The organism is Photobacterium sp., from assembly GCF_033720175.1.
Taxonomy (GTDB): domain Bacteria; phylum Pseudomonadota; class Gammaproteobacteria; order Enterobacterales; family Vibrionaceae; genus Photobacterium.
On the sequence record NZ_JAWWDA010000002.1, the window covers coordinates 173,014 to 403,699 of the forward strand.

Here is a 230,686-nt window from a genome sequence, read left to right on the forward strand (position 1 = left end):
TAACTTACCAGGAGAAGATGGAATACAGCTTACCCGTGACGTGAGGAACATATCTGACATCGCCATCATCATGGTCACAGGCCGAACTGACCCCATCGATCGGATTTTAGGTCTTGAAATGGGCGCAGATGACTATGTCACCAAACCGGTAGAACCGAGAGAGCTGCTGGTACGTGCTAAAAACTTGTTATGGCGTATCCAGCTTACCCGTGATGCTTTGGAACAGGCAGAGGCAGCCTGGTCGCAACTGGAAAAGGATGATAGCAGATTCCGTTTTCTGGACTTTGAATTTGATGTTGCTCAGCGTCAGCTGTCAAAGGGCAACGATATGGTTAAGCTAACCAAAGCAGAATATGAGTTGCTGGTCGCTTTCATTACCCACCCATGCAGGGTGTTGGGTCGAGACCGGCTTCTAAATCTGATTTCTCATCGGGTTGATGCTCCGAGCGATCGTACCATTGACGTTTTGATCCGCCGGTTGAGAAACAAAATGGAGGAAAGCATTAAAAACCCCAAGATTTTTATCACCGTACACGGTGAAGGGTACCTTTTTGCGCCAGAGGTCGTTTAGATCCGTGAATATCACAATCAAAGCCAAGCTTTCACTCATTATGTGCGCCTCATTGCTGACAATGAGTGTTTTTTTTATCACAAACCTTATGCATACGGAAAAATATGTTCTAGAGGCGGAAAAAAACAATGTAAGTGTTAAGGTTGCTAAGTTATTGAATGATAATTTAAAGGGCCAGGTTGATACCGTTACCCGCTCGCTTTCCTATTATTACGAAAATTCGAAGCTGGGTAATATCAAGGCAGAATTAGCGACTGATATTACTACGTTCAGAGATACCATAGACAATATTTATTACAACAGTGCTTCTGCGGCCGATGCCGAAACCAGCATTCACGCATTTATCAATGAATACCGCTGGGACAATGGCCGCTATATTTTTGCCTATGATGCAGCCTCGATAGTGAACAAGGCAAACGGAATCAACGCCGGTATTATCGGTACCAGTGCTTATGATAAAAAAGATACCAATGGTAATTATTACGCCAGAAATATTGTCAGCGAAGCCAAAGCCAATGCGATTGGTTTTAGCAGCTATCATTTTTTAAACCCGGTAACCCAAAAAATCGAAGAAAAACTAACGGCCTCGTTTTACTTCGAACCGTTAAACCTGGTAATTGCGACGGGTGAGTACATCAGTACGCTAAGGCAAGATGAACTTGAGGCCGCTCTTAAGACCATCAGTTCATCAAAATACGGCCAAAATGGCTACTTTTGGGTACAAGATAAGAACGGTAAAGTTCTGGCGCATCCCAAGACTGAAATTATCGGCACTGTCATTCCATCAACGACATCAAGAATTGCCGCCAGAATACAAGGCCAATCCGAAGTCTTTGTTAAAATTGCTTACGAAAATCCGACCTCCAAACAAACAGAGAGCAAAATTGCCTATGCCCGAAATATTTTTCCCGAATGGGGCTGGACCATAGCTACGGGAACGTATGAGAGCGATATCACTAACATTCAGGATGGGCTGACGAGCGCAACGGCAGACATTTTCAATGACAGAGTATACATGAGCATTGCTACTGCCGCGGTACTGCTGATTATTGCGCTGCTGGTTGCAGCCTGGTCGATCAATAAGATCGTTAAAGGATTAGTGGTTCTCAAAGAGCGCATTGATACCTTATCGACCGGCGAAGCAGATTTAACCTCGAGAATTGATATTACGTCGCATGATGAGTTGGGTGATATTGGCAATTCGGTAAACAACTTTATTATTTACCTGCAATCGATGACCTTGGAAATCTCGCAAGCCTCTGCAGATATTACTGACGGTATTAAGCACGCTTCCGAAGCGGCCGCAAACACTCCAAAAGCCAATGACCAAGTACTGTTGGCAACAGATGATGTGTTTGAGGCTCCTGGCAGTATGACGGCCGTAATAAGAAAACTGGCGGCAGGTGATCTCTCCGTCGATATTCCGCAGGGAGAGAGTGACGAGATTGGCCACCTCGCGGATGCAATATCGGTATTTAAGAAAAATGCTGTGGCCCTGCGGGAGCACCAGAATGAACTGCAAAAACTGGTAGATGAACGTACTATGCAGCTTACCGAGGCTAATAACGCACTCAACAGTGAAGTCGCCAAGCATGCAAAAGCACGAGAACAAGCGGAACAGGCTAACAAAGCCAAATCGACTTTCCTTGCCCACATGAGCCATGAGATCCGTACCCCGATGAACGGGATAATGGGAACACTTCACCTCCTTGATGATACAGCTTTGGACAGCGCACAAAAACACTACACTAAAACCATTACGTCATCAGGCGAAATTTTGATGGGGGTACTCAATAATGTTCTGGATTATTCTAAAATCGAAGCTGGGTATTTTAATATAAATAAAACAAATTTTCACACCAAGTCGATTGTGGCCAATGTTGTCAACATGCTTAAAGCCAGAGCCAAAGAAAAGAACATCACACTCACCTACGCCATCGCAAACGATGTTCCCAACTATTTGTATGGCGACGTCAACAAGATCATTCAAATTCTCACTAATTTGGTTGGTAACGCGATTAAATTTACCAATATGGGAAGCGTCACAATCCGAGTGCAACTCAGCGAGCAACTGGCGGCAGAGTGTTTTTTGCTCACATTCGAGGTGTTAGATTCTGGCAAAGGCATTCCTGAAGCAAAACAGGCCGTTATTTTTGAGCCATTTGAACAGGCGACTCAATCAGAGCGCGGTACCGGATTAGGCTTGCCTATCAGTAAGCGATTCGCTGAGATGCTTGGCGGGGAGTTAACCGTATACAGTGAGCCCGATATCGGTAGCCGGTTTATTCTCACTCTGCCGTTGAATGCCGGGGAGAAAGATGAACTGATATCCACTGAAGAAAATGTTTCCCTTACCGTTCCGCCACTGAATATTTTACTGGTAGAAGATAATGAAACGAATGTCCTGGTCGCGAAAGGATTCCTGGACAAGCTTGGTCATAAGGTTTTTGTCGCCATGACAGGAGAAATGGCACAACGCGCAATAGATAACCATCATGTCGACATCATCTTAATGGATATTCATCTACCGGATACTGACGGTGTTACGCTGACGGCTAGATTAAGAGAGAAAGCGAATCGCTATATCCCCACTATCGCCTTCTCTGCCCATGTTTTCCGGCAAGACATTGAATCATATCTCGAGGCCGGCCTCGATGGTTTTTTAGGTAAACCGGTACAGTTTAAGCGAATGCAGACTGTCATCGCTAATGTCTATAACAGCCAACCCGGAAAGTTCGATGCAGTTAGGGATATAGAGCAGGACATGGATAAAAAAGAACCTGCCGTCACTCTTTTTGACCACTCGGTGTTGGAAAAGGACAGACAGATCCTTGGAGATGGGCTAGTACACGAAATAGTGGCGATGTTTTACGAACGCTCGGCCGCGCTGATCAAAGAGATAAAAACAGAGAGCTCCGCCCGAAAACTTGAGATGACAGTTCACAGCCTAAAAAGCTCCGCCGGAGCCATCGGTCTAATCGCCCTGAGTAAAGCCTGCGAGGAGCTGGAAATAGCTTGTAAGCAAGGTGCTGATGCTCAGGAGTTAACTGCATTGTCAGTAGCCTTACTTGCTATCTATCATCCTTCTATCGACAGACTGAAAGAAGAATTTTAAGGCAAAAACAAGGGCATGCCATTAAACATCAGAATGTTTCGGCATTGCCCCTTGTTTACTGGTTTCTCTTTTTTGTCTCCTCCTCATATCGCTTGCTTGTCCTGATTTCGTCCGTACTTTCAAAACACCTCTCATAATTAAACATCTCTTTCGCCTTACTAAAACGGACTGGATTGTATCTAAATCTTTGATATTTATTAGTTAGATCAGGCGCGACAACGCAGGGAAGGACAGTCTGTTCATAATTTTACGCATTTCTTTAATACTTGTTCCCAAAATAAATGCATGATTTGTACATCAACTGATTGCACTTTACCTGTTGCATAGGCTGAAAGAAACTTCTGAGACAAGAAGTACTTCTGTTGTATTTTTTAGAGGAATAGAAGAGATGTCACTACCACATGTAATTTTAACTGTGCTGAGCAATCGCGACGCAACCGGTTACGATATTACCAAAGAATTCTCACGCAGCATCGGTTATTTCTGGAAAGCGAGCCACCAACAAGTGTATCGCGAATTGAATAAAATGGCCGACAACAACTTGGCGATCGCCCGACTCGAACCGCAGAATGGTAAACCCGATCGTAAGGTCTACTCCATTACCGATCTGGGGCGCAAGGCTCTGTTTGAATGGTTCCAGCAGCCTGCTCAAAATCCAAAGATCCGCGATGAGTTCTTGGCCAAACTACTGGTTTGTGGTGTTCATAATTCAGAACCATTGCAACAACAGCTTGAGGCACTCATTCAAGAGTCTCACTCGTTAATGAACAACTATGATGAACTGGAAAAAAGCCACTTTGCAAATTACAAAGAGATGGATCGCCAGTCTCGTCTTGATCGCCTGACTCTGCGGCGCGGTATGCATAACCGCCAAGCGTGGATTAACTGGGCAGAAGAAGTCCTCATTGAGCTTAAAGCCATCGACGGTTCTGGAACCAGCGGTGCGGGAGAAGTCCTTCTTTGTGGATAGGTTGCCAGAGGTGGATGTGTTTACTTTCTCCTTATAGCACCCGTGCTTAACAGGTTGTTGATAATGTATTAAATAAGAAAAAGCCTATCGACAGCCTTCATGAATATCTTTTTCATGAGCGATCTAATTTAAATATAAAAAGAATGTTTTTTAAATGATGTGTGTAAAGATTAAGGTTTAGCCTCATGAATTTAACAATAAAAGCCAAGTTGGCTGCATTGCTGTGCGTACCATTGCTGACAATGAGTGGTTTTTTTATTACAAGTCTTATGAACACGGAAAATGCTGTTCTTGAGGCGGAACACAGCAATGTCAGTGTGAAGGTAACTCAGTTACTGAATGATAACTTAAAGGGGCAGGTTGATACCGTTACCCGCTCTCTCTCCTATTATTATGAGAGTTCGAAACTGGAAAATATCCAGGCAGAGTTGGCAACCGATATCGCTACATTCAGAGATACCATTGAGAGCATTTATAACAACAGTGCTTCTGCAGCCGATGCAGAAACCAGTATTTATGCTTTTATCAATGAATATCGATGGGATGATGGCCGGTATATTTTTGCGTATGATGCCGCAACGGTTGTGAACAAGGCCAACGGTGCCAACAGCAGGATTATCGGCACCAGTGCTTATGATAAAAAAGACACTAATGGCAGCTACTATGCTCAGAATATTGTCAGCTCTGCCAAAGCCAATAAAGTGGGTTTCACCCGTTATCATTTCATTAATCCAAAAACCAAAAAAACCGAAGAAAAACTAACGGCATCGGTCTACTTTGAACCGTTGAACCTGGTGATTGCGACGGGTGAATACATCAGTACCCTAAGGCAAGATGAACTAGAGGCGGGAGTTAGGGCCATCAGCTCATCAAAATACGGCCAGAATGGCTACTTTTGGGTGCAGGATAAGAACGGCAAGATCCTGGCCCACCCCAAAGCAGACCTTATTGGTACTGTTATCCCGAGCACAACATTAAAAATTGTCAACAGTATTAAAGGCCAGTCTGAAGCTTTTGTTAAAATAGCTTTCGAGAATCCGACGACCAAACAGACAGAAAGCAAATTTGTCTATGCCCGGAATATTTTCCCAGAATGGGGTTGGACCATTGCCACCGGCACTTATGATAGCGACGTCACCAGTATACAGGAAGGCTTAACGAGCGCCACGGCAGACATTTTTGATAACAAAGTGTCCATGAGTATTGCGATTGCCGCGGCACTCCTGATTATTGCTCTGCTGGTTGCAGCCTGGTCGATCAATAAGATTGTTAAAGGTTTAGTTATGCTCAAAGAGCGTATTGATACCTTATCGACAGGCGAAGCCGATTTGACCTCGCGGATTGATGTTACTTCTCATGATGAGCTGGGCGACATTGGCAATTCGGTCAACAACTTCATTATTTACCTGCAATCGATGGTTCTGGAAATTGCGCAAGCCTCTGCTCATATCACTGAGGGTATCAAGCAGCTTGATGTGCAGTCAGATCAAAATAACCAGGCGTTACTTAAACACGCGTCGGAGACGGATCAAGTCGTCACGGCGATTACGGAAATGAGCGCAACGGCAGAGACAGTCGCCCAGAATGCTACCGAGACAGCCACTAACACTCAAAAAGCCAATGACAAGGCGATGTTGGCAAAAGATGATGTGCTTGAGGCGTCTGGCAGTATGATGGTTCTGGTGGATGAAGTGGGTGCCGCATCTGCGAGCATCAACACCATGAACGAGAATACTCAGCAAATTGTCAGTGTGTTAGGTGTGATTGGTGAAATTGCTGACCAGACTAACTTGTTGGCACTCAATGCCGCTATCGAAGCTGCACGCGCCGGGGAGCAAGGACGCGGCTTCGCCGTGGTTGCCGATGAAGTACGATCGCTTGCCGCACGTACTCAGTCCAGCACTGCAGAAATCAATGAGATATTAACAATATTACGTCAGGATGCTGCTAGTGCGGTTGCTGCAATGGATGTGACGAAAACAAGCTGCGAACGTACCGCTGAAAATGCCGAGCGAGTATCTAACAGCCTGGATGCGGTGACCGGTTCGATTGTCGAAATCAATGATCTCAGCACCCAGATTGCAACCGCTTCTGAAGAGCAAAGCTCGGTAACCGAAGAAGTCAGCCGTAATATGAATAACATCCGCGAGATGGTTCATGAGTTGACCCAAAATGGACAAGCGACGGTAGACAGTACACAAAGCCTGGCTGCTGCCAACGCCCAACTGAACACCCTGGTCAGTAAGTTTAAATTACAATAGGCTTTTCAAGTAATGTAACAAAGACAATTTAGGTTAATACTGAACAGTTAAGGCTTCTAATCAATTTAGAAGCCTTTTTTATGCCACTATTTTAATTGTTTCTACATAGCGGGTCTTATTGTGCAAGCGACCAGGCGGTGACGGGGTGCCACTCAGTTTTGGTATCTGCCAGTAATTGCAAGGTTGTCACGTTATGGTGAGTAAAAAAGCGCGAACTCATTACGTATTCACCGTCATTAAGGAATATCTCCAGTGATGACCGATCCGCTAAAATCTGCAGTTTAATATCGGCCTGTTCGGTCATTTTTATTTCGCGGATCAACTCACCATCGGTTTTCATAGCATGGCTGCGATCAAGCACGATGCGCTGGCTATCACTGTCAACAATCAAATCGCAATAGTGCTCGCCATCATCCATCAAGCGCAGCGTTTTACTTCCCGATGCCGGCCAGTTCAACGTTGTTTGCAGTTCAACACTTTTGATCTCAAGGCTCAGTGTTTCGTGTTGAGTCGCCTGATCAAAGGTGAATAGCTGCTGCTGGCTTCGCAGTGTTTGTAGTTCACGTGCTGGGCGTTGATACAGCTTGCCATTTTTCCAGCTCAGTTCACGCAGACAGGTCAATTGATGTAACCAGCCATCAGTAACGCTTGGTTGGTTGATTTCATCAGGCAGTCCCATCCAGCCAACCATCAAACGACGACCGTCGGCGGCTTCAGCTGTCTGCGGGGCATAGAAATCAAAGCCATAATCTAATGTTGTTAGATCACTGAGAGTCAGTGCATCTTGCTTGCTGAGTGTCGCTTTTCCGTAGCCGTTATGGTGGGGAACTGTGTAATGTTCACTGTTTGATTCGATACCTTGCGGGCAGAGAATGCCCAACAGCTGATCGTTTAGTTCGAACAGGTCCGGACACTCCCACATGTATCCGAAATCACCCAATTCTTCCCCGAATAAGCCGACATAATCCCATTTACGCAGATCATTCGAACGGTAAATAACGAGTCGGCCTGTTTCACTCTCATGCTGAGCGCCAAGCAGCATGATCCAGTGATCACCGTGGCGTACTACTTTCGGATCGCGACAATGTGGTGTAATTCCAGGCGGTAACTCCGGAATAACCGGGCCGTGCTTGGTAAAATGGATACCATCTGTTGAAGTTGCAAGGCATTGGGTAGTGATACGGTCACGCTGTTCACCGATACGGACATTGCCGGTATAAAATAGCATTAGCTCGTCTCCCTGGCTGACGGCATGGCCAGAGAATACCCCGTGACTGTCGAACCAGTCTGACGGGCATAACGCAACAGGTTGTGAAGTCCAGTTGATTAAATCTGTACTGGTGACATGCGCCCAGTATTTGTCTTTATGAACACAGCCGTGAGGGTGCAGTTGATAGAACAAGTGGTACTCACCGTTGTGATAGATGAATCCATTCGGATCGTTCAGCAGCCCTTGCGGCGGGGCAATATGCCAAAGCGGTCGATGCGCCGACGGTTTTTCTTCTAAAGCAGAGGTCAATGCCTGACGCTGGTTTGTATCAATGATCTGGCCAAGGTATTGCCAGTCCTGCTCTGATAGCGGCGTGCCTGGTTGCCAGCTCAGCTGAGATAAAACATCGTTGAAAGGGAATGCCATGGCAACATCAGTGCGTAATGCTGGATCGGTTAATTCAACGATGAGTGCATTGTCGACTCGGAGTACTCGTTGAATATTTTGGCTCCCACCACAGGTGTTAATCAATTCAGTCAGTGTCATCAGGTTCAGGCCTTGCTGTAGTTGGGCTGAATGCGTTTCAGCAACATCATTTTAGTGTTCTTTATGGTTCATCCGATAATTTAAATTTCGGGAACGTTCCAAATATGGGTGAGGTTAGTTGGAATTGCAAGATAAGATCATGGGATCAAGAAAAAGCACACAAAAAGTGTGTGCCAGATCAAAAGAATCGTTAGGGAAGTGGGGGGATAAGTGGTTAGGAAAAGAGCCGGTACTAGCAGCTCTTACGTTGAACCCAGTCAAACCCAAGTACCAGCTTGGCAACTTGGCTACGGCCTTGCTCAATGATTTCCAGTAGCATTTTAGCGGCATTGCTGCCTGCGGGCTCAAAGGCATAGTCAAAGGTAGAGAGCCCCGGAGAGACCACTGATGCCATTTCGTCGTTACCGACACCGATAACCTTGATGTCTTTGCCTGGTGCTAAGCCTGCTGCTGCGATCGCCTGAATTGCACCGATAGCGATGCGATCGGTTGCGCAGAATACGCCGTCTGGCTTGGTGTTTTCACGCAGTAGCTGAGCCATTTCTTCACGGCCTGAATCAATCGAAAACTGGCCTTGAGTATGGAATGTTGGTACAGGTAATCCTATAAAACTCAATGCGTTACAGAACCCTTCGAAGCGCATCTTATCAACGGCGATGTCATCACTTTGCACACCTAAAAAGCCAACGTTGCGACAGCCAGCCTGATGCAGTTTTTCGGCTGCGCAATAACCCACACGATAGTCGTCGTGGATAACACTTGGGATGTTATGACTTGAACCATCCTGGCCGATTAATACGACCGGGGCCCCTGAGCGTTTGATGGCTTTGACCAGTTCGTCATCAATATGGGTGGCAAACATGACAATGCCTTCGACCCGTTTCTGGTTGAACAGATCCAGATATTGCAGTTCTTTACCTGCTTGCTGGCAACTGTTCGCAAGAAGTACTTGCTTGCCTGATTCCTCAAAAACCCGACTTAAGCCATCGACCCCTTGTGATACCGCATTCGAGGTAACGCGCGGCACAATGATACCTATCAGGTTGGTTTTATTGGACTTTAAATCCTTTGCGACTTGATTGACGACATAGCCACATTGTTCGACGGCACGGCGGACCTTCACTTTGGTCGCCTCTTTTACGCCGTATTCGTCATTAATGACGCGTGATACTGTTGATTTTGAAACGCCAGCAAGGCGTGCGACATCATGTAAGCTCGCCATAAATTCTCCTTTGTTTACGCCATGATCTTCTATTTTTGGGATAGTTTGCAAATAGCAGGGCTGATAATCCCGCAATAAAGTGATAGCGATCACGCATATTGGCGTGTGATGAAATTTTTCATCGATCTTGGTCACACAAGAAAACAAGTATCTTGACGACATTGACAGTATCAATAAAACTTTATTTCGGTAACGTTCCCGAAGCGAGTTGGCTCGTCATTTTTTTGGAAACAAAAAGAGACGAGGATCCTACAAGAGCTTAACGCCAATATTGGATTAAGCTGTAATTAACCAGGTGCAGAGAAGCAGGTAACAGTCTCTGGCCGCGACGGAGGTAGAAGATGGACTTTCCAAGCATAGCCCGACAACTGATTGAAAAACTGGGCGGTAAAGATAACATCGCAGCGGCGGCACATTGTGCGACTCGCCTGCGTTTGGCCCTGCATGATGAAAGTAAGGCAGATCTAGAAGCTATCGATAATATCGATGGTGTAAAAGGGCAGTTTCAGGTAGCAGGTCAAATCCAGATTATTTTTGGTTCCGGTATCGTGAATCAGGTTTATGCTGCGATGAGCAAGCTCACCGGGCAAAGCGAAATGTCGACCAAAGAGGTCTCATCTGCGGGTGCACAGAAACAGAATGTGGTGCAGCGGGCAGTAAAAGGATTATCGGATATTTTCGTACCGATTATTCCGGCTATCGTTGCTGGTGGTCTGTTAATGGGTTTGTTCAATGTTCTGACTGCAACAGGGCTGTTCATTGACGGGCAATCATTGATTGATGCCTATCCCGGCATGGCCGACTTAGCATCGATGATTAATACTTTTGCTAACGCGCCATTTGTTTATCTTCCTGTTTTATTAGCGTTCTCAGCAAGTAAGAAGTTTGGTGGTAATCCTTTCCTCGGTGCGGCGCTGGGTATGCTGATGGTTCACCCCGATCTATTAAATGGTTGGGGTTTCGGTGGCGCGAGTGTGAGCGGCGGCATTCCGGTCTGGAACATCTTCGGCTTCGAAATTCAGAAAGTCGGCTATCAGGGCTCGGTATTGCCTGTGCTGGTTTCAGCCTTCATTCTGGCAAAAGTTGAAAATGGTCTGCGCAAAGTGATCCCTTCGGTACTGGATAACCTGCTGACGCCAATGCTGGCCATCTTTATTACCGGTTTTCTTACCTTCACATTAGTGGGTCCTATCACTCGTGATGCGGGCTTCCTGCTTGGCGACGGTCTAAACTGGTTATACGAATCGGCCGGCTTTATAGGCGGCGCAGTGTTTGGCCTGGTGTACGCACCGTTTGTTATTACCGGCATGCACCATAGTTTCATCGCCTTTGAAACCCAGTTACTGGCAGATATTGCGGTGACGGGCGGTACGTTTATTTTCCCTATCGCGGCAATGTCTAATGTGGCGCAAGGCGCGGCAGCTCTGGCCTTTGGGTTTAGCACCAAAGATAAAAAAGCCAAAGGGATTGCGATGCCATCGGGTGTAACGGCACTACTGGGTATTACGGAACCTGCGATGTTTGGTGTGAACTTGAAACACCGCTATCCGTTCATCGCGGCAGTGGTTGGTGCCGCATCGGCAAGCGCATTTATCACCTTGTTCAAAGTGAAGGCGACGGCACTGGGTGCGGCAGGTCTCCCGGGTATCATCTCTATTGCTCCAAATAGCGTGTGGTTCTATGTCATTGGTATGGCGATTTCCTTTGCGGTAGCCTTTGGCCTGACATTGGTACTGGGCGCACGAGCAAAGTTTAAAGCGGTTGCAGCCACAGCCTGATCACTGCAATACGCAATATTACAGTCAGGTAACTTGGGTATATATAAGCCGGCATGATGCCGGCTTTGTTGTTTTTGCCTTTTCTTTTTGGCATGAGTATTAGCCGTAATGGGTGACTAGGCAAACGCAAATTTAATCAATCACTTGTCAATAACTCGATTTATCTGTTTACTATGTATGTTTTTTGCAGCTAAATCGGGTTAGTACGTGGAAAAAAGAAAAAGAACAACCATTGCAGATATCGCCAAACTGGCAGGCGTGTCAAAAACGACGGCTAGTATGGTGCTAAATGGCCGTGCATCTACATTTCGTATTAAAGAAGAGACCCGACTACGTGTGCTAGAGGTTGCGCGGGAGAATCACTATTCCCCGAATGTGCATGCGAAATCACTACAAGCCTCTCGCTCAGATGCGATCGGTTTGGTGATCCCTGATTTAACCAACTTTGGTTTTGCTTCAATTGCCCGTGAGTTAGAACGTTTATGCCGGGAATCGGGATTACAGTTGTTGATTGCCTGTTCTGAAGACGATCCAGCCGCCGAAAAAAAAGCGGTAGAAGGCCTGATCCGCCGTCAGGTTGATGCTTTAATTGTCGCGTCTAGCGAAACAGGTGATGAATATTATCAATCGCTTACAAAGCAGTTACCGGTCATCCAGTTAGACCGCCATATTGGCCAGTCTGTGTTGCCATTGGTGCTGACTGATGCAGCACGTGCGACTGCCGATTTAATTGAAAGCATTGCCAAAGAAGGGCTGTCAGAATTCTATTATTTCGGCGGCCAGCTTGAGCTGTCGCCAAGTCGTCACCGCCTGGCTGGTTTTGAACTCGGTCTTAAGCGTGCGGGGATCGAAACGAAACCAGAGTGGATCCGTCACCGTGATTACCAGACTGCATCAGGTTATCTGATGATGCAATCGCTGCATCAGGATCTTGGTCGCTTACCACAAGCGCTATTTACGGCTTCTTACACGTTATTAGAAGGCGTATTGCGGTATTTAAAAGATCACGAATGTCTTAATGCACTGGTTGATAAAGAAATGCGGCTGGCCACATTTGATAATCATGACTTACTTGATTGCCTGCCATTGAATATCGACTCGATAGCACAGAACAATCAACAGCTAGCCAAAACCTGTTTTGAGCTTACGTTATCCCTCATTAATGAAAAATCACCGGCAATATCTTCTGTTGTCCTCGATGCTGATATTTTCTGGCGCAGTAAAAATAAGTGATACAGATATGACCAATAACTGCACTTAAATACTATGAGGATGATTGATTAAAACAGTCGAAGTCAGTCATCCCAGAAACCGCCAAACACTGAACTTGCAGGCTTTCTCAAAATTCACCTGGCGGTTATCAAGGATCCATCATGCACGGAAGGTTCAGTGGATTGTGGATCCCGGATATTTCGTTCCTCTATTCCGGTCCGGGATGACGAAATTAATCTTCTTAGTATTATCCCGTCATATTTTCAAACGCAGATCAGATCCCTCTCTCTGCTTTTTTGATCTTATTAATTCCGCTTTTACTCAATTTCCCTATAACGCCAGCTCACAAAACCCCCTTGTTTTACTCTGTTGATCACAAAGCTAAACGGTTTTAGCGTAAAGATCTCGATATGCTAAATCGATTTAACAATAATGACGACGTTGTTTAGTGGTTTACAAATTAACTTGATAGATGGAATTAGAATGATGAAGAAAAGCCTCTTATCACTTGCCGTGTCTTTTGCTGTAACTTGTTCTGGTGCCGCCTGGGCACAAGGCGATGCGACAGACTTAGAGCAGAGAATAGCTAACTTAGAGCAGCGTTTAAAAAAAGCGGAACAAGTGGCAGGTGATGCCGAGAGCAAAGCCTCTGCTTTTGAATTTCATGGATATGCCCGGGCAGGCTTGTTGATTGATGACAACCTGAACGGTGCGACGGGAGTTGGGCCATACATGACTGCAGCCGGTGCGCTGGGTGGCGCTGTCGGTCGTCTGGGTATCGAAGATGATAACTATGTTGAGGTCGTGCTTGATCATAATATCAATCAGGAAGACGGTTCGTGGTCGAAATATCGGATCATGCTGGCAGACAGTGTAGAAACCAATAATGAATGGACTGCCGCTGATTCACAGCTGAATGTACGACAAGCGTTTGCGGAACTTGGTGGCTTGGAATCCTTTAGCGGTGCATTTACTTCTGCTTCCATCTGGGCGGGTAAGCGTTTTGATCGGGATAACTTTGATATTCACTTTATGGATACCGATATCGTCTTCCTTTCAGGGGCGGGTGCTGGTATTTATGATGTTCAGTTCAGCGATGACTGGCAAACGAATTTTTCTGTATATGGACGTGATTTCGGTACAATTGACAGCGAAAATCTGGACGTTGAAAACTACATTGTGACCATGAATAACTACTTTGGTCAATGGCAGTTGATGTTGAACGCAATGACCGCCGTAGACAATGAAGGTAGAGATGTAACCGACACGTCTCCGTCCAAACGGGCAGAAAATGGCTTCCATGGCATGCTGGCTTATCATGCAGACAGTTTTTACGGTGTGAGTGAAGGTTTTTCTAAATTCGGTGTGCTGTTCGGCCAGGGTTTAGGGGCCGAGCTCAAAGGCATTGGTTCTAATGGTGATCTTAATGAAGATGCTAAAGCGGCCCGCTTGTTCAGTTATGGCGTAACCCACTTTGCGGATAACTGGCGAATTGCGCCTGCATTTTTGGCAGAGTATAGCCAAGACCGAGTAAAAGACGGTGATGAGTTCATGTGGGCTACGGTCAATGTCCGTATGGCACAAGAACTGACCAAAAACTTCGAAATGGTTTACGAAGGTTCATACCAGTATATGGATCTGGATAACGGTACAGAGCAAGCCAACGGTAGTTATTACAAAGCCACTGTTGCGCCAACCTTTAAGTTAGATACCTCTGGCGGTTTTTTCCAGCGTCCTGAAATTCGTTTTGCGGCTTCTTATGTTGATTGGAGTAAAGATCTGAATGACTACTCAGTGAGCCTGGCAACTGACGCGAACACCATGGGCGAGGGGGGAGAGTTTATCTTCGCGATGCAGATGGAAACTTGGTTCTAATCGAAAAACTAAAAAGCCGAGCAATGCTCGGCTTTTTTATGCAACGATAACCGCAGATTACTCTGCAATTTCTGCGTTGTGGTAAACGTTCTGGACGTCGTCACAATCGTTCAGTGCATCAAGGAACTTCTCGAATGCTGCTACGTCATCACCTGACACTTCTGTCATGGTCTGAGGGACGAAAGCAATTTCTTCTACGTCCAGCACTGCGTCAGGCATTGTTGCTGCAAGTGCATTTTTAACCTTGAAGAATTCCGTATGAGGAGCATAAACAGTAATGACACCGTCTTCGCATTCGATGTCGCTAACATCAACATCTTCCATCATCAGGTTTTCTAGAACCGCTTCTTCATCGTCACCTTTAAACTGGAATACAGCTTGGTGCTCGAACATGTGACCAACAGTACCTGGACCGCCGATTTTTGCATTGTTTTTTACAAAGCACTGACGAATGTCCATAAAGGTACGGTTGTTATTGTCAGTCAGGCAATCAACGATAACCATACAGTTGCCCGGGCCGAAACCTTCGTAGCGCGCAGTAGCAAAATCTTCACCTGCACCACCTTTGGCCTTGTCGAGAGCCTTCTCGATGACATGGCTTGGTACCTGATCTTTTTTTGCTTTCTCGATCAAGCGCTTAAGTGAAAGGTTGCTGTCTGGGTCAATGCTACCGTTTTTCGCACAGACGTAGATCTCTTTACCGTATTTTGAGTAAACCTTGATCTTTGCGCCTGCTGTTTTTGCCATAGACAATTTGCGTACTTCGAACTTTCTTCCCATGAGGAATAACTCTCTTCTATCAGTTTTTGGGACTCTGTTGTCGCGAATTTTAACAGCTACCAGCCCGTAAAGGCTAGTAGGATTTGATTGGCTATTGTCTGATTTCCTGACATCAGTCAATTCCTGGTATTTTCAGTAACATTTATGAAAAGAATCAGGATGCTACCTTTAACTGTCAGCAACACTTTCGATTACATAAGCATCATCTGACATCATAATGGTTGTCGCTATTCTTAATTGAAGGCGGCAGAGATACGAATGCGAATTCATTATTTGAAAGCAAAAAATGCGGCTTTGCTTTTTGGTGCTATAGATTTGATCTTAACCTTCCATTAATGCTTGAATACTAGCCACTTAAACTGTTCGCCCCTTTACAGCCTTAAAAGAGGTGGGTATTATTCACCGCACTGGAGAGATGGCTGAGTGGTTGAAAGCACCGGTCTTGAAAACCGGCATACGTTTATAGCGTATCTAGGGTTCAAATCCCTATCTCTCCGCCAAATTAAAAAAGAAAAAGCCGTTGATTATCAACGGCTTTTTTCGTTTCTGGGCATTGCAAGCATCCACAATAGGATTGACTGAGGCAATGTACCTATGCCGCGCTGAAACTTGCACCTAGTATACCGACATCTGCCTGCCTAAATTGAAGTGGTCAATCAGTACGTCCATGAACAAAACCTGCGGCATGCTGCAAGAGATAAAATAAAGAAGAACGGCTACAGGAAATTGCGCGTTTACACAGGCGGAAGAAGCAGAAGTCGCTCTCGAATAATAGCCCGTATAATAAATGATGCGTCAATGGATCCTATGTTTGAATTTGAATGAAATTATTGTGATCAACTTATCATAGTTGGACTAAATTCAGCTAATAGAGCATTTAAATTACTGAGATTATATTCACAATTGACGAATCATTTATAAAAAAAAAGACATTAGAGCCAGAGTACCAGCATTATCGCGGATAATTAATCGTATAACTATCGTCAATTCTATTAATTGGCAATTCCTAGTGAAGTGATATTTTGATGCTTATCACATTTCCCCTAAATAAATTCACTTACCATAGCGCCACTTTAATCATTCTCTAAAAGAATGATCTATTAAAGATAATAATTACTTCTGTACTATATAATAAAGAGAAATTTGGACATGAGCAGCGATATCATTAAGCTTTCAAGAAATACTGAAAATGCACCCCAAAGTGCAGTGTCTACACAAACTGTAGCTTTTTCTCACTATAATAATTTTTCAGCTCAGCTGCCTGTAGATCCTAAAACTGGTGAAATTGTAGTTGGTACGGTAAAAGAGCAGGCAAAGCAGTGCTTAACCAACATTAAAGCAATCGTAGAAAGTATCGACCATGTTATGGACGATGTTGTTAAAATCAATATCTTCGTTAAGAATATCGCAGATATTGACGCGATCGACGAAGTGTACACAACCTTCTTCCAAGGTCCTCTTCCTACACGCACGGCAGTAGCTGTTGCAGCGTTACCGATGAGTGATGCTTTAGTGCAAATGGATGCGCTTATTTCAAACGGTGAAGGCACCGCTCCACAAGCACCTTGCGCACTGATCAAAGTATCAAGAAACACTGAAAATGCACCACAGGGTGTGTACACACAAACTGTCGCTTTTTCTCACTACAATAACTTGGCTTCTCAATTACCTATCGATCCAAAAACGGGTGCATTGGTAACGGGCGGTGTAAAAGAGCAAACAGAACAGTGCTTAAGCAACATTAAAGCTATTTTAGAAAGTATCGATCACGTAATGGATGATGTAGTTAAAACAACTGTCTTCCTGAAAGATATTTCGGATGCTGACGCTGTAAATGAAGTTTTTGCCAAATTCTTCCCTGGCTATGTTCCGGCTCGCACCGTTGTTAGCGCAGCAGCTTTACCTATGGATGCTTTGGTGCAAATTGATACTGCTGTGTCGCACGGCGACGGTACACCACCACAGCTTCCAGAAGACACTCGTCTACTTGTTATTGAAGCAAACAACACGGAAAATGCACCAGCAGTTCCATATTCACATACAGTCGCTTTCTCTCACTACAACCACATTTCAGGTCAATTACCTCTAGACCCTAAAACGAATGAAATTGTAGCTGGTGATGTAAAAGCGCAAGCTGAACAATGCCTAAACAATATTAAGGCAATTATTGAAAGTGTTGATCACGTGATGGACGACACTGTTAAAATCAATATCCAGCTTACTAATGTCGAAGATATTGACGCTGTAAACGAAGTTTACACTACGTTCTTCAAAGGCGATCTTCCGGCAAGAACAGTTGTTGGTGTTTCAGCTATCCCTATGGGTGCTTTAGTTCAAATTGATGCTGTTGTTTCTAACTGTGAAGGTACACCTCCACAAGCATAATTGGCATTTAATTTCGGCTAAGTAGTGCTTTAATGGCTATAAGCTGAATCCATTCTACAACGATTGGGCAGGTTTTATTATTTGATGGTTTAAATAACGGTCAAATTTAAAGCCTGCCCTTTTTTTTCTTCAATTTAGAAATAGCTCGCACGTTTATTCCTCCCGCTTTACCGACCAAACATTTAAGATCAATGACGTGGTATCAGTAAATTCTAGTATCGTGTCGGTTTAATGCTGATCGAGTGGGTTACCTGCCTAACAGTCGCGAGTTTGCATCAGCAGAAATGCTGGGGCTTTCTTGTCTAGCTTTCAGTGAAAGCGATTACGTACAGACTTGAGATACTTTTTTGCTAAATCGATGACTAGAGCACTATTGTTATTCATATACGGACCCCTTTAGTTGAAATTAACCGTAACGACTGGTTGTTCAACAATCTGCTAGAGGTAATTATGAAGAAACAGCTAAAAGTAGTCGTAACGGGCGGCCCCGGTGGCGGAAAGACCACGGCACTCGACCTTTTCCGGCGAGAGCTTTGCGATCAACTAGCGATTGTTCCAGAGGCGGCAACTGTTCTCTTCTCTGGTGGTATAACTCGTTCGAGCAATGAACCAGTACTTAAAAATGTTCAAAAAGCCATTTTTTCTCTTCAGCAAAATTTAGAGGACATCCAAAAAAACAAGTATCCCAATAGGCTTCTTGTCTGTGATCGAGGAACATTAGACGGTCTGGCTTACTGGCCGGGAACGGAAGAGAATTTTTTTCAGGAAGTAAACTCTAACTTTGAAAATGAAATCGTTCGCTACGATGCGGTCATTTTCTTTGAATCTGCTGCCGCAAGCGGGCATGATATTTCCAGTAACAATCCAGTCAGAAATGAAACGTCAAAACAGGCCGCTGAACTGGATAAAAAGTTACAGGACATTTGGTCGAAGCACCCCCATTATTACTTTGTTGGTAGCTCAGAATCCTTTGTAAGGAAAATCATGTTCGGAATCATGACCATCGAAAATGTTATCAACAGACACAATAAAGAGAATGGAAATTAAAACGAGCGGCTCCCGTCTTTGCACGTTAAAGCCCATAATGTTTTAGACACTATGGGCCATTTGGTATCAGGTTCGAATTAATTAATCAGTTAATTGCTAAATTAAACAACGAAAGTGGATACTTTAGCATTGAGTTGTGCGGCTTGATTACTTAGCGACTGTGCTTGCTGACGAGCTGCCTGGGCATCATCGGCAAGCTGATCCGTCACATCTTTAATCGATGTTGTATTTTGAGTGATTTCATCCGTCACTTGGGTTTGTTCTTCGGCTGCAGTCGCAATCTGGGTTGCCATATCACTGATTAATGCAACGGAATCATTGATCTGTTCAAGCGCCGCCGTTGCCTGATCTGCATCTTCAACCGAGCACTGGGCCAATTTAGAGCTGGTTCCCATCAAGCCAACCGCTTTAGATGTTGTTTGCTGCAAGGTTGCAATCATGCTCTGAATTTCTTCCGTTGAAGTGTGGGTGCGCTGTGACAAGACACGCACTTCATCGGCTACAACGGCAAAACCTCGACCTTGCTCACCCGCTCGAGCCGCTTCAATTGCAGCATTTAGGGCCAATAAATTTGTCTGCTCTGCAATACCCTGAATTGTCGACAATATACTGTTGATCCCTTGTGCATGTTCATTCAACTCGCTGATAACGTCCGTCGCCTGATTCACTTCTTCAGCAAGGTTGTTAATTGAGGCCCGGCTCTGTATGACCAGCTCACGACCGCTATTGGTGTGAGCTGTTGAATCTTGTGCGACACGAGCCGTTTGCTCGGCGTGAGAGGCAATCTCTTGCGTTGCTGAAGCCATTTCAGTTACAGCTGTCGCGACCATGCTAATTTCATCTTGCTGACGGTTTAATTCATAAGCAGACTTGTTTGCAAGGCTCTCGCCAGCTTCGGATGCCTGACTTAGCTCTGCACCTTGGGTTCGAATATGACCGATTAAGACCTGTAAGCTTGCAACAAACTGATTGAAGTTACGGGCTAGATCACCGACTTCATCATTTGAATCAAGCGTGATACGTTGGGTTAAATCACCACCGCCCTTAGCAATAACCGACAGCGCACTTGATACTTGCTGTAATGGCTTAAACAGGTAAGCACATAGCATGTTAAACAGAAACACGCAGATAACGACAACCAGTAGTGTCATCAACATCTGCTCATATAAAGTATTATAAAGAGGAGCAACAACAGAGTTGTAATTAACGACGATCACTGTCTTTAGGTCAGTGCCATGAATGGGAGAGACAAAGATATACCTGTCTTGACCGGTAATCCGTATTTTTTTAACGTAACCCTCACGAGCTATGCGTTTGAGCAGAGAGTCTGTTAATTCTTGGTCTTTTACCGTTACTGACTTGTTTAATAATGAGGTATCGGCGTCAGCAAAAATATTACCTTCGCTATTTGCAATGAACATATAGCCTTCGCCAGGCAGTAACACGTCATCAAGCTGCTTTATGATGCTAGACATTTCTACATCGGCACCTAGAACGGCTTGCTGACCAAAAATAGTGATAGCCTTGGCCATAGAAACCACGCTGGCCCCGGTGGCGGCGGCGACAGTTGGGTTCTCGACGGTTACTGTACCGTTTAGCGTGATTGCATGTTGATACCAGCCCCACTCACGGGGATCATCATTGCCCGGTGGTAAAATAACGTTATTAGCATTCTCCTGAGTCCCATCAGGAAAAGCTAAGAAAACATTATCAAAACCTGCTGAATCTCGAACTTGCTGAAGGCGTTGAAAAAGCGTTTCTCTTGTAATAGTGACTGGCATTGCAGACAGGGCTGCGCCTTTTGCATCCATCCAGTCAGCCACATAGTAATTATAAGCGGAAGCGGCACTTTTAAGCCGCTCGTTAATATCGTCGTCTAAGCGACCGAGGGAGGAAAAGAAGGAGAGCACAGTGACGACAAGAGCGCCGATAATTATGGCAGCACTAGCTGACAGCGCCAACTTTTGCCTGAGTGTCATGTTAAACATCATTATCCCTATGTTATGTAAAGTAAAAATAGCACTTAGCCGCTATTATTTTGGAGCTCGAATAAAATCGAGCTAATTATACATATTTAAGATTCAAAAACCTCTCAAATTCGTACGGTTAATTCCTTTAAGGGATACTGCTAGCTTCTTTAATTTATCGGCGTTTTTTTACATCAGCGAAAAATATAAACATGTCATCCTGGAATAGATTGGCATATATCCGGGATCCAGTTTTGACCTTGTGCTTCTTAGAAACCGTATAAGTTCGTTTCGCTTCTTGCGGGGGGACGATGTGTGGTGACGGAATTTAACAATGTGCAATGTACGGTAAAGGTGGTAGATATTGGTAAATCGACGCCAATTTATACCTTGTTGTCGATACCCGTTAGGCATTCTTTATGGACGTAAATCAGGGGGTAATATTTGTATCGGCGATAATAGTTGTTTGTATATAGCTCTGCAGGTTGCTGCTGATGTGAAAAATAAAAAAGGCGCCTGGAAGGGCGCCAAAAGGAAGTTGCGTGCAAGAACAACTTAATGAATGATCTGCTGTAAAAAGTTCTGGGTGCGATCAAATTGGGGGTGACTAAAAAATTCTTCCGGTGTGTTTTGCTCGATAATCTCGCCGGCATCCATGAAGATGACCCGATCGGCGACTTCGCGGGCAAACCCCATTTCATGGGTGACACATAACATGGTCATGCCGTCTGATGCCAGTTCACCCATAACATCCAATACTTCGCGGACCATTTCCGGGTCGAGGGCTGACGTTGGTTCATCAAACAACATGACCTGGGGCTGCATGCACAACGAACGCGCAATGGCGACACGCTGCTGCTGGCCGCCAGAGAGTTGGCCGGGATATTTGTGCGCCTGTTCGGCGATACGCACCCGTGTCAGGTATTCCATGGCGAGTTCTTCCGCTTCTTTTTGCGCCATCTTTTTCACCCAAATTGGCGCGAGGGTGCAGTTCTCTAATACCGTCAGGTGAGGAAAGAGGTTAAAATGCTGAAAGCACATCCCCACCTCACGGCGTACCAGTTCGATATTTTTCAGATCATCCGTCAGTTCCGTTCCTGCCACTTTGATCTGGCCGAGCTGATGTTCTTCAAGGTGATTGATACAACGTATCATGGTTGATTTTCCCGAACCAGATGGTCCGCAGATCACAATTTTTTCCCCTTTCTTAACATCCAGATTAATGTCTTTTAAGACATGAAAGTCACCGTACCATTTATTGACCTTCTGCAGGCGGATCACTGAATCCGGCGCGACACTCTGATAAACACTCTTCTTTAACATGTTAACTTCCTTGTAAATTATCGATGGCCGGTGTGGAGTTTATTTTCCAGATGGAGGCTGTATCGAGACATCCCAAAACACATTACCCAAAAGACCAATGCAGCAAACAGGTAACTCTCTGTCGAAAACCCAAGCCATGCCGGATCGCTGTTTGCCGACTGGGCAATACCCAAGACATCGAACATACCGATGATCAGTACCAGGCTGGTGTCTTTCAGCAAGGCGATGAAAGTATTCACAATCGATGGAATACTGATTTTCAATGCCTGTGGCAAGATCACCAACCGCGTTTTTTTCCAGTAGCTCAGGCCCAATGCCTCTGCTGCTTCATACTGGCCTTTAGGGACAGATTGCAGACCGCCACGGATCGCTTCTGCCATGTAAGCGGAGTTAAACAGCACCACGCCGATCAGGGCCCGTAGTAATTTATCGATCTCGGTACCGCCAGAGAGAAACAGTGGTAACATTACTGATGCCATGAACAGTACCGTGATCAATGGGATACCACGCCAGAACTCGATATAAATGGTGCTCATACTACGTAACACAGGCATCTCAGAGCGCCGGCCGAGTGCCAGAACGATCCCAAAAGGCAGTGAAGCCAGAATGCCGGTTAAGGCTATAATTAGGGTGACCAGCAAGCCGCCCCACATGTGGGTACTGACAACCGGTAAACCAAATACGCCACCATGCAGCAATAATGTTGAGATCACTGGAAACGGCAGCACGGTGAACCCCAGTGCCCACTTTTTGTGGGGGAGGCGTTCTACGAGTAGCCATGTCATGAGTCCGGCTAGCAGAGCAAAGAACAGTACCGGACGCCAGACCTCTGCCTCGGGGTAAAAGCCAAACATAAACTGTCCAAAACGCGCCTGAACAAATACCCAGCAGGCGCCTTCGCGGGAGCAGTCCTCACGGGTGACACCGACCCAGTCAGCATTGAGGACTGTCCATTGCAGAATGCGACTGGCTCCAATAATGATCATTCCGAGTAATGCGGCACTTACCACGGTATTCAACGCGCTGGAAAATAGATTCTTGCGCAGCCAGGCTGAGCTGCCTGTGATTTGCGACGGAGGTGCATCCGATGGTGCAAAATGAAATTTTCTCATAGCGGGTTACCTCTCCACCAACGCAATCTTGCGGTTATATATATTCATTAAGAGCGATGTCAGTAAACTGATCGTCAGGTACACCGCCATGGTCATGGCGATAATCTCGATGGCCTGTCCGGTTTGGTTTAACGTGGTCCCGGCAAATACCGACACCAGATCGGGGTAGCCAATGGCCATCGCCAGTGAAGAATTCTTCACGAGGTTGAGGTATTGGCTGGTTAACGGAGGAACAATTACCCGCATTGCCTGAGGAATGACGATCAGACGCAAGGTATGGCTTGTTTTCAGCCCCAAAGACCCGGCAGCCTCTGTTTGTCCGTGATTGACCGAACGAATACCGGACCGAACAATTTCAGCGATAAACGAGGCGGTATAGATACACAGTGCAATTAACAGGGCAAACAATTCTGGCATTACGCCAATACCGCCACGAAAGTTGAACCCTTTGAGTTCTGGAAACTCCAGGCTGATGGGGTGCCCTGCCAGCAGGTATGTGATGCTTGGTATCGCTACCAGCACACCCAGAGAATAACGCCAGGTATGGATCTGGACGCCGCTTTGTTGCTGCTTACGACGAGCCCAAAGCTGAATTGCCACAACAATGCTTAGACTCATGACCAGTGCGGCAATGACCACTTGATAGCCGGTCTCAAACACAGGGGCGGGCAGAAATAACCCTCTGACATTGAGGAAAATCATATCACCGAGTGCCAGGCTCTGTCTTGGTGATGGAAGCGCCTGCAAGACAACGAAATACCAGAATAAAATTTGCAACAGCAGCGGGATATTACGAAATATCTCGATGTAGACGTTAGCCAGGCGGCTCAATAGCCAGTTCTTCGACAACCGGGCGATACCAACGGCAAAGCCAAGTATTGTGGCAAAAGTAATACCCAACACCGCAACCAGTACGGTATTTAACAGTCCCACCAAAAAGGTACGGCCGTAGGTATAGCTTTCGTTATATTCAATCAGTGACATTCCTATCCCAAAGCCGGCGGTTTGGTTCAGGAACTCAAAACCGGTAGCAATTCCCCTTTGCTCGAGATTATCCAACGCGTTATTAACAACCGTGTATAAAAACAGCCCGACACTCAGAATAAGTAAAGCCTGAAAGAATATTGATCGCACGCCGGGATGATATATTAGCGAGCGAAGGTTAAATGATGGTTTGCTATTTTCTGCGTGAATCCCGCACTCCTGTGTTTTATTTTTAACGGAGGCTTGATCGTTAATTTTTAATAATTCGTTTTGAGCTTTGTCTTTATTACTGACAGTATAAAATTCTGCTTCACTCAGTGTCATACAACTACCCTATTGATACTATGGGGTGCTAACCCATACCTTTCGGAAGCGGACTAACCAGCGGGTGAGGCCAAAGCCTCACCGCATACTTCATCTTAAATTTACGTGGCTAGCGGACCGGGGGAGCGTACATAATGCCGCCATCAACCCATAGCGCATTCAAGCCACGAGCAATTTTCAACGGTGAACCGGTGCCAACCGTACGTTCAAAACTTTCGCCGTAGTTACCCACTTGTTTAATGACTTGATAAGACCAATCATCGCTCAAGCCAAGACCCGTACCTTTAGGACCATCCAACCCAAGCAGGCGGCGGACATTGGGATCGTCTGATTTCATCATAGTTTCAATATTCTGCGTAGACACACCATATTCTTCCGCATTCACCATCAGGCTCAGTGTCCACTTCACGATGTTGAACCATTTGTCATCACCTTGTCGAACCACGGGACCCAGCGGCTCTTTTGAGATCACTTCAGGCAGAACAACTGCTGATGTCGGATCAGCGAGCTTTATACGCAGAGAGTAAAGCTGTGATTGGTCAGAAGTCAGTACGTCACAACGACCCGCTTCAAAGCCTTTAACGGTCTGATCTGACGTATCAAATACCACAGGCTTGAAGCTCATGGCGTTAGCCCGGAAGTAATCTGCCAGATTTAATTCGGTGGTCGTACCCGACTGAATACACACAGACGCGCCATCAAGTTCTTTGGCCGAGGTTACCCCCAGATCTTTATCAACCATGAAGCCCTGACCATCGTAGTAGTTCACGCCGACAAAGTTGATACCCAAGGCGCTGTCACGCTGCAGTGTCCAAGTGGTATTGCGTGACAGTACATCGATTTCACCGGACTGAAGAGCCGTAAAACGTTCTTTTGCCGTCAGTGGAATAAACTGTACCTTAGTAGCATCTTCCAACACGGCAGAAGCGACGGCTCGGCAAAATTCCACATCAATGCCTTCCCACTTACCTTTAGCATCGGTGCTAGAGAAGCCCGGTAAGCCGGTACTGACGCCACATTTTAAGATACCGGCTGATTGAATCTTGGCCAATGTTGCCGAATCACTTGGAGTACCAGCATATGCTGTAGAGACGACTCCAGCCATTAATAATGATGATGTAATCAAAGATGCAGAAAATAATTTTACTGTTTTTTTCATGGTGACATCCTGTCTTTTTTTGAACAAGGTAGTGTTTATGTTTAAGCGGTTTTTCATATATGAATTACGGGCTCCACTGATTTTATTGTTTGTGTTTTGTTATTCATAAATAGGTGGTTTTTGTTTCCTGTTTCCTGTTTCTTATTTTGCAATCGTTATGCCATGAAAATACCAGAATCATGAATAGTGCAGTGTTTAGAGTTTTATTCCGATAATGTCCGGGTGTTAGGAGTGATTAACTATAAAATTTAAATTTAATGAAATATAAGGAATGTCATTATTTTATTGAGGTTTGCCGCACGACCATAACAGTGCACACCTGCACCATTTTAGTTTCAATCGTAAATATCTGATGCACCAACCTATAGCAATGAAAGCTCAAAATAGTGAGTAATATTAAAAGAGGGTGAAATAGCGACACTTCTAACGTTAGGTTGAACTTAAAATGGGCGTTCATATATGTGACTTAAAGAACGGTTGATGTATTAATTTTACTTGGTTATTATTTTATGGTTTAAGAAAATTTAAGAAGGAATTTAAAGTGATCAAAAAACGATTTTTCAAAACTAAAGATGAAGTAGAAGTGACATTTGAATGGCCTAAGGGGGATATTAACAATATTGCTCTTGCTGCTGATTTTAATCAGTGGCAAGCAACACCGATGAAGCTAAATAAAAAAACAAAAACCTATAACGTTAAAGTTAGGCTGCCGAAAAATCAGAGCTATCAATTTCGTTATATTATAAATGAAAGCCTGTGGGAAAATGATCCAAAAGCCGATGGCTATATCAAAAATAACTACGGTGACGATAATAGTATCTTATCAACATCAGTAACGGTATAGAATGCCCCAAAGGGCCGCCAGAAGACAGCCTCTTGATCACAGCTTGTGAACAAGAGGTTTCATCAACCGCTGATCCCAGGATAGTTTGTAAATTGCCCTTCTTTCTGATCGCGTTGGCCATTTTCGCGATAGGGTCATCTTTCCTTTCCCGGAGATTCACAATAATACGAAGCTGTAAGCTTAAACACGCTCTACCATCGCTCTGATTTTTTTGAGGTGTTCATCGAGATCATGATGGTGAAAACGATCGAAAATCGTTTTTTCTTTACCGCAAATAAGGCATTTTCTTTTCGGCATCTGATAGCCGGAACGTGAAATGGTTTGCCCATCGGTATCTAAGACATCCAGGTTCATGAGCCGACCGAGCTGATGTCCATGCTCAATTTTTATCATTGCGGCTTTTAAAAGGGTGCCTGAAGGCGCATCTATAATAAAAATGGCTTCTGGGCCGGTCATTTTATGCAGTATTTGCCTTGTCGTGATTGACCAACCACGATCGGCGCAAGCGAGAGTAAGTGCTTCAATCCCTTGCTCGAATATCGTCTTTGACTGAGAAGTGTTTTTTGCTGGCCCCGGAATATTAATCGTGAATGTCACTAAGGGCTGTGAGTAACGTTTCAGCCAATCCTGTTGTCTCTGTATCCTGTCTTCTACATTGACAAGGTGCTCAAATAAACCAGTGGCAGGTGCTGTTTCTGCATCAGAAAATATAAGCATAATTTCCCCTTTTTCTTATATGAGTCATTGAATTGATTAGTATTGATAGTGTTTGAAAACCCTGCCTGTCAGTTTGATCACCAGCTCATAGGCAATGGTGCCAATATGCGTGGCGACTTTTTCAATGGGCAGCTCTGAGGTACCCCAGAAGATCACCGAATCGCCGGCTTTATCATCGGCATTCGGGCCAAGATCGACCGTAAGCATATCCATAGAAACTCGACCGACAATGGGCACGATACGGCCATTAACCCATACGGGGGTACCTTCGGGCGCTGACCCCGGGTAGCCATCACCATATCCCATGGCCACCACGCCAATTTTTGTATTACGTGGTGAAGTCCAGATTTCGCCATAGCCAACGGGTTCGCCGAGTTGATGAGAACGGACTGCGATCAGCCGGGATCGTAACGTCATCACTGGGCGCAAACCTTGCTTAGCACCAGATCCATTACGCTTTGGTGAGATACCGTATAACGCGATCCCTGAACGAACCTGATCGAAGTGGGAATTGGGCCAGAATAAAACCCCGGCAGAGTTGGCGAGGGTTTTCTCTCCGGGAAATGCCCGGGTCAACTTTTCAAAACGGTGTAGTTGATCAAGGGTGGTTGTTGAATCCGGCTCATCGGCGCAGCTGAAGTGGGTGATAAACCCCGGCTCACCGTCAAGATTATCGCAAGCCTGTAATCGCGCCACGTAGCCTGAAAGTTCATCGGGATGTACGCCAAGGCGGTGCATCCCGGTATCGACTTTTAACCAGGTTTTGATTGGTCTTGTTAGTTGCATTGACTCCAGCGCGGCGAGCTGCTCTGGGTGATGAACAACGGTTTGTAAATTTTGCTCGGCGGCAATGATTAAGTCCTCTGAGCAAAAGCAGCCTTCTAGCAACAAGATTGGTTGTTGGATCCCGTCAGCTCTGAGTGATAACGCTTCTTCTAGGCGAGAGACGGCAAACATGTCTGCTGCCGGTAAGGCTTTCGCAATCTGGCTGGCGCCATGGCCATAGCCATCCCCTTTGAGAACCGCGATCAGCTTACTGTTCGGGCAATACCTTTTTAGCCTCTGGTAGTTGTGGTGCAAGGCTTGCAGATTGATCACGGCTTCAGCAGTTACCATACTTACTCCCTGTTGTTGCTTATGTGGTTGCAAAATCACGATGAAGTACTTGTAGTAAAAGGCAATAAACAGGCCAAAACAAATAGAATCAAAAATAAAGTACGGGATATGGGGGAAATTGAAGAGGTGTTTCAATTGAATATGTTTGAATATTTTTGATATCAACCTCAGTTGGATCTTAAATAGTGATAAAAGTTGTTCTGCACGCCATAAGCCGCCAATAGTAGTGATTTGCTCGCGGCTGCACTGCCAGTGTAATACTGATTGTCGTCTGGGCTTGGTGACATTCTGGCCTCGGTATTATCAGGCAGTTCCTCTTTGCATAATGTTATATGGTGCACTATAAAAATACATTTGCATCAGTTTAGTGCATTAATTGAGTGAGAAGTGATAGTTAAAAGACCAGGTGTATTTCAATAAAGCCAGATAATTAACTTAATTTATGCTGTCGAGAGAGAATTATTGAAGGGTACATTAAATCCGAACAATAACGGCAATGATGGCGTTTCTGCCTTCAAATTTATATCCGTCATCCAAAAAATATCAAGCTAAGAAATCGATTTTTCCAGTATGAAAATTCACAATAATCATATTAGATACATATTCTAACTATTGTCGCTCATAAAGAATAAAGCTCTTTATAGTGTGGTGTTATATAGAAGAGTAAAGCTCAGTATGACCACCTGAAAATTTTCAGCCATTCTGATTAGGTCATGGTGTGATTAGGACGGTTTTTGGAAATAAATATTGCCCCATGGACAAAAGTGTCACGGTTCTTGCTGGTAAGTGTTTGAGGGAATAACCGGTTTCTATTGTTCGAATTGAAACGATGGAGACAAACATTTAGTTATGTTTCAGGAGAGATATACATGGAACTTAAAAAGCCTTACTTGCTATTTCTTGGTGATGCCGCCGATCCTCTTGCCGCCAAAGTTGCTCAGGGGATCAAACAGTGGCACCCGGAACATTGTGTCGGTCAGTATCGCCTTTCTGGCTGTCAGGCAGACTGCGGGCTATCGGATATGGATATTACTGAGGCAAGCGATGCTGGTGCGAAAACCTTAGTGGTTGGAGTGGCTAACCGCGGAGGCATCATTTCTGAACAGTGGCTGGGTGTTTTGCTTGAAGCGCTTGACGCGGGGATGGATCTGGCTGCAGGCCTGCACAATCGCCTGAATGATATTCCCGAGCTGGTTGACTGCGCTAGCCGTGCTGGCCGTCAGCTGTTCGATGTTCGTTATCCGAGCCAAAGTTTTCCGGTGGCCAATGGCCGTAAGCGTACGGGCAAGCGTCTGCTGACAGTGGGTACTGATTGCTCCTGCGGTAAGATGTACACCTCGCTGGCAATTGAAAGAGAGATGCGCCGGTGCGGCATGAATGTCGATTTTCGCGCTACCGGTCAGACAGGGCTCTTGATCAACGGGGGCGGTGTCAGTGTCGACTGTGTGGTGTCGGATTTTATTGCTGGGGCGGTCGAAGTTATCACTCCGGATAATGTTGCGGATCATTGGGATATCATTGAAGGTCAGGGTTCTCTGTTCCACCCGTCATTTGCTGGCGTGACGACAGGGTTGATCCACGGTGCTCAACCCGATGCGCTGGTACTGTGCCATGAACCCACCCGAACCCACATGCGGGGTTTACCCGACTATGCCCTGCCTGAACTAAAAGCTTGTATGCAAGCCAATTTGGCAACCGCGAGGCTGACCAACCCTGATGTACGTTTTGTTGGGGTTTCGGTCAATACTTCCCAGCTTGAAGCCGCTGAAGCAAATTACATTATGGATAAAATCGAAACCGAATTAGGGCTTCCTGTCGTAGACCCATTTCGCCAAGGGGTTGATCGCATCATCGATCAACTCAGCGAAGGGAGAAAATGAAATGAAAATCCGACGCTATACCCAAAGCTGGCCGATCCGAGGCAGCTTTACAATCGCCAGGGGAAGCAGAACCCAAGTTGACGTGGTTATCGTCGAGCTGGAAGGGCAGGGCATAACCGGTCGAGGTGAATGTGTACCCTATAGTCGTTATGGTGAATCGGTGGCCACGGTATTGGCCCAGCTGGAACAGGTGATCCCTCAGCTTGAAGCTGGGCTTGATCGGATTGACCTGCAGGAGCTGCTTCCAGCAGGTGCAGCGCGCAATGCGCTGGATTGTGCTTTCTGGGATTGGGAATGTAAAGCTGCCGGTATGTCAATTTGGCAACGTCTGGGGTTGAGTCCGGAGCCTTTGGTTAGTGCTTACACACTTTCTTTGGACACCCCAGCCAAGATGGAACTTGTTGCACGGGAGCATGCAGCTCGCCCCTTGCTGAAACTGAAGCTTGGCGGTGCTGGCGATCTGGATCGGGTGGCTGCGGTGCGTCGAGGTGCACCCAAGGCAAAAATTATTCTCGACGCCAATGAGAGCTGGACTCCGGCACTTTATCAAGCGTTGGTTCCAGAACTGGTTAAGCTGGGTGTCACGATGATCGAGCAACCTTTACCGGCCGCAGAAGACGCCATACTGGCTGAGTTGCCGCATCCAATTCCCCTATGCGCCGATGAATCTTGCCATGATCGGCAGAGCCTTCCGGCGTTGATTGGCCGTTATGAAATGATCAATATCAAAACCGATAAAACCGGCGGTCTGACTGAAGCTCTGGCACTTAAACACGAAGCCGAACAAGCGGGTTTTGAAATCATGGTGGGCTGTATGCTTGCCACTTCTCTGGCCATGGCTCCGGCTTTTGTGGTGGCTCAAGGGGGGCAAATAGTCGATTTGGATGGGCCGTTGCTGCTTGATATTGACAGGGAAAACGGATTTGAATTCACTCAGCAAAAAATGCAGGTATTTCAATCTGGCTTATGGGGTTAAAGTTTCGTTAAATGGACAAAATTGTACTAGAAAAATAGAATAAGAGGGAACAAATTATGGAACGCATTGTTTATTTGAATGGTAAATATGTCAGCGAAGCGGATGCGAAGATCTCTATCTTTGACCGGGGCTTTTTGTTTGCTGACGCGGTATATGAAGTCACTGCTGTGCTGGATGGAAAATTAGTGGATAACGCCGGCCATCTGGCGCGCCTGAAGCGCTCCTGTGACGAGGTGGATTTAGAGCTGCCGGTGACGGCTGAAAAGTTGACGTCTATCCAAAAAGAGCTGGTCAGATTAAATAATCTTGAAGAGGGGGGAATTTACCTTCAGCTTAGCCGTGGTAATGCCGGTGACCGTGATTTTGCCTATCCCGCAGAGACTAAGCCAACTTTAGTTTTATTTACTCAGGCTCGCTCTTTGCTGGAAAGCCCGAAAGCGGAAAAAGGCATTAAAGTTATTTCATTGCCCGATATCCGCTGGAAACGGCGAGATATTAAAACCGTGGGTCTGCTCGCACCCTGTATGGCGAAACAGGCCGCGTTATCGGCTGGTGCTGACGATGCGTGGCTGGTGGAAGATGGCTATGTCACCGAGGGCAGCGCTAACAATGCCTATATCGTTACCGCAGACGGCACGTTGGTGACTCACCACCTTAGTAACGATGTCCTTCATGGGATAACTAGAAAAAGCCTGCTGAAATTGGCAGAGGAGGCTGGTATTCAAATTGAAGAGCGCAGATTTACCATAGAGGAGGCCTGTGAGGCCAAAGAAGCATTCATCAGCTCTGCAACCACTTTTGTCTGGCCGGTTATCAGCATTGACGATTACCCAATTGGTGATGGTAAGCCAGGACCAGTAGCGAGCATGCTGCGCACGATTTATATTGATATCGCCCTATCCTCGGCAGATTAAGTTCTACCATTGGTTGCTTAGAATATCCGTCGCCTTCATGAATATTCGTTCTACACTCAAAAGATAATAAATTTTGAGGAGTCTTCGGCATGGATATTGGCGTTATCAAGGAGATAAAAAACAGAGAGAACCGTGTCGCCCTGACCCCGAACGGGGCAGAGGCACTGGTGGCAGCCGGGCATACCGTGAAAATCGAGACGGGGGCCGGTGATGGCTCTGGCTTTTCCAATGAAGCCTATCGAACGGCTGGGTGCCAGATCGTTACGGTTGATACTGCCTGGGATAGTGAGCTGGTACTAAAGATCAAGGAGCCGCTGATAAGTGAATATCCCTACCTTAAAAGTCAGATCCTCTTTACCTATTTTCACCTTGCCGGAGTAGATCGAGCTCTTACCGAGGCGTTGTTGAATGGCGGAACGACGGCTATCGCTTACGAAACTGTTGAGAATGACCGAGGAAAGCTTCCCTTGCTGGCACCAATGAGTGCTGTTGCCGGTAATATGGCAATCACGATAGGTAGCTACTATCTGGCTAAATTTGCTGGAGGCAAAGGGATGCAGCTTGGTAGTGTCATGGGCAAGCGTTACGGAAAGGTCGTTGTACTTGGCGATGGTGTTGTCGGTCGTCATGCCGCGAAAGTTGCCGCCGGAATGGGTACTAATGTGGTGATATTTACCCGGCACCCCGACCGCAGCTCTGAACTGAAGCAAGATATATCAGGAAACCTTCGCGTGGTTTTGTCGTCGCCAGAGGTGATTGCAAAAGAATTGTTGGACGCCGATCTATTGATAGGAGCCGTGTTGTGTCCGGGTAGCCGTGCGCAGCACGTGGTATCAGAATCCATGGTGGCCACCATGCAACCAGGTAGTGTGATTGTTGATGTCAGTATTGATCAGGGCGGATGCATTGAAACCTCCCGGCCAACGTCGCACTCTGCTCCGGTTTTTCAGGAGCAGGGGGTCACTCACTACTGTGTAACTAATATGCCGGGAGCCTACCCGAGAACCTCGACAATAGCATTGACCAGCGCCACTTTAGATTACGTATTGCGCCTGGCCTCGGGAGGAATATCTGAATTAAGAAAGGATAACGGCTTCGGTAAGGGGCTCAACACTTACCATGGTCACATCACGTGCCGGCCGGTAGCGGAGAGCCTTCAGATGTTATCAAGATTCAGAGCATTCTCGGAAATTACCGGTTAGGGATCTGTTCTGAGCGTATTCTCAATTAAGATTGCTTTTTAGATTTTGCATCTTTGAGGATTTCTCTGATACGTTTATTAGATACTCGTTTAGCCATAAATAAACTCCTTCTTAATAATTAAAATCGGATACGCTAATTTGGATCGGGCGGTAATAACTATAGTTAAAGCGTAATACCTCCGATCTGACGTCAGTATTAATCCCTAGATATAAATGGAATACTGTCGTTCTGGTTTCAATATACAGAACTAAGTGATAAAGAGTATTTATAATTGCTGATTTTTCGCAGATATCAACTGCTATGTTTTATATAAATCTCTGAGCATTTGTTCTGGCTCGGTTTTAATTTTTGAATTATACAGCGAGGATAAAATAAACTCTTATGATTATGACACTAATAGGGGTTTTATAATTTTTATACAAAATGTGATGTTAGCCGTAAACTGAGGGGAAGGTTGACAATCTTCTTCGGTAGGCATTACTTGTGACCACTTTGTTCGTTTATTGCCCGATCGTCACTTATGTGGAAATTAAAACTTTACACTATTTCGAGCTGTCTGTATTATTCGCCGCACTGGAGAGATGGCTGAGTGGTTGAAAGCACCGGTCTTGAAAACCGGCATACGTTTATAGCGTATCTAGGGTTCAAATCCCTATCTCTCCGCCACTTTATGATGAAAACGGGAACTGAGAAATCAGTTCCCGTTTTTGCGTTTGCGATAGTATAAATCATCGCCATATTACAGCCATTGAATTCAATTTTTTTTGCTAAGTTAATATAGTTGCGATCAACCGTTGCGAGTAGCAGTTGCTTCAGTGATTCCTCATCAGCCGTTTTGATATAGTTCTGTATATTCAACACGAACTGTTCTAGATGTTTCTTTCCAAATTTTCGATCTGAACCAGCAGAAGCGACACTCACTCTCTCGGCCAGTTTTAATACATCGGCTTTAAAATCAGCAGAATGGATAGTGCGTTTTTCCTTGTTTGTCATGATTCACCTCATTAAGGATGTTACTCACTTAATTCAGTGTCTGAAACTGCCGGGACAGATCATGAGTTCGAATTCACAAAACAGAGATTTATTTGCAACGGTAAGCTTACATTACTGGTTGCATATTAGTCTTTTTGAACGTTATCACAGATAGACAAATTGAAAAGGAATTAAGCTTGCTTTACCTCATCCGAGGACTGACAAGGAGAAGTTACGTGAAAAAATATCTGATTCTACTCATAACACTGGTTTTACTGCCTTTTACTGCCCTGGCATTTTCTAACTATGCACAAGCTGAGACTAAAGGGTACACCGAAACCCAATATCCTATCGTTTTAGTTCATGGCTTATTCGGCTTTGATACCCTTGCAGGTGTCGACTACTTTTACGGGATCCCATATGCGCTTAGTAAAAGCGGCGCTAAAGTCTATGTTGCTCAAGTTTCCGCAACAAACAGTACAGAACTGCGAGGAGAGCAGTTGCTGGAGCAAGTGGAAAATGTGCTTGCAGTAACCGGAGCTGAGAAAGTTAACCTTATCGGCCATAGTCATGGGGCTCCGACAGCCCGTTATGTAGCGTCGGTTTCACCGGAACTAGTCGCTTCTGTTACTAGTATTGGTGGGGTGAATAAAGGCTCGGCCGTTGCTGATATTGTACGCGGTGTTGTGCCAGAAGGCTCTGTCGTAGAAGGCTTATCCGAGAAACTTGCGGCTGGCCTAACCACACTCATCGGCTTGTTATCTGGCGGTTCAGATTTACCGCAAGATGGTTTAGCTTCTTTGGAGGCTCTGACTACTGAGGGCTCATTAGCGTTTAATGTTTTATACCCGGAAGGCGTACCTACCTCGGCATGCGGTGAAGGTGAATTCTTGGCTAGTAACGATGTCTATTATTATTCTTGGTCAGGAAGCTCAACTTATACCAATATGTTGGATCCTATTGATCCGGCGCTGGCGATTTTGGGATTGGCTTTTAGCGAGCCTACTGATGGCCTTGTCGGGCACTGTAGTTCACACCTTGGAAAAGTGATTCGTGATGATTACAAAATGAATCACCTTGATGAAATTAATGGCCTTCTTGGGATACATCATCTTTTTGAAACAGATCCGGTTACACTGTATCGCCAACATGCTAATCGACTTCAATTACAAGGACTGTAATTCATGAAAAAGACTACGTTAGCTATAGTGGGTGTAATAGGGCTGCTTGTTGGCGTAGTCTTGTTATCGGATTTAACCAACATAGATAAACCGGGAGTACAAGTACGTTCTCAAGGCGACACAACTGTTGATAACGAAAGCCCCAAGGATTTATTTGAGTACATGCTGTCAGGTCTCGGCGAGTCAGATCTGCCTGGTATTGAAGCAAATTTCAAAACATATTCAGAACTGAATAGAAATATAATGCTTGAACAAGGGATGGATGAAGCTTTATTTGAAAAGTACCTGGCTTACAAACAAGCCTTACTTGAGTTTGCGCCACAATACACCGATGTCGATTTAAACACTTTAAGCGACCTACATCAGTTATTGCTTGCACTTCAACAGCAAATTTTCACTTCGGATGAAATCAAAAGAATTTTTAGCGATGAGAATATGCTACGTGAGCTGGCAATAAAAAAATTAACAATAACTCAGCAGGCAGGAAGTCCCGAAAAAATATACGAACAGTGGCAAGCTGAACTTGATAACCTGTCTCCCAATATAAAAGAAGCATTTAGCAATGCGGCTCTATTAGGCAGCATACAGCAAACGACCACTTTGGAGAGTCGGGAACGTTTTTTAGTCAGGCAGGAGTTGGTAGGACAAGAAGCTGCTGCCCGGCTGGAAGCCTTAGATCAACAACGTGTAATTTTTAATATGAAGGTGAAGGATTACTTGGCTGAACGCCTGTCAATCATAGAAAACACTTCGTTAGACAATGAGATGAAAGTTAGCAGTATAAACGAGCTACGACGACAGTGGTTTGATGACAAACAGCAGAAAAGGGTGCAGGCCCTGGAGAAAATTAGCGATAGTAAAGTGGTCACTCGTTAGTGAGTTTACACTTGATCTGAAGACTTAAAACTAAAGTTAATTATAATTATTTAATGTCCCATCGGATTATTGGCATCAAGCCCAAAAATCTGATCTTAATGACTGCACGGAATGACAAGTCGATCAAATATTGACCACGCCTATATATGAAGAGCCACATCAATCCTTTATAAAGCGAGATAATAATTAAAACAAAGGAATGAAACATGTCGTGCTATAAAATTAAACGTGGTCTGACTTTATCTATTACCCTGCTGCTATCTTTCAGTGTCAATGCATCTGAAAACGGAACCATGATGCAATACTTCCACTGGTACAACAGTAATGATGGGACGTTATGGAGTGATGTCCAAAATCACGCACCAGATCTTGCACAAAACGGTATTACGGCACTTTGGCTGCCACCCGCCTATAAAGGTGCCGGCGGTAATTCCGATGTCGGTTATGGTGTGTACGATATGTATGATCTGGGTGAGTTTAATCAGAAAGATTCTGTGCGAACCAAATATGGTACAAAAGAGCAATACCTTACTGCTATTAGCGAAGCCCATAAAAACAATATTCAAATCTATGGTGATGTTGTATTCAACCATCGTGGAGGAGCGGACAATAAAGTATGGGTAGATACTAAGAAAGTTGACTGGGACGACAGAAACAAAGAAATCGGCGACAAATGGATTGAAGCCTGGGTTGATTTTACCTTCCCGGGAAGAAACGATAAATACTCCAGCTTTCACTGGACCTGGTATCACTTTGATGGCGTAGACTGGGATGATGCTGGCAAAGAAAAAGCAATATTTAAGTTTAAAGGCATCGGCAAAGGGTGGGACTGGGAAGTCAGTTCAGAAAAAGGCAATTATGATTACCTGATGTATGCCGATTTAGATATGGATCACCCTGAAGTTAAGCAAGAGCTAAAGGATTGGGGCGAATGGTATATCAATACAACGGGAGTTGATGGTTTCAGATTAGATGCAGTAAAACACATCAAGTATCAATACCTACAGGAATGGATCCAATATCTGCGAAACAAAACAGGTAAAGAATTGTTTACTGTGGGTGAATATTGGAATTATAACGTTAATAATCTGCATAATTTCATCACTAAAACACAAGGTACGATGTCGTTATTCGACGCGCCGTTGCACATGAACTTTTATCAGGCATCGAAATCCGGTGGTAACTACGATATGAGACAACTCATGGACGGCACCTTGATGAAAGATAACCCTGTTAAAGCTGTTACTATTGTCGAAAACCATGATACGCAACCGCTGCAGGCATTAGAATCTACCGTCGATTGGTGGTTCAAGCCGTTGGCCTACGCCTTCATTTTGTTGAGAGAAGAAGGCTACCCCAATGTCTTTTATGCCGATTACTATGGCGCACAGTACACGGACAAAGGGCATGACATCAATATGGTACCGGTGAAGCACCTGAAAGAGTTAATCACAGCACGAAAAAATTATGCCTACGGTAAACAAAACAACTATATGGACGATCCGAACATTATCGGCTGGACGCGTGAAGGCGATCTGGAACATCCACAGTCCATGGCTGTTATCATGACCGATGCGGCAGGTGGTGGTAAATGGATGTACGCAGGTAAAGCGAGCACCGAATTTAAAGATCATCTGTCTAACAGATCAGAAAGCGTATGGACGAACAGCGATGGCTGGGCATACTTCCCCGTTAATGGTGGGTCCGTTTCAGTTTGGGTAAGCAAATAACGCAACCATGTTGCTCATCCTCATCGGGGGATGGGCCTCGTCGGCAAAGGTATTAACTTTCGGCGGGATCACGATATCGGCGTCCGGGAAGTGGTCTTCAACCGTCTGAAACACTGCATTAGTATCAGTTTTTTATCCAGAAACAACACTGTGAACCGACACGATAAAAGATAGGCGCTCTTTTTCCATCGAATGATAGGAAAAGAGCGCCTTAGGCCGAGAGTTTTAGCTGAAGTGCCGAGCTATGACTTATGCTTTACGAATTTTGGCTGGCAGAGACTGACGTGCTGCGGCACCAACCACCCAATCGAGCATGACGCCTTTCCCTTCTCTGGTTGGATCGATCAGGCCAATATCGTTGATATTCACGCCGTCATAGCCGTTGGTTTTGGCAGGCTGTTGTTTGTCACCAATCCAATGTGCACGCTGACCGAGTTCGGTATGGCCAAAGCCGTGTTCGAAGCCCAAGGTTCCCGGTCGAATCCCAGTTAATACCATGGCCAACGCTTTGATGCTGGCATTAGGCGTTTCGATGATAAACGGGTCACCGGTTTTGATGCCGGCTTGCTCGGCATCGCTCGGGTGGATGTAAACCGGATTGACACCTTTGAGCGAGTTCAGTCGTGGCGACAGGTTAGACACGGCACTGTGAATGTTGGATTTAAAGTTGGTCAGGCTGAATGGCCAATCTGAGCTTGGGTACTGCGTTTCAAGTGGTGTACCGTCAGCGAGTTTTTGAGGATGCCACGTTGGGCAGCCAGTATAAAATTCGCCGGTCATAGTATTTCTTGCGCTGCCGACACGTTCATTCCAGATCGCGATTGGACGATTCCATTTGTATTTCATCTGGTCGCCTCTATACGTTTCGGTTGCATTTTCAAAGCGTCCGCCCCGGGCAAAAATAAATGCCACGCGCTTCATTTCATCCGCAGTCAGTGTTTTTTGCATGCTTGGCAGTAGACGCTCAAGGCCTGACCAGGCAATATCTTCTGCAGTTACTGGCGGAACGCCTCCTTTGACATACGCCAGGTTTGCTGCTGAGCGCAGGTAGAAGTCTTCCGCAGAATGAATACCGTGCCATTGGCCGTTACTCCCCTGAATAGCGTTGTCACCAAAACCGCCCAGCTGCATTTTTTTTGCTACATCAATCAGGAAGTTTTCGAGACAGATTCTGCGACCGTCAGCGGTTTTTTCTGTGCGGGGCTCAACAATTGGCCAGCGCGCAGTGATCGATTTCACTGGCACGCCATGCCAAGGTGTTGCCATGCCCCAACTTTCGTAAGTGACCGTGTCAGGTACGATGTAATCTGACAGGGCAGTGGTTTCGTTGATGAAGGCATCGACTGAGATCAACAATCCTAACTGCTTTGGGTCTTTCAGTTTGTCTTCTAGTAGTGTTTTCAGCCCCGGTACGCCATAGATCGGATTCGCCATGTGGTTGATCCATGCTTTGGCGCGATAAGGGTAGCCATCAACCGCGGCGGATAAGTGTTCGGTCAGAAGCGGAGCCGAAATGGGATACCAGGGAGCGCGAGTTGGGTATGGCGATTCTCCTGCTGCGACGCGGCGTTTGTATTCGCTGGTTTTGTGATATGGAAATTTACTGCGCGATAGGAAGATGCCTTTTGGTGCGGTTTTACCGGCAAATTTGGTGAAGTCGTAACGCGGGCCATTGGCTGAGGTTGGGTAGCCGCCGGCTTTTGCCATGGCCCCGCCCTTCATGTTGATGTTTCCGATCAGTGCATTGAGCATCAAAATGGTGAACGCATTGTAGAAGCCATTGGTGTGCATGTTGCCACCATGGGTATCGACGATAGCTCTCGTTCCATGACTGGTAAAACGTTTCGCCAGTTCGATGATTTGAGGGACTGGAATTTCACACTGTTTGCTGTAGAAATCTAGATCGTATTTGAATGCTTCTTCCTTCAAACGCTGCAGGGAAGATTTAACCCGAACAGAACCCGACGCTAGCGTTACGTCGCGATCGATAAACAGAGCCGCGGGATCTGTTTGGGTGTGTAAACCGAATTCGTCGCTTTGGGCATCGACGATGACATAGGGATCAGAGTCTGATAATGCTTTACCTTCAAATGACATGTCCAGATCCGATGCGCGCAGAAAGGTGCCGTTACGAGGGTGTTTTTCATCACTGATAACTAGGTGAGTTGCGTTACACCAATGCGCCGTGCCTGCACGTTGCATCGCATTGACGCCAGGTTGAGCGAGGAAGGTTTTGTTGTAGCGCTCGTGGTCGATGATCCACTGAATCATGCCCAGAACCAACGCTGAATCGGTGCCCGGCTTGATTGGCAGCCAATGGTTGGTGTCTCCGGCCGCCAAGCTTGAAGAGCCTGCCGGTAAAGTCGGCGTGATGATCGTATATTCAAGGTTGCCTTCAGTACGGGCTTTCGCGAGTTGGCGAGCCTGACGTTTGAACGGGTTGCCCGCCTGGGCTGGCGACATTCCAATAAAAATCACGTATTCCGCGTTGTCGAAGTCTGGCTTCAAGTGCGCGTACTTATCCAGATCGTTCATTAATGCGCCGCTGCCTGCGCGGAAAGCGTAGCCACAATAAGAGCCATGGTGACCAAAGTTGCGCGTACCATAGCTGTTGAAGGCAAAACGTTTAAAGATGTCATCACGCCCTTCGTTGCCCGCATTCGTCATCAATAATTGGTTGGCTTTCGGGCCATATTCGGGATTTTGCGGATCGACAGGGGTCTCAAGATCGCGAATATCTCGCAAGCCGTCGACATGACCCTCACCAAATAAGTCGCCACCTTCTACCACTTCTTCGATCAATTGCTCGTAACTGATCGGCTCCCATTTACCTTCGCCTCGTTGACCAACACGTTTAAGGGGCTGGGTGATGCGATATGGACTGTTGCGAACTTCCAACATGCCGTTGCCACGAGCACAGGCGGTTGAGCGTCCTTCTAAACCAGATTCGCCTGCCATGCTCAGATATGCCTCTTTCACTGGCGTTTCGAAAGGAATGTGCTGTTGATGGGATAGGGGGTGGTAAGGATTTCCCCCAATTCGCAAGATTTCATCGTTGCGATTATCGATGCGTACCCTTAGCCCACACAGCGTCCAGCAACCAAAACACATTGACGGTGCCACGCGTTGATTCGGGTTTGGGATTAAGTTGCCTTTGTCATTGACCTTGTATTCTGGCTCCAGTGAGTTGCCGTGGTGAATATCACGGGTTTTCTTACCTGCAGTGCCTTCAACCACTCCTTCTATCATGTGTTTTGTGGTAGTGGAATAGCCTGCAGCAAAGGCACCAAGTCCACCGATGGCAAGGCCAGATTTCAAAAACTGACGGCGTTTGTTCTCCATAATGAAATCCTTTTAAATCAGTGTTCGGTTAAGGGGGTATGTGACAATGGTTTTTGTACTGGCTGGATCAGTTCAGAGCTCAGTAGTGCAAGCGCGAGCCAGAGTCCCAGCATGCCAATAATGCCCAGTAATCCGTTGCTTCCGATCGGGAAATCGTACGGATAAGGGCCAACATCAAATTTGGCGATGGTTTGAACTTCCATCATGGTGATCCAGCGAACCAGCCAGGTGGTCGTCAATGCCCCAATAGACATGATGATCAGGCCCATGATGCGATAGTTGTCACGTAGCATGATGAACGAAAGCAGTACACTGCCCAGCAATGTTGCGGTCAGCAAAGCGATGTTGTTGACCCACAGAGTGTCTGAATATAGTGAAAATGCCGCATTGTTCGATGCCCAGATAGGGACGAGCAATAACGCCAATACCCCGCAGATCGCTGTACATTGCCTTAAGAGGCGGGTATCGCCCGTCGTTAGTGCTTTTTCTTCCTTATCGCTAGGAAACAGCATCCAGATCAGCAATGAGAAGCCAACCGCACCAATGAATGCGGTGACAAACCATATTATCGGTGACGCTGGCTGGTGCCACAGAGAGCGTGATTGAACAACAGCAATTTCAGCGCCCGTGTACAGAGCGATAGTTAGGCCTGATAAAACGGTAACCACGGCTGCTATTAGCATGGTTCTACGGCTCGTTTCCCACTGACCCAACGACAACTTGGAAATCAAAGGCAGGATTTTGCCGGAATGATTACTGAGGCTCATCAGATCCTTACGCAGGTACAGCCATGCTGTGACAACTGCCAGCCCGGAGAAAACGGGCAGAAATAGAGAACCAAGTGACATCCAGGACCAAGGCGTTATATGAGCGTAGAAGTGCCAGGCGCGTCCCGGCTGGTGCAGGTCGCCTGTTAACGCTAATGGGCCAACGATGGCACCAATGGCGAGGGTCAGCACCAGTGCTGCTCGAAGGCGATGACTGGTATGATTGTCAAACAGCAACGCAATCAGAAACAGCATTGCAGCAGCGTAAGCTGAGCCGATGTAAAAAAAGTATTGGACGGCCCACGGAAGCCAGGCAATCGCCTGAGGTTGAACTAATACTTCGGTAATGTTCATGCCTTTTCTCCTTGCGGATCGTAAATTGCGGGTTGACCTTCAATTCGTTGTGTAAAGCGTTCGTTCATGCCGATGTAGAAGACGTGTGGTTTTGTATCTTCATCCGGCTTGAGTACTTTGATGTCTTCCTGATGTTCGCTCATCAGACGACGGATCTCACTTGATGGATCGTTCAGATCACCAATCACGCGAGCACCGCCGACGCAGGTTTCCACGCAGGCAGGTAATAGCCCCTCTTCTAAGCGATGCGCGCAGAACGTGCATTTGTCTGCGGTCAACGTATTTTTATTGATGAAGCGGGCATCGTAAGGGCACGCTTGCACGCAGTAGGCACAAGCGACACAGCGGCTGTTGTCGACCATGACGATGCCGTCTTCACGTTGGAAGGTGGCTTGCACCGGACATACCGCAACACACGGCGGGTTATCACAGTGGTTGCACAAACGTGGCAGCATAAGCGATTTTACTTCTTGGGTGGCTTTTGAGCCGTCTTCAAGTGTGACTTCATATTGCTTTACTGTGGTACGGAATTGGCCGATAGGGGCTTGGTTTTCGATGCTGCACCCGACGGTACACGCTTGGCAGCCTACGCATTTACGTAGGTCGATAATCATGGCGTAACGCTTGCCAACCTGACCTTTGCGATCGGGTTCGTTGTTGTTTCTAATAACGACCCCGGCCGTTGCGGTACCAATACCGGCAATGGGTATCAGCGCCGCACCCGCGGTGACGACGCTGAGGAAACGACGTTTGGTGGAATCCATAACTCACCTGCTAAGATTGATTAGTGCTTGTTTTCATTGTCAGAAATGCAGCGCTAAGTCGATATAGTGGATTTCCACATACCCCGCTCAAACTTGATCTAAAACAACTGTGGGTCACCCCATCTTGCTGCTATTCTTGTGTCTGTTATTTTCGAGGGATAAAAACAATTCACGATGAAAAAAAAAGCCATATTCATTCAGCTATGGATTGTTTTCTTAGGGTTTTTACCCGTTATAGCTCACTCTGTTCCGGTTACCATTTCCCTTAATAAAAGACCGGCCACGAAAGAGCTGATCGATGTGGGTGTACTCGCCATTCGCGGTCATCTTTACGCCCAGCAACGTTGGCTGCCGACGATGGATTGGCTGAATCAGCAGATCCCTGAGGTTCAATTTGTGCTGCATCCTCTGGACCTCGATGGCATGGCGGAAGCGGTGAAAAATCAGAGTATGGATTTCATTGTGACCAACCCCGGTCAGGCGGTACGGTTAGGTCGTCAGTATGCGCTCTCGTGGATAGCAACACTTATCAGTCAATCGCCAAATAACTCCAATTACGGCATTGGCTCTGCTTTGGTCGTACGAGCGGATTCTCCTTATATGACTTTGGAAGAGGTCGCGAGTCTACCCATTGCTGCCGTCTCTGAAAACGCATTCGGTGGCTATTTGACGTTGAGGTATCAAGTGGTCGAACAGGGTTTAGACCCGAATGATTTCTTCTCAGATGTTCGATATTTGGGCTTTCCAATCGACGCTAATCTGTATCAACTACGTGATCACAATGTCGAAGCGGCGGTTGTTCCTGCTTGTCTTGTTGAACAAATGGAGAAAGAAGGACTGGTGGAAGCGGGGCAATTTCGAGTACTGAATACTCGCGCGCTGGCGAACACTTCCTGTTTGGTTTCGACACCCTTGTATCCAAATTGGTCGTTTGCCAAAACCGAGCGCGGTTCATCCCAATTGGCGAAAAAGATCAGTCGCGCTTTGTTGGCGATGCCAGAAGACAACCCTGCAGCCGTTTTGGCTAAAGCATCCGGCTGGACCTCACCGGTGAGCCTGCTTTCCATCGATAAACTTTATCAGGCATTGGATCTTCATCCTTTACAGCAACCCTGGTGGAAAGAAGCACTGCGCTGGCTACGCTTACATCAAGAATGGGCGTGGGCGCTGTTTTTGTTTGTCATTGTGCTGAACGTTTATCATTTTTGGTTGGAATATCGTTTTAGCAAAAGTAAACAGGCGCTGGCTCAGACCTTGCTGCGTCTCAAAGAGAAGAGTGAGATGTTAGAGCACTCGCAGCGCGTGGCGATCGTCGGTGAGCTGGGGAGCAGTCTGGCACACGAGATCAACCAGCCATTGGCGGCAATTCGTAATTACAGCGAGGGTGGGTTGTTGCGGCTTGCCAAAAAACGCCCTTATGAAGATATTGTGCCGGTGCTGGAGAAAATTCAGACACAGGTTGAACGAGCAGATTCGATTGTTTGTCGCTTGCGTAAGCTGATTAAAAAACGCAGTGTGGATATGGCTCCCTGCAATGTTGAGCATCTGATTTCAGACACTGTGGAATTGCTTAACTTTCGCCTGCAAAAGCAGAGCGTCAGCATTGTTTGTACCACAGAAGGTCGCGCGCGGATGATTGAAGCTGATGCGGTCGGGCTGCAACAAGTGTTGGTGAATGTCATTAATAACTCAATAGACGCTTGCGTGACGTACAGAGAGGCGCACCTTGGTCACATTGAGGCAAAAGTGGCGCTGCATACTGATTATCACCATGATCATGTGTCTATTCATGTGGTCGACAACGGCACTGGGTTAGAGCAAAACAATCCGACAGAAGCGTTTGTCAGCACTAAACCAGAAGGGTTGGGGCTGGGCTTAGCGATTTGCCGTGATGTGGTGGAGCTTCATGGCGGCGAGTTTATTATTCAATCGATTCTGCCACACGGCTGTGTCGTGGAAATTTCGATACCATATCAGATATTGCGCGATTCGAGCCAACAAGCAGGCCATGTTTAAACCTCAGGGAGAGGCGAATGAACGATACCGATAAACAGCATCCGGTTTACGTTGTGGATGACGATGAGTCAGTGCGCGACTCTCTGGCGTTTATGCTTGAAGAATATGACTTTGCTGTCAGTACGTTTGAAGACGGACAGCTGTTTCTCGACTCTGTGGATATTCATCAGGCGGGATGTGTGATTCTTGACAGTCGGATGCCGAATTTGCGTGGTCAGCAAGTACACCAAATTCTCAATGAGGCCAAGAGTCCACTCGCGGTGATTTATCTCACCGGACATGGTGATGTGCCAATGGCCGTCGATGCCCTGCAAGCTGGCGCGATACATTTTTTCCAGAAGCCAGTGCGGGGCGTCGATTTAGCTGAGGCTATCCTACAAGGGCAGGTACAGTCGGCTGCTAACCTGGACATAATCGCGGCGAGAAGCGCGTATGAATCACTCACAACCAGAGAGAAAGATATTCTGCGTTTGATCATTTCCGGAAAACGTAACATTCGAATTGCCGATGAGCTATGCATTGCAATGAGAACCGTGGAAGTACATCGCGCCAGTTTGTTGAAGAAATTCTCTGCCAAGACCGTAGCGGAGTTGGCTTATGTGTTTGGCAAGTTGGTATGGTAACGCCATGGAACTGCACGGTGAATAACGGTCACTCAGGCATAAGGTTAGTCTGCGTCTTCACCTGAAGGCGGTTTTGGTAACATCAGATTAAGAAGCACCGTTGTAATCGTGCCCGTCGCGATACCTGAATGAAAGAAGGTCGCTATTTCATCCGGCAGGTGCTGGACTAAAAGAGGCTCAAATGTGACGGCCAAACCGGCTGCCAGCCCGACACAAACCACTAACGCGTTGCGTTTGGTATCACTGGCTTTAACCAGCATCCGGATCCCGGTATAGGCAATCATCCCGAACATCACCAGACCGACCCCGCCAATCACAGGTTTGGGGATCGTGACGGCAAGGGCGGCAAATTTTGGCAGCAGACTCGCCATGATCAGCAAGCCTCCGGTCGTCGCGACAACATAACGGCTGGCGACGCCTGTGAGGCCGACAATCCCGACATTCTGGCTGAAAGAGGCCAGTGGCATCGCTGTCAGAATGGCGGCCAGCGTACTCCCCAGCCCATCCGCTAATAGTCCCCGTTTTAAATCATGACCGGTGACGTTAACATGGCAATTATTGCCCAGGGCGATGAAATCCCCAGTGGCCTCGGCGATCACCACCAAATACACCAGACTCATACTGGCAATGGCTCCTAAGGAGAAGCTAAAACCATATTTGAATGGTTCAGGGCGAGCAAACCAATGGGCTTCAGAGATTTGCTGCCAGTCGACCATCTCCAAAGCCAGCGCGATGAGATAGCCGCCAGCAAGGCCGATAACAATCGCCGCCGCGGCCAGCGTGTTTCGGCCATAAGCTGAAATTGCAACGACGATCGCAAGCGAGATCAGAGCCAGAAACAGTTTTGGCAAGGAGGCAAAATCTGGACTGGCAACCGGGGCATCGCCGATCCAGTTAATGGCGATCGGTAAAATGGTCAAGCCGATCAGAGTGACGGCCACACCGCTGACAACGGGGGGGAAGAGTGCGCGCACCTTATGCATATAAAAGCTGGCTGCAATCACTACCAGTGAGCCGACTAAAGCCGCGCCCATGATGCTGCTGACTCCCCCTTCTTTGCCGATAACAATCGCGATGCCCAAAAATGCGAAACTGGAGCCCATTACCACAGGTAAGCGGATCCCGACAGGTCCGAGGCCTAGACACTGGATGATTGTCGCGATACCGGAGGCCAACAGAGAGGCATTGATCAGAGTGACAACGTCACTGGCTGGCAGGCCGATGGATGTGGCGACAATCAGCGGCATGGCAACGATACCCCCAATAGAAGCCAGCATGTGCTGGAGGGCTAACAACAGGGTTAAGCCAAGTGGCGGACGGGTATTGAGGGAATAGAGCAGCTTCATACTGACTGCGGGTGATGGTTGGCTTGTTGCTGATCCTGCTCTTGATAGTGAGCAATCAACTGCGCGGCGACAGAGACGGCGATCTCTGCCGGATGTTTTCCTTTCACCACCCGGATGCCGATAGGGCAGGTCATTCGTTCGATGTCCGTCTGGCTGTAACCGCGTTGGAGTAGCCTGTGGCTAAACTGCTTACATTTGGTTGTTGAACCAATCAGACCGAAATAGGCGGTATCATCGCGTTTGAGGATCGCGCGGGTAAGCTCGAAATCAAGTTGATGGCTGTGCGTCATCACCAGATAATAACTGCGGGGTGGTATCTGACTCACCTCAGCGACCGGATCATCGCTGATGACTTTTGTTGTGGCTGACGGAAGCGGATCAGGGAAGGCACCGTCGCGCTCGTCAATCCACGTCACCTTGAACGGGAGGGTCGAGACGATATGGATCAGAGCGTTGGCAACATGTCCGGCACCGAATAGCGCAAGGTGGTTTGCCTGCCGGCAGAGCGGTTCGAAGCTGAGAGTGGCAACACCGCCGCAGCATTGGCCAAGTCGGGCACTCAGGTTGAAGCGTTCTATTTTCAACTGGTGATCACCGGCCTGCAGCATCTCCCGCGCGATTTGTGTGGCCTGATATTCGAGGTGGCCCCCTCCGATGGTGGCAATCACTGAGTCACGGGTCACCACCATTTTGGTACCGATGTCGCGAGGCACCGATCCCTTTTCTTCCAATACGGTAACCAGTACGCAGGCTTCGCCTTGTTCTTGCAGCCGGGCCAGTTGGTGGATCCAGTCATCGCCGAACATACGCAGATCCTTCCGGGTCAGTTTGATGTGCGCTTAATTTCCGTTTTGATTTTGGCACTTTTTTTCAGTCTTTGAATCATCCGGTTGCTGTACGCTTTTAATCGCCCACAGTACCCGCTCCGGAGTCGCCGGGGTATCAAGTGTGGGCATTGTGCCGCTCTCCGAAGTATAGGTTATGGCATTTTTCAGCGCGCTCAGTACCGAGATTGCCAGCATAAACGGAGGCTCGCCAACGGCTTTCGAGTGAAAAATAGTCTGTTCCGGGTTTGCATTGTGCTCTAGCAGCTGGGTACGGAAATCAATCGGGACATCAGCAATGGTCGGGATTTTATAGCTGGCCGGACTGCTGGTGGCTAAGCGGCCATGCTGGTCCCAGACCAGCTCTTCTGTGGTCAGCCATCCCACCCCTTGGATAAAGCCGCCTTCGATCTGACCTTTGTCTATCGCCGGATTCAATGACGACCCCACATCATGACAAATATCGGTGCGGAGAATTTTGTATTCACCGGTCAGGATATCGACAATAACTTCGGAACAGGCGGCACCGAACACGTAGTAATAGAAGGGGCGACCACGTGCTTGCTTTTCGTCATAATGAACCTTCGGTGTGCGGTAGTAACCGGTACTCGATAGCGATACTTGATTGAAGTAAGCCAGCTGAACCAGCTCTGCAAACGGCAATTTATTATTACCGATGTGAACGAAACCTTTGGTGAAAACCACCTGATCTTCGCTGATCTTAAAGTGTGAGCTGGCAAACGTGATCAGCCTATGTTTGATGGTTTTAGCGGCATTTTGCGCCGCCTTGCCGTTCAGATCGGCTCCGGATGAGGCGGCAGTGGCCGATGTGTTCGGCACCTTATCGGTGGTGGTAGCGGTGATTTGGATCTGATTGATATCGACCTGAAATTCCTCTGCCACAATCTGGGCTATTTTGGTGTTCAGGCCTTGCCCCATTTCTGTTCCGCCGTGGTTGAGATGGATGCTGCCATCGGGGTAGATATGGATGAGGGCCCCCGCCTGGTTAAGGAACGACGCGGTAAATGAAATACCGAACTTCACCGGAGTGAGCGCCAGCCCTTTTTTGAGGATCGGGCTGTGTTGATTAAATGCATTGATAGCCAGGCGCCGGGCATGGTAGTCACTGCTGGTTTCAAGCTGCTCGGTAATAACTTGTAGCAGGTTATGTTCTACCGTCTGGTAGTAGTGGGTGATATTGCGCCCTTCGCCGCCATAGTAATTGGTTTTGCGTACCTCCAGCGGCTCTTTTTTGAGGTAGCTGGCGATCTCATCCATGATGTGCTCGATGGTCACCATGGCTTGTGGTCCGCCAAAGCCGCGGCAGGCGGTATTGGAGGCGATATTGGTTTTGCAGCAATACGCGGTAATGCTGACATTACTGAGGTAATACGCATTGTCGCAGTGGAACATGGCGCGATCGATAATGGCGGCAGACAGATCCGGGGAGAAGCCGCAGTTACTGGCCAGCGTGATTTCAATGCCCTGAATGGTGCCGTTGTCATCAAAGCCGACACGGTAGCGGTTATAGAACGGATGCCGCTTGCCTGTCATCAACATATCTTCATTCCGGTACAGGCGGATCTTAGCCGGACGTCCGGTCAGGTTGGCGACCACCGCAGCCATGCAGGCCGGGCCGGCCGCTTGTGTTTCTTTGCCGCCGAAGCCACCGCCGATCCGGCGGGTATCGACAGTCACATTGCGCATTGGTGTGCCCAGTACCTTTGCGACCTGCCTTTGGACATCGGTCGGGTTCTGGGTCGACGCATAGACGACCATCCCGCCGTCTTCGGTCGGCAAGGCACTGCTGGCCTGCGTTTCCAGATAGAAGTGCTCCTGCCCGCCGATATGGATCTCACCGCTCAAGACATGGGCGGCAGTGCTGAGTGCAGTGTGTGGATCTCCCCGTTTTTGCCAGTGGCGGTCATTGACAAAATGCTTTTTCGTCAATGCCTCTTTGATATCGAGAATAGCAGGCAGCGGATCGTATTCGATAATTGCCGCCTGTGCTGCCTGATAGGCCGTGTCGGGATCACTGGCGGCAACAACAAGTATTGGCTGACCGACGTATTCCACCTTGCCATCTGCCAGCAGAGGATCACCGGGGAAAATCGTCCCGATATCAATCTCGCCGGGAATGTCCTTGCTGGTGATAACAAGCGCCACCCCGTCATAGTCATAACAAGGGCTAATATCTAATTTGGTAATGTTGGCGTGTGCGTGGGGGCTTAACCGGGCATACAGGTGGAGCTGGTTCGGAAACTCAAGGCGGTCATCGACATATACGGCTTCGCCCGTGACATGTTTGCCAGCACTGTCGTGCTGTACGCTGTGACCAACGCCAGTTCTTAAGTCTTGGTTAACATCCGCGATAATGTCAGCGTGCTCTAGTGCAGTTTTTTTTGGTTTAGACATAAGAGGTCACCCTGGTTTCGATTTGGCTGTTTTGCTGCTCGATAAAAAAGCGGTAGAGCATGTTGGCCGCCGTTTGGCTACGATACGCTTTGCTGGCACGGAAATCTGACAAGGGGGCAAAATCAGACGCCAGTGCTGCCATCGCCGAGTTTATCGTGGCAATGTTCCACTTTTTTCCAATCAATTCCTGTTCACAGTGAACGGCCCGTTTGGGTATTTCCGCCATGCCGCCGAAGGCGATCCGGGCAAACGTGACGGTATCGTCTTCGAGTTCGATATTGAATCCGCCACAGGCGGCAGAAATATCATCTCCGAGCCGTTTCGATACCTTATAGGCACGGAACGTTTTGCTGGCCTCCGGTTTGGGAATGATGATTTTTTTGATAAATTCGGATGGCCGCAGGGCGGTTTCCTTATAGCCGAGATAATAATCTTCGACAGGAATGGTGCGAGACTCTCCACTTCGGCTCAGGGTGATGCCTGCATCCAGTGCGATCAGCAGCGGCGGGGTATCCCCGATGGGAGAAGCATTGCCGATGTTGCCCCCCAGCGTTGCTTGATTGCGGACCTGCTTTGATCCAAAGCGACGGAGGATCTCGCCAAAGTCCGGGTAGTGCTTGTTGAGTACGCCGTAGCAATCGCTGAGAGGCACGTTCGCCCCGATGACAAGGTGGTGATTGGTCTCATTCACTACCTTCATATCCATTACCCGACTGACATCAATCAGCGTCTCGATCTCACGGTGGCGCTGGGTGACGTCAACGGCCAGATCGGTGCCGCCTGCGACGATGCGAGCATGCGGATAAACCAGAAGCAATTCCGCCAGCTCATTTATCGTTGCGGGTGAAAAGCTGGAAAGATTGTTTAACTGCAGGGTTGCCGGTTCGTTGCTGATGCTATTGAGCTTATCGATGGTCGATTGCACCTGTTCGGCAAAGTGATCCTGCCAGGGCGCTTTTTTACTTAGCGACAATGCCGCGTCGATGATCGGGCGGTAGCCGGTACATCGGCACAAGTTACCGGACAGGAATTCGAGAACATCCTGTTTATCGGTCTTCGGATGGTTTTTGCTGAGCGCAAACATCGACATAATAATTCCGGGAGTACAATAGCCGCATTGCGAACCATGAAAGTCAACCAGCGCCTGCTGAACCGGGTGGAGAGAGCCGTCTTTGCTTTGCAGGTCTTCAACCGTGATGAGCTGCTTGCCGTGAAGGGCTGATACGAAGGTAAGACAGGCGTTAACAGAACGATACTGCAACTGTCCGTTGCTCAGTTCACCAAGAACCACTGTACATGCACCGCAATCACCTGAACCACAGCCTTCTTTGGTGCCGGTTTTCTTTGCTTTGGTACGCAGGTAATTGAGTACCGTCATGTTCGGTGAGAGCTGAGTTTCTTCTCGCTCTGCCTGGTTGAGTAAGAACTTAATCAAGAGACCTCCTTGGCTTGCCGCAGAGAGGGGAGAGGTATTTGGTCTTTACCAATTATGGCAGTGCTACCGTCTTCTGCCATTTCGATGGGTTGTCAGAATTAATGTTCTGCTTCAATGAAAGTAAAGCCAGTGTTTATTTTGAATATCAAAAGATTAAATTATCGTTTATTATTTTTTTAATAATATTTTATTATGTGGTGATTTGTGGTTAATCAAAAATGGCTGGCAACATTTATGATGTTGGTGAAGACAGGGCACTTTACTCACGCAGCAGAAAAAATGCACATGACCCAACCCGGGGTAAGCCAGCATATAAAAAAGCTGGAAGAACAGCTAAAAACAACGTTAATCAATCGCTACGGTAAACAATTTGAATTGAGTTTAGCGGGGGAGAAATTATATCAATACGGCCAACAAATGCTGGCATTAGAAGAGCAATTACACCAGGCAATCGAACAGGATGATCCCCTGCAGGGAGAATGTCGTTTTTCGTGCTCTGGTACTTTAGCCATGCATCTTTATCCCCATTTTCTTACTTATCAATGTAAACATAGCGGGTTAAACGTATCCGTAGAGGCAGCGCCAAACCAGAACATTATTGATGATCTTTTAGAGAACAAGATAGATATCGGCATCGTAACACAACAAGTGTATTCTGATGAATTAGTGCAATATCAGGTTGGTCAAGAAACGTTGCAGTTGGTGCTTCCCATTCAATATAAAAATGCAGAAATAGACTTTACCTTCCTCAATACACTCGGTTTTATTAATCATCCTGATGGTTTTTATTATCTGGATAAAGTATTAAAAGCCAATGATTTTAATTCATACAGAGGCCGTGATAGCCTCAATATTAAAAGTTATATCAATCAGTTAAGCCAAATATTGCTTCCTGTATCGCAAGGGGTAGGCTTTACTGTACTGCCAGCCAGAGCTATTGCTCAATTCGAACCACAGCAATCATTGTATGCCGCCCCGCTGACTCACAATGTGACCGAAAAACTCTACTTAACAAAAAAACGATACCGTCAACTCCCTGCACGCTATGAGTGGTTTGAGGAAACGATTTGCCAGTTGCTTAAGTTGTAGTTCTTTTTGTTAACGAGGGTCAAGTGCGCTGACGGGACTGTTTTACTCCGTTCATATTGGCGTACAACTCCGACAGAGTTAAGAATAATGGCATCAATAACGGGTTATCATGTACTAATAGCTATAATTTTAGTGAAGGTGTGACGGGTATCACGATGCTGTTACGAAATAAAATACAGTAAGCGCATTCTGCAACATTTAATATGCTGATTTAAAAAGATTTAGTGTATGGCGAGTGTCTTTTATCTGCGATCATCGGTATTTGGAAAATATTGAGACACCAGTAAATACCATTATGAATTAAGTCTATGTTTAATAAGAATAAATTTGGATGTAGTCAATCGCAAGCGCAAGACTGCGTAATAAAAACCACTATATATGTAGTGTGATCGAGGTATAGGTTTCGAATCATCGAGTTGTCTACGCAGTTTACGTAGCATAGTATCAACCAAAGAAAGCGCTTTCTTTGGTTGATTTTGAATCAATTTAATAAAAATGACCGGTCACGAAGCCGTCAAGCAATGAAGTGAGCGCTTTTTTAACGTTTCCCTTAATGTGAAGGATTATGTAATGCATAATAAAAAGGTTTTAGCTGCCTTAGTATGTGGCTTAATGTTCTCTGCAAATGGTGTTGCAGCTGATGAGATTAAGCAGGGTGGAACATTGACAGTGCCTATCATAGGTACTGGTTTTGTTGACAATTTCAATCCATATACGACTAAAGACTTGCTTCATGGTGTGATGTTTGAACCATTATTAGCTTTTAATAACATGACCGGTAAAACTGAATATCGTCTGGCGAAGTCGGCTGATTATTCTGATGATCTGAAGACAATTACGGTTAAATTACGTGATAGTCTGAAGTGGTCTGATGGCTCACCATTAACAGCAAAAGACGTAGCATTCAGTTTCACAATGACCAAAGACGCACCAGCGTTCGATCAAAAAGGTATTTGGACTGGTGGCAATCTTGCGAGTGTAACTGCTCAAGATGCTACGACAATTGTATTTGAATTAAATGAAGCTGATTCGACCTTTATCTGGAATCTGGCGAGTTATCATATTGTACCAGAGCAAATTTGGAGCAAGGCGAAAGACTTGACCACGTTTACTAACCCTGATCCTGTTGGTAGTGGCCCAATGACGGTGGTTAAGTATGTCAAGTCACAGCAGATGGAGCTTTGCCGTAACCCACATTACTACCTTGAGAACCGCCCATATCTTGATTGTATAACTTATCGTTCATACAATGATAATTCTCAAATTCAGCCGGCATTAATGAAAGGTGAAATTGACTGGGGCTCAAACTTCATTGCCGATATTGAAAATACTTTTGTTGCCGCAGATCCTGAAAATAATCATTTTTGGTATCCGGCTAATGATGCTATCCATCTTTATGTTAACACTAAAGAAAAGCCATTCGATGATCTTAATGTACGTAAAGCATTATCGATGGCATTGGATCGTGAAGCCATCGTTGATATTGCAGCCTACGGTTATCCAACAGCAAACTATAATGTAGGTGGTATTGCCGAACTTTATAGTACAAGCATTAGCAAGCAAGTTAACGATAAATATAAAGATATCACCAACTATAATCCTGAAAAAGCGAAGCAATTGCTTGATGCGGCCGGTTATAAAGATCTTGACGGCGATGGCTTCAGAGACACGGCTGATGGTAAGAAAATTGAATTTGATATTGAAGTAGTCAATGGCTGGACTGACTGGATCCAAGTTGTTCAGATGGTGACTGAATACTACGAAGAAATTGGTATTAAAGCGAATGTCAAAACCGTCGATTGGGCAGTGTATGATAAATCTCTGAAAGATAGCGAATACAAGATGTCGATTAACTGGTCAATGGTTGCGACTAACCCAATTTTGGCTTACCAGGAATATTTCTCAACATCACGTATTGGTAAAACCTGGCACGCTGGCCATGGCGTCCATTCAGAAGATATTGATGCCCTGATTGATAGCTTTGGTAAGACCAAAGATCCCGTAGAGCAGAAAAAGATTATTGATGAACTTCAGGAGTTTACAGCTGATAACTTGCCGTTTATTCCACTGTTTTCTAATCCAACTTGGTTCCAGTATAACAGCTCGAAAATTGTAGGCTGGCCGAACAAAGATAATCCGTATGTTCAACCGGTTTGGTATGATGGCGGTAAGCGAGTGTTAATTCTCAATAATCTTCACCTTAAGTAATTGTAAATAATTTAAAGAGCCATATTTGTGGCTCTTTAATTACCGGAATATTTTATGAGCTTTTTAATACGCAGACTGAGTTTTTATTTTATTGCTTTTCTTATAGCAATATCCTTTAATTTTTTACTGCCAAGATTGATGCCGGGAGACCCGGTTGATGCCTTATTCGCAGCTGCGCAAGGCCGTATGGATCCTGCTCAGATGGATGCAGTGAGAGAAATGTACGGTTTTATGGACGGCTCAGTATTCGAGCAATATATCGCATATATCCAAAGTGTTTTTACGCTTGATCTCGGGCCATCAGTATTAATGTTCCCGGTGAGTGTTACTGAAGTCATTGCGATGGCTCTGCCATGGACCATGTTTCTGGCTCTAGGTTCGCTCATTGTTGCTTTAATTATTGGTGTCAGCATCGGTACATATGCTTCATATCGTCGCGAAGGCCTGTTTGGACAAATCGCGCCGCCAGTATTAGCGTTTATTAGTAATTTCCCTTATATCGTTACAGCGCTGCTACTGTTTTATTTCTTTGGTTTGCAGCTTGAACTCTTGCCGCTTGCATACACGTACGACCCAGCCCTAGAGCCGGGATTGACACTCGAATTTATCGGAAGTGTTTTAAAGCATGCTGTTTTACCTTTGGGATCAATGATTATCGTTGGTATCTCAACGTGGGTCTTCAATATGCGTAATGCAATGATCAATGTGCTTGGTGAAGATTACGTCACCATGGCTGAAGCCAAAGGGCTGAGCAGTTATCGGGTGATGTCTCGATATGCGGGAAGAAATGCAATATTACCCGTAGCAACTGCAATCGCGATGGCGATTGGTTTCTCTTTTGCCGGTTCAATCATGACCGAGGTCGTGTTTAATTACCAGGGGCTGGGTAATATTCTGCTCAAAGGTATCGTTGCTCGAGATTATCCTCTTATCCAGGCAATTTTACTTATTCTGGTCTCTGCCGTGCTTACTGCAAACTTCATAGCAGATCTTCTTTATGTCTGGCTTGACCCACGGATTTCTAAATAAGGTTTGAATATGAGCAAGTTAATAGATTCAATCGACGATACAAATATGTCTGTTCAAAATTTTACTAACTCATTGATAAAGGTCAAAGAGAAGTGCTCAAAAATATTTGCATTCTTTCATGGCAACCCGCCAGCGATTATTGGTGGAGTATTAATATCAATGGTGTTGATCGGGGCGTTAATGGCCCCGGTTTTGGCGACACATAATCCGGATAAGCGTGTTGCTCGGCCACATATGCCGCCAAGTGCTGAGCATATTCTTGGTACAACACGAAGTGGCCGTGACGTGTATAGCCAGGTGCTTCACGGAGCGAGAAAGTCACTGACTGTTGCCTTATCGGCAGGTCTTATTGCGATGACGCTGGCAGTGACTATCGGGGTTTCATCCGGTTATCTGGGCGGAAAAGTGGATGAATGGCTTAACTTCATCACCAATGTTTTTCTGGTTTTCCCGCAACTACCGTTGCTCATCGTACTGGCTGCTTTTTTGGGACAGGTTGGTTCGATGGTTATCACACTATTACTCGGAATAACGTCATGGCCATGGGGGGCACGGGTAATACGGTCGCAAACTATGGCACTGAGAAACAAAGAATTCATCATTTCAGCGGAAGTCATGGGAGAGTCCAAACTGCGCATTATTTTTGTTGAAATTCTGCCTAATTTAGTTTCGATTGTGTTTGGTGGCTTCCTTGGCACGGTGATCTACGCGATGGGTTCAGAAGCAGGTCTGGGTATTCTTGGTTTAGGTGATGCAACTGAAGTCAGCTGGGGATCAATGCTGTATTGGGCGCAAACCTCGTCTGCTTTATATACCGGCGCGTGGTGGGAAATGATCGTACCGGCAATGGCACTAGCGATTACGGGCGGCTCACTGGCGTTAATCAACATGTCTATTGATGAAGTCAGCAATCCAAAACTTAGAACGGGTCCACACATGAAATTGTGGAAAAAACTCAAGAAAGAAGCTGATCAACGCCGGGGCTTATTATGAAAGACGTATTATTAGAGATTAATAATCTTTGTGTCGACTATGTTTCTCCAAACGGAGTCGCAAGGGCGGTCAATAATGTCAGCCTGAGCATCGCGCCTGGCGAAACTCTGGGTATTGCCGGTGAATCCGGCTGCGGAAAAAGCACCTTGGCATTTGCGATTTCACGTCTGCACAAAGCACCGGCGTTAATATCTGAAGGTGAAATTCTTTATAAGAATCGTGATGTTTTAAAAATGTCAGATAAAGAATTGCGAAACTTCCGCTGGAATGATGTTTCCATTGTCTTTCAGAGCGCAATGAACTCTTTAAATCCGGTTATCACCATTGGCGAGCAGCTTACTGATGTGATTGTGGCTCACAAAAGAATCAGCTTTAAAGACGCCTCTGCAAAAGCTGAAGAGTTGTTAGCCATCGTAGGTATACATGCCGACCGGATGGCCAGCTTTCCGCACCAGCTTAGCGGCGGCATGAGGCAGCGTGTTGTTATTGCCATTGCACTGGCACTTGAACCTAAGCTGATCATCATGGATGAGCCGACGACGGCATTAGATGTGGTGGTAGAGCGCGAAATTCTGAACGAGCTATACGATTTAAAAACCAAGTTCGGGTTTTCAATTCTGTTTATCAGCCATGACTTAAGTTTAATGGGTGAAATCGCTGATCGTATTGGTGTTATGTATGCCGGTAACCTGATTGAGATTGGTGATGCTGAAACAGTCTTTGGTAATCCGTCACACCCTTATACAAAAGGCCTGATTGCTTCATTCCCGACAATTCACGGGCCAAAAGAACGCTTGTATGGTATTCCCGGAAATCCTGTAAATTTATTAAGTATTCCCAAAGGATGTAATTTCCAGGACCGTTGTGGTGATTGCATGGCGGTATGTAAGACAGCTGAACCTCAACTGGCTCAGCTGAATGCCCATCACGAAGCAGCATGTCATAAATTATAAGGAATTAATGATGGGTACGATGAACAATCCAGAAGTAGTACTTTCAGTCCGTAACCTGGTAAAAGATTTTCCCGTTGGTCAATCAAGTAGTAAAAACAGCTTCATGCGTGCGGTTAACGACGTATCGTTTGATTTGTGTAAAGGTGAAGCGCTTGCCATTGTTGGTGAGTCTGGCTCTGGCAAGAGTACCGGCGCACGGATTCTAACGCGTATTTACGATGAGACTGCCGGCGATATCTACTTCAAGGGACAACCCTTAAAGGAATACATTAAAGAAAATGGCAGCCTGGAGTACGCGCGTCAGGTGCAGATGATCTTTCAGGACCCGTTTGGTTCTCTGAATCCGGTTCATACCATTTTCCACCATATTGCGCGCCCGTTACTGATCCATAAACGGGCAGAAAAAGAAGCGATAGCCAAGCTGGTTTATGAACTGCTTGAGCTCGTGGGTTTGTCACCGGTCGTTGAGACGGCCGAGAAATATCCTCATGAGTTAAGTGGCGGGCAAAGACAGCGAGTCGCGATAGCACGTGCCATTGCCGTTTCTCCTGAAGTAATCCTGGCAGATGAACCTATCTCAATGCTGGATGTTTCAGTTCGCCTTGGTATTTTAAACTTAATGGCGGATTTGAAAGATAAGCATGGTATTTCATTCATGTATATTACGCATGATATTGCAACCGCAAGATACTTTGCTGAAAAAACCGCGGTAATGTATGTCGGCCATATGGTGGAGTGGGGTAATAGCGATAAAGTCACACAAACCCCGCAGCATCCATATACCCAGCTATTACTTTCTGCCGTTCCAGAGCCAGGAAGGGGAGGACGTCGAGAGCTGAGTGCTAAAAAAGGCGAAATCCCATTGTGGAAGCCTGATACAAAAGGGTGTCCATTCGCAATGCGCTGTCCGCGAGCGATAGATTGTTGCGCCGAGAGTTTCCCTGCTGTTACTCAAATCGCAGATGATCACTTCATCCGGTGCCATAATATTTAGTTTTTCCAAATATTATTTTTAACTCATCGCTTAAAGAAAGCGCTTACTTTGGTTCAGTTAGTTATGACTACAGAAAACATTAATACTTCATCGGATGATATTTCAGGAAAGTTTGTATCATTAGATGGCGAGAAATACTATGTGATTGAGAATGTCGATCACATGAAGCCTTTTTTCATCAGTGTTGTATCGTCCAGCGATCACTGGTTATTCATTTCATCTACAGGCAGCTTATCTGCCGGTAGAATTATGCCTGAAAACGCCTTGTTCCCTTATAAATCAGTTGATTATATCCATGAGAGCGCTGAAAATACGGGTAGTAAGACAATCGTCAAGGTGTTAACCGAAGAAGGGACCATGCAATGGGAACCGTTCAATGTTCACCACAATGGCCTTTATCATACTCAGCGGAATCTTTATAAGAATGTCGCGGGTGATAAAATTGTTTTTGAAGAAGTTAACTTTGATCTATCGCTGACGTTTAAATATCAGTGGAACACCAGTGATCAATACGGTTTTGTCCGAACATCAACACTGAAAAACCACTCAACGCAACCGGTAAGGCTTGAGTTGGTTGACGGCATTCAAAATATTTTGCCTTCAGGGGCACCGTTGTCGGCATTGCAAGATCGTAGTGCGTTAGTCGATGCTTACAAGTGGAACGAACTACTGCCTGAATCTGCTCTGGCGACGTACAGCATGTATGCCAAGCTAAGTGATCGAGCTGAGCCTGCGGAATCATTACGAGCAACAACGGTGTTCAGTATTGCCGATGGTTGTGAGGCAATCTTACTTTCTAGCGAGCAACTTGGCGCTTTCCGCCGCGGCGAACAAATCGCGAATGAAACACTGCGACGTGGCTTGCGGGGGGCGTATTTTATTTATAAGCATTGTGAACTTGGTGCTGAAGAAGAAAATAGCTGGCAGATCATCGCTGACATCGATAAGACTCATGCTGATATTGTTGATTTAAAACACCACTTGATGTCTGCAGAAGCGGTTAAAAATGATATCAACCGGTCAATTAAAGACAACCACCAGGACCTCTTAATGCTGATGGCTGGCAGTGATGCCTCCCAGAAAACAGCAGAAGAAGAGACCACCGTTCATCACTATGCCAATGTACTGTTTAATAATATGCGTGGCGGTGTCGTGGTCGATCAGTACTGGCTGGATAAGAAAGATTTTGTGCAGACACTGACCAATTCAAACAAAGTCGTCGCATCCAGACATGCCGATTTTTTTGCTGGTTTGCCGGATCGTATCGGTTATGAAGCGCTGATGGCTTTAGCGACAGAGCAAAATGACAAGCAGCTTTTACGCCTTTGTTATGAGTACCTGCCTTTAACATTTGGCCGCCGCCATGGTGATCCGAGCCGCCCGTGGAACCATTTCGAGATTAAAGTAAAAGATACCAACGGTGAGCGATTGCTATCGTATCAGGGAAACTGGCGAGATATTTTCCAGAACTGGGAAGCGCTTGCTGTTAGCTATCCTAATTTCATAAAGTCGTTCATTGCCAAGTTTGTCAATGCATCGACAGTTGATGGCTATAACCCTTACCGAATTACCAAAGAGGGCGTTGACTGGGAAATTTTAGATCCGGAAGACGCATGGAGTAACATTGGTTATTGGGGCGATCACCAGATTATTTATCTGTTGAAGTTTCTTGAGCTGTCAAAAAAATATCAGCCACAGGAACTTAATGAGTTACTAAGCTGTGACATTTTCAGTTATTCGAATGTGCCTTATGAAATTAAGGCTTTTGATGAACTATTTGATGACCCTAAAAATACCGTTGTATTCAACCAAAATAAGCAAGAGCGTATTACTGATTGGGTCGCAGAGTTTGGTAGCGATGGTCGACTGCTGCTGAATGATAATTGCGATGTCTATCTGGTCAACCTGACTGAAAAGCTAATGGTGCCTTTGCTGGCGAAACTGGGCAACCTCGTTGTGGATGGTGGCATTTGGCTTAATACACAACGACCAGAATGGAATGATGCCAACAATGCCATTGTCGGAAATGGCCTGTCGATGGTGACGCTATATTATATGCGTCGCTATGTTGCCTTCTTACAAAATCTGCTGAAAGACAATACGATGAGTCTTGACTTGTCATCAGAATTGGTTGATTGGATTGTTGCTACAACACAGATCTTAAATGAAGTAAAAACCGAGCTAAAACAGAAGAGTATTACCCGACAAACTCGAAAAGCGCTATTGAATAAACTTGCTATTGCTGCAAGTGATTACCGCACTGCCATCTATGAAAATGGCGGGTTCTCCGGGAAGACTCGAATTGACACTGAGTTTATCAATAACCTGCTAGATGTCAGTCTCACGGTTATTGATGCAAGTATCAGTTCTAACCGACGTAAAGATGGTTTGTATAATGCTTATAATATCATCAGCTATTCATCTGAAAGTGCAAACGTTGATGAGCTCTATCCGATGCTTGAGGGGCAGGTTGCGGTATTAAGTTCGGGAGTATTAACACCAGAACAAGCCGTTGCCTTGTTAGATAAACTGTATTCCAGTGATTTATTCCGGGTTGATCAGCAAAGTTTCATGCTCTATCCGGACCGTGACTTAACCAGCTTCGCTAATAAAAACAAGCTGGATGCATCGCGCGTATACGGTAATATTTTGCTGAGAAAAATGGTCCAGAATGGTGATTATCGATTGGTTGAACCTGATACCGAAGGTTTTTACCATTTTAATGCAAATTTCGAAAATGCAGGATTTTTATTAGCTGTACTCAAAGATGTTGAGCGTGATTACAAGGAAACTGATAGCGAAACATTGACGGATGTACTGAATTGCTATGAAGAGGTGTTCAATCATCAGGCATTTACTGGACGTTCAGGCACGATGTTCGGCTATGAAGGACTTGGCTGTATTTATTGGCACATGGTGTCTAAGTTATTGCTTGCCGTTCAGGAAAATTATTTCGCTGCATCGAAGATTGATCCGCATTCTGAAACAACTCAAAAACTGGCTGAATACTATTACAGAGTACGATCAGGGATTGGATTTAATAAAACGCCTGAGAATTACGGCGCGTTCCCGACGGATCCTTATTCGCATACACCTAAACACGCTGGCGCTCAGCAGCCAGGTATGACAGGGCAGGTGAAAGAAGAGATCCTCACTCGATTTGGTGAACTAGGGCTATGCATTGAAGACGGTATGATTCACATCAAACCTTCCTTATTAAGAAAAGCTGAGTTTTTGTCTGCAAGTGCCCGCTTCGATTTCATTAACCTCGATAGCGAGAACGAGACAATTATCTTACCGGAAAATTCACTGGCGTTTACCTACTGCCAAGTTCCTGTTGTCTACCAGGCTCAGGAAGAAGGTGAAGGGCAGATCAAGGTCGTGCTGAATAATAATGAAAGCATTTATCTGTCGGGTATGTATTTGAATACCGAGATGAGCCGTCATCTGTTTTCCCGAACCGGTGAAATTAAAGAGATCACCGTGTCTATTCCGTCATCATTGTTAATGGCCTAGGTACTGCGGGAGCTAATGTGAATAGTCATCTAGTCGAGATGTCTGAATATGATGAGGTGGGCTACTCGCCATTGATTGATTTCCAGTCATGGCGAGTGGCAATACTGAATTATATCGATGAATTAGATGCTGATAAAATTGATAATTTTCAGTGTCATAACGAAACCGATGAGGTGTTTGTCTTGTTGTCAGGAAAGTGCATTCTGTTTTGCGCGGAGCTTGATGACGAACACAATATCATTGATATTTCCACTTGGGATATGGAACCAAATAAAACCTACAATATTAAGCGTGGCGTATACCATACGCATACGCTTAGTGATGATGGCAAGGTTCTGATTGTGGAGAACAGTGATACCAGTGACGGCAATTCCCCCAAAATAATGATTGATGACAGTATTCGCGACAGGTTGGTGAAATTAACATCTGGTTTGTGGGCGTAATTGTTTTCAGTACTCATAAAAGGCAGTTCATCTGCCTTTTATTTATGGGAGAAGCCGAGTCTGTTCGCTCGTTTATTCTTCATTGTCACGGAGAGTGTGGCTTTGATATCGGCCGAATAGCCCGGGGATTGTCCTGATTTGAGGTAAGGTAATGGGGAGAGTTACTTCCCATTACCTATCAACGTTGTTAATTTAATTTCTTAACGGAGTCTCTGATTATCAGCTCTGGTGTCAGTTTACCGTTCAGTGGGTAAGACTCATTATTGAGTAAAGACAGAACTCGTTTCGCGGCTTCTGTTCCCATTTCGCTGACAGGGAAGTTAACAGTAGTGAGCTTAGGGCGAATATGCTGGCTATAAGTGTCGTTATCGAAACCAACAATCGAGATATCGTCCCCCACCGACAGGTTTCTTTCACTGCATACATCATAGGCCGCTAAGGCGATATTATCATTTTGACAGAATATCGCAGTGATCTCGTTATTGCGATCGAGTAATCGCCTGACTGTTTCGTGATTACCTTCATGATCAAAACGGCCTTCGACAATTAAATTCGCATCATACGGAATGCCATATTCAGATAATGCATTCCTGTAGCCCTGTAAACGGTCACGGCTGTCAATTTTACTGAGCTGCCCGGTAATACATGCGATTTTTTCATGTCCATTATCAAGCAAGTACTTAGTGGCGAGATATCCACCTAACTCGTTATCAATGCAGATGCAGTTTTCTGATAATTCAGGAATGTAACGGTTAAGAATAACGGTCGGTGACGTTTCTTTCGCAATTTTAATCAATTCATCATCAGAGAGCATATCGGAATGAATGATCAAGCCATCAACTTGTTTAGACTGTAAAAATCGAATTGAGTCGCTCTCTTTTGTTTTTGATTCCTGACCGCTGGTAACAATTAAATGAAGATTTTTCTGACGAACAGTGTTTTCCGCTGTGTGCATCAAGGGACCATAAAAGGGACCATCCAGAGAGCCAACAAGCATCCCGATACTGTTTGAACGACTCGATGCCAGTGCCTGGGCAAATGCATTTGGTTTATAACCAAGTTGCTCTATGGCTTTAAATACCTTGATCTTATTTTCTTCTTTGACCGTAGGATGTCCATTTAAGGCTCTGGAAACCGTCGCTTGAGAAACCTGGGCAAGTTCGGATACATCTTTAATGGTGATCAACTTTATTTCCTTACGATGATTGTTTTTTGAACGGCTCAAACTCATCTGTTTTGCAGATAAGCAATACAGGTGCTGTCTTACTACGTCAACATCAATATTTTCGGACTCAATAATTCAATTTTGACCGTATCGTGATATTAGTGCAAGCGCTTTCTAGAAGATATGTGATGCTTGAGAGGGGAGTAAAAAAATGCATTTATATCAGCGAACTATAAGCATTATTGCTATCTGATGTTATATGCTGAAACCGGATATATCTCTGATTATAGTAAGTTGATAGAGGAGCCAACGACAAGAATATCGTCACGGTAATCAACAAATGAGAATCCTCTGTGGTAGTGCAGTGATATAACAGATTAATTTAACAATAATATCAATCTCTTAAGTGTAATTTTGGATGGGGTGTGATGATGGTCACATTTGTCAGGAAAGTGATGTTCTTGTTAATATTGTGAATTCGATCTCGTGAAAGCGCTTCCTTTGGTGATTGTGATCACTTTAAATGCAAATGTTTACTCCTATAATCGGTTTTAAAGGTGATTTAGGAGGTTGTTTAATAAGTTTCTCTTATTAATTCTGAATTAATAGTTAGCTTATCAAGCATACTACCCCTTTTTTTTACCTAATTGAGAAAGCGCTTTCTTTCTCAACGTTAATGGAAATACAAATAACAATTTTGGAGTTAGAATGAAATTATCAAACCTTACCCTTGCGTGCCTGTTAGCAACATCAACTTTATCGGCGTCCCATTTTGCTAATGCAGAATCAGACGATTTCGCATTCACTGGCTACGCACGTTATGGTATGCATTATGCGAATAATGGAAACGATTATGTAACCGCTGATGGACAACTTGCCGGTAACGCAGCAGGTCGTTTAGGAAATGAAACTAACGGTGGTGAATTCCAATTTTCTAAAGGTTTTGAAGGTCCCAATGGTACAAAATGGGATGTTGTACTTATGCTTGAAAACTGGTGGAAAATGCCAGGTTCATTAGAAAAAGAAGACTCTAATGGTGATACGTTCACTGATGATGTAGGTAATGGTGACGTCTTCCTGAAAAAATTCTATGCAGGCGCATCTAACGTATTCGCGTCACAGCCAAATGCCTATGTTTGGGCCGGTCGAGATTTCCACCAGCGTCCTCAGGAAGGCCTGAATGACTATTTCTTTATGACTCATGATGGTCAGGGTGCCGGTATCAAAAACCTTGAACTGGGTAACGTAAAATTAAATGTTGCCTTTGTGGCACAAACAGACGGTAGCAGTTGGACTGGCACTGGCGATAACGGTGACTATGCACTTACCACAAAACTACATGATATTAAGCTAGCCGATAACGTTGATCTAAGTATCTTTGCTAATTATGGCTTGTCTTCAGATGACTCAGCTGAAGCTGACATCAAGGCGTATCAAGTCGGTACGATCTTCAACTTTAATGGTAAAAAACTGAGTCTTCGTTACACGGATAACACCGATAACTCTGCATTCAACAAGACAGAAGATTTAAATACGATATATGCCAGTTTCCAAGGTGGTATGTCTTTGGGTGATAGCACTACGCTAGATTACCAGCTTGCTTATCACAACAATGACGGTGCTAATGATGCCGCTGATGATCGTACTAACTACAGTGCGATTGTTCGCCCAATGCATTCTTGGAACGATATCCATTCGACTTGGCTAGAAGCAGGTTACTCTCTGGTTGATTATGACAATGCTGATGAAAATGCAGCATGGAAGGTTACTCTGTCTCAAAACATTGCTATCGGTAAAAATTCTTGGGATCGCCCAATGCTACGTTTTTACGCAACAGTGGGTGATGCCGATAATAAAGTTGCGGGAGATGGTTCAGAAATCATTGGCGATACTACCCGTGACACATTTGCAGTTGGCGCAATGTGGGAAGCTTGGTGGTAAACCAATAATCTCTTCAATGTAAGTTGTCTATGGTATTCACTATTTTCAGCCTGATAGGGCCGAATATTAATTATTAAGCTTTCCGCTTTTGGAGAGCACCGCCAAACAGGTGGTGCTCTCACTTTTCCTTAATAAAAAATTAAAGTAAAGGATTACATAGTGCGTAATAATAAAAAAATACTACCATGTTTAATCGCGCTGGCATTAATTGCAGGGTGCAATGAATCAGATAATAATTCAGTTACCGATTTAACACAGTCTAAAGTCCCCTATTTTGGTGATTGGCCAGTTATTAAAAGTGCCATTCAGAAAAATGAAGTAATTGAAAATAAAATTATTGAAATACTGGTTCAAATGACGCTCGAAGAGAAAGTCGGTCAGATGATCCAGCCTAATCTTCTAGAGGTGACGCCGGAGGAAGCAAAACAGTATAAACTAGGTTCACTGTTAAATGGGGGAGGGGCTTGGCCCGGTGAAAATAAATACGCTACAGCAGAAGACTGGGCAAAAGAGTCAGACAAATATTGGCTTGCACTAGAAGACGCTTTTGCTGGCCGCGGATTTAAAATTCCATTTATGTGGGCAACGGATGCGGTTCACGGTCATAACAACGTTTTCCAAGCGACGGTTTTCCCGCATAACATTGGCTTAGGTGCGGCAAATAACCTAGATTTGATTTATGAAATTGGCAAGGCGACAGCGGAAGAAATTGCAGCAACAGGCCTGGATTGGACATTTGCACCCACGGTGGCCTCACCTCGTGATTACCGCTGGGGACGGGTTTACGAAGGCTACTCAGAAGACCCAGAAATCATTTATCAATACGCAGCTAAGATGGTTGAAGGTATTCAAGGTGGGGCTGACGGTCTGGCTGGCGAGCGAAATGTTATTTCAAATGTGAAGCACTGGGTCGGTGATGGCGGCACTCAAGATGGTGTCGACCGTGGCGAGAACCACTACTCCGAAGACTACCTGCGTAATATTCATGCCACAGGTTATTTCGCCGGGCTCAATGCCGGGGCCCAAGTAGTTATGTCTTCATTTAACTCCTGGCATAACGATGCTAATTACGATCAGGTTGAGGGCGGAGATTATAATAAAAAACTGCATGGCAGTAAGTATCTGATCTCCGATGTTCTTAAAAACAAAATGGGCTTTGACGGTATTGTCGTTACCGACTGGAACGGCCAGAACGAGCTCAATGATTGTAGTGCCTCAAATTGCCCAGCCGCTGTCAATGCAGGCAACGATGTGTTTATGGTTACCGCGAATAGCGACTGGAAGGCATTCTATACCAATGTGATTGCCCAGGTGAATGACGGCACGATTCCTATGGCGCGTATAGATGATGCGGTAAGCCGTATCCTGCGGGTAAAACTGCGTGCTAACTTGTGGGAAAAACCGATGCCCTCTGAGCGAACATTGGCTGGTCAGCAACAGCTGCTGGGCTCTGCAGAGCACCGTGCCCTCGCACGTGAAGCGGTTAGTCAGTCATTGGTATTGTTGAAAAATGAAGGCAGTATTTTGCCTCTATCGAATGATCAGAAAATCTTGATTGCAGGTAGTGCCATCAACAATATTCAGAAACAGACCGGTGGCTGGTCGCTGACCTGGCAGGGTAATGAAAACACCATAGAAGCTGACTTCCCGGGCGCGACAACCATGCAAATGGCGCTGGAGGATGTTGTCGGTAGTGAAAACATCATTACCGATATGAGTGAAGCGACCGAAAATACCGTAGCGGTCGTCGTTATCGGTGAAGACCCTTATGCGGAAATGTTTGGTGATATCAAGTCCAATAAGACATTGGAATTCTCTTCCATTAAGGCTTCTTATAGAGCTGACTTAGATAAAGTCAGAGAATTGAAGGACGCTGGCCTGAAAGTAGTGACCGTGTTCTATTCTGGTCGACCGCTATATGTGAATGAAGAAATCAACAATTCGGATGCCTTTGTTGCGGCATGGTTGCCAGGTACTGAAGCTGGTGGTATTACTGACGTCTTGTTTAACAAAGATGGTAAGGACTTTACAGGTCACTTGTCTTATTCATGGCCGATGAAAAAATGTTCGACCACCATCAACCGTATTGCGCCCAATATTAAGGATTACGTGACTCCGGCACCGGAGCAGGATATTAGCGGTGAGCACAAGCCCCTGTTCCCTTATGGTTATGGTCTGTCTTATAGTTCAACGACAACATCTGAAAATGACTTAAATAACCTCGTTCTCGACCCGCGTGATTATGGTTGTGGCCAGGAAGCCCCAGACAATGGTGTTGCAACATCGAATATGGAAGTGTTCGGTCGTGAATCTTCAGGGGAGTTTGTTGCACGGATCGGCGGTGCAGCAAATGGTTGGGCTGGCCTTGATGTGTCAAACGGTAGTACAACCTCGATTGGTGGTTTAGCTACGAGTCCAATCAACTATAAGCATCAGCAAGATGCTTTGAATGTTGTATTTGATGGCACCGATGTTGCGCAGCTGTACCTTCAGACAGAAGATACAAAGACGGTAGACAAAAATGCCTATTTTAACGCCGATTCCACGTTGCAGTTTGATATCAAAATGATCAAGTCACCGACGGCAGATACGACGCTTGCCATGCACTGTGAGTGGCCATGCCTTGGTGATGTCAAAATCAATAATGTGCTACCGGCCGTTTCGACGGAATGGACAACAATGAAGTTTGCGCTTAGCTGTTTTGCCGAGGAAGGTATGGAGTACTCAATGCTTAATACCCCGTTCCTGCTGACAACAACGGGCGAAATGGCGTTTGATTTAGGCGAAATCCGTTTTGTACCGCGTAGCCTCGATGCAGCCAGCGATGAAGTAGATTGTGCGGCATTAGCAGTACCTGCACTGCCAGCCTTAGATGAGGCTATCTCTTACATTTGGAGCGATACCTGGAGCCCGAGTGTCGGAGTGTGGAGTGCTCATACCGGCAGTGATTGGAGTCCTGCGCCAGATCATGTTTCAACCACAACGACTGTTGATGGTGACGGGGCGACAGTTGTGAATGTCACTTACAATGCGGCCAGTCCTGCAGATGACAAAGCGGTTATTTTCTTGAGCGGTGAAACGCAGAATTTAACGAACTATGTCGAGGCGGGTACTTTAGAGTTTGATCTGTTGGTTACTTCATATGGTGACAATGTTGATGGCTTAGTGATTAAAATGGAGTCATCACAGGAAAATGCAGCGAGTCCTGATTATTCTTTAGGGAATATAGCTACAGGAACATGGACCGCTATTTCAGTGCCTGTCAGCGGCTTAGGTATCGATGACATCGTAGAAAGTGTTGATAAACCTTTGGCGATACTACCAGCATGGGGCAATTCGCAAGCGGGTGTTGAATTTAGCGTTAAGAATGTTCGCTTAGTGAAGTAAAAAACAACAGGTGGAAGGAAGTAACCTTCCACCTGTTCTATTTTTAAATCGCTATCTATACCCAAGTGACCTCAAGATGCTTGTTCAGCGAGAATTTATTGGCTTCTAGGCAAGGCGCTGATTTGAAGACATATTGTTCTACGTTAATAATCAGCAACGCAGCATAGGAGCCAATAAAACTCGCCCTTCGGGAGTGAGTCAGTGTGCCCACTTCTGTGTCAAATGTGTTTGAAAGGGATGGCCATTCCTACACACATTTTCCTTGAATTGAACACGCTGAACTCACTCTGAATCCTGCACCTTGAGGTCACTTGGGTATATATATCCCAACTACTTGAGAGTACATATTTGTATGTCTTTCAGGTGGTTTGGGTATAAATGCCTTTTACCCCAAAATGGAATTCAAGAATATTATGAAAAAAATTCGCCAAACCTCGGTTATTAAACGTATGTATGCCGGGTTTGCATTAATGGTATCACTGCTTGTCGCGACAGTAATATTGATGTTGGATGGAACAACCCGCATTCATAATCAGCTTCAATCTGTAACCTCAGATGCTTTTCCTCTTGTCTCATTGGCTAACCAAACCAGTGTTAGATTATTAGCGGCAGATAAAATATTTAAAGATTTCCTTACCAGCCCAAATGCCGAACGAATGCAAGGCTACGAAGAAAAATTTAGTTTGGCGCATAACGGCTTTAGTTCTGCGCTTGGGAAACTATCTGAAATATCTAAAGACAATCCGGTATTAAATAGCCAGCTAACTGCACTGCTTGCGCTGGAAGATCGTTATTTCTCTGAATCCCAGAAAGCGATGGAAAATTACCGAACTCAGTTAAGTGCTCAGCAAGAGAGACAAAAAGCAGTCCGCCGTTTCCAACACCTGCAAACAGAGTTAAGGGTAGGGATGAAGGAGTACATCAACAACCAGGAAAATATTGCGGTTAAGTTGATGGCAAAAAGTTATTTTATCAAGCTTAAACAGACAGAAACGATCACTTCAGATGCATTGGCCAGTGACAATATAGAAACAATCACCAAAGCGCTTAAAGATAATAAGCGCAGCGTCACCCGGCTCAATTATGCTTATAGGGGACTGATAGCTCAGTTACCGTCGCTTAAGAATACCTTTGATCCTTCTGTAGAACAGTTTACCCGGGATATCGGTAAAAAAGGTGGCGTACTGAATCAGCACTTCAGTTATGTCGAGGCGGGTCACCGTCTGTATGCCAATATTTCTGTGCTTACCAGTGAAGTTGATCAAGCGATGGCTATCCTTGAAACGTTTCGTACTGAAGCCGATAAACTGATGGAAAATGCGATCGAAAGCGCGAATGAGAGCTACATTGACGGCTACACCCAAGCCATCGTCATGGGGGTTTTAGTGACTTTCTTTGCTGTTTTCCTGGGTTGGCTACTGGCGAGAAATGTACGTAAACCGTTAGTTTCTATGCTCAAAACCCTTGAAGCGTTAACGGGGGGGGATATGACCCAGCGAGTGGATGAGCATACGTTTACTGAGTTCAACCAGCTCAGTAATCACATCAATACACTGGCTTCTAATTTGCAGGATATCTTGCGAAAACTCAGTGTGGCCTCGGGCAACTTAGCTCAGGTTGCCGAGCAAAATCAGGCAACAACAACAGAGTCCAAATCGCGTTTGAATGATCAGCGGCAGCAAACGTCATCGGTTGCCACTGCGATGACAGAGATGGAGCAGTCGGTTAAAGATGTCGCTAATAGTGCGCAGAGCTCTATGGCTAAGGTTCATGAAGTTGAAGTTGCAGCTCGAACCGGTAGAGAGGTCATGAGCAGTAATATCTCGACGATCCACCAGCTATCAGAGCGCCTTGATGAATCAGTAACGGTGGTTTCTACGGTTCAGGTGATGAGTAGCGACATTGGCTCGATCTTGGATGTTATTCGCCATATTGCCGATCAAACCAACTTGTTAGCACTGAATGCTGCTATAGAAGCGGCTCGTGCCGGTGAGCAAGGACGGGGTTTTGCGGTTGTCGCCGATGAAGTCAGGGTGCTGGCAAAACGGACGACAGATTCGACAGCAGAGATTGAAAGCATGATTCAAAATTTGCAGCAGAGCTCTGGGCAAGCTTCATCAGTGATGCAAAGTTGTGTCAGGGAAATGCATAAAAGTATCTCCCAGTCATCCGATGCTAACAGCGCGATGGAAGAAATTCAGGGAATTATTATTGAGATCAGCCAGATGAGTAGCCATATAGCGCAGGCGGCTGAAGAGCAAAGCTCAACGTCCAATATGATAGCCCGCAGTCTCGAGGATATCAGTCATATAGCCGATGCCAATTATTTATCAATGGAGCAGGTTGCGGAAGTGAGCGGCAGACTAGATGAACTCGCCCATGAACAAAATGGCTTAGTGAATCGGTTTACAGTTTAGTGAATGACTTAAGTCTTGAGCGTGATGTGGTCGATGTACTGAATAATCAGGATCTAGGCTGTTATGTAAGAATGCCCGCTCGATCCATTCAGACCCTGACCATTGATTAATATCACTTTAGTTTATAGTAAAGAGCGCAAGACTGATAATTTCACAACCTTGCTCGGGATCTGACCTGTTTCCGACCGTGAAGAAATATTTAAAATATATTAAATCATTTAGTTAAGGTGTTTTTTGCGCTTTTTTCCTGAGCTGATAACGTCAAAAATATGTAAGCGCTTACGATAAAAGTAAAAGTTAAGGCCATATTCATAGCCTTAACTTTTACTTCTACTTACGTTCAGAACAGATCAGGCCGTACCATTGTGCATCGATACAAATACCTTTGACGGCTTTTTCATTGCTCACAACTTCGCAGCGATGGGTCACTTGTTTCAGTTTGCATGCTTGTTGTACATCATTCAGAGTTGGTGTAGAACTTTGTGCTGCTATTGTTGGAGGTAAAAACATCAACAATGCAACAGACATTGAAATTAACCATTTCATATAAAACTCCTCTATTATCGCCATTGTAACCAACGATAATTATAGACCTAGCTTCTGTACCACGATTCTCAATTCTGAGGTGAAGTGAATCTGCCTTATTCTGACTTTAAACCGCATGTTGTGATTGATAGTTGAGCAATCTATGGAAAAATAGCAAATATTGATTATCTGTTGAGCACTTGAGCTTGGAAGGTCTTTACAGCTTTTATTCAGCAGCGTATTATTCGCCGCACTGGAGAGATGGCTGAGTGGTTGAAAGCACCGGTCTTGAAAACCGGCATACGTTTATAGCGTATCTAGGGTTCAAATCCCTATCTCTCCGCCACATTCTAAAAAGCCAGCTTAATTGCTGGCTTTTTTTCATCTGTTACTTGAGAAAGAGACAGATAGAGAAAGGCGCAGATCTGTCTTTTTTACTCGTAAACAGGGTCGACTTCAGGCGTAACAGAACCTCCACTTTTAGCAATCATCAGTGATCCTAAAATAATAATCTATAGATCTGAATCTTAAATAAAAATCGTTGTTCGGACTTGAACTCAGGTATAAATTAATTCTCATTCTTTCTATTTAATCGAAGTTTCTAACGCAAGTTCCATCATTTGGTTGAAAGTGGTTTGACGATCAGCAGAGCTTATCTTTTCACCTGTGATGATATGGTCTGAAACGGTTAACATGCTCAATGCCTGTACTCTATTTTGTGCTGCGATCGTAAATAATGCCGCTGATTCCATATCCAAAGCCAATATGTTCATTTTAAGTAAGGCCGGTAGCAGGGCTTCAGGATCCTCGTAAAAAAAATCATTGGTAAAAATGTTACCGTAACGAACTGGTACGTCTTGCATATCTGCAGTTTGCCAGCAAGCTTTTAGTAATTCAAAGTCCGGAACTGCAGCGTAATCATAGCCAGCAAAACGCGCCCTGTTCATCGCATTCCCTGTACTAGCTCCATTGGGTACAATGATATCACGCAAGGAAATATCGCTTGCAACACCACCGCAACTGCCTATACGGATCAGTTTTTTGGCACCAAACTCTTTGATAAGTTCATTGGCATAAATCGCCATCGACGGGGTTCCCATACCGTGAGCCATCACAGATATTTCTTGCCCTTTATACTCTCCGGTATAGCCAAGCATGTTACGCACATCACACACTTGTTTGGCATTGCTCAAATATGTTTGGGCAATGTATTTTGCTCTAAGCGGATCGCCTGGCATCAATATCGTTTCTGCAAAATCACCACGATTAGCATTAATATGAGGAGTCATAATATCACCTTAGTTAGTCTCAATGGCTGCAATATAATTGACACGAAGGGCATAGTATTAGGACAATTGTCTGGTTATGGCCGATATAGCTCTCAGTTTTGGATAAAATATTCACCATGAAGTCAATAAATCAGATAATAAAGCATGGATATCAGCTGTTCTGTCAATCGATGGAAAGACACAACTTAGCGACAAAAATATTCCAGCCAGATCAATACCTTTTACGTCAAGGGCAACAGATCACCGAGCTGTATTGGGTTGATATTGGCCAGTTTTCGATAGTCTATACGGCTCAGAATTCTAGGCGTTATAGTCTTGGCCTTAACTTTGTTGATAACCATCTTTTTGGCGAAGATGAATTCTTGACCAGTAGTCCCTGTCAGTTTGACGTACAAGCAAGTGAAGTGATTGAAGCTAAAATCATTCCTGTCTTTGTTATGACGGAGATTCTTCAGCAAGATCCCAAGATTGCGATATGGCTAAGTAGTTCTATGTCAGAACGCTATCAAGATGGGATGGCAAACACTATGAACCGATTCCTATGTCCACTGTTGTTTAATATAGCTTGGGATATTTACCAGCGTCATATCGGAACTAAACCAACGGTTAATTATTCCCTGGTGTATAAAGAAGCGGAGCGGTTTGGTACATCAGAGCGGGTGTACCGGCGAGTAGTGAAGCAATTAATTGAGATGCAACTGATCATTAAGAGCGATAACCAGCTTCTAGTGAACGATTTAGATAAGTTACATAGATTCATTCAGCAACCTTAACACTGTAGTACCAGTCAAATCCTCCTATCTTCTTACATTCGGTACGAAAAAAAGGGCTTATTAGCGCGAGTGAACGCTTCAAAAATTCGCTGCTCAAGTCCACATCTTCTAGTTGATGATGATATTTGGTAATGAAAAGTAGTTCATTGACGTCGTAATATTTTCGTTTTATTAGCGTGACTAAAAATGATTACCGATATAAAGAATAAACATGGTTGCTGTCAGAAACTTCCCGGAAGACAGTAAAGAATTGAGTGAAAAATGGATTGTGATATTAGTCATGATTTGGATTCACGACATAAAAATTGCGTTGAATATATTATAGGTGACATTGGTCACAGAAGGGGTATGGAACCATTTGAGGGCGTTAATGGCTGGTTAAATATTGTTGTTGCATTGTTTGTTTGTTGTTGGGTTTGTTGTAGTAATCATCAATATTAATTCTTCCCATTCATTTTTATAATTTAGTTAATAGCCTCTATTTTGCTAGTTTGAGGGTGTTCGGAATACAAACTAACAGAATAATTCAATCACAATAGGAATCCAATATGGACATAAGTAGCATATGGCGCAAAGGTGATTGGGCTGCTTTTTTTGGCCTCTTCACAAACAATTTAACCAACCTACTAACAATGATGGGACTGTTGCTTTTCGTTGTTGGTCTCCCTAGAGACTTTGTTATGGGCCAGGTAGCACCAGCCTTTGGTCTTGCAGTAATGTGCGCAAGCGTTTTCTATGCTTGGTTTGCTTATAAACTGAAAAAGGAAACGGGTCGAGATGATGTAACAGCACTGCCTTCCGGTCCAAGTGCTCCATCAATATTTACGGTAACTTTTCTTGTTATCATGCCGGTTTACCAATCAACTCAAAACGCAGAATTTGCCATTCAAATTGCGCTAGTCTGGTGCTTCGTAGAAGCTATGATCTTGTTGATCGGCTCATTTTTTGGTGATGCTATTCGTCGCATCGTGCCAAGAACGGTCCTTCTTTCATGTCTTGCCGGGTTAGGATTAACTTTATTGGCAATGAACCCGATGCTTCAAGCGTTTACGACGCCAGTAGTATCGTTTGTTGTATTAGGGATTATTTTTATCAACTGGTTTGGGAAAAAGCCCATTTTTCCTAAGATCCCAACAGGGTTATTACTGATTATTGTAGGTACGGTGCTGTCTTGGATGTTCGGACTTCAGTCTGCGGACGCCATTGTTGCTTCCTTAGCCGACGCCGGTTTCAACCCCCCTCAAGTTCACATCAATGATTTTATTGACGGCATTCCTCATGCTCTTCCTTACTTAGCCTCTGCAGTACCACTGGGTCTGGCCAATTATGTGTTTGACTTAGAGAATATTGAAAGTGCGGATGCGGCTGGAGATTCTTATCCGACTCGAAAAATTATGACGGTGAATGGATTCTCTTCAATGCTTGGCGCATTTATGGGAAACCCTTTCCCTGTAACGGTATATGTCGGTCATGCTGCTTATAAAGAGATGGGTGCGAGTATTGGTTATACCTTGGTTAACGGCGTAACGATGTTCTTGGTTACAGTCTTAGGTTTAGGCGGAGTACTACTAAGCATCATTCCGGGTTCAGCAATTGCACCAATTCTTGTATATATCGGTATCGTAACGGCTAACCAAGTGGTTCGGGAATCACCAAAAACAGAAGTTCCGGTTATTTTTGTTTGTTTATTCCCTTGGATTGGTTATTGGGCTCTAACCATGTTTAAAAACACTTTGGCAACTGCCGGAACATCGGCTGCAGAGGTCGGAATAGATGCTCTGGCTGCTAAAGGTATCTATTATGAAGGCATGGTAGGGTTAGGAAATGGCGCGCCACTAGCAAGTTTATTGTGGGGTTGCATGGCGATATTTGCGATTAATAATACACCATTGCGCGCTATTGTTGCTGCGTTAGTCGCTGCTGGTCTTTCTCTTATCGGGTTTATTCATGCAAACGGTGTTGGATTCGCACAACCAGACTCCATGATGTTTGTTTATTCATATTTAATGTTGGCCGGATTATTTGGAATTAAGCATTACGTAAATGTAAAAGAAGAAAATATGTTGAAAAACCAAAATATTCAATCTGTATCAGAAACGGCATAAATTGGTGATTGAAATGGAAATAAAAGAAAAAGTATCGCTTCATGAACTTGTTAAAAATAATTCAATAAAAGAAATTATTGAAAATATAAATGAAGTTGATGATATAGATCATAGAGATAGTAACGGCTGCACACCGCTTATGGTTGCTGTTCAGTTAAATAATTTAGCTATTGCAAAAGTGTTGATAGATAACGGAGCTGATGTAAATGCTAGAGATGTGAATATGCTAACACCATATTTATGTGCTGGAGCAAATGGGTTTCATGAATTGTTGTCACTAACGCTGTCTGCGGGTGCTGATGTCAATAGCGTAAACCGCTTTGGGGGAACTCCGTTGCTTCCTTCAAGCGAAAAAGGCTTTTTACGGACCGTTCAGGTGAGCCTGAATGCGGGAATCCCTGTGAACCATGTTAACCAACTTGGTTGGTCGGCATTGCTAGAGTCCGTTATTCTGGGTGATGGCGGCTATTTATATAGTGATATTGTTGAAGTTTTAATTTCTTCAGGAGCCGATATTCATCTTAAGGATCGAAATGGTCTCAGTGCGCTTGATTATGCAAAAAAACTCGATCAAAAGCACATTGTCGATTTGATGGAAGATGGAGACTCAATCAAAAGTCAATACACAAAGTCATTGCAACTTATCAAGCGTCATATTCAGAATTTTGACTATGAAGCAGCACTAGACGTATTGAATGAAAACAAGCATGACTTCCCAGATGAGGTTATCTATTTCTACTATTACGGCTATGTGTTGACGGAGCTTAAACGCTACGATGAATCGATTATCGCTTATAGGAAAGGATTAACGGCTTCTGAAGGTAAAGTAGAGTTTTATCTTTATATTGCAAACAGTTACCGATTGAATAAGAAAGCCGAAGAAGCACTTATCGAATTTGATAATGGGATTAGTTCTGATCCGGGTAATGATTTTATACGCTATCATAAATCTAACTATTTACGAGAGCTTGGAATGCATTGTGAAGCGGTTGAGGAGATGACAACGTTGTTAAAGCAACAGCCTCAGAGATACGACTTCTCATTTCATAAAGCGAATAGTCTGCGTACATTAGGTTTACATGAAGAAGCTATTTCAGCCATTGAAAATGCAATTACTCATGATTGCGGGAATGCCCTATATCACCTGCATAAAGCACAGTCATTAGAACTTATCGGGCGTTATCAGCAAGCGTTAATGATTATTGATAATGCTTTATTAATTTGTGATGAGCAGTCAGATTTGATTAAGTACAAAGATAGATTATCCAATTTAATGGCATAGGGAAATACTGAAATATAACCTCGTCAATATGCCAAAAAATAATTTTGGTTGAAATGGTTGATGTAAGGTCTTCAGAGTTTTTATATATTTCGTAAGTATAATATTCGAGGCAAAAAATGGTCGTTAAAGTAATTATTAAAAAGAACACATATTTTGATTCGGTTTCATTAATGGCACTATCAACAAAAATTAATGAAATGGAAAATTTAGAACAAGCTGTTGTCGCAATGGCGACAGAAATGAACAAAGGTGTATTAGACAATGTAGGGCTTTTACTGCCAGAGGTAAAATCGGCGAATAGTGGTGACTTGTTTATTGTTGTGAAAGCAGATAGCGAAGCCATCTGTGATGAGGCTTTAGTAAAAGTAGAGGACCTTCTAAAAGGGCGTGATAAAGCTGTGTCGGGTTTAGGGGGCAATGAAAAGAAACACGCAACACTAAAGATCGCGATTGAGCATGTTCCGGATGCTAATCTGGCTATTATTTCTGTACCGGGTGAGTTCGCAAAACGTGAAGCCATGATTGCATTGAATAATGATCTTCATGTCTTGATGTTTAGTGACAATGTTTCTGTTTCTGATGAGGTTGAATTAAAAACATTTGCCCATGATAAAGGTCTATTAATGATGGGGCCTGACTGTGGTACCGCAATTATTAATCATGTCGGGCTTTGTTTTGCTAATGAAGTTCGGCATGGAAATATCGGTGTGGTTGGTGCCTCGGGAACCGGCAGTCAAGAAGTCACCGCCAGGATCCATGACTTCGGCGGTGGTATCTCACAACTTTTAGGTACAGGCGGCCGCGATCTTAGTGAAGAGGTTGGCGGTATCATGATGCTTGACGGTCTACGCGCATTAGAATCAGATCCGGCAACCGATGTGATTGTTATCGTGTCTAAACCTGCGGCAAAAAGCGTCGAGAAAAAAGTACTTGAATTGGTTAAAACGTTTAGCAAGCCAGTCGTCGTTTGTCTGCTTGGTGGGGATGAAGCACCGGTAATTGAAGCGGGTGCATATTTTGCTAAAACGACAAAAGAAGCGGCACTCCAAGCGGTTCTTCTTACCGGAGTGGATGAAGCAAGCATCAATAAGAGAGCATTGAATTTACCGTTGATTGAAGAAGTCAAAGCCAAGCTAGCACCAGAGCAAAAGTATGTTCGAGGCTTGTTCTGTGGCGGTACATTGTGCGAAGAAACGATGATGCTAACGCGTGAATTTTATAGCGATGTCTATAGTAATATTGCCAAGAATCCAGATCAGCGCCTAGCGGATATTAATGTGAGTCAAAGGCATACTTTCATTGACTTTGGTGATGACGATTTCACCAATGGTCGACCGCACCCGATGATTGATCCTTCTTCCCGTATTGAGCGTCTGCTACAAGAAGCTGACGATCCAGAAGTCGGTGTCATTGTTTTAGACTTTGTAATTGGTTATGGCTCGCATCTCGATCCTGTCGGGGTAACGCTGCCAGCGATTATTGAAGCAAAGAAAAAAGCTAAGGCGCGTGGTCAGCATCTGGAAATCTTAGGTTATGTGCTTGGCACCGACAGCGATACACCAAAACTAAGTGAACAAGTCAATAAATTAGCTGAAGTGGGCGTAACTGTTTCAAGTAGCAGTCAAAACACTGGGTTATTATCAAGAGCATTTGTGAGTAAGGGAGAATAATCAATGAATAAGATCGAAAAGCTATTTTCAAATGTGAACGTTATTAACGTTGGTGTTGAGTTTTTTAAAGATGATATTAGCAAGCAACAAGCGCCTGTCTCACAAGTAAATTGGCAACCCATTGCCGGTGGTAATGCGAAAATTATCGAAGCATTAGATAAATTAGCACAGCCAGAGATTGCAGAGCGAATTAATAGCGCGAATGAAGAAGCGGTGAGACGTATCATTGAATCTCACCCTCTACTGGTGGGTTATGAACGTGCGATTGATGTTGTTCCAGGGATGACCAAAACAACAATTTTACACGCAGGTCCCCCTGTTTGTTGGGAGGACATGAATGGTCCAATGCGTGGCGCAGTAAGCGGAGCCCTTATTTTTGAAGGCCTGGCCTCTAATATGGATGAAGCGTTTAAACTTGCTGCTTCTGGTGAGATTACATTCTCGCCATGTCATGAGCATGACTGTGTCGGTTCTATGGCTGGGATAACTTCTGCTTCGATGTATATGCATGTGGTGGAAAATAAGACTTTCGGTAACGTCGCATACACAAATTTAAGTGAGCAGATGGCAAAAATACTGAGAATGGGGGCGAATGATGAAAGTGTGATTGAGCGCCTTATCTGGATGCGAGATGTTCTTGGTCCGATGCTGAAAGCGGCCATGGATAAGGCAGAACCAATCGACTTACGCCTAATGCTGGCACAGGCTCTGCATATGGGTGATGAATGCCATAACCGCAACAATGCCGGAACAGTATTGTTGGCTCAAGCATTAACACCACTAATTCTTGAAACTGATTTCAGCACAGAAGAAAAAAGAGCAGTCTTTGACTTTATTGCTTCGAGTGATTATTTCTCGGGCCCGACATGGATGGCAATGTGTAAATGTGCGCTTGACGCCGGTCATGGTGTGGAAAATAGCACAATTGTAACAACCATGGCACGTAATGGTGTTGAGTTTGGTATTCGTATAAGTGGGATCCCTGGCTTCACATGGTTTACCGGTCCTGCACAAAAAGTGGTTGGTCCACTATTTGCCGGATATAAACCCGAAGATTCCGGTTTAGATATTGGAGATAGTGCAATCACAGAGACTTACGGGATAGGTGGTTTTGCGATGGCCACGGCACCAGCGATTGTTGCCCTCGTGGGGGGAACAATAGATGACGCGATTAATTATTCGATTACGATGGATGAAATCACAACCGCGCTTAATCCAAATGTAACCATCCCATTGTTGAACTTTAAAGGTATTTCCTCAGGTATAGATATACGGAAAGTTCTGGAAACGGGTATTTTACCTATTATAAATACGGCGATTGCGCATAAAGAACCGGGCGTAGGAATGATTGGTTGTGGTATTACTAACCCGCCTGTAGAGTGTTTCGAAAAAGCCTTGATTACGTTTGCTGAAAATATCAAATAATATCCATGGCGTTATTTTTTAAATTAATAAAATAATCATATTTTCTATCAATAGCGCATGTTTTAAAATTCATGCGCTATTACTATAGGAAAATCACCTGTGTATTACATCTTATTGTTTGTCTAGTAATTATTATTTAAATTTTCACTTAAACGGAGTTTTTATGAAAAATATAGCAATCGCTTTATCATTGTTCACTGCTTTTTCTGGTTCAGTAATGGCAGAGACTCTTTATAATGGTGATGTTGTTCAAGGACGTAAAGTAATCACGCAGTTAGATGTCTCTGACTTTGACAATAATACCGTAAATGAACTTTTTTTCCGTGCAGGAGATGAGATTAATACCGGACAGTACTATTATGTACCGGTCTCTGTATTGAAAGGGAAAAATCCGGGTAAAAGTGTCATGTTTGTCGCTGGTGTGCATGCTAATGAAATGAACCCATATTTAACGGCAAATCTCATAAAAGAAAATCTTAATACGGAACAAATGTCAGGTACTGTTACGATTGTCCATCAGTATAACATTCCTGGTCTTATCGCTAATATTAGAGAGTATGTTCCATCTGGCCCTGTAAAGGTGAACAGTAACCTTAACAGACAAGTGGCTTTAGTTACAAAAAAAAGTAGTAGCCAGCGATATTCTTATTCCCTTTGGAATAATTTACTAAAAGATAATGCTGATTATGCTTTAGATATGCATACGGCTAATCCAACTACATTTCCATTAGCAGCTTATTCGGATTTAAGTATCCCTGAAGTAAAAGAACTGACACGGTTGTTTCCCTTAAATGCAACAATCAATAGTTCAAGTGTTACTTCAGTAGCCGGTGCATTTAATAGTATTGGAATTCCCGCATTCACGCTAGAAATTGGTTCACGTGAGGTTTATGAGCCTGAATGGGTTGAAAAAGCACTTGAAGGGTCTATGAACTTATTGCGGTTCTCAGGTGTAATCAAAGGCAAGGTAGCAAAGTTTGATGATATCGTTGATACAAATGTATGGGTAGATGTAACGGCTGAACATGGTGGCTTTGTCGTACCAAAGGTAAAAGTGTTGGATACGGTTAAAAAGGGAGACTTGATGTTTGTTCAATACAGTGCGTTTGGTGAACAGATCAAAGAATATAATAGCCCCGCAGACGGCCTTGTTATTCAAGTAGTACAAAATCCAATGGCTGAGGCTGGATCACAATTAGGTTCTATTGCCTACTTTGACGAAACTAAGAGTCTTGCAGATAATGCAGGTTCCGGTTCAGTTATAGTTAAAGACATCTCAGAAAAAAAATAAATAGTATAAACAATAATTTCCGTTAAACGAGGTTGTTTGGGTATAAACAGCCTAAAGATGTTTAGGCTGTTTATTTATTTTAACCGATATTCCGCAGCAGTTTTAGGAATAAACCACTTCATATAGCTTGCCGAGATATAAACAGACGAAATCTGCATCTGCACGCCAAAGCTGAATGCGACGAACATTATGGGGTGCTCCATCGTTCTTATTGCCTCGAATGCCGGTCGACATGATGTCGGAGAATAGTGATAAAAACGTTTAGATACACACTGCCTACTTATAAATTATTTTTTTGAAGGTGAATCACATGACAAGTGAAAAAAATGATAATGTTTTTTTAGAGCCTGAATATGAACTTATTCCGGTACCGGTGGATAAAAGAAAATCTCTGCCGTCAGTCGCCGCAGTTTGGTTTGGATTTCCGATGGTACTGACAAGCTGTGTAATTGGCGGCGTGATCACATCCATGCTCGGATTCAAGCTAGGCGTTGCGTCGATTCTTGCTGGAAATCTACTTCTTTGCCTGATCGTTGGCACCTTGAGTTGGCTGGCAGGATCCACGGGAATGAGCTTTGCGATGACTGCGCAAAGAACATTTGGAAAGAAAGGCTATTGGATCGTTTCCGGTATGCTTTCTGTCGTTGTGGTGGGCTGGTTTGCGTTGATGGTAGGCTTGACCGGCGACACAATGTTTAAATCTTTCGGTGCAAGTTTGCTGGGAATGACTTTGTTGGGCGGCATTTTGTATGTCGCCGCGACGTTCATCGGCGTTAAGGCGTTGACCGCTCTCGGGTGGATTGCGGCGCCGCTGTATCTTGTTCTGGGTTCTCTTGGTGTTGCTTTTGCCATGGACTCGGGCAATGTCAGCTGGTCGGAGATTGTCAACTACCAGCCAGGTGAGATGGCGTCTGCATTCTCCTTTGGGGCGGCAGTTACTCTGATTTTTGCTACTTTTGCAGATTCAGGCACTATGACCGCAGATTTTACACGGTGGGCAAAAAATGGACGCGAGGGCTTTTTAGCTGCATTTTCTGCTTTTCCAGTCGGAAAGTTTTTGGCAGAGGTGATTGGGGCGATCATTGTGGCAACTGGAGTTATTGCCAACCCTGAGCTCGATGGCGGAAACTTTATGCTGGTCTTGTCAGGTCACGGTCCTCTACTGACAATCTTGGCAATCGTATTTATTTTTATCAACTTGGGAGTAGGATGCACTCATTGCCTTTATAACGCGGCTGTAGGTTTCTCTCATATGACTGGAAAAAGTATGAGAACGCTGACGGTGGTCCTGGGAGGGATAGGAATTTTGGTCGCGATGACAGGTATCTGGAATGCTTTTCAGGACTGGCTGAATCTGCTTGGCCTGATTGTCCCCCCGATTGCAACGATTATTATCGTGGACCAGGTGATTCTGCATAGAAAATTACACAATAATGCTCACCTGCTGAATTGGGAGCCGCGTGCATTTATCTCATGGGCCTTGGCCTCCTGTGTCGCATTGCTTGTCAATTTCAATGCGCCTCAGTATTCCGTGGTAATTTGCGGTATTGTTTCTGCTGCAGTTTTCTACCTGGCTGCAAGAACTCTATTCAAATTTGAACCATTGAGTGTTGAGCAGAGTGCTGAGTGATGAGTGTTTTCACATCAATCATAGAGGCATACTTCTCAGAACAGTTGTAAGGTTCTGAAAACATCGGAGCGACTCGCGGTTATTTTAACTGGGGGCGTTCCGTTTTTCAGGATTTACTGACTGTTTCAACCGGTATCCGGTCTTAAATCCGAGATTCCGCAGCAATTTCAGGAATAAACCGCTTCATATAGCTTACCGAGGAGTTTGACTAAACGTGTCTGATAATCTTTGATGCCTGTTATGAACCTTTGGTCGCCTAACTCAAGTGTATCTATCCCCTCAAACTTCAAGAATACCCAACGCGCGGTCGGTTTTGAGGTGGTCTTGTTCTTAACCATGCTGGGGAAGAATTCTTCGCTCATGGCTAACTGCTCACGGATTTTGTGCTCGAGCCCTGCATATAAACGGGTATCCCAGCTTGGTTCTCACAGATGGGCTCCAGTACCACTTGGTTTAATTCTGGGCGATGATAACGACTGTAACCTTTGACCAGTCGGATGGTATTGATGTATTTAAAGAAGTTTAAGCTGTTTTTTATTTGAAGGAAAGCCAAATAGTTTTACGCCTAAATAAATACCGCAAAGTGTGTCATGTCCAGATGAGTGGCCATATTTCATTACTTTGTCTAATCTATCCATAAAGAGAATTTCGTTGTCTATTGCGTTATAAAGATTGATAATATCTTCATTAAATTGCTTTTTGGTTGCAAGCAGTAGCATCTCCCTACTGATATCTGTTGTTTGATCAACACGGATCAGGCAGGAACTTGATATAACCTGAAAATAATCGTTTTTTGTATATACTAAGAACGACATTAAGCCAACAAGTAAATCATCGAATGATGGCGTTAAGCCTGCGCCGAATCCGATTGTGAATTTTAAATCAATAGAGTGGCTTTTATTTTCAAGTTCATTTATAAAATCATTTAAGTAAGGCGTGATATAATTTTCCATCATAGAGGAGTAGTATGATTTACTGCTTGAAATATCATCGTTATAATGCTTGCAAAGCAAGGGATAAATACCCATTTCCGTTTCATTTTTTGCTAGATATTTATTTATATTTCTCATTTGAGAAAAATCGATGAAATGATGACAAGGCAGAGAGGGATCGAAGATGTCTATATTGTCTGTATCGACATAGAGTTGGAAAAAACTTTCCTTTATGTTGCTGTTATTTGAAATTTTAGTTAATTCAACCGTATCTCCAATAGCCATTTGGCCATCAAAAAAAGATGAATCTAACATAATACTTGCTGGATTCATCTGTTTGTTCTTTAATAATAAAGAAATTAATCTATTTTCACTTTTAAGATTGCATGTCGATTTGTAAATAGAATGGATAGTCGTAGTTATAGTTCCATTCTTATCTATGATGTCACAAATTGGTCTCGAAATTTTAATTGCTTTCATGTTAATGTGCTTACAATGTTTTGTTGTGGTTTAAGATTGAACATTTTCACTAGTTCACTTGCTATTTTATTTATGATGATACTGTGGGAATCGCTCACATAAAGCGCCAAGTAGAAATCATTTACAGGGGCATGAATTTGTAATTCTTCTATTATTCTATGCTCAGATGTTTTGCATTTTTCAGGTAACAATGTAATACCGAACCCAACAGATGATGCAGTAATAATAGCTGATAGGTCACTGCTGCAATAATTAACACGACTACTATATCCTAATTTATCCAGTGAGTTTAGAATATGGTCTCTATATAAAGCACCAGTGGGGAATAGGACAAGCGGAATGATTTTTTTATCAAATGTTGGATGGTTTTCACTGTCAAGCCAGACGAGAGTCTCTCGTCGATAGGCGTAAGCATTTCCGAGTATGGGTTGCTTAACTAAAATCAGATCATACTTTCCTGTTAGGTAGGATTTGTATAGGTCATTACTCAACCCAGAGGTAAATTCAAATAAAATATTATAGTCTCTTTGAAACTCAACAATCCCTCGAGTCACGTCTACAGACAGATCATCAGGAACCCCTATTTTTATTACTTCTTGTTCTGAGTTTTTATTTAAATTGTCAATCATTAAATTATTTAAGTCTATAATTCTATGAGCATGGCGTAAAACAAACTCTCCTCTCTCTGTTAACTTAATCTTTTGAGATGAGCGTATTAGTAGTGTGCATCCTAGTATTGACTCAAGACGGTTTATTTGTTGGCTTATGGTAGATTGAGAATTATGGACTCTTTCTGCTGCTCTTGTAAAGCTACCCGTTTCACACACAGCAATGTAGGCTACAAATAGTTGCGGAGGGATTAGATTCATTATTGACACACCTATCATCACTGAAAAATGAAACGTATTTTCCAATATATTACACTATAATTAATAATATTAATTATAACTGATTCACATTTTTTATTCTAAATACAGATGAAATTATGTGTTGTAGGGGCGATTATACATATAGTGTTATCATCGTTTCAATATCGTTCAGTAATGTGTGATGTTTCTGGAAAAAATAAAAATGATTTTTATAGGTATTTTGTGATGGGTGTTTTAGTTGAAGTTCATGTTGCTATATCGCTTTTTTGTTGGCTTTGTATTGTATAGAGAAAGCGGGAGTATAATACTGATGACATATTTTCGCTTAATTTCTCAACAGCGGGGCGCTCGTTGTTAGAATAAAGAGTAATTACCATGGGGAGTTCGTTACCAAACCCTTTAAACGGCCTGACTCTTCGACCTATCGTTGCACCTACAGGAAGTAATGTTATACCAAGCCCCGCTTCTACCGCTGAAAGTACATTATTGATGCTACTGCTTGAAAAAGCGACATACCAATGTTTACCTTCGTGATTAATACGCTCAAACATTGTATCACGGTAAAGTCCACCGGGTGGAAAAGTAATTAGGGGTAATGGCTCTGTCCACGGGGGATGCAAATCAATAGATTCATACCAAGCCATCGGCTCTGGAAATACTGAACGCCGATCCGATGCAGGAGTTGATTCTTTGACAACGATAATATCGAATTCGTCATTTCGAAACCTTTGAATCAGATCTAAACTAAGCCCAGTTGTCACATCAAGGTGATTTTCTTTGTTTTGTTTAGCAAAATCAGCGAAAGCAAGGGTCATATCTGACGTCGCGATATCATCCGGCAAACCTATTTTTATCGATGCACTCCCTGCTGGGTTAGAGAGTAAAGCTTGAGCTTCAAATTGTAAGGATAATATTTTCCGCACATAACCTAATAGTTTTTCACCTGTACTCGTGAGTTTAATCGGTCTTTGAGTTCGATCGAATAACTCCCATCCAACGATGTCTTCTAGCCTGTTAATCTGCTGACTGACCGTAGATTGTGTAAGATGTAAATGATCGGCAGCTAAGGTAAAACTGCCTGTATCGGCGAGGGAAACAAAAGCACGCAGCAGGCGAGGTTCAAACATCACGATATTCTCATCATGGATATAGTTAATATTATTGTTTGCTATCGGGCGTCTGAAATTCAGAACCTGACAAATATTAAAAGCTTTTACCTGATATGGGAAATAGTATTTATTTTTTGAATACTATCTATTTATAGAATTAATTTCCTTATTTATGCAAAGTACACTTATAGTGACACCATGATGATTCGGACATTGTATTTTGAAATACCGGGAGGAAAAATGCAAAACCAAAATCCATTTCTTGAAGAAGCACTGATATTGGCACGTAATAACGTTGCTCAGGGGGGACGGCCATTTGGTGCGGTAGTTGTCAGAGATGGCAAGGTAGTTTCCCGTGGCGTTAACCGTATGCTGGAAAACAATGATCCGACGGCTCACGCTGAGCTTTTGGCACTGCGTGAGGCGGGTCAAGTTCTCAATTCAACGCGCCTTGATGGTTGTTCGGTCTACGCATCAGGACAACCTTGCCCAATGTGTCTGGCCGCGATACGGATGTCAGGGATAACAGAAGTCGTTTATGCTTATTCGAATGATCAGGCCGAACCTTACAATCTGTCGACTGCCAATATAGCGAAACAACTGTCCCTTCCTCTTGATCAGCAGAGTTGGGCATCCATCAAGCACATACCTCAAAGGGAATATGATAAAGAAGATCTTTATGAACTATGGGCTTCACACTCCTCTGATCCTAACTGAAAGTAAAACCAATGAAAAAGCACGGCTACTTGAGAACTCAGTTTAAGTTGTTGGCTCTTGTTGTTTTGATTGGCCTTAATCTAAGGCCATTTTTAGTTGCGCCTGGGCCCATTCTGGCTGATATCATAAATGAGATTGGACTGAGTTATAATCAGGTCTCTATTCTCACTCTACTGCCAATGCTACTGATGGGGCTTGGCGCATTTGGGGTAGCGATTATCCCACCTGTCGTTAGGTCACGTAGCGGTTTGCTTATTGCTTTAGGCTTATTAACCGGCGGATCTTTATTGCGACTGTTTGTAACTAACAGCACCACGCTCATTTTTACCGCGGCATTATGTGGGATAGGGGTTGCCTATATCCAATCGATCCTTCCCGGTATGATTAAAGCTCACTTTCCCCAAAGTACTCCGGCGATAACGGGTATTTACTCTGCGACGCTGATGGTAGGAGGGGCATTAGGCGCGCGGTTGATGCCTGTTTTTTTGGACTCAGGGTATGACTGGCAAGAAGCTCTGGCGTGGCTGGCACTGCCAAGTTTTATTGCATTTATTGTTGCTTTTTTTATTGTATCCGAAACAAAGGCAGCTTTACCTAACAAAGCCCGCGTTAGTCAGTTGCTGCGTCGGCCTCGAACCTGGACTCTGATAGCTGCGTTTGGCATGGTCAATGGAGGCTATGCTTCGATGGTCACTTGGTTAGCGCCTTTTTATCAAAGCTTAGGAGCCAGCATAGAAAGCTGTGGTAATTTAGTGGCGGTGATGGCCGTTAGCCAAGCGGTTTTTGCTATTGGTCTGCCAGCTTTAACCAGAAAACATAATGATCGCCGGCCTTGGTTGCTCGTGACAGTGATAATGCAAGGGGTAGGTTTTTGGGGGCTGACCTATTTACCTGATTTATCTCCTACACTTTGGGCGGGTGTCTGTGGGGCTGGCCTTGGAGGAGCTTTCGCCTTAGGGATTGTCACTGCACTCGATCACTCCCCCTGTCCCGAAACTGCGGGCTCCCTAGCGGCACTTATGCAAGGTGGCGGATTTTTGATCGCTTCTGTGTCTCCATTGCTATTTGCACAATTACATCAATGGACCTGCGAGTTTTCCTATGGTTGGGGTATGCACCTTATGTTGGTGATAGTAACATCAATTATTTATATAACCTTCAACCCAAAGCATTATGCCAATGAAATACGCATAACCCATGTTGTGTAGACGTTGGATAACCATTGAGGTTTATCCAACACCTCACTTAACTCGATATGTTAGCGGAAAAATAACTGACTAAATGGATTCAATAACGTCGCCACTCCGGAGGTGAAGCGTAACGGACCATCTAGCAGGGTTAAACAAAGGCAGTCCTGTCCCGCCCGGGTTTTCGGTGAGTGCTTATTTTCAGAGGTCTGAATAATAAAGTCTCCCGGTCCGTAGCTGTGATGTTCATCGATAAACCGTCCTGATAAAACCAGGGTGATTTCCTGTCCCTGATGGGTATGCTCCGGCAGGGAGCTATCAGGCGCCATGTAGATGAAGTTCATTTTGCTCTGACCACCTGTCGACACATGGGCCCGCTGTATTTTACCCGGCAGGCGACTCCAGTCCCCGATTTTATCTTTGTGACGTTGTAATACCCGCGGCAGGTGGAATTCTTTGTCACCCAGCTTTAGAACATCAGAACTCGCAACCGGCTCTAATACCTCAGGCTCTGCAGTCCGACAGAGAATTTGGCTTAACATTTCTGTCAACCCACTTGTCATAGGTTTGGTCGGTGTCGACTCCAGCTCCTGTGAATAACTGTCTTCAAGCTCATCGATACGCAGTCGGCATTCGATGCAGTATTCCAGATGGGCACTCATCATAATGCTGGAGGCTGGATCGAGATCGCCTGCGGCATAGCGGGCCAGAGTATCATCGCTCGGATGAAAGTGAACATTAGCCATCCAGTGCCTCCTTCATTTTTTGTAATGCTAATCGTAAACGGCTTTTTACTGTTCCTAATGGCACACCCAGCGCGTCCGCAGCCTCAAGGTGTGATACACCTTGAAGGCAAATCATCCTGACGACCTCGGCCTGAGCCGGAGGTAGCTGGTTTACCAATTCCTGTAACTCCTGCTTGACGATCGGTTCAAATTCTTTTGGCAGCCTGTCCGAATCCCGTTCGTCACTGAGTACCGGCCATAAGTCATCACCTTGTACCCAGTCTTGCTGATGCTTAGTCCGTCGCAGTAAATCGAATTTGACGTTACGGGCAACAGAGTAAATCCATGTTATTGCCGCTCCTTTAGATTCGTCATAAAGATGGGCCTTTAGCCATATTTTTAACATGGTTTCCTGGACCACTTCTAATGCCATTGACTCGTCCCTGAGTTGTTTCCGGGAGAAATTGAGCAGACGTGGAGCGACCTCGACGAACAGACGTTCGTAGCTTTGTTGACACCGTGTATGAGCAATATTGAACAATAAGTCGCCCATATCACTCACCGCGGAAGCTTCGCTGACCATAAGCTCCTTAATGTTGCCGAAATGAGATAACTGAATCGAATTTTTCATCGTATCACTTAGAAGCATGGTATCCATACCTCTTTAACGCAACTTTACGGTATAACGATCACTGCGATGTATGTTTTTTAAATGGGTAACGGCGGTAGATTTAAATAGATAAAAGAATTAATGACATACAGACAAAACAGAAAATAAGTCTTAAGTTGGCTGATCCAGCCTAAGCCTTGGGGTGTAATCACTCCTGACTAACAAAAACAGGAAGAGGGTAAAACCAAATGAATGCTTACTCGTTAGGATTAATGCTCGGCGCCACAACACTGCTATTTGGATGTAATGACTCAGACTCTGATCACCCGGAATCCCAGATCCGCGTAACACATGCCAGTGCTGATGCGCCGCTGGTTGATATTAAACTGAATGGCGCCACAGTTGAGGGGCTCAGCCAGGTCGATTATCAGGTTGGCAGCGGCCTCATCAGTCTTGAGTCCGGCGCCTACGATGTGAGTGTTGAGGCATTGCTGGCTGGCGACGCATCGGCAGAAGTGATTGGGGCCAACCTAAACTTTGCACCGGATATGCAATATGACATTGTCGCGCTGAACTACACCGCTGGCATTGAACCGGTGGTGTTATCCCGTGACGCTATCTCGCCGGCAAACAACGAGGTTCGGATTGATGTGTTGCACGCCCATCCCGATGTCCCTGGGGTCGATGTCTATCTGACCACGGACGATATTGCTGATCAGTCACCCGCTATCAGTGGCCTTGAATTTAAAGTCGACAGTGCTGATCTGCCTGTAAGCATCCCGGCGGGAACCTACCGAATCCGACTTACCCTCAGCGGTGATAAAGGTGTTGCCTTTGACAGCGGGGAACTGGATCTGGCTGGCGGCAGCGATCTGATGATCACCGCCGTACCCAACGTCGATGGTGGTGCTGTCTCGCCAGTCAATCTGCTGGTCGCTGATGGCACTGCGGTGAATATACTGCGCAGCACTGAAGAAAAAGCGGCCGTACGTGTCGTTCATACCGTAGATGATGCGCCGGCTGTGGATGTGCTGGCTTCCGGCTCTGCCGTAGTCGGTCTGACAGATATTGAATTCAAGGAATTTCGCAGTCTCGATCTTGCCCCTGACAGTTACGATCTGAGTGTTGTCGCTTCTGCAGATAACAGCCTGGTCGTGATCGATGCCCCGGGAACCAGTTTTGAGGCAGGAACTACCACCAGTATCTATGCTGTAGGTAAGTTAAATTCAGTGAACGATTCAACCATCGAACCCCTGGTGATAGGCGAAGATCTGCGCTCGGTTGCGACTTATGCCAAATTGCGGGTTGTTCATGCCAGTCCAGCCGCAGATAGTCTGGGACTTGTGGATATTCACGCCTCTGCCGATGGCGCATTTAATGAGACTACGGCTGTTCTGCAAGGGGTTGCGTTCAAAGGTACGGCTACATTGAATGTGCCTGCCGGAACCTACTTTCTGGCGGTGATCCTGGAGGGTGATGGCAGCTTTACTCCGGCAGTGTCGGCAACAGCAACCGTTGATGACGGCGGGGTTTACTCTGTTGTGGCAACCGATGATTTTGGCGGTGGTCTGGTGCTGAATGTCGATAACATAGCACCATGAAAGCTTAATGTAAGGAGTTGATTTTAGATTAATAATTGGTTGTTCTGATGCCGGTCAGAAGGTTTGGCCGGCATCGTCTATGTCAAAGTTTGTAAATAAAATGCGATGGGAGTGATCTTTTCTCAGTTCTGCCCTGTATACCTATATATAAGTTAGTGCTTAGTGTGAGGAAAAAGACAATGCGTATTCCAGTTGGTATAAGTGCCTGTGTACTTGGACAAAACGTTCGTTTTGATGGTGGACACAAAAGAAATCGTTTTGTTGCCGAAGATCTTGCACAATATTTTCAGTTCCAGCCAGTCTGTCCCGAAGTCGGTATTGGGTTACCAACCCCTAGGCCGGCTATTCGTCTGTTAGATATGGATGGGGAGCAGCGCCTGGTCGGCACGAAAGATGCGAGCCAGGATCACACTCAAAAGATGATGATTTTTAGCGATAAGAAGATCCCGCAACTTCAGGAACAGGAACTGTGCGGCTACATTGTGTGTGCCAAATCACCAACCTGCGGCATGGAGCGGGTAAAGCTATACATGGCCAATGGCAATACCATCCCGGGGGGAACAACCGGCATATTTACCCGTAAGCTGATGGAAAAAATGCCCTGGTTGCCTGTCGAAGAAGATGGCCGTCTGCAAGATCCGGTATTAAGAGAAAACTTCGTTTTTCGCGTATTTGCGCTTCATGACTTATACCAGTCACTCAACGGCAACCTGACCCGGGAGGCCATTGTTAAATTCCATTCCCGTTATAAGTTGGTGCTGATGGCACATAACCTGACTTCATACCAATCTCTGGGTCAGTTGGTGGCAGCAATTAAAGAGTGGGATATTGAAGAGTTCTTCATCGCGTACCGTCTGCAATTTATGACAGCGATTAAGCATAAAGCGAACAACCGTACTAATACTAATGTGTTAATGCACATGCAGGGTTATTTCAAACGGTTGCTGGATAAAGAACAAAAGGCAGAGCTGACGGCGTTAATTATTAATTATCGCAAAGGTCACCTGCCATTACTGGCACCTGTGACCTTGTTCAAGCATTATTTGCAGCAGCACCCCAATGAGTATTTGCAATCGCAACGATTCTTAAACCCTTATCCGGAAGAGCTTAAGCTGCGTTATTCGTTGTGAATTTAGAGGCAATCAATTTATTGCCTATGATGATTGGTAAAGGACACAGATGGAAAAAGTAATAACAACAGCGTTCTGGAAGAGTAATGTCAAGGTTTTTACAAGGAGCGGTAATGAGCAGTAAAGGAACGCATTTGCTGTGGTTCAGGGCTGATCTGCGGACTGTCGATAATACCGCGTTACGTTATGCCTGCATGTCGGGACAGCCCGTGGTGGCTTTGTATGTTGCGACGCCGAGGCAGTGGCTTGAACACGATGTGGCTCCGATCCAGGTTGATTTTATTCAGCGCCGATTGCGGGTATTACAACAACAACTCCGTGAATTGAATATCCCGTTGCTGATTTGCGAAGTTGGTGATTACCTTTCTATTCCTGAGTTAATAACAAATCTGGTTAAGCAGTACCAGATATCCCATGTGTTCTGTAATAAGCAGGATGAATGGAATGAGCAACAACGGGATCATCATGTTGGTCAGGCTATGGCTAGCATGCAGGTCGAATTCAGTGTTGTTGATGACAGTTGCGCCATAGCGCCGGGGAGAGTGAAAACCAAGCAGGGTCAGCCTTTTAAGGTGTTTACTCCCTTTCGGCGCGAGTGGCTGAACGTCTATCACTCATTATTGCCTGAAGCGCAGCCCGCGCCTCAAGCGGTCGTGGTGCATCCGGTAACAACATCACTGCTGGATCAGGAAAACACCTCAACGTCGTTTACTTATCCGAAAAAAGACAGTGTGTTATGGCCGGTCGAAGAAGATGCCATACGTCAGCGCTTAGAGGCCTTCTGTTCAGAAAAAGTACAGCTATATCATCAGCACAGAGATTTCCCCGCCATTGACGGCACTAGCTGTTTATCGCCTTACTTAGCAATTGGTGCTTTGTCGGCCAGGCAATGTCTCAGTATGTTAAGAAGTCTATTTCCTCAGTGTCTTGAACCCTCGGATCAAGGTGCGTTTTGCTGGTTGAATGAATTGATCTGGCGAGAATTCTACCGCCACCTGACAGAAGCTTACGGTAAGTTAAGTCGGAACCAGCCTTTTCATGCCTGGACATCGAAAATCAGATGGCGAGATGCGGATGAAGATCTGAAATGCTGGCAGCAGGGGCAAACGGGTTTTCCTATTGTTGATGCCGCGATGCGACAGCTGCTGGTGACGGGATGGATGCATAACCGGCTTCGGATGATTGTTGCCAGCTTCCTTACCAAAGACCTGTTAATTGACTGGCGGGCGGGAGAGCAATGGTTTATGTCTCACCTTATTGATGGTGATTTCGCCTCTAATAATGGCGGCTGGCAATGGGCCGCATCGACAGGTACCGATGCGCAGCCCTATTTCCGAGTGTTTAATCCGACCCTACAAGGCCAGCGATTTGATCCAAACGGTGATTTCATTCGTATATGGATAAAGGAGCTGAAAGATGTTCCAAATAAATATATCCATACCCCCCATCTTTGGGATGGGGCAAATACATTAGATTACCCGCGACCTATTGTGGATCATAAACAGGCCCGCTTGCTGGCCATCGAGAGCTTTAAGCAGGCTAAGGCATTAGTTCAGGAAAATATATAGGCGACTCAAAAGCGGGTAATAAAAGGAGAGCGAGATGTCAGCGCCATCAAATAAGACCATTGCACATTTTATTGATACTTATAGCCAGCTGACGAAAAACAATCTAGCCGAGCTTGAAGATATTTATCACCAGGATGTGGTATTTGAAGATCCGGCCCATCGTATTGATGGGTGGAATGATCTTCATCATTACTTTAAAAATCTATATAGCACGATTAATAGCTGTGAATTTGTCGTTCATTCCTGGCTGGCCGACGAGACGCAGGCGTTTGTGCAATGGACAATGACTTTCTCGCATCCTGATTTGGAAAAAGGCCGGTTGCGGCGTGTTGAGGGTTGCTCCCAGCTTCAGTTTAAAGATGACCGAGTTATTTATCATCGTGATTATTTCGATCTGGGGGAAATGATTTACGAGGGTGTGCCGCTGCTTGGCAAAGTTATTCGTCATATTAAAACGAGGTTGGGGCAATGAAACAGGTTTTAATTACCGGTGCCAGCTCGGGAATAGGTCGGCAGCTTGCGATTGACTATGCCGCGGAAGGGTGGCGAGTCATCGCTTGCGGTCAAAACCAGGATCGCCTCGCCGATCTGGCAGAAAATAATAATCTCATTACGCCTTTGTCATTTAGTGTGTCTAATATTGATCAGGTGAAGCAAGCAATTGAAAGTCTTGAAGACTTACCGGAACTGATCATTCTCAATGCCGGTACGTGTGAATATATCGAACATGGGGTTATTGATTCTGCGCTATTTAAGCGAGTTTTTGATGTCAATGTCTTCGGTTTGCTGCATTGCATTGAAGCCATGCAGTCACGATTTACGTCTTCGACCCACTTAGTGGTCGTTGGCTCGTCGGCGTCTCATGTGCCGCTGCCACGGGCTGAAGCGTATGGCGCGTCGAAAGCGGCGGTGGCCTATCTGACCCATACATTGGCAATTGATCTAGCGCCTCTAGGCGTTACGGTGACCTTAGTCAATCCTGGTTTTGTAAAAACGCCATTGACCGATAAAAACGATTTTCAGATGCCGATGCTGGTAACGGCAGACTATGCCTCGGAAAAAATCCGTCAGGGTATCTCTGCGGGCAAAATAGAAATCAATTTTCCACTAAAGTTTAGTTTGATACTTAAATTCATTGCGCTCTTGCCACTGGGTCTGCAGTTGATGGCGATTAAGCGGTTCACAAGGAAGTGATCATGAAAATAGCAATTATAGGTTCAGGTATTTCAGGATTAAGTTGCGCTTGGTATTTACATCAACAGCATGACATCAAGGTGTTTGAAGCGAATGATTACATCGGCGGACATACGGCCACGGTTGATGTCAGCGTACCGAGTGGGCGTTATGCGATAGATACCGGTTTTATTGTCTTCAACAACCGGACCTATCCGAATTTTGAACGCTTGCTGGCTGAAATTGGTATCGAGGGACAGCCAACTGAGATGAGCTTCAGCGTTTGCAATCAAGTAAACGGACTCGAATATAACGGCCACAGCTTTTCTTCCCTGTTTGCCCAGAAGCGAAATCTGCTCAATCCTCGTTTCTACTACTTTCTGTATGAGGTATTGCGGTTTAACCGGCTGGCGAAAAGCGCCGCCAACAGCGATACGCTCCGAACGGGAACCTTAGGAGACTTTTTATCCCGCCATGGCTTTGGTGAGTATTTCAGTGAAAACTATATTCTGCCGATGGGAGCCGCGATCTGGTCTTCATCCCTGTTTGATATGCGCGGATTCCCGCTCGAATTTTTCCTGCGTTTTTTCCTCAACCACGGTTTACTTGATATAGCCGACAGGCCTCAGTGGTCCGTGATCCCAGGTGGCTCCAGGGAGTATGTTCGCAAAATCACGCCGGCATTTGCCGATAGCATTGCATTGAATACCCCGGTTGTGGGCGTGACCCGCAGGGACGGTATCGTAGAGATTGAAACCGAGCACGGCGTTGAATGTTTTGATCAGGTGATCTTTGCCTGCCACAGTGATCAGGCGCTGGCGATGCTGAAAGATGCCACCACTGATGAGAAACGGGCACTGGGTGCTATTGAGTATCAGGATAATGAAGTCGTGCTTCATACCGATCCCCGGGTACTGCCTGAAGCCCGCGCTGCCTGGGCATCCTGGAACTATCGCCTGGAACCGGACAAGCAGACCGGTCGATCACAGGAGCATATGCTCGCAACCCTGACGTACAACATGAACATTCTGCAGGGGCTCGATGCGCCGGAAACCTTCTGCGTCACCCTTAATCAGAGCGAAAAGATTGATCCCGATAAAATATTGCGCCGTTTTGTGTATGCCCATCCGGTATTTTCGACCCAAAGTATCATTGCCCAGCAATCGCGTTCTGATATCAACGGTAAACAGGGCTGCTGGTTCTGTGGTGCCTACTGGTACAACGGTTTTCACGAAGATGGAGTAAGAAGTGCCTTAGATGTGGTGGCTGGGATCAATGCCAGCGAAGAGTCAGTGTTCACCAGTAGTAGTAGAAATACTACCAATGAAGATCTGGTTGGTGCCAGCCTGAACAGTAGGGCAGGTCTATGAACAGCGGGATCTATGTGGGCAGTATCAGGCACCGGCGTTTCACGCCGGTCAGTCATGAATTTGTTTACCCTTTATTCATGCCATTGATCGACCTGGACGAATTGGAGGAGTTAACTCAAACTATCCGTGGTTTTGGCTTGTCGCGGTTAAGTTTTGCCCGTTTTAAGCGTACCGATTATATGCAGGGTGAGTGTTCATTACGCGAGGCGGTCAGAGATAAGGTTGAGCACCTGACTGGGGAACGGGTGGGCGGAAAAATTCTGATGTTGTGCCAGCTTCGTTACTGCGGATTTTATTTTAGTCCGCTCAATCTTTATTACCTCTATGACAAGAATAACAAATGGCGGTATATGCTGGCGGAAGTCAGTAACACGCCGTGGAACGAGCGCCATTATTACGTTATTCCAGCCGTTTCGCAGTGGCAAGACAAGGTATGGAGTGAACCGAAAGCCTTTCATGTCTCGCCATTCAACCCAATGGCGCAACAATATCAATGGCGAATTAGTGAACCCGGTGACAGGGTGTTTGTGCATATGGAAAACCACCCCGATAATAACCGTTCACTCACAAACCACTCACTTGATAATAGCAACAACGACGGCAAAATTTTCGATGCCACTATGGCATTAAGCCGTCAGCCGTTTACATCAGGGGTATTGCTAAAGTTGTTGCTCAAAACGCCGGTAATGGCCGCCAAAGTGGTGTTTGGCATTTATTGGCAAGCACTCAGGCTTTGGATTAAAGGTGCACCATTTTACCCGCATCCCGCTAGCGAGAAAGATAAACCCGACAGAGCGGTTAGTGATACAGAATATGCCAAGGACGCCACCGTGCACAAGGCGGCAACTCGTAAAGAAAAATTGGGGGCTCATGATGTTAAGAAGTGACATTAACTATCCGGCGGTATCAGCTTCAAGGCCTGATAACGTTGCAAGAAAAGTCGTATTTAAAGTGTTGGCAAAATTACAGGGAGTAGGGCTGACGCTGGTTGAAAAAGAGGGGGATACCTATCATATCGGTGATCAGAGCGCCGAGCTGCAGGCGCAATTGATCGTTAATCATCCAGCTTTTTATAAACGCATTTTGACCGGAGGCAGCATTGCAGCGGGTGAAGCCTATGTTGATGGCTGGTGGGATTCTCCTGATATAACGCAAGTGGTTCGGGTGATGGCCCGCAACATGCCGATTCTGGATAAGTTGGAAGCCAAAGTAGGTTGGCTGACCAAACTTGCCTCTAAAATTACCCACAAGTTACGTCGTAACAATAAAGATAATGCCAGACAAAATATTTCCGCGCACTATGACTTGGGCAATACGCTGTATTCATCATTTCTCGATCCGAATATGCTCTATTCCTGTGCAATTTATCGAACAGAGGATGATGATCTGGTTTCGGCGCAAATCAATAAAATGGAACGCTTGTGTTGCCAGCTAAATCTTAAGCCGACCGATCATTTGTTAGAAATTGGCACCGGATGGGGCGCATTGGCGATTTATGCCGCTAAACATTATGGTTGTCGTGTCACTACCACCACAATATCTCAAGAGCAGCACGATTGGGCAAAAGAGCGTATCGAACAGGAAGACCTCTGTGATCAAATCACCCTGTTGCTTGATGATTACCGGGATTTAACCGGTCAGTACGACAAGGTTGTGTCTGTCGAGATGGTCGAGGCGGTCGGAAAAGAGTACTTAACAACTTATATTCAGAAGTGCCAGTCGTTATTAAAACCTGGGGGCTTACTGGCGCTCCAGACGATAACTATTAGTGATCAGCGTTATGATAGCTACAGCCGCGGGGTCGATTTTATCCAGAAGCATATCTTCCCGGGCGGTTTCTTGCCATCAATTACCGTATTGGTCAATCACATGACCAGACACAGTGATTTTGTAGTCAGAGATATAAAAGATATTGGCATCGACTATGCCAGAACCCTGTCAGACTGGCATCAGGCGTTTAATCAGAATGCAGATAAACTGGCTCAGTACGGTTATGACCAACGCTTTGTACGCATGTGGCGTTACTACTTCTGTTATTGCGAAGGCGGATTTTTAGAGCGCAGTATCAGCACTGTTCAGCTTGTTGTCAGTCGTCCGCACTGACGGGAGCTCAGAACGTGAATTTTCATCGCGACTTACCGACAGCAAAAGGCTCAGACATGCCAAGACTTCATTTTCTTGCCATTACCCTTGGTTTTAATCTTTATTGGTTGCTCGCTGTCTGGGGTCAGTTTGATTATATCTGGCTGTTAATTGTGATGCTTATTGGCTGCTGGTGGACATTCCGGGGGAGCTGGCGATTTGCCATTATTGCCGGTATTACCGGCATATCAATGGATATGTTGCTGAGTTATTTCGGAGTGTACCAGTTTGCCGGGAATGCTCTCCCGCTGTGGCTAATATTGCTCTGGCTCGGCTTTAGTTCCTTTGTCTGGCTGGTAAGAAAAGTGATCCAGAATTACCCCCCATACGTATTGGTTATTATAGGAAGTATTGGTGGAATGATCAGTTATTGGGCGGGATTTCGCTTAGAAGCCGTCAGCTGGCCATTGGGTATACCGGTTACTGTGATAATCCTTCTGGTGGCCTGGCTGGTTTATTTCATGATTCTTTTAGTACTCCTGAAAAAATGTATCCACCGTTGGGAGGGATAAAACATGACTGGTTATCAGCATATAAAACAATACCGGGCCAATATGTCGCTGACTGCTATTGTGAGCATGATCTTATTACTGGCCGTGACTTCAGCGAATGCCGGATCTTACTGGCAGATCTGGAAAACAGTCGGACGCGCAGAGCTGAGCTGGGGATTTTGGGTGATTTACGATTCGGAATTACGTACGCCGGATGGGACTTATAATATTGATCAACAAGAGATGGCATTGGTGATTCGTTATCGCCGAGATATCGATAAAGAGGATTTGCTGGAAGCGACGGATAAGCAGTGGGCGCATCTGGGGATTGACCGGTCGATGCGTCAGCAATGGTTAGGTCAGTTGTCGCTAATCTGGCCTGATGTGAAAAAAGGTGATCGACTGATTTTCGTAGTAAATGAGCAAGGTGCGGCATTTTATCTGGATCAGCGCTTGCTAGGCACCGTGGAGAGCGAGGAGATGGCGAAGGCTTTTCTCGGGATATGGCTGGATCCGAAAACTGCTTATCCTGAAATAAGAAGTCAGTTGATTGGATAATCTTCATAATAAAGGAATAAAAGGATGACTCAACGATTACGGTTCTGGTTCTTTTCGCTATCGATTTTACTCTTGTCTGCCTGCTCAACCTCTATCAGCGAATATGACCAATCGCAACCAAAGTTTGACCTGTTTGAGTATTTCGAAGGGGAAGTATTGGCATGGGGGATGGTTCAGAACTATAGCGGAAAGCAGATACGCCGGTTCGATGTCAGGATCCAGGGAACCGTCGACGGAGATGCACTGACCTTAAAAGAAGATTTCCTTTTCGATGATGGCGAGCAACAACAAAGAATATGGAAAATCACCCGCGGCAGTAACGACACTTATATTGGTAAAGCGGGTGATGTAGTGGGGGAGGCTAAAGGTGTGGCCGTTGGTAACGCATTGAATTGGCAATACACATTACGCGTGCCAATAGACGATACCAGCTACGATATTCGTTTTGACGACTGGATGTTCCGTCAGGATGAGACACGGATGTTTAATATTGCCGAAATGACAAAGTGGGGTTTTACAGTCGGAAAAGTAACCCTGTTTTTTGAAAAGCAATAACAGCTATGGTCACACTACTTCAAGATGCAGAATTCAGCGGGCTTTAGGCAAGGCCGCTCAGTACCGTAGGTGACAGCGATGAAACAACTTTTTCTTCTTCGCCATGCAAAATCCTCTTGGGATGATCCGACGCTGGATGATCATGATCGACCGTTGAACAAAAGGGGAATGAGAAATGCCTCTGCAATGGTCGAACGGTTAAATGCCTTGCTGGCAACACCGCAAAGGGTCGTTACAAGCAGTGCAATCAGGGCACAGCAGACGGCGCATATTTTCGCTCAGGGACTGGCCAATACACCGGAGCTTGAAATCAGTACTGAACTGTATACTGAATCGGCGTTTGAATTGCTCGCTCAGATTAAAGCAACCGACGATCGGCTGAAACGAGTGATGATGGTTTGCCATAATCCTGCGATTAATGATCTGATGAATATGCTTGGCTTTGAGATCGAAAATGTACCGACATGTGGCATTATCGTGTTTGGGTTTAATGTCTCATCGTGGCAGGAACTGGGGAATGGAAAAGTGATTCCGATTTATTATGATTATCCTAAGCGGCTTAAATCATAACAGATAGTTTCGTCGGGTGTGGTTGCTTATATATTTGAGGGATATTTATTCGTGTTGATGATAGTTTTGGCAGTTAACAATAAATTTTCCGTAAGCCACTTTACAGCTTGAACAGACCTCTGTATTATCCGCCGCACTGGAGAGATGGCTGAGTGGTTGAAAGCACCGGTCTTGAAAACCGGCATACGTTTATAGCGTATCTAGGGTTCAAATCCCTATCTCTCCGCCATATACAAAGAAACCGCTGACTTGTCAGCGGTTTTTTTATGCCTGATGCTTGGGAGAACCAAGGGTTCAAATCCCTATCTCTCTGCCACATTAAAAACAAAAAATCCGTTGATTATCAACGGCTTTTTTGTGTTCGAAGCTTATCAAGTTACGATACAGCAAAATTTTCATGTTGTAACCGCAGTTAAAGAAAGCTTACTGGCTTAACCGTTACTAGCTTTTGTGTTGTTCAAATACTCTTTGGACCAAAAAATGGATGCTTTATGTGAACAATTTACAGATCAAGTGGGTTTGATTGTAACGGTAAGCCTAGAATACCCCCCGATACCTAATGCTTGTCAATATTCGCGCAGAAAGGCGCAAGCAAAGGATGATTAGTTCGAACCATCTCTCTCAATTCAGAAATAATTTTACCTGTCGCATCTTTGCGCCAGCCAAAAGATATAGGGGAGTTACTGCGAGGATTTGCAACATTGCGAGTGATCAACTGCCCAGAATTAAGGAGTCGCATGGCAATGTTTTTAGGTAAAAAACCGACTCCAATGCCCTGAGTATGCATATGCACTTTAGTTTCAAAATCAGGGACAATTAACTCTTTTTGCCCCTTGAGCAACCATGCTTTACGTCGAACAAGATGACGACTGGTGTCTTCGACGTTAATCGCTGTGAATTTTCTAAGTTCATCATCTGACAGTATTTTATGACAACGGCTCACAGCATGGGTAGGTGAAGCAACAAACATCCATGTGATTTCCCCCATAGACGTAGATTCAAGATCATTACTGATCGAATGCCAACCCGGCGCACCAATAGCGAACTGAGAGTCTTCTGACAGCAGTGAACCCCAAACACCATTATACACTTCACGGAAAAAACAAATTTCGGTATTTGGGTATTTATCATGCAAGTAGCTGGTAAGTCTTGTAACGGCAAATCTATCATAAAGCAATTCGTTAACTGCGATACCGACAGATTGCTCAATATTATTTTTCATTTGATGAATGTCTGTACTTAGTCCAGAAAAATCATTAATAAGTACTTCCAGTCTGTTTTTTAAATACTCTCCGTCAGACGTTAACTTAACACAGCGTGTACTTCTTTTGATCAGTTCCACACCAAACTCTTTTTCTAGCGATTTGATGCGGTAAGTCACTGTTGCTGTTGAGCGATGAACCTGCTTTGCCGCCTGATTGAACGAGTTGCAATTTGCAACAGCTAAAAAGGTTCTGATTGATTCAAGGTCTAAGTTGAGCATTATCTAATTCCTATCTGCTCATTAAACCAGAGCAAGAATAACTATGTTGACGACAAGCAAAGCAAAACACGACATCAAGTAGAAAGGTTTTAACGCATTAACTGTGTCTGTGTACGACTCTCCGCCTATGTCTTTTGCGACAAAAAGACTCAAACCAAATGGCGGGGTAAACATACCAATGGCTCCGGTCACCGCCATAATAACACCAATAGCAACAAGTGATACATCAAGGCTCTTACTTATTGCTACAATAATACCACTGAGAATAACGGCCAAAGATGTAACATCAATCAGCATACCCAGGACTAAAAAAATAATATTGAGAAGTAATAAAGGTATAAAAAGGTTATCAAAGCCACTGAATAATGAATAAATAACATTAAGAACATTACTCTCAGCAATCAACCAACCAAGTAGACTGGCGGCAGCCATAATGATCATGATTTGGCTACAGGTTAAAGCTGATTGGACCGCAATTTGGAAAATTGACTTTAGCGATAAATCACGATAAATAAGGCTACCTAAAAAAATACCGTAGGCAATAATAATAACACCAGCTTCAGTTGGGCTTGTAATACCTGTTGAGATGCCAACTATAACAATAGTCGGAAGTAACAACGACGGTGCAGAATCGATAAACTGATTCACAAGTTCACGAAAAGAAGCCAATTTCTTTCGCGGATATCCATTAATTCTGGCATAAATAGCTGTTCCGAGCATAAATAAGCTGCCAAAAATAAATCCACCAATTGCACCGTACTTGAAGAGATCTTGAACGGATGATCCCGTTACGACACCATAAACGATTAGGAATATACTTGGAGGAATGACAATACCTAATGAGCCGGTACTGACAATGAGTCCCAAGGTAAACTTTTTACTGTATCCGCTATCAAGCATAGATTTAGTTGAAAGACGTCCAACCGTTAACACGGTTGCAGGAGCTGACCCACTGATCAGTGAAAAAAACATTGAACTTAAAACGGTTGAGATCGCCATTCCACCGTGGAGGTGGCCAAAAATTTTTTTCATAAATAAAACTATTTTTTCACCAATACAGGATGAAGAAATAATATTTCCAGCAAAAATGTATAATGGGATCGCGAGTAAAGAGTATTTGTCAATGCCACTATATAATTGTTGTGCTATAAGTTCAGGGTAAATATCACCTCGGATGAATATATACACCAACGAGGAAAATAAAATTGCGCCATAAATGGGCATTCCAATAATAATAAGTGCTAACAGCATGCAAACAAGTAAAATGATCATAAGGTCACCTCATAATTGCTTGCTGGTTTATTGAACAACATCATAATGAAAACAACAGGAATAATAACATAGTTAAGCCATGTCGGTAGTCCTGTGGTAGATGATGTCTGACCATAAGGTATAATAATATTTAAAAAGGAAATAGAAACTAAACCAACTGCAAGCTGGGTACTAAGCATAAGTAAACGTGTCACCTTCTTTAATATTGGAAATTTATCTTCAATTACAGTGATATTGATATGTCTTTCACGATAAGTTAGGTCGATAGCGCCGATATAAACCATCCAGATCATTAATGTACGTGCTATTTCGTAAGACCAACTGAGTGAAGTGCCAAACAGACTACGCAGTATAACCTCTGAAATAAGTAAAAGAGTAACACAGAGCATTAATCCCCCTAGAGCGACATAGAAGATTTTAGATCTGATCATTTTTCATTTCCTCTGATCCTAACAATCATCTTCTGAGTTTCAGGATCAGCTTCAACTTGAAGAAATTTACGTTTTAAAGGTGTGATAAAGTTTGACGAAACTAACTTGGTGGATCCTGAACTCAAAATTTCCTGCAGGTAACTCTGCTCAAGTTCTGATGAGATTCTGCGTTGCTCATTTCTAGCCGTTTGCTCTGCAGCGCGAAGGATTCGTTTTTCCTCGTCATTTAGCGAATCAAACCAACGTGATGATACAATAAACGCATATCCAAGATACCCGTGATTACTAAGAAGAAGCTCATTTTGAACTTCGTAAATTCGCATCTTTGCGATAGAGACAATTGGGTTTTCCTGACATTTAGCTAGACCATGCTGCAGGGCGACATAAATTTCACTGAAAGGGATCACTAGCGGAAGTGCCTTAGCTGCTTGATATTGCTTATTAAGAACATCACTCGCCATAATGCGAACGGGTATGCCTTTAAGAATTTCATCTTCTTCAGGCTTCTCTTGGCTAAAGACATTATTACAGGTAATTTGCTTGAAGCCGGATTCCCAGAAGCCAACTCCCTCGATGCCTTTACTTCGCATATCATCCAGCATCTCAGCTCCGATCGGGCCATCCAACACGCGATAAGCACTCTCTTTATTGCCAAACAGGTATGGGTAGTCAAGTGTTTTTAAACTGGGGCTAAAGTTGGCTAATTTTGATGTCGGAACAACGGCTACTTGAATAATACCAATTTGTAAAAGCTCAGTTGCATACTGATCGTCACCGAGACTGTTGGCAGGATAAAGTTCGACAGTCATTTTATTATCGCTCAACTTCGCCATTTCACGTTGAAATGCAATGGCACCTTCATGTAGCGCACTATTAATCGCCATATCGTGGTGAAAACGGATCGTCGAGTTGGCTTGTGCTGTACTTGAATATGAAATTCCGGAACATAGAACATAAAAAAAGACTGCAGCAGCTATATATTTCAAAATCACAATACATACTCAGTTATTAATTGTTAACGATTATATCAAATAAGGCAGATTCCAATGTGATGCGTACCCATTTTTTATAAAAGCAACATGTCTGCGTGGATTGTTTTATTGTCCATATTTATCAATAACTTAAAATTATTTTCCGCCTTAAATTTAAGGGTTTATTAAATATTCTAATTATACCAAACCCATTGTTTAAAAAACCTGAACAATGATTGTTACGTGATTTGCATCACTTTTAATATTCTTCTCAGTAAGCGTAAATATAAACAGAATTTAAATACCGTAAAAAGGGAATATTATGAACGAAAAGACTATTAGTAAGTCAGCTATACAAAAGGTGGGTATACCTGCGTGGTGGGTTACCGTTGGAATGTTCTGGTTAGGCTGGGTTTTTATGTATGCCGACCGAACTATTCTTAATCCTGTTATGGGAGATATTCAGAAAGAATTTTCTTTAAGCAATACCGAATTGGGTTTAATTAACTCTGCATTCTTCTTTGTTTATGCCGCGTTGCAAGTTCCATCGGGAATACTTGGTGACAAAATTGGCAAGAAAAAAGTCCTCGTACCTGGCTTCATCATTTTTGGTATTTTTACAGCCGTTACAGGTTGGGCGAAATCATTAACCGCGCTGCTTTTTGCTCGAGGAGCAACAGGTGCCGGTCAAGGTACATACTATGGCCCGCAATACGGCCTTTCAAGCGAGCATATTCCAGCAGACAAGCGTTCTTTCGGTACTGCCATAATCAACTCAGGTATGGCTGTTGGTACTGCTGGCGGTTTCATGGTTGCAAGTTGGCTTGTTTATGATCTTGGTTTTACATGGCGTATGCCGTTCTATGTGATGGCAATTCCAACGATTATCGTTGCCCTGCTAATCTTGTTTTTTGTAAAAGAGAAGAAAAAAGAAGCAAGCTCAGATCAAGAGACGGAGAAGGTTAGCTTTCTTGAGTTAATTAAAGACAAAAACTTGTTACGTGTTTATGTAACGGTATTCTGCTCACTATTTGGCTTTTTCGTTATCCTGACGTGGCTTCCGTATTATCTTCAGTCTGAACGTGGTATTGAAGGTAGTGAAATTGGCTTTATTTCATCTCTCGTTGCCTGGGTTTCTATCCCTGGTGCGCTACTGTGGTCAAAAATTTCTGACAAAATCGGCAAGCGAAAAGTTGTTGCTATTCCTCTACTTATCGCGGCAATCATCAGTGTTTCATGTATCGCGTATTTACCAACGATGCCAATGGTCATTGGAGCAATCTGTGTTTATGGCTTAGTCGGTAAGCTTGCACTAGACCCAATCCTAGTTGCATGTGTTGCTGACAGTGTTAAGCCATCACAATACTCATCGGCGTTCGGTCTTTTCAACTTTATCGGTATGAGTTCATCGATTGTCGCACCGACTCTTGCTGGTTTTATGACTGACACAACAGGAAGCCTAGCATCAAGCTTCTATTTATCTGCGGCTCTACTAATTGTTGGATTAATTTCATTTTCCGGCATTAATGAGAAAAAAGCGTAATTAACGGGAAGAGTTTCTTGCCATACAAATTACTCTAATTGAGGTACAAAATGATAAACGCGTTTATTAAATCAAGTTGCTTTCAAGATTCAGTAAGCTTGATGATTATTTCAAAAAAACTTTCGTCAATGGACTCCGTGAATCAAGTGTCCGTAATGATGGGCACACCAGCAAACAAAGATCTGTTTCAGACGACGGGTCTATGGCACGAAATGTTTGCAACAGCGACACCGAATGATATCTGTATTGCGGTTGATGCAGATACTGACTCTCAAGAAGTGCTTGAAGAGGTTTCAACCAACCTTGATGCGGAACTGGCTAATATTGCAAGTGGTTCAAAAGGTAAAATGTTACCTATGGCACGTAGCTGGACGCGTGCAGAAAAACTTCTTCCTGATGCAAACCTGGCATTGATCTCTGTTGCTGGTGAATATGCAACAGCAACGGCACAGCAGGCTTTAGATCGCGGCCTTAACGTGATGATGTTCTCAGACAATGTCTCTGCATCACAAGAGCGCGCATTGAAAGAACAGGCTCGTGATAAAGGTTTACTTGTTATGGGACCTGACTGCGGTACCGCGTACCTTTCAGGTATCCCTCTGGCATTTGCCAACAGAATGCCTAAAGGGCCAATCGGCATCGTCGGCGCATCTGGCACCGGTATCCAGGAGCTATGTTCTCAAATAGCATTACTGGGTGGTGGCGTGACTCATGCGCTGGGTCTGGGTGGCCGAGATTTGTCTGAAGAAGTTGGCGGTATCAGTGCCAAAATCGCATTAGAAATGCTGGACAAAGACAATGATACACAAGTGATTGCTTTTGTCTCTAAACCGCCGGCTCCTAGTGTTCGCAAAGATATTATTGAAAAAATGCAAACACTCAGCAAACCTGTTGTCGCATTGTTCCTCGGCGATAAACCGGAAGCTGAGAGAATGGGAAATGTGCACCTTTCCTATACATTAGATGAAGCGGCAAAAACGGCTAACCAACTCGCTGATGCTCTTGCATTCAGTTCACAGCTTGGTGGCTATTCATTTAAAGGTCAAAAGATTCGCGGTCTCTATACGGGCGGTACGCTTGCTGCTGAAGCCGGTATGCTGGTTGCAGAAAAATTTGGCTTGAAAGTGTCTAGTACACACGAAAATGGTGAGATGCTCAACGACCAGGGCCACCTGATCATTGACCTTGGTGATGATGCGTATACGGTTGGCCGACCGCATCCAATGATCGACCCATCAACCCGAACCGACCAAATTCACGACCTCATCGATCAGGATTTCGGCGTGCTCCTTATAGATGTGGTACTCGGTTTTGGTGGCCACATGGATCCTGCTGGTGCAATTGCTGACGCGGTAAAAGAACTTCGTGAAAAACGAAAAACGCCTTTTGCTGTCATCGCAACCGTAACCGGTACGACTGAAGATCCTCAAAATCGTGAAGAGCAAATTTCGACGCTTGAGAGTGCGGAAATCAAAGTTGTTGATTCAGTATCTGAAGCGGTGACATTCAGCTCGATTTTGACATCATGCGATCTGCCGCAAGAGTCAAACGAAGCACCGCATTATTTATTGCAGCAACCAAAAATTATCAACATCGGTCTATCCGGATTTGCGGAAGACTTGCTGACATGTAATGCAACCGCAATTCACTACCGCTGGGCTCCTGTCGCAGGCGGTAATGCACATCTGACTGAATTATTGAATAAATTGTCTTAATCTAGGTGAACGAACATGAAATACGATATGAATGAAGCAAACAAAGAAGTTGTAGCAAAAATCAAAGCAGCACGACCTTTTTGGGTTGGTGTAAAGCCTGCTGCAGATGTTATTCCTGAGCTTGCCGGTAAACGAACTCTGCTTCATGCTGGTCCACCAATTAAATGGGAAGACATGACGGGCCCAATGAAAGGCGCGTGCATTGGTGCGTCTTTATATGAAGGTTGGGTCAAGACAGAAGAAGAAGCTCTGGAGATCCTGAGTGCAGGCGAAATTGACTTCCTGCCATGCCACCATGCAAATGCAGTTGGCCCAATGGGTGGTATCACTTCTGCAACGATGCCTGTGATCGTTGTGAAGAACACCGAACATGGCAATACAGCGTACTGCAACCTTAACGAAGGTATCGGTAAAGTGATGCGTTTTGGTGCCTACGGCCCAGATGTACAAGAACGCCTTGTATGGATGCGTGATGATTTTGCTCCAATGCTGGACGAAGCGCTAAGCAAAATTGAAGGTGGCATTGATCTAACATCTATCATGGCACAGGCAATCACGATGGGTGATGAATTCCACCAGCGTAACATTGCTGCATCAGCGATTTTGGCAAAAACACTAGCGCCGCACATTGCACGCCAAGACAGAGACATTGCGAAAATCACAAAAGTACTTGAATTCCTGAGCGTTACGGATCAGTTCTTCTTAAACTTAACAATGGCATATTGCAAAGCGGTCATGGACGCAGCTGCATCTGTTGGTAAAGGTTCAATCGTTACAGCACTGACTCGTAACGGTAAAGACTTCGGTATCCGAGTAAGTGGCCTTGGCGACCAATGGTTTACAGCTCCGGTTAACACACCTGAAGGGCTATTCTTTACAGGTTACAGTCAGAGTGATGCAAACTCAGATATCGGCGACAGTGCTATCACTGAAGCATTCGGTGTCGGTGGCGCAGCGATGATTGCAGCGCCTGGTGTGACTCGCTTCGTTGGTGCGGGTGGCTTTGATGCAGCACTTGATACCTCTGATGAAATGAGCGAAATCTATATAGATAACAATGATATGCTTCAAATTCCAACATGGAACTTCAAAGGTGCATGTCTGGGCCTTGATATTCGTCGAGTTATCGAAACGGGTATCACACCATTAATCAATACCGGTATCGCACACAAAGATCCGGGTATTGGTCAGGTTGGTGCCGGTACTGTACGTGCACCAATTGGATGTTTTGAAACGGCACTAGAAGCACTTGCCGCAGAAGTCGACGCGTAACAACGTGAAAGAGGAGGGCAGCAGCAAAGAGTTGCTGACCCTAAGTGTCATTATGATTACATTACCGGCACAAGCAGTTTCTTCAAGCCTGAGATTACAGGGCGAATATAGTCTGTTGAGTATTCACGATAAAGCCATTAATTTAATCAATGAAGACGGGGTTTTATTCTCACTGCACCCTAATGTTCATTATATGAGCTCTTTCGGATTAACTTTAAGACGTGACGATTATGACTTTGTTAAATCGTTATTTCATACCATAACAGATGTTATTGTTGATATTAGCGGTACGATCAAAGTTGGACACGTCAGTATTATACCGGCAGTAAGAAAACTAACGCTAGCTGTCAAAAAAAATAGTGAATTGTGTTGTGTTCCATCATGCTTTTTTTTACCAGAAAAAGGCAATAATGGCTTTGGATACACAAACCACGTAATGTTAAAAGAGACATTACCTCCTATTGATAAATTAGTTGAGTTCCTCCAGAAGCCGAATGTAATGACTGCCAAATGCGTGGTAGACAAGATTGGTACAGGACAAGGATTAACCCCCAGCTTTGATGATGCTTTAGTTGGCGTGTTAGCAGTGATTTATTTGTCTGGTAAAGAAGATAAATATATTCCAATGATAATTGAAGCTCTGCAGCAGATAGATATCAATATGCAGACAACATCTATCAGCAAGAGCTTTATTGAGGATGCGGTCAAAGGTGACGTTTCCTATCCGTTATATCGTTTAATTTTAGCTTTTAATAAAGATATAAACAGAAAGCAATTTGAAATTAACCAATTCATCAAGCACGGACACACGTCTGGTCTCGATACACTTCTCGGGATCGGTTTAGCGTTCGAATACATACAATAAGAGATTATTATGAAACCAACAATTGTTATTGCATTAGGTGGTAATGCCCTATTACGTCGCGGGCAAGTGGCGTCATATGAAAATCAACTTGAAAGTGTAAAAGTTGCGGCGGCATCTATTGCTAAATTAAGCGAACATTATCAAGTTGCAATCGTGCACGGCAACGGTCCTCAAGTTGGCTTATTATGCCAGCAAAATGACGCCTACGATGCCGTGCCTTCTTATCCACTAAGCTGCTTGGTTGCAGAAACGCAGGGCATGATCGCCACCATGCTCGTACAAGAATTACGTAAGCTAGTGAAAAAAGATATTACGTCTATTCTGACTCACGTCGAAGTTGATGCGAATGATTCAGCTTTTGAAACCCCGTCAAAATTTATAGGCCAAGTGTACAGCTTTGAAGAAGCAACTGAACTGGCTGAAAAATTCAACTGGGTAGTACGCCCAGACGGTGAATACTACCGTCGTGTTGTTGGCTCACCAGCACCACAAAAAGTGTATGAAAGTGACGCCATTAAGCAAGCTCTTGCAAATGACAACATCGTTATCTGCGGTGGTGGTGGTGGTATCCCTGTGGCGAATAATAACGGAGAGCTAAATAATATTGATTGCGTGATTGATAAAGACTCTACCGCATCATTGCTTTCACGTGAAATTAGCGCTGATTATTTCCTTATTCTGACGGACGGTGATGGCGTTTACCTTAACTGGGGAAAACCAGATCAAGTTAAACTGGATTCGGTCACAACAACAAAACTTAAAGAGTACAGCTTTGACAAAGGCTCTATGCAGCCAAAAGTTGATGCGATCATTGGTTATGTTGAAGCAACCCCTTCAGCTGTCGGTGTTATTGCAGATCTCAACCTTGCTCTGGATTCTCTAAACGGCACAGCGGGTACTAAAATCACCCAAGAATAACAGCCTTAATAGATTGGCATGGTTATTGGTAATCATGCAAATACCGGTGTGTAAAAACGGTATTTGCATATTTACTTATGTCATTAATTGTATTTTGGATAGAAGTTACTGATTGTTTTAACCGATTAGGTAATTAATTAAAGAGAGATTTGATTTATGTCAAATTACAAAAGTTTAAGCCTGTCTGATGATAATGAGACGGGGTCTTTACTCAGTCGTAAAAATATAAGCCTGCTAGCAATCGTCTTTATGGGCTTTGTGCTTGCGTTTATTGCCCAAGGTGATTCAAGTACTGTTCTATACCGTTCCGTCAGTGTTCTGCCCCTTTTACTTATCCTAGTTTTGTTGTTTATGCAGGTTGATATGTTGGTTGCAGCATTGGCCGGTGGTGTTATGGCAATGATTTTGGGGGGGGTTGGTATCTCTACTGCCAATAAAATGCTACTTGATACTATTCCTTCGATGCTCAAGATAACCGTCCCAATTATTAACTCTGCTATTGCGGCTGCTGTTTTTAAAGCGGGTAGTTATACTGCAGCCTTAACGTTAGTACGTAGGTCTATTGGCGGAAGATTGGAGTATGTCGGCGCCTTCATTGTTATTTTACAAGCTGCGGCAACGTATATGTCAGGTATTGGTGGTGGTAGTGCAATGGTTATTGCGCCGCTTGCGTTTGCAGCAGTAGGAGCCATTCCTCCTGTTATTGCCGGTATGTCTATTGCCGCCGCGGCCTCCTTTACTACTTCACCAGCGTCATTAGAAAGTAGTATTGTTTCCAGTTTGTCCGGAACACCTGTGGCAGAATATGTCGCTTCTATGAGACCTTTCTGGTTATTATTTGTTGCTATCTCGATAGTGATTGCATTTGTTGGTATTAAGCGCAGTAAAAAATTATTTGTTGGTGAAGAGTCGGATGAGTTTAAAAATAAGACACCAGCAGAATTATGGCGACTAACTATTCCTGCAATTTTCTTACTTTTTGCTGTTATTGCTGGTCCTGGATTGAACTCTGTATTGGGTAGCCCATTATTCGGTCCATTGATGTATTCCATCGTGACTATCGCGTTAATCTTTATTTTCAGCAAGATGACATTATCGGAATCAGTTGATTCTATGATTGATGGTTCATCCTATATCTTGACCCGCCTTTTTGGTGTCGGGATCTTCCTAACCTTTATCAATATTATCGGAGAAACAGGCGCATTTGATAGTATTGCGGGTGTTGTTCAGCAAGCTCCTGGTGGCATAGTTGTTCCTGTCGCAATATTAGCCGGATTTTTTGTGGGTGTACCGGCTGGTGCCTATGTTGGTTCTATCCTAACGCTAGTTCTGCCGGTAACGGTATTATTAGGTTTTACACCAGTTCAAATTGGTTTTGTTTCTATTGCCGTCGGTCTGGGTAGCCAAATGAGTTTGGTTAATATTACAATGCAGGCATTATCATCAGGCTTCCGCATTCCAGTTATAGAAGTATCAAAAGGAAATACGCCATATGTTTTGGCTTGTCTCGCTTTATTGATAGTTATTTCAGTCTTTGTAGGTGGTTAAGATGAATTATGATTTAATTATAAGACAAGTAAGAATTACTGATGATTTTCATCTTGTTGATATAGGTATTATCGATGGCTATATCACAACGATAGAAGCATGCATAGAAGGCGTCGGTAACGATGAAATCGCGGGATTGGGTCGTGTCCTTGTTTCGGGGTTTGTAGAGAGCCATCTGCACCTTGAAAAAGCTTATGTTATGGATCGAAAGGCTAATGCTTCGGGTACATTGCAAGAAGCTATAGCCGTCACAGCAGCGTTGAAACCGACCTTCACGTCTGCTGATATCACTGAGCGTGCGACGAAAGCATTACGTGCACTGGTGCGTAATGGCACAACGCATGTTCGGGCCCATGCCGAATTTGACCCGACACAAGGCTTTACAGGTTTAGATGCTGTTTTGGCCCTGCGAGAGAAATATAAAGATATCATTACTATTCAAGTCGTTGCTTTTCCTCAGGAGGGGATTATAAAAGCAGAAGGCACAAAAGAAATGATGTATGAGGCAATGATGCGTGGAGCGGATGTTGTGGGTGGTATCCCATATAATGATTCTTCCGCAAAAGAGCATATTGATTTTGTTTTTGAATTAGCAAAAGAATTTGATAAGGATATCGATTTACATCAGGATTTTTCTGATAATGCCGATTCATTATCCATTGAGTATGTCGCTAATAAAACCATTGAACAAGGCTGGCAAGGAAGAGTAAGTGTGGGGCATCTGACAGCCTTAGATGCAGTCAATGCCGAGGAAAGAACACGTCTTATTTCCTTGATAAAAGCCGCAGAAATCAGTGTGATGTGTTTGCCCGCTACAGATATGCATCTGGGGGCGAGGGGAGATGAATACAGTGTTCGTCGTATGATTGCTCCTGTCAGGGCCTTACGAGATGGTGGGGTTAATGTCTGCCTAGCAACCAATAATATTCAAAACGCATTTACACCTTTTAGCACCGGTAATTTATTGCATATATCAATGCTTGCTATTCCTGCTTGTCATCTTGGTGGTGCAGATGATCAAAAAACAATTTTACCTATGTTGACATATAATCCAGCAAAAGCGTTAGGGCTTAAGGACTATGGTGTTGGTGTTGGCAAAAGGGCTGATTTGGTACTGCTTGATTGTGAAAAAGTCTCAAATGTTGTTATCGATATCCCCAATTGTGCCTATGTTTTAAAGGGCGGTTCTGTTGTTTCGAAAAACGATATCAGTAGTGCTGTTTCCTTTTAACCGGTATTAGTTCAAGACAGAAGTGAGGTCATTGTTTCTCACTTCTTTTTGATCTCTGTTGCCGCGTTTTCTTCATTGGATATATTCCATGGAATACTTAACTTAGCAATTGATCTGGTTTAATCGTTCTGGATACCATGATCGTAATGTTTTATCTTTTTATACAATGGCTTATCTTGGTTGATCTATCCTTTATAAGGGGAAATCAAATAGGGAATACCAAGCTTAATGTGCAAGTGTTTGCGCATCATGCTTTCCAATAAAGTAATATTTTTAATTGATTGATATTATTATCTTGATCCAGCCTCTTTAACCTCCGGGCGTTATTCCTTAAACTTGCATCTCAAATCATTCTAAGAAGTTTTTTGATATTTCTATGTTCATTATCTCGGGCTCAAAGTCTGCGGGTATGGACGTAGGAGCTGAAATTGACATGCAAGGCCATCAGGGTCGAGGGATAACACATGAGCAAAGCGAAAATCGGTATTGTGACAGTCAGTGACCGTGCAAGTGCGGGCGTTTACGAAGATATTTCTGGTCTGGCGATTATCGATACCTTGAATGACTATCTGACGTCACCTTGGGAGCCAGTGTATGAAGTGATCCCGGATGAGCAAGATGTGATTGAAGCAACACTGATCAAAATGGCCGATGAGCAGAACTGCAGCCTGATTGTGACAACGGGTGGCACCGGTCCGGCAAAGCGCGATGTTACACCGGAAGCAACCGAAGCGGTATGCGATCGTATGATGCCAGGTTTTGGCGAGCTCATGCGTGCTGAATCCTTGAAGTTTGTACCGACGGCGATTCTGTCTCGTCAGACTGCGGGTCTTCGCGGCGATAGCCTGATTGTAAACCTGCCGGGTAAGCCGAAATCTATCCGTGAATGCCTGGATGCGGTTTTTCCTGCGATACCTTATTGTATCGACCTGATGGACGGCCCATACTTTGAGTGTAATGAGGGCGTTATTAAGCCATTCCGTCCAAAGCAGAAGTAACAGCGATGGGTTAATTGATTTCTTTTCTGGTTAACGTCGCTTTCTGAGTCACTTTGATACCGATAGCCATTGATGTGGCTATCGGCTTCACAAAGAGGGTACTGCTATGAAATATCGAGCCGTTGTTATTGCACTGAGTCTGTTTGCTTTACCTGCCCATGCAACTTGGGAAGAGCTGAAGGAAACAGCGTCAGAGATTGGCACTAAAGTCAGCGAAAGCAGTAAGCAAGCCTGGGAAAGTGTGTCTGACTTCTCTAAAGAAACATGGGATTCAGTGTCTGACTGGGGAGAAGACGCATTCAATACTGCCGGCGAATGGACTGATAGTTCGATTGAGACGGGTAAGGAATGGCTTGATGCCGGTGAAGCCAAGTTGGATGAAATGCTGAAACCGGAAACGCCAGATGAGGCCCGTGAAGCACTCAATATTATGGCAGATACCGCTCTGGTTCGGTTGTTCAATAAACAGCCTTCAGCAAAGTTATTGTTCGACGTAGCTTACGGTTATGCGGTGTTCGATTCGCGTCAATTTTCATTGCTGCTTCACACCAACCAAGGGGCTGGGGTTGCGATAAATCGTCAAACGAACAGCCACACCTATATGAAGATGTTCGGGGCTGGATTAGCCGCGGGTTTTGGTGGCAAGTTTTATCAGCAAGTGATCTTTTTTGAAGATCAAAAGACCTTTGACGGCTTTGTCAGTGATGGTTGGGAAGCAACTTCAGAAATGAGCGTCGTTGCGGGAACTGAAAGTGCCGAGCTCACCGCTAAATACAACGGTGGAATGGTAATCTACCAGATTGGTGAAAAAGGACTGTTGATTGATGCCAATATTTCAGGATCAAAATACTGGATAGATACCGATCTGACAGAATAATTGAACACGCGATCTGAGGTAAAAGCTCACGAGTGCTTTTCTATGATTAGTTATCGAGCTCTTACTGGTCACTTATCATTCCGCAACGCTTAGTTATCAAGTAATAATATGAAATGAGTTCAAATTTATAGTTATTTCATTGCAATTGAATGCACTTTACTGCTTAATATGCACGCTTAATGTATCGTATTCTATGCATTTCAAGCCTTATTAATAAGGCAAAACTTACAATTCACGCACATTAAATGACGTGGATATATAGGAATTAGAAATAATGAAAAAACTATTTGCAGTGGCTGCTATTTCACTTCTTCCATTCAGCAACGCAATGGCTGATCAAGATATTGGTTGTGGTCTGGGTTCTATGGTTCTTCAAGGTCAAGAAGGTAAACCAATGAAGATCCTTGGCGCGACTCTGAACGGCACTTCTGGTAACCAGACGTTTGGTATTACTTTCGGTACTCTAGGTTGTGATGGTAACGGCCAGATCACATCTACTGAAAAACTTGCTATGTTCATCGACGGTAACATGGATACGCTTGCACGTGACATGGCTCGTGGCGAAGGTGACAGCCTAGCAACTCTTTCTGAAGTTTGGGGTATTGAAGAAGCAGACAAAGCTCACTTTGCAAAGCTTGTTCAATCACAATTCGCAAATGTATTCACATCGACTAATGTGACTTCTGACGAAGTAATGAACAACCTAAACAGCGTAGTTGCTAATGATTCAGCTCTAGCAGGCTATACACTGTCTTAATAACAGTTTTTCTGATTAGAGCGTCCATGCATTCGTGCTTGGGCGCTTTTCTATTTATGGTTACCCATGCTTAAAATTCCGTCATTAAAACAATTCATTACTTCTCTGTTTATTTTCTCTGCACCTGTCTTGTCGTTTGAAATACATGCACAGAACAATTTTAGCCAGGCTGACATCGAGACACTCTCAAAGCATTCCTATTGGCTCAAATTGGGGCATTATCAACCAGCAGTATTATCAGCATGGAAAAGTCAGGTTGATAGTCCGGAGTTCTTTCTCTCGCCAGAAGGTAAACAAAGCCCATTATCAGAACTTCAAGCGACGCTGGATAAGTTCAGTGGCAGTGACTATGAAAAATATGCTTGCCAGTACCCGGCGCGGTTTGCATGGTTAAAAGAGAGCCTGCAATTCGAGCAGGTTACTCCGGTTTGTGAGGATTTTGATGATTGGAAATCAACCATTTCCCCTCAGGGATTGACGATGGTCTTTCCTACCGCGTTTATCAATAACCCTGAGTCCATGTTTGGACACACGCTTCTGCGAATCGATGCGCATAATCAGACAAAACATAAAGAGCTGGTAGCATATGCTATCAATTTTGCCGCCGATCCGGATCCATCGGATAACCCTGCAACATTTGCCTTAAAGGGATTCGCAGGTAGCTACCCTGGCTATTTCAGTGTGATGCCGTACTACAGAAAGGTTCGTGAGTATAATGATTTAGAGTCTCGGGATATCTGGGAGTTTCCGCTTAATCTGACCGAAAGTGAAGTAGAGCGAATTATACTTCACCTGTGGGAGTTGCAACCGGCCATATTCGATTACTACTATATGGACGAAAATTGCTCATACCAATTACTGTCATTACTGCAACTGGCGCGTGACGATCTCAACTTAACTGATCAGTTTACATTCAGTGCTATACCATCAGATACAATCTCTGCGTTGAAGGATAAAGGCTTGCTGGAAGATGCCAGTTATCGCGCTTCCTATGGCACTCGCCTGCTACATTTCTCCGAACAGTTGGATAAGCATCAGCTACAGGCGGCTTACAAAGCGATGGAAGGTGAACTTCCAGAGCCCGACCAATATTCTGACACTGAGCGCGCAGCCATTATTGAGATGGCCTACGAATGGCTAAACTTCCGCTTTTATGATGAAGCCGATTTAGATCGAACAATCGCCGCCCCGCGACTTAATCAACTATTGATAGAACGCAGTAAAATTAAAGTCAGGTCACCTTTCCCCCCTGTAGAGGTTCCGCTAATCTCACCAGAGGAATCTCACGGCTCCGCACGTATTGGTATCGGGGCGATTTACAACCACCATGCGGGCAACAAAATGCATCTTGCATGGCGTGCGAACTATCATGACTTATTGGATCGTTCAGGTGGTTTTATTCCCGGAGCTCAAATCAGCCTTTACGATCTAGAATTAAGCGTTAGCGAGTCAGGGACATCACGCCTAGAAAAATTTCATATCCTCGATGTTATGTCCCTAGCGCCAGATAACGACATTTTCAACAGCTGGTCATGGAATGCTCGTGGGGGATTTGACCGTCAGCCCGATGATAGTCAATGGAAAGAACGCTGGTTCCTGCAAGGTGGTTTGGGCAAGTCCTGGGGCAATCCGAACACGATTCATAGCTACCTGTTGGCATCAGGCGAAATCAATACGGGCGATATCACCTCTCAATCAGCCGAATTGGGTATTGGGCTTGAGGGGGGCATTGTTATGCAGGTTAATCCGAATAACAAAATTGCTATCAATACGCAGGTATTGAAACTTATCGATACTGAAGCTGAACATCACTCCAAAGCAACACTTAGCTGGCAATGGTCGCCCGCTCGCCAGTGGGGAGTACGAAGCGAAATCGGCTATCAAATGTGGAATGGTGACGACGCATTTGGCAAAGTCACGGGATATTTATATTACTGACGAATGATCAGCACTGAATACAGCTATCATCGAATATTTAGGTGATAGCTGTACAAAACCGTTAACATAAAGCCCGATAAAGAATATGTAGCTCCCGTGAGCTCATGAACTTCAATCATAGATTTGCCATTATATCAGGCAAAATTTAATAGAAATTTCAGCCTCCTCAAAAAGAAACCCTACTTTCATCAATTTACCGAGGCTTTGTTGAAACGTTCAGATAACACCCAATTATTCCATTAGCACTGAGTTCCGTTATCATAGACGGCCTTTCATTCCGGTTAGCTTTTAATCCTTGTATAAAGGGCTGTGCTATTTTAATCAGCTTTTCTGCTTCTAATTTTAAGATAGTTTAATGAACCATTTGTTCCGAAACAACGAAGGTTGCTGAATAACTATTACCTTGGTGTGATCGTAAATGAATACCAGATGTTGGTTTTCCTAGATGATAAATAAAGGGGGAGTATTTTTTTAGCCGGGAATAATAATATTATCAATGTCTGAGAATGAATTGTCGCCATTTAATATTCAGGTGGTCATATAAATATCTGATTGCCACCGAGTCTCAGCTAACAAACGTGAGAAGAGGTATCGGTGTCGTTTGAATACTTGAAATATCAGGCATTTTCCGTTAGTTATTCTGTGTGTCTTGCCGCGCATTGACCAGGCTTGAGACGACAATGGCCATATAAAATACCCCGGCAATGGCTTCAAGATAGACTAACACTTGAGCCACCGGTGATACCGGGCTGATGTCGCCATACCCTAGCGTGGTCAGGGTAACAAAACTAAAATAGGCCGCTGTTGAGAAGTTATCACCCCAGGGGGCCGGTTCGAGGCCCTTAATGGCATAGGGCGAAAATTCAATAATAAGTAGATAGGCCATAGCCCAGATAAGGCCCAGCAATAAGAAAAGGGCGACAGATCCGATGATCTTGTTACCGTCAATCGCGCCGGTAAACAAGATCTGCCGAGCTGTCGATTTAAAAGTACCAGCGAAAAAAATCAGTACTAATGTCATCATGACAGTGTTAGTGGCCGTCAGGTTTAGGAAATTATGGACCAGGATGGTGGCCACCATACAGGCGCTGATGGTAAGAAGAAATCGATACCAGTTTTGATCGATTTTCAGACTGATTAAGCACACCAGAAAAACCACGATAATGAAAAATTGCAGGAAGTAATCGAGAAGCCCTTGAGGTAATGCCTGCGCCAGCGACGATGCAACCAGTAGAGCAATCAGGGAAAAGGTAAGATAAAAAAAGTTATTTTTCTTGGTAATGACTGTCATTGCCGGTTCCTCAGCGAATTCTTCAGTAGGGTATCACCTTTTAGTTAATCAAAAGAAAATACGTGAATAAAGACAATATTAGAATATGGCTGAAGGTCAGAAGGCAAAACCTAACACATCGTTATTAACCCTATCGGTTCGGATACAATTTGTATATAACCCAGCGAGTGTCACTCCTTCTTTTGCTTGTTTTAGCTACACTATTGTTAATTAAATTAATTTTAGAAATCTCTTGGTTACCTGAGATTGAATGGGAGGGAATAGAATGGATGGATTTATCAAAACCTTGCCGAAGGTCGAACTGCATCTTCATATCGAGGGAACATTAGAGCCTGAACTGATGTTTGAACTGGCACAGCGTAACAACATTGAATTACCTTATCAGAATGTGGATCAGGTTCGCCAGGCGTATGAGTTTGACGATCTGCAGTCATTTCTTGAGCTTTATTATCAAGGTGCTCAGGTACTGCAAACGGAGAGAGATTTTTATGATTTGACGTGGGCGTATTTGCAACGCTGTAAAATGGATCATGTTGTTCACACCGAGATCTTTTTTGATCCGCAAGCGCATACCGCGCGAGGGATTTCATTTGAGACGGTTATCAATGGTATTGCCAGGGCGCAGCAACATGGCAGAGAACAGTTAGAAATCAGTAGTCATCTTATCATGTGTTTCTTGCGTCACCTGAGTGAACAAGATGCCATTGAAACCTTGCAGCAGGCATTACCCTACAAAGATCAAATTATTGGGGTCGGGCTGGATTCATCCGAACAGGGACACCCGCCGGGTAAATTTCGTCATGTGTTTGAACAAGCGAGAGATCAGGGCTTTCTCACTGTTGCTCATGCTGGTGAAGAGGGGCCAGCCAGTAATATCTGGGATGGGATCAAATTACTTCATATCGCGCGTATTGACCATGGTGTGCGCTGTGTTGAGGATGAGGCATTGGTGAAGCACCTTGCGACGACCCGCATTCCATTGACGGTGTGCCCGCTATCGAACGTCAAGCTCAAGGTTTTTCCCACCATGGCCGATCATAATGTGCTCGAGTTGCTGCGCAAAGGTTTGTGTGTGACCATTAATTCCGATGATCCGGCCTATTTCGGCGGGTATATGACTGAGAATTATCTTGCCGTTGCCCATGCTCTTGACGCCTCCAAGCTGGAAATGGCGCAGTTCAGTCAAAATGCCATTGAAGCCAGTTTTCTTGATACCCGGCAAAAATCAGAATTACAGCAGCGGTTGCAGCATTATATGGATCAGCAATTCAAACCGATATTGTGAAATCAGGACAAGTTTTTCCACATAGGCTGAGCGAAAATCCATACGCTCAGCACTGAGGTGGTTAAGGTATAAAGTGATTACTTTAGCCACTTTTTGATGGTTTCAAACAGGGTTGCAGCGGAGGTGTTTTTGCTGGCCTGTTCGACCCCGATATAATATGCCCGCATAAAGCCGGAACGGGTTGGCTCGGCGGCATGTGTCGTTGAAGGCTCTAGCGAGCCTGGCATCAGTGCCTGTGCGATCTGTCCTGCATGATCATTGGCATAGCTGAAATCGATGCCAGTATAACCCTGCACCATAAACCACACTGTGGTGATCACCGTTAATCGTTGGCTATCCGTTGCCACAAATTTACCTGCATGGTCAGCGCCGACAGTGTCCTCGAAAACCTGCTTCATATTCTGCAGACTCTGACTCTTCTGTTGATAGTCTGCGACAGCTTCGTTCTGGGCCTTGGTCATCACGCCAAGCAGTAAATGATGTGGTGATTTGTCTGGCTTCTGTTGGCAAACAGAGACAAAAAAAGGAGAACATACCGCAATAAATTGGTCCAGTTCACTGCGTTCTTGTTCGCTAAAGGGCAGGTCATGTAATCCCATGACACATAATTCATTCAATAAGTCAGGCATGATTCTAACTATTAGGGACATTAATCAGATCGCAGTATACGGAATTTAGACTGAAAAAGCAGAGTCTGGTGCGGCCAAATTGATTGTGTGCGTTTTTTCTCCAGTCTCTGCTTTGGTTGTCCTTTTTCTATAGTCCAGTCCGATCAAACTTAACCGCGATCAGAATCTTTCATAATACCGCGGGTGTATTCAAGCCATAACAAAATGAATGCTCCGCGAAGGCGTCAAGATGCGAGAGAGATGAATATTTGTTGTCGTCGAGAACGATTATTGCGTGAGGGTAGAGCAAATATTCTACTTAGGTCTGAAAATGATATATTTTCAGTGTATAACATTAACTTGAATGACATTGTATTAAGCTAGTGTTACGCCCGATGAAATGGATAGCTAACGGGGCCATATTGTGACTATTTGCCCTGTGCTCAAGAGCCTAATAGGAGATGGATGATGACAAGTTTTTATGAACTTTCCGCTAATAACATTCGTGGTGAAAACGTATCGATGAGCGATTTCGCCGGTAAAGTGGTGCTGGTGGTCAATACCGCCAGTGAGTGTGGTTTGACGCCACAATATCAAGGGCTGCAAGATCTGTATGCTAAGTATAACGATCAGGGATTAGTGGTTTTAGGTTTCCCATGCAATCAATTTGGCGGGCAAGAGCCTGGCGAGAATCAACAAATAGCAGAAGCGTGTCAGATTAATTATGGTGTCGAATTTCCCATGTTCGAAAAGGTGGATGTGAACGGCCATAACAGCCATGAGATTTTTAAGTATCTGACCCAGGCTTTGCCAGGCACACTTGGCAAAAATGTGAAGTGGAACTTTACCAAGTTTCTGATCGGCCGGGATGGTAAGCCGTTAAAGCGTTATGCGCCAACGAAGAAGCCAGAATCACTGGAAGCCGATATTGTACGACAACTCAAGCGTTAACCAACGCATGGTATGGCGCTCATCGGTATAAGGATTGATAGCTGTCAATGTTTTGCTGGTCGGAAAAATCGATGAGCTGCTGAATAATCTGATGTTTTGCCGTAATATGTTGTTGCTCAGCAATGGCTAATAATCGTTCAACGGCCAGGTATCGGTGGCTGTTCGGCTTTCTTGCGGCCAGATAATCGGCTAAAAACACCTGTTGGATCGATGAATCATTAAACTCACCAAGCAGATCCTGTAACTGCTTTAAGGTTGAGATTTGTTTTTTTACCTGCTTGGCCGGAAACAGTGGCAAGAAGTATTCGAGCAGGTACCTCAGTTTTTTACACTCAATACGTAGTTGGTGAAGATTGCTATCCGGGCTGTCACTATCGATTGCCTGGCTGAGTATCAGCACTTTCTGAGCGCGCTTCCAAATAATCGTTGGACCAAATTTCCGGCAGGATATTTGTCCCGCTTCGGTGGGGGCCTGAGAGAGCCTTTCAAGATGTTCGTTGACTTGTCTGCACTGCTGCTTGTAATTGTCTGTTTTAATCCATTGTTTTAAATCCTTAAAAGCCTTGTTCCGCTTGTTTTGCAAGTCGTCAAAAAAGCGCGCTAACCCCTGATGATGCTTGTGTTCAAGGCCAGCATAGTAGTCATCCATCTTATGAAGATAGACATCTAAATCACGTAGCAGATTGGTTTTTTGCATCATCCTTTTTAAGGTAGTCGCCAGCATCTCGCTCTGCTCTGGCTGAAAAAGCCCTTTAAGCAGGCTGATAATAGCCCGGCTGCGACGCAGCGAAACCCGGTACTGATGTAAGAATTCATCATCGTCATCCCTCAATAATCCGGCTTCATGCAGGCGTGCATGGTGAAACTCGGTGATCAGGAAAGAAGAGGTAGGAAGATAAATGTCTGTTTTTGCATCAATATTAATCTTGTCTTTTTTTCGTTTTGGCAATTTAAGCTTATCTCTTTTTGTTACGTTCATTGTTTCCTCCCTACTATTAAATCTAGTACCACTTGGCCCAGAATTTGATTAATTCGTCAGTAAATCAAAATAAATAGACCCAAGGTACCTATCGCGATAGGAATGGCTGTCCCCCTCCATTGGCAAGCATGCTTTACAAATGCCGTTTACATTTTAATAACACTTCTCTCGTTGTGAACTTCTCATCTATTACTCATTAGTGCTAGTTCTATTAGTAGGCACAAATTGAGGAAAAACAGATGGAAAATCCCCGCTTTAATCCAATGGGAACGGATGGCTTTGAGTTTGTTGAATTTACCGCGCCAACCTCTAAGGGGATCGCGAATTTGAAAAACCTGTTTCGATTAATGGGGTTTGCTGAAATTGCGAAACACAAACACAAAGCTGTTTGGCTATACCGGCAGGGTGATATCAATTTTATCGTTAATGGTGAAACACATTGTCAGGCTGAAGGGTTCGCTTCTCTTCATGGTGCGAGTGTGAATGCGATGGCATTTCGCGTGGCGGACTCGAGCCAGGCACTGGCCTATGCGGTTAAACAGGGGGCAACAGCGTGTGTACCGCAGGCTGGCCCGATGGAGCTGAATATTCCTGCGATTTACGGTATCGGCGAATCGTTAATTTATCTGGTTGATCGCTTTGGCGAGCACGATATCTACGAAATCGATTTTGATTATTATCCAGACTATCAGCGTAAACTCGCTGATTTAGATGCCGGGTTAGAAGTTATCGATCATCTCACGCACAATGTTCAGCGTGGAAATATGGACTTATGGTCAAACTTCTATGAGAAAATTGCCAACTTCCATGAAATTCGCCACTTTGATATTAAAGGTAAAATGACGGGATTGCTGTCGCGGGCGATGACAGCCCCTTGCGGAAAGATCCGTATCCCGATCAATGAATCTCATGATGATAAATCACAAATTGCCGAGTACCTTGAAAAATACAATGGGGAAGGGATCCAGCATATCGCCCTGAGTACCCGGGATATTTACAGCACGGTGAGAAAACTTAAACAGGGCGGGCTGAGATTTATGGATACGCCGGATACCTATTACGAAGGGATAAATCAGCGCGTCAAGGGCCATGAAGAAGATGTAGAAAAGCTCAATGAGCTGAAGATCCTTATCGATGGTGACGAAACGGGTATTTTGTTGCAGATTTTTACCGATACCGTGATTGGTCCGGTTTTCTTCGAAATTATCCAGCGTAAAGGTAATCAGGGCTTTGGCGAAGGTAACTTCCAGGCTCTGTTTGAATCTATTGAGTTAGATCAGATCCGTCGTGGTGTTTTGGATGCGCCTGATTCGTAAGTGCTTCCATTAAGTCTATACCCAAACAGCATCTTGAACTGGTTTGGGTATCACCACTGATCTTAGAATCTAATTTGCGAGTCCAGAGTCACAACTGCGTTATAATTTTTGGCATCGATTAAACCGACAGGCACTATTCCTAAATTTAAGCTGAAGTGGGTCATGGGTAATATTCGCAGATAGGGTTGGGCTAATGGCACTACATCCATGCCTGACTCTGCTTTATATCCGGTCGCGCCACCCAGGCGAATGCCGAAACCCAGGTAGGGGTTAGCGTCGTACTCGAAGGCCTTGTATACCGCAACGCTTTGGCGGCTGTAACTATTCTTGAAGCTTATAACGCCGTACCCGGCATACTCAGCGCCAATGCCAAGGTTTGACTCATTCAGTTTAACGCATGGGTCATTTGCGCAGAAAAAATGTTTACTTGCCAGCGGGATTGTCATGCGAAAGTCACTGGCACTAGCCGGAACAGCAGCAAAGGCGAGTAAGATCGCTAATGCTATTTTCATTTTGGTTTCCTGTTATTGTATAAAATTTGATACTCATTGCGCACCAAAAGACCTTAAAGGCATAACCTTTAACGAACTGTCGTTTTGATAGCATTATTTTTAATTCAGAGAGTTAGCGGTAGATTATAAAACCGTTCAATCATTTAGTTTATCGTTATACTTTATCCATTAAGTCGCGGGTAAATAACGACATCTTCGTTATCCAATGCCAATAGAAATAACCCAGTTAATCGTAAGGCAATTGTTTATATATATCGTCTTTGTCTGCCAATATAGGCAACGTATCACGCTGAATATTGTCTGTAATATTTTTAACCAAGATGAGTTCAAACTGAATGTCGAGGTTGTCACGTGAATGCTAAAAAACGAAAATGTACCCCATGCTGTTGATTTTATTTGGCTTTGATTTTTATTTCTGTCTCTCCACATCTGTTGTTCTGGCTTGCATATGCAATGCCGACACTCTTCTTTCGTACGCCACATAGTGGCCAAAAAACACATTTAGTCAAATGGCTTTGTTCTAAAATGAGTGATAAAACCTTCTCAAAAATGAGAAATGTAACTATTTATCAAGATAACTTTTTGAGACAGAAAAGATTTAAATTTATAATTTTTTAATTAATGGAATCGCGTATTTTTTAACAGTAACAAAAACAAATGAAACATAAGGCATAATAAATTCACTTGTAACTTCTTGATAGTAAAATTTAGGCCTAATGTAATTTCTGTAAAAAGAAAATATTATAAACGTGATATGAAGCTCATTACTTTTGTCTGGTTTTTTGGTCACTGTGCGGCTTTCTGATTGCTCGTCGGACACAGTATATTGCAGTGGTTTGGTTTAGGTATTGACCTGAAAATTATTTCAGCGTACAGTTTTTCTGTTCAGCGTACACGTGTATGCTGAATGGTTTTTTAAACGTTCTAACGAGCTGAAGCGTTTACGTTTAACAGTTAAGTGGAACGAATCAGTCGACTTTAGCAGGCCAATATCTCGATAACCAAAGGTTAACAATAATGATGAAACGAATAAGAAACTGGTGGGTACTGAAATTACTCAGATCGGATGACGATTGGAGTACTGATTTTATTTCAGAATATTTTTGATACCAATGACTGAATTCAGCGGGTAGTTGGTAATAACAGACCGAACGTATTCACGTTCGGTCTGTTGTTGGATTTCGATGCGTGAGGTTATGAACCTGCTAGCGATCAATCAGGAGGGGATTAGCACTCTGCCTCGCCATGCCACTGATAATGGTTGTTGGGTTTTTTACTGACAAAGCCTTCAGCCAGTAGTTTTTTGAAGATCTCGTCGACTTCCTCACTGTTTGTTTTCAAAAAGCGAGTCATCGCACGTTTACTGCAGTTTACCTGATTCTGGCTAAGCGCCTCAATTGCTTGCTCATAGACGCTCTTAGGCTCTTCTGGCTCCTGTGCTTCAGCGATAACCGGATCATCAATCTCGCTGGTGCCAAATTCCGAAGGGTTTATCTGGTGGGTCAGCAACTCAGGATCGCGATGTTGTGTGCGATTGTAGGCGTCAATCGTAATCGGATTCAGGCGGCGAAATTGATTTCGAAACCGCAGCTCCTCACCAATGAGTCCAACAAAAAAGGCCGCGAAAAAATCAAGCAGTACCGAGAGAAAGACCACCAGGCCTAGCTGGGCTGTCTGGGTCTGAATATTGAGCGATTTTGCCAGGCTATCAATCAGGCCTAGCACCGAGCCCTGGCTGACGACGGGCAAACTATCGCGCTCTGTCGCCAACTCTTGCTGCTGCAGGCGCAACTTATCGTTGGCTTTTTGAATACGTGTCACCCCGGTGGCGATACGTTCCATCTGGATATATTTCTCGGCGGCAACATTATTGAGTTCAATCTGCTTCTCGATGGCATCGATCTGCATGTTGTAGCTATTCACCTTGCTCTGTTGAACATTAACGTGGTTCTGAGCCTTGTTCGTGGCGCTGTTTATGCCACCGACAGAGCCGCCAATCGAGATGGCGGCCAAAACGGTATAAAATGCAAAGGCAGAGAATGCCCCCGCGTAATGGCGACGGGCTTTACGTTCGCCGACTTCATACCAGGCAAAAAACTTACCCAGCTCAAAAATAACCGCGAGGCCACCGAACAGCACCTGCATCAGCGGATCATCATCAATTGACAGGAATAGAAGCAAAGAGAACACAATGGAGGCGAGAATCGACGCGCCGGTGAAGCTGTAAACCGTCCACATCGCGAACGTCCCTTTCGGGTATCTTACGGGTAAATTCTGGTTGTAAAGCATAAAAGAGTATCTGTGTCGATGAGCGCTAATGCACATTAGCTTGTCAGCTATGCCGCCAAGCAATAATAAAGGGACGGCAAGGATACCCTAAAAAACAAGCTGAACCCTTATAAAACCTGGCTTCGCAAGGTTTATCGATGAAAATTCACACGCAGCTTTCATAACTGTTCAATACTTAAGCATTCGTAGTTTGCAAACTCTTCCATAACAATATCTGCGTGCTACAAACCACGAGTAATTGGCTGCGGTGAAGTGCTCAATTCTAAAAATACTGACTCAAAATGGAACGGGAGTTGTTGCAAGAATGTTAGATTGGGGCTAGGTTAATTACTCTAACAATAGATAATTAGCCAACCTGAAGATCAGGTATAGCCATTTTATTTTTAAAAGAAATGACGGGAGCAAACATGGACGACATGCTGAAAGATTATCCGGTGATCACCGAAATTCCTGTTGCCTGGGGGGAGATGGATGCCCTGAATCATGTTAATAACGTCGTTTATTTTCGCTATTTTGAAACCGCCAGGATCGATTACTTCAATAAAGCCGCTTTGATGGCGGAAATGAAGCAAACAGGAGTGGGGCCGATATTGAGTGAAACAACCTGTCGATATAAGCTGCCCGTTACCTTCCCTGATACTTTATATGTCGGTTCACGCATTTCTGAGATTAAAGCCGACAGGTTCACAATGGCTTATGAAATTGTCAGTAAGAAACTCGGCAGAACCACGACGGTCGGTTGTGCTGAAGTGGTGATGTTTGACTTTAAAACGAATGAAAAAGCCAACTTGTCGCAACATCTGCTTGATACCATCTCATCAATAGAAGGCAGTGTTTGACAGAACAATAAGTGGTTTGATTGAATTAAAGTCTGTTAGCGATATCGACATTGCATCTGGCGTCGTTAATCAGCACTTTGGCGTAGGGGCTTCCAGTCAAAGGCACAAAGCGAACCTGTAACCGTTTCTTGGTGATCACCGAACCGCCCGCAGCTCTGCGCATGTCCAATGATTGCTGGGCCATATAAAGATTACATCTGTACCGCGGTCAGGCAAGAGGCTCATGTTGGTCCGTGCAACGGACCTCTTTCTGCCCGCCAGGCGCGCAACACCCGTGACAGCCAGGCGGCAATTTCCCTGTGTTCAGGGCGGGTCGACAGCCAGTTCAGCAGGGCATCGATCAGTTCATCATCCAGGTCCAAGTCGATGGTTTTTCCGCTTAGGGCGGCTTGTCGTGCCGCCAAACTGCGGTTATGAGCACGTTCAGCCCGCGCCAGGAATTCATCGATCAGCGGTTGCTCCGGAATGTTGTTCGAGAGGCGTCGCAGATCCCTTAACGCTTGCCTCTCGATATCCAGATGTAGCTCCACCCCTGAAGCCTGACGGTAGCGCTGCTGCCACTTGCGACACTTGACCACCAGGGGCCGCAGCGGTGGATCCAGCCAGTAGAGGAAACGCTGCATTTCGTTATCGAAGTCAAGCAGTGGGCCTGCACACTTCAGCTTGGTCCAGAGCGCCGCTTTCATGGTTGCGTTATCCGCCTGACTAACCAGCGCACCAGCGCTGTGCGTTGAACGGCATGACGCTGCTGAAGTCGCTCTATTTGGTTGGATGTTTCCTGGGCAAGCCGTTGCTGTTCGTTAGTCAATGCCTCGAGGTAGATCTGTTTCTCCTGTTCGAATGTCTGCTCCAGCGCGGTTAACTGCTCCTGGAGCTCATGTTCCAGTTGTTTACGTCTGTCGCTTAGTTGTTGCTCGGCGGCCGCTTCTGCCTGGCGGATTTTTTCGGCCGCCGCCTGTTCAGCTTCTGACAATTTAGCTACAAACTCTTCCAGCTCGTTCTGTTTCATAGCAGGCGGGCCTTTAATCGCTTGATCTGAAAGATTGTCTCCCTTTCTTTCTCCTCAAGTTGCTGTTCGATGCGATTTTTTTCCCGGGCCAGTTCGGGAATAATGACCTGATTCAGTGCATTTACCTGGCGGTGACACTGCTTTAAGGCAGCTGCGATCCGGCGGATATTGGTCTCAAGCGCCATCAATTTCACCAGTTCGGGCATCAGCTCCCCGAGCTTCCCGCGTACCTGTTCAGGGCGGATCCCGATCTGCGTGACCGACCCCAGCAGCTTAAGTGTCGGCTTCAGTTGGGAGAGCTCCGCCAGCTCGACCGACATCCAGCGGTGGCTGTTGTCTTGCAAGGGGGCGGGCTGTTCCACCGTGTCGGCTAACTGCTTCATTGTCTGAAAAGATTCATGTTTAAGCGTATCCAGCCAGTGATTCTGGATCACCGCCCAGGCTTGGGTGACCTCCTGCCTGAGTGTTTTGGCTTGTTTTAGCTGCTTCAGGCCCTCCGCCATCAGCATATCGCGTTTGCGCTCCAGCAGATCAAGGCCTTCCCGCGAAACCTTCAGCTCGGTCTTGATGCTGACCAGCTCTGCCTTGGTGGCTGGTCGGTGAACGGTGATCGGCATCAGTCTTTCTCCCTCTCAAGGTCCGGATCCAGACCTTCATTCAGAAGTGTTCCATGGGTTTCGAGCATCGTAGCACTCAACCGGCTCAGCTCTTCTCTGGGCAGACAGCCCAATACACGCCAGCCGATATCGAGGCTCTCTTCGATGCTGCGATCTTCGGTGAGATCCTGGGCAATAAATGACTGCTCCAGGCACTTGCCGAATTCAAGGTAGCATCTGTCGACTGATGACAGATCTCCTTCCCCCACGATGCGGGTCATCATGCGAACTTCTTCGGTACGGGCATAGGCGGCATAGAGTTGTTCCATCAGAGGTTGATGGTCACCGCGGGTCAACCCCTGGCCAACACCGTCGGCCATGAGCCGAGACAAGGAGGGCGGCAGGTTGATCGGGGGGTAGATGCGCTGTCGAAACAGGTCGCGGGAGAGGACAATCTGTCCCTCGGTGATGTAGCCTGTCAGATCTGGGATCGGATGGGTGATGTCATTGCTGGGCATGGTCAGGATCGGAATTTGGGTAATGGATCCGGACTTGTCCTTGATTCGCCCGGCACGTTCGAAAATCGTGGCGAGATCACTGTAGAGGTAACCGGGATAGCCCTTTCGGGAGGGGATGTCCCCCCGTGCGGTAGCGATTTCCCGCAGTGCTTCGCCGTATATTGTCATGTCGGTGAGTATGACCAGCACATGCAGGCCCAGCTCAAACGCGAGGTATTCGGCGGCAGTCAGGGCTACCCGTGGTGTCAGTAACCGTTCCATGACCGGATCGTCAGCCAGATTGAGAAAGGAGACCGTACGCCCGGATATCTCTTCGGCAAATCGTACGGCGACATCATGCTTGATGCCGATGGCCGCAAACACCACCACCAGTTCTTCACTGCTGCTTTCGCCCGCTGCACTGTTGCTCAGATCCGGGCGGATCCTGGCCTGCTGAGCAATCTGGATGGCCAGTTGGTCATGGGGTAGCCCCGATGAGGAGAAGATCGGCAGCTTTTGACCCCGAACCAGGGCATTCATGGCATCAATACCGGCGATACCTGTCTGGATAAAATCATGGGGATACGCCCTTGCCGTTGGGTTGAGCGGGTTGCCGTTTATGTTCAGTGCGACTCCGGTCAAAGGCGGCCCTCCATCAATGGGGTCACCTACGCCGTTAAGACGTCGGCCGATGATGGACTCACTGACCGTTAAGGTGATCGGATGACCGAGGAAGCGGATTCGCTGTGAGCCCTTGGCTAGCCCTGTCGTGCCCTGAAACACTTCGATCATTACCTTGTCACCATCCAGCTGCGCCACCCGACCATGGCGGATCCGTCCCTTCCGATCGGCCACCTGAACCGCTTCACCAAAACCGATCCCGGGCAGCGCTGCCACCAAGGCGATCAGAGGGCCTTCAATCTGCTCCAACTGCGTGTAGATGATGGGATCTTTCATGGTGTGTGCTGCCATTTCATGATTTTTTCCGTTTCATCCGAACCCAGTTCATCCTTAAGCCGGATCAGTTCATTGAGTTTGAATTTGGCGAACGCTTCTCGGGCCGGCGTTGTATCATCGAGTAGGGCGCGGATCTGCCTGATGATCACCCTTAGCAGGCAGGCTTGTTTTTCCGGTGACGCAAAACGATCTTTCGCACTGAAGGCTGACTGCTGCAGGAACCCCTCCTTGACCACACGCTCTGCCATCAGGGTCTTTCGTTGGTGATCGGACAGCCCCTCCTCGCCCAGGATCCTGACAATGCCCTTTAACTTGTCTGCGGTAAGCAACAGACCGAGCAGTTCATCGCGATCCTGTTGCCAGTCGGGGGAGATTTTTTCCCACCACGGGGCGAGATCCACATCAAATTCAGAGTACGACTCCAAGGGGTGAATGGCAGGGAAGAAGCGGGCGTAGGCCAGATTTTTGTCCAGCATCCAGTAGGCTTTCACAAAACGCTGGGTATGCAGGGTGACGGGTTCGGAGAAATCGCCCCCCGGGGGGGAAACTGCACCGATGGCGGTTACGGAGCCGGTTTCATTGGCCAGGGTACGAACTCTTCCCGCCCGTTCATAAAATTCGGCGGTGCGACTCGGCAGATAGGCGGGAAAGCCCTCTTCTGCCGGCATCTCTTCTAGTCTCCCTGATATCTCTCTCAGCGCTTCCGCCCAACGGGAGGTCGAATCGGCCATCAGGGCCACGTCCAGTCCCTGGTCCCGGAAGTATTCCGCGATCGTGATGCCGGTGTAGATCGACGCTTCTCTGGCCGCCACCGGCATGTTGGAGGTGTTGGCTATCATGACGGTGCGCTCGATCAACGGGCGGTCAGTCCTGGGGTCGCGGAGCCGGGGGAAGTCTTCGAGCACGCCGGTGATCTCGTTGCCTCGTTCACCGCAGCCGATGTAGATGATGATGTCAGCGTCGCACCATTTGGCCAGGTTTTGCTGGGTCACCGTTTTTCCGGTACCGAACCCTCCCGGCATGGCCGCAGTGCCTCCTTTGGCGAGAGGGAAGAGAGTGTCGATAATGCGTTGCCCGGTAATGAGCGGTTGGTCTGGCATCAGCCGGTGACTCACTGGACGTTTGATGCGGACGGGCCAGCGGTGATAAAGATAAACTGGGCGTTCTTGTCCGTCGGCACTGCGGATCCGGGCGATGGTGTCCTCCAGTGTGTATTCGCCAGGTTCAGCGATATGGACCAGCTGGCCGGAGAGGTCGGGGGGCAGCAGGATTTTGTGGCTGGTGGTGGGGGTTTCCCTCACCAGACCTATGATGGCTCCGCCGCTGAGCTCGGCTCCCGTCTCCTGACTGGGTTCAAATGGCCAGGCCCGGGTTCGGCTCAACGCTGGCGCTTGTGCGCCTTGGCGAATAGACGGCCCAACCTGTTCTCGAATCAGGGTCAGCGGACGCTGGATACCGTCATAAATGGTGGACAACAGGCCGGGACCCAGCTCCACCGCCAGTGATGATCCACTGCCTGTGACCGGTTCGCCGATTTTGAGCTCGGTGGTGTCCTCGTAGACTTGAAGAAAGCATTCAGTCGGGGTCAGGCGGATGACCTCACCAATCAGACCCACATCGCCAACGGCAACACGATCGCCCATTGCGAACTGCTCTGAATGGTCACAGACAACTACGGGGCCACTAATCCTGATCGTTCGTGCTGACATCTTCAAGCCACCTTTGCCAGAGCTCAGGGATCAGCCTCTCCAATCGCTGTTCCCAGGAGCCGTCTATTTCGATATGCCTTTCCTTATTTTCAAGAATGGCCCCGCCTAACATCGGAGCCGGTGAGATAGAGGTGCACTTGAGGGTAAGGCTCTTCGGATCAATCTTCTCCGACCATAGGGGAGATATTTTGAGGTGCCAATTTAAGGTGGGATCCAGCAGTGGTGATACCTGCTCTATCCAGGATTCCAGGTAGTTGTGGTCCGGCGGTTGTTGCACCAGTAGTTGACGAGTATCTGCCAGAATCTCGTCGATACACTCCTGCTGGCAGCGCCAGAGATGCTGCTGTTGACGGGTTTCTGTTTCTCGCGTCGACTTGAGGCGAAGTTGTCGCAGCCGATTGGCATGGCTCTGTCGCAGATGGCTGGTCCGGGCGTGATAAACGCGTTGTTGTTCCTGTTCTAGTTGTTCTGCTCGGGATCGGTGATCCTGCTCAATCTGATCCAGTCGATGCCGGAGCTTTTGTTCCAACTCTTCGTACAGCTTCTCCAGAGTGTTGTGAGTCATAGACGCACCTCCTCTAGGCCGATGGCGTGGCCCAGCATCTTGCTCAGTTGTTCAGTCTCGCGCGAAGGGTGGGCGGGATCCGGTAGTCTCAGGTACGGTATTCGGTCGGTTTCTTCGGGAGGTGGCTCGTTCGCTCCAAGAAGTAGTCCGCAAGGCTCATCGCTTTTTCTGGTGGCAATGCCGAGCAGTTGAAACAGCAACCGCTCCTCCTCTGTGCCCTGAATGCGCAGCTCCATCATCACAGGGCTGCAATAATGATGATGGAGATGATCAGACCGTAGATGGCGATCCCTTCGGCCAGGCCCAGAATTACTATCACTCGTCCAAACAGCTCCGGTTTTTCTGAGATCGCCGCCACTGCTGCAGCGCCGACCTGACTGACGGCGATACCAGCGCCGATACTGGAGAGCCCCGTCGCCACCGCTGCCGCCATGTAACTGCCCCAGTGAGGAAGCATTTTGACGGCTTCCTGAGAGGGTTCCGCAGCAGCTTTGGGCATGAAATACAGCAGCAGACTAGAGAGTAGGATAAAAGAGCCCGCAGTGGTGCAGAGCCCCCAAACCCATTTATTGACTGATATCGGCATACTCATCAAAATGCTCCACGGAAAGTTTGAGGGGCTCGAACGGAATACCGTCTCCTGAGATAAATTTAGTAAACAATTCGTAAAAGTGCAGGCGAATCACCTGAATACAGACCAGAACCCCTTCGATGACGGTGATCAGAATGTTGCCGATCACAAAGATGCTACAGGCTAGCCAGGCGTGACCGGATAACAGCTCCACAATAATAACTAGCGCCATCGAGAGCGCGATATGGGCAAAAGCAAAGGCCGCCAGACGAACGAAGGAGAGGGTATGGACCACAAACTTAATTACAAAATCGTAGGTTTCCAGGAGCGTTGCAAAGAGGCGTAACACGATTGGGAGCTGCTCTTGCCGGGTGAAGTTGTGTAAGGCCATGCTGATCAGCCCAGCAGAAGCCATGCTCAGGCTGAGGTCCTGAATGGCTGGCCACTGCGCCCAAAAACCAAGAGCCAGGCCGATAAGGGAAAGGTAAAACAGCAGGCCGACGAGGCCAAAATTATCCCATAGACGCTCTTTAATGTGCCCACTCAACCAAGCGTTAACCAGACCGATAAACATGCTTATGCAAAGTACGCATATGCCGACAATAACGCTGATGGCAAGAGAGGTATACACCTCGTCCATTGGATGATAGATAAGAGCGGGGATCCAGTCTTCGCGGGCGAACAGGCTTCCGAACAGGATGCCGAATATGGCAGCTGAGAATCCAATCGGTATCAGCAACAACCCGGCATGGCGCCTTAATGTCGAGTTCGATCTCGGCCACCGTTGACTACATAGCCACAAACCCAGCAGGATCAGGAGCAATCCCTGTCCCAGGTCGGCAAACATCATCCCAAACATGAGCGTAAAGCTGATGCACAGCAGCGGTGTCGGATCGAGCTCGCGATAACCGGTGATCCCATATAGCCGTATCAGGGCCGCAAACCCCTCCAGGATCTTAGGTCGGCGAAACAAGCTGGGGACTCGGGTCAGGGAAAGACCGCTATCCTCTGCCGGGGTCAAGGCGATGCGCTCATGGTGCAATAGCTCAGCAAATGTTTCCGTTTGTTCTCTGGGGATCCAGCCATCAATAATGGCCCAATCCTCGACGTGGCCGATCTGCTCTGCCGTGGCCAAAAGCAGGTGGCATTGTTGTTCGGTGAGCGGTTGTTCGGTAAGCGCCAGTGGCGGTTGGTCGGGTAGAGGGAAGTAGGATTTCAGATCGGTCGGTGGGGTGTCTCCCACCCAGAGAAAAAGCTCGTTGTCGACCGGAATCGCGTCCTGGGGAAGCGAGGCTGAGCCGGATAATATTCCTATCTTATAACTGAGCAGCGGCTTCTTTGGAAGTGCTTCGAACAACTGCTCTGCGGCGTGAAAGCGCTGATGGCGTTGTCTGGCCTGGATCAACAGTTTTAATGGCTGGAGATCTTCCCCCTCTCCCAGAGAATGGCGGTCGATCGGTTGGAAGGCTTCCGTTTCAGACAGCAGTTGGAGGCAGGCGGCCAGGCGTTCCTTGGAAACAATCCAAGTCAGACGTGTCATATCTTCCGGAAATAACATAGTTTTTCCTTTCCTGATGATACGATGTGATTTGTGTCTTTTGCGGCTAGATAAAGTATTGGTCAAGCTGGCTGATTGCGCAAATGTCGCGCTGTATTTGCGTTACACCCTAAGTCACCGGATCGTTCTGCTTTGGGGGCAATGGACTGTGTGCAGCACAAAGATGAGTACTATGTATTATGATCTTAGAATGAGTTCGGTTAGCTGACTCTTTCGCTTACGGTGAATTCAGAATGTCGGTAGCCAACTATGTACGTGAATTGCATGTACAGGCTGCGAATCATTGGATGCACGGTCAACGTGTTGAAGATAACAAACTCAAATGTTCAGCTTTGACAAACATTGCAAGAAGAATACCGATGATGTTTACATTACAAGTTGGTGACAGGGCACCTGATTTCGAGTTGCCGGCAACCGATGGGAAGGTCTATAGCTTGGCTGATTTTACCGAAGCCAAGTTGCTGGTAGTCTTTTTTACCTACAACCATTGCCCCTTCGTCATCGGGTCAGATGAAGTCACCCGAGCGACGGCTGACAGGTTTAAAGGTAAGAGCGTTGCTTTTGTGGGCATCAACGCCAACAGCGAGAAGCCCCCCCGACGGATGATTTTGAGCATATGCTGAAACGAATGGAGGGAAATAAGTTTCCGTGGGTGTATGCACGGGACAAGTCACAGGAAACTATGGAGCACTGAGAACGCCGCATTTCTACGTATTCAACCAGGAGCGAAAACTCGTCTATACTGGCCGCGGGGTTGATAATCCGCGCAATACGGCCAGGATGACGGTCAATGATCTCGACAATGCTCTGGAGGAGCTTTTGGCGGGCCTGCCTGTAACCGTACCGGTGACCAATCCGATTGGCTGCAATATCAAATGGGAAGGCAAAGGTGAGCACTGGATGCCACCGAGGCGTGCGATCTATTCATGAGCAATGTGGGTAAACCCAAAATATCACTCATTGAACGGCCCGACTATCAGGATATTGCCCATCATTTTGTCCAATTGAAATGCTACCGAAAGAAGCGTGAGTTCTACGGCATCAATCACAAGGTGGCATAAATGATGCCTTCGCTAATATAAAACGCCATCAGTCGCTAACTGACGGCGTTTATAGTGAGAAGACGATGCGTTGCTTGAGTTCTCGGTGTTAAGGCAACAAAAGCTTAGTGCATGCGACTTGGGCCATTACGGACAAGATCTTTACCATTGTCGTAAACATCTTGAGTAACCCAGTGTGCCAGAATAAGTTTCTGGCTATTGTCGAATACTGCAACGAAATGGCGGCCATCAGAATTATTGGTTGCCATGCCTACACCTGCAACGTCTTTCAAACCCAGACCGCCATTTTCAATTGACAATAGAAAGCGCTCTAGTTCTTCCAGGTTATCAATTACATCAAGTTCATTATTCATTTGTTCAACACTCTTTCTGACTTAGCAAATCCACCCGCTTTGTACAGCATACGGCGCTGTTAAAAGCGGGCGGTTAATTTGTTTGAATCACTACCGTTTACCAAAGGGCATCAGAGCCTTTAGAGGCAATGTTTTGCGTACTTTATAGGTGATGGAAGATGATTGGAACCATGTTTATGGCAACCGCTGTAAAACATATCAATACACCAAGTAGCTCCGTTACCAAACCGAAGAAGCCATTGAAACAAGAAGAAATCGGGATAAGATGAAATCGATTGGAAACTCGCCCTTCGGGAGTGATCTTAAGGTCACTTGGGTATCTTGGGTATAAATAATCAACAAGCAAATTCAGAGCGTTAGTGAAAGTCTCATTGTCTAATTCTAGTGGTGATAGAGTCCACATTAAACCGTTCTGAAAATTAAATCAGTTGATATTTCGATTCTATTATGATGTAAAATTCCTGCTCTACACATAATGAGGGCGGTTTATGACTAAGCCAATCCAACAGCAAATCGGTAATATTGCTCTAGTTGTCGAAAACTACGATGCTGCCATTGAATTCTATACACAAAAACTTCAATTCGAGCTGATCGAAGATACTGATTTAGGCGGTGGTAAGCGTTGGGTGCAAGTGTCTCCCCCAAATTCAAATGGTACAAATCTGCTTCTGGCTCAAGCAAGCACAGAAGAACAATTGAAGTCTGTTGGTAATCAAACAGGTGGTCGAGTGTTTCTGTTCTTACAAACCAACAACTTCTGGTGTGACTACCAAAAAATGAAAGAAAAAGGCGTTGTATTCAACGAAGAACCAAGGGTTGAGGAATATGGAACGGTCGTAGTATTCCAAGACCTTTATGGGAACAAATGGGACTTATTGCAATTAAATCAATCTACTAAATAGTATGTAAGGTTTGTTGTTGATTCAACCACAGGGTAGTGGTAGTGCTGATTCAGGGATGGGTAGCAATAGTTTACTATGTGTTCACTTAATACGATTAAGCTGAAAAGTGGATCAAAACTTATTGACCTTACCCCTGCTGGAAGCTTTATAGTTTCAGTGTATTCACTTGGATGAAGAAAGATGGCTCACACAGGCTCCCGATACAATTTGGTTGCTTTGATATTGGTTTTGATAGCAGCGATGTTATCAAACTCAGTCGTGGCTGCACGTTCTTCATCTGGCATGGTACACCTCTCTTCTTCTGCCATGGGTCAGATGACTCAAGCAAACGCTTCTATGGCTGACATGGACTGCCATGGTCAAAAGCATCACTCAGAAAACAACGAACTTGCACAGGCGAGCCAGATGCAGGTCGATTGTGGTTCTGACACTGATAACAGTACATTTGATCAATGCTGCAGTCAGCCGTTATGTATGAGCGTTATGGGGTATTTACCGCCATCAGCTTTTACGATCCCCTTATCGTTTAATCCCACCCCTGCTGCCCTTAGCGGTCTTTTTGAGCGGCGTCAGCGTATCGAATCACTGTTCCGTCCCCCAATCGCATAACTCTAATCCAATTATTTCGACCAATTGCACCGGTTGCTTATGTCTGTATCTGCCACTTAACATCTTGGCATAACTGCCTTTATCGAGTCAGTAATACAGCTGCACGACAGCACCCAAAGTGGATTGGTTATTTGTTAGCAATTACTTCATGTAATGGATTGAATTATGCGTTCAAAAATTTCGTGCCGCTTATTGGCAGTTAGCCTGGCTGCGATATTGATCAAACCTGCTTTTGCTGAAACGGAGCTAAATGAGCTGATAGCCTATGCCGTTGAGCAAGACGCAGGCAAAAGACAAATCACATATCAGGCCGATGCAATGCAAGATATGGGCGTCGCCAATTCCCAATGGATGGATCCTCAGCTAAAAGTCGGGGTTGGGGGGTTGCCCATTGATAGTTTCAGTTTCGATAAAGATCCGATGACCAACATCTCAGTGGGCCTGATGCAGAAATTCGGCCGGGGTGACGCCTTAGATCTACAGTTAAAACAAAGTACTGAGCAGGCCGACAGCATGCGCCAAAAGGCCAGTTTACGTGAACTGGAAGTCGCCAATGCGATCACCGTGTTGTGGATTGAGCTTTTTTATCAGCGCAAAGCCCAGCAGACATTAGAGCAAAACCGGGTCTTGTTTTCTGATCTTGAGCACTATCTAGGTACCAATTACGGGGTGGGGGTCAATCAGGCACAAGATCTTATCAAGGCGCAGCTTCAGGTTTCTGTACTTGATGAAAAGCTGCAGGCCAACCAGCAGCTGCAACAACGTATCCGTGCTCAGCTTAGTGAGTGGCTGGGTGACAGGGCGTTGGATATGAAAGTTAACCGTTACCCCGGCTGGAAGCCCTTGACGGAATACTTAGCGACCAAACCGCAGAGCCATTATAACGCCCTGTTAACGCACCCAACCGTCAAGATGGTTGATTATCTGGTTGCGAGCAGTGAAACCCAGGTTGATATAGCTCATGAAGCTTATAAGCCTCAATTCGGGGTGGAAATGATGTATGGCTATCGCCAGGCCAATGGCATGAATGGCCAGCCGGCATCTGATCTGGTGAGTTTTTTCTTAACGATGGATATCCCGCTGTTTACCGAGAAACGTCAGGATAAAAAGTTGTCCTCAGCGCAACACCTGGTCGGGGCGGTAAAATCTCAACGCGATCTGCTGCTCCAGCAGATGAATGCCAAAGTCGATGCCTTACTGGTGAATTACCACAACCTTCAGGAACGGTCTAATCGTTATAGCCATACGCTGCTAAAACGAGCCAAAGAGCGAACCCAGGCGGTAGAACGTGGTTATCAAAATAATACCAGCAATCTGGATGAATATATTCGAGCCGCGAGCGAAGAGTTAAATCTGGCATTGGAACAAGAGCGATTAAAAGCCGATTTACAGCTGACTAACAGCAATCTCGCTTTTCTGCTGAATAAAAAGTAAGGAATATAATAATGAAATCACTTTCTGTGGCTGTATTGGCCCTGGCAATCGGTGGCGCTCTGGGGTACTTCGCGTATCAACCTATTAATGAGGCTTTACATACTGAGGGGCAGAGTACGTCATCTTCCAATGATCCGCTGTACTGGGTCGCGCCGATGGACCCGAATTATAAGCGTGACAAACCCGGAAAATCACCAATGGGAATGGATTTAATTCCTGTTTATGAAGAAGAATCGGCGGGCGGGGAAAAAGATCCAGCAGGTACTGTCACTATCAACCCTGCGGTCGAAAATAATTTAGGCGTGAAAGTTGCCCCGGTACGACAGCAAATGTTATCGCCGCAAATTGAGACGGTCGGTTATGTCGCCTTTGATGAAAGCCGTTTATGGCAAATCAACAGCCGGGTAAGCGGCTGGATCCAAAAGTTAAATATTGATGCTATCGGTGAGAAGGTGAAGAAAGGCGAGGTACTTTTCGAACTTTATTCGCCGGATCTGGTGCGTGCCCAGGAAGAGCTGCTGAATGCTAAGCGCATGGGCAAAGCCGTACTGGTCAAAGGGGCCAAAGAACGCCTGATTTCACTCGGGGTGGATTCAGCACAGATTAACCAGATCCTCCGCAGTGGCAAAGCAAAGCGCAATATTGCCGTTAAAGCCCCTTCTGATGGGGTGATTGCAACCTTGAATGTGCGAGATGGCGCGTATTTATCACCGGCTCAGACGGTGATCAGCGGCGGATCGCTCAGTGAAGTCTGGGTGGATGCCGAAGTTTTTGAAAGACAATCGCACTGGGTAAAACAGGGCGCAGCAGCAGAGATGACGCTTGATGCGTTGCCCGGCAAGGTTTTGCAAGGAAATGTTGATTATGTGTACCCGGTATTGGATGCCAAAACCCGCACTTTGCGCGTGCGGTTGAAGTTTGACAATCAAAGCGGTGATCTTAAGCCAAACATGTTCGCCAACATCACCCTGATACCGAAAAGTGACGAACTGTCACGGGTTATTCCGCAACAAGCTGTGATCCGCTCAGGCAACATGACCCGCGTGGTATTGGCGTTAGGTGAAGGCAAGTTCCGCTCAACCCGTATTGTCACCGGGCGTGAAGCGGCAGGACAGATTGAAGTTCTTGAGGGACTGAGTGAGAACGATAAAGTGGTCACCTCAGCGCACTTCCTGCTTGATTCAGAGTCCAGTCAGAGTGCCGATTTCAGCCGTATGGAAGGGCTGGAAACCGCTGCTGCCAGTTCAGCCTGGGCAACAGGAACGATCACCGATGTGATGGCAGGTCACAGAATGTTAACCATTCAACATGCTCCAGTCGCTGAATGGGATTGGCCGGCGATGCAGATGAATTTTACCGTCAAAGAGGGAAGCGAGTTATCCCAGCTTGCGGAGGGGCAGTCAATTCGATTTTTAATTGAGAAAACAGAAGACGGCCAATACCTGATTGATCAAATCAGCATGGAACAAGACGGGACTGCCAACCAGATGAGTCCGGTCGGACAGCACGAAACCGCTGTTGCCAACACGGCCTGGGCGAAGGGAACGATCACCGATGTGATGGCAGACCACAGAATGTTAACCATTCAACACTCACCGATCCCTGAGTGGGACTGGCCGGCAATGCAGATGAACTTTACGGTCAAAGAGGGGGATGACTTATCGCAATTGATTGGGGGGGAGTCTATCCGATTTCTGATCGAGAAGACGGAAGCTGGCGACTATGTCATTTCTGAGATTCGGCCTGAGGGCGAGATGGATCACAGTCAGATGAACCACGGCGTAATGGATATGCCTTCAGCGGAGGATAACAAATGATAGGTGCCATTATTCGCTGGTCGATCGGGAACCGGTTCCTGGTGCTTGTCGCCACGCTTTTCCTGGTGGTGGCTGGATTGTACAGTGTTCGTCAGACCCCGATTGATGCCTTGCCGGATCTTTCTGATGTGCAGGTGATCATTAAAACCAGCTATCCGGGCCAAGCGCCGCAAGTGGTCGAGGATCAGGTGACCTATCCGTTGACGACGGCAATGCTCGCAGTACCGGGTGCTGAAACCGTGCGCGGTTACTCTTTCTTCGGCGATTCATACGTGTACATCATTTTTAATGATGATACCGATATGTATTGGGCGCGTTCACGGGTACTGGAGTACCTCAGTCAGGTCGCACCTAACCTTCCGGCCAATGCCAAGCCGACGTTAGGGCCGGATGCGACGGGGGTGGGCTGGATATATAGCTATGTGCTGCAGGATAAAACCGGCCAGCACGATCTCAGTGAGCTGCGCAGCCTGCAAGACTGGTTCTTGAAATATGAGCTGCAAACGGTTGAGGGCGTCTCTGAAATTGCCACCGTCGGCGGAATGGTGAAGCAGTATCAGGTGCAAATTGATCCGGCCAAACTACGCGCTTACGATCTTACATTGCAGCAAGTCAATAGTGCCATCCAAAATGGCAACCAGGAAGCCGGCGCATCGGTTATTGAAGTGGCTGAAGCCGAACATATGGTCCGGGCGACCGGCTACCTTTCAAACATTGAAGACTTACAATCTATACCGTTAAAAGTGACGGAAAGAGGCACACCGTTACTCTTGGGGGATATTGCCGATATTAACTTAGGGCCTCAGATGCGTCGCGGGATCTCTGAGCTCAATGGCGAGGGCGAAGCTGTCGGTGCGGTCGTGGTGATGCGCTTTGGGGAAAATGCGCGGGATGTCATCCAGAACGTAAAATCCAAACTGGAAGAGCTGCAGCGAAGTCTGCCTGAAGGGGTGGAAATTGTCCCAACCTATGATCGTTCTGGCTTGATTGATCATGCCGTGGAAAACCTGTATGAAAAACTGCTGGAAGAGTTCATTGTAGTCGTCATCGTGTGTGCCTTGTTCTTGTTCCACTTCCGTTCGTCACTGGTGGTGGTACTCAGTCTTCCTGTCGGTATTTTAGTCGCATTCATCGTGATGCACTCGCAAGGTATTAATGCCAATATCATGTCTCTGGGCGGGATTGCTATCGCTATCGGGGCCATGGTGGATGGTGCCATCGTGATGATTGAAAATGTTCACAAGCATATTGAACGTACTCCGCTGACCGACAAAAACCGCTGGCAAGTGATAGCAAAAGCGACTGAAGAAGTCGGGGCACCGCTGTTCTTCTCGCTGATGATCATTACATTGAGCTTTGTGCCCGTGTTTGCCCTGGAGGGACAGGAAGGCAAGATGTTCTCACCGCTGGCCTTCACTAAAACTTTTGCCATGGCAGCATCGGCGGGTCTTTCTATTACCCTGGTACCCGTGTTGATGGGGTACTTTATTCGCGGGAAGATCCTGCCGGAGCATAAAAACCCGATAAATCGCAGCCTGGTTGCCTTGTACCGTCCCTTGCTCAATACAAGCATGCGTTACCCCAAAACCGTGTTGCTATTGGCTGCGGTATTGCTGGGCTCTGCCTATTATCCGGTGCAAAAAATGGGAAGTGAATTTATTCCGCCTCTGGATGAAGGCGATTTAATGTACATGCCAACGACATTCCCGGGTATTTCGATTGGTAAGGCGCGTGAGCTGCTTCAGCAAACCAACAAACTGATCAAAACCGTACCGGAAGTGGAAACCGCCTGGGGCAAAATTGGCCGCGCTGAAACCGCGACCGATCCGGCGCCGCTTACCATGATTGAAACCTTTATCCAGTTAAAGCCGAAGAGTGAATGGCGTGAAGGAATGACGTCGGAAGGTTTGCGCCAAGAGCTCGACAGCTTAATTCAGTTCCCCGGTATCACCAATGCGTGGGTAATGCCGATTAAAACCCGGATTGACATGTTGGCGACAGGGATCAAAACACCGATAGGGGTCAAGATTGCCGGTCCTGATCTTAAACAAATTGAAGCTATTGGTGCGCGGCTGGAACCGATCCTAAACGGCATTGAAGGGACGGCTTCCGTCTATGCTGAACGGGTTGCCGGCGGGCGTTATGTCACCATTGATATTAAGCGCCGGCAAGCGGCGCGTTACGGATTGAATATCAAAGATATTCAGCAAGTGATCAGCACTGCTATCGGTGGCATGAATGTGGGGGAAACAATTGAAGGGCTTGAGCGTTACCCAATCAATGTACGCTACCCGCAAGCTTACCGTGACTCGCTGGACAAGTTGAATAATCTGCCGTTGGTGACGCCGAATGGTGCCCGTATTGCGCTGGCCGATGTGGCGGATATCCGCTTTGAAGACGGTCCGCCAATGATCAAGACCGAAAACGCGCGCCCGAACGGCTGGGTATTTGTCGACATTGATGGCCGTGATCTTGGCTCCTATGTGCAAGATGCCCAGCAGGTCGTGGCAGAGCAATTAGACATGCCTGCCGGCTACTCGCTGGTCTGGTCCGGTCAGTATGAATATATGGAACGGGCGAAAGAGCGTCTCCGTGTGGTAACGCCGGCAACCCTTGCTATCATCATGATGCTGCTCTATCTCAGCTTCCGTCGTGTCGGTGAAGTGCTGATTATTATGGCAACCTTACCACTCGCATTGGTGGGCGGACTCTGGTTGATGCATGTACTTGGTTTTAACTTCTCGATAGCGGTCGGTGTCGGCTTTATTGCCCTTTCCGGTGTAGCGGTGGAGATTGGCGTCATCATGTTGGTTTATCTCAATCAGGCCTGGAATTACAAGTTGCTGGATCTAAAAGAAAAAGATCAGCAAGTCACGGCCAATGATTTGACTGAGGCGATTAAAGAAGGAGCCGGCCTGCGTGTGCGACCTGTGCTGATGACAGTAATTACCGTCATTGTCGGCCTTGTTCCTATCATGTATGGCTCAGGTACCGGCTCGGAAGTGATGCAACGTATTGCGGCCCCGATGATCGGTGGCATGGTCTCTGCCCTTTTATTGACTCTGGTTGTTTTGCCTGCGGTCTTCAAGCTGTGGAAAGAAACCAGTCATAAATTGAACTAACTAATATTTACCAATTGATTTTCAATAAAAAACAGCCTGTCGTCATGTTGGAGTGATAAGGCGACAAGGCTGAAATAAGGAGTAAGTTATGAAAAAAAGTATGCTAAAAACAGGACTGGCGATAAGTGCATTGCTGGCTTCATCACTGGTGTATTCCCAGACGGAATCGGAATACTTTACTTCCTTAACCCCGCAAGAAGCCGTTAAACAGAGTCAGGCATGGCGAAGTGAAGGCAAAGAGACCAAAGTCATCATTACGCCGACGACAATCATGGCTAAGTTTGCCAATCAACCTGCTGCCGAGGTGCCATTGGGTGACGAGTTTTTTCTCTCTATCGCCCCTTGGATGACATTTACTCACCCATGCACTAACCATGTGCCGACGGGCTGTACCGGAGAGCTGAAGAACGTCGCAATGATGATGACGGTCAAAGATGTTGAGACCGGTGAGACGGTATCAAATGGTATGGTTCGCACCCAAAATGACGGCTTTATTGATCTTTGGCTACCCCGCAATAAAGCATTTGATGTGTCTTTCTCTTATCAGGGACTGATGTCAACAGAGCGTTTAACCACCAGCAATCGCAGTCGTACTTGTATTACGACAATGAAGCTGGAAAAAGCATAAATTAATATCGAGCTGACGAATTAGCTCCCCTGTTACAAGAGGAAGTATACATGAAACTACTGAGCACCCTTGGATTAGCAATAGCGCTGTCATCAGTACCCGCATTGGCAGACAGCAATGGCCATGATAATAAAAACATGGGTCATGAAAATATGGGTCATGAAAAGATGAGCCATGAAGGTATGGATCATGGTCAAATGGGACATGTCATGTCGGAAGTCGGCATGCCGGCTAAAGCAGCTCAATCCATTCAGACGGTTAACGTGACATTAACGGACGACATGAAGTTAAGGTTTGATCAACCGTTGAAAATTAAGCAAGGGGATACCGTTCGCTTTATTGTAACCAACAAAGGCGCATTGCCACATGAATTTGCGATTGGCAGTAAACAAGAGCAGTTAAAGCATCGTGAAATGATGCGCAGCATGCCCAACATGGAACACAATGACGGCAGCGTATTGAGTTTGGGGGCGGGAAAACAGGGTGAGCTGACCTGGCATTTTATGGGGAAATCCCATGTTGAGTTTGCCTGTAACGCTCCGGGCCATGCAGAAGCCGGCATGACCATGGATTATATGTTACGTAACCAATAATCGAAGCGAGCACCTCAAGAGGTGGGGTGCTCATTCGTTTATCAAAAACACCCCATAAAGGTATTTTGATCTAAAATCTTCTGTTGCTGAGGCTCCAGGCTCTGATAGACGTTAGCCAGTGCGGCCGAATAGGCGGTCATACTGGTGAATCGCTCGCTCATCATTTGGGTGTGACGGTCAATACGTTCCGGAAGCGTTAGTGATTGACCGCTCTGGAAGTAATCTAGCATCTTCTGGTGGTGTTCGAGCATAGAGTTTGCCTGTTGTTCGACAACTTTCTCGAACTCATTCCACTTAACTTGCTGTTCCTCATTCAGTTTGAGTTGGCTTTCCAGTTCGTTGAACTGTTCCTGCATCGTTGCAATGCCCATACTACCGGCCATCGTCCCGCGTCCTTGCATCATGCTGTGATTTTTTGCCATCATGCCCGGACCGCCCCCCATCATGCAGCCTCCGGCCATCATTCCAGGGCCTCCCATCATGCCCGTCATGCCTCTTTGCCAATCTTGCGCGGCATAAGCCAAGGTCGTTGTCAGTCCGATGGCTGCCGTTACAGCAATGAATAACATTCGATTGTATTTCATGGTTTTGCTCCTTAAAACGCACTGATTGGACAGGGTAAATATAAATTAGACCATACTAATATAGACGACTTATCGCGCTACCGAAATTTTGGTATGGATTTTTTGAGTTTTTGTCCAATGTATGAGCTTAGTGTATTCTGGCCGTTCTCGAGGAACTTTACCTATTAGCGCCTGTTAACGTCGAGAAATGGAAAAATAATAATGCCACCTCAGAATCCCTTCCTTGTATTACACGTACTATCATTTGTTATGTAAATATCTTGAATTATTTAAATCTTCTTTCGTGTAGAGGACGATAAATATGAAAATTGAAACCTTAAGAGATGTCCTGCATTGGACGCGTGAGTTTCATCAGTATCTGGCAACGTGCTTGCAGCACGGTGTCAACGAAAATGCGAGCGAGCGGGCAAAGCTGTTACTTCAATATCTTGGCGAACATGAGCAGAGACTGGTGAAGACCTTGAAGGGGTTTGAGAAGGGGGCCGATAAAAGTGCCTTAGATACATGGTGTTATGATTACCTTGATAAAAATCCCATCCATCATGATATACAGTGTGAAAGTGCATTTTCAACACTTGAACCAGCCGACATTATGACGGAAATTGTCGCTCTGCACCAACAGCTCACTGAACTCTATCGTTATTTGCAAAGCCGGGCAGAGTCAACATCCAGCCGCGAATTGCTGGCTCAAATGGCAGAATTGGAGAAGCATGAGGCAATGCTGATGGTACATAGCGCAAACCGATTCCAGGATATGTAATTAGCCATGACAGTACTCTACTAACAAGATTATGGCTGATCAGTGACTCAGTTATATTTTGGAATAAAGGCACTTAATTCTCGCTGAACGCTGTATTTAGATGTGGTTTGGCAATATAGAGAGAAAACTCATGAAAATTATTTTTTTGGGTGGTTGCGAAACGGTGACGGGATCTAAGTTTCTGGTTGAAACCAAAACCACCCGCGTGCTGGTGGATTGCGGGCTTTACCAAGGGTATAAGTGGCTCAGAAGGCGTAATTGGCAGCCCTTACTGTCTGTTGATGTCGATAAAATTGACGCGATTCTTTTAACCCATGCTCATCTTGATCATTCCGGCTATATTCCCGTTTTATATAAACAAGGCTACCGTGGGCCGGTTATTACCCACCGTGCCACTAAAGAGCTTTGCGCGATCTTACTGGCAGACAGTGGTCATATTCAGGAAGAAGATGCCCGGTTTTATCGTAAATATAAACTGAGTAAGCATGAAGAACCCGAACCTCTGTATGATCGTGCTACGGCTGATAAATCCATGACGTTGTTTGAAACTGTGGAATATGAAGAGCGTTTTACGGTAGGTGATATCAAGGTTTATTTGCAAAATGTCGGTCATATCCTGGGAGCGGCAAGTATTATTATCGAAGCGGAAGGCAAAAAAATCGGATTTTCCGGCGATGTCGGTCGGCCTGACGATGTGCTTATGAGACCCCCTAACCCCTTACCAGATCTTGATTTACTGTTACTCGAATCGACCTACGGTAATCGCCGTCATGATAAAACGGATCAGTTCCAGCAGTTAGCCGATGTTGTAAACGAAACCTCAAAAGCGGGTGGGGTGTTATTGATCCCCTGTTTTGCCGTCGGTCGTGCGCAAACGCTGCAGCATATGCTGGTCACGTTGCTGGAGGCCAAGCGCATTCCCAAGTTGCCCATCTATCTCGATAGTCCGATGGCGATAAACGTCTCTGATATTTATCGGCGTTATGCTTATGAGCACCGTCTGACGCCGGCACAGTGTCATTCTATGGGGCAGAAAATCACTTATACCCGAAGTGTTGAAGACTCTAAAGCCATAGCAGAGATGACTTTCCCTCATATTATTATTGCAGGCAGTGGTATGGTCACGGGGGGCAGGATCCTCCACCACCTTAAACAGCTGTTACCCGATCATCGGACAACGGTGTTATTTACCGGCTATCAGGCCGGGGGAACCCGTGGCGCAAAAATGCAGGAAGGCATGGAGAGTGTTAAAATTCACGGTGAATGGATTCCCAACCATGCGCGGATCGAAGTGATGAATGGTCTGTCGGGGCACGGGGATTTTGTCGATATTGAGCAATGGCTTAAGCTGTCTTCTCTGCGAAAGGACATGCCGATTAAACTTATTCATGGTGATCCTGACGCGCTGGAAGGAATGCGGGATCATTTACGGCGTACAACGAATTTTGATATTGAAGTAGCAGGCTATCAAAGCATTCTTACGGTGTAGCTTGATTGGCATATAAATCAAAAAATTATGTTTGTAGATTTTAGCCAGTTGGCGACCATACACGCGATTCGACCTCGCTAAAGAATATGGGTTCTGGCCAACCAGAACCCTTTTAATGATTAAACCGTGTATGACGCAGCAATTGAGTTACTTTCTCGATTCAGGATGCAACCAGAACCACCAGACAATCAGGCCAATAATGGCAAGGCCGATAATATTAACCATTCTTTTTCTCCTCTGTCTTGCGTGGGGTGAACAGGCGTAACCGGTTCGCATTGCTGACGACGGTAATTGATGAGAGCGCCATCGCGGCACCTGCGACAACCGGGCTCAGCAGAGTGCCAGTGAGCGGGAACAAGACTCCCGCCGCGACCGGAATGCCAAGAGAGTTATAAACAAACGCGCCAAATAAATTCTGCTTCATATTGCGCAGGGTGGCCTTTGACAAGGCGATGGCATCGGCCGCGCCGTGAAGCGAGTGACGCATCAGGGTAAACTGACCACTTTCTATTGCGACGTCACTGCCGCTGCCCATGGCGATACCGACCTCGGCCTGAGCCAGCGCAGGCGCATCATTGATGCCGTCACCGACCATTGCGACCTTGTTGCCCTGCTGCTGCAACGTGACTATCTGCTCCGCTTTGCCGTCGGGTAACACCCCGGCGATAACGGTTGTGATCCCGGCTTGTTTGGCGATAGCTTCCGCGGTAATTTGAGTGTCACCTGTCAGCATAATGACATTGAGCTTCATAGCCTGAAGGCGCTTGACCGCTTCGACAGAATCAGCCCGTAGCGGATCGCTGATGCCAATCAGACCAATCAGCTGCTGATTGGCTGCAACATAAATTGGGGTTGCACCTTGTTTGGCAATATTCTGGGCCTCTTGCTCAGCAAGACGGGTATCCACCCCCTTCTGCTGCATCAGGCGCTGGTTCCCGAGTAGAACGGTGATATCACCGATGATGCCAGAAACACCGAAGCCGGGAAGTGCCTGAAAGTCCTGCTGCGGATGCAGGATAACGCCTTCTTTTTGTCCCATTTTTACAATGGCTTGTGCCAATGGGTGTTCTGAGCCTTGCTCAAGGCTGGCGGTCAGGCTCAATAAACCGGTTTTGTCAGTATCGTGGTAAGTAAACAGGGAAGTAACCTGCGGCTTGCCTTCGGTCAGAGTGCCGGTTTTATCCAGCACTACGGTATCAATATCGGCGGCAAGCTGCAGTGCCTCTGCGTCACGGATCAGGACGCCGAACTCGGCCGCCCGGCCGACCCCGACGGTAACCGACATCGGGGTTGCCAGTCCTAGGGCGCAAGGGCAGGCAATGATCAGCACCGTCGTGGCAGCAACCAGCATATAAATCATGGTGGGCTGTGGGCCGAAGTTGTACCAGGCCATGGCCGTTAACGTGGCAATGATCATCACGACAGGAACAAAAATGGCTGAAATCTTATCGGCCAGGCGGGCCAATGCGGGTTTGCTGCTCTGGGCCCGGCGCACTAGCTGAATGATGCGTGACAACATCGTATCGCTGCCGATCCGCTCGGCCCGGAAAAGCAGACTGCCGTTCTGGTTGATGGTACCGGCATGTAATTGATGCCCGGTCTTTTTATGCGCCGGTAGCGGCTCTCCGGTCAGCATTGACTCGTCTAAATAGCTTTCCCCTTGTTCTATCACCCCGTCAACCGGTACTTTGGCCCCGGGGCGAAGGCGTAGCATCATGCCGACAGAAACATGCTCCAGCGGCAACTCTTTTTCAACCCCGTCAATGACTGCGATAGCCTTCTGGGGCTGAAGATCGATCAGGCGTTCGAGCGCCTTGGAGGTGCGGCTGCGGGCTCTTGCTTCAAGGGCGTGGCCCAAGGTGATTAAACCCAGAATCATCGCCGAGGCTTCAAAGTAAACATGCCGCGCCTGTTCGGGGAACACACTCGGGAAAAGAACAACAGCGATGGAATATAACCAGGCCGAGCCGGTGCCTAAGGCGACCAGGGTATCCATACTCGCTCGGTGGTGAGTAAAGGCCTTGTACGCATTAACAAAAAAGTGGCGTCCTGCGGTGATCAGCAAGATAAAGGTAATAACGCCGATCCCTCCCCAGGAAAGCTGGCTGGTTGTAGAGTTGATCGACATACTGCCGCCGAAAACACCCCACGCCATCAGAGGTACACCAATCGCCAGGGCGATAATGGCATTATGTAAATGTGTACGGTAGATTTTTACATTTTGTGCTTGCTGGCGTTGGCGACGGGTTTGTTCATCTTCGCTCTGTTCGGCACCGTAACCGGCATCGATAACCGCACTGATCAGGGCTTCTGGGGTGGCATTACCTAAAATGTAGGCGCTTCTTTCTGCCAGGTTAACATTGACCTGCTCAACGCCGGCCACGCTGTTTAAGGCCTTTTCAACTGAAGACACGCAGCTGGCACAGGTCATCCCGCTCAGCAGCAGTTGAATGTACTCCCCATCGCTTTTAACTGAGGGAGGAGTGGCTTCTGCTTCAGAAATCCTGCGCTCTGGTGCAGAAGCCGAAGCGTCAGTTTCAGAGACCACATTATCAGCTTCATCCTGGCGGGGATCTTGATCCAAGACATCATAGCCTAAGGCATTGATAATACCGATCAGCTCAGACTTTTCGAGAGTGGTTGACACAACGGCCTGGTTTTTAGTGACGGAAAATTCGGTGATAGCGCCATGTTCGCGAAAGGCTTGCTCTACTTTCGCCACACATTTACCGCAAGAAAGGCCAGCCAAGGCTAACGTGTATTGCTGCGCATTCGGCACGCTGTAACCCAGGCTCTCAATTTCAGCGATCAGCTCTGCATCACTGAGGCTACCATTTGCCTTCAGCCAGGTTTTAGTGATCTGGTGTGAATAAACATCATCACGGCGGTTGAGCGCTTGTTCTAGTTTGGCGACACACTTGCCGCAGGAGAGACCGGCCAGAGGCATTGAAAATGTATTTCCGACCCCATATCCCAGTACTTGTATCGCTTCAACCAGCTCATTCACAGCCGCATCGCCCTGGATCTCGGCCTGCTGGGTATCAACGCTGGCTTGCTGAACACCGGGTAAGGTTTCCAGCGTCTTCTGGATTTTCTTGGCGCATCCCATGCAAGACACATTGTGCAAGGGGAGGATAATGGTAGACATAATTTCGACCTCTTGAGTAAGGTAACGATAAAACTTGAAAAGTGTTCGGATAAGTCGTCTACTATCAAGATTAATCCTTCCAGTGACTGGAAGGTCAAGATCTATTTGGAGCTGAATATGAATATCAGTGAAGTTGCTAAACAAACCGGCCTGACGGCGAAAAATATCCGTTTCTATGAAGAAAAGCAGGTGGCGTCCTTACCAGAACGAGGCGTAAACGGGTATCGGGTCTATAATCCGCAACAGGTGGCTGAACTGCACCTGATCCGGCGCTCAAGAATTGTCGGTTTCAGCTTAGAAGAGATCAAGGCGTTGCTGCAGCTTACCCGCGATCCTCACCGCAAGAGCGCTGACGTCAAAGCCCGCGTTATGGCGAAAATTGAAGAAGTCGAAGAAAAAATAAAAGAGCTCCATGAAATGAAAAAGACATTGAAAGCGTTAGCCGAAGACTGTCCGGGTGACGGCGGAGCCCGGTGTCCTATTATTGAAAAATTAACCGCTTAATTTTAACGTCAGGCATATGGTGTTACGCACTTCTTCTATACTTTTATGTGACAGCGGAGGAGTGCCTATATGTTTATCGCTATTCAGCATGAAATTACCGATCCTAAAGAATTCTGGCAAAAAGCCAATGGTGCACTAAGCCATTTGCCGGCAGGGATGAGATTACACTCTACCCTAGGCAGCCAAAGCGACAGCCGGTGTCAGTGTATGTGGGAAGCTGAATCAATCGATATGGTGAGGGAGTTTCTGGAGCCAGAACTGGCGGATTCGAGTGTGAACACTTACTTTCAAATCGACCCGGATAAAGCGATAGGATAGGAGCAAGTGTCTAGGGGGCGAGAATCGAGTCACTCGCCCCCTAGAATCTTTGATCTATTTCCCCGCAATACTCAGGCGGCTGAAACGGATCTGAGGCGCGTAGAAGTCACGCTCGTAATCATGAGCAAGGGTATTTCCTACCGCATCAATCTCTTTCAGCATCTGATAGAAGTTGCCTGCAACGGTAATACCACGCACCGCTTGAACACGTTTGCCATCTCGGCACAAGAAACCACTCGCGCCAAACGAGAAGTCACCGCTGACGGCATCGGCACCGGAGTGGACACCCTGTAGCTCAATCAGTTCCAGGTATTCACCGGCAGTTACTTCTGCTGCTGAACTGGTACCTGCGGCAATGACCGTATGACGCGGGGCAACCCCTAAACCGCCTTTTGCCGAACGCGCTGCATTCGCGGTATTCTCAATGCCAAAGAAGCTGGCAGTGTGGCTGTTGTGCAGCAGACTCTGCAGCTGGCCTTCACCAATCAAAATGGTATCGCGAGCCGCAAACCCTTCGCTGTCGAAGTGTTTAATGGCAAATCCGCCGTCAACAAAGGCGCTATCAGACACGGTCAGCAACGGGCTGGCAACTTGCTCATGAAGCGAGTGGCGCCACGGGTTAATGCCTTTCATGGCTGACTGACCAGACAGGCACATGCTGAATCCGCTGAACAGGCTGCTGAGTGAGCTGAGATCGAAAATGACCGGATAGCTTTTGGTGGCAACCGGTCCGCCTTCAAGCAGTGCCTGAGCAACATCGTAACCGTGATTGATGCAGTAAGCAGGATCAAGCTGATCAAAACGACGACCAGACGACATGCCGCCGTGCATCGATTGCTTACCATCCTGTTCATACAGGGTATATGCATAGCAGTAGGTCGAGCGTTCCTGGTGCTGGCATAATGTGCCCTGGGTATTGGCCAGTATGACCTGGCTGTCAGATTCGGCAAATCCATTGTATGGCGAGCTTTTCGCGTGAGGTTTAGTCACCACACCGTTTTCCAGCGCGAGAGCCAGTTCGATTTTGTCGTCTGCCGTTGCATCATCTTGCTGATAGATTTCTGCCACATCAGTGGTGATCTTGCTGTCAATGCAGCTGATGGTCTGATGGGCATCTTGCTGAGTGAACTGCGCGTTCTGCAGCGCCCGTTCAAGCATGATATCCAGGCTGGCCGGCTCCAATGATTCAGAATAGCTGGTGGCAACACGCTGGTCTTTGACCACGCGAATGCCGATCACCTGACCTGACGTGACTTTGTATTCCGCCAGTTCACCATCATTAGCCTTGAGCGAAAAGTTGTTGCTGCAATTGGCAATCACATCCGCTTCGGCACCGGAGGCTTTGACTTTTTCTAATACGTGGTCAATCGCGTGTTGAAGTTTGTTTTGATCAGCCATTAGTTGCCACCTCCCACCAGAATATTATCGACTTTCAATGCCGGTTGTCCCACGGTCGTTGGAACCGAGCCGCTGACCGAGCCGCACATACCGGCTGCCAGTGCGAAGTCGTTGCCGATCATGCTGATTTCTTTGAGTACTTTAGGACCGGTACTGATCAGGGTCGCAGATTTGAGTGGCTTGGTGATTTTGCCGTCTTCGATTAAATACGCTTCCTGTACTGCAAAGTTAAATTCGCCGGTGCCGGGCTGAACAGAGCCGCCGCCCATTTTCGGCGCGTAGATCCCACGTTCAACACTAGCCACCATCTCATCCAGCGAGCTGTTGCCGGCTTCAATGAAGGTATTGCGCATCCGTGACGTTGGCGCGTATTTGTAGGATTCACGACGGCCAGACCCGGTTGGCGCATAACCGGTCTTCATTGCGCCCAGTTTATCGACCATGAAGCTGGTCAACTTGCCGTCTTTAATGAGCTGGGTACGCTGGGTTTCCATCCCTTCATCATCGATATTGATGGAGCCCCATTGGTTGGACAGGGTGCCGTCATCGACCGCACTCACCACAGAGTTGGCGATCATTTCGTTCATTTTGTCGTGGAATACCGAAGCCTTCTTCGCCACCGAAGTGGTCTCCAGCAGGTGACCGCAGGCTTCGTGGAAAATTACCCCGCCGAAACCGTTACCGATGATCACCGGCATTTCACCGGATGGGCAGGTTTCTGCAAACAGTTTGACGATGGCTTGTTTTGCAACTTGCTGGCCAAGTTGTTTCGCATCAAGGGTGTGATGAAATTCCCATCCCGTCAGCGCCCCCGGTGCTTCAAAACCGGTAGATTGCTCGCTGCCGTTCTGGGCCATTGCCGTCGCAGCAACACGGGTATAGTGACGGGTATCGCCGATGTGCAGGCCGTTAGAGTTGAAGATTTCAATCTGTTGTTCTCGCTGCAGCAGGCGGCCAATAAACTGCGAGATTTTTTCGTGTTCAGTGCGGGCGGCATGATCGACTTCTTTCAAAAAGGCAATTTTCTGTGCCAGTTCCGCACCCTGGCTAAGCGAATAGCGGCAAGAATGCTTACTGGTGTAGCGGTTGAGGTTCAGCGCGGTGCCGTCAACAATTTGATCGCGCTTGTCTTTAGCGGCAAGCAGGCTGGTGACGCGTTTTAACTCTTCTTCGTCGGTACTGTTGGTATAGCCGTACAGCACTTTATGGCCGAAGAACAGGCGAATACCAATACCAAAATCAATCCCGGAATTGACTTTATCCACGTCGCCGGAAATGAGTTCGACCGAACTGGATTGGTGATGCTCGATAAATAATTCGGCAAAATCTGCGCCATGAAATAGCGCATGATCAATTACTGCTTTTGCAGTAGCAGGGTTTAGCATAGTTGCTCCTTGCTAATTTATAATATGTTTACACTATCAGTGTTGCGTGCAGTTCTCGGTGTTTTTCAAGATTGCATTCAGTGATATTAAAGTGCTGTATCGCTTTGAACCAACGAGCACAAAATACTCTCTAGCTCATCCCAGGGAAGCAGTTCTTTGTCGATCACTTCAATGCGTGATTCAAATCCTTCCAGAGATAGTTCGTTGACAGATACCACTCGGTTGACGACATTAAAGGCAAAACAGCCTTGCTCGGTATTTACAACGGCTTTTATACGTTGGGCATTTATATTTGAGAATAGTTTAAATAGATCTGAAAAACTGAATATCTGATCGGCGGCGAAGAACCAGCCGCAGCTGCGATAGCCCTGGCCACTATTTTCTTTACGCAGATAAGTTTGGCCCGGTGCCAGCTCAATCTCCGGAAGCGGCACGACTTCGTTATCGCTCGCATGATGATGGTCATGGCTGTGAGCAGCCTGGCGTTCAATACGTTCGATATCGAGCCAGTTAAGGTCCAACAGCCCTTGCTCGACTCTGCCAATCGCGGCTTTGGCAGGCTGGCATTGTTCGATAAAGGTATCAAATGCGGTGATATCGTCATCGACGCACTCGTCGATTTTGTTGGCAACCACGACATCGGCCAGGCTCAGTTGATCCTGGAAATTCTGATTGTTGGTGTACTGCAGATCGGCAAAGTGGCGCGGGTCGACCACGGTGATAGTGGCTTTCAGATCGATATAGTTCTGATAGATATCAGAGGTTAGCTTATTGATGACCTCTTTAGGATGGCCTAACCCGGTTGGTTCAAGCAGCAGGCGGTCGGGTTTCTGCGCTAACAGAGCATTTATACCGACCGACATGGGTAAGCCTGTCACACAGCACATGCAGCCGCCCGGTACTTCTTTAACAATGGCACCCTGCTGGCTCAGAATGGCTCCATCAACCCCGACGTTGCCGAATTCATTAATGAGGACGGCCCATTTTTCATTTTCTGGCTTGCGCGCCAGCAATGAAAGAATCGAGGTTGTTTTTCCGGCACCCAAAAAGCCGGTAATAATATTGGTCGGTATACGCTTCATAATGAGTATTTGAGCCACTTAGATGCTGAATGATTTAGCACCATATTACTGCAAAAAATCCTCCATGTAGAAATAAACGATTCAGGGAGTATAAATAGCGGGTGAATTGTCGGCGGGGACTTGAGTGGTGCGCAATTGGCTACTCCAGCTCTTTATGCCCTTTAAATTGTTCCAAAGCTTGCGGATTGGCCAGTGCGCCGACGTTTTTTACCGGTTGACCATGAACGATATTGCGTACCGCCAGTTCGACCAGTTTTCCTGATTTAGTGCGGGGAATATCATTTACTGCCAGGATCACGTCAGGAACATGACGGGGAGAGCAGTGGGTTCTGATGCGCTCGCGAATGGTATTTTTCAGTTCGTCGTTGAGTTCGCAGTTGTCTGCGAGCTGGACGAACAGCACCACACGGACATCGTTTTTCCAGTGCTGGCCAATAACGACGGAGTCCACAATCGCTGCTAACGGATTAACCTGCCGGTAAATTTCTGCCGTGCCGATGCGCACTCCGCCCGGATTTAACACGGCATCGGAACGGCCGAAGAAAATGATGCCGCCGGATTGTGTCAGTTTGACAAAATCACCGTGATGCCAGACGTTGGGGAAGGTATTCCAGTAGGCATTTTGGTAGCGGCTGCCGTCGGGATCATTCCAGAATCCGACCGGTTGATTCGGGAAACTGTTGCAGCAGACTAATTCCCCTTGTTTATTGAATTCAGGCTCACCCTGTTCATTGAAAACCTGTACATCCATGGCTAATGCGCGTCCCTGACATTCACCGCGATAGACCGGATTGATAGGGTTACCAATCGCAAAACAGCCGCATATGTCAGTGCCGCCGGAAATGGAGGCCAGCTGCAGATCTTTTTTTATTGCCCGGTAAACATAATCAAATTGCTCAGGTGCTAATACTGAACCGGTTGAGCACAGGGTTCTTAGTTGGGGCAGGGTATGGGATTGAATGGGTTGATAGCCTTGCTTTTCCAGTGCCTCAAGGTATTTTGCCGAGGTGCCGAACAGGGTCACGCCTTCTTGTTCTGCCATATTCCACAGTACATTGCCATCGGGGCAGAAGGGAGAGCCGTCGTACAAGATGATTGTTGCGCCAGACGCTAATCCGCTGATCAGCCAGTTCCACATCATCCAGCCACAGGTGGTGAAGTAGAATATACGATCACCGGGCTGTACATTGCTGTGAAGCTGATGCTCTTTTAAGTGGTTGAGCAAGGTGCCGCCGGTGCTGTGCACAATGCATTTCGGTTTACCGGTCGTACCTGACGAGTAGAGGATATAGAGCGGGTGGTTGAACATAAACTTCTTAAATTCAATAAATTGTGGCTCATACTTGTTTAAAATGTCATGCCATTGTGCAAGGCTTATTTTTAAGGTAGTGCTTAATGGTGCCAGTTCAGCGAGATTGACATCGGTGCGGGTATAAGGGATCACAACCAGATGTTCAACACTGGGTAGTTTGGTCAGTATCTCAGCCAGCTTGGGTAAGCTGCTGTGGGCTTTGCCATTATAGAAATAGCCATCAGAACAAAACAGGACTTTGGGTTTGGTTTGTCCGAAGCGTTCGGCCACACTGTCGATGCCAAAGTCGGGTGACGTCGATGTCCAGACCGCGCCTAATGCCGTGGTCGCTAACATAGCAATAACCGCCTGTGGCAGATTGGCGATATAACCGGCGACGACATCGCCTTGTGTTACACCGCTTGCGGATAAGAACTGAACCAGCTGCGAGGTCTGCCGATATAGCTGCTGCCAGCTAATATGCTGGCGGCGTTCAGGCTGGCCTTCGCAATGAAAGATCAGGGCATCAGCTGCCGCGCGGTAATTCCAATTTTTTAGCAGGTTTTCGGCAAAGTTAAGCGAGGTATGGGGGAACCACTGGGTTTCTTTCGCGGGTTGGCTGGATTGCTCCGGACAGAAGCTGACAGGCTGGCATTTTTCGCCGATGACGCCACAAAAATCCCATACCTGATCCCAGAATGCGTCACTGTTGTTGACTGACCAGTGGTGAAGTTGGTTGTAGTCGTGAAACAGCGTGTTTTTTTTGTCGCTGAGCTGAACCATGAACTGATAGAGCAAACTGCTATGGATGCATTCCCTTGACGGTAACCACATCATCTGCGGGATTTCCGGGTTCTGATTATTTCCACCGTTGCCATCAAAGTGAACGACAGGGTCGTTGCGAGCAGTTTGGCTGTCATTTTTGTCCATCACTTTTTACTCCGTTATAGGCTCGCCTGCCTTTGTATGCTGTATTGGTATAAAAATGAGAGCTCTTTAAACGCTAGCTCTGATTGTCAGGATGGGCCTGAATAAAGGCATCCAGCTGCTGACAATGGTGATCGATACGCACCAGGGTCGGATAAGGGCTGAGATCAAACCCAAATCGGTTGGCGTTATAAAGCTGCGGTACCAGGCAGATGTCGGCCAAAGTGGGGCTGTCACCGCAGCAGAAAAGGTCACTGGCATTGTCTCTTGTTCGGTTATTGACGATTATCGTTTCCAAAGCCTGACAACCACGCGCCAACCAATGGTGATACCACACCATCTTTTCGTTTTTATTGGTTCCGAATTCACTGTTAAGGTAGTTGAGTACTTGCAGGTTATTCAGCGGGTGAATATCGCACGCAATCAGTTGTGCCAGTGAGCGGCATTGTGCCCTCAGCCAGGGATCGGCCGGGAGCAGTGCATGCTCTGGATACGTCTCTTCGAGGTATTCAATGATAGCCAGCGACTGGCCAAGCACCCCCTGGTCGGTATCCAGGCAGGGAACCAGGCCATTGGGATTAAGCGACAAATAGCGAGCGCTTTTCTGCTCACTGTCTAACAGAGAAACAGGGCATTGCTGGTAGCTCAGCCCTTTTAGATTGAATGCAATACGAACCCGGTATGACGCTGAAGATCGAGAGTAATCATAGAGTTTCATTCTGATCCTTTCTCTGCTATTTACATTGGCTTATACCCAGCTACTTGGGCATATGGTGGTTCAAATCTTCGTCATCGTAGATATTAGTGTAACGCACGACTTTTTGCTCGATGGCACCGAAGATAGAGTGACCGCTGTCGTCAAGCATCTCGATCCGCACCTGATCGCCAAATTTCATAAACGGTGTTTTCGCGGCACCCTCATCAATCATTTCGAGCATCCGCCGTTCTGCGATACAGCAAGAGCCGCTGGAACGATCTTTATTGGAGACGGTACCTGACCCAATAATGGTTCCGGCGCATAGACGGCGGGTCTTGGCGACATGCTGGATCAGCTCTGCAAAGTTAAATGTCATGTCGGTGCCAGCGTGGGGCTGGCCAAATAACGTGTTATTGAAGTGGATGGTTAACCGATGATGTACTTTAAAGTCGTGCCAGCTATTCCCCAGCTCATCAGGGGTCACAGCGACCGGAGAAAAAGCCGAAGCCGGTTTTGACTGGAAGAAACCAAACCCTTTTGCCAGCTCGCCGGGGATCAGGTTACGGAGCGAAACATCATTAACCAGCATCAGCAGTTTGATATGGCCGTGAACCTGTTCGGTACGGGCCCCCATCGGAACATCATCGGTGATGATGGCTATTTCCCCCTCGAAATCAATGCCCCACTTTTCATCGGCGGCTGGAATGTCTTGATACGGGCCAAGAAAAGCGTCAGACATTCCCTGATAGATCAGCGGATCAGTCCAGAAACTATCGGGCATCTCTGCGCCGCGAGCCTTACGTACCAGTTCGACGTGATTGACATAGGCACTGCCATCAGCCCATTGGTAAGCTCTGGGCAGGGGAGAGGAACAGAGTTTCGGATTGAACGGGAAGATATCGTGGGCGATGTCATCATTCAGGTTGCGGTACAGATGTTGTAAATCGGTTTCTACCTGATCCCAGTTATCGAGGGCAAACTGCAACGTAGGGGCAATGTTATGGGCATGGACAGCCCGGGTTAAATCTCTCGAAACAACAATGAGCTGTCCATCACGACCATGGTTAAGAGACGCTAATTTCACGTTGGACTCCTTATATTTACATTGTAAATTTTTTAACTTTTTTCATGTCGCCATGAGTAGACATAATCTTTATTTTCGACCCCATCCGGCAAATCCGCAATTTCCAGCGGGAAGCGGGCATCGATCATTACCGCCACTTCATCGGTTTCTTTCTTAGGATGTTGCTGGCTGGTGGCTAAGGCCTTTGGGTGCGGGCCGTGCGAGAATCCGCAAGGATGGTGGGTGATCATGCCGGCTTCGATGTTATCGCGGCTGAAGAAGTTACCGCGGTGGTAGAATAAGACTTCATCGTAGTCGTCATTGTTATGGTAGAACGGCACTTTGAGTGCGTTCGGATCACTTTCAATCGGCCTTGGTACAAAAGTACATATCACAAAGCCATTAGCCACAAAGGTGCTATGTGCTGATGGCGGTAAATGATAGCGGTGGCTCATCAGCGGGCGAATATCACGCCAGTTCAGTTTGAACACCGTAAGATCGCCTTTCCAGCCCTGGGCATCTAACGGGTTATACGGGTAGGTGATGGTATTCATTTGATTGCGGGCTTTAAGCAAGACGAGCCAGTGCTGATCGCTGTTTTGTTGCGCCAGAAAGGACTCATCTAGGCGGGCGTATTCGAGGATCGCCGGATCAAAGATCGCATGCTGTCCCACCAAGCCCCGCTCAGCCATCTGATAGCCGCTGTTAGTCGCTTCAATGAGCAGCAGCGAGACGGGTTTGTCAACTTCAATTCGCCAACTGGTAGCACGTGGGATCACAATGTAATCGCCATCGCGGAAAGAGAGGTGGCCGTAATCACAATAGAGATGGCCGCTACCCTGGTGGACGAATAAAACCTCATCGCCGTCACCGTTGCGAACCAGGTGGTTCATATTCTGCCGGCTATTCCATACTCGCAGTTTCAGGTTGTCGTTATACAGCAGCAACGAGGCATCCCACGGTGTGACGCCCGGTTGTTCCAGCCGAGTGGTATCAATAGCCCGGGGATGTAAGGGCCCCTCCCAGTTTATCCAGCCTGTTGGCGGATGTGTATGGTACATGTGGCTGGCAGGGCCGAAGAAGCCCTCTTTACCGCATTCCCGCTCGTAGGTTCCGTCGGGTAAATCACAGTGTGCCTGCCGGGAAGCCTTTCCCTCAATGATTGGAAATTGAAACCAGTGCCGCATCCTCTAGCCCCTCTTCATGTTAATAAAGCTGTTTGATGAGTTGGTAGCGCCCTTTATTCACTTTGGTTGAGACTGAGCGAACAAGCAATAATATCAATGAGTATAATCCTTGATCTGATGGGCTGAATAATTACGCTGATTGGTATGAACCCCTTAATTATGCGGGTGAAAACCGTATCGATTTTTGTTTGTAACGTTATGTATTTTATTGTTTTTTTTCTTACCATTCTGGAGTCGGTGAAGACAAGGGCGGGAGGCTCAAAACTGTTAATGTAAAATAATTATTACAGAGTGGGCGTGGCGATTCTCATTCAGCGGTTCCGGTTGCTCCCTTAAAGCACCTAACCTTAACAGATGAACTCGCATCGCAGATACGGTAGCCGGTTGGTATTTCCAAGGTTGGTGGATGATGGGAAAAGCGGCAAAGTATGTATCGAAGAAACCAGATGAGAATGGGTATATTGACTGGAGTCATGAAGAAAACCAGATCTGGCATGACTTAATTATTCGTCAGCTCAACTGTATTGATGGCCGGGCTTGTGATGAATATATTGCCGGGCTGGAACTGTTGAACCTGCCAACCGAACGCGTGCCGCAACTCGACGAAATCAACCAGGTTCTGGGCAATACCACGGGGTGGCAATGTGTAAAAGTACCGGCGTTGATCAACTTTGATCGCTTTTTCGGCATGCTTTCCAATAAGCAGTTCCCGGTCGCGACATTCCTGCGTCACCGTGATGAGTTTGACTATTTGCAAGAGCCTGATTTTTTTCATGAAGTCTTTGGACATTGTGCCATGTTAACGAATCCTGCGTTTGCTGAATTTACCCACACTTATGGTCGTTTAGGCTACGAGGCGAGTAAAGAAGATCGGGTATACCTGGCTCGCCTGTATTGGTTTACCGTTGAATTTGGTTTGCTAAGTGTTAACGAGCAGCGAAAAATTTATGGCGGCGGCATTTTGTCCTCTCCGGGCGAAACGGAGTATGCGATGACGGGCACGACTGCGATTTATAAACCGTTTGAACCTGTTGATGTGATGCGCACGCCATATCGCATTGACATCATGCAGCCGATTTACTTTGTGCTTGATAATATCAACCAACTTTATGAGCTGGCGCAGCAAGACATAATGGCGATGGTGCAAGAGGCCAAGGCGCTGGGGCTGCATACGCCGTTATTTCAACCACAAAACAGGGAGAGCATGGGAGACTATGTCTGATTTACATCAATTGAAATGCGAAGCTTGCCATAGCGACGCCGAAAAAGTGACTGATCAGGAATTGACCGAACTGTCACAAGGGATCCCGCTCTGGAACGTGGTAGAGCGACAGGGCATTATGCAGTTAGAGCGTCATTTTACATTCAAGAACTTTAAACTGGCATGGGCGTTCAGTAATCAAGTGGCTGAATTAGCGGAGAAGGAATTTCATCACCCGTCCATTACCCTGGAGTGGGGTAAAGTCACCGTGATCTGGTGGAGTCATTCGGTGAAGGGACTACATAAAAATGACTTCATCTGTGCGGCAAAAACCGATATGTTATTTGAAGGCAGTGCTGCTTGAAGACTAAGCTATATGAAGACCAAGCCATTTGAAAACCAAGCTATAACATAATACTTCATCATTTAAGCCTTCCAAATTGGAAGGTTCTTTTCTCTCACATATAAGCTGATTACCGTTTTATAACCTATCAGCAGATAAAATCATGATCCCACCCTCGGCGGTTTGTCATCCCGTTATTATCCGCATATCCTCTTGTATTTTCAGGTTTTATATTACCTGTTCACTGATGGTGTTCGAAAACTCTCCTATACTGAGTTGATAAGTGTTAACTGGATCCTACCCGTATATGACGGAACACAGCACACCTGAACCGATGATAGCCTGTGAAGAGTGTGGATTAGTCATCGCGCTGCCGACATTATCTGATGGGCAAAAAGCGGCCTGTCCGCGTTGCCATCATACCCTGATCAAGCAGATCAGCCTGCCATTCCAGCGTCCTTTCGCTTATGGTTTTGCGTGTTTAATTATGCTGGTGCTGAGTGTCAGCTTTCCTTTTATGTCATTCAGTGTACAAGGGATCACCCAGGAAATAACCTTGCTGCATGCTGCCAAAATGCTTCAGTATTTTGAAAATAGCCTGTTGGCGATGCTGCTGTTATTAACGGTCGTGGTATTGCCCGGAAGTTATATTACCGCCGTACTGTATTTGTACCGCCAGGCATCGAGGCACCAGTATCGCAAGAGTTCCAGTCAGCATATGCGTATTCTTAAACGAGTGTATCGGGGAACTTTTCGAATCGAACCCTGGATCATGGTTGATGTGTTTCTGATCGGAGTACTGGTCAGTCTGATCAAGATTGCCTCGCTGGCTGATGTCGGCCTCGGTATGTCGTTCTGGGCGTTTTGTGTGTATGCCATGCTGGTCGTGAAATGTGTTTCGATGGTTGACCGAACTTGGCTATGGCAACAGTTTGTTCCGATACAAACGTTAGAAGGCGTGAAGCTTGGTGATACGCACATGTCGGATAACCATGTGAGCTGCCACACTTGCTCACAATTGAATCCACTGCCTGCAACCTCGGATGCGAAATGCAGCCGCTGTGGCAGCCTGTTACATCGCTACAATCCCAATCAGAGTCTGCAACGGGCATGGGCGTTGCTGATAGCTTCAGCGGTGTTCTATATTCCGGCTAATTTATATCCGATTATGTATACCGTCAGCCTCGGTAATAGTGAAGGTTCGACGATTCTGGGAGGGGTTGTTCTGTTGTGGCAGTTTGGATCCTATCCTATTGCGATGGTCATTTTTCTGGCCAGTGTGGTGATCCCGCTCGCCAAAATGTTTTCTTTGGCCTGGCTATATATCAGTGCACAGCGTATTCGCGACAGATCGACCACGCAAGTTATTCAGCGGTTACGCTTATATCGCATGACAGAGCTGATAGGCCGCTGGTCGATGATTGATGTTTTTGTGGTTGCGATTTTGGTTGCTCTGGTGCAGTTACATAATTTAATGGCGGTTCTTCCCGGGCCTGCCGCGCTGTCTTTTGCTGCGGTTGTGGTTTTTACCATGCTATCCGCGATGACATTTGATCCCCGTGCATTTTGGACCTTATCGGACATTCAGCAAGATGAGCGCGATCAAGATATAACCATTACATCCCCACCGAAGAGGGGCGTTTCAAACCATGGCGCTTAGTTGAAAATAACTACTAACTTTAATGGGATGCCTGACTATGAGTGATAACAAGCCCGCGAAGGCTGAAGTCGAAAACCTGAGACAGATATCAACAATATGGCTGGTGCCGGTTATTGCCGTGGTGATAGGGATTTGGATGCTGGTTCAGTATGTCAGCAGTAAAGGGCCAATAGTGACCTTGCAACTGAATACAGCGGAAGGGATTGAAGTGGGTAAAACCGAAATTAAATCGCTGAATGTCAAAGTCGGGGTGATCACCGATGTGAAATTGAGCGACGACTACACCTATATCATTGCCGAAGCTCAGATGAATAAAGATGCTGAGCGCATGCTGAAAGCAGATACCCGCTTTTGGGTGGTGAAACCGCGTATTGGTAAAGAAGGTATTTCTGGGCTCGATACGCTGCTGTCGGGTTCTTACATCGAATTGCAGCCCGGGGTTGATAAAGAGGAACAGCTGAAATTTACCGTACTGGAAACGCCACCTGTCGGCCCTGCAGATGCGAAGGGGCTGCGTTTGGTACTGACTCACGATGAAGCCGGAAAGCTGGGCGTGGGTGATCCGGTATTGTATGAAGGTTTTACCGTCGGTCGGGTTGAGACGGTGAGTTTTGATACTAAGACCAAGAAAGCAAACTATCAGTTATTTATTTTCCAGCCTTATGACAGTTTGATCCGCTCTCGCACCAAGTTCTGGTTGAGCTCAGGTATCGATCTTAAGATGTCGGCGGATGGACTTAACTTGACGATTGGTTCTATAGAGTCACTGATCACCGGAGGAGTAAGCTTCCGGGTACCGGAAGGCTCCGAAGAAGGAAAGCTGATCACTAAACAGATGAGCAAGTTTAAGCTGTATAACGATCTGAAATCAGTACGTGAACGGGTGTTCGACGAGTATCTAGAGTTTGTCATGATGTTTGATGAATCGGTACGAGGCTTGAACGAAGGCGCTCCGGTTGAATACCGAGGAATTCGTATTGGTACCGTGAAGAAAGTACCGCTGCGTTTGGCAACCAGGGAAAAAGGTTTTTCGAATAAGCAGATCCCCGTATTGGTGCGCATCGAACTTGGTCGTGTTAACGATCATTTAAGCTATAAAACGTCACTGGAATTAAAAACCAGCCTGGTTAGCGAATTCAAGCTGGGTCTGCGGGCAACATTGAAAACCGGTAGTTTTCTGACAGGGGCTTTGTTCATTGATACTGAGGTGTATCCGGAAGAGAAAATGCCCGACATTGTCAAATATGATGAGTATGACCTATTTCCGACTCGTGCTGGTGGCTTTGCCGAAATTCAGAAGCAAGTCAGTAGTTTACTGATCAAGTTTAATGACCTGCCCGTTGATGAGACATTAACGTCACTGACCCGGAGTTTAAATGCGTCACAGAAAAGTTTATTGGCGGCAGAAAAGGTGGCTAATCAGTTAAATACATTGTTAGCACAGAAAGAGACACAAGCAATTCCGGGTGAAATCCTTGAGAGTCTGCAACAGATCCAATCGATACTAAATGGATTTGGCCCGGATGCAGTGCCTTATCGCAACCTCGAAGAGGCATTATTGCGTTTTGAACAAGTGATGACTGAACTGCAGCCGGTATTAAGGCAGCTTAATGAAAAACCCAATTCTTTAATCTTTAGCAGTGAAAAAGCCAAAGATCCGATTCCTGCCGGGGGGCACCAATAATGCGAAAGTGGTTATTACTATCGGCCTTAGCGCTAACAGCGTGTAGCAGTCAGCCAGATGTGGTGAGCAACACCTATCTTCTTCCTGCCAGCGGGCAGGCTGCGATAATTCAGGCGGATACTCAACAACCAATGTTGGTGGTACGCCCGGTCGAAATGGCGGAACATTTAGCAGGTACGGGGTTGGTTTATCAGCTGAGTGAGACCGAGATCGTACGGGCTCAGCAAAACCTGTGGGCTGAAAGTATCAGTGAGCAGTTAACACGTCGTATTAATGATGATCTTCGCCAGAAACAGACAACATACTGGCCAATAGAGCTGACACCGGCACTGGCTACCGCGGGCTTGCCAAGATTGCAGGTGAAAATCAATCAGTTTAATGGCCATTTCTCAGGTATGGCGCATATTAGTGGTGAGTGGTTAGTCGTCGATGGTAAAGGTGATCTGCAAGGAGTGTTTCCGTTTAAGTTTCAGGTGCCGCTGGAACAAGAGGGTTATAATGCTCAGGTGAAAGCCTTGTCGGTAGGGGTGTCTCAGTTAACCTCGCAGATTGCCCGACGATTGGCAACGATGCCGGTTAAAGCACCGTTGAAGTTGTAATTAGGTATTTATTTTTGTTTGAACCGGTAATAACCGTTAATCCAGCATTCAGGCAGTTCTTCACCAGAGGGAAAAGCCAGATTCTGTTTGTCAATGGCCACTGGCTCCGCCAGATCTTCCCCTGATTGATACTGCACATTTACCTGCTGTGAAAACGGGTTTATCAATGCGCCCATATCAATCACATCGACCAGATCACCGGTGCGTGTCTCTTTTAGAAACATAATGCGACTCTCCTTAAGTATTGGGTCTGTTGCTATGAGTATAAGTATGGTCGATTTTTATCATTCGGTAATTGAACATTTCAATCTGTCAGCAACGGCGATTTCTAAGAGGGTTGCTGATCCGCTCACTATTTGGGTAATTTGCTAGGTGGCTAACTGAATTAATTTGCGTAATGCTATTATCATATCCAACTCATTTTTAAGATGATTTGGATATGTCAGGCAGACATGAAATTTAGCCGAGGGAGTAGGCCATGAGCCAGTATTATTGGGGCGTCGATCTTGGCGGTACCAAGATTGAGTGCGCAGTGATGTCACGAAAAGATAACCGTTGTGTCGTACGTAAACGTGTTTTGACACAAAGTGATAAGGGTTATGTACACACCTTACAGCGGATTAAATTATTAATTGATCAGTGCGTCGAAGTGGTAGGAGAATATCCTGATGCCATTGGTTTTGGCACGCCGGGGGCTCTCGATCCCCAAACGGGTGTGATGAAAAACTGCAACTCGACGGCGCTCAACGGCCAGGCGCTTGATAAAGATTTAGAAGAGGTGCTTGGCATAAAAGTCGTATTAGCCAATGATGCAAATTGTTTCGCATTGGCAGAAACACATTTAGGCGTCGTGAAGCGTTTAAAACCAGAAGCTGAAGTGGTCTTTGGTATCATTATGGGAACCGGTGTTGGCTCGGGTCTGGTTGTCAATGGCAGATTGATTAATGGCTTACATGGCATTGCCGGTGAATGGGGACACAATGTACTTGAGCCAAATGGTGCGCCTTGTTATTGCGGTAAAAACGGTTGCCTTGAAACGGTTATTTCAGGAAAAGGCCTTGAAGCCCACTACAACAACCTGGCGAAGAAGGCTCTATCGCTACCTGAAATAGTCAAGCAAGCCGCTCGAGCTGACAGCTATGCTCAACATACCTTGACGCGTCTGATTGAAAAGTTCGGTCTGGCTGTCGCTCAGGTGATCAATATTATTGATCCTGACGTCATTATTGTGGGTGGCGGGGTGGGAAATATTGGCGCACTTTACCAGCATGCGCCTAAAGCGATTGAACGGCATTTATTCAACCCCAGACTAGAAACGCTGATTGTGAAACCTGACTTAGGTGACAGCGCAGGGGTATTTGGAGCCGCGATGCTGGTGAAATAGCCGTGCACCATTCTTATCTTCGTCTGGTGATCTGCCCAGGCGACGATCGGGAATCAACGGGCACTACCCACTTCAAAATACAAAGTTCAGCATCAGCGTGTAAAGTTGTACATCCTTGCTTTCATTGTTAAGAGTTGGCGATGTAATAAATTGCCCCATAGAGCCGCTGTTGTAATCTTCCTGGCCCATAAATATGTTTTGCCATTCGGCATTAATTGAAACGGAGTTGGTGAGATCAAGGCGAAGGCCTGCGGTGAGGTTGTTAGACTTTCTGCGGTGATGGCTTTCGCCGTAGACTAAGTATGGCGTGAACTGATCGAAATGGTAAGCACTGCTGAAATACCAGCTTGTCTGCAAATTATCGGTTTCCAGCTCTGACATAAACAGCCATTGCTTGAAAGAATATTCTGCACCTAATGTATACATGTTCAACCTGTCGTAGGTTGGTTCTGGCAGCATATTAAAGTCGGCGTACATGTACCCTGCATGTACCCGGAAATTAAAGCCATTGACGTCGAATGAGATGCCCGTTACTCGTTCCGCATCAAACAGGAGCTCATCATTGCCGAGCTCAGTTTTGTATTTTTTTGAAGAACCATAATACGGGCTAATAGTCAGAATAGCTTCGTCTGAGAGGGCATAGTCCCAATGAAGGGATAATCCGTCGTAAAAGGTAAAACCGAGAATACTGTCATAAACTTCTTGGGGAGGACGGGCCCAGGTATAAGCCTGACCAACGTAGTAATACTCAGAGGCAAGGAACAGCGGCAACCTTAACCGGCCACCTTTGAAAGACCAGTTATTGTCGTTATAGGCAAGATACGCCCATTCAATTTCAGGATCAGACCAGTCATCTTGCGGGCGTTTCACGACTTGTATCGACGTATTAAACGTATCAGTAATGACCAGATCAGCCTGTAAACCGAAGATAGTGTCACAGTCATAACACGTTTTGTCCGTGATCTCACGATGAACAAACAGCGGGGTTTTATTATCAGACTGGGTGATCGAAGCTGAACCAAAGCCGCTGACTGAAAAGTTATCGGTAATTTTTATTGCGGCATGAGAATGTAATGGAGCGATCGCAATGAAAAGTAATAAAGAAAATGATTTTTTCATAACCTTACTCTCCCTGTAAGATTGTGATAAGGATATTCGCATTATCTGGTACTGATTCGATCGGCGCATAAGCTATGCCATTAGGATTATTATTAAGCCACTCGATAATGTCTTTAATATCATCGCCATTGAGTTCTTCCGGTGGTGTACCTTTACCTGAAAAGGAGAGGCTAGCCCAATAGCCATTCATCTGGGGTATGGACTTTCCAAGTAACATGTCATAAAACTCTTCTCGGTGAATAGAGCTTTCGGGCAGATCAACCAGAACAATTTTAATGTTGCTGTTTAAATTTTTAGTTCTTCCTTTATATAGCATTCTAGCTTTACTTTTACTGAGTGCCGGAAAGGTACTGTTTAGGGAAAATACGGAAAAACCGGCTTCTTTTTCTTTGTTTTTAGCAGCAAATGTGGGAAAGCAGAGAAATGTGATTAATAATCCTAACAACATGTTGGCCTGAATGTGTCGAACATGAAATTCACTATCCATTAATTCTTTTCCATTCACCCTTAATTAGTCCTAATATAGATAATAGTAGGCATAAATGTAACTACAAATAGACAGGCGTGTGGCAATAAATAAATGTGATTTGGGTTCAAGTTCAAGGAGATGAGATGAGCCTGTTGAATAAAATATCGATAAAAAAAAGGGTACGGCTTCTGGTAATATTTCCCTTGCTATTCACCTGTGTATTTGCAGGTTTAGAGATCAATAATCTGTATCATGAGGTACAGGATTTGAATACATTAAATGCTCGTATTGAGTTATTGACAGAACAATCTAAAATTTCATCGGCGATACATGCCTTAAAAACAGAGCGATTACAGGGTGAGGATAGCACTCTGGCTGAAAAACAAGTTTCAGCGTCGATCGATAATGTTTCACATTTACTCTCTGGGGCCTTTAATGGCGATCTTTTGGCAGAAATGTCACAGGTAATGGCTGAGATGGGAAAAGCGAGCGAAGAGGTTAAGGTACTCGCTAAAGAAGACTTAAATGATTGGTCACTTTGGGTGGATGACTTAATTTATCAGTCTTTAATCAATTTTGAAAAAGAGATCATACACACTGGAAATACTGATATTGAGCAGAATGTAAGTGTTTTATACCAACTGCAGTGGCTGTTGTTCTGGGCACAAGAAGAAAATTGGTATGTTCATCAATTTCTAGCCAAAAATAACATAGACTATAAAGCATCCTTGTCGGCAGTCATCGAACGTCAGCAGTTATATATTGATCGATTTATTTCAATTAACGCGCAACCTGAACAAATTGAATTATTGCTTAAAACGTTTTCCCACCCGGCATTCGCAAGCAGCTATAAACTTCGAGAAGGTATCTTAACGGGTGAGATTAAAAGCAGTGAGATCAGGAAGGGGCTGACCGCATTTAATCAACGATTTAAACTGATCCAGTTTGTGGTGTATAAAGTTAATCGACAGTTAGTTGATGAAATCCAGACATCAATGAATAATGCTAAGTTGCTGATGGGCATTTTTTTGGTAGTGATTGTTCTGTCACTGGCGCTGATGAGTTATCTAGGGGCTAATCTTTCTCGGCGTATAATCAATTACTTACAGCAGGTAATTCGGACAATGTCTCAGATTGAAGAGACTCGTGATTACTCGTTGAGAATCGTTCAAGACGGTAACGATGAATTCACGCTGTTTAGTAACAAGTTAAACAAGCTGATCGAAGAACGTGCGATTAACGAAACTAAGATCATAAAGGCCAAAGAAGAGGCAGAAAAGGCGAACCTCGCAAAAAGTTCATTCCTTGCCAATATGTCGCATGAGATCCGGACTCCCCTCAATGGCATCGTCGGTATGTCAGCTATCCTGGCTGATACCGATTTAAATCCATCACAGTCGGAATATTTGCGCACAATAGAAACCTCATCGCAGACACTATTTATGTTGATTAACGATATTTTAGATCTGTCTAAAATTGAATCAGGTAAATTAGTGCTGACGCCATATGAGTCAGATATTTATGAGGTCGCTTATGACACCATGGCGGTCGTATTGGCTAGAGCGTCTGAAAAAGGCCTCGATCTGCAACTCAATCTCGATCCAAGGCTACCTCAATTTATCATCATTGATGAGCACCGCTTGCGTCAGGTGTTAATGAACCTGATATCTAATGCGGTTAAATTCACTCAAAATGGGACCGTTGTTTTATCCATTAATTGTGATTCAATCAATGAGCATAAAGCGACACTACTATTTTCAGTTCAGGATTCAGGCATAGGTATCGCCAAAAATAAACAACATCAGATCTTTGAACCATTTACTCAAGAAGATGGCTCTATCACTCGACAGTTTGGCGGTACAGGATTAGGGCTGGCGATTTGTTGTCAGCTGGTTGAGCTCATGGGAGGAAGTATCGGTTTGGATTCAGAGAAAGGGAAAGGCAGCCATTTTTTCTTTTCTCTTGAGGTCGATATACAACAAGTGGAGCCTAAGACTGTTCCTGAGTTTACAGATATAAGATGCTTGCTATTGTGTAATAAGGCACCCTTTGCAATGCAGTTAGCTGATGAGTGTAAGAAATACGGCTTGGATGTCTCTTTGTTCACCTCGCCTCCGGAGCTCGCCCTACCGATGATGGGGCAATATGATTTGCTGCTGTATTGCCAACGTACGATGGAGCAAACCACACAATATATTGAACGACTGCGGGCAAATTCCTTAAGCCCTGTTTTGGTTATATGCGGTAGTCACAGAGATGGACAATATGATTATGGTAACGCCATTAATGGCGTCGTGACGTTGCCAATACTGGGTGAACGCTTTGTGAAAGTGATCAGTGACTCATTATGTTTGGAAAAACATAAAAGGGAGTCTTTGCACCGTCACCTTTTAACACAAACTGATACCTTGGTGACTGACTCTGATAATAACCATCTTGGTTTAGTGGCAACAGATACCACCACTGCTGAAAGAGTGAATAAAGCCCTTATTTTGATTGTTGAAGATAACCGGATTAACCAGAGAGTGGCTTCCATTTTACTTGAAAAATCGGGTTATGCAGTTGACGTCGCGGAAAATGGAAAAGAGGCTGTTGATGCCGTAATGAAGGGCACCCGCTATAAAGCCATTCTGATGGATTGCATGATGCCCGTTATGGACGGCTTCACTGCGACACAAGAAATCCGGCGCTGGGAAACTGTGAATCAGATTGATCGGTTGCCGATTATCGCCTTGACAGCCAGTGTACTTGATGAAGATGTTAAGAAATGTTTTGAAGTCGGAATGGATGACTATATTGCAAAGCCATTTAAGAAAGAACACTTATTAGAGAAGTTAGAGACCTTGATGGAATTGGTATAAAAATAAAATATCCCCGTGGGCGCATAGTGATTCTATTTGAAGTTAGCTAATGTGGTGAAAAGTGGCGTTGAGGTAAAAATAGCCAGAAAATCGGTCCGGTAGTCTGGGTCATAATAACGATTTTTAATCGGCCTCGGGGAGAAAGCCAGCCTGGCATTCTTCTTCTTGTGCGAGATCTCTTACAAATCTGTGCGAGATGATATTAAAATCGTTAATATCAATTCTTTTTGGGTGAATAAAATGCTTTTATTATCAATATGATAGTTTTTGTTTTTATGTTTTTATCAAATATTCAGGTAAAAGTGTGAACTCAGTTCATTGATTAGAATTATAAAACAAGTAGTCTGTTTATGTCAGATGGAACTGACGGAACGGAACAGGAAAAAGCCAGGGACATTGGCAGCCTCAGGATGAGGGCGGTGAATCAGGATGATTTATCGGACATGGACTGTGAAGGGATAATCGGAAGGAAACGATATAGTAAGCAGGATGACTTACTAGTCAGGACGACAAAAACGGACCACTTCAGGATGAAGTCAGGGACACCTCCAGGACGGAGAGGAGAGTCGGAACAGGATGATTCGACGGATCAAGGTAAGATCAAGGACATCTCTGGGATAGAGAATAAAGGACTGAGCTGAAGGAATCGGCGATATCATGGAATGATGCAGGGAGCACCATAGTAGCGGGATTGCTGCAAGTAAGACCTAAGGGCGCGACGAAAGTCGCGCCCGCTCTTTTTGTAACTAGTTAGCCAGAATTTGAGGCTTACGTTTAATACATGCAAACAGCATATATATTGCCGTGCTTAACAGCACAATGAAGAAAAAGTCCATTAGTCCATTTTTTTCAATCATGAATCGATTCGCAATCATCGGGCCCGACGCTGAGCCTACGCTGTAGCTAAAAAGCATTATTTGTGTCGCTGAGACGATAAAGGAAGAATCAAGATCGTCACAAGCCAAAGTTATTGCAATTGGGTACAGCGCAAAAGCAGACATCCCCAGTAAGGCCAATGCGAGCATTAATACAAAATAATCATTATTCAGATATATTAGCCCCATCGCAAATACACCGACTAAGCACATCATCGCTAATAGTAGTGTCTTACTCATACGATGAGCTAATGCACTGATGATAGGTTGAATTACCATACCACCAAGAATGATTGCCGCCATTAAAAGACCAATTTTTTCATCACTAATGCCGCTTTGACGTAATCCTAAAGGCATTAATCCATAAATGCTGCCCATGACGATACCAGAGGTGGCACAACCGATAACGGCTGGCTTACTTAAGCGTGTAATCTGCTTCAAGGTCAGGTTACGGTGCGATTCACAAACGGGCTGACCTTGCTTAATCAATAATGGCGGTAAGATCGCGATTAAGATCAGGGTTAAGATTACGATAAAAGGTCCGAAGCCACTAATCCCAAATAAACCGATACCAAACTGACCTAGCGTTGTGCCGCCGTATAGCGCCGTCATATAAAAGCCAAGTCGTTTCGCGCGCTCTTTTTTATCGTCGCCAATCAGCAGCCATGATTCAACAACGACAAAGATACCGGCTACTGCCATCCCCGCAACAAGCCGGGCGAATAGCCACACTTCTTTGTGTGGAAATAGCGGCATTATTGCAACCGTTAATGCTAATGATGCAAGAAAACCAATAAAAGCGAAACGGTGACCAATCTTATAGATCACCGGTTCAATCATCATCGAGCCAATAAGAAGACCGACATAGAAAATACTGGCTAACCAACTGGCATAACTTGTATCTATCTTGAATTCTCCCATCGCGAGTGGGATAAAACTCATTAAATAGCCAGATGCAATGGCAAAAATAGTCAGCCCGGCAACAGGTACAAAGATACCTCCGCCTTTGCGACAAGTAGTGGTATTAGTCACTACCGCGGTCTCCAATATCAGTAAGGTTTTTCGAATAACTGCAGTAGAAAAAAGCAGCATATGATTGTTCAGGAAGAGGAATATGAACTTAAAAATTACGATCGTAAAATGAGAAAAACTTATCCGAATGATAACTTTTATTTGTATTACATAAGTGGACTATTTTACATTTAGAACAAGATGAATTATGACTGCCGATTATGAGCAATAAGGTTAATTAAGTTATTGTTATTAAATGAACATGACGAGAAAATCAGTGATTTCACAACATTCATTTCATCGCTAATGTTTAGTGTTATAAATGAATGTTTTTCTGACTAATTGGTGAGTTAGCCGAAAATTATTTAATATGGGGTTATTATCGCTCGGAGTTCTCGAGCTAGCTATGTTGCGGGGGGAGTGAGGCAATTTCAGAAGTGCTATCTGGCAAACAACCACCATCAAATAATGTAACAACAATCGATTTCGCTGTTTGGTAGGGACACGGTTCAAGATCGCCAGGATCATTCAATACGCTGGAAGCGGGAAAGATAGCGACCATCACGAGAGAAAATGATAATTTCGCGGGTTGTATCATTGTCATTTCGGTTGATACGAATTCGATTATCTATCCCTTTTGCCATGAGACTGTTTTTGTTTTGTATCACGAGTGGAATATTGAATTGATTCACTTTTGCCATTAGTAGCCCATCCGTGTATCTGACTTGTAAAGGTACGCCATATTTGTCCCGATAATTTCCAATCACATCAATATCATTTTGCCACATAGCCAAGTTGGTTTTTTGAGGTATCACTTTGTTGATTGGATTTTTCCCGTCTAAGATCCTGATAAGATCAAATGTCAGTAAATCAATATTGGTATTGCTGAAATTACTCAGTGCAACAACGGTTAGTCCTTGTTTGGGCTCATGGACTAATACGGTCTTAAAGCCATCGATAGCACCGTTATGCTCATAGTAATTGACCCCACCGATCTCTCTCGCAAATATGCCATATTGGTTGTCAAACATTAGCTGTACTAACTCAGGCGATATGATGTGACCACGGGTAAGGGCTCGGCTCCAAATATACAAATCCCTACTGGTGGAAATCAGCTCGCCAGCTGACCACGCACAACCTGCTGGTGTAATGTAGGCATTAACGATCCCTGACAGTTCATAAGATTTTGCTAATTGGAACGATAACGTAAGTTTCATCGAACTGTCTTTCATTCCAAGCGGGCGAAGTAATTCTTGCGTAATGTAATCGTTGTAACTGACACCTGTAACCTGCTCTATGATCCCACCTAATAAGTGATAACCCGCATTACTGTAGTTATACATGAGTACTGGTGGATAGGTTTTTGACGTCGTTGTGATGCGCTTGAGCAAGTGCGTTGAGTGACATGAGGTATTTTCTTCACGCCAGGATGTGTCTCTGCCAAGCCCTGATGTGTGGTTAAGAAGCATGGCTATGGTGATCTTATTACCGTTTTTTAATTTTGGGAAATAACGGGAGATCTGCTCATCAATAGACAGCTTTTGTTGTTCGTGAAGGCGAAGAATCGCAACGGCTGTCAGTTGCTTGGTAATAGAACCGACTTTGAATAAGTTGTTTTTTGAGATATTGCGTTGAGACTGAACATCGGCAAAACCGACAGAGTGTTCAAAAACAATGTCATTGCCTTTTGCAATCAATATATTGCCGCTAAAACGGCCATATTTATTTTGGTGGGTAAGGTAATCGGCTAAAATTTGACTTGTATCATCAGTAAATGGCTGCGCATTGAGTAATGATGGGGTTAATTGGCTTAGTCCAATAAGGGCCCAAAGCATGCCGTGAAGTAATTTCATTATTTCCTCTAAGATACGCTTAATAGTGGCCGACTATCTTGGTGAAGAAGCAATATATCACTATCGATATTCCATCAGAGCAGAATAAGGTCAATCTACTAAAATATTCATTTATAGTGTGAGCTGCTTTCTGGAAAAAAATATTGGTCATCGTGCTATTACATAAAAATGCATGCTTGGCCGAAAATTTAATCTCTGTTTACCGGTGGAATATGAATTGATTTTTAGTCAGAAAAATTTCGTTTGAACACGGTAATAATTAGTATTGTCAAAATACATTTTGAGCGCGTTTTTAGTAAGGCCAATACAAAAAGCCGTTCAGCTATTGTTTATGATAATAGCTGAACGGCTTTGGTTATTTTTTGATGCTAAGTTGATAACTGATATAGCCTAGCGTTTGTTCTTTAAGTAGCGTTTTCTGCGCTCTTCTTTCTTTTTAATTTGCTGTTCTTTCTTAAGCTCGGCTTCAATGGCCACATTGACCAGCTCTTCGGTGATCATCTCAGGGCGTTCCATGGTGATCTTGCCCAAAGTACCGTTACGCAGTTCGTTGATCAGAATTTCTGATGCTTTGTGTAAATCGATACGGCCACCGGGACGTAGACAACCCCGCTTGCGGCCAATTTCTTCCATCAGCTCGATATCAGTTTCAGGTAATTCATCATCAAGGTCGTAACGGGCTTTGATTAAGTCCGGGTAAGCGGCAGCCAAATATTCAATTGTGAAAAAAGCGACATCCATGTAGTCCATGGCAGTATCTTTAACGGCACCTGTTGCCGCCAGACGGAAACCACTGTGTGGGTTCTCAACTTTAGGCCATAAGATCCCAGGCGTATCAGACAGCACGATGCCGTTTTGTAGGTTAATACGCTGCTGTTGGCGAGTTACCGCTGGTTGGTTACCCGTTACAGCAACGGAACGACCAGCCAAAGTATTAATGATGGTCGATTTACCGACATTCGGAATACCCATGATCATGGTGCGAATATTTTTGCCCATTTCTTCACGACCAGGGGCTAGCTTACGGCAAAGCTCGGTGATTTTGTTGACTTCGTTGATATTTTCTGTGGTGATGGCAATCGCTTTGACACCTTGTTCTTTTTCAAGGTGTTCAATCCACATCTGGGTCATTTCGGGATCGGCCAGATCTCGCTTGTTCAGCACTTTAACGACAGGCTTGGCGTTTTTTTCTCGGAAAGTTTTGATCAGCGGGTTTTCACTACTGAAAGGAATACGCGCATCAAGTACCTCAATGATGACATCGATCTTTGGTAGTACTTCTTCGATTTCTTTTCGAGCCTTGTGCATGTGGCCCGGGAACCACTGGATTGTCTGACTACTCATTTGATCTATAACTCTTTTTTATTTCCGCTGTGCTATGTGGGGTACAAAATGGGGTACTAAAAACACAAGCTAACAGAATGGGGTATGTAACCGGTGACGGCGTAAGACTTGTTACGCTTGCTGTGTCATGCATGTTGTCACCAGTGCTTATTTGTTTGTGGATGTTGCAACTTGGCGTGAAGTTTAACGCACTGAGACTGAGACATAAATGACTTTAATATTAGGCCATATCATGCTGCTTGTCAGAGTATCTCCGAACGGAGATGCTCTGATGCGATTTCACCCAACTTTTCGGTATATTAAATGCCATTTCATGTTCAGATTGTCGGGGATGGCAGCGTTCTGCCTCGATAGGCAGTCAATGCCAATCCGCCCAGCCCGAATTGTACAATTGCCAGCGTTACCTCCATTTTCTGGGGGTTGTAATTTAAAGCTGAATGAGCGGAGAGCAGTTGAAGGCGGGCAGGCCAAAGCAGCGCAGGGCGTCAATATAGCAATCACGCTTCACTTTACCTTCCGGGTATGTGAAAGAGAGCAGGCCGTCTTCGACTGCGCAATGGGTAAAATGGATTGTGCTATGCCTTTCTCGCCATTGCAGCGTGTCGAACAATACCTGTGATCGATGAACATGAATGGACGCACTGACCAGCGTTGCGCGATGGATATGGTGACGTTCCAGTAGTGCTAAGCTGAACCGGGCATTGTCTATGGTATTGGTGGCCTGATCTTCTTCAATGACACGGTTCCCTGAGACCCCGTGATCTACCAGCCAGGCTTTCATGGCCTGTGACTCAGTTATTCCCGCTTTTTCTAGTCCGCCGGTGACTATGATGACACTGTGTGGGTATCGCTTTGAGAGATCTACAGTGAGGCTCAGTCGTTGCAATAGCTGGGGAGCTATTGAGCCATCATCATTTAGCTTGAACCCTAATGTGATGATGGCATGGTTGAAATGCTCATCTTCAGCGGGGAACTCACTTTCTCGCAACTCACCATGCCAATAGTGAACAGGCGTCGACACAATGCCTTCAATTTTACTCAATAAGCATGCTACCTTATCAGCTAAGGGCTTATCCGCCGTAACGAGCTGTTCGAGGTACTGCCGGGACTCGGGAAAATTGCCTTGGTAGTAGTGCCATACCGTCAGGTAAACCAGGGCCGATTTTTTATCGGATGTTGATGTTGCCGACGAAAGGGCTTGTTGGTAGGAGTGCAATGCGAGCTCTATGTTACCGCGAAAGGTTTGCATATTCGCCAAGGTGATCTGTAAGTCTTGTCGCTTCGGCGCTAGGGCGATTGCTTGCGTTAAATAATATTCTACGGCTTCAAGGTTACTGACATCACGTCCTTGCTGCGGGTAACAGTCTCGATTTGGGTAGTTAAAAGCAGTCAGAGCGTTATGCAATAGTTGGATCATCAGTAAATACCTCTGTCTGTTTGATAATTAGGACGCTGGCGAGTAAAAATTAAATTTCCCTCATACACGGAACGGGTTCTGCTGAGTGTGATTCTCTAGACCTAGTGAACCTTGCCTGTTATATTCAAATTACTCTAATTCATTGATCTGACCTAACAAATCCAGCGATAGCACAAACCAATTATTCAATATCGGCATATAAATCGGTATCCTGACGACTCTTTTGCTCTTTTCGGTTTTAGTCTAGGAGAAACGAAATGCCATACGATACGCTAATCACACTCGGTGTGCTTATAGTTGTTGCTATTGTCTTTATTGCGTCAGGTGTCAAAACTGTTCCTCAGGGAAGTCATTGGACAGTAGAGCGCTTTGGCCGATATACCAAAACCATCCACCCTGGTTTAAATCTGATTGTGCCGTTTTTTGATCGGATCGGAAACAAGATTAGTGTGATGGAGCGAGTACTCGATATTCCTGCCCAAGAAGTGATTTCTCGTGATAATGCGAGTGTGACCATTGATGCTGTCTGTTTTATTCAAGTCATTGATGCGGCAAAAGCAGCCTATGAAGTGAATGATCTCGAACATGCCATTCGTAATCTGACCTTAACAAATATGCGTACAGTATTGGGCTCGATGGAACTGGATGAAATGTTGTCGCAACGAGATACCATTAATACCCGATTATTAGCAATTGTTGATCAGGCGACTAATTCTTGGGGCGTTAAAGTCACTCGAATTGAGATCCGAGATGTTCAACCACCGGCGGATCTTATTGCGGCGATGAATGCGCAAATGAAGGCGGAACGTAACAAGCGTGCCGATATTTTGGAAGCGGAAGGGGTTCGTCAGGGCGAAATTCTTCGGGCTGAAGGCCATAAGCAGTCTGAAATTTTACGAGCCGAAGGCGACAAGCAGGCGGTAATTCTTCAGGCGGAAGCCCGCGAGCGAGCAGCCGAAGCGGAAGCAAGGGCAACGACAATGGTTTCTGAAGCGATAGCCCAAGGTGATGTTAGAGCTATAAACTACTTTATCGCACAGGGTTATACCGACGCATTGAAATCTATTGGTCAGTCTGAAAATGGCAAAGTTATTATGTTGCCACTTGAAGCGACGGGTTTAATGGGATCTGTGGCGGGAATTGCTGAACTGCTGAGTTCCAAATCAGAACCATCGAAAGGGACAAAAGCATGATTGAATTGCTTGAACAGATGAATGGCTGGCATTGGCTGGCTTTCGGTTTAGCATTGCTGGCATTTGAGCTTTTAGGAACTGCTGGTTATTTGCTCTGGCTGGGTATATCAGCTGTTCTGGTTGGGTTAATTATGTCATTTATGCCACTGAGCTGGTCAGTTCAATGGCTGACATTTGTGGTGTTTTCTCTTTTTACTACCTGGTTATGGTGGCGCTATCAACACCGTCAGGATCGTGCCGAGGATAAACACCGGACATTGAACAGGCGTACCGAGCAACTGGTTGGTCAGATCTGTATACTGGACCAGCCGGTCCCAGTCGGCCCGGGCCGGATGAAGCTGGGAGATACCACCTGGGCAGTTCGATCGGATGTTGAGATTGATGCCGGTACGCTGGTCGAAGTGATTGCCGTTGACGGCATTACTTTAGTGATAAGGCCAAAACTGAAGGGCAGTTCTCAGCCATAGGTAAATACAACTGCTGAATTCAATACCGTAGCTATTCTGAAAGTCAGACATCAGAAGTCGCTGCGGTTTTTGATGTCGAGAATTGCTTGAGTCACTGAAAGCGCGCACTCCATCATAAGCATGCAGAATATGGCTTCTGTTCATGATTGATTCATCTTTCTCAGATATGCTGTATTGAAGTAGTGTGGGTATTAACTGAACTGTTACAGGCTGGAAGCCTGAATTGAATTATTGAAAAGAGGCACGAATATGAGAAATCTTATTGCTGGTTTTATTGCTTTGGTCGTTGGCCTTTTCACCGTGTCATTTGCTGCAATCCTGGGGCTGTTTATTGCCGTTGCAGCGTTATTAACCAGACCATTGATTAAAAAAAGAATGGCGTATGCGCAGGCAGGCTATTCGCAAGCGGACTCCTCACGAACCCGAGATACCCAAGCGGGCTCTTATGCCAAAGCCAATATGGCAGAATCTCACACCGTGATTGACGGTGAATGTGAAGACATCACCCAGAGCCGCAAGTTTTGAGGTTAGTAGCGATTCACTGTGAAACGCTACTCGGAACTCCAGATTAAAAATCAAATATTAAACGCCAGTTATTTCCCTTCGCTGGCGTTTTTAGTGGTACCTGCTGACGATATCCCCAAGTTACCTCAAAAGGCCCATTCCTTCCTTCGTATATTTTCTTTGAATTGGCTGACATCATTCTGAATCCTGCATATTGGGATAACTTAGGTACATGTGTAGAAACAGCCATAAGATCATAGCCGAGCCTGGCTAAATGTTAGAACTTGGCGTTAGGCCAAGGTCAGCCAGGTACCTTTCAGATTCAATGACTACTTTGTTATATAAACTGACACCAAGATGACAGAATTGTCATCTTGGTGTCAGTCTAGTGAAAGTACTGATTCGTATAGTAAATAGTTGTATATAGCGTTTGTTGCAAAGCCACTCAGGTTAATAATCTGCCATATCATTGATATTCATGATTGAAGTCGAGGCTTTGTTTTAACTAGAAATGAAAGTGCGACGTAGGCGGCTTCTACACTTAGAGTAACAGAGCATAAATTCAGTGAGGAATAACTAATGACTTTCAAGAAGGTAGTTGCGATATTCGATGAACTTCGATTGGGTGCTGTGAAAGCTAGCCTGTTCAAGCATGGTATTACAGGTTTTACTGTTAATGAAGTGTATGGTCGTGGAAACTATTTTAATGCCATAAATGAAGAGCACATGATCAAACATATCCAGTTGAATATTTATACCATTGCAGAGAATGCGGAAAAAATCGCCAAGCTCATTGTTAAAATTGCGCATGTTAATGCGGATGCAGAAGGACTGGTTGCTATTGAAGCTGTCGACAACCTTTATTGGATCCATACCCAGTTACCTTCAACTGCCGAAGATCATAAGTTCCATGGGGACAGCTAATGGCAAGGCAATCACGTTCTTTTTGGACAACGCCGAGTGGTTGGTCTGCTATCGCTTTGATAGCAGCTGTTAGTTATTTCCTCATAGCCGAACATCGCGAGCATGTCTTTGAGTATTTGCCATTACTAATTCTTCTATTATGTCCTGTCATGCATATTTTTATGCATCGTGGTCATGGCCATCATCATAATGCTCATCATGGTGAATCTGAGAAGCGAGGTGAGACTCCGTCTTCAGGCATTGTTAAGGATGCTTACAAGAAAGGTCTGGAAGAGGGTAGGCGGCAGGCTCAAAACTCGGCTTCAAACGAGGGTAAAAATGATGAACGAGGGAAGTGATTACGGGCTCTGGGGATTGGTGTTGATGAACTCAGCAATCTTCATCTTCTTTGCCTTTAGTTTTGCTAAACCGAAAAGCCAGACCGACTGGCGCAGCTTAGGTGCCTTTTCGGCATTCATTGTCGCTTTGTTCACAGAAATGTACGGCTTTCCGCTGACTATCTATCTGTTGTCTGGTTGGTTGACTGAGCAATTTCCCAATGTTGACTTTTTTGCCCATGAAAACGGGCATTTATGGCATACTTTGTTGGGTTTCGAGGGTAATCCCCATTGGGACCCGTTACATATATTGAGTATGCTTGTTATTTTCTTTGGCTTCTATATGTTAGCAACGGCGTGGAGTGTACTTCATCGAGCTCAGCAAGAATATGTTCTTGCAAAGACTGGATGGTATGCTCGCTGTCGGCATCCGCAATATGTTGCTTTTATTCTTATCATGTTCGGCTTCTTATTACAGTGGCCTACAATTCCTACCCTAGTTATGTTTCCAATCCTTGTGGTGTTATATGTACGCCTTGCCAGACGTGAAGAGAAAAACTCAATTCAGGAATTCGGCAATGAATATCTTCAGTATATGGAGAATACCCCAGGTTGGTTTCCTAAGCGGCTTTGATGTCAAAGCGGTGTGGAAATAACCAGGAACCTAGTTCGCCAATTTCCGTTGATATTTCACCTTAGTTTCGTTGCAAGACGAAGGAGTTCACTATGAGCACAGATAAACACCGCCCGGGTGTTAATGAAGTGAATTGCGTTGAGCGCTTAATAAAAATCGTGGGGCTGACGGCTGATAATACTGCTCAGCTAATAGCAGCAATAGACAGTTTGCAGGGAATGGATCAAGTTTCTGTTGATGAAAAGCGTTCTGAGCTAATCGTTATCTATGATGCTTCGCACTGCAATATTAACTTGATTGAAGACGTGATTAATGGATGCGGCTTACGTATAGCTGATAACTGGTGGTCCCGAATGAAGGGAAGCTACTATCAATTTGTCGATCAGAATGTGAAAGATAACGCTGCCCATGAGCCTTGGAGTTGCCATAAACCGCCTCCAGGAAGCAAGCGGAAGTAGGCAATAGCAGAAGGGGTATTTGGTGCTTTGGCTATAATTTGACTATCTCCCAAAGGAGGTAACTAATGAAAGTGAAGCAGTCAGCAACGTTATCTAAGACCTGCTCTCGAAGACGTTTTGTCCAGGGGCTGCTACGGTCGGAGCTTTTGCTTTTTGGCCGTTAAAGAGCCCTCAAGCGACAAATATTCACGGGCTTAGGTATGCTTTGACAAGAAGTGCCCCGGTACTTAGCGGCACCGAAATTAATCTCGAGGTTTCGGAAGCGCTAGTTAATTTCAATGGCCAGGTGTGAATCGCGACGGCGATTAATCACTCTATTCCCGCCCCGACGTTGAGATTAAAAGAGGGAGATACCGTTACCATCCGAGTCAAGAATAGGCTGAATGCGACTACTTCGATTCATTGGCATGGAATTTTGCTGCCGTTTCAAATGGATGGTGTACCAGGTATCAGTTTCCCCGGTATCCTTCCCAATAGTACTTTTACCTATCGATTTACTCTCAAACAGTCCGGCACATACTGGTATCACTCCCATTCGGCAATGCAGAAAATAACGGGGATGTACGGAGCTATTATCGTTGAGCCCGTATCGGTAGACGAATTCAGGTTCGGTCCGGGTGAAACCTACGATGTTATTGTCAAACCTAAAGACGGGGCATACACGATTTTTGCCCAATCCATCGACCGGACAGGTTTTGCTCGAGGGACTCTTGCTGAGCGTCCGGGGCTTACGGCATCCGTACCTCCGCTTGATCGCGCGAAGTGGTTAACGATGACCGATATGATGGGAGCAATGGATCACTCAGCTATGCTGCATGGGGTAACAATGACGCCGATGGATCATAGTCCTGATAATCATAGCACTATGGATCATTCAGCGATGGGCCATAGTCAGGAATTCATGATTGAAAATACACGGCATAAGCCAACTACTAAAGTACGTCACGCGCATACGGAATATGGTCCGAGTACGGATATGCGGGTAGATATGCCGAGAACAAATCTGGATGACCCCGGTATTGGTTTGCGCAATAACGGCAGGAGAGTGCTGACATTGGCGGATCTTTCGTCTATCGGTGGCCTACTTGATAACAGAATGGCCGAGCGTGAGCTTGAGCTCCATCTGACCGGTAATATGGAACGTTATACCTGGTCATTCGACGGACTGGAGTTCGGCCAAAGTACGCCGGTGCATTTCAGATATGGCGAGCGGGTCCGCATTATTCTTCATAACGATACAATGATGACACACCCGATGCATTTGCATGGGATGTGGAGTGAATTAGAAACGCCTGGTGGTCAATTTCAGGTTCGCCGTCATACTGTGCCGGTACAGCCTGCACAACGCGTAAGCTTCCTGGTAACAGCCGATGTGCTCGGACGCTGGGCTTGGCAGCGTCTAACTGACGGTTCGTTAGGTTTGCGCATGCGTTATGAGTTCTCCCGGCAATTTTCACCCTACCTTGGCGTGGAGTGGGCCGCTAAGTTTGGTGATACAAAATCCATGGCTGAGGATGCAGGGAAACAAACAGATGAGATCAGCTGGTTGGCTGGTATACGTTTCTGGTTTTAGCGCTCATTGCCCGAGATATCCGGATTGCATTGATTGGCATTGTCCTTAGCGATAGTGCTTTTTTATTGCGGTAAGAAAGCCGTGGAAAGCCTGACGCTATACAGATTTTTAACATTACAATTTTGTCATGTCGCACTTAGAGGGCTAAAGTTTTGGTAAACTGCTGTTGAACTAAAAAAGGTATAAAAATGAAACTATTAATCGTAGAGGATGAACCTAAGACCGGTGAATATTTACGTCAGGGTTTGGCAGAATCCGGGTTTGTTACCGATCTGGCTCAGAATGGCGTTGATGGCTTGCACCTTGCTTTGACGGATGAATACGATTTGATTGTGCTTGATGTAATGTTACCTGAGCTAAACGGCTGGCAATTATTACAAACACTACGACGCAGCAACCGAGATACCCCGGTATTATTTCTAACAGCACGCGATCAGGTGGAAGATAGGGTTAAAGGACTAGAACTCGGTGCTGACGATTATCTGGTTAAACCTTTTGCCTTTACCGAGTTATTGGCCCGCATTCGTTCAATTTTGAAACGAGGGCGTACTATAGCTTCAGAGCCGACGACGTTAGTGATTGCTGATTTGGAGCTTGATCTGCTGAGACGACGCGTATATCGGGTCGGGAAGAAAATAGAGCTAACGGCCAAGGAGTTTTCGCTGTTAGAACTGTTCATGCGTCGTCAGGGAGAAGTATTGTCACGGTCTTTAATTGCTTCTCAGGTCTGGGATATGAATTTTGATAGTGATACCAATGTTATTGATGTAGCTGTACGCCGGTTACGCAATAAAGTGGATGTGCCATTTGAGCCTAAGCTGATCCAAACTATTCGTGGTATGGGCTATGTGCTAGAAATACCGGAGGAGGAGTGATTCTTCAGCGCTCGCTGTCATTTCGGTTAACTTGTTTTTTCTCTGCTGCTTCAATGATCGTATTAACCTCTCTGGGCTGGTTGATATATGTTGCAATAGACAAGCACTTCATTGAGCAGGATCGGACAATCCTGAACGATAAGGCACTTGTTGTGCAGGATTTTGTTCACGGAAGTAAGCTAAATAATGATTTATCAATACTGTCTAGCCAGCTCGGAGATATATTTGAAGAGCATCATATTTTAGTCACTAATGTAACCAATATAGACAGGGTTATTTACTCATCACCAAATGTGAATTTTCCTGATGATGTCACTGCATATTATCTTGATGATGAGCAGATGATTTTTGAATGGTCGGATAATGATGAACTATACCGAGGCATGCGATTTCATATATTGACGGAGCTTCCGGTTGCTACCGAATATATTGTGACAATCGCTATTAATATCAATCATCACCGGCAGTTTTTGGATAGTTTTAAAGATACATTAATCAAATTTATTGTTGTCGCAGGGATAGTAAGCGGAATTTTAGGTTGGTTTGCAACGCAGCGAGGGCTGCTTCCTCTGCAAATATTGAGGAAGCGTGCGGAGTCGGTGACGGTTACCCACCTGGATCACCGTATGCCTGTCGATACGATGCCGATAGAAATCGCGGATTTGTCGGTAACGCTTAACCAAATGCTAGAGCGGCTGGAAGGAGCTGTTAAGCGGTTATCTGATTTTTCTTCAGATATTGCCCATGAATTACGCACACCTATCAGTAATCTGATGACCCAGACCCATGTCTCGCTATCTAGGCCTCGTACCGCCCGGGAATACCAGGACATTCTTGCGTCAAATTCGGAGGAGTTTGAACGTCTGGCCCGGATGATTGCTGATATGCTGTACCTTGCAAAATCTGATAACGGCTTATTACTGGCAACCCCTAAGCATGTTCCGGTCGAGAAAGAAGTCTGTGAGTTGTTTGAGTTCTATGATGCTCTGGCGGAAGAAAAAAGTGTCACCCTTCGCTTGAGAGGCGCAGCCCAGATTAAGGGGGATAGGCTTATGTTGCGCCGTGCCTTCGGTAATTTGATATCGAATGCATTGCGCCATAGCTCGGATGGTGGCTATGTGGAAATCAGAATTATCCCAAAAAAAGAAGTAGTTATTGTTGAGGTTGAGAATCAGGGGGAAACGATCTCTCCGGAGGACTTACCTCACTTGTTTGAACGTTTCTACAGGGCTGATAAGTCCAGAACGCACGGTAAATCGGATGGGGTCGGTTTGGGGCTTGCTATCACTAAATCTATTGTTGCCGCTCATGGTGGTGAGATTGCAGCCAGCTCTTCAGGCGGTATCACTATCTTTTCACTGACACTGGCAAGCAATAGGAAGCCATAGTAAACGACGTTACATAAAGATGACAATATTGTCATCTTAGGGACAGATTTTGGTCATTGTGCATTGAATAAAATTACCTTGTTTTAAGGGATTGGGGAACAAGGTAATGAAAGAATTCATGTAGAACAGGTTGGGCCAAGGAATCATATGGGGAGGAAGAAATGTCTCTTAATGCTGTGAAATTTGCTATTGCTTCGTCACTTAGCTTTTCAATTGTCTGGATCATTTGTTCGCTATTGGTTTTGGGGATGCCTGAAATGATGATGGCTACCTCTGGAGATATGGTACATATGAACTTAGCCCAGCTGGGCTGGGAAATATCATTTATCGGCATTTTGGTGGGACTGGTCGGTTGGAGCTTGAGCGCAGGCGTAATTGCTTGGTTATTAGCAACAATCTATAACAAAATGCTTTAGCGAAAGTTATCGGCTTTTCTGAACGATGAGGGGCATCACCACGGGGGCCAAAATTGCTGTACACATAGTCATAAAGACAATAGAAATCATACTGTGGTGCCCGAGGTGGCCTTGCTGCATTCCTACACTGGCGATGACGATAGCGACTTCTGCACGAGGTACCAGTGCCCAGCCAATAATATTGCGCTCATTTGCAGTGGTACTGTTAATAAGAATCCATGGACTAAGTAGCTTACCTGCGATTGCGGCAATCAACACTAAGGTTCCAAGCTGAATCATATGGGGGCTATGCATGTCCAGTTGGGTGATCTGCAGGCCAATGTTGAAGAAAAAAAAGGGTGCAAGGAAGCCAGAAATCTTATCAAAGAAAGCTTCGTCAGGAGAGCGGACACAGCAAACTGAAAAGGACATGGTTGCACCGGCGGCAAACGCACCGACAGCGGCAGACAGACCGAAATGGTGTGTACCGAAAGCGCTGGCCCCGACAATGCTAGCTGTCAGTATCCGGCGCAGTGCTTTATGTCTTTCAGGTATCTTTTTGATGAGATAAGAATTAAATAGCGAGACAATTAAGACAGCCAGGCCCAGGCTCAACATACCCGCTAACAGAGATAATATTATCGAAATCATGCTGTTGTCTGATGTGAAGCTGGCATGTAACACAGAAAGCAAATAAAGCGCAGCGACATCATCGACTACTGCTGCGGCCAGTAAAATTTGCCCGGCATTGCTGTTTAGTAGATTGAAGCGAGTCAGTAATGGGATGCTCAGTCCGATACTTGTTGCTGATAAAGCTGCACCGACATAGAGTGCTTCATCGAGCTTCTGAGTAAGAGAAATAACGACGATAGTACCGAGTGTGAAGCTGATGGCTATACCCATCAACCCCACCAGAAGACCGGGTTTTATCGCTTTGAAAAAATTGTGCCACCTAATTTCAAGCCCTGCAGAGAAGAGCATGAATACAACAGTAGATTCAGCAATCCATGCTAAGGAGTCGGATGGCGTTAACCAATTCAATGCCAGCGGGCCAATTATAACGCCTATCAGTATGTAAAATGCCGGGGCCGGGAAATAGTGTGATTTTATATTTTTCACCAGCGAGTAAAGAGCTAATGTGATGGCAATGAAGAGTAAGGTATTTGTGACCATTGGCGTCAGGAAGATCTAGTCAGGAGAATCGTTGACATATTTTCTAGTGTAGCCGCTTCATCACCTTTCTATTTTTAAAGGGCGGGTGCTAAACTGAAATCTAGCTACAGCGCTGGCAGCATAACCAAAGGAAAGATCGATGCTATCAAGGCAAGATGTTCAGAGATTATATCAAGCTGGTGCAAAGAACTATGACTTTACAACACTTCTTTTCAGGCTGATCGGACTAAGAATGAATACCTATCGTTCGATAGCTATTGAACGGTTGTCATTGAAGCGCGGAGATGTCGTCGTCGAGCTCGGCTGCGGAACAGGTTTGAACTTTCCTTTGCTGCTTGAGAAAATTGGGGAAAAAGGGCGTCTGATTGGTGTGGATCTAACGCCAGGCATGCTGGATATCGCCAGGAAAAGAGTTGAACAAAACAGCTGGCAGAATGTAGAACTGATTCAGTCAGATATTGCGGCATATGAGTTTCCGCAGCCGTTAAATGCGGTGCTTGTTACTGGCGTACTGGGCTATATTCCTGAATATGACCAGGTGATAAAAGCTGTGGCGGATGCGCTTAAGCCTGATGGACATTTATCGATCCTTGACGGAAAACAGCCAGAAAATCTGCCGTTATGGCTAATTAAAATTGTACTGAAACTCGGTGGGCAGTTCGGCTATACACCTGAGTACTTCAGTGTCCGTCCATGGGTGTCTGTTGAGCACTATTTTAAGGAAATGTCTTTTGAAACCCATTATGGCGGAATGATCTATATAGCATCGGGAACTACTGGGCAGTAATTTTTAGCCGTTCTTCAGGGTGCTGCTAAGCCCTGTGATTGCTGGTGCGGCGATGGATTTTTCTTCGTTAACGGTAGTCAGTAATGCTAACCGCTTACGGCTGTTCAAGGCACAAGAGCATTAACGGGATGACATTATATGATAATAATTATTCTGCTGGGCTGTCGCTAATCAGTTTAATTGTTTGGTGGTTTTGGCTATATAAACCGAAAGAGGTTACTGCCGATGAGGGAGTGATCACGATAACGGTTGAAAACGGTACCTATGAGCCATCACGTATTCGCTTACAGGCAGGCAAGCCGGCAACATTGCCGATTTCGATATCAGTGAGAAGTTACCACGGGACAAAAATAAGGATGTTTTTCTGCCTCCCAGAGAGCCTGGTGAATATAGTTTTACCTGCCAGATGCAAATGTATCGTGGCGAATTAATTGTAACGGATGAGAAGTGAAACACCTCAAGACTGTGGCTGTGTAATCTTGAGGTGTTTTCTACTACTTGTTAGTCGAGTGAAATGCAAAGCGGGATTCTGAGGTTGTTGCGTCAGGTTTAGTAACTTGATATTTAATTGAGCGAGAGTTTTCAAGGGTTAACGGAATGAATACTCGTCCATTTTCATCTGTGATATAGGTTGCTTTTTGTTGTGGTACGTTTTTTACTGTCACTTCTGCACCTTGAATTGGTGAACCGTCGTGTGACACTGAGACCCATGCACCATTGTGGGTGTCCGCGACTCTTATATCGGCCAGGGTTGTACCTGATAAAAGAAGTAAGCCTGAAGCAATAATAGTTTTAGTGGTAGTCATAGCACTTTTCCTCTTAATTCATTGTTTAGGCCTATGCCTGTTTTTTTTATCTTACGTTGATAATTATGAAGTAAGGCGCTGACATTTCTCTGACGCAATAATGACAATGTTGTAATCATATTTTTGAATGTCCAGCCGAGGGTAAACTTGGATGTCATCCTCAGTAAGGACTTTTAATCCCCTTCTCATCTCATCTCATCTCGCGCATGTTGTCGTTGTGCTTCATACAACAATATTTGAAGAGCAAATTCAAAATGGAAACATGCATCGAACTCTAGATCGGACTTTACGGTATGGATAGAGTCAGTTTTGATGCTTACAAAACGAGATATGTTTTTAGTTGACGAGTTTTTTAGGGGGCGCTTTTTCATAGAAAGTAAACTTACTAAAGCATGGTATGCTTTAGTAAGCTATTTCAAGGTATGGTTACTTTTATTTCAACGTATGGTTGTTCTTACACCCTCGCTGGCGTTTTTAGTGACTTTAGTATGATCACTCTGCATTGTAGATTTTGGCTTTGACCATTTTCCGGTACTTGCTTGGGGTTATACTGAACTGTTGCTGAAATCGGGTCGAAAAATGATAGGCATCTTTGTAGCCGACTTGCTCTGCCACGTCTTGTACCGACATACCAAAATCTCGTAATAACTGTTGTGCTGTTTCCATTCTTATTTTTTGCAGATATTGATGGGGAGACTGGCCAACCTGTTCTTTGAATTTTCGATTAAAGGTTCTGAGCGGCAACCCGCATTGGATCGCCACACTTTGAGCGGTCATCGATTGTGACAAATTTCGTTTCATCCAGTCTTGAGCAAGCGCAATGGACTCATCAAACTGCACCTGCCCGCCAATCTGGTAGAAAGGCTGTTGCGCTGATTTCGAAATTTCATGGCCGAAATGAGTTTCAATGGTATTAGCTATCTTCTGACCAAAGTTTTCTGCGATCAAATACAAAATCATCTCTGACTGGGAGTTAATACTGCCGGTACAGAACAGGCCGTTGGCAGCCGTAATCGAAGCTTGTCGGTTCAGCTGTACACGGGGATAACGCGCTGCAAACTTTTCATAAAAATACCAATGGGTTGTTGCGACCTGATTATTAAGTAATCCGGTTTCAGCCAGCCAGGAGACACCGGTGCCGGTCGCGACCAGTTTTGCGCCATGCTGATATTGCCTGATCAACCAGGGAACGATCTCGGGGGTATGGCTGAGCGATGATATCGGATTTCCCCACATAGGGGGCAGTACGACGATATCGAAAATGTGTTCGTCTTCAAAGGTCATATCGGGCTGAAGCTTGATCCCTGCGGTAAGTTTGGGCGACGTCAAAGAAGGGGCGATCAGTTTGATATCAAAAGGGTTGTCACGTTGTTGCTTTCGTTCTCGTAAACTTGCGGCGCTGCTCAGCATTTCGGCAGCCAGCGATACGCCGGTGATCAGAGCACGATGGTATAAGACAAATCCCACTTTCATCTATTCACTCTCGTTCATATAAATAATGCCAAAATATCTCTCCGGCCTGAATGGCAGTGATTTTGGCATATTTGCAAGGTGATTAACCAGTGTAAGTTGATATCCTTCTGTTTAAAACAATGTTTGATATAGGTTCAGAATGACTAAGTTACCTCTTATCGTTGGTTTTGGTGGCATTAACGCTGCTGGCCGTAGTTCAGGCTTTCACAGTTATAAGCGTATGGTCGCCGATGTATTAACCGCAGATGAGATGAATATGACCTGGCAGGATCTGGCTCGCCGCATGGGGCTGGATAACGGTGCGGACGTCAATGACGGCGCTGTCAGTGAGGATATTATCGCAGCGATTAAAGCGGGTACGCTGGTGCGTCGAATTGACTCCTTTGATCCTGAGAACTTGCTATATCAATACAAAACCGCATTAAGCTCAGAAAACGATCAGATTTCGTTCACATTACGAAAGTCCAAACTGCCTGCTGTGATCCCGGACAACTGGATCGTGGAAGAGCAGGGCAGCAAAGTGACCGTGACGGTAAACGGTAACCTGGATGCGCTGCTGGAAGATCGTGTGACTTTTCCTGTGAGCAGCGGCGGTAATATTCCTGCCGGTTTCGACCCGGGTACACGGTATAACTCCCGTTTCCACCCCCGGGGTTTGAAGCTGACCGTTTACGGCGCGTCGGATGCCCTGAATTCACTGGGGGTGGATTGGTCAGAGGTTCTTCAGCATATCAAGCCAGACGAAGTGTCTGTGTATGCCGGTAGCGGGCTGGGGCAAATCGACGATCAATCACTGGCGGGTATGCTGGCTGCGCCATTAACCGGCGGCCGTGTCAGTACGAAGATGATGGCTTTATCATTTGCAGAAATGCCTGCAGATTTTATTAATGGTTACGTGATTAACAGCGTTGGTACCACTGGTACAAATATGGGGGCTTGTGCAACCTTCCTGTATAACTTGCGTCAGGGAATGCATGACATTCAGCATGGCAAATCTAAAGTCGCGATTGTGGGTAATGCAGAAGCGCCGGTTGTTGCCGAAATCATGGAAGGTTTCCGCGTGATGGGCGCGTTGGCCGAAGATGAGCAATTAAAAGCATTAGATAATAGCGATACGGTTGATAACAGCCGTGCATGTCGACCATTTTCCTCGAATGCCGGCTTTACGATGGCAGAATCTGCCCAGTTTGTGGTGTTGATGGATGATGAGCTGGCCTTAACGCTGGGGCTTAATATATATGGTTCGGTCGCTGATGTATTTATCAATGCTGATGCCAACAAAAAATCCATCTCAGCGCCGGGTGTTGGTAATTACGTAACGGTTGCTAAAGCGACAGCTCTGGCGAAAGCGATCCTCGGTGAAGCTGGCGTCAAGCAGACCTATGTTCAGGCGCATGGTACCGGCACACCGCAGAACCGTGTTACCGAGAGCCATATTCTGAATGAAGTAGCGAAAACCTTTGCCATTGATAACTGGCCGGTTACCGCGATTAAATCGTATGTCGGTCACTCGATGAGTGTCGCTGCGGGCGATCAGTTAATTGCTTCGTTAGGTGTTTGGCAATATGGCTGGATCCCGGGCATTCAAACCATCGATCATATCGCTGATGATGTACACCAGTCGAACCTGAATATTCTGACAGATCATGTTTTTGCGGGTCAGAAAGGGGATGACTATAAAGCGGTGATCCTTAATGCCAAAGGTTTTGGTGGTAATAATGCAACCGGTCTGGTGTTATCGCCGGCTCAGAGCCTTGAGATGTTACTGGCTAAATATGGCGCTGATGCGCTGGCGGCTTATTATGATAGGAATGTCGAGATCAAGGCGCGTACCGAGATCTGCGATCAAGAAGCTTGCCTGGGTAATGAAACCATTCGCTATCATTTTGGTGAAAGTGTAATGGATGAAACGTCGGTATCGATGACACAAAATGAGTTACGTCTTTCTGAGTTTGAACAGGCAATCCCATTGCCGCAAGAGAATCCATACGCGGATTATTGTTGAACGTTAATTAACTCTTGCCTCATATAAAGACCGCGCTACCAATTTTTTCCGGAATGGGTAGCGCGACCTCGCGTTTTTACCTCTTTCATGATCTAATCTAAGACTAACCAAAAAATTGTACTGATCGGTATTAGGGATGCACCTGCTCCATTTAATGACGAGAACGCAGGAAAACGAGTAATTATGGCGAATATTCTTCTGTTAGCTAACTTAAATTGTGACCGCGTTTTACAGCTTGATAGACCGTTGATCATGGGAGGGCGTCACCATTATAAAGATGCTGGTCGACGATTAGGTGGGGGTGGGGCCAATACAGGTTTAGGCTTGATATGGGCGGGACACCGTGTGGCTTTAGTCAGCCAGGTTGGTCGGGATGAAACCGCAGACTGGCTATTGGCAGAAGCCAGCTTGCAAGGTTTAGATTGTCACCTGTTGCAACGAAATGATGTCGTGACGCCTGAATTAATCTTGATGATGACGCCTGATGGCGAAAGAACCATTATTCGCCCTGAACGGCCTGTTTTTAAATTGGGTAACGCACCTGATTTTACCCAATGGGATGCGCTGTATATTAACTCATCGGCTTTAGGTGGTGAGATCTGGGCTGAAGCGGCATTGGATAAAACCCTGGTTGTCGCCCAGTTAGCCAAAGATGAGCGCTCTCGGCCTTGTCACGTGTTGATTTCATCTGAGTCTGATATGGCAGGCCGTACTTGGCGATCGGGGCGTGAACTGTCAGTGTGGCAATATGGTCAGCAAATCGCAGGAAGCCATTTGCGCTATTTCATTATCACCGATGGTGAGAAGGGGGCGACGGCTTATACCGAGCATGAACAGTTTCATGTTCCCGCGGTATCAGCAGACGTTATCGACACGACTGGGGCTGGTGATGCCTTTGCTTCTGGCTTAATTAACGGTTTGCTAAAGGAGTCATCGATTACGGATGCGATGTCGGAGGGCGCAATGTGGGCATCATTCGCCGTTGCAACGAAAAGTTCTATTCCGGGGGCGGCATTAAAGCGCTATCTGAGCGATACCCAAAACTGATCTTATCCTGATAGATATGGCTATCGACTGATCAAAAAAACGCTGATAAGCAGTCGCTAATCAGCGTTCTATTTTTACTATGTATTTGTTATACCTAGTATTAGGCTATTTCACGTAAATTATTTCTTCATAGTCGTGATTTTAGCTTTGTTTTTAATCGCCTGACGTAATTTGACCCGACGCTCTGCCGCAGATTGATCGGTTGGGTTGTTAGTACGGCCTTTGCGATCTTTGAATGCCGATTTGGTCTGCATCTTCTGTAGCAGCGCATCACGGCTGGCAGGCTCATAGCCGGTAAGCTGTACGCGGTGAATGCGCTGACCAATCAGTGTTTCTACCTGTACCAAGGTTAATTCTTCTTCGCGGCTGACAAAAGAGACAGCGTGACCCTTTTGACCGGCACGGCCGGTTCGGCCAATACGGTGCACATAGTCTTCGGCCAGGAACGGCATATCATAGTTCACCACATGTGGCAGACCTTGAATATCAAGACCACGGGCAGCAACCTCAGTTGCGACCATCACGCGGGCTTTGCCTTCTTTGAACTCGTCCAGGGCACGACGACGGGCACTCTGTGCTTTGTCACCATGACACAGTACGGTTTTAATACCATCGAGTTTCAGTTCTTCAACCAGCATGTTTGCTGTTTCTTTGTAGTTCACGAAAACCAGCACTTGCTGCCAGTTTTTCTTGCCGATAAGTTCAGATAACAACTCGCGCTTGCGATCTTCATCAACAGGGTAAACAACATGCGAAACAGTATCTGCAGTGGCATTCTCGCGGTCAACAGAAATACGCTTAGGTTTACGCAGAATTTCGGTTGATAGCTTGTTCATCTGGCTAGAGAAGGTTGCTGAGAACAACATCGTCTGAGGCCGGGAGCGAATATCGCTCATGATCGTGCGAATGTCTGTAATAAAGCCCATGTCCAACATGCGGTCGGCTTCATCGAAAACCAGGAATTCCAGGTTTGCCAGAGAAACATTTTTCAGTTCCAGGTGCTCAAGCAAACGGCCCGGGGTCGCTACCAGGATATCTAAGCCTTGTTCCAGCTTTTTCTCTTGAGATGACATTTTGGTGCCGCCGTAAATAGCAGCAACATTGACTGAAACATATTTGGTGTAGTCTTCAATGTTTTTTGCGATCTGTGCCGCTAGCTCACGAGTCGGAGCGAGGATAAGAGCACGAACATTGAAACGGCTACTCGGCTTAGGGGTGTTGCAGATCTGCTGGATAATAGGCAAAGCAAATGCGGCAGTTTTACCTGTCCCTGTTTGTGCATTGGCAAGGATATCATGTCCACGACGAGCGTGTGGGATAGCCTGCTTCTGAATCGGAGTTAACTTTTCGTAACCACATTCAGTAAGGGCGCGCACAATTTCCGGAGAAAAGTTTTGTGATGAAAATGACATTCTTTGTTCCTAAAGCAGACGGCTAAATTACCCATATATTGAATATTGACGTGTCGTTAAACCACCAAATGTAATACAAGCCGGACTAAAAATACGGTGGCAGATTATAGAGTAATAATCATAGCCTGTGGGCACTAATTTTGCTTGTTTGCCGATTATTTGTCCATTTTTATCAGTAATGGGTCCAGATGAGTAATGAAACGTGGTTTTGGTCGTTACGTTATCACTGTTAGTATCTGATCCGGTGAATTTTCCATTCTTGAGGGGCTGGCTAAGAATGGCCTTGTCATCGAGGTGCGTTTATACCTGCGGTATTGTCTTGCGGTTCAGTTTTTCCCTTTAGCTCTGTCGGTAAAGCTCGTAAACTAGTCAGCCTATTTCATTACTGCCTTGAATGCCATGCCCGTAAATTCTGCAACAGTTTCTCACTCTTCTTCTTATCCGGATTTAGCCCGGCATCTGTTTCAAATGACGTGGCCGATGTTATTTGGGGTATTGTCATTGATGAGCTTTCAGCTTGTTGATAGTGCCTTTATCGGTCAGCTTGGCGTCTTGCCGCTTGCGGCACAAGGTTTTACCCTGCCGATGCAAATGGTGGTTATTGGCCTGCAGGTCGGCTTGGGGATTGCGACGACATCACTGATTTCCCGTGTTCTCGGGGCAAATGAACCGCAACGTGCGAAACAGCTGGGCGGATTGGTGGTACTCACAGGTGGCATTGGTGTGTTTGTCATCTGCTGGTTGATCTGGCTGCTGCGCGGACCGATTCTGAGCTTATTGGGCGCTCCGGAAAACGTTTATCCTGTCATTGATGCCTATTGGCCGGTATGGCTGGGGAGTGCATGGACCGGTGCGATGGTCTATTTTGCTTACAGCTTATGCCGTGCCAATGGTAATACCATGGTGCCCGGCATCATGATGGTTGTGACCAGCTTGCTGAATATAGCCTTGGATCCACTGTTCATCTTTACTTTTGATATGGGGTTGGCGGGAGCTGCATGGGCAACCATTGTTTCTTTCGCAACGGGTATGCTGGTGGTATATCCTCTGGTCTTTAAACGGCATTGGATGAGCTTTCAATGGCAAGGGCTTGATGTCTTATCATCAGTCAAAGAACTGGGAGATATCATGGCACCGGCTATGCTAAGTCAGTTACTTCCGTCTCTGTCATCCATGCTCGCGACCAAACTCGTGGCTGGCTTCGGTGCTGCAACCGTTGCGGCCTGGGCGTTGGGCTCGCGATTAGAGTTTTTCTCGATTGTGGTGATCCTTGCGCTTACCATGTCGATGCCGCCGATGGTCGGCCGGTTACTGGGTGCTGGTGATATCAATAAAATAAAAGCACTGGTCGGTATTGCCGTTAAGTTTGTTTTGATCTGGCAGCTGCTGATTGCGGCGATTTTGTTTTTTGCATCGCCCTATTTGTCACAATTACTAACCAGTGAAGTCAGTGTCGGAAATGTACTGTCTCTTCATCTGACGTGGCTGCCAATTAGTCTCGGTCCGCTAGGGGTGTGCATGTTGATGGTATCGATTTGCAATGCTCTGTCTCTGCCAATGCGAGCGTTACTGATTTCAGGTCTGCGTTTATTTGTCTGCTTTTTGCCGATCCTATGGTTAGGTGCTTACCTTGCGGGGCTCGAAGGGATGTTTGTTGGTGCTATGCTGGGTAATTTTGCTGCTGGTATTACTGCTTGGGTGCTCTATCAAAAGGGGCTACAAACCGTGATGAACAAATATTGTAAATGAAAAATGAAAACGATAAAAAGGAACAATCAATGAAAACGTTCACCATAGATTCTAAAACCATGCACTATATCGACAAGGGTGAAGGACCTGTATTGGTCTTTGGTCACAGTTACCTATGGGATAGTAAAATGTGGGCACCTCAGCTTGAGGTGCTGAGCAAACAGTACCGTTGTATTGTTCCAGATTTGTGGAGCCATGGTCAGTCGGATGCGGCTCCGGCGAAGACGCGTAACCTTCGAGATTACGCGCAAGATATACTGAGCCTGATGGATCACCTTGAGATCGAGACTTTTTCATTAGTGGGACTGTCGGTTGGTGGTATGTGGGGAGCAGAGCTGACCGTGTTGGCCCCAAGCCGTGTTAAGTCTTTAGTGCTGATGGATACCTTTGTCGGTCTTGAGCCAGAGGTTATGCACAAGAAGTATTTTGACATGATGGATATGATTGCCGCCGCGCAGCAAGTTCCGGCTCAGATGGTCGATGCGATCACCCCGATGTTCTTTGCGCGCAATGCGGAGCAGGAAAACCCTGAGTTAGTCGCTGCATTCCGTTCTCACCTGGCGTCAATATCCGGCCAGCATGCCGTCGATCTTACCCAGATTGGCCGAATGGTCTTTGGCCGTCGTGATGCCTTCGATGATATTGAAAATTTTGCGCTGCCGACGTTGATCATGGTTGGTGCACAAGACATGCCTCGTCCGCCATTAGAAGCGCAACTGATGCAAGATGCAATTACAGGCAGTGAATTGGTGATTGTGCCCGATGCGGGGCACATCAGTAATTTGGAACAGCCGCAATTCGTCACCGAGAAGCTGGTCAGCTTCTTTGCTAAGGTTTATGCCTAGCACTTAATTCATTGTTTTAAAAGGTGATAAAGCCAGGCGGAGTGTTGAATTCGTCTGGCTTTTCTGCTGAACAAGTTGTAGATGCATTCTCTGTTACACGTTACCGCGTAACAGTTTGTCATGATGGAAACGAAAGGACTGGCCGAAAATTCAATGGCCAATCCTGCAACAGTATTAATACCGGTTGGTATAATTTATTAGAAGTAGCAGAGTAGAACATGCAGTTAACCACTCAAGCGTTAATGGTTCAGGGAACAACGTCAGATGCCGGTAAAAGTGTACTGACTGCGGGATTATGTCGGATACTGGCCCGCAAAGGCATTAAAGTTGCGCCATTTAAATCTCAGAACATGGCATTGAACAGTGCCGTGACCAAAGATGGTGGTGAGATTGGCCGTGCTCAGGCTGTACAGGCACAGGCCTGCGGTATTGAACCGACCGTGCACATGAATCCGGTATTATTAAAACCCAATACAGACATTGGGGCGCAAGTCATTGTGCAAGGCAAAGCTCTTGCTGATATGGATGCGATTGGCTATCACGGCTACAAAAAAGTTGTGATGGGACCGGTAATGGATTCGTTTTCACGTTTACAGAATGAATACCAAACGGTAATTATCGAAGGGGCGGGGAGTCCGGCTGAAGTCAACCTGCGTGACAATGATGTTGCCAACATGGGCTTTGCTGAAAAAGCCGACATCCCGGTGATCATTGTCGCCGATATTGACCGTGGTGGGGTCTTTGCTCATCTGTATGGCACACTGGCGCTGCTGTCTGAATCTGAACAGGCGCGCGTAAAAGGCTTCGTTATTAATCGCTTTCGCGGCGATATTAAACTACTTGAGTCAGGTCTGGACTGGCTGGAAGAAAAAACCGGTAAACCCGTACTTGGTGTGCTGCCGTATTTGCACGGATTAATGCTGGAAGCGGAAGATGCGATCAATGTTCAGCAGGTTGAAGCGGCCGAAGAGCAGTTGAACGTGGTTGTACCGGTACTGACCCGGGTGAGTAACCATACTGACTTTGATCCTTTGCGCATGCATCCACAAGTCAATTTACAGTTTGTCGGCAAAGGTCAGCAGATGCCGCCGACGGATCTGATTATTATTCCAGGGACCAAGAGTGTTCGCAGTGACTTAGCCTTTTTACGCGAACAAGGCTGGGACAAACAAATTGAACGCCACCTACGTCTGGGCGGCAAAGTGATGGGGATCTGCGGCGGTTACCAGATACTGGGTGAACATATCTCAGATCCTGATGGTATCGAAGGTGATGCGGGCGACAGTCGAGGCCTTGGATACCTCAATACCTCTACGGTGTTAGCGCCCGATAAGCAGCTAAAACAAACGACAGGAACATTACAACTTCCCGCTCAGAGTGCTGTACCTGTGCGTGGCTACGAAATTCATGCCGGTGTAACCTCAGGCGTAGCTGCAAATGCGCCGGTGCAACTGCAAGATGGCCCTGACGGGCAACTCGGTGTCGATAATCAGGTATTCGGCACTTACTTGCATGGTATTTTCGAGCAGGCAGAAGCGTGTGATGCGATCCTGTCGTGGGCTGGTCTGGAAGCCACGCAGACGCCGGATTTTGATGCTATTCGCGAGCAGAGTATTGATCGATTAGCCGATACCATCGAAGAACATATGGATCTCGCCAAGCTCTGGCCGGAATGGAGAGAGCTTTTTAACGAGAAATAGCGTTATTTTTTTTGGGGGCGGGTGAAGTCACCGTAGAGATCGAGTCTGCGGTGTCGCAGGTTGGTTACAGAACCTTCGGTATTGAGGTATTTGAGCTTATCAAGTTCGACATCGGCAAATACGATCATTTCAGTGTTAGGGCTGGCCTCGGTGATTGTTGCATCGTGCGGGAAGTAAATGTCTGACGGAGAAAACACCGCAGACTGTGCGTACTGGATATCGACATTATTGACTCGCGGCAGGTTACCGATGCTGCCGCCGATGGCGACGTAGCATTCATTTTCAATGGCACGTGCCTGGGCGCATAGCCTTACCCGCAGGTAGCCATTTTTGGTATCAGTCCAGAAGGGAACAAACACGATCTGCACGCCTTGCTCTGCCAGCATACGTCCTAGCTCAGGAAATTCCGCGTCGTAGCAGATCAGGATGCCGACGCGCCCGGCATCGGTCTCGAATACCTTGACCTTATCACCGCCATCAATAACCCAGTCCCGCTGTTCATGGGGAGTGATATGAATTTTATACTGTTCGTCAATGCAGCCGTCGCGGTGCAGCAAGTAAGAAACATTATACAAACGATCGTTTTCCAGTACAGGCATGCTGCCCGAGATAATATTGATGTTGTATGTGACCGCCATCTGAGAAAAGCGTTGCTTGATATCTTCGGTAAACTCGCTCAAAAAACGGATGGCTTCTACCGAACTTTGCTCGGTCTTCAATCCCATTAGCGGGGCATTGAAAAATTCCGGGAAAAGGGCAAAGTCGGCTTGATAGTTAGAGAGTGATGAGACAAAAAACTCGGCCTGATCGATCAGATCGTCCACAGAGATCATCGCCCGCATCTGCCACTGGACAATCCCCAGACGAACCAGCGTTTTCTCGGTATCGAGAATTGACGGGAGATCCGCTTCGTAAAAAATATTGCTCCATTCCAGCAAGGTGGCATATCCGCAGGACTTATCATCTTCAGGCAGGTAGCGCTTCATCAGGCGTTTAACGTCGAAGTCGTTGGACAGCTGAAAAGACAGAATGGGATCATACAGTTCCTTACGCTTGACCTTTTCGATGTACTCGGGAACGGAGAGTTCATCGGCAACCTTATGGTAGCCGGGTATGCGGCCGCCGGCTAAGATGGCTTTCAGGTTGGCGCTCCGGCAAAGTTCCTTGCGTGCTTTGTACAGTCGCCGTCCAAGGCGCAGGCCTCGGTAATCCGGATGCACAAATACATCCAGGCCGTACAGGGCGTCCCCGCTGGCTTGGTGCTGAATCACATTTTGCTCAGTGATAATATCGGTATAGGTGTGGCTGAGTGAAAAGCGGTTGTAATCAACCTTGATGGTGAGGGCGGCGCCGACTATTTTACCGCTATCTTCAATACAGATCTGACCGTCAGGAAATTGGTGGATCAAATCCATAATCGTCATTCGCGGCCATGCGCCCCCGACGTCATCAAACACCAAGTCCATTAAGGTTGCCAGTTCGTTATAATCACCGGGTTCGATAATGCGAAGGTTTAACAGGGGAGTAATGTTGTCCACACTGATTTTCTCCTTGTGTTTTTTCGGGGCTTACTACATCCAGTAGCTTTGTGACCGAGCTCCCCCTAATTCCTGAGGGGCGAGTGTCGATGGTAATGATACTACGTTAACCACACTCCAAATAGAATCACTATTTGTTCCTATATCAGCCAGGTATAAAGCCACTAAATTCTCGCAGGACACTGTATCCCGAATTGTTTTAGGGACATATAAGTATGGATCACTGAATTGCCATCGGTTTTTTAATTTTTTCTGTAGGGCTGGTGATTTCTCTAAATTACCAACGGATTCACGTGTCACAAATACGTAATAAATCAGATCTGGATCACAAAATAAAACTCAGGTATAGTCTTTGTGTAATTTAGTTACGGAACTTAGTTACATTTTGCCTTTTAAGGCTTTTGGGAGAAACAAAAATGAAAAAATTACGAAACTTTCTAATGCTATTCACTGTTCAGCTTGACTTTGATCGTAATGAACTGGCGATCCGTGCTAATCGTTCACTGAACTAGCCATGGCAACTGACTACACCGCTTAGCTGAACAGGGCGGCGGGGGAAAACTCGAACCGATCTACTTGCGATCGATCGGGTTAAGGCAAAGGGAGTTTGTCTCACAGGTGCCGTTTTAAGACATCCCCCCTTTACTCATTACTTTAGACTTATCGCCAATATGGCTTTCACTTTAAGTGGATAAGACACGTTTCCTCAACGCGATCTCACCAATAAACAACCCGCTAAATATCACTTTGCCACTCTGAATTTATCCAGATTCGGTGAAGCCATTGCTCCGGTTGATCTCCTTGTTTATCTGCATTATTTTATACCCAAGTAATCTTAAGATGCTCGTTTCAGCGATAATTCACTGGCTTTTAGTCAAAGCCGAGAGTTGATTGGATAGAGTTCTGTTTAAATAACCTATCAAAACCAAGGAACTGCCGATGTCAGAAGTTCCAACACGTTGCCCGTGGCTCGATACGAGCAAGCCGGATTATGTTGCCTATCATGATCTTGAGTGGGGCGTACCACTGCATGACGACAATAAGATTTTTGAATTTCTGGTGCTAGAATCTGCTCAAGCAGGCCTTAGCTGGTACACCATTTTAAAAAAGCGGGAAAACTATCGTCAAGCCTTTGCCAATTTTGATCCCGCTGTCGTTGCCTCTTTTGATGAAGAAGACGTTGAGCAACTGATGAATAACTCGGGTATTGTTCGTAACCGACGTAAAATTGAAGCTGCCATCAATAATGCCCAACGATTTCTTGAAGTCCAAACTGAATTTGGCTGTTTTGCCGATTATATCTGGGGCTTTGTATCAGGTACGCCAAAGACCAATCATCTGAAATGTCTCGCGGATTATCCGGCGACCTCTGCGGAGTCAGATAGACTGGCAAGCGATCTGAAAAAGAGAGGTTTTAAATTTCTCGGCTCTACGACGATTTATGCCCATATGCAAGCAACCGGCATGGTGAACGATCACAGTATCGATTGCTTTCGCAGGGCCGAAATTATAGACGCTTCATCAGACAGGAAATGACAGAGAGCACTAAAGAAGCCCATTGCTGCATGGAATAATCTAGTCTTGAAGAACTCTTCTGATGGAGGCGGATATGCATCAATTGATACAGCTGGAGCAGGGGTCGGAATTCGAGATATATTTCATATCCGACATACACGGCCAGTTCGGCCTGCTGATGGATGTTCTGAACATAATCGGATTCAGGTTTCCTGTCGATGGCAGAGTTCAGGACAGGCTGTTTATTCTTGGCGACTTAATCGACCGTGGAAATCAGTCATTATCGGTTCTCGGGGCTGCACGGTACAATCCCGCGATAGTCAGCCTGGCTGGTAATCACGAAATAATGGCACACAAAGCGCTCTCTGGAGATGCTCAGAGTGCACTTCTATGGGCTTATAATGGTGGTTTATGGCGTGATGATCATGACCTGTACCATTTAACGGATATGATACGCTATGCTGCTGCACAACCTGTGGCTATAACGCTTGAGGTTGGCGGAGACAGAATCGGCCTTGTACATGCAGGGGTACCCGCTCCTTATCACTGGGATGTACTTGTTACTTCGATTGATAACGCCACTGTCAGTGAGTCCGATCTTGATTGGATGCTGTCCGATCGGTCAGCCTTTCTCAGTGGAGCCGCGACAATAGTACAGGGTGTTGGTGCTGTTCTGCACGGGCACAATATAGTGGAAGCACTATGGCCAGTCGTCAGGGGGAACTGCTGCTACATCGACGGGGGCATGGCATATGGTGACAGGGCCCTAGTGCTCAAATATCAGCAAAAGGGAACAATACTGGGAATGTTTGAGGCATATTCCTTCCGGCGTGACCCTATTTCATCAAAGCTGTTTAGGCTGTAATCAGTGAAAATGCCTTCTTCATCTTCACTCTCTCTGTTTATGCTTCTGGCTGTATTTTTCTAACCGGCCGAACAGCAGCGACAGTCCCAGGCACAGTACCAGATATCCAGCGCCGACAAGCAACCAGATTTCGAAAATTAAGCCGGACGAGTTCGCCATTTCACTGCCAACAAACGTCAGCTCCTGGATCGAAATCAGTGAGATAATCGACGAATCTTTAACCAGTGATATAAACTGACCGGCCAGCGGGGGCACAATACCCGCTAATGCTTGTGGGAAAATGATATCGCGAAAGCGATCCCAGCGAGAAAGGCCCAGCGAATCGGCGGCTTCCCATTGGCCTTTGCTAATTGCATCAATTCCCGATCGAACGATTTCGGCTATATAAGCTGCGGAGATCAGGCCGACACAAAGTACACCAGAGAACAGGTTTTCCCACAGTTTTGAAGGGCCAAACAGAAAGTGCTGAATGCCGTTAATCTCACCGTTGTGGTAGCGCAGAAGGTTATCTAAACCGATCGCCGGTACTAGCTGGCTGGAAATAAAAAAGTAGAAAATGAAAACGAATACCAGCGGTGGAATATTTCGTACCAGCTGGATATAGGCCTGAGCGGGCAGCCGAAGCATCATTAATGGTGATCGGCGCGCTAACCCGAGCAGTAAACCTAGCAGACCGGCAAACACTATTCCCCATAGGCTCAGCCGAATGGTCGTCACAAATCCCTGGAAGAAATAGGGCAGTTCACCCGTTTTTCCGGATGCGAAAATTAAGCTGAACGCTCTCGGCCAGTTCCACTGATAGTGAATACCCACTGAGGAACGGTAATAAAGCCAGCCCGAAAACACGCCGATAATGGCGAGCAGCAGCCAGTCGAGTTTATTGAGCCTGGACAAGGCCGAGAATGTTTTTCTCGGCTTTGTCGTTTGCTTTTCAAGCAACGTTAATATATTGCAGTGCGGCAAGATTACTGTCCCTCTGACACTTGGTCTTGCCAGTCTAAGGTGGTGAACCAGTAATCATGGCGCGCTTTCAGCCAGCCGTCTTCTGTGCGCAGCAGAATCCAGTTATTAAAGAAGTTCAGTAGATCGTGCTCACCGTGGCGAAGAGCAAATGCTTCAGAGCCCCGGCTTAAACGTTCGGTTAGCGGGATGTGTAGTTTTTCATTGTACTGAATCGTCATTTGTTCAGGCTTTGGTGAAGATGCCAGTACCGCATGCGCATTACCATTCAATACTTCCTGGAAAGCTTGTGCATCATCGTCAAACTGGCGCAATTTGGCTTTTGGAAAATACTTCTTAGCCGTTTGCACGGTAAATGCGCCGCGACGAACAGCCAGAGTTACGCTGCGCTTGTTGTAGTCAGCAATGGTGGTCTTGTCGCCGGCTATCTCTTTGTTGGCTGCAAGCTGAACCCCTGAATGGGCATACGGAGAAGTAAATAACACACTCATATTACGCTGCGCAGTGATTGACATGCCTCCGATGATGACATCGAATTTACCCGCAAGCAGGGCTGGAATAATGCCGTCCCATGCGGTTGGAATGAATTCGACCTTCAGGCCGGCATCCTCAGCCAGGCGACGGGCAACATCGACTTCAAAACCAATAAGCTCGCCTTGTTTGTCTCTCATTGCCCATGGTACAAAAGTTGATAGCCCGACCCGTAACGTGCCTCGTTCTTTTATGTCTACAAGCGTGCTTTTATCTGCCGCGAGGGCGGAAGATCCTGCCGTTAATGTCAATATTGCAAGAAAAGCGGTGAGTAGTCGTTTCATGCTTCCTTTCTCCTTAAATGGCGGGGTTCAGTGCTTTGGATCCCGCACAATGAATAATATTGGTATTAAGCCGGTACATTCATTTTATGTTCTAACCAGGCGGCAAAGCCGGATAAGACCAGGGTGACTGACAGGTAAATGCCGGCCACCGTAAACCATACTTCGAATGGCATGGCGGTATCTGCAACGATATTGCGTCCCTCGGTGGTTAAATCAAAGATCGCCATAATGCTGACAATAGAAGAGTTCTTGACCAGTGAGACCGTTTCATTGGTCAGTGGCGGTAAAATACGCCGGATCACTTGCGGCAAAATAACAAATCGGTAGCTGTCGATGTGAGACAAGCCGAGGCTCTCAGATGCCTCAAACTGGCCTTTGGCAATACTGTTCAACCCCGCCCGAAAAATTTCTGAGGTATAGGCTCCCTGGAACAGGGAAAGAGCCAGTACCGCAGTGGTAAAGCGCTCCAACCCTAATACCGGGCCAAACACAAAATAGAGCAGGTAAATCTGAACCAGCAGTGGTGTATTGCGGATAAGCTCGATGTAGCTACGGGCAAGGCCACGGCCGACGATAGAATCAGACAACCTTAGCAGGGCGGTAGTCAGGCCGATAAGAAGGGTAAAGAATAGGCTGATCGCCGAAATTTTCAGGGTGATCCATAGCCCCGCCAGTAATTCCGCCGGAAACCATTCACCGTCTTCCACAAACCATAAATATTGCGGAATACGATACCATTGCCAGCGATAGTTCATCGCTTCTGCACCACTGTTTAATAGCCAGATCAGGGCCATTACTACAAGCGCTATTTGTAATAGGCCTGAGACTACCGGCTTTATGATGTTGTACCCGACAGTGAGAGAGCGCTTATTTAACATAGATATCAAATATCCGAAATCAATAACTCAGGATTTGTTCAAGGAATTGCTTGGTACGTTGCTGTTTCGGTGTATCGAACAACGCAGCGGGCGGTGCAATCTCAACGATCTCGCCTTCATCCATAAAGACAACCCGATCGGCGACCTGGCGGGCAAAGCCCATTTCATGGGTGACACAGACCATGGTGATGCCTTCATCCGCCAGTTCTTTCATGACATCCAGCACTTCTCTAATCATTTCAGGATCTAAGGCAGACGTTGGCTCGTCAAATAACAAAATGTCAGGTTTCATACATAAAGATCGCGCGATAGCGACCCGCTGCTGTTGCCCGCCAGAAAGCTGTGCCGGATATTTTCCTGCCTGATGACCAATATGAACGCGTTCCAGATATTCCCTTGCCTGCGTCTCTGCCTCGGTTTTCGACATTTTCAACGTACGCCGAGGTGCCAAAGTCAGGTTATCGAGTACTGTCATATGCGGAAACAGATTGAAATGCTGAAAAACCATTCCGACGCTGCCGCGAATAGTTTTTAAGTGTTTTTTATCAAGGGATTGGCCTGATACAACAAGCTGACCTGCATTGAACTTCTCAAGGCCGTTAATACAGCGAAGAAGGGTTGATTTACCCGATCCCGACGGTCCGCAAATAACCAGGCGTTCACCATGGTCGATGGAAAGGTTGATGTTTTTTAGGGCATGGAAATCTCCATACCATTTATCAACTTGTTTAAATGAAATGATAGCGTCTTCAGGCAAAAACACGACCTCAGTATTTTATGAGAATGTTTAAGCCATGTTATTGCTTTGATGAGGAAATTTCAAAGAAATAGCTTTAAAATGACCAATTAATTTCAATATTACCCAATCTGAGTGGTTCATAAGGTAGTGAATATGTCATTTTTACATTCTTTAGTGTAGTGAAACTCGCATCTTGAAGTGGCTTGGGTATAAATATGTAATTATATTTCAATAAGCATTTGCACATGCGGTTTGAAGGCGATAAGTTAGTTTTATCTTTTTTGGAGTATGGAAGACATTACTTACGTATTTGACCGAATCTGTAGTGATGTTGTAACACAGGAAGTAAAGAAGTATGTACAAGACCGATGACGTACGCATTCGCGAAATTAAAGAACTATTACCACCGGTGGCGGTATTAGAAAGATATCCTGCTACTGAGAAGGCCTCTGAAGTTGTTTTTCAGTCGCGTCAGGCTATTCACAATATTCTCAATGATGAAGATGACCGTTTGCTGGTTATTGTGGGACCTTGTTCTATTCACGATACTGAAGCAGCCATTGAATATGGTAAGAAGCTGACAGCACTACGGGAAGAATTGAAAGATCGTTTAGAAATAGTGATGCGTGTGTATTTTGAAAAACCACGTACAACCGTCGGCTGGAAGGGACTGATCAATGACCCTTATATGGATGGTAGCTTCCAGCTGAATGATGGTTTGCGTATTGGACGTAAGTTGCTGCTTGACCTGACCGACATGGGCATGCCGACTGCGGGTGAGTTCCTGGATATGATCACACCACAATATACCGGTGATTTAATCAGTTGGGGCGCAATTGGTGCCCGTACGACGGAATCTCAGGTTCACCGCGAGCTTTCCTCGGGTTTGTCTTGTCCGGTAGGCTTTAAGAACGGGACGGATGGCAACATCAAAATTGCGACCGATGCAATTGGTTCTGCCAGCGCACCGCACCACTTTTTATCGGTGACCAAGTATGGCCACTCGGCGATCGTATCAACCGCAGGTAATGAAGACTGTCATATTATTCTTCGTGGGGGCAAAGAACCCAATTACAGTGCGGAAGATGTAAATACCGTCACGGAACAATTGGAGAAAGCCGGTCAGCGCAAGAAAGTGATGATCGACTTTAGTCACGCGAACAGCCTGAAGCAGTTCAAGCGTCAGATCATTGTTTCTGAAGACGTCGGCAAGCAGGTTGCAGAGGGGAACCGTGATATTTTCGGTGTGATGATCGAAAGCCATCTGGTAGAAGGCCGTCAGGATATTATTGAAGGCACCGAGCCGACTTATGGCCAAAGCATTACCGATGGCTGTATTGGCTGGGCAGATACGGAAAAAGTTCTGCGTCAGTTAGCGGATGATGTTGTTAAGCGTCGTCAGGCGAAATAAGCTTTCAAGCTGCTATATAAATACATGAGTTATGATTTGAAAGCCCTGCATTGCAGGGCTTTTTTGATGGAATTATTTATGGTTTATCATTTTTTTTATTCTTGAGAGGAGTTGTATTATCTGAATACAGTTTTGATAGGTTGGCCTAAATCACAAAAATGAACATTGTCGTATGACTAGTGAAAAAACATTAATTATTAAAAACTTACAAATCACCTTGTATTTAGCCTACAAAGAGTGACCTGCCTAAGTATTGGTGCATATTTTTTGTTCTTTAATGACGAGTCTAAGCCTGACTTGTGTGAGTTATTTCAAATTTTATATTCTCTCCACCCTCAGTCTCATCCCCCTGACCTTATCAACAAGGTTGATTTCATTGTCATTGATTCATTTATCATTTTTTTAATAATTGATCGTTTCTATATTCGTCGCCAATTTTTTAATTGAATAATGGATTATAACTGTGAAAAAAAGCACTAATAAATTTAAATATTCAGCACTTGCGAAAATAATTATACCGCTATGCTCTGCTGTTGCCGTTGTTGGCTGTAATAATTCATCTTCTGATGTTAGTCCTAGTGGAGGAGATAAGGGGGGGAGTGAGAGTGGCAAGCTTGTGTCGATTTCTCAAAACCAAGCTGCGATTTATTTTAAGCGTGACTCTCGACAAGTGGCTAAATCATCAACGGCTGATCAGTATGAAGGTTATACCTTACATATCTGGAATGATGATTCTTGTGGAAGTTATGACGGTGAAAACTCAGATTGGAGTCAAGGGGTACCTTTAAGTGGCGTCGACGAAACATTAGGAGCATATTGGGTTATCGATTTGAAAGATGATGACTCGCAGTGTGTTAACTTTATTCCGCGAGACTCAGAATTAAACAAACCTCTCGGTGATTTCAATGCCAAATTGGATCTGAACCAGGTTCATAATGACGGTAATTATGTTTTCACTACAGAAGGCATTACCAGCGTTTTTCCTGAACGAGTACCTGAACTACCTGAAAATACATCACGTATTTATATAAATCTTGAAGGTGAAGATTATTCGGACTTGTCGTTACATGTATGGAATGATGATACATGTGGCAGTTTTGAGGGGTCTGCGACCGACTGGGAGGCAGGCTTACCATTAACGGGCACAAGTAAAACATACGGTGCTTATTGGGATATTGCGACGAAGGATGATCCAAGCCAGTGTGTTAACTTTATTCCACATATTGGTAATGAGAAACCTTTATTAGATAACACACAACTTGATCTAGAAAAAGCAGCAGCAATTGGTAATGCAGCATTTACCTTTGAGGGTAGCTCGACAGTTTATTATGAGCCGCTGGTGAAATTACCATCGGCTCAGTTCGCTGGTGCGTCCGCACATTGGTTGACGAGTAATGTTCTAGCCGTTGAAGCCGGTGCGGCTAACGTTGAGCTGTTATATTCAAGTAAAGGTGGAATTGAATACGACAGTAAACAACAATCTTTTTCAGGTGTAGAGAAGACAATTTCTACAATGAAAGCGACGGGCAATGATTGGTCGCTTAAGTTCCCACATCTGAATAACCTGGAAAGCTGGACGCTGGATTTTGAAGGCGCAGATGTTTCACCGAAAGACATCTTAAAGGGGCAGCTATTTACAGTAACCTATGATGCGAGTGGTAATGTGTTGCTAGCCACTCAAGTTCAGTCTTCAGCGGCTATTGACGATCTCTATGCAGGTGATGCCGGTACTGCAGATGACCTGGCCTATGGTGCAATTATCGGAAGCCCTGATGTGACATTCCGTCTCTGGGCACCAACGGCCCAGTCGGTTGCTGTAGTGAAATACTCTGATGATAAAGCCGTTGTAAAAACCTTACCAATGGTGTTCGACGAAGCTAGCGGCTCTTGGAGTTTGGCTACAAGTGATCTTCAAGCATTTGACTACTATCGCTACAAAATTAATGTCTATCATCCTGTTGCGAAATCCATTGTAGAGTATGAAGTAACGGATCCGTACTCATTGAGCTTATCAATGAATTCAGAGTTTAGTCAGGTTGTAGATTTAACTGATCGTTCATTAAAACCCGCGGGATGGGATTCTTTAGCACGACCAGTTACACAAACCAACCCTGCAGAGTTTGTGATATATGAATCGCATGTTCGTGATTTCTCAGCTCTAGATGAGTCAACGCCTAAGGCACAACGTGGTAAATTTACTGCTTTCACAAGTGCTGAATCTGTACCGGTCAAACATCTGAAGTCTCTAAAAGACAATGGTGTTACCCACCTTCATTTATTGCCGTTTTTTGATATTGCGACAATCAATGAAGATCCGCAACAGGTCGCTAATATTGACGCTGCGTTTAGCAAATTATGTACAGTGAATCCAAATGTCGAGAAATCAGAGACGTTTGCACCTTATTGCAAATCCCCTTCAACGATTGCCGATGTGTTGGCGACAGTACAGAAAACTGATTCAGCATCAAATCCGGTGGTTCAGGAGCTGAATCGCTACGTATCGGAGACAGACGGATTTAACTGGGGCTATGATCCATTTCATTACACGGTGCCTGAAGGTTCGTACTCAACCGATCCAGATGGTACACAACGAATCCTTGAGCTTCGTGAAGCTGTAATGGCGGTGAAGACAAATATTGGTATGAACGTCGTGATGGATGTGGTGTATAACCATACCAATTCTGCAGGGCCAGAGTCACGCACATCTGTTCTGGATAAGATTGTACCTTGGTACTACAACCGGCTGGATCCCGTTTCCGGTAATGTTACAAACTCAACGTGTTGTTCCAATACAGCGCCTGAGCGGGCAATGATGGAAAAATTGATCACTGATTCACTTGTCGTTTGGTCACGTGATTATAAGATTGATTCATTCCGCTTTGACCTGATGGGGCACCACCCGTTAGATCAGATCAAGAACTCACTGGCAGCAGTACAGAAAGTTGATAAAAATACCTACTTCTACGGCGAAGGGTGGAACTTCGGTGAAGTTGAAAACGACACGCGCTTTGTTCAGGCGACCCAAAAACACTTAGGTGGTACAGGTATTGGTTCATTCTCTGACCGACTGCGTGATGCTGTTCGTGGTGGTGGCCCATTCGATGGTGGTGATGGTCTACGCCAAAACCAGGGCTTTGGTAACGGTGCCCATGTACTGCCGAACGATATGAGCAAAACTAGCCTAGAAACAGCGCTGCATCTTGCTGATATCACGCGCCTGGGTATGGCCGGTAATCTCAAGAATTTCATCTTGATCGACTCTAAAGGTACGAAGAAATGTGGTGATGAAGTGGATTACAACGGCCAGCCAGCAGGTTATGCCGTCGATCCCACAGAAATTCAGAACTACGTCTCTAAGCACGATAATCAGACTTTTTGGGATAACAACCAGTATAAAATCGCTTATACCGTTGATGCTGATACCCGAGTAAGAATGCAAGCTGTGTCGTTGGCAACAACGTTGCTTGGTCAGGGCGTACCATTCACCCATATGGGGGCTGAACTGCTACGTTCTAAATCGATGCAGCGTGATTCTTATGATTCAGGTGACTGGTACAATAAGGTTGACTTTACCTTACAGGATAACAACTGGGATAAAGGCTTACCTCGGCAGGACAAAGATGGCAGCAACTACGATATCATTACTAAAGTGATTGACGGTGCGGGAGTAAACGCTCAAGCATCGCCAGAGAATATGGCACAAATGGTCGAGTTCTATAAAGAGCTAGCGAACCTGCGTCAGTCTTACTCTCTGATCACTTTAGGGAAAGGTACTGAAGTCAACGCACGTGTGGATTTCCATAATACAGGTGCAGCTCAGGAGCCGGGTCTCATTGTGATGTCGATTGATAACGGTGAAAATTCGGGTGTCGATATTGATAGCAGCATGGATGGGCTGGTGATTGTGATTAATGCGTCAAATTCAGTTCAAGATATTGCGATTGATAATGTATCTGGCTTAACGTTAAGCCCGCTACACACGTCATCTCTTGCTCAAGGGGCAACATTTACGGATGGCAAGATGACAGTACCAGCATGGACGCCGGCAGTATTCGTTCAAGTTCGTAACGGTCAACGAGGTGCTGGTATTCCAGTGACAACTAAATAACTGATTAAAAAGGTATCCACTCAAATTAAAAAGTCCTCAATTGAGGACTTTTTTATACATATAAATCGGTCGCATAATTATCTGACTGACCAATAAGAATTAAAGACACCGGCAGACAGACGGTCACTGCGGCGGATACTGCTTGAACATTTCGCTAATTTGCTTATCGATGAATTCAATTCTGGAGCTTGGTGTCATGGTTTCAGTGAGTTTTCGCTGTGAAACAGCGCGCCACACCACTTGGTTGGAGCTGTTTTCGATTAGCTCGACAATCAGTTTTCCGTAGTTGTACTCTTTGTAACGGGTGGGAGAACTGAATCCGATCCCCACGTTTCTGGAAGCGTAGCCAAAGCCAACGCTGGTACCATAAGATTCAAAGTCTGATTGTTTCTGAATGTAGTGTTTGATCGTGAGGTCAGCGTTAGTCTCTGAGGCGTGCCGCAAGCCTTTCATTGCCAGTTGTGTCGCAATGGCTTCTTCGACTCGCGTAGCGTCAAGGCTGACGGCGGTCTGGCTTGGCGGTGCAGCAAACAGGTATGTGTTGAACTGACTATAGTCAACCTGGCTATTGTAATCGGTTGAGACATCAGTACTACAGCCAGCAAGTAACAGGCTTAAACAGGCAGAGCGAAATAGATTGGCCATAGCAATATCTCGTTATCGTTTCTGAAATCAGTATAGCAAAGGGATATCAGTTAGTTGGTTGTGAAAAGAGTTTATGCTGTGTGATTAAACGTTAATCTCCGTCAGGTTGATTATTGCTAGATAAAGATCTATCATCGTTATTCGACGATTGACGAAGTGGGCTGATAACTATGTCTGATAAAAAAATGCCGCCTAAGCAAACAGCACCATGTGTAACCGTACTTGACTGCATTGATGTTGATGAAGCACAAGAGCAGGCAATTGCCGCGGCGGCTAAAGCGTTGTCTCATCCGGCAAGGATCCGAATTCTACGTATACTCGCTCGCCAGCAAGGTTGTTTGAATAGTGATTTGGTGGGTGAACTGGGTTTGGCACAATCGACAGTTTCCGAACATTTACGAATATTGCGCGAAGCGGGTTTTGTTATTGCTGAACCTAAGCCGCCGAGAACGTGCTTTACCATCAATGCGGATAAACTTAACGAATTTCGTTCTATGCTGACTTATCTGTAGTCATGTTTAAACGGATAAATCATTGGCGAATAACTTTTTTATGAGTCATACAAATCGATAATCGACGATTTGCTATATGTTGGGCTATCAATAAATAGAAACGATCTGATGGCTGTTCGATTTTCAGGTGTGAAAATTAAAGGTATTGAAAATTATGGGTATTTTTGAACGCTTTCTAAGTGTATGGGTGGGGCTTGGCATGCTGGCTGGTATTGCTGGTGGGATGCTGTTTTCTGATTTTTTTGCCTTCCTTGGCCGGTTGCAGTATGCGCAGATAAATATGGTTATTGCAGTACTGATCTGGCTGATGATTTATCCGATGATGATGAATATCGATTTTTCTGCGGTGCGTAATATTCACCGTCGACCAAAAGGTTTGATTGTTACCATTGTGGTGAACTGGTTGATAAAGCCATTCACGATGGCGCTGCTGGCAGTGCTATTTATGCGCTATATTTTTGGCGCTTGGATTTCCCCCGAACTCGGTGAGCAATACATTGCTGGAATGATTTTATTGGGGGTTGCCCCGTGTACCGCAATGGTATTTGTCTGGAGCCAACTCACAAAAGGCGATGCTAACTATACCGTGGTCCAGGTTGCCATTAATGACTTGATCATGGTCGTTGCATTTGCGCCCATTGCCGCGTTTTTACTCGGTGTTACTGATGTGATTGTACCGTGGGATACCTTATTGCTATCCGTCAGCCTGTTTGTGGTTATACCATTGGTTGCCGGGACAATGACACGCCACTTCATTCGAGATCCGATCCGGCTTGATAAGCTAGGCGCCCGTATTAAGCCGCTTTCAATTGTCGGCCTTATTAGCACGGTGATTTTGCTGTTTGGTTTTCAGGCCCAGACAATTATTGATAATCCCATTGATATTGTATTCATTGCGATTCCACTGCTTATTCAGACCTACCTTATTTTTGCGGTAACCTACTTTTGGATGAAAAAATGGAAGCAGCCTCATTGCGTCGCAGCTCCAGGCAGTATGATTGGAGCATCAAACTTTTTTGAACTGGCCGTAGCGGTCGCAATCAGTCTGTTTGGTATTCATTCTGGTGCGGCCTTGGCGACTATTGTCGGGGTCTTGGTTGAGGTGCCGGTAATGCTATCGCTGGTCGCTTATGCCAACCGCACCCGAGGGCAGTTTCCAGTACAGAGTTAAGGTTTAGTGACTCTTGTTTCCTTATGGCAGTACATAAAATGCCATTTTAGACTGTTTCATCTATGGTCTATTTAATCGTGTCGTTAATCTGGTCGCCATGATCAGTTACTGATATCGAAGACAGTGCAGATAGTTTAGCTATGAAAGACCGAACCATTGTTACCATTTCAAATGTTCATGGAACCAGAGACCTTCATTTTGGCAAGTGGATTAGGGTCGGTTTGAAGAGCACTGTAGCACTGATATTGGTTGTGTGTGTTTTTACAGCAGGACTTATCTATTACCTGAGTAATGAAGTCGACTATTTCAAGTACCAGGAAGAAACCTTGTTGACTCAGTCTGTTTCTCAACAGCAGGCGTTAAGACAGCTTGAATTACAAAAGCAAGATTTGGCTCATGACCTTGTGCAGAGGGATGGACGGTTGTTATCTGTCTCGAATCGTCTGAGTGATCTGGAAATATTTTTAGGTGTTAACCGTGATGAAGCAGTTGACCTTGAATCTCGTTTAAATGTTGCCGCGTTGAATTCAGCGGTCAGAGTCAAACTGCTGCAACAATTGCCAAATGGCTCACCAGTTAAAGGACATAAAGTATCATCTGGTTTCGGTATCAGAACTCATCCGATCACAGGTAAAAGGCGTCAACATCGGGGAATCGATTTTTTAGTCAATACCGGAACACGGGTTTATGCAACGGCAGATGGTGTGATAGGAACCGTCAGGCCGAGTCGTAAAGGCTCAGGTAATTTTTTAAAGGTTCAGCATGCGTTTGGTTTTACGACGTCCTTCTCACACTTAAAGTCCTTTAAAGTTAAAGCCGGTGACTTTGTTGAAAAAGGTGATTTAATTGCGCTTTCAGGGAACACCGGTTTGTCGTCTGGGCCCCATCTGCACTATGAAGTGCGTTTTGTCGGCAGAGCATTAGATCCTCTCACTTTTGTTGAGTGGAAACTGGATAATTATGAGTCAATTTTTAAAAAAGAGAAGAAGGTCAAATGGGAATTTTTGGTAAAAAAAGTCGAACAGCGTATCAGCTCTCAGCTACAACTATTATCGCAAAAGGATGCCGAATTACTGGTTCAATCCAATTAGCCTGCGATATCCAGGTTGATGGTGAAATTCACGGTAAGCTGAGTTCAGAAAAGTCAATCGTGGTCAGTAAAGAGGGGCGAATCGAAGGCGAGATCTATGCCGATAAAATTATCGTCAATGGCATTATTGAGGGAACGTGTTATGCCAATTCGATTGAAGTTTTGGAAAACGGGAAAATTAATGGGGCAACATACAGCGATGATTTAAGTATTGAACGAGGTGGCGTTTTCCTCGGTGAGACTCATGTTATGGATAAAGAACAGGTCGTTAATATTACAGAGAAAGAAAAAACGGTAGATGAGCCTGTCAGAAAAACGGGAAGTTAGTAACGCTATTTATTACCGCAGCTGAACCCGTCATTAAACTCGATATGGCGAGCTTCCGAGAGCCTGTATTCACGGGTGTGTTTGTCACTGTGGGGAAACTGACAGTAAATGGGGTACTCTCTGTGTAAGCCGTTATCCAGAAAGGCTTCCAGAACATCCTGAGTATCTGCAATTAATGTTATTTCTTTCATCACAGTCCCTCCCTAAATAGTCAGACCTTTCTTCTAGTAAAGTTGTTATTTCATTGTCACATTGTCTTAATAATAAGAAGCTTGGAACAGCGTTCTGGCAGATGAGCGGTAAGCCACCGCAGAGGTGTTGGTCAATCAAGCGTATTAGCAATTTAGTGACTACTTACCCACAGCGTAAAAAATAATAGGGTTAAATTTCATCCGGAAGGTTAATTGTGTGTTAAATTTATCTGGACAGACCAGATGAGGGTAAACCAAATGACATGGAATAAGTTATCCGTTACCGAAGGCAATGGCATTGTCACGGTCGCATTGAATCGACCGGAAAAACTCAATGCCTTAGACATGGAAATGTTCACTGAGTTAGATGCTGTCAGTAAACAGTTACGTAAGCGCAAAGACATACGAGCTGTGATTCTGACTGGTAATGGTGGCACATTCAGCAGTGGATTGGATATTAAAAGTATCGCGGCAAAAAAATCTAAGATCTTAAGTTTATTAGCCAAAATACTGCCGGGTAATGCGAACCTGGTGCAGCGAGTTTCAAGAAACTGGCGTCTGATCCCTGTTCCGGTGATAGCGGTTATCGAAGGGCGTTGTTATGGGGGAGGGCTACAAATTGTAATGGGGGCTGATTTACGTATTGCCGCACGCGATGCTGAATTATCGGTCATGGAGATCCGCTGGGGGTTGGTGCCGGACATGGGCGGGCTACTGGCTCTGCGAGAAGTGATGTCTAAAGATGTCGCGATGCAGTTAACGCTAACCGGAGACATTATTTCTGCTCAAGATGCCTTAGAGTATGGCATGGTGACAGAGGTGAGTGAAAACCCGATGGAAACCGCGCTCAGTATATGTCGCAAAATTGCCACAGCGTCACCAGATGCCATTGCGGCCATTAAATACACCACCAATCGTTGCTGGCTAAGCAGCGAACGAGCGCTGTTAGCGAGAGAAACGATTTGTCAGATTCGATTACTGCTGGGAAGAAATTCTTCGATAGCCGCAAAACGCCAGCGAACAAAAACAGATATTGATTATCAGGATCGGCAATCGTTCTGGTGATCCAATCCCCAAATTGCCTCAAGACGAGCGAAATGTACCTGTAAATAAGATATCTTTTCAAACATATTCTCTTTCAAAGAGATTCTCTTATAAAAGAGTATTCCTTATATAGATTGTATAAAAGGCGCTATATGCGCCTTTATCGTTATTTGCGGGCAGTATCTGTAAGACACGTCGGGACTATCCGTTGGATCTATGTCAGGCTGACGAACAAAGAGCGATAGCTATACTAATTAACGGATGTCTTGAAACCGAAAATCATCGGCAGAGGATCTGTTAATGAGAGGGAATAAATACAGTGGCAATATTGGACGAGAAAAATAAAGACGCAATTAAGTTGATCGTGATTATCAGCCTGCTGTGTCTTGTGGTTCATGTAGCCAATATTTGGCTAGGCGGCGCACTCAATGATTATGGTCTATTGCCTCGCCATATTACCCACTTAACCGGACTGGTGGCTTATCCTTTCTTACATGGTTCCTGGGAGCATTTGATCAGCAATCTGATCTCGTTTGCTCTGCTAGCGCTACTTGTCTCTCGTTCAGGGCTTGCCCGGTTGCTGGTGGTGATGCTGATCAGTTGGGTGGGGAGTGGTATTGGTGTCTGGTTCTTCGGACGGTTAAGTTTTCATATCGGGCTGAGTGGGATCATCTATGGATTGTGGGCCTACTTATTAATCTATGCTTTGATGTATAGAAGTCTGAAGTCCATTGTGATTGCCGTAATTGTCATGTTTCTTTATGGCTCAATGGTGTGGGGGGTCCTTCCAGTTCATCAGTGGGTGAGTTTTGAAAGCCATCTGTTTGGCGCATTAGCCGGGGTTGTTGCCGGTTACTTGTTTGCTAAGCGCGACAAAATGAGAAAGAAAGAAGTTTTACAATAGATTCCACACGAAAACCTGATGCCAACCTAAGCAGATAAAACGAGAACTAGAATTGGATCAACAAAAATAAGGAGTCATCATGTTAATTACCTTTAGTTGCAAAGTAAGCGGCAACGTCACAATGTTCGGCGATATAGCAAAGCAACTGCTTAAAATGATGGGATTCAGTGAGACAGTACCCGGTGCGATAGATGCTGAAGATGTTCCCCAGGCACTCGCGAATTTAAAACAGGCGATTGATGAGGCCAAACAACGTCAGCGTCAGGAAATGCAAGGGGGAACCGACGCTAAAAAGATGGCAGAAGATGAACTGGATGATGCGGATTATGAACCTGAAATCAGCATCGCCATACGTGCCATACCGTTAATAGAAATGCTGCAAGCGGCAGAAAAAGAGCAATGTTACATTATGTGGGAATAGAGTCAGCGGACAATATGAAGAGGAGCAAAAGGGTCATCTCTGGGATCGTTCTGCCAGAGGTATTCAGCATGAATAGCCACCTTTCTTGCGACTTCTTCACCGTGCCGGTGGCCAATAAATGCCAGTGTCATATCGATACCTGCTGCAACACCGGAAGAGGTGAAAATATCCCCATCTTGTACCCAGCGAGCGACAGGCTGCCAGTTAATTTCGTTACCGAAGCGTGTTACCCAATGATAATTCTTTTTATTGGTTGTGGCAGATTTGTTCTCAAGTAACCCGGCATTAGCCAATAAAGCGGCACCGGTACAGACCGAGCAAAGATACTGAGTGTGAGCGGCTGTTCGCTGTAGCCACGATAATACCTTGCGGTTTTCGACTTCGACGCGCGTTCCAATACCGCCCGGAATTAATAATATGTCGCTGTGAAAGGCATCCTGGAAGCTGTGATCCACCATTATTTGAGGCCCTTGGACGCTGGTCACAGGCTGACCGGTTTCAGACACCAGTTTTAGCCGGTAATCATTGTTTAGTACACCGAACATCTCCAACGGCCCGAATGCATCTAACAGTTCAAATTGATTGAAGAGCAGGGTCGTGACAGTCAGCTTTGATGACATAGGGATCCTTAGTTTACTTAACGGTGAAAGGCCTTTGTTTTACCAGAACTTATATAAAGCATAGTTAAAGATGAGTGAGGAAGGGAAAGGAGACGAAAATATCCGGTATTAATATTGTACGATCATAGCTTGTCGTCCATATTTATATCAATTGTTCATCCAGTAAAATCGAATAGAACCCAATGCCCGGTTTGGGTACGGCACAATAAAAAGAGTTAATCGCCTGCATTTTCTGTCACCTTTTGACTAAGGAATAATGTTATGACAGCCCAAATACCACCTCAAACACCCGGTCAGAACAGTAACACCGATATTATCCGTTGGTATGAGCATCTGGGTATTGCCGATATTGCCCTTGTGGGGGGGAAAAATGCCAGTTTGGGAGAAATGATAAGTAAAATGGCGGCAGACGGTATCTGTGTCCCGACGGGGTTTGCAACCAGTGCCCAATTGTATCGTGATTTTCTTAGCCAAAACGATCTCGATGGACCGATTGCGGAGCATTTGGATGGGTTGTCGAACGGGGCCGAAAATCTCGCCCAAACCGGTTTTGCCATCAGGCAGATGATTTCACAGGGCGAATTTACCGAGATACAGAAGCAGGCGATCGAACAAGCATATCAACAATTATGCACTCGTATTGGCTGTGAAAATGTCAGTGTGGCGGTAAGAAGCTCAGCCACAGCAGAAGATTTGCCTGAAGCCAGTTTCGCCGGTCAGCAAGAAAGTTACTTAAACATAACCGGCATAGATGATTTGTTAGAAGCCTGTCGTCAGTGTTTTGCCTCACTGTATACCGATAGAGCGATTATCTACCGTCAGGAGCAGGGGTTCTCCCATCAACAGGTGGCGCTTTCTGTTGGGGTACAGCAAATGATTGAATCAGAAGCCGCGGGGGTAATGTTCAGCCTCGATACTGAAAATGGCTTTCCTGATGTGGTGATGATTAATGGGGCGTGGGGGTTGGGTGAAACGATTGTTAAAGGCAGTGTGACGCCCGATCGGTTTATGGTTTACAAACCGCTGCTGAAAAACCCTGAGTTACGCCCGATTATTGAAAAACAAGCAGGCAGTAAATTACAAAAGATGGTTTATGCCTCATTGGCGCAAGAGCCGACCTTAATAGTGGCAACAGATGAGTCAGAACGTTCATCGCTGGTCCTATCCGATGATGAAGTGCTGAGCCTGGCGCGTTGGGCGGTTAAAATAGAACAGCATTATGCTTGCCCCATGGATATGGAATGGGCCAAAGACAGCCGCAGCAAGCAGCTGTATATTGTGCAGGCGCGTCCGGAAACCGTTGAATCCCTCAAAGATACTGCGGTATTAATGAATTACAAGCTGAAGGGACAATCCCCGGTACTGTTAGAAGGTGCCAGTGTCGGCAGTGCCATTGCAACTGGCGCGGTATTTAAGATCCTAAGCCCTGATGATATTGAACAATTCCCAGACGGTGCAATATTGGTTACTGAACGTACCGATCCTGACTGGGTACCGTTAATGCGTAAGGCCTCCGGGATTATCACCGATACCGGAGGGCCGACCAGTCATGCCGCGATCGTCAGCCGTGAGCTGAAGGTGCCGGCGATTGTCGGCACCGAAAATGCCACGCAAGTGCTGAATACTGGCAAAGAGATTACACTCAGTTGTGCTGGTGGAGCCGTTGGTAAGGTTTACGAAGGCATACTTGAATTTGAAACTGAGCAAGTTAATCTCGATGATATCCCTCATACTCAGACAGATATCATGATTAATGCGGCAATGCCCGACGGTATTTTCCGCTGGTGGCAATTGCCAGTATCGGGTATTGGTTTGACACGGATCGAGTTTATTATATCCAGCCAGATTGGCGTGCATCCCATGGCGCTGGTTGACCCTGAACGTATTTCCGACCTTGTAACAAAAGATAGAATTGCCCGGCTGACTAACGGTTATAAACACCAGCCCGATTATTTTGTCGAGAATCTCGCCTTAGGTGTTGGCAAAATTGCCGCTTCGCAATATCCAAAACCGGTGATTGTCAGAATGTCAGATTTTAAGTCGAATGAATATCGGGGTTTGCTGGGCGGTGAGTTTTTTGAAATTAATGAAGAAAACCCGATGCTTGGTTTGCGTGGTGCCTCACGCTATTACCACCCGCTTTATCGGGAGGCCTTTAAACTGGAATGTCAGGCGATAGTCAAAGCCAGGGAAGAGATGGGGTTTGACAATATCATCGTGATGATTCCATTTTGCCGTACCACGGGTGAAGCTGATCGGGTGTTGGATGTGATGGCCGAAGCGGGCCTTAAGCGTGGTGTCAACGGCTTGCAGGTTTACGTGATGTGTGAGATCCCCTCCAATGTGATCTTAGCGGATCAGTTTGCCAAGCGGTTTGATGGTTTTTCTATTGGCAGCAACGATCTCACTCAGCTGGTGTTGGGTATTGACCGAGACTCTGCCGAATTAAAGCCCCTGTTTGATGCCCGCGATGAGGCAGTAAAAAGCATGATTGCCCAGGTGATCAAAGTGGCACATCAATATGGTTGTAAAGTGGGGATCTGTGGTCAGGCTCCGTCAGATCATCCGGAATTTGCCGAGTTTCTGGTCGACTGCGGTATTGATTCGATTTCTCTGAATCCTGATTCCGTCGCCAAGGCGAGTCAGCATATTGCCCGGGCCGAGAAAAAGCGTGATTAGAGGGCTATCCGAGATAGAGTTATGTTGCGCTTGCCGCCATGTGGCTCTGCTATGTTCTTCATAATGAAAAGCCCATCAAGAAATGGGCTTCTAGATTCAAATTACATTGCAGCTGTGATGTAAAATAGGCTTTTTTACCACTTAGCCATTCGATTATTGACCTGATGGGTATTGAACTCATCGGGATCAATCACACCGTCTTTATTTGTGTCAATGACATCGAACCTGTTAGCTTGATTTTGATTCTTCATCATACGCCCTTCAGCTTTTCGTTCGCTTATCCTTTGTTGACGGAATTGTTCGAACTCTGTTGGGCTGATGGCTTGATCCTGGTCGAGGTCAATTTGGCTGAACTGAGGCATATTGCTATTCATTTGCATACCGCTGTTCTTCGCTGCCAAGCTTGTACCAGATATCAGACTAAGACCAATTAAAGCAATGATGGTGATTTTTGTGTTCATTATGATAGCCTCCTTTGCTCTCGCTCATCTATAGAGTACTACTTTATAGGTATACGGGTGTCAGGCTATGTAAAGTAACGTAAGCACGGTGTGTAAATATAAAGTAACAACTCTATATCACAATATGCCCGTCGAGAGAAAGGGATAGGGATCATATGACCCCTTTCCCACGCTTGATAGGTATTATTACTTACGACGTGACTTTGAACAGGAGCTAGGGTTACTGGCCGAGATCCAGTTCATTGTGGATCAATACCACACACTGGGAGGCGAACAGCATCTTTGGTCCCAAGCTGATCTTTTTTGCTCCCAGTCGTTTCAAACTGTTAAAGCTCTTTTTTGGCATCGGAATATGATCTGTAAGTAAAAAGCAGGGGTTGCCTTCAAACTCTTGCTCGCGAATAGAGGTGCCTTTTTTGTCCATCATAAACAGCTGATAGTCTTCGGCTAGCTCCTGAACGAGCTTTTCAAAGCTGATGGTGCGAACGATGATACCGGGCTCTACGCTACGCTCTTGCTCCTTGCTCATCCCCTTGGAGACGTCCAAGGCCCTGGCGACCTTATGCAGCAGCGCTTGTTCGTGAAAACCGCCGATATTACTAAGCTCGTTAGAATCAAAGCTAATGGTGCGGGAAAAGTCCTGTGTGCTTTCCAGTACCAGGTGAACGATGACATCATCGCGGTGCGATTGTGCCACAAAAATAGTGTTCATCAGGGTGTGAGCCAAAATTTCGGTGTGGGCCTCCTGACCAACTGACGCCAATAGTAGTTGACTGTCGGTAGGTGCTGATCTGGCTCTTAGTACAAAGGCGCGCATAGATGAATATCCTAGATGTTAGAGTATTGCACTTATATAAGTGCTGATGTTTGTGGTTATTTAGCGGCCGGCTATTATCACAGTTTTGATGGGGTATGTAAAAAGGCATTAGATGATTTTGATTATGTGTCAGTGTGTTACTGATGAATAGGTATAAAAATGATGAAGAAAGCCCCCGGCATGCGGAGGCTTTCAATGATTTTTTACTATTTATTCAGCGCCTTAGTGATAATGATGTCTCGCTCGATTTGGCGCTTATCGGCATCGTTAGTCGTTGCTATTAACTGAGTTTCCAGTTGGGCTATATAGGCGTCGAATTTGGCTTTATCACTGAACATTTTGTCTTTCACGTTGATCGACTCAATGTTGGTATAGCGGCCGTCTTCGCTGACGGGAACAGAAATTTCACCGGCGTTAATCAGATTTTTCACGATTTCACGCTGTTTTTCGTAGCCTTCCAGGCCACTTAAATGCCAGCGATTCATTGGTTTACCCTGATAAACACCACCTTTTACTTCTGACAAGTAACGAATAGTCAGGTTACGAATGGTGCCGGCTTCTTCGCCGTATTCTTCTTCGGTATCAAAAATAACCGGGAATTTACGGCCTTCCAGTATGCCGCCATTTTTAGTCAGGTGGCCCATGCGATAGCTGTTCATGCCAATTTTGATTGGTGTGCTATCGGTGATCATTTTTCCATCGGCAAATTTCAGCTCTTTAATGCGTTGGCCTGCTGGCTCGGTTAAATCAATGGTGTAGGTAACGCCAGCAAAGAAGTCGTTGGTCGAGTATTTTGACGAGCGCCGCTCCGGGTTGAAGCTGTAAGTCACGTCGCCATCTTTGACGCTGTTAAAGTATCCCGCGGACCATTCCATGTAGGTTTTCAGTTCTTTTCCCGTCAGTTCATATACCGTGATTTCACCGCCGGCATACTGGTAGTTGTAGGCAATATCTTTAGCTTTGATTTGACCAACATCCAGCTCAGCGTTGTCGTTGTCGATTTGCAGTGCAATCACATTTGCGATAGGTGCGTAATGCATGCTGGCTTCCTGAAACAGGGCGCTGATCCCTGTGTCTTGAATGTGTACCTGCGGAATACCCTTGATTTCATTTTCAGGTACCAGATCGACACCTTTTAGCTGTGCGACAATGCGATTGGCATTTTCACGCAGGCGTTTATGGTAAGGCGCATACAGCTCTTCCATTTTATCATCCGAGGCTATGCCCTGGATCTTGTAGGTGTAGCTGTCTTTGTTTACGAGAGTGAATTTGCCTGCTTTCTCTTCAAATTGCAGATCGATACGGGAAAGGGCACGGCCATATTTATCGGGTTCTGTAATGATCACGCCATTCACAACAGCCTTATCGATGCGGGTATGCATGTGGCCTGCGACAATGGCATCCAGCTCTGGGTTGGCTTCGGCAATGTCGCGAACGCCAGTCGCTTCAATGTTGTTTTCATTATCTAAGCCCATGTGTGCAACAAGCACGATGGCATCCACTTTGCTGTCAATTTGCTTGATGACTTTCTTCACTTCCAAAGATGGATTGGTGAAAGTCATGCCTTCCAGGCGGTTTGTGCCTTCAGCAAAGACTTGGGTCATTGGGGTATCCATACCAATCACACCGATTTTCACGCCATTTCGTTCAATAATAGTGTAAGAAGGCAAAAATGGGTTGCCATCGGCGCGTGTGATATTTCCCGCGAGAGACTGGCCGTTAAACTGTGAGAGTGAACGGTTAAGTACTTTTAACCCGAAATCGAATTCGTGGTTACCGAGCACCCAAACATCATAGGCCATTTCGTTAAATCCCAGCATCATTGGATCAACAGGTTCATCTTTAAAGGTTTCAACAAAGTTGCCCTGAATAGTGTCACCGGCGTCAACCAGTATGACGTTAGATTGCTCGGTACGGATATTTTTCACTTTAGTGGCAATCTGGCTCAGGCTGCCGCGCATATTGAGTTTGTCACTGGCGTAATCCCAAGGCATGAAGTGACCATGAATGTCAGAGGTTCCGAGAATTGTAACATCAAGAATATCACCATCAGCGGCTATTGCTGGGCCGGCCATAGACAGAAAAATAGCGGAGGCTAAAATTCGTTTTTTCATCGAAGACTCTTTTTTTAATTAGGTTATTTGTGCGGGCATATTAGGCTTTATTGGCAGATAAATACCCGGCCCATCTCTCATTTGTAATGTAATAATGTCAGTCTATTTAATGAATTGTGAGACATGTGCATGCTGCTATAGCCAAAGCAGGCTTGTGACTGGCATTATTTGCTCTGTCATTTGGTTGCTGTGTGGGGGAGACTAAACATTCATACTCTTTATTAAGCAGTAGTAAGGTGACTTCATCTGGTTTGAAGGGATAGATCTCAGATTAATCTCATCGGCACTTTTCTGCTTCATACTTCTATTTCACGTTGTTTTCAGGTTAAAGAAATTGTTGCAATGACAAATCGTGCTTGTTATTGGCCTGAGAGGCTTTACAATCAGGGCATCGAAACCCCGGTTCTTTTATGAACCTTTTGAATGTGATCGACAGAACACGATGAATAGAAAGAAAAAAGTAAACGAGATCCTTAAAAAAAGATTGAAAAAATCTAATGCGAAATTACAGACTAGTAATAAGCCGCGTTACATTTCTAAAGCTGAACGTGCAAAAATGGAATTAGAAGCAGCACAACAAGCTGCTGAACAAGATGTGACTGCAACAGAAGAGCAAGCCACTGCGGATGTGGTTGCCGATGAGTCTGACTCTAAATAGTGATAATCATGTCATCTGAATCAAGAAAGAATCTTAATCCGTAAACACCATGGAAAGGCGTTAGATAACGCCTTTTTTAATGGTTTTTCAGTAGCTTTAACAAGGGTCAAAACTGAGTATTAATAGTACTTAGCCGCGATATCCTGTAGGCTACACGCCCTCCCGCCGTCGAGGCGGTCTAAACTGTGATAAATAATGACAAGAGATGATCTTATGAGTTTTGCCTCTCTGGGCCTATCTGCCCCAATCCTTGAAGCTGTAGCCAAACAAGGCTATGACACACCTTCGCCTATTCAGGCTCAGGCGATTCCTGCTGTGATCGAAGGTAAGGATGTAATGGCAGCGGCTCAAACCGGCACTGGTAAGACAGCAGGTTTCACACTTCCTGTTTTAGAGCGTTTATCAAAAGGCCAACGTGCTAAACCTAATCAGGTGCGTGCGCTAATTCTGACTCCAACACGTGAACTTGCAGCGCAGGTTGCTGAAAGTGTTGCTTTATACGGGAAGAACCTGCCTTTAAGTTCTGCAGTTGTATTTGGTGGCGTTAAAATTAACCCTCAAATGATGAGATTGCGTAAAGGGGCTGATGTTTTGGTGGCAACACCAGGTCGCTTACTTGATCTGTATAACCAGAATGTAGTGAAATTTAGCCAGTTAGAAGTACTGGTTCTGGATGAAGCTGATCGCATGTTAGATATGGGCTTTATCCGCGATATCCGTAAAATCTTAGCGGTATTGCCTAAGCAGCGTCAGAACTTACTTTTCTCTGCGACATTCTCTGATGAAATTCGTCAGCTGGCGAAAGGTCTGGTTAATAACCCGGTTGAAATTTCTGTTAGCCCGCGTAATACAACGGCACCTTCAGTAAAACAGTGGATTTGCCCGGTAGATAAGAACAAGAAGCCAA

General features: G+C 45.6%; 191 protein-coding genes, 4 tRNA genes and 3 pseudogenes (2 of these 198 running past the window's edge). 123 read left to right on the forward strand and 75 right to left on the reverse strand.

Annotated features, from left to right (window positions below; genetic code table 11):
- The 4 genes from torR to R3289_RS03460 form a co-directional block, all read left to right on the forward strand.
- A protein-coding gene (gene torR, locus R3289_RS03445) for a two-component system response regulator TorR (RefSeq protein WP_318924097.1) crosses the window boundary here: on the forward strand, positions 1-571 show its 3' portion. Its footprint begins 161 nt before the window's first position; only the last 571 of its 732 coding nucleotides appear in the window; the start codon falls outside the window, past its left edge; its stop codon occupies positions 569-571.
- Positions 572-725: 154 nt separating this feature from the next.
- Positions 726-3,686, forward strand: a complete 2,961-nt coding sequence (locus R3289_RS03450) for a cache domain-containing protein (RefSeq protein WP_413466662.1) — start codon at positions 726-728, stop codon at positions 3,684-3,686.
- 388 nt (positions 3,687-4,074) lie between these two features.
- Positions 4,075-4,656, forward strand: a complete 582-nt coding sequence (locus R3289_RS03455; protein WP_318924099.1) for a PadR family transcriptional regulator — start codon at positions 4,075-4,077, stop codon at positions 4,654-4,656.
- Between the two features lie 185 nt (positions 4,657-4,841).
- Complete coding sequence (locus tag R3289_RS03460; protein ID WP_318924100.1) at positions 4,842-6,917, forward strand: methyl-accepting chemotaxis protein; 2,076 nt, start codon at positions 4,842-4,844, stop codon at positions 6,915-6,917.
- 115 nt (positions 6,918-7,032) lie between these two features.
- Here the strand turns inward: R3289_RS03460 and R3289_RS03465 are convergent, their stop codons facing one another.
- Both R3289_RS03465 and R3289_RS03470 read right to left on the reverse strand, forming a co-directional pair.
- Complete coding sequence (locus R3289_RS03465; protein WP_318924101.1) at positions 7,033-8,673, reverse strand: sucrose-6-phosphate hydrolase; 1,641 nt, start codon at positions 8,671-8,673, stop codon at positions 7,033-7,035.
- 232 nt (positions 8,674-8,905) lie between these two features.
- Positions 8,906-9,895, reverse strand: a complete 990-nt coding sequence (locus tag R3289_RS03470) for a LacI family DNA-binding transcriptional regulator (RefSeq protein WP_318924102.1) — start codon at positions 9,893-9,895, stop codon at positions 8,906-8,908.
- Positions 9,896-10,236: 341 nt separating this feature from the next.
- Between R3289_RS03470 and R3289_RS03475 the strand changes: the two genes are divergently transcribed.
- From R3289_RS03475 to R3289_RS03485, 3 genes are all read left to right on the forward strand, one after another.
- Entirely contained in the window at positions 10,237-11,673 is a 1,437-nt protein-coding gene (locus tag R3289_RS03475; protein WP_318924103.1) for a sucrose-specific PTS transporter subunit IIBC, read from the forward strand.
- Between the two features lie 207 nt (positions 11,674-11,880).
- Positions 11,881-12,906 carry a LacI family DNA-binding transcriptional regulator gene (locus tag R3289_RS03480; RefSeq protein WP_318924104.1) on the forward strand — a complete coding sequence of 342 codons (1,026 nt, stop codon included), beginning with the start codon at positions 11,881-11,883 and terminating at the stop codon, positions 12,904-12,906.
- Between the two features lie 465 nt (positions 12,907-13,371).
- Positions 13,372-14,760 (forward strand): carbohydrate porin, encoded by a 1,389-nt coding sequence (locus R3289_RS03485; protein WP_318924284.1) that lies wholly within the window; start codon positions 13,372-13,374, stop codon positions 14,758-14,760.
- Positions 14,761-14,817: 57 nt separating this feature from the next.
- Here the strand turns inward: R3289_RS03485 and R3289_RS03490 are convergent, their stop codons facing one another.
- The gene (locus R3289_RS03490; protein ID WP_318924105.1) at positions 14,818-15,540 is read right to left on the reverse strand and encodes a YebC/PmpR family DNA-binding transcriptional regulator; all 723 of its coding nucleotides are present in this window, start codon (positions 15,538-15,540) and stop codon (positions 14,818-14,820) included.
- A gap of 409 nt (positions 15,541-15,949) precedes the next feature.
- Between R3289_RS03490 and R3289_RS03495 the strand changes: the two genes are divergently transcribed.
- The 3 genes from R3289_RS03495 to R3289_RS03505 all read left to right on the forward strand — a co-directional run bounded on the left by R3289_RS03495 (position 15,950) and on the right by R3289_RS03505 (position 18,972).
- Positions 15,950-16,040: transfer RNA gene (locus tag R3289_RS03495), tRNA-Ser, on the forward strand.
- Between the two features lie 649 nt (positions 16,041-16,689).
- On the forward strand, positions 16,690-17,925 hold the full coding sequence (locus R3289_RS03500) for a Rid family detoxifying hydrolase (RefSeq protein ID WP_318924106.1): 1,236 nt from the start codon (positions 16,690-16,692) through the stop codon (positions 17,923-17,925).
- 450 nt (positions 17,926-18,375) lie between these two features.
- Positions 18,376-18,972, forward strand: a complete 597-nt coding sequence (locus tag R3289_RS03505; RefSeq protein ID WP_318924107.1) for an AAA family ATPase — start codon at positions 18,376-18,378, stop codon at positions 18,970-18,972.
- A 101-nt stretch (positions 18,973-19,073) separates the two neighbouring features.
- Here the strand turns inward: R3289_RS03505 and R3289_RS03510 are convergent, their stop codons facing one another.
- The 5 genes from R3289_RS03510 to R3289_RS03530 all read right to left on the reverse strand — a co-directional run bounded on the left by R3289_RS03510 (position 19,074) and on the right by R3289_RS03530 (position 25,841).
- The gene (locus tag R3289_RS03510) at positions 19,074-20,963 is read right to left on the reverse strand and encodes a methyl-accepting chemotaxis protein (RefSeq protein ID WP_318924108.1); all 1,890 of its coding nucleotides are present in this window, start codon (positions 20,961-20,963) and stop codon (positions 19,074-19,076) included.
- A gap of 531 nt (positions 20,964-21,494) precedes the next feature.
- Positions 21,495-22,262, reverse strand: coding sequence for an amino acid ABC transporter ATP-binding protein (locus R3289_RS03515; protein WP_318924109.1), 768 nt, complete (start codon positions 22,260-22,262; stop codon positions 21,495-21,497).
- Between the two features lie 17 nt (positions 22,263-22,279).
- Positions 22,280-23,374 carry an amino acid ABC transporter permease gene (locus R3289_RS03520; RefSeq protein WP_318924110.1) on the reverse strand — a complete coding sequence of 365 codons (1,095 nt, stop codon included), beginning with the start codon at positions 23,372-23,374 and terminating at the stop codon, positions 22,280-22,282.
- A gap of 6 nt (positions 23,375-23,380) precedes the next feature.
- On the reverse strand, positions 23,381-24,682 hold the full coding sequence (locus R3289_RS03525; protein ID WP_318924111.1) for an amino acid ABC transporter permease: 1,302 nt from the start codon (positions 24,680-24,682) through the stop codon (positions 23,381-23,383).
- A 109-nt stretch (positions 24,683-24,791) separates the two neighbouring features.
- A complete protein-coding gene (locus R3289_RS03530) occupies positions 24,792-25,841 on the reverse strand; it encodes an amino acid ABC transporter substrate-binding protein (protein ID WP_318924112.1) in 1,050 nt (349 codons plus the stop codon).
- Between the two features lie 541 nt (positions 25,842-26,382).
- Here R3289_RS03530 and R3289_RS03535 point away from each other — a divergent pair.
- The gene (locus R3289_RS03535; protein WP_318924113.1) at positions 26,383-26,685 is read left to right on the forward strand and encodes an isoamylase early set domain-containing protein; all 303 of its coding nucleotides are present in this window, start codon (positions 26,383-26,385) and stop codon (positions 26,683-26,685) included.
- A 180-nt stretch (positions 26,686-26,865) separates the two neighbouring features.
- Here the strand turns inward: R3289_RS03535 and citX are convergent, their stop codons facing one another.
- A complete protein-coding gene (gene citX, locus R3289_RS03540) occupies positions 26,866-27,402 on the reverse strand; it encodes a citrate lyase holo-[acyl-carrier protein] synthase (protein ID WP_318924114.1) in 537 nt (178 codons plus the stop codon).
- 36 nt (positions 27,403-27,438) lie between these two features.
- Positions 27,439-28,518 carry an alanine racemase gene (alr, locus tag R3289_RS03545; protein ID WP_318924115.1) on the reverse strand — a complete coding sequence of 360 codons (1,080 nt, stop codon included), beginning with the start codon at positions 28,516-28,518 and terminating at the stop codon, positions 27,439-27,441.
- 869 nt (positions 28,519-29,387) lie between these two features.
- Here alr and dgcN point away from each other — a divergent pair.
- From dgcN to amyS, 8 genes are all read left to right on the forward strand, one after another.
- Entirely contained in the window at positions 29,388-30,398 is a 1,011-nt protein-coding gene (dgcN, locus tag R3289_RS03550; RefSeq protein ID WP_318924116.1) for an N-acetyltransferase DgcN, read from the forward strand.
- Position 30,399: 1 nt separating this feature from the next.
- Complete coding sequence (dgcA, locus tag R3289_RS03555; protein WP_318924117.1) at positions 30,400-31,374, forward strand: N-acetyl-D-Glu racemase DgcA; 975 nt, start codon at positions 30,400-30,402, stop codon at positions 31,372-31,374.
- 56 nt (positions 31,375-31,430) lie between these two features.
- Complete coding sequence (locus R3289_RS03560; protein WP_318924118.1) at positions 31,431-32,288, forward strand: D-amino-acid transaminase; 858 nt, start codon at positions 31,431-31,433, stop codon at positions 32,286-32,288.
- A gap of 89 nt (positions 32,289-32,377) precedes the next feature.
- Positions 32,378-33,490 (forward strand): alanine dehydrogenase, encoded by a 1,113-nt coding sequence (gene ald / locus R3289_RS03565; protein ID WP_318924119.1) that lies wholly within the window; start codon positions 32,378-32,380, stop codon positions 33,488-33,490.
- 576 nt (positions 33,491-34,066) lie between these two features.
- A tRNA-Ser gene (locus R3289_RS03570) sits at positions 34,067-34,157 on the forward strand.
- A 542-nt stretch (positions 34,158-34,699) separates the two neighbouring features.
- Positions 34,700-35,644, forward strand: a complete 945-nt coding sequence (locus R3289_RS03575) for a lipase family alpha/beta hydrolase (protein WP_413466664.1) — start codon at positions 34,700-34,702, stop codon at positions 35,642-35,644.
- 3 nt (positions 35,645-35,647) lie between these two features.
- Positions 35,648-36,520, forward strand: coding sequence for a lipase secretion chaperone (locus R3289_RS03580; RefSeq protein WP_318924120.1), 873 nt, complete (start codon positions 35,648-35,650; stop codon positions 36,518-36,520).
- 206 nt (positions 36,521-36,726) lie between these two features.
- A complete protein-coding gene (gene amyS, locus R3289_RS03585) occupies positions 36,727-38,250 on the forward strand; it encodes an alpha-amylase (protein WP_318924121.1) in 1,524 nt (507 codons plus the stop codon).
- A 249-nt stretch (positions 38,251-38,499) separates the two neighbouring features.
- On the opposite strand, the gene R3289_RS03590 is transcribed toward amyS, so the two are convergent.
- The 3 genes from R3289_RS03590 to dsrO are packed head-to-tail and all read right to left on the reverse strand — an operon-like array spanning position 38,500 to position 43,477.
- Positions 38,500-41,592: a tetrathionate reductase subunit A gene (locus R3289_RS03590; RefSeq protein ID WP_318924122.1), complete on the reverse strand. Its 3,093-nt coding sequence runs from the start codon at positions 41,590-41,592 to the stop codon at positions 38,500-38,502.
- Positions 41,593-41,609: 17 nt separating this feature from the next.
- Positions 41,610-42,713 (reverse strand): NrfD/PsrC family molybdoenzyme membrane anchor subunit, encoded by a 1,104-nt coding sequence (nrfD, locus tag R3289_RS03595; RefSeq protein ID WP_318924123.1) that lies wholly within the window; start codon positions 42,711-42,713, stop codon positions 41,610-41,612.
- Positions 42,710-43,477, reverse strand: coding sequence for a sulfate reduction electron transfer complex DsrMKJOP subunit DsrO (dsrO, locus tag R3289_RS03600; protein ID WP_318924124.1), 768 nt, complete (start codon positions 43,475-43,477; stop codon positions 42,710-42,712). Before dsrO ends, nrfD begins: the two co-directional genes overlap by 4 nt.
- A gap of 174 nt (positions 43,478-43,651) precedes the next feature.
- Here dsrO and R3289_RS03605 point away from each other — a divergent pair, with 174 nt between their 5' ends.
- Both R3289_RS03605 and R3289_RS03610 read left to right on the forward strand, forming a co-directional pair.
- Positions 43,652-45,493, forward strand: a complete 1,842-nt coding sequence (locus R3289_RS03605) for a sensor histidine kinase (RefSeq protein ID WP_318924125.1) — start codon at positions 43,652-43,654, stop codon at positions 45,491-45,493.
- A gap of 17 nt (positions 45,494-45,510) precedes the next feature.
- The gene (locus R3289_RS03610) at positions 45,511-46,116 is read left to right on the forward strand and encodes a response regulator transcription factor (RefSeq protein ID WP_318924126.1); all 606 of its coding nucleotides are present in this window, start codon (positions 45,511-45,513) and stop codon (positions 46,114-46,116) included.
- Positions 46,117-46,160: 44 nt separating this feature from the next.
- Here the strand turns inward: R3289_RS03610 and R3289_RS03615 are convergent, their stop codons facing one another.
- From R3289_RS03615 to xdhA, 4 genes are read right to left on the reverse strand one after another with little or no spacing between them, the layout of a single operon-like run.
- A complete protein-coding gene (locus tag R3289_RS03615; RefSeq protein WP_318924127.1) occupies positions 46,161-47,462 on the reverse strand; it encodes a nucleobase:cation symporter-2 family protein in 1,302 nt (433 codons plus the stop codon).
- Positions 47,459-48,268 (reverse strand): xanthine dehydrogenase accessory protein XdhC, encoded by an 810-nt coding sequence (gene xdhC, locus R3289_RS03620; protein ID WP_318924128.1) that lies wholly within the window; start codon positions 48,266-48,268, stop codon positions 47,459-47,461. The genes R3289_RS03615 and xdhC overlap by 4 nt, the downstream gene beginning before the upstream one ends.
- 33 nt (positions 48,269-48,301) lie before the next feature.
- Positions 48,302-50,701 carry a xanthine dehydrogenase molybdopterin binding subunit gene (xdhB, locus tag R3289_RS03625; RefSeq protein ID WP_318924129.1) on the reverse strand — a complete coding sequence of 800 codons (2,400 nt, stop codon included), beginning with the start codon at positions 50,699-50,701 and terminating at the stop codon, positions 48,302-48,304.
- Positions 50,694-52,136, reverse strand: coding sequence for a xanthine dehydrogenase small subunit (xdhA, locus tag R3289_RS03630; protein ID WP_318924130.1), 1,443 nt, complete (start codon positions 52,134-52,136; stop codon positions 50,694-50,696). Before xdhA ends, xdhB begins: the two co-directional genes overlap by 8 nt.
- Before the next feature lie 204 nt (positions 52,137-52,340).
- On the opposite strand from xdhA, the gene R3289_RS03635 reads away from it, so the two are divergent.
- The 8 genes from R3289_RS03635 to R3289_RS03670 all read left to right on the forward strand — a co-directional run bounded on the left by R3289_RS03635 (position 52,341) and on the right by R3289_RS03670 (position 63,361).
- The gene (locus R3289_RS03635; RefSeq protein ID WP_318924131.1) at positions 52,341-53,225 is read left to right on the forward strand and encodes a LysR family transcriptional regulator; all 885 of its coding nucleotides are present in this window, start codon (positions 52,341-52,343) and stop codon (positions 53,223-53,225) included.
- A 570-nt stretch (positions 53,226-53,795) separates the two neighbouring features.
- A complete protein-coding gene (locus tag R3289_RS03640; RefSeq protein WP_318924132.1) occupies positions 53,796-55,433 on the forward strand; it encodes an ABC transporter substrate-binding protein in 1,638 nt (545 codons plus the stop codon).
- Positions 55,434-55,487: 54 nt separating this feature from the next.
- Positions 55,488-56,462, forward strand: a complete 975-nt coding sequence (locus R3289_RS03645) for an ABC transporter permease (RefSeq protein ID WP_318924133.1) — start codon at positions 55,488-55,490, stop codon at positions 56,460-56,462.
- A gap of 45 nt (positions 56,463-56,507) precedes the next feature.
- The gene (locus R3289_RS03650; protein ID WP_318924286.1) at positions 56,508-57,455 is read left to right on the forward strand and encodes an ABC transporter permease; all 948 of its coding nucleotides are present in this window, start codon (positions 56,508-56,510) and stop codon (positions 57,453-57,455) included.
- On the forward strand, positions 57,452-58,408 hold the full coding sequence (locus R3289_RS03655) for an ABC transporter ATP-binding protein (RefSeq protein WP_318924134.1): 957 nt from the start codon (positions 57,452-57,454) through the stop codon (positions 58,406-58,408). Before R3289_RS03650 ends, R3289_RS03655 begins: the two co-directional genes overlap by 4 nt.
- 10 nt (positions 58,409-58,418) lie before the next feature.
- Entirely contained in the window at positions 58,419-59,402 is a 984-nt protein-coding gene (locus R3289_RS03660) for an ABC transporter ATP-binding protein (RefSeq protein ID WP_318924135.1), read from the forward strand.
- 63 nt (positions 59,403-59,465) lie between these two features.
- Complete coding sequence (locus R3289_RS03665) at positions 59,466-62,918, forward strand: hypothetical protein (RefSeq protein WP_318924136.1); 3,453 nt, start codon at positions 59,466-59,468, stop codon at positions 62,916-62,918.
- Between the two features lie 17 nt (positions 62,919-62,935).
- Positions 62,936-63,361 (forward strand): hypothetical protein, encoded by a 426-nt coding sequence (locus R3289_RS03670; RefSeq protein WP_318924137.1) that lies wholly within the window; start codon positions 62,936-62,938, stop codon positions 63,359-63,361.
- A 187-nt stretch (positions 63,362-63,548) separates the two neighbouring features.
- On the opposite strand, the gene R3289_RS03675 is transcribed toward R3289_RS03670, so the two are convergent.
- Positions 63,549-64,547 (reverse strand): LacI family DNA-binding transcriptional regulator, encoded by a 999-nt coding sequence (locus tag R3289_RS03675; RefSeq protein ID WP_318924138.1) that lies wholly within the window; start codon positions 64,545-64,547, stop codon positions 63,549-63,551.
- 687 nt (positions 64,548-65,234) lie between these two features.
- On the opposite strand from R3289_RS03675, the gene R3289_RS03680 reads away from it, so the two are divergent.
- The 3 genes from R3289_RS03680 to R3289_RS03690 all read left to right on the forward strand — a co-directional run bounded on the left by R3289_RS03680 (position 65,235) and on the right by R3289_RS03690 (position 72,271).
- Positions 65,235-66,467 (forward strand): carbohydrate porin, encoded by a 1,233-nt coding sequence (locus tag R3289_RS03680; protein WP_318924139.1) that lies wholly within the window; start codon positions 65,235-65,237, stop codon positions 66,465-66,467.
- A 159-nt stretch (positions 66,468-66,626) separates the two neighbouring features.
- Complete coding sequence (locus R3289_RS03685; RefSeq protein WP_318924140.1) at positions 66,627-69,854, forward strand: glycoside hydrolase family 3 protein; 3,228 nt, start codon at positions 66,627-66,629, stop codon at positions 69,852-69,854.
- Between the two features lie 413 nt (positions 69,855-70,267).
- Positions 70,268-72,271, forward strand: a complete 2,004-nt coding sequence (locus R3289_RS03690; RefSeq protein ID WP_318924141.1) for a methyl-accepting chemotaxis protein — start codon at positions 70,268-70,270, stop codon at positions 72,269-72,271.
- 330 nt (positions 72,272-72,601) lie between these two features.
- On the opposite strand, the gene R3289_RS03695 is transcribed toward R3289_RS03690, so the two are convergent.
- The gene (locus tag R3289_RS03695) at positions 72,602-72,817 is read right to left on the reverse strand and encodes a hypothetical protein (RefSeq protein WP_318924142.1); all 216 of its coding nucleotides are present in this window, start codon (positions 72,815-72,817) and stop codon (positions 72,602-72,604) included.
- Positions 72,818-73,051: 234 nt separating this feature from the next.
- Between R3289_RS03695 and R3289_RS03700 the strand changes: the two genes are divergently transcribed.
- Positions 73,052-73,142: transfer RNA gene (locus R3289_RS03700), tRNA-Ser, on the forward strand.
- Positions 73,143-73,380: 238 nt separating this feature from the next.
- On the opposite strand, the gene deoD is transcribed toward R3289_RS03700, so the two are convergent.
- On the reverse strand, positions 73,381-74,088 hold the full coding sequence (gene deoD, locus R3289_RS03705) for a purine-nucleoside phosphorylase (protein ID WP_318924287.1): 708 nt from the start codon (positions 74,086-74,088) through the stop codon (positions 73,381-73,383).
- A gap of 167 nt (positions 74,089-74,255) precedes the next feature.
- Between deoD and R3289_RS03710 the strand changes: the two genes are divergently transcribed.
- The 7 genes from R3289_RS03710 to R3289_RS03740 all read left to right on the forward strand — a co-directional run bounded on the left by R3289_RS03710 (position 74,256) and on the right by R3289_RS03740 (position 84,261).
- The gene (locus R3289_RS03710; RefSeq protein WP_318924143.1) at positions 74,256-74,858 is read left to right on the forward strand and encodes a Crp/Fnr family transcriptional regulator; all 603 of its coding nucleotides are present in this window, start codon (positions 74,256-74,258) and stop codon (positions 74,856-74,858) included.
- Positions 74,859-75,406: 548 nt separating this feature from the next.
- Positions 75,407-76,963 (forward strand): xanthine permease, encoded by a 1,557-nt coding sequence (locus tag R3289_RS03715; protein ID WP_318924144.1) that lies wholly within the window; start codon positions 75,407-75,409, stop codon positions 76,961-76,963.
- Between the two features lie 13 nt (positions 76,964-76,976).
- Positions 76,977-78,245: an ankyrin repeat domain-containing protein gene (locus R3289_RS03720; RefSeq protein ID WP_318924145.1), complete on the forward strand. Its 1,269-nt coding sequence runs from the start codon at positions 76,977-76,979 to the stop codon at positions 78,243-78,245.
- Positions 78,246-78,361: 116 nt separating this feature from the next.
- Positions 78,362-79,915: an acyl-CoA synthetase FdrA gene (gene fdrA, locus R3289_RS03725; RefSeq protein WP_318924146.1), complete on the forward strand. Its 1,554-nt coding sequence runs from the start codon at positions 78,362-78,364 to the stop codon at positions 79,913-79,915.
- A gap of 3 nt (positions 79,916-79,918) precedes the next feature.
- Entirely contained in the window at positions 79,919-81,340 is a 1,422-nt protein-coding gene (locus tag R3289_RS03730; RefSeq protein ID WP_318924147.1) for a DUF1116 domain-containing protein, read from the forward strand.
- Between the two features lie 163 nt (positions 81,341-81,503).
- Positions 81,504-82,631, forward strand: a complete 1,128-nt coding sequence (locus R3289_RS03735; protein WP_318924148.1) for a succinylglutamate desuccinylase/aspartoacylase family protein — start codon at positions 81,504-81,506, stop codon at positions 82,629-82,631.
- 310 nt (positions 82,632-82,941) lie between these two features.
- The gene (locus R3289_RS03740; protein WP_318924149.1) at positions 82,942-84,261 is read left to right on the forward strand and encodes a cytosine permease; all 1,320 of its coding nucleotides are present in this window, start codon (positions 82,942-82,944) and stop codon (positions 84,259-84,261) included.
- 167 nt (positions 84,262-84,428) lie between these two features.
- Here R3289_RS03740 and R3289_RS03745 read toward each other — a convergent pair.
- The 4 genes and pseudogenes from R3289_RS03745 to R3289_RS03760 all read right to left on the reverse strand — a co-directional run.
- A pseudogene (locus tag R3289_RS03745) lies at positions 84,429-84,665 on the reverse strand (IS1634 family transposase); the annotation flags it as partial.
- Between the two features lie 108 nt (positions 84,666-84,773).
- On the reverse strand, positions 84,774-85,673 hold the full coding sequence (locus tag R3289_RS03750; RefSeq protein WP_318924150.1) for a DUF2877 domain-containing protein: 900 nt from the start codon (positions 85,671-85,673) through the stop codon (positions 84,774-84,776).
- The gene (locus R3289_RS03755) at positions 85,670-86,542 is read right to left on the reverse strand and encodes a LysR family transcriptional regulator (RefSeq protein ID WP_318924151.1); all 873 of its coding nucleotides are present in this window, start codon (positions 86,540-86,542) and stop codon (positions 85,670-85,672) included. The genes R3289_RS03750 and R3289_RS03755 overlap by 4 nt, the downstream gene beginning before the upstream one ends.
- 245 nt (positions 86,543-86,787) lie before the next feature.
- Entirely contained in the window at positions 86,788-87,669 is an 882-nt protein-coding gene (locus R3289_RS03760; RefSeq protein ID WP_318924288.1) for a LysR family transcriptional regulator, read from the reverse strand.
- 222 nt (positions 87,670-87,891) lie between these two features.
- On the opposite strand from R3289_RS03760, the gene R3289_RS03765 reads away from it, so the two are divergent.
- Both R3289_RS03765 and R3289_RS03770 read left to right on the forward strand, forming a co-directional pair.
- On the forward strand, positions 87,892-88,368 hold the full coding sequence (locus tag R3289_RS03765) for a nucleoside deaminase (RefSeq protein WP_318924152.1): 477 nt from the start codon (positions 87,892-87,894) through the stop codon (positions 88,366-88,368).
- An 11-nt stretch (positions 88,369-88,379) separates the two neighbouring features.
- Positions 88,380-89,576: a cyanate transporter gene (locus R3289_RS03770; RefSeq protein WP_318924153.1), complete on the forward strand. Its 1,197-nt coding sequence runs from the start codon at positions 88,380-88,382 to the stop codon at positions 89,574-89,576.
- 50 nt (positions 89,577-89,626) lie between these two features.
- On the opposite strand, the gene R3289_RS03775 is transcribed toward R3289_RS03770, so the two are convergent.
- Positions 89,627-90,301, reverse strand: coding sequence for a ChrR family anti-sigma-E factor (locus R3289_RS03775; protein ID WP_318924154.1), 675 nt, complete (start codon positions 90,299-90,301; stop codon positions 89,627-89,629).
- Positions 90,294-90,911, reverse strand: a complete 618-nt coding sequence (locus tag R3289_RS03780; protein ID WP_318924155.1) for a sigma-70 family RNA polymerase sigma factor — start codon at positions 90,909-90,911, stop codon at positions 90,294-90,296. The genes R3289_RS03775 and R3289_RS03780 overlap by 8 nt, the downstream gene beginning before the upstream one ends.
- Positions 90,912-91,138: 227 nt before the next feature.
- On the opposite strand from R3289_RS03780, the gene R3289_RS03785 reads away from it, so the two are divergent.
- The 13 genes from R3289_RS03785 to R3289_RS03845 all read left to right on the forward strand — a co-directional run bounded on the left by R3289_RS03785 (position 91,139) and on the right by R3289_RS03845 (position 102,277).
- The gene (locus R3289_RS03785) at positions 91,139-92,491 is read left to right on the forward strand and encodes a DUF4397 domain-containing protein (RefSeq protein ID WP_318924156.1); all 1,353 of its coding nucleotides are present in this window, start codon (positions 91,139-91,141) and stop codon (positions 92,489-92,491) included.
- 179 nt (positions 92,492-92,670) lie between these two features.
- On the forward strand, positions 92,671-93,621 hold the full coding sequence (locus R3289_RS03790; RefSeq protein WP_318924157.1) for a DUF523 and DUF1722 domain-containing protein: 951 nt from the start codon (positions 92,671-92,673) through the stop codon (positions 93,619-93,621).
- A gap of 113 nt (positions 93,622-93,734) precedes the next feature.
- Positions 93,735-95,189: a deoxyribodipyrimidine photo-lyase gene (gene phrB, locus R3289_RS03795; protein ID WP_318924158.1), complete on the forward strand. Its 1,455-nt coding sequence runs from the start codon at positions 93,735-93,737 to the stop codon at positions 95,187-95,189.
- 34 nt (positions 95,190-95,223) lie between these two features.
- Positions 95,224-95,661 carry a nuclear transport factor 2 family protein gene (locus R3289_RS03800; RefSeq protein ID WP_318924159.1) on the forward strand — a complete coding sequence of 146 codons (438 nt, stop codon included), beginning with the start codon at positions 95,224-95,226 and terminating at the stop codon, positions 95,659-95,661.
- A complete protein-coding gene (locus tag R3289_RS03805) occupies positions 95,658-96,383 on the forward strand; it encodes an SDR family NAD(P)-dependent oxidoreductase (protein WP_318924160.1) in 726 nt (241 codons plus the stop codon). The genes R3289_RS03800 and R3289_RS03805 overlap by 4 nt, the downstream gene beginning before the upstream one ends.
- Positions 96,384-96,385: 2 nt before the next feature.
- Positions 96,386-97,732, forward strand: coding sequence for an NAD(P)/FAD-dependent oxidoreductase (locus R3289_RS03810; RefSeq protein WP_318924161.1), 1,347 nt, complete (start codon positions 96,386-96,388; stop codon positions 97,730-97,732).
- Positions 97,729-98,619: a DUF1365 domain-containing protein gene (locus R3289_RS03815; RefSeq protein ID WP_318924162.1), complete on the forward strand. Its 891-nt coding sequence runs from the start codon at positions 97,729-97,731 to the stop codon at positions 98,617-98,619. Before R3289_RS03810 ends, R3289_RS03815 begins: the two co-directional genes overlap by 4 nt.
- On the forward strand, positions 98,606-99,835 hold the full coding sequence (locus tag R3289_RS03820; RefSeq protein WP_318924289.1) for a cyclopropane-fatty-acyl-phospholipid synthase family protein: 1,230 nt from the start codon (positions 98,606-98,608) through the stop codon (positions 99,833-99,835). Before R3289_RS03815 ends, R3289_RS03820 begins: the two co-directional genes overlap by 14 nt.
- 14 nt (positions 99,836-99,849) lie before the next feature.
- Entirely contained in the window at positions 99,850-100,386 is a 537-nt protein-coding gene (locus R3289_RS03825; protein WP_318924163.1) for a DUF2878 domain-containing protein, read from the forward strand.
- 3 nt (positions 100,387-100,389) lie between these two features.
- Complete coding sequence (locus R3289_RS03830; protein WP_318924164.1) at positions 100,390-100,923, forward strand: chalcone isomerase family protein; 534 nt, start codon at positions 100,390-100,392, stop codon at positions 100,921-100,923.
- Between the two features lie 24 nt (positions 100,924-100,947).
- Positions 100,948-101,478, forward strand: coding sequence for a DUF3833 domain-containing protein (locus tag R3289_RS03835; RefSeq protein ID WP_318924165.1), 531 nt, complete (start codon positions 100,948-100,950; stop codon positions 101,476-101,478).
- 78 nt (positions 101,479-101,556) lie between these two features.
- A complete protein-coding gene (locus R3289_RS03840) occupies positions 101,557-102,048 on the forward strand; it encodes a SixA phosphatase family protein (RefSeq protein ID WP_318924166.1) in 492 nt (163 codons plus the stop codon).
- 138 nt (positions 102,049-102,186) lie between these two features.
- Positions 102,187-102,277, forward strand: a tRNA-Ser gene (locus R3289_RS03845).
- A gap of 327 nt (positions 102,278-102,604) precedes the next feature.
- Here R3289_RS03845 and R3289_RS03850 read toward each other — a convergent pair.
- Genes R3289_RS03850 through R3289_RS03865 form a run of 4 tightly spaced genes read right to left on the reverse strand, consistent with a single transcriptional unit; the run spans position 102,605 to position 106,226 of the window.
- Entirely contained in the window at positions 102,605-103,531 is a 927-nt protein-coding gene (locus R3289_RS03850) for a LysR family transcriptional regulator (RefSeq protein WP_318924167.1), read from the reverse strand.
- A gap of 21 nt (positions 103,532-103,552) precedes the next feature.
- On the reverse strand, positions 103,553-104,803 hold the full coding sequence (locus R3289_RS03855; RefSeq protein WP_318924168.1) for a TRAP transporter large permease subunit: 1,251 nt from the start codon (positions 104,801-104,803) through the stop codon (positions 103,553-103,555).
- Complete coding sequence (locus tag R3289_RS03860; RefSeq protein ID WP_318924169.1) at positions 104,800-105,234, reverse strand: TRAP transporter small permease; 435 nt, start codon at positions 105,232-105,234, stop codon at positions 104,800-104,802. The genes R3289_RS03855 and R3289_RS03860 overlap by 4 nt, the downstream gene beginning before the upstream one ends.
- On the reverse strand, positions 105,231-106,226 hold the full coding sequence (locus R3289_RS03865) for a TRAP transporter substrate-binding protein (RefSeq protein WP_318924170.1): 996 nt from the start codon (positions 106,224-106,226) through the stop codon (positions 105,231-105,233). Before R3289_RS03865 ends, R3289_RS03860 begins: the two co-directional genes overlap by 4 nt.
- Positions 106,227-106,527: 301 nt before the next feature.
- Here R3289_RS03865 and R3289_RS03870 point away from each other — a divergent pair, with 301 nt between their 5' ends.
- The 11 genes from R3289_RS03870 to R3289_RS03920 all read left to right on the forward strand — a co-directional run bounded on the left by R3289_RS03870 (position 106,528) and on the right by R3289_RS03920 (position 119,867).
- Positions 106,528-107,748, forward strand: a complete 1,221-nt coding sequence (locus tag R3289_RS03870) for an MFS transporter (RefSeq protein WP_318924171.1) — start codon at positions 106,528-106,530, stop codon at positions 107,746-107,748.
- A 50-nt stretch (positions 107,749-107,798) separates the two neighbouring features.
- The gene (gene fdrA, locus R3289_RS03875; protein WP_318924172.1) at positions 107,799-109,463 is read left to right on the forward strand and encodes an acyl-CoA synthetase FdrA; all 1,665 of its coding nucleotides are present in this window, start codon (positions 107,799-107,801) and stop codon (positions 109,461-109,463) included.
- Between the two features lie 15 nt (positions 109,464-109,478).
- On the forward strand, positions 109,479-110,735 hold the full coding sequence (locus R3289_RS03880; protein ID WP_318924173.1) for a DUF1116 domain-containing protein: 1,257 nt from the start codon (positions 109,479-109,481) through the stop codon (positions 110,733-110,735).
- A 52-nt stretch (positions 110,736-110,787) separates the two neighbouring features.
- Positions 110,788-111,600, forward strand: coding sequence for a DUF2877 domain-containing protein (locus R3289_RS03885; protein ID WP_318924174.1), 813 nt, complete (start codon positions 110,788-110,790; stop codon positions 111,598-111,600).
- A 9-nt stretch (positions 111,601-111,609) separates the two neighbouring features.
- On the forward strand, positions 111,610-112,518 hold the full coding sequence (locus R3289_RS03890) for a carbamate kinase (protein ID WP_318924175.1): 909 nt from the start codon (positions 111,610-111,612) through the stop codon (positions 112,516-112,518).
- 156 nt (positions 112,519-112,674) lie between these two features.
- Positions 112,675-114,066, forward strand: a complete 1,392-nt coding sequence (locus tag R3289_RS03895; RefSeq protein ID WP_318924176.1) for a hypothetical protein — start codon at positions 112,675-112,677, stop codon at positions 114,064-114,066.
- Position 114,067: 1 nt separating this feature from the next.
- Entirely contained in the window at positions 114,068-115,297 is a 1,230-nt protein-coding gene (locus R3289_RS03900; protein WP_318924177.1) for an amidohydrolase family protein, read from the forward strand.
- Between the two features lie 464 nt (positions 115,298-115,761).
- A complete protein-coding gene (gene mog / locus R3289_RS03905; RefSeq protein ID WP_318924178.1) occupies positions 115,762-116,295 on the forward strand; it encodes a molybdopterin adenylyltransferase in 534 nt (177 codons plus the stop codon).
- 106 nt (positions 116,296-116,401) lie between these two features.
- Entirely contained in the window at positions 116,402-117,172 is a 771-nt protein-coding gene (locus tag R3289_RS03910; protein WP_318924179.1) for a hypothetical protein, read from the forward strand.
- A 274-nt stretch (positions 117,173-117,446) separates the two neighbouring features.
- The gene (locus R3289_RS03915; RefSeq protein WP_318924180.1) at positions 117,447-117,929 is read left to right on the forward strand and encodes a DUF3015 family protein; all 483 of its coding nucleotides are present in this window, start codon (positions 117,447-117,449) and stop codon (positions 117,927-117,929) included.
- A 66-nt stretch (positions 117,930-117,995) separates the two neighbouring features.
- Positions 117,996-119,867, forward strand: a complete 1,872-nt coding sequence (locus tag R3289_RS03920; protein WP_318924181.1) for a DUF4105 domain-containing protein — start codon at positions 117,996-117,998, stop codon at positions 119,865-119,867.
- Positions 119,868-120,498: 631 nt separating this feature from the next.
- Here the strand turns inward: R3289_RS03920 and R3289_RS03925 are convergent.
- The gene (locus tag R3289_RS03925; RefSeq protein WP_318924182.1) at positions 120,499-121,158 is read right to left on the reverse strand and encodes a potassium channel family protein; all 660 of its coding nucleotides are present in this window, start codon (positions 121,156-121,158) and stop codon (positions 120,499-120,501) included.
- 265 nt (positions 121,159-121,423) lie between these two features.
- Between R3289_RS03925 and R3289_RS03930 the strand changes: the two genes are divergently transcribed.
- Positions 121,424-122,443 carry an adenosine deaminase gene (locus R3289_RS03930; protein ID WP_318924183.1) on the forward strand — a complete coding sequence of 340 codons (1,020 nt, stop codon included), beginning with the start codon at positions 121,424-121,426 and terminating at the stop codon, positions 122,441-122,443.
- A 77-nt stretch (positions 122,444-122,520) separates the two neighbouring features.
- Here the strand turns inward: R3289_RS03930 and R3289_RS03935 are convergent, their stop codons facing one another.
- Positions 122,521-123,072 carry a hypothetical protein gene (locus R3289_RS03935; RefSeq protein ID WP_318924184.1) on the reverse strand — a complete coding sequence of 184 codons (552 nt, stop codon included), beginning with the start codon at positions 123,070-123,072 and terminating at the stop codon, positions 122,521-122,523.
- A 447-nt stretch (positions 123,073-123,519) separates the two neighbouring features.
- Between R3289_RS03935 and R3289_RS03940 the strand changes: the two genes are divergently transcribed.
- Positions 123,520-124,002, forward strand: coding sequence for a glutathione peroxidase (locus R3289_RS03940; RefSeq protein ID WP_318924185.1), 483 nt, complete (start codon positions 123,520-123,522; stop codon positions 124,000-124,002).
- 19 nt (positions 124,003-124,021) lie between these two features.
- Here the strand turns inward: R3289_RS03940 and R3289_RS03945 are convergent, their stop codons facing one another.
- Complete coding sequence (locus R3289_RS03945; RefSeq protein ID WP_318924186.1) at positions 124,022-124,981, reverse strand: CHAD domain-containing protein; 960 nt, start codon at positions 124,979-124,981, stop codon at positions 124,022-124,024.
- Between the two features lie 239 nt (positions 124,982-125,220).
- Here R3289_RS03945 and hppD point away from each other — a divergent pair, with 239 nt between their 5' ends.
- A complete protein-coding gene (gene hppD / locus R3289_RS03950; protein ID WP_318924187.1) occupies positions 125,221-126,297 on the forward strand; it encodes a 4-hydroxyphenylpyruvate dioxygenase in 1,077 nt (358 codons plus the stop codon).
- 62 nt (positions 126,298-126,359) lie between these two features.
- Here the strand turns inward: hppD and R3289_RS03955 are convergent, their stop codons facing one another.
- Both R3289_RS03955 and R3289_RS03960 read right to left on the reverse strand, forming a co-directional pair.
- Entirely contained in the window at positions 126,360-126,809 is a 450-nt protein-coding gene (locus R3289_RS03955; protein WP_318924188.1) for a hypothetical protein, read from the reverse strand.
- A 1,227-nt stretch (positions 126,810-128,036) separates the two neighbouring features.
- A complete protein-coding gene (locus tag R3289_RS03960; protein WP_413466669.1) occupies positions 128,037-129,098 on the reverse strand; it encodes a Preprotein translocase subunit SecY in 1,062 nt (353 codons plus the stop codon).
- Positions 129,099-129,505: 407 nt separating this feature from the next.
- Between R3289_RS03960 and R3289_RS03965 the strand changes: the two genes are divergently transcribed.
- Positions 129,506-129,937 (forward strand): thioesterase family protein, encoded by a 432-nt coding sequence (locus tag R3289_RS03965; RefSeq protein WP_318924190.1) that lies wholly within the window; start codon positions 129,506-129,508, stop codon positions 129,935-129,937.
- A gap of 221 nt (positions 129,938-130,158) precedes the next feature.
- On the opposite strand, the gene R3289_RS03970 is transcribed toward R3289_RS03965, so the two are convergent.
- The 8 genes from R3289_RS03970 to R3289_RS04005 all read right to left on the reverse strand — a co-directional run bounded on the left by R3289_RS03970 (position 130,159) and on the right by R3289_RS04005 (position 137,399).
- Positions 130,159-130,623, reverse strand: a complete 465-nt coding sequence (locus tag R3289_RS03970; RefSeq protein ID WP_318924191.1) for a hypothetical protein — start codon at positions 130,621-130,623, stop codon at positions 130,159-130,161.
- The gene (locus R3289_RS03975) at positions 130,620-130,946 is read right to left on the reverse strand and encodes a hypothetical protein (RefSeq protein ID WP_318924192.1); all 327 of its coding nucleotides are present in this window, start codon (positions 130,944-130,946) and stop codon (positions 130,620-130,622) included. Before R3289_RS03975 ends, R3289_RS03970 begins: the two co-directional genes overlap by 4 nt.
- The gene (locus tag R3289_RS03980) at positions 130,943-131,563 is read right to left on the reverse strand and encodes a V-type ATP synthase subunit D (RefSeq protein ID WP_318924193.1); all 621 of its coding nucleotides are present in this window, start codon (positions 131,561-131,563) and stop codon (positions 130,943-130,945) included. The genes R3289_RS03975 and R3289_RS03980 overlap by 4 nt, the downstream gene beginning before the upstream one ends.
- Positions 131,563-133,011: a V-type ATP synthase subunit B gene (locus tag R3289_RS03985; RefSeq protein ID WP_318924194.1), complete on the reverse strand. Its 1,449-nt coding sequence runs from the start codon at positions 133,009-133,011 to the stop codon at positions 131,563-131,565. The genes R3289_RS03980 and R3289_RS03985 overlap by 1 nt, the downstream gene beginning before the upstream one ends.
- Positions 132,993-134,705, reverse strand: coding sequence for a V-type ATP synthase subunit A (locus R3289_RS03990; RefSeq protein ID WP_318924195.1), 1,713 nt, complete (start codon positions 134,703-134,705; stop codon positions 132,993-132,995). Before R3289_RS03990 ends, R3289_RS03985 begins: the two co-directional genes overlap by 19 nt.
- The gene (locus R3289_RS03995) at positions 134,680-135,270 is read right to left on the reverse strand and encodes a hypothetical protein (protein ID WP_318924196.1); all 591 of its coding nucleotides are present in this window, start codon (positions 135,268-135,270) and stop codon (positions 134,680-134,682) included. Before R3289_RS03995 ends, R3289_RS03990 begins: the two co-directional genes overlap by 26 nt.
- A gap of 238 nt (positions 135,271-135,508) precedes the next feature.
- Complete coding sequence (locus tag R3289_RS04000) at positions 135,509-135,856, reverse strand: ATP synthase subunit C (RefSeq protein WP_318924197.1); 348 nt, start codon at positions 135,854-135,856, stop codon at positions 135,509-135,511.
- Complete coding sequence (locus R3289_RS04005) at positions 135,837-137,399, reverse strand: V-type ATPase 116kDa subunit family protein (RefSeq protein WP_318924198.1); 1,563 nt, start codon at positions 137,397-137,399, stop codon at positions 135,837-135,839. The genes R3289_RS04000 and R3289_RS04005 overlap by 20 nt, the downstream gene beginning before the upstream one ends.
- Positions 137,400-137,632: 233 nt before the next feature.
- Between R3289_RS04005 and R3289_RS04010 the strand changes: the two genes are divergently transcribed.
- Positions 137,633-138,022, forward strand: coding sequence for a redoxin family protein (locus tag R3289_RS04010; protein WP_318924199.1), 390 nt, complete (start codon positions 137,633-137,635; stop codon positions 138,020-138,022).
- Between the two features lie 25 nt (positions 138,023-138,047).
- Positions 138,048-138,329: a hypothetical protein gene (locus R3289_RS04015; RefSeq protein ID WP_318924200.1), complete on the forward strand. Its 282-nt coding sequence runs from the start codon at positions 138,048-138,050 to the stop codon at positions 138,327-138,329.
- Between the two features lie 235 nt (positions 138,330-138,564).
- Here R3289_RS04015 and R3289_RS04020 read toward each other — a convergent pair whose 3' ends face one another.
- A complete protein-coding gene (locus tag R3289_RS04020; RefSeq protein ID WP_318924201.1) occupies positions 138,565-138,813 on the reverse strand; it encodes a hypothetical protein in 249 nt (82 codons plus the stop codon).
- Between the two features lie 488 nt (positions 138,814-139,301).
- Here R3289_RS04020 and R3289_RS04025 point away from each other — a divergent pair, with 488 nt between their 5' ends.
- From R3289_RS04025 to R3289_RS04055, 7 genes are all read left to right on the forward strand, one after another.
- Positions 139,302-139,715, forward strand: coding sequence for a VOC family protein (locus R3289_RS04025; RefSeq protein WP_318924202.1), 414 nt, complete (start codon positions 139,302-139,304; stop codon positions 139,713-139,715).
- A 180-nt stretch (positions 139,716-139,895) separates the two neighbouring features.
- Complete coding sequence (locus tag R3289_RS04030; RefSeq protein ID WP_318924203.1) at positions 139,896-140,324, forward strand: CopL family metal-binding regulatory protein; 429 nt, start codon at positions 139,896-139,898, stop codon at positions 140,322-140,324.
- A 165-nt stretch (positions 140,325-140,489) separates the two neighbouring features.
- Positions 140,490-141,758 (forward strand): TolC family protein, encoded by a 1,269-nt coding sequence (locus R3289_RS04035; RefSeq protein ID WP_318924204.1) that lies wholly within the window; start codon positions 140,490-140,492, stop codon positions 141,756-141,758.
- Between the two features lie 11 nt (positions 141,759-141,769).
- Positions 141,770-143,575, forward strand: a complete 1,806-nt coding sequence (locus R3289_RS04040) for an efflux RND transporter periplasmic adaptor subunit (RefSeq protein ID WP_318924205.1) — start codon at positions 141,770-141,772, stop codon at positions 143,573-143,575.
- Positions 143,572-146,697, forward strand: coding sequence for an efflux RND transporter permease subunit (locus R3289_RS04045; protein WP_318924206.1), 3,126 nt, complete (start codon positions 143,572-143,574; stop codon positions 146,695-146,697). The genes R3289_RS04040 and R3289_RS04045 overlap by 4 nt, the downstream gene beginning before the upstream one ends.
- Before the next feature lie 88 nt (positions 146,698-146,785).
- Positions 146,786-147,325: a CueP family metal-binding protein gene (locus R3289_RS04050; RefSeq protein ID WP_318924207.1), complete on the forward strand. Its 540-nt coding sequence runs from the start codon at positions 146,786-146,788 to the stop codon at positions 147,323-147,325.
- A 50-nt stretch (positions 147,326-147,375) separates the two neighbouring features.
- Positions 147,376-147,918 (forward strand): copper-binding protein, encoded by a 543-nt coding sequence (locus R3289_RS04055; RefSeq protein WP_318924208.1) that lies wholly within the window; start codon positions 147,376-147,378, stop codon positions 147,916-147,918.
- A gap of 41 nt (positions 147,919-147,959) precedes the next feature.
- Here R3289_RS04055 and R3289_RS04060 read toward each other — a convergent pair whose 3' ends face one another.
- Positions 147,960-148,502, reverse strand: coding sequence for a Spy/CpxP family protein refolding chaperone (locus tag R3289_RS04060; protein WP_318924209.1), 543 nt, complete (start codon positions 148,500-148,502; stop codon positions 147,960-147,962).
- Positions 148,503-148,803: 301 nt separating this feature from the next.
- Between R3289_RS04060 and R3289_RS04065 the strand changes: the two genes are divergently transcribed.
- Together R3289_RS04065 and R3289_RS04070 are read left to right on the forward strand one after the other, a co-directional pair.
- Positions 148,804-149,262, forward strand: a complete 459-nt coding sequence (locus R3289_RS04065; protein WP_318924210.1) for an ATPase — start codon at positions 148,804-148,806, stop codon at positions 149,260-149,262.
- Between the two features lie 130 nt (positions 149,263-149,392).
- Positions 149,393-150,751 carry an MBL fold metallo-hydrolase gene (locus R3289_RS04070; RefSeq protein WP_318924211.1) on the forward strand — a complete coding sequence of 453 codons (1,359 nt, stop codon included), beginning with the start codon at positions 149,393-149,395 and terminating at the stop codon, positions 150,749-150,751.
- A 217-nt stretch (positions 150,752-150,968) separates the two neighbouring features.
- On the opposite strand, the gene R3289_RS04075 is transcribed toward R3289_RS04070, so the two are convergent.
- The gene (locus R3289_RS04075) at positions 150,969-153,899 is read right to left on the reverse strand and encodes a heavy metal translocating P-type ATPase (RefSeq protein ID WP_318924212.1); all 2,931 of its coding nucleotides are present in this window, start codon (positions 153,897-153,899) and stop codon (positions 150,969-150,971) included.
- 117 nt (positions 153,900-154,016) lie between these two features.
- Here R3289_RS04075 and cueR point away from each other — a divergent pair, with 117 nt between their 5' ends.
- Together cueR and R3289_RS04085 are read left to right on the forward strand one after the other, a co-directional pair.
- Positions 154,017-154,403 carry a Cu(I)-responsive transcriptional regulator gene (gene cueR / locus R3289_RS04080; RefSeq protein WP_318924213.1) on the forward strand — a complete coding sequence of 129 codons (387 nt, stop codon included), beginning with the start codon at positions 154,017-154,019 and terminating at the stop codon, positions 154,401-154,403.
- A gap of 69 nt (positions 154,404-154,472) precedes the next feature.
- On the forward strand, positions 154,473-154,721 hold the full coding sequence (locus R3289_RS04085) for a hypothetical protein (RefSeq protein ID WP_318924214.1): 249 nt from the start codon (positions 154,473-154,475) through the stop codon (positions 154,719-154,721).
- A 54-nt stretch (positions 154,722-154,775) separates the two neighbouring features.
- On the opposite strand, the gene R3289_RS04090 is transcribed toward R3289_RS04085, so the two are convergent.
- The 7 genes from R3289_RS04090 to R3289_RS04120 all read right to left on the reverse strand — a co-directional run bounded on the left by R3289_RS04090 (position 154,776) and on the right by R3289_RS04120 (position 163,751).
- Positions 154,776-156,119 (reverse strand): TldD/PmbA family protein, encoded by a 1,344-nt coding sequence (locus tag R3289_RS04090; RefSeq protein WP_318924215.1) that lies wholly within the window; start codon positions 156,117-156,119, stop codon positions 154,776-154,778.
- On the reverse strand, positions 156,119-157,504 hold the full coding sequence (locus R3289_RS04095) for a TldD/PmbA family protein (RefSeq protein ID WP_318924216.1): 1,386 nt from the start codon (positions 157,502-157,504) through the stop codon (positions 156,119-156,121). Before R3289_RS04095 ends, R3289_RS04090 begins: the two co-directional genes overlap by 1 nt.
- Before the next feature lie 86 nt (positions 157,505-157,590).
- Complete coding sequence (locus R3289_RS04100; RefSeq protein ID WP_318924290.1) at positions 157,591-158,586, reverse strand: GTP-binding protein; 996 nt, start codon at positions 158,584-158,586, stop codon at positions 157,591-157,593.
- A gap of 139 nt (positions 158,587-158,725) precedes the next feature.
- Positions 158,726-160,714 (reverse strand): acetoacetate--CoA ligase, encoded by a 1,989-nt coding sequence (locus R3289_RS04105; protein ID WP_318924291.1) that lies wholly within the window; start codon positions 160,712-160,714, stop codon positions 158,726-158,728.
- A 166-nt stretch (positions 160,715-160,880) separates the two neighbouring features.
- The gene (gene maiA / locus R3289_RS04110; protein WP_318924217.1) at positions 160,881-161,522 is read right to left on the reverse strand and encodes a maleylacetoacetate isomerase; all 642 of its coding nucleotides are present in this window, start codon (positions 161,520-161,522) and stop codon (positions 160,881-160,883) included.
- Positions 161,523-161,562: 40 nt separating this feature from the next.
- Positions 161,563-162,585: a fumarylacetoacetate hydrolase family protein gene (locus tag R3289_RS04115; RefSeq protein WP_318924218.1), complete on the reverse strand. Its 1,023-nt coding sequence runs from the start codon at positions 162,583-162,585 to the stop codon at positions 161,563-161,565.
- Between the two features lie 32 nt (positions 162,586-162,617).
- The gene (locus tag R3289_RS04120; protein ID WP_318924219.1) at positions 162,618-163,751 is read right to left on the reverse strand and encodes a homogentisate 1,2-dioxygenase; all 1,134 of its coding nucleotides are present in this window, start codon (positions 163,749-163,751) and stop codon (positions 162,618-162,620) included.
- 409 nt (positions 163,752-164,160) lie between these two features.
- On the opposite strand from R3289_RS04120, the gene phhA reads away from it, so the two are divergent.
- The 5 genes from phhA to R3289_RS04145 all read left to right on the forward strand — a co-directional run bounded on the left by phhA (position 164,161) and on the right by R3289_RS04145 (position 169,238).
- Positions 164,161-164,973, forward strand: a complete 813-nt coding sequence (gene phhA / locus R3289_RS04125) for a phenylalanine 4-monooxygenase (protein ID WP_318924292.1) — start codon at positions 164,161-164,163, stop codon at positions 164,971-164,973.
- Positions 164,966-165,316, forward strand: coding sequence for a 4a-hydroxytetrahydrobiopterin dehydratase (locus tag R3289_RS04130; protein ID WP_318924220.1), 351 nt, complete (start codon positions 164,966-164,968; stop codon positions 165,314-165,316). Before phhA ends, R3289_RS04130 begins: the two co-directional genes overlap by 8 nt.
- 286 nt (positions 165,317-165,602) lie before the next feature.
- On the forward strand, positions 165,603-166,955 hold the full coding sequence (locus tag R3289_RS04135; RefSeq protein WP_318924221.1) for a paraquat-inducible protein A: 1,353 nt from the start codon (positions 165,603-165,605) through the stop codon (positions 166,953-166,955).
- 37 nt (positions 166,956-166,992) lie between these two features.
- Entirely contained in the window at positions 166,993-168,639 is a 1,647-nt protein-coding gene (pqiB, locus tag R3289_RS04140; protein ID WP_318924222.1) for an intermembrane transport protein PqiB, read from the forward strand.
- Complete coding sequence (locus tag R3289_RS04145; protein ID WP_318924223.1) at positions 168,639-169,238, forward strand: membrane integrity-associated transporter subunit PqiC; 600 nt, start codon at positions 168,639-168,641, stop codon at positions 169,236-169,238. The genes pqiB and R3289_RS04145 overlap by 1 nt, the downstream gene beginning before the upstream one ends.
- Before the next feature lie 8 nt (positions 169,239-169,246).
- On the opposite strand, the gene R3289_RS04150 is transcribed toward R3289_RS04145, so the two are convergent.
- On the reverse strand, positions 169,247-169,462 hold the full coding sequence (locus R3289_RS04150) for an acetyltransferase (protein ID WP_318924224.1): 216 nt from the start codon (positions 169,460-169,462) through the stop codon (positions 169,247-169,249).
- A gap of 254 nt (positions 169,463-169,716) precedes the next feature.
- Here R3289_RS04150 and R3289_RS04155 point away from each other — a divergent pair, with 254 nt between their 5' ends.
- Positions 169,717-170,622 (forward strand): ROK family protein, encoded by a 906-nt coding sequence (locus R3289_RS04155; RefSeq protein WP_318924225.1) that lies wholly within the window; start codon positions 169,717-169,719, stop codon positions 170,620-170,622.
- A gap of 72 nt (positions 170,623-170,694) precedes the next feature.
- On the opposite strand, the gene R3289_RS04160 is transcribed toward R3289_RS04155, so the two are convergent.
- The gene (locus R3289_RS04160) at positions 170,695-171,741 is read right to left on the reverse strand and encodes a hypothetical protein (RefSeq protein ID WP_318924226.1); all 1,047 of its coding nucleotides are present in this window, start codon (positions 171,739-171,741) and stop codon (positions 170,695-170,697) included.
- A 4-nt stretch (positions 171,742-171,745) separates the two neighbouring features.
- Complete coding sequence (locus R3289_RS04165; protein WP_318924227.1) at positions 171,746-172,228, reverse strand: hypothetical protein; 483 nt, start codon at positions 172,226-172,228, stop codon at positions 171,746-171,748.
- A gap of 248 nt (positions 172,229-172,476) precedes the next feature.
- Here R3289_RS04165 and R3289_RS04170 point away from each other — a divergent pair, with 248 nt between their 5' ends.
- Positions 172,477-175,071 (forward strand): ATP-binding protein, encoded by a 2,595-nt coding sequence (locus R3289_RS04170; protein WP_318924228.1) that lies wholly within the window; start codon positions 172,477-172,479, stop codon positions 175,069-175,071.
- Between the two features lie 746 nt (positions 175,072-175,817).
- On the opposite strand, the gene R3289_RS04175 is transcribed toward R3289_RS04170, so the two are convergent.
- The 4 genes from R3289_RS04175 to R3289_RS04190 all read right to left on the reverse strand — a co-directional run bounded on the left by R3289_RS04175 (position 175,818) and on the right by R3289_RS04190 (position 181,571).
- Complete coding sequence (locus tag R3289_RS04175; RefSeq protein ID WP_318924229.1) at positions 175,818-176,978, reverse strand: MFS transporter; 1,161 nt, start codon at positions 176,976-176,978, stop codon at positions 175,818-175,820.
- 503 nt (positions 176,979-177,481) lie between these two features.
- Positions 177,482-178,810, reverse strand: coding sequence for a serine hydrolase domain-containing protein (locus R3289_RS04180; protein WP_318924230.1), 1,329 nt, complete (start codon positions 178,808-178,810; stop codon positions 177,482-177,484).
- A gap of 390 nt (positions 178,811-179,200) precedes the next feature.
- On the reverse strand, positions 179,201-180,154 hold the full coding sequence (gene ylqF / locus R3289_RS04185) for a ribosome biogenesis GTPase YlqF (protein WP_318924231.1): 954 nt from the start codon (positions 180,152-180,154) through the stop codon (positions 179,201-179,203).
- A 427-nt stretch (positions 180,155-180,581) separates the two neighbouring features.
- Positions 180,582-181,571: an ElyC/SanA/YdcF family protein gene (locus R3289_RS04190; RefSeq protein WP_318924232.1), complete on the reverse strand. Its 990-nt coding sequence runs from the start codon at positions 181,569-181,571 to the stop codon at positions 180,582-180,584.
- Positions 181,572-181,828: 257 nt separating this feature from the next.
- Here R3289_RS04190 and R3289_RS04195 point away from each other — a divergent pair, with 257 nt between their 5' ends.
- The 12 genes and pseudogenes from R3289_RS04195 (at position 181,829) to R3289_RS04250 (ending at position 190,320) form a co-directional block, all read left to right on the forward strand.
- Positions 181,829-182,764 (forward strand): SPFH domain-containing protein, encoded by a 936-nt coding sequence (locus R3289_RS04195; protein WP_318924233.1) that lies wholly within the window; start codon positions 181,829-181,831, stop codon positions 182,762-182,764.
- Positions 182,761-183,231: an NfeD family protein gene (locus R3289_RS04200; protein ID WP_318924234.1), complete on the forward strand. Its 471-nt coding sequence runs from the start codon at positions 182,761-182,763 to the stop codon at positions 183,229-183,231. The genes R3289_RS04195 and R3289_RS04200 overlap by 4 nt, the downstream gene beginning before the upstream one ends.
- Positions 183,232-183,480: 249 nt before the next feature.
- Positions 183,481-183,756, forward strand: coding sequence for a hypothetical protein (locus R3289_RS04205; protein WP_318924235.1), 276 nt, complete (start codon positions 183,481-183,483; stop codon positions 183,754-183,756).
- 558 nt (positions 183,757-184,314) lie between these two features.
- Entirely contained in the window at positions 184,315-184,659 is a 345-nt protein-coding gene (locus R3289_RS04210; RefSeq protein ID WP_318924236.1) for a P-II family nitrogen regulator, read from the forward strand.
- Entirely contained in the window at positions 184,659-184,997 is a 339-nt protein-coding gene (locus R3289_RS04215) for a DUF2933 domain-containing protein (RefSeq protein ID WP_318924237.1), read from the forward strand. The genes R3289_RS04210 and R3289_RS04215 overlap by 1 nt, the downstream gene beginning before the upstream one ends.
- The gene (locus R3289_RS04220) at positions 184,978-185,610 is read left to right on the forward strand and encodes an isoprenylcysteine carboxylmethyltransferase family protein (RefSeq protein WP_318924238.1); all 633 of its coding nucleotides are present in this window, start codon (positions 184,978-184,980) and stop codon (positions 185,608-185,610) included. Before R3289_RS04215 ends, R3289_RS04220 begins: the two co-directional genes overlap by 20 nt.
- Before the next feature lie 92 nt (positions 185,611-185,702).
- The gene (locus R3289_RS04225) at positions 185,703-186,068 is read left to right on the forward strand and encodes a cation transporter (RefSeq protein WP_318924239.1); all 366 of its coding nucleotides are present in this window, start codon (positions 185,703-185,705) and stop codon (positions 186,066-186,068) included.
- 328 nt (positions 186,069-186,396) lie between these two features.
- Positions 186,397-187,461 (forward strand): annotated as a pseudogene (locus tag R3289_RS04230) (multicopper oxidase domain-containing protein); the annotation flags it as partial.
- Positions 187,441-187,641 carry a copper resistance protein B gene (locus R3289_RS04235; protein WP_318924293.1) on the forward strand — a complete coding sequence of 67 codons (201 nt, stop codon included), beginning with the start codon at positions 187,441-187,443 and terminating at the stop codon, positions 187,639-187,641. The pseudogene R3289_RS04230 and the gene R3289_RS04235, both read left to right, overlap by 21 nt.
- 188 nt (positions 187,642-187,829) lie before the next feature.
- Complete coding sequence (locus R3289_RS04240) at positions 187,830-188,516, forward strand: heavy metal response regulator transcription factor (protein ID WP_318924240.1); 687 nt, start codon at positions 187,830-187,832, stop codon at positions 188,514-188,516.
- Positions 188,513-189,904, forward strand: a complete 1,392-nt coding sequence (locus R3289_RS04245; RefSeq protein WP_318924241.1) for a heavy metal sensor histidine kinase — start codon at positions 188,513-188,515, stop codon at positions 189,902-189,904. Before R3289_RS04240 ends, R3289_RS04245 begins: the two co-directional genes overlap by 4 nt.
- A 161-nt stretch (positions 189,905-190,065) precedes the next feature.
- Positions 190,066-190,320 carry a DUF5676 family membrane protein gene (locus R3289_RS04250; RefSeq protein ID WP_318924242.1) on the forward strand — a complete coding sequence of 85 codons (255 nt, stop codon included), beginning with the start codon at positions 190,066-190,068 and terminating at the stop codon, positions 190,318-190,320.
- A gap of 6 nt (positions 190,321-190,326) precedes the next feature.
- Here R3289_RS04250 and R3289_RS04255 read toward each other — a convergent pair whose 3' ends face one another.
- A complete protein-coding gene (locus R3289_RS04255) occupies positions 190,327-191,472 on the reverse strand; it encodes a cation:proton antiporter (protein WP_318924243.1) in 1,146 nt (381 codons plus the stop codon).
- A gap of 139 nt (positions 191,473-191,611) precedes the next feature.
- Between R3289_RS04255 and R3289_RS04260 the strand changes: the two genes are divergently transcribed.
- A complete protein-coding gene (locus tag R3289_RS04260) occupies positions 191,612-192,259 on the forward strand; it encodes a class I SAM-dependent methyltransferase (protein WP_318924244.1) in 648 nt (215 codons plus the stop codon).
- 128 nt (positions 192,260-192,387) lie between these two features.
- Positions 192,388-192,710 (forward strand): annotated as a pseudogene (locus tag R3289_RS20530) (cupredoxin domain-containing protein).
- A 43-nt stretch (positions 192,711-192,753) separates the two neighbouring features.
- On the opposite strand, the gene R3289_RS04265 reads toward R3289_RS20530, so the two are convergent.
- Together R3289_RS04265 and R3289_RS04270 are read right to left on the reverse strand one after the other, a co-directional pair.
- Complete coding sequence (locus R3289_RS04265) at positions 192,754-193,065, reverse strand: hypothetical protein (RefSeq protein WP_318924245.1); 312 nt, start codon at positions 193,063-193,065, stop codon at positions 192,754-192,756.
- A 492-nt stretch (positions 193,066-193,557) separates the two neighbouring features.
- Entirely contained in the window at positions 193,558-194,538 is a 981-nt protein-coding gene (locus R3289_RS04270; RefSeq protein WP_318924246.1) for a GlxA family transcriptional regulator, read from the reverse strand.
- 139 nt (positions 194,539-194,677) lie between these two features.
- Between R3289_RS04270 and R3289_RS04275 the strand changes: the two genes are divergently transcribed.
- Together R3289_RS04275 and R3289_RS04280 are read left to right on the forward strand one after the other, a co-directional pair.
- The gene (locus tag R3289_RS04275; protein WP_318924247.1) at positions 194,678-196,543 is read left to right on the forward strand and encodes a beta-ketoacyl synthase; all 1,866 of its coding nucleotides are present in this window, start codon (positions 194,678-194,680) and stop codon (positions 196,541-196,543) included.
- 183 nt (positions 196,544-196,726) lie between these two features.
- Positions 196,727-197,590, forward strand: coding sequence for a PfkB family carbohydrate kinase (locus R3289_RS04280; protein ID WP_318924248.1), 864 nt, complete (start codon positions 196,727-196,729; stop codon positions 197,588-197,590).
- Positions 197,591-197,709: 119 nt separating this feature from the next.
- Here the strand turns inward: R3289_RS04280 and R3289_RS04285 are convergent, their stop codons facing one another.
- Complete coding sequence (locus tag R3289_RS04285) at positions 197,710-199,002, reverse strand: DEAD/DEAH box helicase (RefSeq protein ID WP_318924249.1); 1,293 nt, start codon at positions 199,000-199,002, stop codon at positions 197,710-197,712.
- 399 nt (positions 199,003-199,401) lie between these two features.
- On the opposite strand from R3289_RS04285, the gene R3289_RS04290 reads away from it, so the two are divergent.
- The 3 genes from R3289_RS04290 to R3289_RS04300 all read left to right on the forward strand — a co-directional run bounded on the left by R3289_RS04290 (position 199,402) and on the right by R3289_RS04300 (position 203,296).
- Positions 199,402-200,751, forward strand: coding sequence for an MATE family efflux transporter (locus R3289_RS04290; protein ID WP_318924250.1), 1,350 nt, complete (start codon positions 199,402-199,404; stop codon positions 200,749-200,751).
- Between the two features lie 29 nt (positions 200,752-200,780).
- Positions 200,781-201,596, forward strand: coding sequence for an alpha/beta fold hydrolase (locus R3289_RS04295; RefSeq protein WP_318924251.1), 816 nt, complete (start codon positions 200,781-200,783; stop codon positions 201,594-201,596).
- Between the two features lie 218 nt (positions 201,597-201,814).
- Entirely contained in the window at positions 201,815-203,296 is a 1,482-nt protein-coding gene (locus R3289_RS04300; RefSeq protein ID WP_318924252.1) for a cobyric acid synthase, read from the forward strand.
- Positions 203,297-203,298: 2 nt separating this feature from the next.
- On the opposite strand, the gene R3289_RS04305 is transcribed toward R3289_RS04300, so the two are convergent.
- The gene (locus R3289_RS04305) at positions 203,299-204,834 is read right to left on the reverse strand and encodes a bifunctional GNAT family N-acetyltransferase/carbon-nitrogen hydrolase family protein (RefSeq protein ID WP_318924253.1); all 1,536 of its coding nucleotides are present in this window, start codon (positions 204,832-204,834) and stop codon (positions 203,299-203,301) included.
- A gap of 939 nt (positions 204,835-205,773) precedes the next feature.
- On the opposite strand from R3289_RS04305, the gene R3289_RS04310 reads away from it, so the two are divergent.
- Together R3289_RS04310 and R3289_RS04315 are read left to right on the forward strand one after the other, a co-directional pair.
- Positions 205,774-206,370 carry a DNA-3-methyladenine glycosylase I gene (locus R3289_RS04310; protein ID WP_318924254.1) on the forward strand — a complete coding sequence of 199 codons (597 nt, stop codon included), beginning with the start codon at positions 205,774-205,776 and terminating at the stop codon, positions 206,368-206,370.
- A gap of 73 nt (positions 206,371-206,443) precedes the next feature.
- Entirely contained in the window at positions 206,444-207,214 is a 771-nt protein-coding gene (locus R3289_RS04315) for a metallophosphoesterase (RefSeq protein ID WP_318924255.1), read from the forward strand.
- Positions 207,215-207,238: 24 nt separating this feature from the next.
- On the opposite strand, the gene R3289_RS04320 is transcribed toward R3289_RS04315, so the two are convergent.
- The 4 genes from R3289_RS04320 to R3289_RS04335 form a co-directional block, all read right to left on the reverse strand.
- A complete protein-coding gene (locus tag R3289_RS04320; RefSeq protein ID WP_318924294.1) occupies positions 207,239-208,153 on the reverse strand; it encodes an amino acid ABC transporter permease in 915 nt (304 codons plus the stop codon).
- A 26-nt stretch (positions 208,154-208,179) separates the two neighbouring features.
- Entirely contained in the window at positions 208,180-208,989 is an 810-nt protein-coding gene (locus R3289_RS04325; protein ID WP_318924256.1) for a transporter substrate-binding domain-containing protein, read from the reverse strand.
- Positions 208,990-209,054: 65 nt separating this feature from the next.
- Positions 209,055-209,867 carry an amino acid ABC transporter permease gene (locus R3289_RS04330; protein WP_318924257.1) on the reverse strand — a complete coding sequence of 271 codons (813 nt, stop codon included), beginning with the start codon at positions 209,865-209,867 and terminating at the stop codon, positions 209,055-209,057.
- 19 nt (positions 209,868-209,886) lie between these two features.
- A complete protein-coding gene (locus R3289_RS04335; protein ID WP_318924258.1) occupies positions 209,887-210,624 on the reverse strand; it encodes an amino acid ABC transporter ATP-binding protein in 738 nt (245 codons plus the stop codon).
- A gap of 337 nt (positions 210,625-210,961) precedes the next feature.
- Here R3289_RS04335 and aroG point away from each other — a divergent pair, with 337 nt between their 5' ends.
- Positions 210,962-212,017, forward strand: a complete 1,056-nt coding sequence (aroG, locus tag R3289_RS04340; RefSeq protein WP_318924259.1) for a 3-deoxy-7-phosphoheptulonate synthase AroG — start codon at positions 210,962-210,964, stop codon at positions 212,015-212,017.
- A gap of 463 nt (positions 212,018-212,480) precedes the next feature.
- On the forward strand, positions 212,481-216,125 hold the full coding sequence (gene pulA, locus R3289_RS04345) for a pullulanase-type alpha-1,6-glucosidase (protein WP_318924260.1): 3,645 nt from the start codon (positions 212,481-212,483) through the stop codon (positions 216,123-216,125).
- Between the two features lie 123 nt (positions 216,126-216,248).
- Here the strand turns inward: pulA and R3289_RS04350 are convergent, their stop codons facing one another.
- Positions 216,249-216,770, reverse strand: coding sequence for a DUF4136 domain-containing protein (locus R3289_RS04350; RefSeq protein ID WP_318924261.1), 522 nt, complete (start codon positions 216,768-216,770; stop codon positions 216,249-216,251).
- 185 nt (positions 216,771-216,955) lie between these two features.
- On the opposite strand from R3289_RS04350, the gene R3289_RS04355 reads away from it, so the two are divergent.
- The 4 genes from R3289_RS04355 to R3289_RS04370 all read left to right on the forward strand — a co-directional run bounded on the left by R3289_RS04355 (position 216,956) and on the right by R3289_RS04370 (position 219,870).
- On the forward strand, positions 216,956-217,282 hold the full coding sequence (locus R3289_RS04355; protein ID WP_413466673.1) for an ArsR/SmtB family transcription factor: 327 nt from the start codon (positions 216,956-216,958) through the stop codon (positions 217,280-217,282).
- Positions 217,283-217,436: 154 nt separating this feature from the next.
- On the forward strand, positions 217,437-218,453 hold the full coding sequence (gene arsB / locus R3289_RS04360) for an ACR3 family arsenite efflux transporter (protein ID WP_318924263.1): 1,017 nt from the start codon (positions 217,437-217,439) through the stop codon (positions 218,451-218,453).
- A gap of 140 nt (positions 218,454-218,593) precedes the next feature.
- Positions 218,594-219,544: a M23 family metallopeptidase gene (locus R3289_RS04365; RefSeq protein WP_318924264.1), complete on the forward strand. Its 951-nt coding sequence runs from the start codon at positions 218,594-218,596 to the stop codon at positions 219,542-219,544.
- 8 nt (positions 219,545-219,552) lie between these two features.
- On the forward strand, positions 219,553-219,870 hold the full coding sequence (locus R3289_RS04370) for a polymer-forming cytoskeletal protein (protein WP_318924295.1): 318 nt from the start codon (positions 219,553-219,555) through the stop codon (positions 219,868-219,870).
- Positions 219,871-219,875: 5 nt separating this feature from the next.
- On the opposite strand, the gene R3289_RS04375 is transcribed toward R3289_RS04370, so the two are convergent.
- Positions 219,876-220,061, reverse strand: a complete 186-nt coding sequence (locus R3289_RS04375; protein ID WP_318924265.1) for a hypothetical protein — start codon at positions 220,059-220,061, stop codon at positions 219,876-219,878.
- Between the two features lie 258 nt (positions 220,062-220,319).
- Here R3289_RS04375 and R3289_RS04380 point away from each other — a divergent pair, with 258 nt between their 5' ends.
- The 3 genes from R3289_RS04380 (at position 220,320) to R3289_RS04390 (ending at position 222,430) form a co-directional block, all read left to right on the forward strand.
- On the forward strand, positions 220,320-221,126 hold the full coding sequence (locus R3289_RS04380) for a crotonase/enoyl-CoA hydratase family protein (protein WP_318924266.1): 807 nt from the start codon (positions 220,320-220,322) through the stop codon (positions 221,124-221,126).
- A 298-nt stretch (positions 221,127-221,424) separates the two neighbouring features.
- Positions 221,425-222,009, forward strand: a complete 585-nt coding sequence (locus R3289_RS04385) for a rhomboid family intramembrane serine protease (RefSeq protein WP_318924267.1) — start codon at positions 221,425-221,427, stop codon at positions 222,007-222,009.
- 79 nt (positions 222,010-222,088) lie between these two features.
- A complete protein-coding gene (locus R3289_RS04390) occupies positions 222,089-222,430 on the forward strand; it encodes a DUF1840 domain-containing protein (protein ID WP_318924268.1) in 342 nt (113 codons plus the stop codon).
- Between the two features lie 2 nt (positions 222,431-222,432).
- Here the strand turns inward: R3289_RS04390 and R3289_RS04395 are convergent, their stop codons facing one another.
- Positions 222,433-223,050, reverse strand: coding sequence for a DJ-1/PfpI family protein (locus R3289_RS04395; RefSeq protein ID WP_318924269.1), 618 nt, complete (start codon positions 223,048-223,050; stop codon positions 222,433-222,435).
- A 261-nt stretch (positions 223,051-223,311) separates the two neighbouring features.
- Here R3289_RS04395 and ppsA point away from each other — a divergent pair, with 261 nt between their 5' ends.
- Positions 223,312-225,729 (forward strand): phosphoenolpyruvate synthase, encoded by a 2,418-nt coding sequence (gene ppsA / locus R3289_RS04400; RefSeq protein ID WP_318924270.1) that lies wholly within the window; start codon positions 223,312-223,314, stop codon positions 225,727-225,729.
- A 134-nt stretch (positions 225,730-225,863) separates the two neighbouring features.
- Here ppsA and R3289_RS04405 read toward each other — a convergent pair whose 3' ends face one another.
- The 3 genes from R3289_RS04405 to R3289_RS04415 all read right to left on the reverse strand — a co-directional run bounded on the left by R3289_RS04405 (position 225,864) and on the right by R3289_RS04415 (position 229,121).
- Entirely contained in the window at positions 225,864-226,190 is a 327-nt protein-coding gene (locus tag R3289_RS04405) for an EF-hand domain-containing protein (RefSeq protein WP_318924271.1), read from the reverse strand.
- Positions 226,191-226,410: 220 nt separating this feature from the next.
- Positions 226,411-227,007 carry a tRNA (pseudouridine(54)-N(1))-methyltransferase TrmY gene (gene trmY, locus R3289_RS04410; RefSeq protein ID WP_318924272.1) on the reverse strand — a complete coding sequence of 199 codons (597 nt, stop codon included), beginning with the start codon at positions 227,005-227,007 and terminating at the stop codon, positions 226,411-226,413.
- A gap of 206 nt (positions 227,008-227,213) precedes the next feature.
- Entirely contained in the window at positions 227,214-229,121 is a 1,908-nt protein-coding gene (locus R3289_RS04415; RefSeq protein WP_318924273.1) for a bifunctional metallophosphatase/5'-nucleotidase, read from the reverse strand.
- A 442-nt stretch (positions 229,122-229,563) separates the two neighbouring features.
- On the opposite strand from R3289_RS04415, the gene R3289_RS04420 reads away from it, so the two are divergent.
- Both R3289_RS04420 and R3289_RS04425 read left to right on the forward strand, forming a co-directional pair.
- The gene (locus tag R3289_RS04420) at positions 229,564-229,779 is read left to right on the forward strand and encodes a DUF2986 domain-containing protein (RefSeq protein ID WP_318924274.1); all 216 of its coding nucleotides are present in this window, start codon (positions 229,564-229,566) and stop codon (positions 229,777-229,779) included.
- Positions 229,780-229,992: 213 nt separating this feature from the next.
- Positions 229,993-230,686, forward strand: the 5' portion of a protein-coding gene (locus R3289_RS04425) for a DEAD/DEAH box helicase (RefSeq protein WP_318924275.1). 665 nt of this gene lie beyond the right edge of the window; 694 of the gene's 1,359 nt are visible here — the first part of the coding sequence; the start codon lies at positions 229,993-229,995; its stop codon lies beyond the right edge, outside the window.

Coding starts and splice junctions, on each gene's coding strand:
- R3289_RS03955 (WP_318924188.1), bottom strand. CDS start 126,809: ATGAAAATAGCATTAGCGATCTTACTCGCCTTTGCTGCTGTTCCGGCT.
- R3289_RS04415 (WP_318924273.1), bottom strand. CDS start 229,121: ATGAAAAAACGAATTTTAGCCTCCGCTATTTTTCTGTCTATGGCCGGC.
- R3289_RS03455 (WP_318924099.1), top strand. CDS start 4,075: ATGTCACTACCACATGTAATTTTAACTGTGCTGAGCAATCGCGACGCA.
- R3289_RS03610 (WP_318924126.1), top strand. CDS start 45,511: ATGAACGATACCGATAAACAGCATCCGGTTTACGTTGTGGATGACGAT.
- R3289_RS04295 (WP_318924251.1), top strand. CDS start 200,781: ATGAAAACGTTCACCATAGATTCTAAAACCATGCACTATATCGACAAG.
- R3289_RS03960 (WP_413466669.1), bottom strand. CDS start 129,098: ATGCTTTACAACCAGAATTTACCCGTAAGATACCCGAAAGGGACGTTC.
- R3289_RS04155 (WP_318924225.1), top strand. CDS start 169,717: ATGAGCCAGTATTATTGGGGCGTCGATCTTGGCGGTACCAAGATTGAG.
- R3289_RS03490 (WP_318924105.1), bottom strand. CDS start 15,540: ATGGGAAGAAAGTTCGAAGTACGCAAATTGTCTATGGCAAAAACAGCA.
- R3289_RS04130 (WP_318924220.1), top strand. CDS start 164,966: ATGTCTGATTTACATCAATTGAAATGCGAAGCTTGCCATAGCGACGCC.
- R3289_RS03785 (WP_318924156.1), top strand. CDS start 91,139: ATGAATGCTTACTCGTTAGGATTAATGCTCGGCGCCACAACACTGCTA.
- R3289_RS03910 (WP_318924179.1), top strand. CDS start 116,402: ATGAAATATCGAGCCGTTGTTATTGCACTGAGTCTGTTTGCTTTACCT.
- R3289_RS04405 (WP_318924271.1), bottom strand. CDS start 226,190: ATGAACACAAAAATCACCATCATTGCTTTAATTGGTCTTAGTCTGATA.
- R3289_RS04270 (WP_318924246.1), bottom strand. CDS start 194,538: ATGAAAGTGGGATTTGTCTTATACCATCGTGCTCTGATCACCGGCGTA.
- R3289_RS04375 (WP_318924265.1), bottom strand. CDS start 220,061: ATGAAAGAAATAACATTAATTGCAGATACTCAGGATGTTCTGGAAGCC.
- R3289_RS04265 (WP_318924245.1), bottom strand. CDS start 193,065: ATGACTACCACTAAAACTATTATTGCTTCAGGCTTACTTCTTTTATCA.
- R3289_RS04150 (WP_318924224.1), bottom strand. CDS start 169,462: ATGTTTCTAAAAGAGACACGCACCGGTGATCTGGTCGATGTGATTGAT.
- R3289_RS03815 (WP_318924162.1), top strand. CDS start 97,729: ATGAACAGCGGGATCTATGTGGGCAGTATCAGGCACCGGCGTTTCACG.
- R3289_RS04355 (WP_413466673.1), top strand. CDS start 216,956: ATGCCGCCTAAGCAAACAGCACCATGTGTAACCGTACTTGACTGCATT.
- R3289_RS03660 (WP_318924135.1), top strand. CDS start 58,419: ATGGGTACGATGAACAATCCAGAAGTAGTACTTTCAGTCCGTAACCTG.
- R3289_RS03485 (WP_318924284.1), top strand. CDS start 13,372: ATGAAGAAAAGCCTCTTATCACTTGCCGTGTCTTTTGCTGTAACTTGT.
- citX (WP_318924114.1), bottom strand. CDS start 27,402: ATGCTTATATTTTCTGATGCAGAAACAGCACCTGCCACTGGTTTATTT.
- R3289_RS03790 (WP_318924157.1), top strand. CDS start 92,671: ATGCGTATTCCAGTTGGTATAAGTGCCTGTGTACTTGGACAAAACGTT.
- R3289_RS03510 (WP_318924108.1), bottom strand. CDS start 20,963: ATGATGTTTAACATGACACTCAGGCAAAAGTTGGCGCTGTCAGCTAGT.
- ppsA (WP_318924270.1), top strand. CDS start 223,312: ATGACAGCCCAAATACCACCTCAAACACCCGGTCAGAACAGTAACACC.
- R3289_RS03885 (WP_318924174.1), top strand. CDS start 110,788: ATGATTACATTACCGGCACAAGCAGTTTCTTCAAGCCTGAGATTACAG.
- R3289_RS04325 (WP_318924256.1), bottom strand. CDS start 208,989: ATGAAACGACTACTCACCGCTTTTCTTGCAATATTGACATTAACGGCA.
- phrB (WP_318924158.1), top strand. CDS start 93,735: ATGAGCAGTAAAGGAACGCATTTGCTGTGGTTCAGGGCTGATCTGCGG.
- R3289_RS04420 (WP_318924274.1), top strand. CDS start 229,564: ATGAATAGAAAGAAAAAAGTAAACGAGATCCTTAAAAAAAGATTGAAA.
- R3289_RS03975 (WP_318924192.1), bottom strand. CDS start 130,946: ATGAAACAGAACGAGCTGGAAGAGTTTGTAGCTAAATTGTCAGAAGCT.
- dgcN (WP_318924116.1), top strand. CDS start 29,388: ATGGAACTTAAAAAGCCTTACTTGCTATTTCTTGGTGATGCCGCCGAT.
- R3289_RS03945 (WP_318924186.1), bottom strand. CDS start 124,981: ATGAACGTAACAAAAAGAGATAAGCTTAAATTGCCAAAACGAAAAAAA.
- R3289_RS03940 (WP_318924185.1), top strand. CDS start 123,520: ATGACAAGTTTTTATGAACTTTCCGCTAATAACATTCGTGGTGAAAAC.
- R3289_RS04300 (WP_318924252.1), top strand. CDS start 201,815: ATGCAGTTAACCACTCAAGCGTTAATGGTTCAGGGAACAACGTCAGAT.
- R3289_RS03475 (WP_318924103.1), top strand. CDS start 10,237: ATGGACTTTCCAAGCATAGCCCGACAACTGATTGAAAAACTGGGCGGT.
- dgcA (WP_318924117.1), top strand. CDS start 30,400: ATGAAAATCCGACGCTATACCCAAAGCTGGCCGATCCGAGGCAGCTTT.
- xdhC (WP_318924128.1), bottom strand. CDS start 48,268: ATGTTCGGCGATGACTGGATCCACCAACTGGCCCGGCTGCAAGAACAA.
- R3289_RS03850 (WP_318924167.1), bottom strand. CDS start 103,531: ATGCTCAACTTAGACCTTGAATCAATCAGAACCTTTTTAGCTGTTGCA.
- alr (WP_318924115.1), bottom strand. CDS start 28,518: ATGGTAACTGCTGAAGCCGTGATCAATCTGCAAGCCTTGCACCACAAC.
- xdhB (WP_318924129.1), bottom strand. CDS start 50,701: ATGTCTAAACCAAAAAAAACTGCACTAGAGCACGCTGACATTATCGCG.
- R3289_RS03990 (WP_318924195.1), bottom strand. CDS start 134,705: ATGTCAGCACGAACGATCAGGATTAGTGGCCCCGTAGTTGTCTGTGAC.
- R3289_RS03680 (WP_318924139.1), top strand. CDS start 65,235: ATGAAATTATCAAACCTTACCCTTGCGTGCCTGTTAGCAACATCAACT.
- R3289_RS04085 (WP_318924214.1), top strand. CDS start 154,473: ATGTTTATCGCTATTCAGCATGAAATTACCGATCCTAAAGAATTCTGG.
- cueR (WP_318924213.1), top strand. CDS start 154,017: ATGAATATCAGTGAAGTTGCTAAACAAACCGGCCTGACGGCGAAAAAT.
- R3289_RS04215 (WP_318924237.1), top strand. CDS start 184,659: ATGGCAAGGCAATCACGTTCTTTTTGGACAACGCCGAGTGGTTGGTCT.
- R3289_RS04045 (WP_318924206.1), top strand. CDS start 143,572: ATGATAGGTGCCATTATTCGCTGGTCGATCGGGAACCGGTTCCTGGTG.
- ylqF (WP_318924231.1), bottom strand. CDS start 180,154: ATGAGTAGTCAGACAATCCAGTGGTTCCCGGGCCACATGCACAAGGCT.
- R3289_RS04310 (WP_318924254.1), top strand. CDS start 205,774: ATGTCAGAAGTTCCAACACGTTGCCCGTGGCTCGATACGAGCAAGCCG.
- R3289_RS04070 (WP_318924211.1), top strand. CDS start 149,393: ATGAAAATTATTTTTTTGGGTGGTTGCGAAACGGTGACGGGATCTAAG.
- R3289_RS03860 (WP_318924169.1), bottom strand. CDS start 105,234: ATGATCAGATCTAAAATCTTCTATGTCGCTCTAGGGGGATTAATGCTC.
- trmY (WP_318924272.1), bottom strand. CDS start 227,007: ATGCGCGCCTTTGTACTAAGAGCCAGATCAGCACCTACCGACAGTCAA.
- R3289_RS03830 (WP_318924164.1), top strand. CDS start 100,390: ATGACTGGTTATCAGCATATAAAACAATACCGGGCCAATATGTCGCTG.
- R3289_RS04105 (WP_318924291.1), bottom strand. CDS start 160,714: ATGATGTGGTTACCGTCAAGGGAATGCATCCATAGCAGTTTGCTCTAT.
- R3289_RS04220 (WP_318924238.1), top strand. CDS start 184,978: ATGATGAACGAGGGAAGTGATTACGGGCTCTGGGGATTGGTGTTGATG.
- R3289_RS03935 (WP_318924184.1), bottom strand. CDS start 123,072: ATGCCTGACTTATTGAATGAATTATGTGTCATGGGATTACATGACCTG.
- R3289_RS03710 (WP_318924143.1), top strand. CDS start 74,256: ATGGAAAGACACAACTTAGCGACAAAAATATTCCAGCCAGATCAATAC.
- R3289_RS03500 (WP_318924106.1), top strand. CDS start 16,690: ATGAGCAGCGATATCATTAAGCTTTCAAGAAATACTGAAAATGCACCC.
- R3289_RS03800 (WP_318924159.1), top strand. CDS start 95,224: ATGTCAGCGCCATCAAATAAGACCATTGCACATTTTATTGATACTTAT.
- R3289_RS04240 (WP_318924240.1), top strand. CDS start 187,830: ATGAAACTATTAATCGTAGAGGATGAACCTAAGACCGGTGAATATTTA.
- R3289_RS03915 (WP_318924180.1), top strand. CDS start 117,447: ATGAAAAAACTATTTGCAGTGGCTGCTATTTCACTTCTTCCATTCAGC.
- R3289_RS03755 (WP_318924151.1), bottom strand. CDS start 86,542: ATGAATCTAATCCCTCCGCAACTATTTGTAGCCTACATTGCTGTGTGT.
- R3289_RS03965 (WP_318924190.1), top strand. CDS start 129,506: ATGGACGACATGCTGAAAGATTATCCGGTGATCACCGAAATTCCTGTT.
- R3289_RS04100 (WP_318924290.1), bottom strand. CDS start 158,586: ATGAAGCGTATACCGACCAATATTATTACCGGCTTTTTGGGTGCCGGA.
- R3289_RS03590 (WP_318924122.1), bottom strand. CDS start 41,592: ATGGAGAACAAACGCCGTCAGTTTTTGAAATCTGGCCTTGCCATCGGT.
- R3289_RS04225 (WP_318924239.1), top strand. CDS start 185,703: ATGAGCACAGATAAACACCGCCCGGGTGTTAATGAAGTGAATTGCGTT.
- R3289_RS03750 (WP_318924150.1), bottom strand. CDS start 85,673: ATGAAAGCAATTAAAATTTCGAGACCAATTTGTGACATCATAGATAAG.
- R3289_RS03580 (WP_318924120.1), top strand. CDS start 35,648: ATGAAAAAGACTACGTTAGCTATAGTGGGTGTAATAGGGCTGCTTGTT.
- R3289_RS04040 (WP_318924205.1), top strand. CDS start 141,770: ATGAAATCACTTTCTGTGGCTGTATTGGCCCTGGCAATCGGTGGCGCT.
- R3289_RS04075 (WP_318924212.1), bottom strand. CDS start 153,899: ATGTCTACCATTATCCTCCCCTTGCACAATGTGTCTTGCATGGGATGC.
- R3289_RS03470 (WP_318924102.1), bottom strand. CDS start 9,895: ATGGCGAGCTTACATGATGTCGCACGCCTTGCTGGCGTTTCAAAATCA.
- phhA (WP_318924292.1), top strand. CDS start 164,161: ATGGGAAAAGCGGCAAAGTATGTATCGAAGAAACCAGATGAGAATGGG.
- R3289_RS04260 (WP_318924244.1), top strand. CDS start 191,612: ATGCTATCAAGGCAAGATGTTCAGAGATTATATCAAGCTGGTGCAAAG.
- R3289_RS04005 (WP_318924198.1), bottom strand. CDS start 137,399: ATGTTATTTCCGGAAGATATGACACGTCTGACTTGGATTGTTTCCAAG.
- pqiB (WP_318924222.1), top strand. CDS start 166,993: ATGAGTGATAACAAGCCCGCGAAGGCTGAAGTCGAAAACCTGAGACAG.
- R3289_RS04160 (WP_318924226.1), bottom strand. CDS start 171,741: ATGAAAAAATCATTTTCTTTATTACTTTTCATTGCGATCGCTCCATTA.
- R3289_RS03525 (WP_318924111.1), bottom strand. CDS start 24,682: ATGACACTGAGTGAAGCAGAATTTTATACTGTCAGTAATAAAGACAAA.
- R3289_RS04390 (WP_318924268.1), top strand. CDS start 222,089: ATGTTAATTACCTTTAGTTGCAAAGTAAGCGGCAACGTCACAATGTTC.
- R3289_RS03715 (WP_318924144.1), top strand. CDS start 75,407: ATGGACATAAGTAGCATATGGCGCAAAGGTGATTGGGCTGCTTTTTTT.
- R3289_RS04200 (WP_318924234.1), top strand. CDS start 182,761: ATGATTGAATTGCTTGAACAGATGAATGGCTGGCATTGGCTGGCTTTC.
- R3289_RS03920 (WP_318924181.1), top strand. CDS start 117,996: ATGCTTAAAATTCCGTCATTAAAACAATTCATTACTTCTCTGTTTATT.
- R3289_RS03465 (WP_318924101.1), bottom strand. CDS start 8,673: ATGACACTGACTGAATTGATTAACACCTGTGGTGGGAGCCAAAATATT.
- R3289_RS04050 (WP_318924207.1), top strand. CDS start 146,786: ATGAAAAAAAGTATGCTAAAAACAGGACTGGCGATAAGTGCATTGCTG.
- nrfD (WP_318924123.1), bottom strand. CDS start 42,713: ATGAACATTACCGAAGTATTAGTTCAACCTCAGGCGATTGCCTGGCTT.
- R3289_RS03530 (WP_318924112.1), bottom strand. CDS start 25,841: ATGAAAAAAACAGTAAAATTATTTTCTGCATCTTTGATTACATCATCA.
- R3289_RS04250 (WP_318924242.1), top strand. CDS start 190,066: ATGTCTCTTAATGCTGTGAAATTTGCTATTGCTTCGTCACTTAGCTTT.
- ald (WP_318924119.1), top strand. CDS start 32,378: ATGGATATTGGCGTTATCAAGGAGATAAAAAACAGAGAGAACCGTGTC.
- R3289_RS03655 (WP_318924134.1), top strand. CDS start 57,452: ATGAAAGACGTATTATTAGAGATTAATAATCTTTGTGTCGACTATGTT.
- R3289_RS04030 (WP_318924203.1), top strand. CDS start 139,896: ATGGCTCACACAGGCTCCCGATACAATTTGGTTGCTTTGATATTGGTT.
- R3289_RS04165 (WP_318924227.1), bottom strand. CDS start 172,228: ATGGATAGTGAATTTCATGTTCGACACATTCAGGCCAACATGTTGTTA.
- R3289_RS03640 (WP_318924132.1), top strand. CDS start 53,796: ATGCATAATAAAAAGGTTTTAGCTGCCTTAGTATGTGGCTTAATGTTC.
- R3289_RS04090 (WP_318924215.1), bottom strand. CDS start 156,119: ATGGCTGATCAAAACAAACTTCAACACGCGATTGACCACGTATTAGAA.
- R3289_RS04210 (WP_318924236.1), top strand. CDS start 184,315: ATGACTTTCAAGAAGGTAGTTGCGATATTCGATGAACTTCGATTGGGT.
- R3289_RS04255 (WP_318924243.1), bottom strand. CDS start 191,472: ATGGTCACAAATACCTTACTCTTCATTGCCATCACATTAGCTCTTTAC.
- R3289_RS03735 (WP_318924148.1), top strand. CDS start 81,504: ATGAAAAATATAGCAATCGCTTTATCATTGTTCACTGCTTTTTCTGGT.
- R3289_RS03765 (WP_318924152.1), top strand. CDS start 87,892: ATGCAAAACCAAAATCCATTTCTTGAAGAAGCACTGATATTGGCACGT.
- R3289_RS03615 (WP_318924127.1), bottom strand. CDS start 47,462: ATGAAGCTGCTCTATTCCCTCAATACCCGTCCGCCACTTGGCTTAACC.
- R3289_RS03820 (WP_318924289.1), top strand. CDS start 98,606: ATGTTAAGAAGTGACATTAACTATCCGGCGGTATCAGCTTCAAGGCCT.
- R3289_RS04145 (WP_318924223.1), top strand. CDS start 168,639: ATGCGAAAGTGGTTATTACTATCGGCCTTAGCGCTAACAGCGTGTAGC.
- R3289_RS04035 (WP_318924204.1), top strand. CDS start 140,490: ATGCGTTCAAAAATTTCGTGCCGCTTATTGGCAGTTAGCCTGGCTGCG.
- fdrA (WP_318924172.1), top strand. CDS start 107,799: ATGATAAACGCGTTTATTAAATCAAGTTGCTTTCAAGATTCAGTAAGC.
- R3289_RS03970 (WP_318924191.1), bottom strand. CDS start 130,623: ATGAAAGCGGCGCTCTGGACCAAGCTGAAGTGTGCAGGCCCACTGCTT.
- R3289_RS04190 (WP_318924232.1), bottom strand. CDS start 181,571: ATGATCCAACTATTGCATAACGCTCTGACTGCTTTTAACTACCCAAAT.
- R3289_RS03650 (WP_318924286.1), top strand. CDS start 56,508: ATGTCTGTTCAAAATTTTACTAACTCATTGATAAAGGTCAAAGAGAAG.
- R3289_RS04280 (WP_318924248.1), top strand. CDS start 196,727: ATGGCGAATATTCTTCTGTTAGCTAACTTAAATTGTGACCGCGTTTTA.
- R3289_RS04020 (WP_318924201.1), bottom strand. CDS start 138,813: ATGAATAATGAACTTGATGTAATTGATAACCTGGAAGAACTAGAGCGC.
- R3289_RS03880 (WP_318924173.1), top strand. CDS start 109,479: ATGAAATACGATATGAATGAAGCAAACAAAGAAGTTGTAGCAAAAATC.
- R3289_RS04290 (WP_318924250.1), top strand. CDS start 199,402: ATGCCCGTAAATTCTGCAACAGTTTCTCACTCTTCTTCTTATCCGGAT.
- R3289_RS03810 (WP_318924161.1), top strand. CDS start 96,386: ATGAAAATAGCAATTATAGGTTCAGGTATTTCAGGATTAAGTTGCGCT.
- R3289_RS04055 (WP_318924208.1), top strand. CDS start 147,376: ATGAAACTACTGAGCACCCTTGGATTAGCAATAGCGCTGTCATCAGTA.
- R3289_RS03870 (WP_318924171.1), top strand. CDS start 106,528: ATGAACGAAAAGACTATTAGTAAGTCAGCTATACAAAAGGTGGGTATA.
- R3289_RS04205 (WP_318924235.1), top strand. CDS start 183,481: ATGAGAAATCTTATTGCTGGTTTTATTGCTTTGGTCGTTGGCCTTTTC.
- R3289_RS03665 (WP_318924136.1), top strand. CDS start 59,466: ATGACTACAGAAAACATTAATACTTCATCGGATGATATTTCAGGAAAG.
- R3289_RS03505 (WP_318924107.1), top strand. CDS start 18,376: ATGAAGAAACAGCTAAAAGTAGTCGTAACGGGCGGCCCCGGTGGCGGA.
- fdrA (WP_318924146.1), top strand. CDS start 78,362: ATGGTCGTTAAAGTAATTATTAAAAAGAACACATATTTTGATTCGGTT.
- R3289_RS03730 (WP_318924147.1), top strand. CDS start 79,919: ATGAATAAGATCGAAAAGCTATTTTCAAATGTGAACGTTATTAACGTT.
- hppD (WP_318924187.1), top strand. CDS start 125,221: ATGGAAAATCCCCGCTTTAATCCAATGGGAACGGATGGCTTTGAGTTT.
- aroG (WP_318924259.1), top strand. CDS start 210,962: ATGTACAAGACCGATGACGTACGCATTCGCGAAATTAAAGAACTATTA.
- R3289_RS04180 (WP_318924230.1), bottom strand. CDS start 178,810: ATGAAATTACTTCACGGCATGCTTTGGGCCCTTATTGGACTAAGCCAA.
- R3289_RS04195 (WP_318924233.1), top strand. CDS start 181,829: ATGCCATACGATACGCTAATCACACTCGGTGTGCTTATAGTTGTTGCT.
- dsrO (WP_318924124.1), bottom strand. CDS start 43,477: ATGGATTCCACCAAACGTCGTTTCCTCAGCGTCGTCACCGCGGGTGCG.
- R3289_RS04095 (WP_318924216.1), bottom strand. CDS start 157,504: ATGCTAAACCCTGCTACTGCAAAAGCAGTAATTGATCATGCGCTATTT.
- R3289_RS03515 (WP_318924109.1), bottom strand. CDS start 22,262: ATGTTAAAGAAGAGTGTTTATCAGAGTGTCGCGCCGGATTCAGTGATC.
- R3289_RS04000 (WP_318924197.1), bottom strand. CDS start 135,856: ATGCCGATATCAGTCAATAAATGGGTTTGGGGGCTCTGCACCACTGCG.
- R3289_RS03720 (WP_318924145.1), top strand. CDS start 76,977: ATGGAAATAAAAGAAAAAGTATCGCTTCATGAACTTGTTAAAAATAAT.
- R3289_RS03460 (WP_318924100.1), top strand. CDS start 4,842: ATGAATTTAACAATAAAAGCCAAGTTGGCTGCATTGCTGTGCGTACCA.
- R3289_RS04350 (WP_318924261.1), bottom strand. CDS start 216,770: ATGGCCAATCTATTTCGCTCTGCCTGTTTAAGCCTGTTACTTGCTGGC.
- R3289_RS03560 (WP_318924118.1), top strand. CDS start 31,431: ATGGAACGCATTGTTTATTTGAATGGTAAATATGTCAGCGAAGCGGAT.
- R3289_RS04330 (WP_318924257.1), bottom strand. CDS start 209,867: ATGTTAAATAAGCGCTCTCTCACTGTCGGGTACAACATCATAAAGCCG.
- R3289_RS03690 (WP_318924141.1), top strand. CDS start 70,268: ATGAAAAAAATTCGCCAAACCTCGGTTATTAAACGTATGTATGCCGGG.
- R3289_RS03695 (WP_318924142.1), bottom strand. CDS start 72,817: ATGAAATGGTTAATTTCAATGTCTGTTGCATTGTTGATGTTTTTACCT.
- R3289_RS04060 (WP_318924209.1), bottom strand. CDS start 148,502: ATGAAATACAATCGAATGTTATTCATTGCTGTAACGGCAGCCATCGGA.
- R3289_RS03890 (WP_318924175.1), top strand. CDS start 111,610: ATGAAACCAACAATTGTTATTGCATTAGGTGGTAATGCCCTATTACGT.
- R3289_RS04120 (WP_318924219.1), bottom strand. CDS start 163,751: ATGCGGCACTGGTTTCAATTTCCAATCATTGAGGGAAAGGCTTCCCGG.
- R3289_RS03925 (WP_318924182.1), bottom strand. CDS start 121,158: ATGACAGTCATTACCAAGAAAAATAACTTTTTTTATCTTACCTTTTCC.
- R3289_RS03645 (WP_318924133.1), top strand. CDS start 55,488: ATGAGCTTTTTAATACGCAGACTGAGTTTTTATTTTATTGCTTTTCTT.
- amyS (WP_318924121.1), top strand. CDS start 36,727: ATGTCGTGCTATAAAATTAAACGTGGTCTGACTTTATCTATTACCCTG.
- R3289_RS03995 (WP_318924196.1), bottom strand. CDS start 135,270: ATGACTCACAACACTCTGGAGAAGCTGTACGAAGAGTTGGAACAAAAG.
- R3289_RS04275 (WP_318924247.1), top strand. CDS start 194,678: ATGACTAAGTTACCTCTTATCGTTGGTTTTGGTGGCATTAACGCTGCT.
- R3289_RS03520 (WP_318924110.1), bottom strand. CDS start 23,374: ATGAGAAAATTTCATTTTGCACCATCGGATGCACCTCCGTCGCAAATC.
- R3289_RS04380 (WP_318924266.1), top strand. CDS start 220,320: ATGACATGGAATAAGTTATCCGTTACCGAAGGCAATGGCATTGTCACG.
- R3289_RS04315 (WP_318924255.1), top strand. CDS start 206,444: ATGCATCAATTGATACAGCTGGAGCAGGGGTCGGAATTCGAGATATAT.
- R3289_RS04285 (WP_318924249.1), bottom strand. CDS start 199,002: ATGTCATTTTCATCACAAAACTTTTCTCCGGAAATTGTGCGCGCCCTT.
- mog (WP_318924178.1), top strand. CDS start 115,762: ATGAGCAAAGCGAAAATCGGTATTGTGACAGTCAGTGACCGTGCAAGT.
- R3289_RS03895 (WP_318924176.1), top strand. CDS start 112,675: ATGTCAAATTACAAAAGTTTAAGCCTGTCTGATGATAATGAGACGGGG.
- R3289_RS03980 (WP_318924193.1), bottom strand. CDS start 131,563: ATGCCGATCACCGTTCACCGACCAGCCACCAAGGCAGAGCTGGTCAGC.
- R3289_RS03780 (WP_318924155.1), bottom strand. CDS start 90,911: ATGAAAAATTCGATTCAGTTATCTCATTTCGGCAACATTAAGGAGCTT.
- R3289_RS03805 (WP_318924160.1), top strand. CDS start 95,658: ATGAAACAGGTTTTAATTACCGGTGCCAGCTCGGGAATAGGTCGGCAG.
- R3289_RS03985 (WP_318924194.1), bottom strand. CDS start 133,011: ATGGCAGCACACACCATGAAAGATCCCATCATCTACACGCAGTTGGAG.
- R3289_RS03840 (WP_318924166.1), top strand. CDS start 101,557: ATGAAACAACTTTTTCTTCTTCGCCATGCAAAATCCTCTTGGGATGAT.
- R3289_RS03835 (WP_318924165.1), top strand. CDS start 100,948: ATGACTCAACGATTACGGTTCTGGTTCTTTTCGCTATCGATTTTACTC.
- R3289_RS03855 (WP_318924168.1), bottom strand. CDS start 104,803: ATGATCATTTTACTTGTTTGCATGCTGTTAGCACTTATTATTATTGGA.
- maiA (WP_318924217.1), bottom strand. CDS start 161,522: ATGAAACTCTATGATTACTCTCGATCTTCAGCGTCATACCGGGTTCGT.
- R3289_RS03775 (WP_318924154.1), bottom strand. CDS start 90,301: ATGGCTAATGTTCACTTTCATCCGAGCGATGATACTCTGGCCCGCTAT.
- R3289_RS03605 (WP_318924125.1), top strand. CDS start 43,652: ATGAAAAAAAAAGCCATATTCATTCAGCTATGGATTGTTTTCTTAGGG.
- R3289_RS04365 (WP_318924264.1), top strand. CDS start 218,594: ATGAAAGACCGAACCATTGTTACCATTTCAAATGTTCATGGAACCAGA.
- R3289_RS04135 (WP_318924221.1), top strand. CDS start 165,603: ATGACGGAACACAGCACACCTGAACCGATGATAGCCTGTGAAGAGTGT.
- R3289_RS04065 (WP_318924210.1), top strand. CDS start 148,804: ATGAAAATTGAAACCTTAAGAGATGTCCTGCATTGGACGCGTGAGTTT.
- R3289_RS03930 (WP_318924183.1), top strand. CDS start 121,424: ATGGATGGATTTATCAAAACCTTGCCGAAGGTCGAACTGCATCTTCAT.
- R3289_RS03900 (WP_318924177.1), top strand. CDS start 114,068: ATGAATTATGATTTAATTATAAGACAAGTAAGAATTACTGATGATTTT.
- R3289_RS04025 (WP_318924202.1), top strand. CDS start 139,302: ATGACTAAGCCAATCCAACAGCAAATCGGTAATATTGCTCTAGTTGTC.
- arsB (WP_318924263.1), top strand. CDS start 217,437: ATGGGTATTTTTGAACGCTTTCTAAGTGTATGGGTGGGGCTTGGCATG.
- R3289_RS04010 (WP_318924199.1), top strand. CDS start 137,633: ATGTCGGTAGCCAACTATGTACGTGAATTGCATGTACAGGCTGCGAAT.
- R3289_RS03740 (WP_318924149.1), top strand. CDS start 82,942: ATGACAAGTGAAAAAAATGATAATGTTTTTTTAGAGCCTGAATATGAA.
- R3289_RS04395 (WP_318924269.1), bottom strand. CDS start 223,050: ATGTCATCAAAGCTGACTGTCACGACCCTGCTCTTCAATCAATTTGAA.
- R3289_RS03760 (WP_318924288.1), bottom strand. CDS start 87,669: ATGTTTGAACCTCGCCTGCTGCGTGCTTTTGTTTCCCTCGCCGATACA.
- R3289_RS03770 (WP_318924153.1), top strand. CDS start 88,380: ATGAAAAAGCACGGCTACTTGAGAACTCAGTTTAAGTTGTTGGCTCTT.